The 230,686-nt window shown below is 65.8% G+C and carries 206 protein-coding genes and 2 tRNA genes; 85 read left to right on the forward strand and 123 right to left on the reverse strand.

All coding sequences use genetic code 11. The annotated features are described in order from the left end of the window. Positions 1-248 precede the first annotated feature (248 nt). From J2X98_RS06000 to J2X98_RS06010, 3 genes are read left to right on the forward strand one after another with little or no spacing between them, the layout of a single operon-like run. Positions 249-1,484 carry a type III polyketide synthase gene (locus tag J2X98_RS06000; protein ID WP_307305494.1) on the forward strand — a complete coding sequence of 412 codons (1,236 nt, stop codon included), beginning with the start codon at positions 249-251 and terminating at the stop codon, positions 1,482-1,484. A 16-nt stretch (positions 1,485-1,500) separates the two neighbouring features. After that, entirely contained in the window at positions 1,501-2,196 is a 696-nt protein-coding gene (locus J2X98_RS06005; protein ID WP_307306004.1) for a class I SAM-dependent methyltransferase, read from the forward strand. 1 nt (position 2,197) lies between these two features. Then, complete coding sequence (locus J2X98_RS06010; protein WP_307305497.1) at positions 2,198-3,373, forward strand: FAD-dependent oxidoreductase; 1,176 nt, start codon at positions 2,198-2,200, stop codon at positions 3,371-3,373. A gap of 6 nt (positions 3,374-3,379) precedes the next feature. On the opposite strand, the gene J2X98_RS06015 is transcribed toward J2X98_RS06010, so the two are convergent. Next, positions 3,380-3,793, reverse strand: coding sequence for a nuclear transport factor 2 family protein (locus J2X98_RS06015; RefSeq protein WP_307305499.1), 414 nt, complete (start codon positions 3,791-3,793; stop codon positions 3,380-3,382). 54 nt (positions 3,794-3,847) lie between these two features. Here J2X98_RS06015 and J2X98_RS06020 point away from each other — a divergent pair, with 54 nt between their 5' ends. From J2X98_RS06020 to J2X98_RS06040, 5 genes are all read left to right on the forward strand, one after another. Beyond that, positions 3,848-4,528, forward strand: a complete 681-nt coding sequence (locus J2X98_RS06020; RefSeq protein ID WP_307305502.1) for a peptide deformylase — start codon at positions 3,848-3,850, stop codon at positions 4,526-4,528. A gap of 66 nt (positions 4,529-4,594) precedes the next feature. Beyond that, on the forward strand, positions 4,595-5,476 hold the full coding sequence (locus tag J2X98_RS06025; RefSeq protein ID WP_307305505.1) for a putative RNA methyltransferase: 882 nt from the start codon (positions 4,595-4,597) through the stop codon (positions 5,474-5,476). Positions 5,477-5,605: 129 nt separating this feature from the next. Further along, positions 5,606-6,079 carry an NfeD family protein gene (locus J2X98_RS06030; protein WP_141941407.1) on the forward strand — a complete coding sequence of 158 codons (474 nt, stop codon included), beginning with the start codon at positions 5,606-5,608 and terminating at the stop codon, positions 6,077-6,079. Positions 6,080-6,101: 22 nt separating this feature from the next. Continuing rightward, positions 6,102-7,061, forward strand: a complete 960-nt coding sequence (locus tag J2X98_RS06035; RefSeq protein ID WP_307305510.1) for an SPFH domain-containing protein — start codon at positions 6,102-6,104, stop codon at positions 7,059-7,061. Between the two features lie 237 nt (positions 7,062-7,298). Further along, positions 7,299-7,646, forward strand: coding sequence for an RNA polymerase-binding protein RbpA (locus tag J2X98_RS06040; RefSeq protein WP_026266052.1), 348 nt, complete (start codon positions 7,299-7,301; stop codon positions 7,644-7,646). Positions 7,647-7,750: 104 nt separating this feature from the next. Here the strand turns inward: J2X98_RS06040 and J2X98_RS06045 are convergent, their stop codons facing one another. From J2X98_RS06045 to J2X98_RS06130, 18 genes are all read right to left on the reverse strand, one after another. Beyond that, a complete protein-coding gene (locus tag J2X98_RS06045; protein ID WP_307305513.1) occupies positions 7,751-8,494 on the reverse strand; it encodes a polyprenol monophosphomannose synthase in 744 nt (247 codons plus the stop codon). A 95-nt stretch (positions 8,495-8,589) separates the two neighbouring features. Beyond that, on the reverse strand, positions 8,590-10,239 hold the full coding sequence (locus J2X98_RS06050; RefSeq protein ID WP_307305516.1) for an amidohydrolase: 1,650 nt from the start codon (positions 10,237-10,239) through the stop codon (positions 8,590-8,592). A 61-nt stretch (positions 10,240-10,300) separates the two neighbouring features. Continuing rightward, positions 10,301-13,222, reverse strand: coding sequence for a DEAD/DEAH box helicase (locus J2X98_RS06055; RefSeq protein WP_307305520.1), 2,922 nt, complete (start codon positions 13,220-13,222; stop codon positions 10,301-10,303). Between the two features lie 20 nt (positions 13,223-13,242). After that, positions 13,243-14,037 (reverse strand): twin-arginine translocase subunit TatC, encoded by a 795-nt coding sequence (tatC, locus tag J2X98_RS06060; protein WP_307305523.1) that lies wholly within the window; start codon positions 14,035-14,037, stop codon positions 13,243-13,245. Positions 14,038-14,085: 48 nt separating this feature from the next. Then, positions 14,086-14,358, reverse strand: coding sequence for a Sec-independent protein translocase subunit TatA (gene tatA, locus J2X98_RS06065; RefSeq protein WP_141941393.1), 273 nt, complete (start codon positions 14,356-14,358; stop codon positions 14,086-14,088). 32 nt (positions 14,359-14,390) lie between these two features. Then, positions 14,391-14,738, reverse strand: a complete 348-nt coding sequence (locus J2X98_RS06070) for a hypothetical protein (protein WP_307305529.1) — start codon at positions 14,736-14,738, stop codon at positions 14,391-14,393. Between the two features lie 10 nt (positions 14,739-14,748). Next, entirely contained in the window at positions 14,749-16,734 is a 1,986-nt protein-coding gene (locus tag J2X98_RS06075) for a helix-turn-helix transcriptional regulator (protein ID WP_307305532.1), read from the reverse strand. A gap of 102 nt (positions 16,735-16,836) precedes the next feature. Beyond that, positions 16,837-17,232: an FKBP-type peptidyl-prolyl cis-trans isomerase gene (locus J2X98_RS06080; protein WP_141941388.1), complete on the reverse strand. Its 396-nt coding sequence runs from the start codon at positions 17,230-17,232 to the stop codon at positions 16,837-16,839. 62 nt (positions 17,233-17,294) lie between these two features. After that, on the reverse strand, positions 17,295-18,281 hold the full coding sequence (locus J2X98_RS06085) for an FKBP-type peptidyl-prolyl cis-trans isomerase (RefSeq protein WP_141941386.1): 987 nt from the start codon (positions 18,279-18,281) through the stop codon (positions 17,295-17,297). A gap of 117 nt (positions 18,282-18,398) precedes the next feature. Further along, complete coding sequence (gene pafA, locus J2X98_RS06090; protein ID WP_141941384.1) at positions 18,399-19,763, reverse strand: Pup--protein ligase; 1,365 nt, start codon at positions 19,761-19,763, stop codon at positions 18,399-18,401. 10 nt (positions 19,764-19,773) lie between these two features. Beyond that, the gene (gene prcA, locus J2X98_RS06095; RefSeq protein ID WP_141941382.1) at positions 19,774-20,484 is read right to left on the reverse strand and encodes a proteasome subunit alpha; all 711 of its coding nucleotides are present in this window, start codon (positions 20,482-20,484) and stop codon (positions 19,774-19,776) included. 1 nt (position 20,485) lies between these two features. After that, positions 20,486-21,307 (reverse strand): proteasome subunit beta, encoded by an 822-nt coding sequence (prcB, locus tag J2X98_RS06100; protein WP_141941380.1) that lies wholly within the window; start codon positions 21,305-21,307, stop codon positions 20,486-20,488. A gap of 80 nt (positions 21,308-21,387) precedes the next feature. Then, positions 21,388-21,591, reverse strand: coding sequence for a ubiquitin-like protein Pup (locus J2X98_RS06105; RefSeq protein ID WP_141941378.1), 204 nt, complete (start codon positions 21,589-21,591; stop codon positions 21,388-21,390). 84 nt (positions 21,592-21,675) lie between these two features. Continuing rightward, positions 21,676-23,349 carry a depupylase/deamidase Dop gene (gene dop, locus J2X98_RS06110; protein WP_141941376.1) on the reverse strand — a complete coding sequence of 558 codons (1,674 nt, stop codon included), beginning with the start codon at positions 23,347-23,349 and terminating at the stop codon, positions 21,676-21,678. Then, positions 23,346-25,097 carry a proteasome ATPase gene (gene arc, locus J2X98_RS06115; RefSeq protein ID WP_307305550.1) on the reverse strand — a complete coding sequence of 584 codons (1,752 nt, stop codon included), beginning with the start codon at positions 25,095-25,097 and terminating at the stop codon, positions 23,346-23,348. Before arc ends, dop begins: the two co-directional genes overlap by 4 nt. An 82-nt stretch (positions 25,098-25,179) precedes the next feature. Beyond that, positions 25,180-26,244 carry a tRNA (adenine-N1)-methyltransferase gene (locus J2X98_RS06120; protein WP_141941371.1) on the reverse strand — a complete coding sequence of 355 codons (1,065 nt, stop codon included), beginning with the start codon at positions 26,242-26,244 and terminating at the stop codon, positions 25,180-25,182. A 99-nt stretch (positions 26,245-26,343) separates the two neighbouring features. After that, positions 26,344-27,534, reverse strand: a complete 1,191-nt coding sequence (locus tag J2X98_RS06125) for a site-2 protease family protein (protein ID WP_307305555.1) — start codon at positions 27,532-27,534, stop codon at positions 26,344-26,346. Further along, positions 27,527-28,258 (reverse strand): HAD family hydrolase, encoded by a 732-nt coding sequence (locus J2X98_RS06130; RefSeq protein WP_307305557.1) that lies wholly within the window; start codon positions 28,256-28,258, stop codon positions 27,527-27,529. The genes J2X98_RS06125 and J2X98_RS06130 overlap by 8 nt, the downstream gene beginning before the upstream one ends. A gap of 151 nt (positions 28,259-28,409) precedes the next feature. Between J2X98_RS06130 and J2X98_RS06135 the strand changes: the two genes are divergently transcribed. Further along, entirely contained in the window at positions 28,410-29,315 is a 906-nt protein-coding gene (locus J2X98_RS06135) for a PAC2 family protein (RefSeq protein WP_141941367.1), read from the forward strand. Between the two features lie 89 nt (positions 29,316-29,404). Here the strand turns inward: J2X98_RS06135 and mshC are convergent, their stop codons facing one another. Both mshC and J2X98_RS06145 read right to left on the reverse strand, forming a co-directional pair. Continuing rightward, on the reverse strand, positions 29,405-30,682 hold the full coding sequence (mshC, locus tag J2X98_RS06140; protein ID WP_141941366.1) for a cysteine--1-D-myo-inosityl 2-amino-2-deoxy-alpha-D-glucopyranoside ligase: 1,278 nt from the start codon (positions 30,680-30,682) through the stop codon (positions 29,405-29,407). 15 nt (positions 30,683-30,697) lie between these two features. Further along, positions 30,698-31,531: an undecaprenyl-diphosphate phosphatase gene (locus tag J2X98_RS06145; RefSeq protein WP_141941364.1), complete on the reverse strand. Its 834-nt coding sequence runs from the start codon at positions 31,529-31,531 to the stop codon at positions 30,698-30,700. A gap of 51 nt (positions 31,532-31,582) precedes the next feature. Here J2X98_RS06145 and J2X98_RS06150 point away from each other — a divergent pair, with 51 nt between their 5' ends. Beyond that, on the forward strand, positions 31,583-32,515 hold the full coding sequence (locus J2X98_RS06150) for an aldo/keto reductase (protein ID WP_141941362.1): 933 nt from the start codon (positions 31,583-31,585) through the stop codon (positions 32,513-32,515). Between the two features lie 43 nt (positions 32,516-32,558). Here the strand turns inward: J2X98_RS06150 and J2X98_RS06155 are convergent, their stop codons facing one another. Further along, positions 32,559-32,825 (reverse strand): hypothetical protein, encoded by a 267-nt coding sequence (locus J2X98_RS06155; RefSeq protein WP_141941360.1) that lies wholly within the window; start codon positions 32,823-32,825, stop codon positions 32,559-32,561. Between the two features lie 40 nt (positions 32,826-32,865). Between J2X98_RS06155 and J2X98_RS06160 the strand changes: the two genes are divergently transcribed. After that, positions 32,866-33,099 carry a DUF5703 family protein gene (locus tag J2X98_RS06160; protein ID WP_018771130.1) on the forward strand — a complete coding sequence of 78 codons (234 nt, stop codon included), beginning with the start codon at positions 32,866-32,868 and terminating at the stop codon, positions 33,097-33,099. On the opposite strand, the gene J2X98_RS06165 is transcribed toward J2X98_RS06160, so the two are convergent. Further along, complete coding sequence (locus J2X98_RS06165; protein ID WP_307305569.1) at positions 33,096-34,256, reverse strand: acyl-CoA dehydrogenase family protein; 1,161 nt, start codon at positions 34,254-34,256, stop codon at positions 33,096-33,098. The genes J2X98_RS06160 and J2X98_RS06165 overlap by 4 nt on opposite strands. Positions 34,257-34,268: 12 nt before the next feature. Beyond that, positions 34,269-35,573, reverse strand: a complete 1,305-nt coding sequence (locus J2X98_RS06170) for a M20/M25/M40 family metallo-hydrolase (RefSeq protein WP_307305571.1) — start codon at positions 35,571-35,573, stop codon at positions 34,269-34,271. Between the two features lie 170 nt (positions 35,574-35,743). Between J2X98_RS06170 and J2X98_RS06175 the strand changes: the two genes are divergently transcribed. From J2X98_RS06175 to J2X98_RS22200, 6 genes are all read left to right on the forward strand, one after another. Further along, a tRNA-Leu gene (locus J2X98_RS06175) sits at positions 35,744-35,826 on the forward strand. Between the two features lie 202 nt (positions 35,827-36,028). Beyond that, the gene (locus J2X98_RS06180) at positions 36,029-36,289 is read left to right on the forward strand and encodes a hypothetical protein (protein WP_307305573.1); all 261 of its coding nucleotides are present in this window, start codon (positions 36,029-36,031) and stop codon (positions 36,287-36,289) included. A gap of 450 nt (positions 36,290-36,739) precedes the next feature. Continuing rightward, positions 36,740-36,994, forward strand: coding sequence for a hypothetical protein (locus J2X98_RS06185; RefSeq protein WP_307305574.1), 255 nt, complete (start codon positions 36,740-36,742; stop codon positions 36,992-36,994). A 9-nt stretch (positions 36,995-37,003) separates the two neighbouring features. Then, complete coding sequence (locus J2X98_RS06190) at positions 37,004-37,225, forward strand: hypothetical protein (protein WP_307305577.1); 222 nt, start codon at positions 37,004-37,006, stop codon at positions 37,223-37,225. Positions 37,226-37,336: 111 nt separating this feature from the next. Next, entirely contained in the window at positions 37,337-37,753 is a 417-nt protein-coding gene (locus J2X98_RS06195; RefSeq protein ID WP_307305579.1) for a hypothetical protein, read from the forward strand. A gap of 388 nt (positions 37,754-38,141) precedes the next feature. Then, complete coding sequence (locus tag J2X98_RS22200; protein WP_373460835.1) at positions 38,142-38,399, forward strand: helix-turn-helix domain-containing protein; 258 nt, start codon at positions 38,142-38,144, stop codon at positions 38,397-38,399. A 444-nt stretch (positions 38,400-38,843) separates the two neighbouring features. Here J2X98_RS22200 and J2X98_RS06200 read toward each other — a convergent pair whose 3' ends face one another. Then, positions 38,844-39,005 carry a hypothetical protein gene (locus J2X98_RS06200; RefSeq protein ID WP_307305581.1) on the reverse strand — a complete coding sequence of 54 codons (162 nt, stop codon included), beginning with the start codon at positions 39,003-39,005 and terminating at the stop codon, positions 38,844-38,846. Between the two features lie 132 nt (positions 39,006-39,137). Between J2X98_RS06200 and J2X98_RS06205 the strand changes: the two genes are divergently transcribed. Continuing rightward, positions 39,138-39,425: a hypothetical protein gene (locus tag J2X98_RS06205; protein WP_307305584.1), complete on the forward strand. Its 288-nt coding sequence runs from the start codon at positions 39,138-39,140 to the stop codon at positions 39,423-39,425. After that, complete coding sequence (locus tag J2X98_RS06210) at positions 39,422-39,595, forward strand: hypothetical protein (RefSeq protein ID WP_307305587.1); 174 nt, start codon at positions 39,422-39,424, stop codon at positions 39,593-39,595. Before J2X98_RS06205 ends, J2X98_RS06210 begins: the two co-directional genes overlap by 4 nt. A gap of 39 nt (positions 39,596-39,634) precedes the next feature. Here the strand turns inward: J2X98_RS06210 and J2X98_RS06215 are convergent, their stop codons facing one another. After that, entirely contained in the window at positions 39,635-41,197 is a 1,563-nt protein-coding gene (locus tag J2X98_RS06215; RefSeq protein WP_307305590.1) for a CehA/McbA family metallohydrolase, read from the reverse strand. A 209-nt stretch (positions 41,198-41,406) separates the two neighbouring features. Here J2X98_RS06215 and J2X98_RS06220 point away from each other — a divergent pair, with 209 nt between their 5' ends. Both J2X98_RS06220 and J2X98_RS06225 read left to right on the forward strand, forming a co-directional pair. Then, positions 41,407-41,580, forward strand: a complete 174-nt coding sequence (locus J2X98_RS06220) for a CsbD family protein (protein WP_141941346.1) — start codon at positions 41,407-41,409, stop codon at positions 41,578-41,580. Positions 41,581-41,685: 105 nt separating this feature from the next. After that, positions 41,686-42,408, forward strand: a complete 723-nt coding sequence (locus J2X98_RS06225; RefSeq protein ID WP_307305595.1) for an alpha/beta hydrolase — start codon at positions 41,686-41,688, stop codon at positions 42,406-42,408. A gap of 58 nt (positions 42,409-42,466) precedes the next feature. Here the strand turns inward: J2X98_RS06225 and J2X98_RS06230 are convergent, their stop codons facing one another. Continuing rightward, a complete protein-coding gene (locus J2X98_RS06230; RefSeq protein WP_307306007.1) occupies positions 42,467-42,928 on the reverse strand; it encodes a GatB/YqeY domain-containing protein in 462 nt (153 codons plus the stop codon). Positions 42,929-43,051: 123 nt separating this feature from the next. Here J2X98_RS06230 and J2X98_RS06235 point away from each other — a divergent pair, with 123 nt between their 5' ends. Beyond that, positions 43,052-44,659 (forward strand): phospholipase D family protein, encoded by a 1,608-nt coding sequence (locus J2X98_RS06235; RefSeq protein WP_307305599.1) that lies wholly within the window; start codon positions 43,052-43,054, stop codon positions 44,657-44,659. A gap of 356 nt (positions 44,660-45,015) precedes the next feature. Beyond that, complete coding sequence (locus J2X98_RS06240; protein ID WP_141946329.1) at positions 45,016-46,041, forward strand: NADPH:quinone reductase; 1,026 nt, start codon at positions 45,016-45,018, stop codon at positions 46,039-46,041. Positions 46,042-46,056: 15 nt separating this feature from the next. Here J2X98_RS06240 and J2X98_RS06245 read toward each other — a convergent pair whose 3' ends face one another. The 4 genes from J2X98_RS06245 to J2X98_RS06260 form a co-directional block, all read right to left on the reverse strand. After that, complete coding sequence (locus J2X98_RS06245; protein ID WP_141941340.1) at positions 46,057-46,248, reverse strand: three-helix bundle dimerization domain-containing protein; 192 nt, start codon at positions 46,246-46,248, stop codon at positions 46,057-46,059. Between the two features lie 154 nt (positions 46,249-46,402). Further along, complete coding sequence (locus J2X98_RS06250) at positions 46,403-46,633, reverse strand: hypothetical protein (RefSeq protein WP_141941338.1); 231 nt, start codon at positions 46,631-46,633, stop codon at positions 46,403-46,405. 74 nt (positions 46,634-46,707) lie between these two features. Beyond that, on the reverse strand, positions 46,708-47,679 hold the full coding sequence (locus J2X98_RS06255) for a glycosyltransferase family 9 protein (RefSeq protein WP_307305608.1): 972 nt from the start codon (positions 47,677-47,679) through the stop codon (positions 46,708-46,710). Beyond that, positions 47,676-48,818 (reverse strand): glycosyltransferase family 9 protein, encoded by a 1,143-nt coding sequence (locus J2X98_RS06260; RefSeq protein WP_307305611.1) that lies wholly within the window; start codon positions 48,816-48,818, stop codon positions 47,676-47,678. Before J2X98_RS06260 ends, J2X98_RS06255 begins: the two co-directional genes overlap by 4 nt. Before the next feature lie 206 nt (positions 48,819-49,024). Here J2X98_RS06260 and J2X98_RS06265 point away from each other — a divergent pair, with 206 nt between their 5' ends. From J2X98_RS06265 to J2X98_RS06285, 5 genes are all read left to right on the forward strand, one after another. Further along, on the forward strand, positions 49,025-49,327 hold the full coding sequence (locus J2X98_RS06265) for a DUF4193 domain-containing protein (protein ID WP_018761323.1): 303 nt from the start codon (positions 49,025-49,027) through the stop codon (positions 49,325-49,327). Positions 49,328-49,490: 163 nt separating this feature from the next. Then, on the forward strand, positions 49,491-50,231 hold the full coding sequence (locus tag J2X98_RS06270) for a M50 family metallopeptidase (protein WP_141941332.1): 741 nt from the start codon (positions 49,491-49,493) through the stop codon (positions 50,229-50,231). Positions 50,232-50,260: 29 nt separating this feature from the next. Next, positions 50,261-51,343 (forward strand): glutathione S-transferase family protein, encoded by a 1,083-nt coding sequence (locus J2X98_RS06275; RefSeq protein WP_307305619.1) that lies wholly within the window; start codon positions 50,261-50,263, stop codon positions 51,341-51,343. A 46-nt stretch (positions 51,344-51,389) separates the two neighbouring features. Beyond that, entirely contained in the window at positions 51,390-52,499 is a 1,110-nt protein-coding gene (locus J2X98_RS06280; protein ID WP_307305622.1) for a serine hydrolase domain-containing protein, read from the forward strand. 93 nt (positions 52,500-52,592) lie between these two features. Continuing rightward, positions 52,593-53,645, forward strand: a complete 1,053-nt coding sequence (locus J2X98_RS06285) for an FUSC family protein (RefSeq protein WP_307305625.1) — start codon at positions 52,593-52,595, stop codon at positions 53,643-53,645. Between the two features lie 22 nt (positions 53,646-53,667). Here the strand turns inward: J2X98_RS06285 and J2X98_RS06290 are convergent, their stop codons facing one another. From J2X98_RS06290 to J2X98_RS06300, 3 genes are read right to left on the reverse strand one after another with little or no spacing between them, the layout of a single operon-like run. Next, positions 53,668-54,579 carry a MaoC family dehydratase gene (locus J2X98_RS06290; RefSeq protein WP_307305628.1) on the reverse strand — a complete coding sequence of 304 codons (912 nt, stop codon included), beginning with the start codon at positions 54,577-54,579 and terminating at the stop codon, positions 53,668-53,670. Further along, positions 54,576-55,916, reverse strand: coding sequence for a 3-oxoacyl-ACP reductase (locus J2X98_RS06295; protein WP_307305632.1), 1,341 nt, complete (start codon positions 55,914-55,916; stop codon positions 54,576-54,578). The genes J2X98_RS06290 and J2X98_RS06295 overlap by 4 nt, the downstream gene beginning before the upstream one ends. 8 nt (positions 55,917-55,924) lie before the next feature. Then, positions 55,925-57,280 carry an acetyl-CoA C-acetyltransferase gene (locus tag J2X98_RS06300; RefSeq protein ID WP_307305635.1) on the reverse strand — a complete coding sequence of 452 codons (1,356 nt, stop codon included), beginning with the start codon at positions 57,278-57,280 and terminating at the stop codon, positions 55,925-55,927. A 19-nt stretch (positions 57,281-57,299) separates the two neighbouring features. On the opposite strand from J2X98_RS06300, the gene J2X98_RS06305 reads away from it, so the two are divergent. Together J2X98_RS06305 and J2X98_RS06310 are read left to right on the forward strand one after the other, a co-directional pair. Beyond that, entirely contained in the window at positions 57,300-58,067 is a 768-nt protein-coding gene (locus tag J2X98_RS06305) for a TetR/AcrR family transcriptional regulator (protein WP_373460836.1), read from the forward strand. Between the two features lies 1 nt (position 58,068). Beyond that, positions 58,069-60,183 (forward strand): acyl-CoA dehydrogenase family protein, encoded by a 2,115-nt coding sequence (locus J2X98_RS06310; RefSeq protein WP_307305641.1) that lies wholly within the window; start codon positions 58,069-58,071, stop codon positions 60,181-60,183. A gap of 106 nt (positions 60,184-60,289) precedes the next feature. Here J2X98_RS06310 and glgA read toward each other — a convergent pair whose 3' ends face one another. Continuing rightward, positions 60,290-61,495, reverse strand: coding sequence for a glycogen synthase (gene glgA, locus J2X98_RS06315; protein ID WP_307305644.1), 1,206 nt, complete (start codon positions 61,493-61,495; stop codon positions 60,290-60,292). A gap of 102 nt (positions 61,496-61,597) precedes the next feature. Between glgA and glgC the strand changes: the two genes are divergently transcribed. The 3 genes from glgC to J2X98_RS06330 all read left to right on the forward strand — a co-directional run bounded on the left by glgC (position 61,598) and on the right by J2X98_RS06330 (position 65,035). Continuing rightward, positions 61,598-63,007, forward strand: a complete 1,410-nt coding sequence (glgC, locus tag J2X98_RS06320) for a glucose-1-phosphate adenylyltransferase (RefSeq protein ID WP_307305647.1) — start codon at positions 61,598-61,600, stop codon at positions 63,005-63,007. A gap of 87 nt (positions 63,008-63,094) precedes the next feature. Then, on the forward strand, positions 63,095-64,546 hold the full coding sequence (locus J2X98_RS06325; protein WP_141941310.1) for an SDR family NAD(P)-dependent oxidoreductase: 1,452 nt from the start codon (positions 63,095-63,097) through the stop codon (positions 64,544-64,546). An 18-nt stretch (positions 64,547-64,564) separates the two neighbouring features. Then, positions 64,565-65,035: a pyridoxamine 5'-phosphate oxidase family protein gene (locus J2X98_RS06330; protein WP_174237502.1), complete on the forward strand. Its 471-nt coding sequence runs from the start codon at positions 64,565-64,567 to the stop codon at positions 65,033-65,035. A 65-nt stretch (positions 65,036-65,100) separates the two neighbouring features. Here the strand turns inward: J2X98_RS06330 and J2X98_RS06335 are convergent, their stop codons facing one another. The 3 genes from J2X98_RS06335 to J2X98_RS06345 are packed head-to-tail and all read right to left on the reverse strand — an operon-like array spanning position 65,101 to position 68,492. Further along, positions 65,101-65,952 carry a transglutaminase family protein gene (locus J2X98_RS06335; RefSeq protein WP_141941308.1) on the reverse strand — a complete coding sequence of 284 codons (852 nt, stop codon included), beginning with the start codon at positions 65,950-65,952 and terminating at the stop codon, positions 65,101-65,103. Continuing rightward, a complete protein-coding gene (locus J2X98_RS06340) occupies positions 65,949-66,875 on the reverse strand; it encodes an alpha-E domain-containing protein (RefSeq protein WP_141941306.1) in 927 nt (308 codons plus the stop codon). The genes J2X98_RS06335 and J2X98_RS06340 overlap by 4 nt, the downstream gene beginning before the upstream one ends. A 60-nt stretch (positions 66,876-66,935) precedes the next feature. After that, a complete protein-coding gene (locus J2X98_RS06345; RefSeq protein ID WP_141941304.1) occupies positions 66,936-68,492 on the reverse strand; it encodes a circularly permuted type 2 ATP-grasp protein in 1,557 nt (518 codons plus the stop codon). A gap of 113 nt (positions 68,493-68,605) precedes the next feature. On the opposite strand from J2X98_RS06345, the gene J2X98_RS06350 reads away from it, so the two are divergent. Then, a complete protein-coding gene (locus J2X98_RS06350) occupies positions 68,606-69,664 on the forward strand; it encodes a YeiH family protein (protein ID WP_307305656.1) in 1,059 nt (352 codons plus the stop codon). 33 nt (positions 69,665-69,697) lie between these two features. Next, positions 69,698-72,352, forward strand: a complete 2,655-nt coding sequence (gene pepN / locus J2X98_RS06355) for an aminopeptidase N (RefSeq protein WP_307305659.1) — start codon at positions 69,698-69,700, stop codon at positions 72,350-72,352. Positions 72,353-72,418: 66 nt separating this feature from the next. On the opposite strand, the gene J2X98_RS06360 is transcribed toward pepN, so the two are convergent. The 5 genes from J2X98_RS06360 to J2X98_RS06380 all read right to left on the reverse strand — a co-directional run bounded on the left by J2X98_RS06360 (position 72,419) and on the right by J2X98_RS06380 (position 76,456). After that, positions 72,419-73,516: a lipoate--protein ligase family protein gene (locus J2X98_RS06360; RefSeq protein WP_307305662.1), complete on the reverse strand. Its 1,098-nt coding sequence runs from the start codon at positions 73,514-73,516 to the stop codon at positions 72,419-72,421. A 97-nt stretch (positions 73,517-73,613) separates the two neighbouring features. Further along, a complete protein-coding gene (locus tag J2X98_RS06365; protein WP_018761303.1) occupies positions 73,614-73,871 on the reverse strand; it encodes a type B 50S ribosomal protein L31 in 258 nt (85 codons plus the stop codon). A 176-nt stretch (positions 73,872-74,047) separates the two neighbouring features. Beyond that, positions 74,048-74,857: a TrmH family RNA methyltransferase gene (locus J2X98_RS06370; RefSeq protein WP_307305667.1), complete on the reverse strand. Its 810-nt coding sequence runs from the start codon at positions 74,855-74,857 to the stop codon at positions 74,048-74,050. Between the two features lie 7 nt (positions 74,858-74,864). Then, complete coding sequence (locus tag J2X98_RS06375) at positions 74,865-75,650, reverse strand: sulfite exporter TauE/SafE family protein (protein WP_307305670.1); 786 nt, start codon at positions 75,648-75,650, stop codon at positions 74,865-74,867. A gap of 20 nt (positions 75,651-75,670) precedes the next feature. After that, complete coding sequence (locus J2X98_RS06380) at positions 75,671-76,456, reverse strand: ABC transporter ATP-binding protein (protein ID WP_141941292.1); 786 nt, start codon at positions 76,454-76,456, stop codon at positions 75,671-75,673. Positions 76,457-76,580: 124 nt separating this feature from the next. Here J2X98_RS06380 and serB point away from each other — a divergent pair, with 124 nt between their 5' ends. Beyond that, positions 76,581-77,474 carry a phosphoserine phosphatase SerB gene (gene serB, locus J2X98_RS06385; RefSeq protein ID WP_307305675.1) on the forward strand — a complete coding sequence of 298 codons (894 nt, stop codon included), beginning with the start codon at positions 76,581-76,583 and terminating at the stop codon, positions 77,472-77,474. Positions 77,475-77,550: 76 nt separating this feature from the next. Here the strand turns inward: serB and J2X98_RS06390 are convergent, their stop codons facing one another. Together J2X98_RS06390 and J2X98_RS06395 are read right to left on the reverse strand one after the other, a co-directional pair. After that, positions 77,551-78,315, reverse strand: a complete 765-nt coding sequence (locus J2X98_RS06390; RefSeq protein WP_141941288.1) for an SDR family oxidoreductase — start codon at positions 78,313-78,315, stop codon at positions 77,551-77,553. Positions 78,316-78,455: 140 nt separating this feature from the next. Beyond that, on the reverse strand, positions 78,456-79,181 hold the full coding sequence (locus J2X98_RS06395; protein ID WP_141941285.1) for a beta-ketoacyl-ACP reductase: 726 nt from the start codon (positions 79,179-79,181) through the stop codon (positions 78,456-78,458). Positions 79,182-79,334: 153 nt separating this feature from the next. Between J2X98_RS06395 and J2X98_RS06400 the strand changes: the two genes are divergently transcribed. Genes J2X98_RS06400 through J2X98_RS06415 form a run of 4 tightly spaced genes read left to right on the forward strand, consistent with a single transcriptional unit; the run spans position 79,335 to position 81,382 of the window. Further along, on the forward strand, positions 79,335-79,766 hold the full coding sequence (locus J2X98_RS06400; RefSeq protein WP_141941283.1) for a DUF3099 domain-containing protein: 432 nt from the start codon (positions 79,335-79,337) through the stop codon (positions 79,764-79,766). Beyond that, entirely contained in the window at positions 79,763-80,026 is a 264-nt protein-coding gene (locus J2X98_RS06405) for a hypothetical protein (protein WP_141941281.1), read from the forward strand. The genes J2X98_RS06400 and J2X98_RS06405 overlap by 4 nt, the downstream gene beginning before the upstream one ends. Then, positions 80,027-80,905, forward strand: a complete 879-nt coding sequence (locus J2X98_RS06410) for an SURF1 family cytochrome oxidase biogenesis protein (RefSeq protein WP_141941279.1) — start codon at positions 80,027-80,029, stop codon at positions 80,903-80,905. Positions 80,906-80,908: 3 nt separating this feature from the next. Further along, positions 80,909-81,382 (forward strand): YbaK/EbsC family protein, encoded by a 474-nt coding sequence (locus J2X98_RS06415; RefSeq protein ID WP_307305685.1) that lies wholly within the window; start codon positions 80,909-80,911, stop codon positions 81,380-81,382. Here the strand turns inward: J2X98_RS06415 and abc-f are convergent. Beyond that, positions 81,379-82,977, reverse strand: a complete 1,599-nt coding sequence (gene abc-f, locus J2X98_RS06420) for a ribosomal protection-like ABC-F family protein (protein WP_141941275.1) — start codon at positions 82,975-82,977, stop codon at positions 81,379-81,381. The genes J2X98_RS06415 and abc-f overlap by 4 nt on opposite strands. Positions 82,978-83,184: 207 nt before the next feature. Between abc-f and J2X98_RS06425 the strand changes: the two genes are divergently transcribed. Further along, positions 83,185-84,249 carry a spore photoproduct lyase family protein gene (locus tag J2X98_RS06425; RefSeq protein ID WP_307305693.1) on the forward strand — a complete coding sequence of 355 codons (1,065 nt, stop codon included), beginning with the start codon at positions 83,185-83,187 and terminating at the stop codon, positions 84,247-84,249. A gap of 28 nt (positions 84,250-84,277) precedes the next feature. Here J2X98_RS06425 and J2X98_RS06430 read toward each other — a convergent pair whose 3' ends face one another. The 4 genes from J2X98_RS06430 to J2X98_RS06445 form a co-directional block, all read right to left on the reverse strand. Further along, a complete protein-coding gene (locus J2X98_RS06430) occupies positions 84,278-85,291 on the reverse strand; it encodes a DUF808 domain-containing protein (protein ID WP_307305697.1) in 1,014 nt (337 codons plus the stop codon). A gap of 90 nt (positions 85,292-85,381) precedes the next feature. Next, entirely contained in the window at positions 85,382-85,819 is a 438-nt protein-coding gene (locus tag J2X98_RS06435; RefSeq protein WP_307305700.1) for a VOC family protein, read from the reverse strand. Positions 85,820-86,061: 242 nt separating this feature from the next. Beyond that, on the reverse strand, positions 86,062-86,259 hold the full coding sequence (locus J2X98_RS06440) for a hypothetical protein (protein ID WP_141941267.1): 198 nt from the start codon (positions 86,257-86,259) through the stop codon (positions 86,062-86,064). A 1,728-nt stretch (positions 86,260-87,987) separates the two neighbouring features. Next, the gene (locus J2X98_RS06445) at positions 87,988-89,208 is read right to left on the reverse strand and encodes an AAA family ATPase (protein ID WP_307305705.1); all 1,221 of its coding nucleotides are present in this window, start codon (positions 89,206-89,208) and stop codon (positions 87,988-87,990) included. A 455-nt stretch (positions 89,209-89,663) separates the two neighbouring features. On the opposite strand from J2X98_RS06445, the gene J2X98_RS06450 reads away from it, so the two are divergent. From J2X98_RS06450 to J2X98_RS06460, 3 genes are read left to right on the forward strand one after another with little or no spacing between them, the layout of a single operon-like run. Further along, positions 89,664-90,308 carry a biotin transporter BioY gene (locus J2X98_RS06450; protein WP_307305708.1) on the forward strand — a complete coding sequence of 215 codons (645 nt, stop codon included), beginning with the start codon at positions 89,664-89,666 and terminating at the stop codon, positions 90,306-90,308. Positions 90,309-90,314: 6 nt separating this feature from the next. Then, positions 90,315-91,046: an energy-coupling factor ABC transporter ATP-binding protein gene (locus J2X98_RS06455; RefSeq protein ID WP_307305711.1), complete on the forward strand. Its 732-nt coding sequence runs from the start codon at positions 90,315-90,317 to the stop codon at positions 91,044-91,046. Continuing rightward, positions 91,043-91,666 (forward strand): energy-coupling factor transporter transmembrane component T family protein, encoded by a 624-nt coding sequence (locus J2X98_RS06460; protein ID WP_141941259.1) that lies wholly within the window; start codon positions 91,043-91,045, stop codon positions 91,664-91,666. Before J2X98_RS06455 ends, J2X98_RS06460 begins: the two co-directional genes overlap by 4 nt. Here the strand turns inward: J2X98_RS06460 and J2X98_RS06465 are convergent. After that, positions 91,663-92,847, reverse strand: a complete 1,185-nt coding sequence (locus J2X98_RS06465; protein WP_307305716.1) for a thiolase family protein — start codon at positions 92,845-92,847, stop codon at positions 91,663-91,665. The two genes, J2X98_RS06460 and J2X98_RS06465, sit on opposite strands and share 4 nt — an antisense overlap. Beyond that, positions 92,837-94,243, reverse strand: a complete 1,407-nt coding sequence (locus J2X98_RS06470; RefSeq protein ID WP_307305719.1) for a class I adenylate-forming enzyme family protein — start codon at positions 94,241-94,243, stop codon at positions 92,837-92,839. Before J2X98_RS06470 ends, J2X98_RS06465 begins: the two co-directional genes overlap by 11 nt. Before the next feature lie 58 nt (positions 94,244-94,301). Between J2X98_RS06470 and ypfJ the strand changes: the two genes are divergently transcribed. Further along, a complete protein-coding gene (gene ypfJ / locus J2X98_RS06475; RefSeq protein WP_307305721.1) occupies positions 94,302-95,183 on the forward strand; it encodes a KPN_02809 family neutral zinc metallopeptidase in 882 nt (293 codons plus the stop codon). Positions 95,184-95,247: 64 nt separating this feature from the next. Here the strand turns inward: ypfJ and J2X98_RS06480 are convergent, their stop codons facing one another. The 6 genes from J2X98_RS06480 to J2X98_RS06505 are packed head-to-tail and all read right to left on the reverse strand — an operon-like array spanning position 95,248 to position 100,329. Beyond that, entirely contained in the window at positions 95,248-95,580 is a 333-nt protein-coding gene (locus tag J2X98_RS06480; RefSeq protein ID WP_307305724.1) for a metal-sulfur cluster assembly factor, read from the reverse strand. A gap of 15 nt (positions 95,581-95,595) precedes the next feature. Next, complete coding sequence (gene sufC, locus J2X98_RS06485) at positions 95,596-96,390, reverse strand: Fe-S cluster assembly ATPase SufC (RefSeq protein ID WP_141941251.1); 795 nt, start codon at positions 96,388-96,390, stop codon at positions 95,596-95,598. Positions 96,391-96,432: 42 nt separating this feature from the next. Beyond that, positions 96,433-96,789 (reverse strand): non-heme iron oxygenase ferredoxin subunit, encoded by a 357-nt coding sequence (locus J2X98_RS06490; protein ID WP_141941249.1) that lies wholly within the window; start codon positions 96,787-96,789, stop codon positions 96,433-96,435. Positions 96,790-96,809: 20 nt separating this feature from the next. Beyond that, complete coding sequence (gene sufD, locus J2X98_RS06495; RefSeq protein ID WP_307305729.1) at positions 96,810-98,051, reverse strand: Fe-S cluster assembly protein SufD; 1,242 nt, start codon at positions 98,049-98,051, stop codon at positions 96,810-96,812. Further along, the gene (sufB, locus tag J2X98_RS06500) at positions 98,051-99,514 is read right to left on the reverse strand and encodes a Fe-S cluster assembly protein SufB (RefSeq protein WP_141941245.1); all 1,464 of its coding nucleotides are present in this window, start codon (positions 99,512-99,514) and stop codon (positions 98,051-98,053) included. Before sufB ends, sufD begins: the two co-directional genes overlap by 1 nt. Continuing rightward, the gene (locus J2X98_RS06505; protein WP_373460837.1) at positions 99,514-100,329 is read right to left on the reverse strand and encodes a helix-turn-helix transcriptional regulator; all 816 of its coding nucleotides are present in this window, start codon (positions 100,327-100,329) and stop codon (positions 99,514-99,516) included. The genes sufB and J2X98_RS06505 overlap by 1 nt, the downstream gene beginning before the upstream one ends. Positions 100,330-100,483: 154 nt before the next feature. Between J2X98_RS06505 and J2X98_RS06510 the strand changes: the two genes are divergently transcribed. From J2X98_RS06510 to J2X98_RS06520, 3 genes are read left to right on the forward strand one after another with little or no spacing between them, the layout of a single operon-like run. Then, a complete protein-coding gene (locus J2X98_RS06510; protein WP_307305735.1) occupies positions 100,484-101,452 on the forward strand; it encodes an ABC transporter ATP-binding protein in 969 nt (322 codons plus the stop codon). Further along, the gene (locus tag J2X98_RS06515; protein ID WP_141941239.1) at positions 101,449-102,216 is read left to right on the forward strand and encodes an ABC transporter permease; all 768 of its coding nucleotides are present in this window, start codon (positions 101,449-101,451) and stop codon (positions 102,214-102,216) included. Before J2X98_RS06510 ends, J2X98_RS06515 begins: the two co-directional genes overlap by 4 nt. A gap of 7 nt (positions 102,217-102,223) precedes the next feature. Continuing rightward, positions 102,224-103,186 carry a COX15/CtaA family protein gene (locus J2X98_RS06520; RefSeq protein WP_141941237.1) on the forward strand — a complete coding sequence of 321 codons (963 nt, stop codon included), beginning with the start codon at positions 102,224-102,226 and terminating at the stop codon, positions 103,184-103,186. Positions 103,187-103,275: 89 nt separating this feature from the next. Here the strand turns inward: J2X98_RS06520 and J2X98_RS06525 are convergent, their stop codons facing one another. Beyond that, positions 103,276-105,543, reverse strand: coding sequence for a bifunctional SulP family inorganic anion transporter/carbonic anhydrase (locus tag J2X98_RS06525; RefSeq protein ID WP_307305742.1), 2,268 nt, complete (start codon positions 105,541-105,543; stop codon positions 103,276-103,278). A 220-nt stretch (positions 105,544-105,763) separates the two neighbouring features. Then, the gene (locus J2X98_RS06530; protein WP_307305745.1) at positions 105,764-106,720 is read right to left on the reverse strand and encodes a heme o synthase; all 957 of its coding nucleotides are present in this window, start codon (positions 106,718-106,720) and stop codon (positions 105,764-105,766) included. Between the two features lie 519 nt (positions 106,721-107,239). Between J2X98_RS06530 and tkt the strand changes: the two genes are divergently transcribed. The 6 genes from tkt to pgl are packed head-to-tail and all read left to right on the forward strand — an operon-like array spanning position 107,240 to position 115,456. Then, a complete protein-coding gene (tkt, locus tag J2X98_RS06535; RefSeq protein ID WP_307306008.1) occupies positions 107,240-109,357 on the forward strand; it encodes a transketolase in 2,118 nt (705 codons plus the stop codon). A 26-nt stretch (positions 109,358-109,383) separates the two neighbouring features. Then, on the forward strand, positions 109,384-110,499 hold the full coding sequence (gene tal, locus J2X98_RS06540) for a transaldolase (RefSeq protein WP_307305748.1): 1,116 nt from the start codon (positions 109,384-109,386) through the stop codon (positions 110,497-110,499). 5 nt (positions 110,500-110,504) lie between these two features. Then, positions 110,505-112,136 carry a glucose-6-phosphate isomerase gene (locus J2X98_RS06545; protein ID WP_307305751.1) on the forward strand — a complete coding sequence of 544 codons (1,632 nt, stop codon included), beginning with the start codon at positions 110,505-110,507 and terminating at the stop codon, positions 112,134-112,136. Between the two features lie 14 nt (positions 112,137-112,150). Continuing rightward, positions 112,151-113,710 (forward strand): glucose-6-phosphate dehydrogenase, encoded by a 1,560-nt coding sequence (gene zwf / locus J2X98_RS06550; protein WP_141941227.1) that lies wholly within the window; start codon positions 112,151-112,153, stop codon positions 113,708-113,710. Next, the gene (locus J2X98_RS06555) at positions 113,707-114,648 is read left to right on the forward strand and encodes a glucose-6-phosphate dehydrogenase assembly protein OpcA (RefSeq protein ID WP_141941225.1); all 942 of its coding nucleotides are present in this window, start codon (positions 113,707-113,709) and stop codon (positions 114,646-114,648) included. Before zwf ends, J2X98_RS06555 begins: the two co-directional genes overlap by 4 nt. Further along, positions 114,638-115,456: a 6-phosphogluconolactonase gene (gene pgl, locus J2X98_RS06560; protein WP_307305758.1), complete on the forward strand. Its 819-nt coding sequence runs from the start codon at positions 114,638-114,640 to the stop codon at positions 115,454-115,456. Before J2X98_RS06555 ends, pgl begins: the two co-directional genes overlap by 11 nt. Here the strand turns inward: pgl and J2X98_RS06565 are convergent. The 17 genes from J2X98_RS06565 to J2X98_RS06645 form a co-directional block, all read right to left on the reverse strand. Beyond that, positions 115,409-115,804 (reverse strand): RNA polymerase-binding protein RbpA, encoded by a 396-nt coding sequence (locus J2X98_RS06565; RefSeq protein WP_141941220.1) that lies wholly within the window; start codon positions 115,802-115,804, stop codon positions 115,409-115,411. The two genes, pgl and J2X98_RS06565, sit on opposite strands and share 48 nt — an antisense overlap. A gap of 139 nt (positions 115,805-115,943) precedes the next feature. Then, complete coding sequence (secG, locus tag J2X98_RS06570) at positions 115,944-116,201, reverse strand: preprotein translocase subunit SecG (RefSeq protein ID WP_141941218.1); 258 nt, start codon at positions 116,199-116,201, stop codon at positions 115,944-115,946. Between the two features lie 48 nt (positions 116,202-116,249). Continuing rightward, positions 116,250-117,065 (reverse strand): triose-phosphate isomerase, encoded by an 816-nt coding sequence (tpiA, locus tag J2X98_RS06575; RefSeq protein WP_307305765.1) that lies wholly within the window; start codon positions 117,063-117,065, stop codon positions 116,250-116,252. Between the two features lie 135 nt (positions 117,066-117,200). After that, positions 117,201-118,427, reverse strand: coding sequence for a phosphoglycerate kinase (locus tag J2X98_RS06580; RefSeq protein ID WP_307305768.1), 1,227 nt, complete (start codon positions 118,425-118,427; stop codon positions 117,201-117,203). Between the two features lie 10 nt (positions 118,428-118,437). Beyond that, positions 118,438-119,448 carry a type I glyceraldehyde-3-phosphate dehydrogenase gene (gap, locus tag J2X98_RS06585; RefSeq protein WP_141941212.1) on the reverse strand — a complete coding sequence of 337 codons (1,011 nt, stop codon included), beginning with the start codon at positions 119,446-119,448 and terminating at the stop codon, positions 118,438-118,440. Positions 119,449-119,707: 259 nt separating this feature from the next. Beyond that, a complete protein-coding gene (locus tag J2X98_RS06590) occupies positions 119,708-120,334 on the reverse strand; it encodes a superoxide dismutase (RefSeq protein ID WP_307305772.1) in 627 nt (208 codons plus the stop codon). Between the two features lie 101 nt (positions 120,335-120,435). Then, positions 120,436-121,416: a DNA-binding protein WhiA gene (gene whiA / locus J2X98_RS06595; RefSeq protein WP_043454785.1), complete on the reverse strand. Its 981-nt coding sequence runs from the start codon at positions 121,414-121,416 to the stop codon at positions 120,436-120,438. A gap of 9 nt (positions 121,417-121,425) precedes the next feature. Then, entirely contained in the window at positions 121,426-122,445 is a 1,020-nt protein-coding gene (locus J2X98_RS06600; RefSeq protein WP_141941208.1) for a gluconeogenesis factor YvcK family protein, read from the reverse strand. Next, on the reverse strand, positions 122,445-123,368 hold the full coding sequence (gene rapZ, locus J2X98_RS06605) for an RNase adapter RapZ (RefSeq protein WP_141941206.1): 924 nt from the start codon (positions 123,366-123,368) through the stop codon (positions 122,445-122,447). The genes J2X98_RS06600 and rapZ overlap by 1 nt, the downstream gene beginning before the upstream one ends. A gap of 67 nt (positions 123,369-123,435) precedes the next feature. Next, positions 123,436-125,430 carry an excinuclease ABC subunit UvrC gene (gene uvrC / locus J2X98_RS06610; RefSeq protein ID WP_307305776.1) on the reverse strand — a complete coding sequence of 665 codons (1,995 nt, stop codon included), beginning with the start codon at positions 125,428-125,430 and terminating at the stop codon, positions 123,436-123,438. 68 nt (positions 125,431-125,498) lie between these two features. Continuing rightward, entirely contained in the window at positions 125,499-126,167 is a 669-nt protein-coding gene (locus J2X98_RS06615; RefSeq protein ID WP_307305780.1) for a lysophospholipid acyltransferase family protein, read from the reverse strand. Further along, entirely contained in the window at positions 126,154-126,870 is a 717-nt protein-coding gene (locus J2X98_RS06620) for an HAD hydrolase-like protein (RefSeq protein WP_141941200.1), read from the reverse strand. The genes J2X98_RS06615 and J2X98_RS06620 overlap by 14 nt, the downstream gene beginning before the upstream one ends. An 82-nt stretch (positions 126,871-126,952) precedes the next feature. Then, the gene (gene uvrA / locus J2X98_RS06625; RefSeq protein WP_307305786.1) at positions 126,953-129,877 is read right to left on the reverse strand and encodes an excinuclease ABC subunit UvrA; all 2,925 of its coding nucleotides are present in this window, start codon (positions 129,875-129,877) and stop codon (positions 126,953-126,955) included. A gap of 47 nt (positions 129,878-129,924) precedes the next feature. Then, the gene (locus J2X98_RS06630) at positions 129,925-130,305 is read right to left on the reverse strand and encodes a GntR family transcriptional regulator (RefSeq protein WP_141941197.1); all 381 of its coding nucleotides are present in this window, start codon (positions 130,303-130,305) and stop codon (positions 129,925-129,927) included. After that, positions 130,302-132,113: an ABC transporter ATP-binding protein gene (locus J2X98_RS06635; protein ID WP_307305791.1), complete on the reverse strand. Its 1,812-nt coding sequence runs from the start codon at positions 132,111-132,113 to the stop codon at positions 130,302-130,304. Before J2X98_RS06635 ends, J2X98_RS06630 begins: the two co-directional genes overlap by 4 nt. Continuing rightward, entirely contained in the window at positions 132,110-133,852 is a 1,743-nt protein-coding gene (locus J2X98_RS06640; RefSeq protein ID WP_307305794.1) for an ABC transporter ATP-binding protein, read from the reverse strand. Before J2X98_RS06640 ends, J2X98_RS06635 begins: the two co-directional genes overlap by 4 nt. A gap of 135 nt (positions 133,853-133,987) precedes the next feature. Next, positions 133,988-134,767, reverse strand: a complete 780-nt coding sequence (locus J2X98_RS06645; RefSeq protein WP_307305796.1) for a trans-aconitate 2-methyltransferase — start codon at positions 134,765-134,767, stop codon at positions 133,988-133,990. Between the two features lie 97 nt (positions 134,768-134,864). Here J2X98_RS06645 and J2X98_RS06650 point away from each other — a divergent pair, with 97 nt between their 5' ends. From J2X98_RS06650 to J2X98_RS06660, 3 genes are all read left to right on the forward strand, one after another. After that, positions 134,865-137,408: a DEAD/DEAH box helicase gene (locus J2X98_RS06650; RefSeq protein WP_307305799.1), complete on the forward strand. Its 2,544-nt coding sequence runs from the start codon at positions 134,865-134,867 to the stop codon at positions 137,406-137,408. Positions 137,409-137,467: 59 nt separating this feature from the next. Further along, positions 137,468-137,974: a GNAT family N-acetyltransferase gene (locus tag J2X98_RS06655; RefSeq protein WP_307305802.1), complete on the forward strand. Its 507-nt coding sequence runs from the start codon at positions 137,468-137,470 to the stop codon at positions 137,972-137,974. Positions 137,975-138,038: 64 nt separating this feature from the next. Then, the gene (locus tag J2X98_RS06660; protein WP_307306010.1) at positions 138,039-139,304 is read left to right on the forward strand and encodes an alpha/beta fold hydrolase; all 1,266 of its coding nucleotides are present in this window, start codon (positions 138,039-138,041) and stop codon (positions 139,302-139,304) included. Between the two features lie 142 nt (positions 139,305-139,446). Here J2X98_RS06660 and J2X98_RS06665 read toward each other — a convergent pair whose 3' ends face one another. The 4 genes from J2X98_RS06665 to J2X98_RS06680 form a co-directional block, all read right to left on the reverse strand. Beyond that, a complete protein-coding gene (locus J2X98_RS06665; RefSeq protein ID WP_307305805.1) occupies positions 139,447-140,475 on the reverse strand; it encodes a TerC family protein in 1,029 nt (342 codons plus the stop codon). A 185-nt stretch (positions 140,476-140,660) separates the two neighbouring features. After that, positions 140,661-142,775 (reverse strand): excinuclease ABC subunit UvrB, encoded by a 2,115-nt coding sequence (gene uvrB / locus J2X98_RS06670; protein ID WP_141941184.1) that lies wholly within the window; start codon positions 142,773-142,775, stop codon positions 140,661-140,663. An 80-nt stretch (positions 142,776-142,855) separates the two neighbouring features. Further along, positions 142,856-144,070, reverse strand: a complete 1,215-nt coding sequence (gene coaE, locus J2X98_RS06675; RefSeq protein ID WP_307305811.1) for a dephospho-CoA kinase — start codon at positions 144,068-144,070, stop codon at positions 142,856-142,858. Positions 144,071-144,131: 61 nt separating this feature from the next. Beyond that, positions 144,132-144,767: an SRPBCC family protein gene (locus J2X98_RS06680; protein ID WP_307305813.1), complete on the reverse strand. Its 636-nt coding sequence runs from the start codon at positions 144,765-144,767 to the stop codon at positions 144,132-144,134. A 76-nt stretch (positions 144,768-144,843) separates the two neighbouring features. Here J2X98_RS06680 and J2X98_RS06685 point away from each other — a divergent pair, with 76 nt between their 5' ends. After that, positions 144,844-145,554, forward strand: a complete 711-nt coding sequence (locus tag J2X98_RS06685) for an IMPACT family protein (protein ID WP_307305816.1) — start codon at positions 144,844-144,846, stop codon at positions 145,552-145,554. After that, positions 145,538-146,035 (forward strand): GNAT family N-acetyltransferase, encoded by a 498-nt coding sequence (locus J2X98_RS06690; RefSeq protein ID WP_141941180.1) that lies wholly within the window; start codon positions 145,538-145,540, stop codon positions 146,033-146,035. Before J2X98_RS06685 ends, J2X98_RS06690 begins: the two co-directional genes overlap by 17 nt. Before the next feature lie 159 nt (positions 146,036-146,194). On the opposite strand, the gene rpsA is transcribed toward J2X98_RS06690, so the two are convergent. The 3 genes from rpsA to polA form a co-directional block, all read right to left on the reverse strand. Beyond that, positions 146,195-147,670 carry a 30S ribosomal protein S1 gene (gene rpsA / locus J2X98_RS06695; protein ID WP_141941178.1) on the reverse strand — a complete coding sequence of 492 codons (1,476 nt, stop codon included), beginning with the start codon at positions 147,668-147,670 and terminating at the stop codon, positions 146,195-146,197. Positions 147,671-147,909: 239 nt separating this feature from the next. Beyond that, positions 147,910-149,208: a GNAT family N-acetyltransferase gene (locus J2X98_RS06700; protein ID WP_307305821.1), complete on the reverse strand. Its 1,299-nt coding sequence runs from the start codon at positions 149,206-149,208 to the stop codon at positions 147,910-147,912. Positions 149,209-149,285: 77 nt separating this feature from the next. Next, complete coding sequence (polA, locus tag J2X98_RS06705) at positions 149,286-152,126, reverse strand: DNA polymerase I (RefSeq protein ID WP_307305824.1); 2,841 nt, start codon at positions 152,124-152,126, stop codon at positions 149,286-149,288. A gap of 19 nt (positions 152,127-152,145) precedes the next feature. On the opposite strand from polA, the gene J2X98_RS06710 reads away from it, so the two are divergent. Further along, the gene (locus J2X98_RS06710) at positions 152,146-152,610 is read left to right on the forward strand and encodes a hotdog fold thioesterase (protein ID WP_141941174.1); all 465 of its coding nucleotides are present in this window, start codon (positions 152,146-152,148) and stop codon (positions 152,608-152,610) included. Here J2X98_RS06710 and J2X98_RS06715 read toward each other — a convergent pair. From J2X98_RS06715 to J2X98_RS06740, 6 genes are all read right to left on the reverse strand, one after another. Further along, positions 152,607-153,182, reverse strand: coding sequence for a dihydrofolate reductase family protein (locus tag J2X98_RS06715; protein ID WP_307305828.1), 576 nt, complete (start codon positions 153,180-153,182; stop codon positions 152,607-152,609). The genes J2X98_RS06710 and J2X98_RS06715 overlap by 4 nt on opposite strands. 61 nt (positions 153,183-153,243) lie before the next feature. After that, positions 153,244-153,465: a hypothetical protein gene (locus J2X98_RS06720; RefSeq protein WP_141941171.1), complete on the reverse strand. Its 222-nt coding sequence runs from the start codon at positions 153,463-153,465 to the stop codon at positions 153,244-153,246. Then, on the reverse strand, positions 153,462-154,715 hold the full coding sequence (locus tag J2X98_RS06725; protein ID WP_141941169.1) for an inorganic phosphate transporter: 1,254 nt from the start codon (positions 154,713-154,715) through the stop codon (positions 153,462-153,464). The genes J2X98_RS06720 and J2X98_RS06725 overlap by 4 nt, the downstream gene beginning before the upstream one ends. 152 nt (positions 154,716-154,867) lie before the next feature. Beyond that, complete coding sequence (locus tag J2X98_RS06730) at positions 154,868-155,374, reverse strand: HAD domain-containing protein (RefSeq protein ID WP_307305833.1); 507 nt, start codon at positions 155,372-155,374, stop codon at positions 154,868-154,870. An 18-nt stretch (positions 155,375-155,392) separates the two neighbouring features. Next, on the reverse strand, positions 155,393-156,067 hold the full coding sequence (locus J2X98_RS06735) for a hypothetical protein (protein WP_373460840.1): 675 nt from the start codon (positions 156,065-156,067) through the stop codon (positions 155,393-155,395). A 59-nt stretch (positions 156,068-156,126) separates the two neighbouring features. Next, positions 156,127-156,558 carry a VOC family protein gene (locus J2X98_RS06740; protein WP_307305839.1) on the reverse strand — a complete coding sequence of 144 codons (432 nt, stop codon included), beginning with the start codon at positions 156,556-156,558 and terminating at the stop codon, positions 156,127-156,129. Positions 156,559-156,696: 138 nt separating this feature from the next. Here J2X98_RS06740 and J2X98_RS06745 point away from each other — a divergent pair, with 138 nt between their 5' ends. Beyond that, on the forward strand, positions 156,697-157,317 hold the full coding sequence (locus J2X98_RS06745; protein WP_141941162.1) for an L-threonylcarbamoyladenylate synthase: 621 nt from the start codon (positions 156,697-156,699) through the stop codon (positions 157,315-157,317). Positions 157,318-157,410: 93 nt separating this feature from the next. Here the strand turns inward: J2X98_RS06745 and ligD are convergent, their stop codons facing one another. Further along, positions 157,411-158,433 carry a non-homologous end-joining DNA ligase gene (gene ligD / locus J2X98_RS06750; RefSeq protein ID WP_307305843.1) on the reverse strand — a complete coding sequence of 341 codons (1,023 nt, stop codon included), beginning with the start codon at positions 158,431-158,433 and terminating at the stop codon, positions 157,411-157,413. Positions 158,434-158,501: 68 nt separating this feature from the next. On the opposite strand from ligD, the gene J2X98_RS06755 reads away from it, so the two are divergent. After that, on the forward strand, positions 158,502-159,191 hold the full coding sequence (locus J2X98_RS06755) for an alpha/beta hydrolase family protein (RefSeq protein ID WP_307305846.1): 690 nt from the start codon (positions 158,502-158,504) through the stop codon (positions 159,189-159,191). 127 nt (positions 159,192-159,318) lie between these two features. Beyond that, positions 159,319-161,472 carry an amylo-alpha-1,6-glucosidase gene (locus J2X98_RS06760; protein ID WP_307305849.1) on the forward strand — a complete coding sequence of 718 codons (2,154 nt, stop codon included), beginning with the start codon at positions 159,319-159,321 and terminating at the stop codon, positions 161,470-161,472. An 18-nt stretch (positions 161,473-161,490) separates the two neighbouring features. Here J2X98_RS06760 and J2X98_RS06765 read toward each other — a convergent pair whose 3' ends face one another. The 8 genes from J2X98_RS06765 to J2X98_RS06800 form a co-directional block, all read right to left on the reverse strand. Continuing rightward, complete coding sequence (locus J2X98_RS06765; RefSeq protein WP_174237500.1) at positions 161,491-161,640, reverse strand: hypothetical protein; 150 nt, start codon at positions 161,638-161,640, stop codon at positions 161,491-161,493. A gap of 153 nt (positions 161,641-161,793) precedes the next feature. Then, entirely contained in the window at positions 161,794-164,418 is a 2,625-nt protein-coding gene (gene hrpB / locus J2X98_RS06770; RefSeq protein WP_307305856.1) for an ATP-dependent helicase HrpB, read from the reverse strand. Positions 164,419-164,460: 42 nt separating this feature from the next. After that, the gene (locus tag J2X98_RS06775; RefSeq protein ID WP_307305859.1) at positions 164,461-165,066 is read right to left on the reverse strand and encodes a hypothetical protein; all 606 of its coding nucleotides are present in this window, start codon (positions 165,064-165,066) and stop codon (positions 164,461-164,463) included. 418 nt (positions 165,067-165,484) lie between these two features. Continuing rightward, complete coding sequence (locus J2X98_RS06780; RefSeq protein ID WP_307305861.1) at positions 165,485-166,000, reverse strand: flavin reductase family protein; 516 nt, start codon at positions 165,998-166,000, stop codon at positions 165,485-165,487. Positions 166,001-166,225: 225 nt separating this feature from the next. Then, entirely contained in the window at positions 166,226-167,164 is a 939-nt protein-coding gene (locus tag J2X98_RS06785; RefSeq protein ID WP_307305863.1) for a 5'-3' exonuclease, read from the reverse strand. 49 nt (positions 167,165-167,213) lie between these two features. Further along, positions 167,214-169,070: a GTP cyclohydrolase II RibA gene (ribA, locus tag J2X98_RS06790; protein ID WP_307305866.1), complete on the reverse strand. Its 1,857-nt coding sequence runs from the start codon at positions 169,068-169,070 to the stop codon at positions 167,214-167,216. Between the two features lie 136 nt (positions 169,071-169,206). Further along, complete coding sequence (locus tag J2X98_RS06795; RefSeq protein WP_307305869.1) at positions 169,207-171,207, reverse strand: vWA domain-containing protein; 2,001 nt, start codon at positions 171,205-171,207, stop codon at positions 169,207-169,209. Between the two features lie 14 nt (positions 171,208-171,221). After that, positions 171,222-172,610, reverse strand: a complete 1,389-nt coding sequence (locus tag J2X98_RS06800; protein WP_307305872.1) for a sigma 54-interacting transcriptional regulator — start codon at positions 172,608-172,610, stop codon at positions 171,222-171,224. Positions 172,611-172,764: 154 nt separating this feature from the next. On the opposite strand from J2X98_RS06800, the gene J2X98_RS06805 reads away from it, so the two are divergent. After that, the gene (locus tag J2X98_RS06805) at positions 172,765-173,394 is read left to right on the forward strand and encodes an MSMEG_4193 family putative phosphomutase (RefSeq protein WP_141941143.1); all 630 of its coding nucleotides are present in this window, start codon (positions 172,765-172,767) and stop codon (positions 173,392-173,394) included. A gap of 10 nt (positions 173,395-173,404) precedes the next feature. After that, positions 173,405-174,124, forward strand: coding sequence for an SCO1664 family protein (locus J2X98_RS06810; protein WP_307305877.1), 720 nt, complete (start codon positions 173,405-173,407; stop codon positions 174,122-174,124). A 48-nt stretch (positions 174,125-174,172) separates the two neighbouring features. Here J2X98_RS06810 and J2X98_RS06815 read toward each other — a convergent pair whose 3' ends face one another. After that, positions 174,173-174,901, reverse strand: a complete 729-nt coding sequence (locus J2X98_RS06815; RefSeq protein ID WP_307305880.1) for an SGNH/GDSL hydrolase family protein — start codon at positions 174,899-174,901, stop codon at positions 174,173-174,175. Between the two features lie 220 nt (positions 174,902-175,121). Between J2X98_RS06815 and J2X98_RS06820 the strand changes: the two genes are divergently transcribed. Further along, complete coding sequence (locus tag J2X98_RS06820) at positions 175,122-175,895, forward strand: MBL fold metallo-hydrolase (RefSeq protein WP_307305884.1); 774 nt, start codon at positions 175,122-175,124, stop codon at positions 175,893-175,895. Here J2X98_RS06820 and J2X98_RS06825 read toward each other — a convergent pair. Continuing rightward, entirely contained in the window at positions 175,892-176,716 is an 825-nt protein-coding gene (locus J2X98_RS06825; RefSeq protein WP_307305887.1) for a DUF1206 domain-containing protein, read from the reverse strand. The two genes, J2X98_RS06820 and J2X98_RS06825, sit on opposite strands and share 4 nt — an antisense overlap. A 184-nt stretch (positions 176,717-176,900) precedes the next feature. On the opposite strand from J2X98_RS06825, the gene J2X98_RS06830 reads away from it, so the two are divergent. Next, on the forward strand, positions 176,901-179,459 hold the full coding sequence (locus J2X98_RS06830; protein ID WP_307306013.1) for an excinuclease ABC subunit UvrA: 2,559 nt from the start codon (positions 176,901-176,903) through the stop codon (positions 179,457-179,459). Between the two features lie 47 nt (positions 179,460-179,506). Beyond that, entirely contained in the window at positions 179,507-180,367 is an 861-nt protein-coding gene (locus J2X98_RS06835) for an SDR family NAD(P)-dependent oxidoreductase (protein WP_307305890.1), read from the forward strand. Positions 180,368-180,428: 61 nt separating this feature from the next. Here J2X98_RS06835 and J2X98_RS06840 read toward each other — a convergent pair whose 3' ends face one another. Genes J2X98_RS06840 through J2X98_RS06850 form a run of 3 tightly spaced genes read right to left on the reverse strand, consistent with a single transcriptional unit; the run spans position 180,429 to position 183,156 of the window. After that, entirely contained in the window at positions 180,429-181,184 is a 756-nt protein-coding gene (locus tag J2X98_RS06840) for an enoyl-CoA hydratase/isomerase family protein (RefSeq protein WP_307305893.1), read from the reverse strand. Continuing rightward, entirely contained in the window at positions 181,165-181,827 is a 663-nt protein-coding gene (locus J2X98_RS06845; protein ID WP_141941129.1) for a flavin reductase family protein, read from the reverse strand. The genes J2X98_RS06840 and J2X98_RS06845 overlap by 20 nt, the downstream gene beginning before the upstream one ends. A gap of 6 nt (positions 181,828-181,833) precedes the next feature. Then, the gene (locus tag J2X98_RS06850) at positions 181,834-183,156 is read right to left on the reverse strand and encodes an MFS transporter (protein ID WP_141941127.1); all 1,323 of its coding nucleotides are present in this window, start codon (positions 183,154-183,156) and stop codon (positions 181,834-181,836) included. A gap of 227 nt (positions 183,157-183,383) precedes the next feature. On the opposite strand from J2X98_RS06850, the gene J2X98_RS06855 reads away from it, so the two are divergent. The 3 genes from J2X98_RS06855 (at position 183,384) to J2X98_RS06865 (ending at position 186,137) form a co-directional block, all read left to right on the forward strand. Continuing rightward, the gene (locus tag J2X98_RS06855; RefSeq protein ID WP_307305900.1) at positions 183,384-184,172 is read left to right on the forward strand and encodes an IclR family transcriptional regulator; all 789 of its coding nucleotides are present in this window, start codon (positions 183,384-183,386) and stop codon (positions 184,170-184,172) included. 247 nt (positions 184,173-184,419) lie between these two features. Beyond that, positions 184,420-185,853 (forward strand): flotillin family protein, encoded by a 1,434-nt coding sequence (locus tag J2X98_RS06860; RefSeq protein ID WP_307305903.1) that lies wholly within the window; start codon positions 184,420-184,422, stop codon positions 185,851-185,853. 41 nt (positions 185,854-185,894) lie between these two features. After that, on the forward strand, positions 185,895-186,137 hold the full coding sequence (locus tag J2X98_RS06865) for a hypothetical protein (RefSeq protein ID WP_141941119.1): 243 nt from the start codon (positions 185,895-185,897) through the stop codon (positions 186,135-186,137). A 35-nt stretch (positions 186,138-186,172) separates the two neighbouring features. Here J2X98_RS06865 and J2X98_RS06870 read toward each other — a convergent pair whose 3' ends face one another. The 4 genes from J2X98_RS06870 to J2X98_RS06885 form a co-directional block, all read right to left on the reverse strand. Beyond that, positions 186,173-187,204 (reverse strand): aldo/keto reductase, encoded by a 1,032-nt coding sequence (locus J2X98_RS06870; RefSeq protein WP_307305907.1) that lies wholly within the window; start codon positions 187,202-187,204, stop codon positions 186,173-186,175. 14 nt (positions 187,205-187,218) lie between these two features. Further along, the gene (locus J2X98_RS06875; protein WP_307305908.1) at positions 187,219-188,112 is read right to left on the reverse strand and encodes an SMP-30/gluconolactonase/LRE family protein; all 894 of its coding nucleotides are present in this window, start codon (positions 188,110-188,112) and stop codon (positions 187,219-187,221) included. Positions 188,113-188,211: 99 nt separating this feature from the next. After that, on the reverse strand, positions 188,212-190,389 hold the full coding sequence (locus J2X98_RS06880) for a bifunctional polysaccharide deacetylase/glycosyltransferase family 2 protein (RefSeq protein ID WP_307305910.1): 2,178 nt from the start codon (positions 190,387-190,389) through the stop codon (positions 188,212-188,214). Between the two features lies 1 nt (position 190,390). Continuing rightward, complete coding sequence (locus J2X98_RS06885) at positions 190,391-190,978, reverse strand: hypothetical protein (RefSeq protein WP_307305912.1); 588 nt, start codon at positions 190,976-190,978, stop codon at positions 190,391-190,393. 226 nt (positions 190,979-191,204) lie between these two features. Here J2X98_RS06885 and J2X98_RS06890 point away from each other — a divergent pair, with 226 nt between their 5' ends. After that, positions 191,205-192,374: a cytochrome P450 gene (locus tag J2X98_RS06890; RefSeq protein WP_307305917.1), complete on the forward strand. Its 1,170-nt coding sequence runs from the start codon at positions 191,205-191,207 to the stop codon at positions 192,372-192,374. Positions 192,375-192,426: 52 nt separating this feature from the next. On the opposite strand, the gene J2X98_RS06895 is transcribed toward J2X98_RS06890, so the two are convergent. The 3 genes from J2X98_RS06895 to J2X98_RS06905 are packed head-to-tail and all read right to left on the reverse strand — an operon-like array spanning position 192,427 to position 194,873. Further along, positions 192,427-193,179 carry a lytic transglycosylase domain-containing protein gene (locus J2X98_RS06895; protein ID WP_307305921.1) on the reverse strand — a complete coding sequence of 251 codons (753 nt, stop codon included), beginning with the start codon at positions 193,177-193,179 and terminating at the stop codon, positions 192,427-192,429. A 35-nt stretch (positions 193,180-193,214) separates the two neighbouring features. Beyond that, positions 193,215-194,240: a zinc-binding dehydrogenase gene (locus tag J2X98_RS06900; protein WP_373460841.1), complete on the reverse strand. Its 1,026-nt coding sequence runs from the start codon at positions 194,238-194,240 to the stop codon at positions 193,215-193,217. A gap of 45 nt (positions 194,241-194,285) precedes the next feature. Then, a complete protein-coding gene (locus J2X98_RS06905; protein WP_307305926.1) occupies positions 194,286-194,873 on the reverse strand; it encodes a hypothetical protein in 588 nt (195 codons plus the stop codon). A gap of 117 nt (positions 194,874-194,990) precedes the next feature. Here J2X98_RS06905 and J2X98_RS06910 point away from each other — a divergent pair, with 117 nt between their 5' ends. Further along, positions 194,991-195,506 carry a nucleoside kinase gene (locus J2X98_RS06910; RefSeq protein ID WP_307305929.1) on the forward strand — a complete coding sequence of 172 codons (516 nt, stop codon included), beginning with the start codon at positions 194,991-194,993 and terminating at the stop codon, positions 195,504-195,506. Positions 195,507-195,524: 18 nt separating this feature from the next. Here J2X98_RS06910 and selB read toward each other — a convergent pair whose 3' ends face one another. From selB to J2X98_RS06925, 3 genes are all read right to left on the reverse strand, one after another. Next, positions 195,525-197,321, reverse strand: a complete 1,797-nt coding sequence (selB, locus tag J2X98_RS06915; RefSeq protein WP_307305931.1) for a selenocysteine-specific translation elongation factor — start codon at positions 197,319-197,321, stop codon at positions 195,525-195,527. A gap of 2 nt (positions 197,322-197,323) precedes the next feature. After that, positions 197,324-198,667 (reverse strand): L-seryl-tRNA(Sec) selenium transferase, encoded by a 1,344-nt coding sequence (gene selA / locus J2X98_RS06920; protein ID WP_373460839.1) that lies wholly within the window; start codon positions 198,665-198,667, stop codon positions 197,324-197,326. A 24-nt stretch (positions 198,668-198,691) separates the two neighbouring features. Beyond that, positions 198,692-198,786 (reverse strand) — tRNA-Sec (locus tag J2X98_RS06925). Between the two features lie 65 nt (positions 198,787-198,851). On the opposite strand from J2X98_RS06925, the gene selD reads away from it, so the two are divergent. Continuing rightward, positions 198,852-199,856, forward strand: a complete 1,005-nt coding sequence (gene selD / locus J2X98_RS06930; RefSeq protein ID WP_373460842.1) for a selenide, water dikinase SelD — start codon at positions 198,852-198,854, stop codon at positions 199,854-199,856. A gap of 14 nt (positions 199,857-199,870) precedes the next feature. Here the strand turns inward: selD and nrfD are convergent, their stop codons facing one another. The 3 genes from nrfD to fdh all read right to left on the reverse strand — a co-directional run bounded on the left by nrfD (position 199,871) and on the right by fdh (position 205,406). Beyond that, positions 199,871-200,962 carry an NrfD/PsrC family molybdoenzyme membrane anchor subunit gene (gene nrfD, locus J2X98_RS06935; RefSeq protein ID WP_141941099.1) on the reverse strand — a complete coding sequence of 364 codons (1,092 nt, stop codon included), beginning with the start codon at positions 200,960-200,962 and terminating at the stop codon, positions 199,871-199,873. Then, positions 200,959-201,969, reverse strand: coding sequence for a 4Fe-4S dicluster domain-containing protein (locus J2X98_RS06940; RefSeq protein ID WP_307305937.1), 1,011 nt, complete (start codon positions 201,967-201,969; stop codon positions 200,959-200,961). The genes nrfD and J2X98_RS06940 overlap by 4 nt, the downstream gene beginning before the upstream one ends. 104 nt (positions 201,970-202,073) lie before the next feature. Then, a complete protein-coding gene (gene fdh, locus J2X98_RS06945; protein ID WP_307305938.1) occupies positions 202,074-205,406 on the reverse strand; it encodes a formate dehydrogenase in 3,333 nt (1,110 codons plus the stop codon). 239 nt (positions 205,407-205,645) lie between these two features. Between fdh and J2X98_RS06950 the strand changes: the two genes are divergently transcribed. Both J2X98_RS06950 and J2X98_RS06955 read left to right on the forward strand, forming a co-directional pair. Beyond that, entirely contained in the window at positions 205,646-206,920 is a 1,275-nt protein-coding gene (locus J2X98_RS06950) for an MFS transporter (protein WP_307305940.1), read from the forward strand. Positions 206,921-206,995: 75 nt separating this feature from the next. Then, positions 206,996-207,442, forward strand: a complete 447-nt coding sequence (locus J2X98_RS06955) for a rhodanese-like domain-containing protein (protein ID WP_307305944.1) — start codon at positions 206,996-206,998, stop codon at positions 207,440-207,442. A 115-nt stretch (positions 207,443-207,557) separates the two neighbouring features. Here J2X98_RS06955 and J2X98_RS06960 read toward each other — a convergent pair whose 3' ends face one another. Next, a complete protein-coding gene (locus J2X98_RS06960; RefSeq protein WP_307305947.1) occupies positions 207,558-208,439 on the reverse strand; it encodes an SDR family oxidoreductase in 882 nt (293 codons plus the stop codon). A gap of 156 nt (positions 208,440-208,595) precedes the next feature. Between J2X98_RS06960 and J2X98_RS06965 the strand changes: the two genes are divergently transcribed. Beyond that, positions 208,596-209,213 (forward strand): hypothetical protein, encoded by a 618-nt coding sequence (locus J2X98_RS06965; protein WP_307305950.1) that lies wholly within the window; start codon positions 208,596-208,598, stop codon positions 209,211-209,213. Positions 209,214-209,312: 99 nt separating this feature from the next. On the opposite strand, the gene J2X98_RS06970 is transcribed toward J2X98_RS06965, so the two are convergent. From J2X98_RS06970 to J2X98_RS06980, 3 genes are all read right to left on the reverse strand, one after another. Next, positions 209,313-211,358 (reverse strand): S8 family serine peptidase, encoded by a 2,046-nt coding sequence (locus J2X98_RS06970; RefSeq protein ID WP_307305953.1) that lies wholly within the window; start codon positions 211,356-211,358, stop codon positions 209,313-209,315. A gap of 581 nt (positions 211,359-211,939) precedes the next feature. Continuing rightward, positions 211,940-214,273: a bifunctional lysylphosphatidylglycerol flippase/synthetase MprF gene (locus J2X98_RS06975; RefSeq protein ID WP_307305956.1), complete on the reverse strand. Its 2,334-nt coding sequence runs from the start codon at positions 214,271-214,273 to the stop codon at positions 211,940-211,942. Positions 214,274-214,572: 299 nt separating this feature from the next. After that, entirely contained in the window at positions 214,573-215,943 is a 1,371-nt protein-coding gene (locus J2X98_RS06980) for an alpha/beta hydrolase (RefSeq protein WP_307305959.1), read from the reverse strand. Between the two features lie 955 nt (positions 215,944-216,898). On the opposite strand from J2X98_RS06980, the gene J2X98_RS06985 reads away from it, so the two are divergent. Further along, positions 216,899-219,205, forward strand: a complete 2,307-nt coding sequence (locus J2X98_RS06985; RefSeq protein ID WP_307305962.1) for a PKD domain-containing protein — start codon at positions 216,899-216,901, stop codon at positions 219,203-219,205. A 128-nt stretch (positions 219,206-219,333) separates the two neighbouring features. Here J2X98_RS06985 and J2X98_RS06990 read toward each other — a convergent pair whose 3' ends face one another. After that, positions 219,334-219,828 (reverse strand): hypothetical protein, encoded by a 495-nt coding sequence (locus J2X98_RS06990; RefSeq protein WP_307305965.1) that lies wholly within the window; start codon positions 219,826-219,828, stop codon positions 219,334-219,336. A 170-nt stretch (positions 219,829-219,998) separates the two neighbouring features. Between J2X98_RS06990 and J2X98_RS06995 the strand changes: the two genes are divergently transcribed. Both J2X98_RS06995 and J2X98_RS07000 read left to right on the forward strand, forming a co-directional pair. Continuing rightward, the gene (locus J2X98_RS06995; protein WP_307305969.1) at positions 219,999-220,709 is read left to right on the forward strand and encodes a response regulator; all 711 of its coding nucleotides are present in this window, start codon (positions 219,999-220,001) and stop codon (positions 220,707-220,709) included. A 74-nt stretch (positions 220,710-220,783) separates the two neighbouring features. After that, a complete protein-coding gene (locus J2X98_RS07000) occupies positions 220,784-222,256 on the forward strand; it encodes a sensor histidine kinase (protein ID WP_307305972.1) in 1,473 nt (490 codons plus the stop codon). A gap of 119 nt (positions 222,257-222,375) precedes the next feature. Here the strand turns inward: J2X98_RS07000 and J2X98_RS07005 are convergent, their stop codons facing one another. Further along, positions 222,376-223,050: a DUF1345 domain-containing protein gene (locus J2X98_RS07005; RefSeq protein WP_307305975.1), complete on the reverse strand. Its 675-nt coding sequence runs from the start codon at positions 223,048-223,050 to the stop codon at positions 222,376-222,378. A 280-nt stretch (positions 223,051-223,330) separates the two neighbouring features. Here J2X98_RS07005 and J2X98_RS07010 point away from each other — a divergent pair, with 280 nt between their 5' ends. The 5 genes from J2X98_RS07010 to J2X98_RS07030 all read left to right on the forward strand — a co-directional run bounded on the left by J2X98_RS07010 (position 223,331) and on the right by J2X98_RS07030 (position 230,534). Then, positions 223,331-224,824: a CAP domain-containing protein gene (locus J2X98_RS07010; protein WP_307305977.1), complete on the forward strand. Its 1,494-nt coding sequence runs from the start codon at positions 223,331-223,333 to the stop codon at positions 224,822-224,824. A 279-nt stretch (positions 224,825-225,103) separates the two neighbouring features. Further along, the gene (locus tag J2X98_RS07015) at positions 225,104-227,080 is read left to right on the forward strand and encodes an amino acid transporter (RefSeq protein WP_307305980.1); all 1,977 of its coding nucleotides are present in this window, start codon (positions 225,104-225,106) and stop codon (positions 227,078-227,080) included. Between the two features lie 125 nt (positions 227,081-227,205). After that, entirely contained in the window at positions 227,206-227,943 is a 738-nt protein-coding gene (locus J2X98_RS07020) for a hypothetical protein (RefSeq protein ID WP_307305982.1), read from the forward strand. A gap of 189 nt (positions 227,944-228,132) precedes the next feature. Then, positions 228,133-229,401, forward strand: a complete 1,269-nt coding sequence (locus J2X98_RS07025) for an alkaline phosphatase family protein (protein ID WP_307305985.1) — start codon at positions 228,133-228,135, stop codon at positions 229,399-229,401. A 2-nt stretch (positions 229,402-229,403) separates the two neighbouring features. Further along, complete coding sequence (locus J2X98_RS07030) at positions 229,404-230,534, forward strand: alkaline phosphatase family protein (protein WP_307306018.1); 1,131 nt, start codon at positions 229,404-229,406, stop codon at positions 230,532-230,534. Positions 230,535-230,686 lie beyond the last annotated feature (152 nt).

Genomic DNA, 230,686 nt, shown 5'->3' on the forward strand with positions numbered 1-230,686 from the left:
CCGGAAACCCGCGGAATTCCGGGCAGCCGATCACTTCCTTGAGGCTCCAGTGCATTGGGGCGAAATTGATTCATCTGATGCAATACGCAGAGTACTAGTTGACATAATGTAGATTATCGGCGCTTTAGTGAAGGCCGGAGCAGTGGCGTGGAAAGCCTGCTCCCGGGCCTTGCAGGACGAGCCCAACCGGGCCTGGTCAAACGCCTTCAGCCATTGTCTTTCTTCAGGCGCCCGTCAAGAATGAACCAATGACGGTCTACGTGCGTTCACTCGAAACTGCAGTTCCGACGACAAAGCTGATCCAGTCCGAAGCCCGCGATGTTTTTGCGGCGCAGCCCGGCCTGTCACGCCTGGGCTCACGACTGGTCAGCACCTGCTTTGACAGCGCAGCGATCGAGACCCGGTACACCGCCGTCCAGGAACTGACCAATACGAGCCGCTCTGAGAATCCGCAGTTCTACGACCAGGAATCCGGGCTGCTGCTCAATCCCAGCACGAAGGTCCGCAACGACATCTTTGCGCGCGAAGCCACCAAACTGTTCGTGGAGGCATCCCGCGCTGCGCTGCAGGCCGCGCCCGAATTCGATCTACTTGACATAACTCATCTGGTGACGGTGTCCTGCACTGGTTTCTTCAATCCGGGCCCGGACTACAAAGTGGTTCGCGAACTCGGCCTCAACCCTGCCGTCCAGCGCTACCACCTGGGGTTCATGGGCTGTTACGCGGCCTTTCCCGCACTCCGCGCCGCCAAGCTCTTCTGCGAGGCGGACCCGAACGCCGTCGTCCTGGTCGTCTGTGCGGAACTGTGCTCCCTCCATGTCCGCACCTCCAATGATCCGGACACCATCATGGGGTCCGCCCTGTTCGCCGATGGCGCCGCGGCCGCCGTCGTGACGGCACGGCCGGACGTGGCGGAGACCGCCCTGATGAAGCTGGACCACTTCGAAACAGTCCTCACACCGGTCGGTGAGGACTCCATGGCATGGAACATCGGCGACAACGGCTTTGAAATGGTGCTCGGCAATTACGTGCCCCACATTATCGACGACCACATTGTCGGGGCCCTGCAGCCTCTTCTCGCGAGGGAACCGGAACTGGCGGCGCTCCCCTACGCTGCCATCACCCACTGGGCCATCCACCCCGGCGGCCGCAGCATCCTGGACAAAGTGCAGTCCCGGCTCGACCTGAGCGATATCCAGCTGGTTCCTGCACGGGAGACGCTTCGGAACTACGGCAACATGAGCAGCGCCACCGTGCTGTTCGTCCTCAAGCACATCCTGGAACAACCGATGGAGGACGGGCAGCCGCATGGGGACGGGCGCATCTGTTCCATGGCCTTTGGTCCGGGCCTGACCGTGGAGACGGGCTTGTTCACCAAGCTTCGCCAACCCACCGCCGGCGCCCAAGGCCCAGGCCAGGAGGACACCGCCGAAAACGTGGAACTTCTCCCCGGCCGGGCACCCGCGGAAGCCTCGCTTGCCTGAGCGGGATGCGGCAGCAATGGGCGTCCTGCTCCGCCGACGCGCTGCCGCGGAAACCGAGCAGATGGACCGCCCCGACTGCGACCCCCGGCTTCTGGACAACACCTACCGGCAGTTCATGGTGATCAACCGCGTGCTGTCGGGCTGGCGGCAACTGTATGCCAGGGAGCTGCGGACCATCCAAAAGGCTGACCAAAGCCCGGTGACCGTCCTGGATGTCGGATCCGGGGGCGGTGACCTTCCGGTCATGCTGGCCCGCTGGGCCGCCAGGGACGGCAAACCTCTGCACATCACCGGCATCGACCCCGATCCGCGGGCAGCCGCCTTTGCCAGGCGACGGCCGTCCACCCCGGGTGTCGAATTCCGCCAGGCGCACAGCACCGACCTCGTGCAGGAAGGTGCTACGTTCGACGTCGTGATCTCGAACCACGTGCTGCACCACCTGGCACCGGATGAGCTTCGCCAGCTGTTGGCGGATTCGGAAGTCCTGGCCGTCCGGAAGGCGCTGCACAACGACCTGGTCCGGAGCCCGGCGGCGTTCGCCCTCTTCAGTGTGGCCGCGCTGCCCTTCCGGCGCTCCTTCATCCGCCAGGATGGGCTCACGTCCATCCGCCGGAGCTACCGGCCTGGTGAGCTGGCCGCCGCCGCTCCCCCGGGCTGGTCCGTTGGGAAGTCCGCGGCCTTTCACCAGGTCCTGTCCTTCCGCCGGGACTGACATGGATGCGGATGTCCTGATTGCGGGCGCTGGGCCGGTGGGCCTGTACCTGGCTGCTGCACTCCTCCAGGAAGGCGTGGCGGTGAGGATCTTCGAACAGCGGCAGGCCAGGAACCGGCATACGCGGGCCATCGGCATCCACCCGCCTTCGCTCCACGCGCTGGCCGGGGTGGGAGTGGCAGGCGACATGGTGCGGGAAGGTGTCCGCATCAGGGCCGGGATGGCCGTCAGCGGCGGGAGAACCGTTGGGACCATGGCGTTCGATTCCGTATCACCGGAATATCCGTTCGTGTTGGCACTGCCGCAGTTCCGGACTGAACAACTCCTGGAAGACCGCGTCAACGCCCTGGATCCCCGTGCGATCGTCAGGGGTGCGGACGTCACCAGCGTCAAGGACGACGGCGGCAAGGTCACCCTGGGCGTTGCGGACGGAGCAGGTGACTGGGCTGGAGCCGCGCACGGCAGTGTCACCGCCACCGGTGCGTTGCTCGTCGCTGCCGACGGCGCCCGGTCCCGTCTGCGCGCCGCGCTCGGCGTGCCGGTGGTCCGCCGCATGTATCCGGATCATTACCTCATGGGGGATTTCGACGACGGCACGGACTTCGGGGACAACGCGGTCCTGTTCCTCGAACCTGAGGGAATCGTGGAGTCCTTTCCGTTGCCAGGCGGGGTCCGACGCTGGGTGGTGCGGCTGGGCTGTCCGGCTCCACCGGCGGCCTGTCCCGCCGAACTGGCCCGGTTGGTGCGATGCCGCACCGGATACCTGCCCGACGCGGGCACAAATTCCATGCTGAGCGCCTTCAGCGTCCGCTCCACCCTCGCCAGCCGCACTGTCGCCGGGAGGTGCGTGCTGTTGGGCGATGCCGCCCACGAAATCAGCCCCATCGGTGGCCAGGGCATGAACCTGGGCTGGCTGGACGCCAGGGAACTGGTGCCGTTGATTTGCGCAGCCCTGGCCGGCAAGCCGACTGGACGGCAGCTCAGGGATTACGAAAGGAGCCGGCGTCGGGCCGCCGTCCGTGCGCGCCTGCAGGCGGAGATCAACATGATCCTGGGCAGGCCGCTGCCCCCGGCGCTCCTTCGGGTCCGGACGGATGCCATCGGAGCCGCCGCCGCGATTCCGGCAGTGAACCGGTGGACCGCAAGGCGCTTCACCATGCACCGGGATCATGGCTAAGCGTGGCTACCGGAAATAGCAGTCGTAGCTGTCCTGGGTCGCGATGACGCCGTCGAGGACTTCAAATACGGAGGACGTCCTGGCGCGGATGGTCTCACCCCGGTCCCAGTAGCGCAGGTCCATCAGCACAGTGGCCGACCAGTCAGCCTCGACTACTACCCGGCCCCCTTCACAGGTGGTCCGTTGGATGGTGAACCGCTGGTCCTTCACCACCTCGTGGCTTTGGTCCGCGCCTGCCAGCACCTCCGCCAGACCCCGGACGGAACCCTCCGGTGCCAGCAGGTGCGGGGCCTCCGTCAGGACGAAGGAACTGGAAAGGAACGGCCGGATGTCGTCAGCTCCGCCCCCCGCTTCAAGGACGCGGATGAATTTCAGCACGTGAGCAAGCGGGGCTGCGGGTGGGAGGAGATCGTGGACCATGCAGTAGACCCTAGCCGAAGGCGCCCTAGCGGCATTCGACAGTAGGCTGTCACCATGACCCAGGTTGTTCCCGAAACCACCGCCACTGCCGGCGACATCCGTGCAATGGTGGAGCGGATCCTGTCCGGCGCCGCCCTTCCCCCGATTGTCCAGGCGGGCCACCCGGCGCTGCGCCACCGCGCTGCCAAGTTCGATGGCCAGTTGTCCCCGGACCAGCTGGACCGCCTGATCCAGACCATGCGCGAGGTTATGCATGAGGCGCCGGGGGTGGGCCTTGCCGCCCCGCAGTTGGGCATCCCCCTGCAGCTGGCCGTCCTGGAGGACCAGTTTGATGTTGACCCCGATGCCGCGGCGGTGCGGAGCCGGAACCCGCTGGAGTTCCTGGCCGTCCTCAATCCGAGGTACACGCCGGTGGGAACGGGACTCGCGTCGTTCTACGAGGGGTGCCTGTCGCTAAGCGGGCTCCAGGCCGTGGTTGCCCGCCCGGACGCCGTGCTGTTGGAGTATTCTGCGCCGGACGGCACGCCCGTGCGGCGTGAGTTTTCCGGATGGCAGGCGCGTATCGTGCAGCACGAAACGGACCACCTGAACGGCATCCTGTACATAGACCGCGCCCAGCTGCGGTCGCTGAGCAGCAACGCGGAATACGCGGCACATTGGGCCGAGGCAGGCATCGGCAAGGCCCGGGAAGGCCTTGGTTTCGACGCCGGGCCTGCCGGCATCCCGCTGCCCTGACCCAACGTGCGTCCCGGCACAGTCACAGGCGGGACGGCAGGGACTGGCCGCCCTAAGATGGTTCCCATGCCTTCCCCGGATCTGCTCCTCCTCTGTCCTGTCTGCTCACACCCGCTGAAGCAGCTGGCAGGGGGCGCCGGGCGCCAGTCCCGCCTTACCTGCCCCAACGGCCACGCCTTTGACGCCGCCCGGCAGGGCTACTTCAACCTCCTTGTGGGAAAAGGTTCGCCCTTCGAACCGGACAGCGCCGCGATGGTGGCATCCCGCTTCGACTTCCTGGGGAACGGCTACTACCGCCCGCTGGCTCAGGCCCTGGCTGCCGCCGTCGTTCCTCATCTCCCGGAGGAAGGAGCGGTGGTGCTGGACTCCGGAACGGGGACCGGGCACTATCTGCGGGAGATCCTTGATGCGGCGGCTGGACAGGGGCGGAAGGCTGCCGCGGCAGGCCTGGACATCTCCAAGTTCGCTCTGCGCCGTGCCGCGCGGCTAAACCCGGAGGCGGTGAACCTGGTCTGGGACATCTGGAAGCCGTTTCCGGTGGCCGGCAACTCGGTGGACGCAGTCACAGTTGTCTTTGCTCCCCGCAACCCCGCTGAATTTTCCCGGATCCTGCGTCCCACGGGCCTCCTGGCAGTGGTAACCCCGCGGGGCGGACACCTCGGGGAAATCGCGGCCGTGACCGGAATGCTGGGTATCGAAGAGGGGAAGGACGAGCGCCTCGCTGAACAGATGGCCGGGCACTTCGTGGCAGACAGCAGCCGCGACGTCGACATCGCGCTGGACCTGTCCCGCCACGCCGCCGCGGACCTCGCGTTCATGGGTCCCGCCGGCCACCACGTGGACCGCGACCGCATAGCGGAACGGCTGGAAGACGTTCCGGAGCCAGTGAAGGCAACGGCGAAGTTCAGGCTCTCCGTATTCCGTCCCAGGACCGGAAACCCCCAATAACGACTTGGCTACTATCCCCCGCCGGCTGCGGGGAAGCGGCCCACTCCCCCACCCCCCGGACTAGGATGAAAAGACAGTTACCGGCGGATTCGCGGCTGCGGCTCCCCCGTGACGAAGGGGGAAACAGGGATGTTTGAATGGCTTGGCGAAAACTGGTGGGCGCTCTGGCTCACGGCTTTCCTGGCGTTTGCGGTGGTCGAGATGATCACCCTTGACCTGTTCTTCATCATGCTTGGCGGCGGTTCGCTTGCCGCACTGGTCGCCGACTTCGCCGGCGCGGAGCCCTGGCTCCAGGTGGTCGTCTTCTGCATCGTTTCACTGCTTATGGTTGCCTTCGTCCGGCCTCTGGCGCTCTCCCACCTGAAGAAAGGCCCGTCCGACCAGCGGACCAATGTGGACCGGCTGATCGGTGAGCCGGCGTTGGTGATGGAGGCCGTGACCTCCGACGGCGGCCTTGTGAAAATCGGCGGAGACATCTGGAGTGCCCGCTCCGCAGCGGGAGTGCTTCCCGCTGGCCAGAAAGTGGTCGTTTCAGCCATCGACGGCGCAACAGCAGTAGTTTCGGTACCGCCGACGGCGGCTGCCGGTCCAGATACAGCCTGACAATTGGGGAACAAGGAGTTGTATGGAAAACGCAGGCGGAACCGCATTGGCCATTGTGCTGGTGGTCCTGATCGTCTTTGTCATCATAGTTTTGGTCCGGTCTGTCCGGATCATCCCGCAGGCGCGTGCCGGCGTGGTGGAACGGCTCGGCAAGTACCAGCGGACGCTCAACCCCGGCCTGACCATTCTGATTCCGTTCGTGGACCGGCTCCTGCCGCTCCTGGACCTCCGGGAGCAGGTGGTGTCCTTTCCGCCGCAGCCTGTCATCACGGAGGACAACCTGGTGGTCTCCATCGACACCGTAGTGTACTTCCAGGTTACCGATCCGCGGGCCGCCACCTATGAGATCGCCAACTACATCCAGGCCGTGGAGCAGCTCACTACCACCACGCTGCGCAACGTGGTGGGCGGACTCAACCTGGAAGAAGCCCTCACCTCGCGGGACCAGATCAACGGACAGCTCCGTGGCGTCCTGGACGAGGCCACCGGCCGCTGGGGCATCCGCGTCTCACGGGTGGAACTGAAGGCCATCGATCCGCCGCACTCCATCCAGGATTCGATGGAGAAACAGATGCGCGCCGAGCGCGACCGACGCGCGGCCATCCTCACGGCTGAGGGGACCAAACAATCAGCCATCCTGACTGCGGAAGGCCAGCGGCAGGCCGCCATCCTTAGGGCCGAAGGCGAGGCCAAGGCGGCCATCCTCCGTGCCGACGGCGAATCCCAAGCCATCCAGAAGGTCTTTGACGCCATCCACAAGGGCAATCCGGACCAGAAGCTGCTGGCCTACCAATACCTCCAGACGCTGCCCAAACTGGCAGAGGGGTCGGCCAACAAGCTGTGGATCATTCCAAGTGAAGTCGGGGAAGCCCTGAAGGGAATCGGCAACGCCCTCGGGGGCACCACTGCGGACTCCCCGGAGGCCGGCGGTAAGGAGGGCACGCGGTTCCAGCCGGGACCCGCCGCGCCCAGCCAGCCTTAGCAACTTAGAGAAGGAGAGGGTTCCGCGGCGTCCGCGGAACCCTCCTTTTTTGGTCCAGACGGGATAGCACCCATATAATTGGGTATTTGTCCGGCAGGAGAATACCAGCTGGAACAACCAAGCTTCGCAATGCGTTGAATCCTATGATGCAGCACAGTGCACACAGTAGTCCGGCAGTGCCATGGCGCGCCGGCTGGCGTGGAGATTTCATCCGCGAACCGACCAGAGGGAGAAAAGATGAGCGATCGCAGCCTGCGGGGCATGCGCCTTGGCGCGCAGAGCATGGAGACCGAGTCCGGAGTTGAGCCGGCTCCGCGCCAACGGGTCGAATACCGCTGCGCGGATGGCGAGCAGGTCTTTGTCACGTTCTCCTCCGAGGCGGAAATTCCTCCCGTGTGGGTCTCCAAGACCGGCAAGGAAGCGCTCCTGGTAGATGGCGAAAAGCCGGACACCAGCAATGACAAGGCAGTCCGTACCCACTGGGACATGCTGCTGGAACGCCGCTCCCTGCCCGAACTTGAGCAGATCCTTGAAGACCGCCTGACCATCCTGCGCGAACGCCGCGGAGAGCGCCGCTCGGCATAGGTCCACAGCGTATGAAAAAGGGGGCGCCCCCGCACTTTCGTGCGGGGGCGCCCCCTTCTTCTTTCTCCTGCGGAGGGCCGGACTTACCGGCCCCCCGCGGAGTGTTACGCCTGCTTGTTCTTCAGTTTGCCGGCCAGGGTGTTCCACCGCGCACCCAGGCCCCATTTGGTGACGTTGATCATGGCTTCCACCACGATGTTGCCGCTCATCTTCGACGCTCCCAGTTCACGCTCGACGAAGGTGATGGGACGTTCCTCGATGCGCAGTCCGAGTTTGGCCACGCGCCATGCCAGGTCCACCTGGAAGCCGTAGCCCACCGAGTCCACCTGGTCCAGGTTGAGCTTTTCCAGCGTGGTCCTGCGGAACGCACGGTAACCGCCGGTGACGTCCTTGATGGGCAGGCCCAGCATCAGGCGGGCGTAGGTGCTGCCCACCCGTGAAATTGCCTGCCGGTACAGCGGCCAGTTGACCACGCTGCCGCCGGGAACCCAGCGTGAGCCCATGGCCAGGTCGGCGCCCTGGTCCACCGCTTCGAGCAGCTGGGGAAGCTGCTCGGGCTGGTGTGAGCCGTCCGCGTCCATCTCTACCAGGACGTCGTAGCCGGCGTCCAGGCCCCACTTGAAACCGGCGATGTAGGCGGCGCCCAGCCCTTCCTTGCCCTTGCGGTGCAGGACGTGGACCTGGGAGTCCTCGGCCGCGAAGCCGTCGGCAAGCTGGCCGGTGCTGTCAGGGCTGTTGTCATCGACCACCAGGACGTCCGACGCCGGAACGGCCTTCCGAAGGCGCTGGAGCGTCTTGGGCAGCGACTCCAGTTCGTTGTAGGTGGGAATGATCGTAAGGACGCGCACAAAGGGCCTTTCCTGGTGGAATTGGTCGGTGCACCGCAGGCCGGCCTTGCCGGCCCCGGGCGCAACTCCCCATTATAGGGCGGACGGTTGACCGGTCAGGAACGCAAAGCCGGGCTGGCGAAGAGTTCCGCCCCGGTTTTTACAGTTTGCAGGCATACAGGATCGGAGCCTGTGTCCAGGGCCGGGAGCAAAGGCGTCCTGGCCCGGGGGTCGGTGCTCCACGACTGGACGCGCCCATCAGCCACCTGGACCATCAGTTCCTCCACCTCCCACACGGCAAAGCTTGCCGGGGCGCCTGGCACAAGCTGCCCCGCCATGGGATTCGGGTGCCGGGCCGCCCTCCAACCGGCGCGGGTGTGGCCAAGGAAGGCTGCCCGCGCGGAGATCCGTTCCCCAGGGTTGTGATGTTCCACGCACGCCCGCACGCTGGCCCACGGGCGCAGAGGGGTAACCGGACTGTCGCTGCCAAAGCAGACGGGAACCCCTGCAGAGTAGAAAGCGGCAAACGGATTCATCGAGCCGCCCCGCTCCCCCAGCCTGCGCCCGTACAGACCGCCCGGTCCGCCCCAGGCGGCATCGAAGGCCGGCTGTGCGCTGACGGTCACGGAGTAGTGCGCCAACCTGGCCACAGCGGCGGCGTCCGCCATCTCCACGTGCTCAAACCGGTGGCCTGCAGCGCGCACCCGCTGCTCCCCCACTTCCTTGGCGGCCAGGTCCAGCGCTTCCAGCGCCGCGTCCAGCCCTGCGTCGCCGATCACATGGAAACCACCCTGAATCCCGGCCAGCGAGCAGGCCGCCAGATGGGCCGCCGCCTGCTCGACCCCAAGGTACAGCGAGCCGCGTTCCCCGGCTGCGTCACTGTAGTCGCTGCGAAGTGCGGCAGTGCGGGAACCCAGTGACCCGTCAATGTTCAGGTCGCCGGCCAGCCCACGAAGGCCTGGGGGGAACTGCGCCACCAGCGCGCGGGCCTGTTCCTCGGACGACACCAGGCCACCCCAGTAGGGCATGACTTCCGGGAACTGTGGCCCGCCCCGTTCGTCGAGGTTCCATCCGGCGGCCATCCTGAGGTCATCGGTCCCGCCGATGTGGGGCGCGCCCATTTCCGCTACGGCGACGTACCCGTTGGCGGCAGCTTCGCCAAGGGCACGGGCCTGGTGGCGCTTCAGGGCCTCCTGGGGCATCTGCCGTGTTGCCAGCCGGGCTGCTTCGTGGGCTGCCCGCGTAACCCAGGCGCCGCCGTCGTACCCGTCTTTATTCCGGAGGGCGGCGGACTCCGCCATGGACGTGGAAACCAGTGCGGAATGCACGTCGACGCGCGACAGGTACACCGGCCTGCCCCCGGACGCTCGTTCGAGTTCTTCGGCGCTGGGGAGGGCGGGATCGGCCCAGGCTGACTCGTCCCAGCCGTGGCCGAGGACCGGCCCTTCCCCGGGGGCTCCGGCGACTGCGTCCAGCACCGCCCGGGCAGAGGTGGCTGCCCCAAGCTGCAGCGACTCCAGCGCGATGCCGGTTTCCGTCAGGTGCACGTGAGAGTCAACGAAGCCCGGCGCAACCAGGGCGCCGCGGAGGTCGATGATCTCCATGGAGCTGTCGGCAATGGACGACGCCCCCTGCTCCGAGCCCACCCACGCAACGGTGTCGCCGTCCACCAGCATGGCGGTGGCGAACGGGTCTGCGGCGGTATAGACGGACCCGTTCCGGTACAGCACCGGGGCGGGGCGGGAAGTGGCGTCGGAACGGGGCATGGGGGCGGGACTCCTGGGATGAGTGCAGGCCGGCGTCAACCGGCAAGGGATAGAAGCGGGGTTAGAGAACGGAAGAGTAAGCCACGACGCCGCGGCGGATGAGGTTGATGGCTTCGGCGCACAGCCGCGCCAGGCGCGGTTCCAGGCCCGGGATCTTGGCGAGCTGGTCCAGGAGGTCAACCACCTGCTTGACCCAGCGGACAAAGTCTCCCGCGGCAAGGTCGGTGCCGCTCAGGACATCCTGCAGGTGCCGCCCGCGGGCCCACTTGTACAGTGGCCACACGAGGCCCAGTTCGGGCTCACCGGTCAATGGAAGCTTGTTTTCCTCTTCCACGTCCTCAAGGACTGACCACTCCCTGACCACGATGTCCACCGAGGTCTCCAGGGAGACGCTCGGCATGCGCGGCCGCAGGCCCCGGTCCTCGCGTTTGGCCTGGTAGACCAGCACGCTGGCCAGGGCAGCAACTTCGGCGGCGTCCAGGTCATCGAACGCGCCCAGGCGCAGTGACTGGGAGATCAGCAGGTCCTTCTCGCCGTAGATCCTGCGCAACCGCTGGCCATCCGCGCTGATCTTCAGGGCGCCGTCGCCGGTGTCCTCAAGGTAGCCATAGGCGGAAAGGACGTCACACACCCGGTCGAAGGTTTTGGCGATCGTGTTGGTGCGGCCCTGGATTTGGCGGACCAGGCCGTCCGTTTCACGCCGCAGCTTCCACCAGCGTTCCGACCACCGCGCGTGGTCTTCCCGTTCGCTGCAGCCGTGGCAGGGGTGTGCCTTGAGGGCCCGGCGCAGATCGGCGATGCGCCTCTCCTGGTTGGGAAATGCGGCGCCGCGGCCGAAATCGTGGTTGCGGTTCTGCCCGGGAGCAGGCGGCCGGTTCTCGCGCAGGGCGTTCCGTGCGCTGGAGGCAAGGTCCCGCCGGGACTTGGGCACCTTGGCATTGAAGGATTTGGGAATGCGGATCCGGGTAACCGGCGCGATGGGTCCTTCCAGGTCGTCGGCTCCTATCCGGCGCAGCTGGTTGTCCAGGGTGAGCACGGCAGGCCGCGGCTCGCGGCTGCTGTGGTCAGAGCTGAGGACGACGGCGGGCCCCGGGGCACGCCCGCCGGGAACGTTGACGACGTCCCCGGGCAGGAGGCGCGCGAGGGAGTCGTCACTGAGTGACTTCTGGACCCGCGACTTGGTCCGGGAGGTGGCACTCTCGGCATCGGAGAGTTCCCGGCGCAGCCGGGCATACTCCGTGAAGTCGCCAAGGTGGCAGGTCATGGACTTGGCGTAGCCCGCAAGGGATTCCTCCCGGCTCCGCACCTGCCTGGCCAGCCCAACCACCGACCGGTCGGCCTGGAACTGGGCAAAGGACGATTCCAGGATTTCCCGGGCCCTGGCACGCCCAAACTGCGCCAGGAGGTTGATGCTCATGTTGTAGGTGGGCCGGAAACTGGAGTTCAGCGGATACGTTCGCCGCGACGCCAGGCCTGCCACCGCTGTGGGGTCCGTGCCCGGCTGCCACAGCACCACTGCGTGCCCTTCAACATCGATGCCGCGCCGGCCGGCCCTGCCCGTCAGCTGGGTGTACTCCCCCGCGGTGATGTCGACGTGGGCTTCGCCGTTGAACTTGTCCAGCTTCTCCAGCACCACGGAACGGGCGGGCATGTTCACGCCCAGCGCCAAGGTCTCCGTGGCGAACACCGCCTTGACCAGGCCGTCGGCGAAGAGTTTTTCCACCACTTCCTTGAAGGTGGGCAGCATGCCGGCGTGGTGTGCAGCGAAGCCGCGAAGCAGTCCGTCGCGCCAGGTCCAGAAACCCAGGACGTCGAGGTCGTCTGGTGGAATGTCCTGGCCGGCCTCGTCAACGCGCTGGGCAATGATCCGCTGTTCTTTTTCCGTGGTAAGCCACAAGCCGGATCCCACACATTGCGCGACGGCCGCCTCACACCCTGCGCGCGAGAAGATGAAGGTGATGGCCGGCAGCAGGTCCATCCGGTCCAGGCTTGCGATTACCTGCGGTCGGCTGGCGGGGCGTACCCCCGTTGGTTCGCTCCTGCCCGGGCGGTCGTAACCGCCACGGCCACGCTGGCCGCGGCGGCCAGCGCCCGGCCGGCTGCGGAAACTCTGCTGGCTCTCACTGCGTGCCACCGTCAGCAGGTCCGGGTTGACGTCGAAGCCCCGTCCCTTCGCGGTGTCCCGGGTCTTGGCAGCCGGCACCGGCTGCTGGTCCCCGTCCTCAACCGGCGGGGCGATTTCGTCGAAGGTGGTTTCCCCGGCGAACAGGTCCATGATTTGCCGGCCCACCATGACGTGCTGCCACAGCGGCACCGGACGGTGTTCGGAAACAATGATGTCCGTGTCCCCGCGGACGGTATCGAGCCAAGCGCCGAACTCTTCGGCATTCGAAACGGTTGCGCTGAGCGAAGCGACCTGGACCTCGCTGGGGAGGTGGATGATGACTTCCTCCCAGACTGCACCACGGAACCGGTCGGCAAGGTAATGGACCTCGTCCATGACCACGTAGCCAAGGTCGTCGAGGGTGGCTGAGTCCGCGTACAGCATGTTCCGCAGGACTTCCGTGGTCATGACCACCACCTGGGCGTCCCCGTTGATACTGGTGTCGCCAGTGAGGAGGCCCACGTTGTCCGCACCGTACTTTTCGGTGAGTTCGGTGAACTTCTGGTTGCTGAGGGCCTTGATGGGGGTGGTGTAGAACGCCTTCAGCCCACGCTGAAGGGCCAGGTAGATGGCGAACTCCCCCACGATGGTTTTGCCGGCGCCCGTGGGGGCCGCCACCAGGACCCCCCTGCCCTCCTGCAGGGAACGGCAGGCCTGCCGCTGGAAGTCGTCAAGTTCGAAGGCCAGGGTGCGGGTAAAGGCTCCAAGATACGTGGCGGCCTCGGCCCTGCGTTCCGCGCTGGCGCGGTATCTCTCAGCCGGCGAGAGTTCTTCAGGATCGATGGGCCCGGTGGAGAAGGGTCCGGTGGTGGAGGACATACCCCAAGCCTAGCGGCAGGCTAGAGCTTCTTAAGCTCGCTGCTTGGGGTGGCGATGTCCGCCGTTGCCTCGGTTTCCTCGACCTGCTTGGCCTGGCGGCGATCGCGGCGCCTGTCGTTCAGGATGCAGATGCCAATAGCTGCAAAGAACAGGGCCAGCAGTGGACCGGCCAGCATGAACATCGATATGGCATCCGCGCCGGGGGCGGCCATGGCCGCGAGGACAAACACCAGGAAGACGGTGATGCGCCAGGCCTTGAGGATGGTCCGGCCTGAAATAAGGCCTGCCATGTTGATGCCCACGAGCACCACGGGTACCAGGAACGCCAAGCCGAGCATCAGCACCATGCGGGTCACGAACTCGATGTAGGTCCTGGCATCGATGACGCTGGAAGACCCCTGGGGGGTGAACTGTGTCAGCGCGTGGACAACCTGCGGAACCACCAGCCAGCCCACCCAGATCCCGGCGAGGAACAGCGGGATGGCAGCAGCCATGTAGCCCAGGGTGTAGCGCCGCTCCTTGGATGTCAGGCCCGGCGTGATGAACGCCCAGAGCTGGTAGATCCAGATGGGGCTCGAGATGACGGCACCGATGAGGAGCGACATCTGGAGCTTGAAATCAAAGGGTGAGGCAATGGTCCCGAAGTTGATGGCGGCAAGTCCGCCGGTCTCATTGGAAATACGGTTGACCGGCTCGGCCAGGGCCTTCAGCAGCGGATCGTAAAGTATCCAGCCCCCAATACCGCCAATGACGACGCCGATAGCCGACTTGATCAGCCGGTTTTTCAGCTCCTTGACGTGCTCCCAAAGCGACATCCGCCCCTCAGGATTGGCTTTGCGGGCCCGAGACAGTGCCACGGTAGGTCAGGCGCGGGTTGAAGGCGGAACGTCAGTGCCGTCTGTCGGCTCTCCGGGCTTCGCCTTGGGGTGGTTCACAATGGTTCCTTCCACGGGACCGGAGGGGTCGGTGGAGTCGGCCTTGCCGTCGTTCTTCATTTCCTTGACCTCGGACCTGATGATCCGCATGGACTGTCCCAGGCTGCGGGCCATGGCCGGAAGCTTGGGGGCTGCGAAGAGAAGCAAAGCAACGATGATGATGATTACGATTGGCCAAGGGCCATCAAAGAGTCTTCCCACGGGAAATCCTTTCCTCTAACTACATCCTACTTCTATGTGAAGTCGAGATCTCCGAGCGCCTGCGGCTGGCCCCGGTCCTTTTTGCGCTGCACTCGCCTGCGTCGGCGTTCTTCGCGCCGCGCCAGTTTGGATGCCTCGTAATCATGTCGCATGACGGCGGGCGAGGCAAAAACGGCAGAGCCCGGGCGCGGCCCCTCCGCTTCACCTGGCGCCTCCTGCACCTCGGGTGGGTTCAGGTGCCCCAGCTTTTCGCCCGCGGCGCCGAGATCCTTCATGGTCGCCATGAACTGCCGGAACAGACGGAGGCCCAGAAGGACATAGAACAGCAGGGACAGTGCGACGAGCGCCACCCATATGAGAATCCAGGACCACCAAGGCATGCTGAGAAGTCTATCCGGCGTATCTGTCCAGTGATGCCGCCAGCCACTCCCGGGCAGCCGTGGCCAGGTCGGCGGGCGCCAGGATCCGGGCGGTACCGCCGTGCTGGGCCACGAACATGGGCAGCCACGCCGTGTTGCCGAAGCGGATCTCTGCCACCATCCCGCCGTCGGGAAGCTCTGCCGTGCGTTCGGCGTAGTAGTCGTCCGCAAGCCCCCTCCCCTGGCGGGTGAGCTGGACGGTGACGGTGGTGTCGTCGTCGTTGGGCGTGAAGAGCTTGGCCGGGACGCCTCCCTCGGCTGCTCCTGTCTTGCTGGCATGTGCGCCGTTCGGGTGGATGTCCTGTATCCGGTCCAGACGGAAGTTCCGGAGTCCCTGCACGAGGTGGCACCACGCTTCGAAGTACCAGGTGTTGTCCAGCGAGTACAGGCGCAGCGGGTCGACGTCGCGTTCACTGACCGCGTCCCGCTGGGGTGACAGGTAGGCCAGGTGGAGCTGGGAGCGCGACTCGATGGCCTGCCGGACCGTGGCGTGGATGCCTGCGTCGGCGGGAGCCACCTGGGGGCCGGCAATGGAGGCCGCACGGAGCCCTTCTTCTCCTGCGGCTGCCAGGAGTTTCAAAGTGACCGATTCCAGGGCGCCGCCGCCGGGCAGGTCGGGCAGGCCATTAAGGGTTTCAAGTCCTGTGAGCAGGGCGCATGCTTCCTCGACGGTGAACCGGACAGGCCTCTTGAGGTCGAGGTCCTGGGTGATGAAGACGTGGTCGTCCTCCCATTGGATGTCGAGCAGGTCATCCGGATACCCCTCCGGCAACCCGGAGCAAATGAGGATCCGAAGGTCCGCCTCAAGTTCTCCGCGGGTGACGCCAAAGTGGTTGGCCACGTCCTGGATGTGGAGGCCCTGGTTGTGGACCAGGAATGGGACCAGCTGCAGCATGCGCTTGAGCTGGTCCTCCGAGGTTCCTTTCGGGGCAGGGCGCGGTCTGCGGCCCCCAAAAGTGTAGGCAGGTGGGACCGAGTCGCTGAAGTCAGCAGCGGCCTGAAGGCGGCGCTGGACGGAGCGGGACAGCTCAGCGGGTTCAACTGCCAGGGCCTCCGGCCCGTATGAGGCCAGCTCCTCGGCCAGGACTTCAAGGTCCCGGTACTCGAGGACAAGCCGGTCATATCCGTCTACGGGTGGAGCGGATGTCTGCTGCCGGCTCTCCGCGACCGCACGGCGGCGCAGGGCGAGGAGGTGTCCTTTCCGGACGTCCACTTCGGCTGTGCGCAGCGGCAACTCAGGGAGCCGGTCCAGCTCTGCGCGGATGTTGAAATCAGCCGGCGGTGTGTAGTGCTCCCGGGCGACGGTCGTCACAGCACTGGTGAGGCGGGACAGGCGGAACTGCCGTGCTGCCTTCCGGGCGCGGTCGTACCCCATGAGGTACCACTGGCCGAATCGGCTGCCAAGGCCCCACGGCTCAACAGTCCGCTCTTCCTCTTTGCCCGTGCTGGACGCAAGATACGTGAACGAAACGGGATGCCGGGCGTGCATCGCTGCGACGATGTCATCGAAGGCCTGGCCGGCCGGCTTGATCCGTGGCTGGACACCGGCAGGAAGTTCAACCTTGGCCAGCCGCCCGGACGCCTGCAGCTTGCGCAGTGCGCTTTGGGCTGCGGTCCCCAAGGCAGCCCGCTCCCAAAGCTGGGACGCCAGCAGGAGCACCGTCCATTCTTCGGGTGCGAGCTGGACGTCAGGGAGCCGGTTCGATTCCTTGCCTATCCTGTACCGGGTAGTGGCGGGATCGTCCTCGCTCCACCCAAGGTCAGTCAGGGTCTCGACGTCGAAGCCCATCGCCCGCAGGTCATTCTTGTCCCGTTCGAACATCCGCCCGAAAGCGACGTCGTTGCCGGAGGTGTCGTGGTAGATCTTTTCACGCAACTCGCTGCGGCGGAGCCCGTAGCGGGTGTTGAGCAGAGCAATGAGCAGGTTCAGGAGGCGTTCGGTGCGGGATACGGACACCTTGGTTACGTTACTAAACCCGCCCGCTGAAAGCAGAAAGCGCGGCTGCACGGAGGGCAATCCTCCATGCAGCCGCGCTGTTTGCTGCGTCCCGGGGCCGGATCAGCGGACGGCGACGAGGTCCACGACAAAGATGAGGGCTTCGTTGGGGGCAATCGCTCCTCCGGCACCGCGCGAGCCGTAGGCCAGCTCTGACGGGATCTCCAGGCGGCGGCGGCCCCCGACCTTCATGCCCAGCAGGCCCTGGTCCCAGCCCTGGATAACCTGGCCCACGCCAACGCGGAAGTCCAGCGGAGTGCCGCGGCCCCATGACGCGTCGAACTCTTCCCCGGTGGACCAGGCGACGCCGACGTAATGGGTGGAGACGGTGTCCCCGGCTTTGGCTTCGCGTCCCGTTCCCTCAATGAGGTCGGTGATGACGAGTTCCGTAGGGACGTCGCCTTCGGGGAAATCGATCTCGGGCTTCTGGCGGTCGAATTCCCGCTGTCCAAACGACATGCTTGCTCCTATGCGTGAGAGTGATGGGTGCCGCGAAGGCCGCGGCGTCCCTGTAAGTCTTGCTACTTGACCCCGAGGATGTCCACTACGAAGACAAGGTCGCCCTTTGCCTGGCCCTGGCCGGCGTCGCCGTAGGCAAGGTCTTTGGGTATCACCAGCAGGACGCGGGAACCTACAGTCTTGCCGGTGAGGCCCTGCGTCCAGCCCTTTATGACACCGGAGAGGGGGAAGGTGGCAGGCTGGCCCCGGTCAAAGCTGGAGTCGAACTTGGTGCCGTCGGCCAGGTTGACCCCAACGTAGTTGACCGTCAGGGTGTCGCTTTCCTTGACCGCGGCGCCGGTGCCCTTGATCAGGTCCTGGGAGACCAGCGATGTGGGGGCGGGCGCGCCTGCAACATTGATCTGCGGTACGCCGTCCTTATCCGTCACAGTCGGAAGCCCGGCCGGCGGGGTCACCGTTTCACCCTGGGGCTTGTCGAGGACGGGGGTAGCGTCGGCAGCAGACACTACTTTGATGATCAGCAGCTGGGTGGGCTGGGCCGCGGCACTGGGGCTCGGGCTCGCGCTGTCAGAGGGGCTTGCACCATCGGAGGGGCTGGGGCTCGCGGAGGGAGAGCTCTGCTGTCCGGGGACGGCCAGCGCCAGGCTGGACCCTACCTTGGCACCTACGAACGCGTTGTAGATGACGGCGCTGCTGGTCTTGAGCTGATCGTTCAGCTCCAGGCTTTCCGGCTCATTGGGAAAAGTATCCTCAAGCTGCGAGCCGTCCGTGCCGTTCAGGGCCAGGATCGAAATCTTGGCTACCTGGTTTGCCTTGATGGTGTCACCGCTGCCTTCGGACACCACCTTGATAGTGGGCTGGGTGACGGTCAGCGGCTTGTCGAAGTCCACACCCGGGGCCTTCTTGTCCCCGTTGTCGGTCAGTTTGAGGGAGTCGAACTTTGCAGTCTCCCCGGCGGACTGGCTGCTGGGCTCTGGCTGCGAAGATGTGCCTCCGCAGGCGGTCAGGAGCAGCAGGCCGGGAAGGAGGATTGCTAGTAGTCGGCGCACGTAGGAAAACTTTCGTCGGGGCAGGGTGGATACGACATTCCGCATCGCGGCGGACAATGCCGTTCGAAGGGTCCCGTTAAAAAGGACCTTATCCAGAATAGACCCTGAAGCTGGACGTCAGCCCATAGAGTCCAGAAGAGCCTCCACGCGGTCGTCCACGCTGCGGAAGGGATCCTTGCACAGGATGGTCTGGTGGGCGCGGTCATTCAATTTAAGATGCACCCAGTCCACGGTGTAGTCCCGCCCCAGTTCCTGCGCACGGCGGACAAAGTCACCCCGCAGCTTGGCACGGGTGGTTTGCGGTGGTGCATCCACCGCGCCCTTGATCACCGTATCGTCAACGATCCTGCGGACCGCACCGCGTGATTGCAGCAGGTAGAAGAGCCCGCGGCTGCGGGAAATGTCGTGGTACGTAAGGTCCAACTGGGCGATCCGTGGCGCATCCAGTGCCAGGCCGTGGCGTTCGCGGTAGTTGTCCATCAGCTTCTTCTTGATGGCCCAATCGATCTCAGTGTCAATGCCCCTGGTGTCGCCCGACTCGATGGCGTGGAGTGTGCGTTCCCACAGATCCAGGATCAGCGGAACATGCTGGTTGTGGGCACCGTGTTCGTTGACGAAGGCCGTGACCTTGCCCAGGTACTCCTGCTGAATCTCCAAGGCAGTGAGCTGCCGCCCGTTGGCGAGGCGCACCAGCGCGCGGCCGGTGAGGTCGTGGGAGATTTCCCGGATGCTGCGGATGGGGTTCTCCATCCGCATGTCACGCATGATCACCCCTGCTTCGATCATCCGAAGGACGAGGTCCACGGTGCCGATTTTCATCAGCGCCGTTGCTTCGGACATGTTGGAATCCCCCACGATGACGTGCAGCCGCCGATAGAACTCGGCGTCGGCATGAGGCTCATCCCTGGTATTAATGATGGGCCTGGACCGGGTGGTGGCCGAGGAGACGCCCTCCCAGATGTGGTCGGCGCGCTGGGAGAAGGCGTAGGTGGCACCGTGCGGTGTCTTCAGGATCTTTCCCGCCCCGGCGATGAGCTGGCGGGTAACGAGGAACGGGATCAGGATCTCGGCGAGGCGGGAAAACTCGCCGCGCCGGGGAATGAGGTAATTTTCGTGGCTGCCGTACGAATTGCCCGCCGAGTCGGTGTTGTTCTTGAATAGGTACACGGTGCCGTTGAACCCCTCGGCGGCCAGCCGCGCCTGGGCTTCATCCACCAGGTCGTCGAGGATCAATTCACCGGCGCGGTCGTGGGCGATCAGCTGGGCAAGGTCATCGCATTCCGCCGTGGCATATTCCGGGTGGGACCCTACGTCGAGATAAAGCCGCGAACCGTTGGTAAGGAACACATTGGATGAGCGCCCCCAGCTGACCACCTTGCGGAACAGGTACCGGGCCACCTCCTCCGGAGCAAGAGGCCTGGAGTCGGGACTCGAGTAGGAGATCCCGAATTCGGTTTCAATGCCGAAGATTCTCTTGTCCATTTTGTTCCTCCTAGGCCAGCAGGGCTGTGATGTCCGCGCCGCTCAATCTGCGGAAGGCGCGCCGGGTGCCGCGGGAGCTGTCGGAGAGCCTGTCGAGGACGGCCACTTCAAGAGCGCTTGACGGCAACGGCGTCGATGGCTGGTCCCCCTCCTGGGCGGGCGTCAGTCCCTTCACTGCGAGCCGCACCGCGTCGGCGAAGCCCAGGGACGCCTGCCATCCGGCGTCGATGACCGCGGAAACCTTCTCAGCCTGGCCGCCCATGACGACGAAACTGTGCTCGTCCGCGATCGAGCCATCGAACGTTAACCGGTACAGATGGTCTTCGGCCTGGGTGGGACCTACTTCTGCCACGGCGAGTTCCACTTCAAACGGCTTTTGCTCGGCGGTGAATACGGCGCCCAGGCTTTGCGCGTAAACGCTGGCCAGACCGCGGGCGGTAACGTCCTCGCGGTCATAGGAGTAACCGCGGACGTCGGCATAGCGGACACCGGCCTGGCGGAGGCTTTCGAATTCGTTGTACTTGCCAACGGCGGCGAACGCGATCTTGTCGTAGATTTCGCCGACTTTGTGCAGGGACGGCGAAGGGTTCTCCGCGACAAGCGCAATGCCATCGGCGCAGCTGATGACCACCACCGAGCGGCCGCGGGCGATGCCCTTCCGCGCGAAATCCGCGCGGTCCTTCATCAGCTGCTCGGGCGACACATAGAACTGCTGCGTCATCTCAGGCCTCCCGTCCGGCGATGGTGCGGGCCTCGATCACGCCGCGGGACGCGGCTGCGAGTTCGGCCTCCGGAATACGTCGGGCCCCCGTGCTGTCCACCGTGTAGACCACGGGCCACAACTGCCTTACCGTATCCGGGCCGCCGGTGGCGGAATCGTCGTCGGCGGCGTCGTACAGGGATTCCACGGCAACGGAGAGCGCTTCCGCTGCCGTCAGGTTGGGGCGCCAGAGCTTTTTCAGGGCGCCACGGGCGAAGACAGAACCGGACCCTACCGTGTGGTGCTCGTGTTCCTCGTACCTGCCCCCGGTAACGTCGTAGGAGAACAGTCGGCCGAGACCGGCGGTGGTGTCAAAACCTGCAAACAGAGGGACCACTGCGAGCCCCTGCAAGGCCAGCGGAAGGTTGCCCCTGATCATGGCCCCGAGCCGGTTGGCCTTGCCTTCGAGGCTGAGCTGCGTTCCCTCAATCTTTTCGTAATGTTCAAGTTCGACCTGGAAAAGCCTGGTCAGGTCGATTGCTATGCCGGCTGTTCCGGCGATGCCAAGGACGGAGAAGTGGTCCGCCGGGAAGACCTTTTCGATGTGCCTGCTGGCGATGACGTTTCCCATGGTGGCCCGCCTGTCGCCGGCCATCAGGACACCGCCCCCGTAGCTCATCGCAACGATGGTCGTGGCGTGTGGAACCTGCAAAGGGGCAGCCGCCGTCGCGCCACCCGGCAGGGACCGGTTGAAGGGCAGCAGCTCAGGCCGGTCCCGTAGTAGGTGCTCGGTAAAGGACGAGGTGGCGTTGGCGGCTACCTGGTTGGCGGTTGATTCCTGCACTCATCACTCCTTGAACGTGGTACTTCAACGTCGGTACAGATTCCGGCCGTCCGCGGCTTCCGCCACCTCCCGGGTCCGGGTTACTGGCCGCCCTTTTGGACAAAGGCCCGGACAAACTCCTCGGCGTTGGATTCCAGGACGCCGTCGATTTCGTCGAGCAGGTCATCCACGCCTTCGGTTGATGCCGAGGCCTGCGCTTCGGGCGGAGCCGGGGGTGCCTCGGGGATGTCTTCGTCGACCTGGGTGTCGCGTGATTGCGGCTGCTGTTGCTCCTGGCCTGCCATTGGTTTCCCTCCTTCTGACTTCGGCGGATCAAGCGGATCCGCCGATATGCCCATCCTGCCACGGGATAGGCGTTCCGGCGCGGTTTACGCCGCAGGCGGAGTGCTGTTGTGTCCCAGCAGTTCCCCGAGGAACGGGGCCGCATCCCGGTAGCGCTCAAACAACGCTCCGGTGAGGGCTTTGGTTCCCCTCAGCGGCTCCCGGGTGGGAACCCGCTGAAGCCGTCCGTAACCCGGCACGTCGAAGATAACGGAGTCCCAGCTTGCCCCCACCACGTCCTTGCCGAAGGTGCTGATGCACTTGCCCCGGAAGAAGGCCCGGGTATCGGCCGGAGGCTCGGACACGGCCTTTGCGATGGCGGCATCATCCACCACACGCTGCATCCGGTTCCTGGACAGGAGCCGGTAGTAGAGGCCTTTTTCGGGCCTGATATCGGCCCACTGGAGATCCACCAGGCCCAGCCTGGCATCACTCCACTCAAGTCCGTCGCGCTGGCGGTAGCCCTCCAGCAGGGAAAGCTTGGCCACCCATTCCACAGAGGAGGCAGCAGCAGCGCGGTCATTATCAAGCTGGGTGAGAACCGACGCCCACCGCTCCAGCACCTCGTGGGTGTGCCCGTCACCGTCCACCGAGTCACCCACGCCGGTGTCCTGGGCAAGTTTGGCGGCGGCCTCGTGGTACATCCACTGCAGGTCCAGGGCAGTGACGCGGCGGCCGTCCAGCAGGCGCAGCTTCGCTGTCAGTGTGGTGTCATGGCTTACGGTCTTGAGCGCTGCGACGGGCTCGAAGACCTCGATCCTGGGCGCCAGACCGGCCTCGATGAGGCTGAGGACCAGCGCCGTAGTGCCGAACTTGAGGTAGTTGGACACCTGGCTCAGGTTGGCGTCCCCGATGATGACGTGCAGGCGCCGGTATTTGTCCGCGGTGGCGTGCGGCTCATCCCTGGTGTTGATGATAGGCCTGCGGATAGTGGTTTCCAGGCCCACTTCAGCTTCGAAGAAGTCCGCCCGCTGGCTGATTTGGAAGCCGGGGATGGAGCTGTCCTGGCCGATTCCCACGCGGCCTGCTCCGCACACCACCTGGCGGCTCACAAAAAACGGCGTCAGCCCGCGAACAATGTCCCCGAAAGGCACCGACCTGGGCATGAGGTAGTTCTCGTGGGAACCGTAGGACACGGACTTGTTGTCCGTGTTGTTCTTGTAGAGGTTGACCGGCGGGAGGGCAGGGTCCGCGGCCAGCCGGCGCACGGCGGCAAGTCCAACCAGGTCCCCCGCCGCGTCCCAGGCCACCGCATCCCGCGGGTTGGTGACCTCCGGGCTTGAGTATTCAGGGTGTGCATGGTCCACGTAAAGTCGGGCCCCATTGCCCAGGACCATGTTCATGAGGAGGGTTCCGGACTCATCCTGCCCGTCCAGTTCAAGTTCCTCGCGGCCGTAAGCCAGAGCCACCGCCTCTGCATCAAGGACGGGCGGCTGGTCGGTCAGCTGGCTGGGATGGGCCGCGCCCCTGTCCACCGTCCAGCCGCGGGCGTCATGGAGCGGCTCTTCATCGGTGTAGTCCCAACGGGTTTCAGCTCCACCCGCAGCCCGCTGCCGGGTGACTTGGGCGTACGCCTGCACCACCCGGGCGCTCATCATGGTGGCATTGGCGGAGGGTGCGGAAGGGGCGTGGATGCCGTATTCGGTTTCCGCCCCCATGACCCGCATGGCTCCGCCGGCGGGGAGAGCCTCCCCGCCGGCGGATCCCTGTGCACCCGTCATAGATACTGTCCTGTGGTGGGCATGGTCTCGATGGACTTGCCGGGCTCCTGGCCTGCCTTCCCTTGGACGATGGTGCGGATGTAAGTGATCCGTTCGCCCTTCTTTCCGGAAATCCGGGCCCAGTCATCCGGGTTGGTGGTGTTGGGCATGTCCTCGTGTTCACGAAACTCGTCCACCACCGCCCGCAGCAGGTGCTCGATCCGGAGCCCCTTCTGGTGGGTGGTCAGCAGGTCCTTGATGGCGTACTTCTTGGCCCGGTCCACCACATTCTGCACCACGGCGCCGGAGTTGAAATCCTTGAAGTACAGCATTTCCGTGTCGCCGTTGGCGTACGTGACTTCCAGGAACTCGTTGGACTTGTCCGTGGAGTACATGGCTTCCACCGTGCGCTGGACCATGGCGTCCACGGTGGCCTGGACATCGCCGTTGTGTTCGGCGAGATCCGATTCGTGGAATGGCAGATCGGGCGTGATGTATTTGTTGAAGATGTCGGCGGCAGCCTCCGCATCGGGCCGTTGGATCTTGACCTTCACATCCAAACGGCCGGGCCGGAGGATGGCCGGGTCAATCATGTCCTCGCGGTTGGATGCGCCGATGACGATGACATTGTCCAGGCGCTCCACGCCGTCAATCTCACTGAGGAGCTGGGGCACGATGGTGGTTTCGACGTCGGACGAGATGCCTGTGCCGCGCGTGCGGAACAAGGAGTCCATTTCGTCGAAGAACACCACCACGGGGCTGCCGTCCGAGGCCTTTTCCCGGGCTCGGGAGAAGATCAGGCGGATGTGCCGCTCCGTTTCGCCCACGTACTTGTCAAGGAGTTCGGGTCCCTTGATGTTCAGGAAGTAGCTCTTGAGGTCCACGTTGCCGGACCGCTCGGCGGCGCGCGCAGCCAGGGAATTGGCGACGGCTTTGGCGATCAGGGTTTTGCCGCAGCCTGGAGGACCGTACAGGAGGATTCCCTTGGGCGCTTTCAAACCATGCTCCCGGTAGAGGTCCGGATGCAGGAACGGAAGTTCCACTGCGTCGCGGATCTGCTCGATCTGGGGACCCAGGCCGCCGATGTCCTCGTAGGTAATGTCCGGGACTTCCTCGAGCACAAGGTTCTCCACCTCGGAGCGGGGCACCTTTTCCAGGGCATAACCAGTGCGGGAATCGACCGAGAGGGCATCGCCGACCCTGAGCTTCTCCGCCTGGAGCGCCCCTGAGAGACGCACGACGCGTTCCTCGTCGGCGCGGCCGACCACCAGGGCGCGGTCCCGCCCCAGCATCTCCTTCAGGGTGGCCAGTTCGCCGGCGCGCTCGTAGCCCAGTCCGGCGACAATCAGGAGTGCTTCGTTCAGCAGCACTTCCTGGCCCACGGATAGCTGGTTTATATTCACCAGGGGGCTGACGCCCACGCGCATTTTCCGGCCGGCGTTGAAGATGTCCACCGATTCTTCGGTGGCCGCCTGGCCGCTGTTGCCCGGAGCGGGCTGACGCTTGGGATTGATTTGAAGAATGGTGCCGAAGCTGTAAGGCGGCTGACCCTCCTGGTCCAGGGCATTTTTCAGCCGAAGGATCTCTGCCTTCGCCGTCTCAAGCATGCTGACCAGCTTGGAGTTGTTCTGCGTCGCCGCTGCCAACTGGCGGTCAATATGCCTGAGCTTGTCCCGAAGTATGTTGACCTGGCGGTCAGCAACCGAGAGGTCGTTGGCGGCAGACTGCTCTGCCGGTGTACGTCCGGAGTCCTGGTTTGGTGTCTCCATGATGTATCAGCCCCTTCCTGCGCTTCTCTTAAGACATTAGTCCCAAGAAGGCGGGTAGGGATGGAGACTCTCGAAATCTGGACTAGTTCGTGACCTCGGGGGTATCCACCACGTTCGTCCCGGCAATGGCGTCCCGGGCAGCGCGGCGCAGCTTCTTGTCTGACACGGCCCGCTCCCCCACGGCGCCGGGCGTCCACGCGTTGACGTCTTCTTCGTTGAACTCGGTTTTGGAGGGACGGCGCTTGACGGAGATGCCGGTGACGCCATCTGCGAGCCGCCGGGTAACCAGCAGGAATCCGGTGTGGGCCACCATCCGGTGGTCGGGGCGGACGGCAAGCCCTTCGAGGTGCCAGCCGCGGACCAGCGACTCCCAGGCATCCGGTTCAGTGAAGCGGCCATCGGCCCGGATGGCCTCTGCCGTGCGCGAAAGCTGGGTGACGGTGGCAACGTAGTTGATCCAGACGCCGCCCGGTGCAAGGACGGTGGCGACGGCGTCGAGGCACTCCCACGGCGCCAGCATGTCCAGGACTACGCGGTCCACGGATCCGGGCTCCTCAGCCTTAACTACTTCCTCCTGGAAGTCGCCGAGGGAAATCTGCCAGGCGGGGTGCGGGCCGCCGAAGATGGTCTCGACGTTGCCGCGGGCTATATCCGCGAACTCCTCCCGGCGTTCAAAGGAATGCAGGTAGCCGTTGTCGCCCACGGCGCGGAGCAGGGAAATGGACAGGGCACCCGAGCCGACGCCGGCTTCCACCACGCGTGCGCCGGGGAAAATATCCGCCATGGTGACGATCTGGCCGGCGTCCTTGGGATATACGACGGCGGCGCCGCGCGGCATGGACAGCACAAAGTCGGAGAGCAGGGGCCGAAGCGTCTGGTACTGCTGGCCCACATTGTTGACCACCACGGAGCCGTCCACCTTGCCGATGATTTCGTCGTGGTTCAGGAAGCCGCGGTGCGTATGGAATGCTCCACCACGTTCGAGCGTGATGGTGTTCATACGGCCGCGTTCGTCCGTGAGCTGGACGCGTTCGCCTTCGCGGAAGGGGCCACGTCGACGGGCAGCTCCCACCGGCTGCGAGCCGCCGGCGGCAGCACCGGCCCGGGCTGCTCCCTGGGCGTCATTGACGGCAGTTTCGCTGCTCATGATTTTTCCTCGCTCCTGTGAAACCTGTTACGCCGCGGAGGGAAACGTCCCGGGGACACTGTGGCCCTTTCAGCGGCAATGCACGACCGGCAGGTAACTCTACCGGTTCTGGCCCTGCCGGCGCCTATCGGTGCCTTGGCGCTTTCCTGTCATGGCGGCGAGGACAGCATCCTGGGTCAGCAGCCCGGTGACGCTGCCGTTGTGGTCCACCACCGCGTAATGGCGTCCTTCCAGCTGCGAGAGGAACTGGATCAGTTCCTGTCCCTTGGACCACTCGGGTACATAGGCTCCGGCAGCGAGGGGGAAGGCTACGGCGGTGATGGGGGTCGTATCGGCAGCTGCCGCGGGTACGGCGGCCAATGCCTCCGGATCCACCACCCCCTGGGGCCGGCCGTCTGGTCCGCACACTACTACCGACGGTGTTCCTGCTGCCTGCACCCGGAGGGCGTCGCGGACGGTGCCGGTGGCTGCAACGCCGCCCGCCGGCGTCGACAAAGCGGCGGCGCTGACCAACGGGAGACGTCCGCGGAGCGTTCCCTGCTGGATCGATGCCGAGGCACCCATCCAGAGAAAACCGCCCACCAGGACGGTGATCATGATGAGGCTGAAGTCCGGCCGGTCACCGGCGAGGTAGGGACGCAGGAGGAACCAGTAAGCGATCGCGACAACGATGATGCGGCCGCCCCAGCCGGCAGCCACGGTGCCCTTGGCCTGGCTGCCGGTGGCCTTCCAGACAATCGATTCCACCAGGCGGCCACCGTCCAACGGAAGTCCAGGCAGGACGTTGAAGACACCGATAAGGAAGTTGGCCCACATAAAGATGTTCGTCAGGATCCCGGCGACACTGCCTAGGCTGTCGGTACCGAGCACCAGCCACGCACCGCCGGCAAGGAGGAAGTTCGCTGCGGGTCCGGCAAAGGCGACGAGCACGGACCGTCCCGGGGAGGACGTAAAGCTTTCGAACTGGGTGTGGCCGCCCCACAGGTTGAGGACGATCTTCTGCGTGGGCCAGCCATAGATCTTCGCGGTCAGCGCATGGGCCAGCTCGTGCACGAGAACGGAGATCAGCAGCAGGACGGCGTAGGCAAGGGCGACCAAATAGGCGGCCATTCCGAGCATGGGATTGTTCCTGGCCAGTACCGGCCCATAGACAATCACCGTGAAGGCCGCGATGACAAACCACGAGTAGGCGAGAACTACAGGCACTCCGGCGATGCGTCCCAGCGGGATTCCTTCGCGGCGGCCCGGGCTCTCCTGTTGGGTGCCCGTTCCGGCCCCTGGGTCAGCCACGTGCATCACCCTGGGATGCGCAGGCCGGACCGGAGGGAACCGTGCTGGGCAACAGGGCTTCAAGCTCTGCAATGCCGCGCCCTGCGAGAGTTTCCCAGAGCGCGTAGTCCCCGTTGTCCGGCAGCGGCACGATGTGCGGCACGGCGACGGTGGTGACCCCGGATGCCACTGCCGCAGCGACACCGGGAACGGAGTCCTCGAGGGCGATGCAGTGGTGGATGCCAAGTCCGGGATCGTCTTCCTGCAGCAGTTCGACGGCGGTGAGGTAGGCCTCCGGGTGGGGTTTGCCCTGGCTTACGGTGTCCCCGGTCACCACCACCTCAAAATATGGCCGCGGGAGGCTCGCCACTACTTCGCGCGCCAGGGGACCCTCTGACATGGTGACCAGCGCGCAGCGGATGCCGGACAAGTGCAGTTCCTCAAGCAGCTCACGGGCACCCGGCCGCCACGGCACCCGCTGCCGCACACTGCTGATGACCTGGGCGGTAAGGGTGTCAATGATCTCGCGGATTTCCAGCTCGACACCGGCCTCCTGGAGCAGGCCGGCCGAAAACGTCAGTGACTGGCCCACCAGCTGCATTGCCTGGCGGTGGCTCCACGTTCCGCCATGGGATTCGACCAGCGCGTGCTCGGCGGCGATCCAGTAGGGCTCCGTATCCACGATGGTGCCGTCCATGTCCCAAAGGACGGCTTTGAGCGGTGAACCGGGGGCAGGAGATCGCATGACGCCAGTCTACGGGGGATGGCTGGGCGCAGGCTGTGGGCTACGCCCTTGGCGAATATCGGGCATGGCGGGAGCCCTTGGCTCCGGTTTCCCGCGATTTGCGGCGCTTCATTCCATGCGCAAGCGCGCACCTTGGACGTAGGGTGAAGAAATGAATAGCTTCGAGGGAGACACCGCCGATCAGGGTGCCGGACCCGAGCGGGAACGGTTCCTGCAGCCAGTGGCTGAAGGACAGCGAATAACGGTGATGCTTGCCGCCTTCGAAGGATGGAACGACGCCGGAGAGGCCGCCAGCGATTCGTTGCGTTACCTAAACAAGCTGTGGGGTGGAAAGAAAGTGGCATCAATCGATGCCGACGAATACTACGACTTTCAGTTCACGCGCCCCACAGTCCGCCGGAATGCGGCCGGCGAACGCAAGATCAAGTGGCCTTCCACCCGGATCTACAAGGCCACTGCGCCCAACTCGAACGTGGACGTCATTTTTGTGCAGGGAACGGAGCCCTCCTACAAGTGGCGCGCCTACACCGCCGAACTGCTGGCCCATGCCGAGGCGCTCAACGTCGACTACGTGGTGCTGGTAGGCGCACTGCTGGCAGATGTGCCGCACAGCCGCCCGATCCCCGTGAGCACGTCCTCCGATGACGCCCCGCTGCGCGAGCGCATGAACCTGGAGGCGTCCCAGTACGAAGGCCCCGTTGGGATTGTGGGCGTCCTGTCCGAGGTTGCCCTGTTGGCGGGAATCCCCGCGGTGTCCCTGTGGGCCGCCGTCCCCCATTATGTGGCGCAGGCTCCTTCGCCGAAGGCGCAGCTTGCCCTTCTGCACCGCATTGAGGAACTGCTGCAGGTGCCGTTGGATACCCATGAGCTGGCAGAGGAAGCCGACGCCTGGGAACGCGGCGTGGACGAACTCGCCACCGAGGACCCCGAGATTGCTGCCTACGTGCGGCAGCTGGAGGAAGCCAAGGACACAGCCGACCTTCCAGAGGCCAGCGGCGAGTCCATCGCCCGCGAGTTTGAGCGGTACCTGAAGCGCCGCGGCCAGGACCGGCCCTAGCGCGCCGGTCAGCCCCTTTAAAACCAGAAGAGGCCTGGCCGGGAGAAATCCCGGCCAGGCCTCTTTTTCTTAACGCTGGGAGCCTGCGTCTAAAGCCTGATGCCCAGGAGGGCGTCCACGGCGTCCTTTACCAGGGCGCGGTCAGCATCGTTGGCGGCAGCACCGCCGTCGTTCGCTGACCGTGCCCAGCGTGACACGGCAGCAACGGCTGCCGGCGCGTTCAGGTCTGCTGCCAGTGCTTTGCGTATTTCGGCGAGCAGCGCCTGGCCTGAGCCCTCGGGAGCGTGGTCCAGGGCTTGGCGCCACGCCGCCAGGTCTGCTTTCGCGGCGGTGAAGCCTTCATCAGTCCAGGACCAGTCGGAGCGGTAGTGGTGTGACAGGATGGCCAGCCGGATCGCAGCCGGGTCCTCACCCGCCGCACGGAGCTTGGACACCAGCACCAGGTTGCCCTTCGACTTGCTCATCTTCTCGCCGTCGAGCCCCACCATGCCGGCGTGGGCATAGTGCCGGGCAAGGGGAACCCCGGCGAGCGAATACGCATGGCCGGCGCCCATTTCGTGGTGGGGGAAAATCAAGTCCGATCCCCCACCCTGCACGGTGAAGGGTGAGGGCAGGTACTTCTGTGCGATGACGGTGCATTCGATGTGCCAGCCGGGCCTGCCGGGGCCCAGGCTGCCGCCGGGCCAGCTCGGTTCCCCCGGCCGTTCCACACGCCAGAGAAGGGGGTCGAGCGCCTGCCGCTTCCCGGCCCTGCCGGGATCCCCGCCGCGCTCAGCGAAGAGCTCAAGCATGGCGCTTTCGCTCAAGTGGGAAATGCATCCCAGGACCCAGGCGTCAGGGGCCGCTGAGTGCTTGCCGGCCGCTTCGACGTCGTAATAGACATCGCCGTCGGGCTCGCCGTTGGCACCCGCCACTTGGTACGCCAGCCCCATGCTGACGAGCCGTTCCACCTCGGGCACGATCAGGCCGATGGATTCCACAGCGCCGACGTAGTGGTCCGGCGCAAGAACGTTCAGGGCTTCCATGTCGGTCTGGAAGAGTTCCACCTGCTGTGCGGCGAGGTCGCGCCAATCAACGCCGGTGGCGGTGGCACGTTCAAGCAGGGGATCGTCCACGTCCGTGACGTTCTGCACGTAGGAAACCTCGCTGCCGGAATCACGCCAGGCCCGGTTCAGCAGGTCAAATGCCACGTAGCTGGCCGCATGGCCCATGTGGGTGGCGTCGTAGGGAGTGATCCCGCAGACATACATGGAGGGTCTTGCCTCGTGTTCCAGCGGAAGTTCGCGGCCTGCCGCAGTGTCGAACAGCCGGATGGCGGGCATGTTTCCGGGCAGGGCAGGAACGGGGCGGGAAGTCCAGGATTTCACAAGCCAAGCCTAGTCCTAGGCGCTGATGACGCCGAAACCGAGCAGTAGGTACAGTGCCAGGCCCAGGAAAATGCGGTACCAGACGAAGAGGCGGTAGCTGCGGGTTGAGACGAACTTCAGGAACCAGCCGATGATGACGTAGCCCACGACCAGTGCGATCACGGTGGCAAGGGCTGTCTCCGGAAGGCCGAACGGCCCGGAGATGCCCTCCTTGGTTACCACCTTGTACAACTGGTACAGCCCGCTGCCGAACACCGCGGGGATGGCCAGCAGGAAGGAATACCGGGCCGCAGCTTCACGTGTGTAGCCCATCAGCAGGCCAGCGGTAATGGTTCCACCGGACCGGGAGACCCCGGGAATCAAGGCGAGTGCCTGCGCGAGGCCGTATAGGATGCCGTGCTTGTAGGTCAGGTGGGCAAGGTCCCGTTTCTGGGCGCCGACCGCGTCGGCGACGGCGAGGATGAGGCCGAAGACGATCAGCATGGTGGCGACGATCCACATGCTGCGGAGCACGGACTCGATCTGGTCCTGGAAAAGCAGTCCCAGCACGACAATGGGAACGCTGCCGAGGATGACCAGCCAGCCCATCCTTGCGTCAGGGTCCTGCCGCGGCACCCTGCCGGCAAGGGAGCCCGCCCAGGCCTTGACTATCCGGACAATATCGCGCCAGAAGAAGATCAGCACTGCGGTCTCCGTGCCGAGCTGCGTGATTGCCGTGAAGGCGGCGCCCGGGTCCTCTGCGTTGGGGAGGAATTCCCCCACGATCCGCAGGTGGGCACTTGATGAAATAGGTAGAAATTCGGTCAGTCCCTGCACAAGGCCCAGCAGGGCCGCTTCAAACCAGTTCACGGTAAGACCCTACGGCATGGCGCCCGTGCATCTGCCCGTAAGCTTGCTGCTATGCAGCAGCGTTACGTCGGCAACAGTGGATTGCGAGTATCAGCCCTCTCCCTGGGCACCCGGTCATGGGGCGGGGAAACCGACGAACAGGACGCATCGGAACTGCTGCGCACCTTCCTCGACGCCGGCGGCCGGCACCTGGACACCTCGGCTTCCTACTCGGGCGGCGGTTCGGAGGCCGTCCTGGGCTCGTTGCTTGGCGATGTGGTGTCCCGCACCGAGATTTCCATTTCCACCAAGGCGGGGATGACGACGCCGGACGGGCGCCGTGCGGTGGACACGTCACGCAACGCGATGCTCACAGGACTTGACGCCAGCCTGGCCAGACTGGGCACCGACTATGTCGACCTCTGGTTTGCCGAGGCCTGGGACGGAAACGTTCCCCTCGACGAAACTTTGTCCGCGCTGGAATTCGCTGTCAGGACCGGACGTGCGCGGTACGCCGGTATCTCGAACTTCAAAGGCTGGCAGGCCGCCAAGGCCGCCGCCGTCAACCGCGTCCCCCTGGTTGCCGTCCAGGCCGAATACTCGTTCCTTAACAGGGCGCCGGAGGCGGAACTGATCCCGGCCGTGGAGGACGCCGGGTTGGGGCTCATGGCATGGGCTCCCCTGGGCCGCGGGGTCCTCACCGGCAAGTACCGGGGCAGCATTCCCGCCGGGTCCCGCGGGGCATCGGTTACAGAAGCTGCATATGTCGAGCCCTACCTTGAAGAAAAACCCTCGCGCATTGTGGACGCCGTCTGCATGGCGGCAAACGGGCTGGGCCGCACACCCCACGACGTGGCGCTGTCCTGGTTGCTGTCACAGAACGGCGTTGCCACTGCCATCGTGGGAGCGCGCACGCCTGTACAGCTCAAGGAAATCCTCGACGCCCAGCTCTCTCCCCTGCCTCCACAGATTGCACGGGCTTTGGAGGACGTTTCCGCCATCTGAGGGCCTGCCGGGCGTGATTACAGGGCGTGCTCCTGCGGTGCTGCTATTCCTCGACGATCTCCAAGTCTTCGTCGTCGTCCACGTCTGCTTCCTCGTCCTCTTCGTCCTCGTCATCGAAGACCTGCAAAGGGGTGACTTCGTTGTAAGCCTCGTAGAGCGCGTCCTCGTAAACCTCAAAGGCATCGGCTACGGCGAAAAAAGCTGCCTCGACGGAGGGGTCACCGTCCCCGCGGCGGTTCGATGCTGCTATAAGGTGTTCTTCCAAAGCGGTGGTCAGGGACGAAAGCGCGACACGCGGATCGATGCTCATGACTTCACGTTAGCCGGAAAAGGACGAAAATGGAGAGCAAATGAAGGAACAATTTCTCACCAGCTCGGTCCAGCGGGAACGGGATTATTTGCGGCAGTACGAGTACCTCGTATTGACTGTCAGCCCTGATGACTCCCTGCCGGAGGCGCGGCGCCGGCTGGTGGAACACTCCGAATACGGCAAGTGGGAACTGGAACGCAGCAAGCTCTACGTGGGCGGCGGCAGGCGCTTTTGGCTGCGCCGCCGGGTGATGCAGGTCCAGCGGACCGTCTAGTCTTCCAGCGGCCCCAGCCAGGCGTTGGCCACGGTGTTGTGGGCTGATTCGTCGTCTGACGGGTGGAACATCCCGGCCAGTACGTCCCGGTAAAGGCGCTCCAGTTCCGAGCCCCTAAAGTAGCTTGATCCCCCGCTGACGCGAATGGCCAGGTCCACCACGCGGCGTGCAGTTTCGGTGGCGTTGACTTTGAGGCCCACCAGTTTGGGGAACCATTGGGAGCCGTGGTCTGCCAGAGCGTCGACGTCGGCGGTCACCGCGGCGAGCTGGGGGTACAGGTTGTCCATGGCCATGGCGGCTTCTGCCACTTTCCAGCGAATGTCCGGGTCCTGCGCGTAGCTTCGCCCGCCGTTCTTGAATGACGTGCGCCGTTTTACCGTCTCCACGCCCAGGGCCAGCGCCCGCTCGCCCAGGCCGGTGTAAACAGCAGCGAGGAGGCTTTCGAAGCAGGCGAAGATCGCGAAGATCAGCGGGTCAGCGTTGGGGCCCGCCGGTAGTTTCCGGAAGATCCTGTCCGCTGGAACGGTGACACCGTCGAGGACAGTGGTGGCGGACTGGCTGGCGCGCATGCCCAGGGTGTCCCAGTCGTCCAGGATTCTGTAGCCGGGCGTTTCCCGGGTGATGAATCCGTGGACCAGTTCCCCGGCTCCGTCCCTGGCGTCCGGGTCCTTGCCGAAGATGCCAAGGCGGGTCCACGCCGGCGAGAGGCTGGTGAAGATCTTGGTTCCGGTGAACGAGTAGCCACCATCCCTGTCCGGAGTGGCGGTGGTCCGGGAGTCGAAGAGGACCGAGTCGTTGCCTGCTTCTGAATTGCCGAACGCGAACACCTCGCCCCGGGCGGCTTCCTTGAGGACGAAGTCAAGGGAGCTGTCACCCCGGACAGCGAGGACGTGCGCGACGCCGGTCCACACCAGGTGCATATTGACGGCCAGCGCGGTGGCAGGGGCAGCCGTTGCAAGCCTGCGCTGGCACTGTGCCGCCGCTTCAAGCCCCAGCCCCGCGCCGCCGTCGGACGCTGGAACAAAAAGCTTCAGGTACCCCGCCGCGGCCAACTCCTGCAGGTCCTCGTGGAAGAAGGCGTTGTCCCGGTCATATCCGGCAGCGCGGCCACGGATACGCTCCAGGAGTTCGTCGGGCAGCAGATCCCCAGGAGTCATGGCCCGGTCCTCTTAGTAGTTGGTGAGCAGGGTGTTCAGCACCCGGGCGCCGAACTTGAGGGAGTCTGCAGGGACGCGCTCATCCACCCCGTGGAACATGCCGGTGAAGTCCAGTTCGTCAGGCAGCATGAGGGGTGCGAAGCCGTAACCGGTGATGCCGAGCCTGCTCAGCGACTTGTTGTCCGTACCGCCGGAGAGCGTGTACGGCAGCACCTTGGCCCCCGGGTCCTCCTTGTGGAGGGCATCGATCATCGAGTCGACCAGGTTGCCGGCGAAGGGCACCTCGAGCGAGACGTCGTTGTGGACGTAGCTGACATCCACGCCGCTGCCGGCCAGTTCACGGACCATCTCGAGGACCTGCTGTTCCTGGCCCGGCAGCGTGCGGCAGTCCACCAGGGCTTCAGCGGATTCCGGGATGACGTTGTGCTTGTAGCCGCCCTTGAGAAGCGTCGGGTTGGTGGTGTTCTGCAGGGTGGCGCCCACGAACCTGGCTACGGTGCCAAGCTGGTTGAGCAGGAGGTCCGGGTTGTCGGCGTCGAACTCCACGCCGGTGAGTTCAGTCACGCCGTCAAGGAATTGTCGCGTGGTGGGAGTGAGCTCGATGGGCCACTTGTATTCACCGATGCGCGTGACTGCGGCGGCAAGCCGGGTGACGGCGTTGTCGGTGTTGATCTGGGAGCCGTGGCCGGCCCTTCCGTGCGCCACCAGGCGGAGCCACGAAATGCCCTTTTCCGCCGTTTGCAGCAGGTAGGTCCGCTGGCCGCCGATGGTGGCCGAGAAGCCGCCCACCTCGGAAATGGCCTCCGTGGCCCCCTCGAACAGTTCCGGACGGTTATCCACGGCGTAGCGGGCGCCGTACACGCCGCCGGCTTCCTCATCAGCAAAAAACGCGAAGATGATGTCGCGCTTGGGCTTCCTGCCTTCCCTGGCGAAGCTCCGCAGGACGGAAAGGATCATGGCGTCCATGTCCTTCATATCGACGGCGCCGCGGCCCCAGATAAGGCCGTCCTTCAGTTCTGCACCAAACGGGTCCACCGACCACTGGTCACGCAGCGCGGGAACGACGTCCAGGTGGCCGTGCACCACCAGGGCGCTGGCTGAAGGGTCTTCGCCCGCCATCCTGGTCACCACGTTGGCCCGGCCGGGCGCGGACTCGAAGATCTCCGCCGTCATGCCCACCTCTTCGATCAGGCCCGCGGCGTACTCCGCTGCCGCACGCTCCCCCGGCCCTGAACCGTCACCGTAGTTGGAGGTGTCGATCCGGATGAGTTCCTGGCAGATCCGGACAACTTCATCCTCGGGCAGTACGTCAGGCATTGAAGGCTCCTTGGTAGGGAATGACTGGCTGGCGCGGGCGTAGCCGCTGCCCTCAGCCTACCTACTTGCCCCGATTCGTTGTTCTACGAAAAGTCGTGTTAGAGTTTTTCTCGCTGCTTCGGAGAGGCGCGAAACGCTGAAAGGCGGGACGGCTTTCCGAAATACCACCTGCGCGGGTGGCGGAATGGCAGACGCGCTAGCTTGAGGTGCTAGTCCTCGAAAGGGGGTGGGGGTTCAAGTCCCCCTCCGCGCACAAGAAAAACCCCGGGAAACCGGGGTTTTTTTGTGTCTCCAACCACGCGGGGCCGTTTACCAACCACGCGTACGCGAATGTGTGACACCCACAAGGGGTGCCCCGCATAGCAAATCGCATGGCATGTATCGAAAAACGCAAACGTCAGAACGGCTCCCTGGCGTAGTACGTCAGATGGATCGACCCGGGGTCGACGAGTCGCATGACCCAAAAAATGGAATCCAAAGAGAGTGCGGAGCTGCTCCTCACCGTGCTCAAAGCCCACGGCAGTGACGTCGATGCGGCTCTAAATAGCGTCAAAGACCACTTCAACGGCACCTACACCGTGTCCCGAATAACCGAAGACCACATCAATCTGCTCACGGACGCCAACGGCTACACAGTTCGTAGCTATCGGGGAAATGTCAGGTGCAAGAAGATCATCGAAGAGAATCCACCGCCCTGGGCTGCCTCCCGTGGCTGATACCCGGGAAACGGGCGGCCGCCCGTGGACGCTCGCCGGGGTCCATTCCCCTCGTCCTGCCGGCGTACCCCGGGCAGCGGCTCCAGGCGGCGGTGGAGCTTCTCCTGGCGATCGCGACCGTCTGGATTGCCTTCACCATCCCGACCACTGAAGGGGCCTGGTCCTCGCCCTGGACGTACGCCGGCGGCGCCGCCACCGTGCGACTCATGATCACGTACTGGGCACGCGGACTCCCCAAGCCGTTACGAAGGCCGCAGTTCGGTAACGGGGCGGTTGTCTAGGCCCGGCGGCCTTGCCGCCCCAACTGGATGGGCGGAAACTTGCCCTACCGAGTTATGCAGTCAGCCCAACGGTAGCCACCCAGAGCCGGGGCACCATGTGCAACGCTGACCATAACCCGCCATCCAATCTTCCGCCCGTGCAGCCGGCGCTTCGTCCGACAGTCCCGTCATGAGCACGGCCCAGGCCGTGGCACTGATCTTGGTTGCCGCCTTCGTGTGGGTCGGACTCACCCTGGTTGTTCTCCTGACGCTGCGCCGGCGCAGGAAAGGGTCCTCCGCGGTCGCCACGGCTCCCCCATCCCCTGACCCCACCAGCTCCGGGGCGCACAGGCCGTGGCGGCGGGTCCCGTCCGTGACAGGCCAAAGCCCGGTGCCGCGCCGGCGGTTGAGGCTCCCAAAAGTCCGCCATCCACACCAGCACTAGGGAGCAATCATGGATACCGGGACGATCCTCGGGTACGCTGCCAGCTACATCGCAGCCATGGGAGGCATATTCCTCCTCTACCTGCCGGTCATCGTTTTGCTCGTCGCCCTGCTCATTGCCGGCGGGGTTCTGCAGTTGGTGCTGCTGCCGTTTATCGCCCTGGTCAAGAGGTTCCGGCACCGGCCCGCGCCGGACCTGGACGCCTCCTGGCTCCTTGACGGCAGGAGGTAGCAGACCCCCCTCCCTGAGACTGCGAGCTCGACATGCAGCCCGTGTCCGTCGGTCAGATACCAGAGGGGTGAACTGCTACACACGCGGGGCCCCTTGTGGAATCATGCGGGCATGGGACTTCCAGAGGACCCGGACAGGCCGCCGTTGGAGCATTATGGTGCCCTGGCACACGACCCCGATGAGACGGAACAACAAGAGGCACTCAGGCGACGCCTGGTCGAATTCGTCCAGACCGCCCAGGACCGTGGCATCCATCCCCTGCCACTCGAGACCTACAGCGCCCATCGAAGGTACCGGTCTTCGGTCTTCGGCTGGGTCTTGTTTCCCGGCACAGGCCTGGCTGTCGGTACCGACGCGGAACTGTACCGGCTGCATCTGGAGGGCGGATTGACCCGCAATAAAGCGCCTGTTCGTGAGAACTGGATCCGCAACTCCTACTGGCTCGGCTGGTCCTCCCGATGGGTCACGCTGAACGAGATGCTTGTCGACGCCGTCGCCCGGGGCACAAGCCATCTCCTGCCCTATTAGACGAGTGCGCCTCAGCCTGACTGCGAAAATGGTGGCGGTTCCGCTAGGAATACGCAACCATCTTGACTGTCTTAATATCAGTAGGCTTAGGATGTTGTCGGTCGGATGGGGATCCGGTTGCGAGGGGAATGAAAAGGGTGCGCTCAGCGAATGAACTGCTCCCCGGAAGTTGGACTGAGAAATTCAGTTCCGACCCCCGGGGAGCAGTTTTATGCGTTGATCCAGTTCATTGTCCGAGGACCAGCGCGAGGCCGCTGTAGCGTGTTTTGAGAAGGGCATCGCAGACAATGCGACCGCCAGCTTGCTGGGCGTGGCCCGCTCGCCGGTCATCTTTATCGGCGATGTAGGATCTATGGCCGGGGAGCGCTGATGACTAAGCCGACAAAGCGTGCGTTACTCGTTTGAATCCAAGTTCGCGTTGGTTGAGCGCTTAGCCGCGGGTGAGACTGCGCAGGATCTCGCCTCAGAAGCCGGTTTATCGTCGCCCAAACTTCTCGAAACGTGGGCTCCCGCATACCGCCGGGAAGGGCCGGATGCTCTACGTCCCGAGGCCAAAGGAAGACCCGGGAAGCCCGATGCCTTGCCCCCCAGTGGAGCCACCCGAACTGGAACGACTTCGCCGGGAGAACGAACACCTGCTGGCTGAAGTGGCTTACTTGGGAAAATTGCGGGCCTTGAGGGCGCAAGAACGACGGTCGAAGGAGGTGCGTCCGTTGCCGGAGTTCCGGATGTAGATGTTCATCCGCTCTCCCGTGCCCGTCGACATCGGCCCGCTGATGCAGAAGTAGTCCCGGTTCCCGGACGGGGGCACGATCTGATCGACAGTGCCCGTGTAATCCCAGGTCTGATGACGCCCGTCGGCTGGCCGGGGCTGGCGTCCGCTGCCTGCGGGGCGAAGACGGTCACCGCTGCCAGGGCTGCGGCCGCTGCCGACGCTCTCCGGACTCTGTTGACGGTGTTCCTCCTGCTGGCTGATCGCTTCCGTTCCGGCCGTGACCGGAACACGTGCCCCAACTGTCCCAACACACCGAAACCGCGGCTAGGGACGAAAGTCACCGGTGCCCCTCGCGATGATGCATCACGCCGATGTCTACGCATGCTCGGAGCTGTTCGCTTCCCCGCGTCCGCCCTTTTGCAGTGCCAGTCGTAACCTCGAGGAGTTCATGGTGTCCGCCAGAAGCTTGGTGAAGATACGCTCCGTGGCTTTCTCGATGGCGGTCTGGAAGTGTTCGGCGAGGCCTCTGAGCGCCATCAGCGGGTTCTCACCTCTCTCCCCCGCGACTTAGAGACCTGCCAGGCGATGGCGTCAGAGGCCCGATCGGCCGCCTCGTCTAATCGCTTCCCCGTCACCCTGGCCAGCGGCCCGAAGTCCAGGTCCTCGCTCATGTCCAGAGGTGACATCAGGAGTTCCGGGTCGACCAGGAGGCTCCAGCCCACAGGCCGCGCCGGAGTCGATCCGTGGCTGGCAACCATCAGCACCCCGACCGTCGACCGGCACGTGGCCACCGTTCCGTACGTCGGACAGGCTATCCCGGTCCTCCGCCAACCCATTGTCCTGAATGTGCTTATGTACGGGGCGCCGGCGGTGCTGGTGGTCACCATGCTGGCGGGGATTTGGCGGAAGAGCCCCGTGGACCCCGAAGCCGGGGAAAGCCGAACTCCGCGCGCATGATCAACGGTCTTTACCTTCAGAAGATCCATGACCTGGGACGGGACCTGAACAGCCCCCACATCGCCGTCCGGTTCCTCTCCAACTTTCTGGGAATGCTCCCCCATCGGCTGGTGCGCATCCAGTCGGCGGTCGCCGCATGGAAGGCGCCAATGACGCAGTCTGGCAGGTAGGCCTGGACCCACCTGCCAACCTGGACTGAGCGGGTCGGCCTACTTGGTTCCGAGGAAGATTGGGTTGGTGAGTGCGGCCATGGGGCCGAGCAGCAGCGTCGTGCCCATGTTGGTGCCGTTGCTGGCCGTGCCGTCGGTCATGGGGTGGCGCACCTCAGCCCGGACGTAGGCGGAGAGCTGGGCGGTGGTGATCCATGTGTGGGTGCCCTGGCCGGACGCCGGGAGCGTGGCTTGCTGGGTTTGCCCTTCGTCGGTGATGATCCGGATGACACCGTTGGGCACGCCGCTGACGTTGATGCTGACGGTCACCGGGGTGTCGGCTTTGACGTCGAGCCGCTCCCCGACTCCTGCTTTCCGGCCGCCTGCGGCGACGGTGAAGTCCAGGGAGATGTTGGCGGACTCGGCGATCCAGGTGCGGCCGTTGCGGATGCCGTCCAGGACTGCGTCGTGGGAGAGTGCCGCGGCGTTGACGACGTTGTGCGGCAGGCCGACGACCTGGGGCTCGCTGTGGGCGTCACTGTTGCCCATGGCAGGGACCCAGCGGCCGCCGGTGCGCACCGAATTGGCGAGCATGGAGTCCCAGGTGTTGATGGCATACTCGTCGTCAGCCGTCCATGGTCCGGTCCAGACTTCGACGGCGTCAGCATCGTCGTAGCCGAACTTCCAGCGGCACGCGACGTACGGGCAGTAGGGGTGGGCGGGGACGACGAGGCCGCCGGAGGCGTGGATGTGCTGGGCCTCCTGCTCGAAGCCCTTGTCACGGGCACGGTAGCGCCAGTCGATCCAGTCGCCAGGTTCTATGCCCAGTGCGAGGTAGTGGCCGTTGCGGGTGGTGACCTCCTCGCCCGTGAGGATGAGGAGGTCCTCGCCGGCCAGCGGCCCCCACACGCCATGCGAGGCGGGAGTGTTGTGGTCGGTGCTGATCATGAAGTCGAGTTTCGCTGCCCTAGCGCCGGCAGCCACCTCGGCAGGGGTGCGCTTGCCGTCCGAGTAGATGGTGTGCAGGTGTGCGTCGCCGCGGTACCAGCCGGCGCTCTTGCCGGTGACCTGCTTGGGCGGGTACTGGGGGCGGAACGGGGTGCCGTCGGGTCCGTACTCGAGGGTGACATTGACGGTGTAGTCCATGCCCTGCTCAGACACTTGGTAGGGGCCCAGGGCGATGTTCCAGGTGCCTTTCCCGACCGGACCGGGCAGGTAGCCGGGGGTGGCTTCGGCGGCACTGATAAAGAACTCGGTGCGGAAACCGCCGGACCAGCCGCGGAAACCCTTCCCGGCAAGCTCGGTGCCCTTCTCGTCGAAGACGCCGATGTCGCAGGCGTTGGACAGCAGCCCCGGAGTGACAGTCGGCTTGCTGTAGCTGTAGGATACGCTGATCTTGTTGACGCCGGCAGGAATCTCAACCGGCAGGTATACAAAGTCGGCTGCTCCCGGATCCAGATGGCCGGTGATTGTCCGGGTCCTGCTGGCGCCGGTATCGGCAGCGGCAAAAGACACGGGGGCAAGGGTCACGGCAGCGCCGGCCAGCGCGGCGGCGAGGAATCCGCGGCGGGAAGGGGACAGGAAGACACTTTCAGCCTCGTGGGCTTTACATGGTGAAGTCACCGCCCGAGTCTCACGATGCGGACTGAACGGCAGGTGGCCTGGTGGCTAACAGGGACTGAACCGCGGTGATTAATTGATAGCCGCATGGCAGTTGCGGAGTTGCGGGCAACGCTGCGAAGTCGCCGGACTACTTGCTATCCGGAACCTAAGCATGCTTACTATAGATAAAGCCGACAACGAACGGCTGCCGAACCAGAGGAGGAAGCACCATGGGACTGGGCGACAAGATTGACAATGCTGCCGAGAAGGCGGGCGGCAAGGCCAAGGAAGCTGCCGGCGCAGCCAGCGGCGATGAGAACCTGCGGGCCGAGGGTCAGGCGGACCAGGCCAAGGGTGACCTGAAGCAGGCCGGCGAAAAGGTCAAGGACGCCTTCAAGCACTGACGGGTATTTGCGGGAAGGGCGCGCTCAGCGAACGGGGCGCGCTCTTCCCATGCATTCCCGCCTGGACCACTTGACCGCTCCCCTTGGCGGACCTACAGTCCCTTCATGGCTGGCAGGCAGGGGTTATTGCCGCAGGGCGTTGTCTTGGTACATGGCATGTGGGGTGTGCCGGAAGACTGGACATGGGTCCGGCGTGAACTTGAAGAGCACCAGCCCAACCTGCAGGTGCTTGCACCGGACCTTCCCTCGCACCGCTCGCCCGAAGCCGGTCTGCTTGAGGACGCTGACGAGGTCCGGAGGGCCATCGAGGCAAGCCCGGCGCCCACCGTCGTCGTCGGCTGGTCCTATGGCTGTGATGTTGTCGGAATTGGCGCCCACGGCATGCCGAACGTGAGCCACCTCGTATATGTTTCCTCGCCTCCCTTGAAGGGGCAACCCGAAGTCCGTGATGCGCGCTGGGTGGATGCGATGGACCATATGCTCCGGGACGAGTACGGCCGGTTCGCTTTGGACGGCGACTGGTGGCTCAGCCAGGATGAAGCCGGATCACGGCTCCCGGACGAGGTGCGTGCCTTCCTGAGAGGTCACCCACGCAGATTTGTCACCAAAAAGACCCGCAGCGATCCTGTCCCCGCTCAGGCATGGGCGGAAATTCCCACGACCGTCCTCCTCGGTCTCCGGGACAACCTGACGGGGCAGGAGCAGAGGGCATGGGCACGCGAGGCTGTCGCGGACGTCCGGGACATCGACACCGACCACTTCATGCTGTTCAACCGCCCCGATGTTGTTGCGGAAGTGATCCTCGAAGAAGCTCTTCCGTTCCAATAACACCAAGCAGATCCGCCATATGTCCGCAGCAGCCCGGAACCAGGTCGGGCCACCCGGTTCACGCGAGACGCGACTTCACGATCTCGCTGACGGCCTTGCCGTCGAAGCGGCCGCCAATCCTCGGTGTCACCAATTTCATGACTGCACCCATGGAGCGCATCGTCAGCGCGGCGCCGTCCGTTCCCAATTCCGCAATGACCCCATCGACGATTTCCTCGGCTTCCGGGCGGGTCAAGGCCCTGGGCAGGTACGCCTCAATGACCTCAGCTTCCGCAATTTCGGCCTGCGCCCGGTCCTGGTGGCCTGCGGCCGAGTAGGTGGCTGCGGTGTCGCGCCGCTTGGCGGCCTCCTTCTGCAGCAATGCCGTGACCTGGAGATCATCAAGGTCCACCGGAGTCCTGCCGGACTTCTCGCGCGTTTCGATTTCACCCAGAACGTTGCGCACCGTGGTCAGGGCGACCTTATTGCCGGCTTTCATGTGCACGACGACGTCGCCCTTCAACTTTTCCTTCAATGACATGCTTTCGCTCCGTTCTTCCCAGTAACCGGTGGTGTTGCGCACCCGGGGCGGCCGGACCGCCATCTTCATAGGCTAGTTTGGAAATCCAGCGGCCCGGACTTCCGGGCCCGAAAGGAGCACCGGGTGGACAGCACGGCAGGCAAATGGTTCCTCAACCACGCTGAGCGGGGAAATCCTGCGTCCGCCATCCAGTCTCGGGATGCAGGGACAGCGTCCTGGTCAGAGGGAAACCTGGTGCGTCCCCTGGTTCATGGTGCAACGTACTTCTCCCGGTTGCATGCGGAGCTCCGGGACCTGAAGGCAGGAGACCGGGTCTGGTTCACGGACTGGCGGGGCGACGCCGACGAGAAGCTCGAGGATGGGGGCCCCACCATCGGCGGTTTGCTTGCCGGCCTGGCCAGGTCCGGGGTGGAAGTGCGTGGCCTTGTCTGGAGATCCCATGGCGAACGCGTCTCGGCCCCGATCAGCGGGCGCTCCAACGAACTCCTCAGCCGCAAGATCAACGATGCCGGCGGTGAGGCATTGCTGGATCAGCGCGTGCGTCTCTTCGGCTCCCATCACCAAAAACTGGTGGTGATCCGCCGCCGCGACGATCCCTCCCGCGACGTCGCCTTCGTGGGGGGAATCGACCTGTCACACAGCCGCAGGGACGATTCCCGGCATTCGGGTGACCCCCAGGCGGTGACGATGGATCCGCACTACGGGCAGACACCACCGTGGCATGATGCGGCCCTTGAACTCCGTGGTCCCGTAGTGGCTGACGTGCTGGCCGTGTTCGCGGAACGGTGGAACGACCCCCACCCGCTGGACCGGCACACGCCTTACCGGATGCTGTTGCAGCGGCTGGCCCGGATGCCACGGCACCCCAATCCTCTCCCGGAGGCCGCTCCCCCACCGCCGCCGGCCGGCCCGCACGCCGTGCAACTGCTGCGCACTTACGGAATGAAGCATCCGCCCTTCCCGTTCGCACCGCAGGGCGAGCGGAGCATCGCCCGTGCATATGCCAAGGCTTTCGCCCAGGCCCGGTCGCTCATCTACATCGAGGACCAATATCTGTGGTCCATGGAGGTGGCAAGCGGAATTGCAGCCGCGCTCGAGAACAACCCTGCCCTGCACGTGATCATTGTGGTGCCCAGGTACCCGGACTCCGACGGGCCCGTGGGCGGGCCTCCCCGCCGGCTGGGGCAATTGCGCGCTCTCAGCCTGCTTCGACGGGCAGCGCCGGACAGGGTGGGTGTGTTCAACCTTGAAAACAGTGAGGGAACGCCCATCTATGTCCACGCCAAAATCTGCATCATCGACGACACCTGGTTCACCTGCGGATCAGACAACTTCAACCGCCGGTCCTGGACCACTGACAGCGAGCTCACATGCGCTGTGATGGACACCGCGGCCTCCGGGCTGACGGGTGATGGCAACGGTGCCCAGCCCTCCCAACCTCTCGCCAGGGAGTTGCGGCTCCAGCTCTGGGCCGAACATCTCGGCCTGGATTACGACGATCCCAGGCTCCAGTCGGGCCAGGGCCAACTCGAGCTCTGGCACAGCACCGCGGAAGCCCTGGACCAGTGGCACCGCACCGGTCGCCGGTCAACCCGCCCAGCCGGACAAGTCCGGCACCACACCCCAAGTCCGGTAGGGCACTTCCAGCGCCTTTGGGCCGATCCAATCTACCGGTTCATTGTCGATCCGGATGGCCGGCCCCGGAAGCTGCGTGGCACCTCCCGGTTCTAGTCAACGCGCGAACGGTTCAGGCTTGAACTGGATCCCTCGCAGGCGTATTTCTCCTCTATCTCCCCGTCATCGCACTGTTCGTTGCCCTCCTGGTGGCAGTCGGCGTCGTCCAATTGCTGTTGCTGCCTTTCATCATTCTGTTCCGCCGGTTGCGGCGACCCAGGAATGAACCGGATGCCGATGGTTCCTGGATCCTGGGCCACTAAGACCAGCACCGCCAGGGGGCAGCCCCGCTAAGCTGCCGGGCCGCTGCCAGTACGGCATCCAGCGTAAAACCGGCACCGTCCGCCGGGACTGGTGCTGCTTCCGATAGGTTGGAGTCGACAGGCAATCTCTATCCGGCCATGGGAGCAGACGTGAAGGCAATCGTGTATGAAGCAACAGGTCCCTCATCGGTGCTGAAGCTCCAGGACAAACCACTGACTGCGCCGGGCCCCGGGGAAGTGCGGGTGCGCCTGGTGGTGTCGGGAGTGAACCCGACCGACTGGAAATCGCGGTCCGGAAGCGGAAGCCACACGCTGGACGCTCCGAAGGTCCCAAACCAGGACGGAGCCGGCGTCGTCGACCAGTTGGGGCCCGGCGTGGAAGGGTTTGCCGTGGGCGACCGTGTGTGGCTGTGGGATGTGGCCTGGGGCGGCAACGAAGGCACAGCCCAGGAGTACGTGGTGCTGCCGGCGCACAAGGTCGTGGCACTTCCTGACACCGAATCCTTCGACACCGGCGCCTCCCTGGGAATTCCCGCACTGACGGCCCACCGCGCCCTGACGTCCAGCGAGGACGGACCGGCCAGGCTCGCACCTGGAGCCCTCGCAGGCAAAACCGTGCTGGTGACCGGAGGCGCAGGGGCTGTGGGGCATGCGGCCATCCAACTCGCCCGGTGGGCCGGAGCGACTGTTATCACAACCGTCAGCGGCGACCGGAAGGCCGAACTTGCCAGCCGCGCAGGTGCGGAAACCGTCATCAACTACCGGCAGGACGACGTCGTCCGCGCCGTCAAGGAAGCAGCCGCAGATGGTGTGGACGTGATCGTGGATGTCAATGCGCCTGCGAACATCGAGGCGGACCTGCAGGTGCTTAAAACCGGCGGGACCATCTCGATTTATGCGGCCAACCCCGGCGAATCCCTCAACATTCCCATCCGCGAAAGCATGACCAGGAACGTCCGCTACCAGTTCATCCTGACCTACACGGTCACGGACGGGCAGAAACAGCAAGCGGTCACGGCAGTTGGCCAGGCCCTTGCCGCCGGAGCGCTCAGGGTTGGTGAAGAACATGGCCTGCCACTGGCGCGGTTCCCACTCGAGGAAACTGCCGCCGCCCATGACGCAGTGGAACAGGGAACGATTGGAAAGGTAGTCATAGACGTCGCACCGGCACCCTGACCTGCGCGCCCTGGCCTAGCGTGAAAGGCGGTCTCTCGCGGCGTGTTCAACCAGGACGGGTATGAATGCACGGACCCTGCCGGCGTCCAGCAGGCTGTGCTCCTGCTGGACCACGTCTTCGATGTGTTCCCGCGGCATTCCAGGAAACTTCGCGGCGAGCCTGTCCACCACGTCAGCCAGCGCGCGCAACTCTTCGCTTACTCCCATCGGGAAAGTGTCAGCGCTCCAGGCAACGCCCGTCAAGGCTTGACAGTTTGCCTTTCGTGCCGCCCGCGATGGTCAGCAGAACGACGGCGGACGCCTGGCTGCGCACGTCCGTCCATCGCAGGTGCTAACCGGCGAGGGGCACGTTCCAAGGTGGTCAGTGCAGGTGCAGCCTTCTGGCCCGGGGATGCCGGTTCCGTCCCTGGGGACGGGAACCGGCAGCAACCGGGCGGTACTCGATCCGCCCCGTCCCCGTCCTGAGTTCCCGCCGTTCCTGCCGCCGGGCCTTCCTCTCGGGGCGGTCGATGGCGGACAAAATGGTGAGCGTCACGGTAATCCACAGGAACGCCGTCCCCAACACAAAAGCAATTTCCAGCTCAGTGCTCATACCACAATGTTAGGCCCGGGCCCGTATTCTCCACCCCCTGGGGATCCACATCATTGGCCGCAAATCCACAGTGCCTAGAGAAGCCCCAGCTCCCTGACGGCCGCCATCACGTCGGACACCTGGACTGCGAGCAGGGCGGGATCAGGTTGGGCGGCGAATGTGTCTCCGCGCCGCAGTTCGGCGCGGGTGAGGACCACATGGGGGCCCGGCGGCGGACCCCAGATTTCGGGTGGGGCGGGACCGAAAAGAACCACGGACGGAGTCCCGTACGCCGACGCCAAGTGTGCAGCGCCCGTATCGGCAGAGACCACCAGCCGTGCGGCAGCGATCGTGGCGGCAAACTCACCCAGGCCCAGAACGCCGGCCAGCATGGAGGTGTCCGGAAGACCCGAAAGACGGCACACTTCCTGGGCACGTTCCCTTTCCGACGTGCCACCGGTGAAGACCACCTGGTGCCCGGCTTCTGCGAGCGCCGATGCCACTGCCGCGAACCGGCCGGCCGGCCACAGCCGGCTTCCGTAGGCTGCCCCCACGTGCAGCACGGTCGCGCCGGGCACCGGGCTGGGCATGTGCGGTGTGTTCAGCTGCACGTCCAGGGGATCGGCCTCTATGCCATGCCATTCGAGCAGCCGGACCCAGCGTTCGCGCTCGTGCAATTCGGGCCGCCACGGGGGGCCGTCCCGGTGCGGACTTTGGTGCCCCACGGTCCGCCGGGCTTTCAGGGCCTCAATCCGTCCCTGGCTTTCCGGGCCGCTGCCGTGGAGGTTGATGGCCACGTCCACTGCACCCGGTTCCATTGCCAGCGGTTCGTCCAGGCCGTGCGTCGGCAGAAGTTCATAGCCGCCCACCAGGCCCAGGGCTTCGGACAGCCAGCCCTGGGCCGCGTAGCGAAGGCGGTGATCCGGAAAGGCGCGCCGGATGCCCTTCAGCGCAGGCACGGCCACCAGCAGGTCCCCAAGCTTGAGGGCGCGCAGGACCAGGAGTTCCGGTTTGCCGTCGGCACGGATCAGGTCGGCGGACTCCCCGGCCGCCTGGACGGCGCTCATGCGTCCTGCTTTGCGAACGTCGCAGCCGAAAGGCTGCGGACGTCCTCGTAGACTTCGGACACCCCGATGCCTGCCACTACAGAGTCATCATGGACGCAGCGCGGTGCTGTCCAGCCGACCTGGGTGACATCGATGCCGCACGTGGGGCAGGCCGTCACCCATGACGTGTGGATCCGGTGAAGGCTCCGGCCCAGTGCGCCGGCGTTGATCACATTGCCGGCCCAGAAGATACCGACCGTGGGGACGCCAAGCGCTTGCGCAAGGTGCCGGGGGCCGCTGTCGTTTGCTACCACCACATCGGCTTTTGCCAGCAGCGACACCAGTCCCGCCATATCCAGTGCGCCCGCCGCCGAACGGACAGCGGCGGACCCGGCCCGCGCGGCGATGTCCTCCGCTAGGTCCTGCTCGCTGCTGTCCCCAATGATCACCACGCGGGAGCCGTCAGATGCGCAGGCGCCGGCAAGTTCGGCGAACTTTTCGGCGGGCCAACGACGACGGGGGTCGGTGGCGCCGGGATGGATCACCACGAGCGGCTGGCCGGCACTGCCATCGGCCGCTTCGGACGCGGCCCCACCCTGGGCGGGCGCCAGCCGGGCTTCAAGATCTACGGGAAAGGCCCCGGCGAACCCTGCGACTTCCAGCGCCCTTAAAGGTTCATGCTGGTAGTAGATATAGGGGATGGTCCGTTCAAGGCTGGCTGCATCAGCCGTCCTGGTGCCCACCGTGTGACGCGCGCCCAGCCGCAACAGGAAGGGATTGGAATACCGTCCCCCTCCATGAAGCTGGACCGCCAGATCAAAGTGCCGGCTGCGCATGTCCGCAAAGAAAAGGTCCAGCTCACCGGCATCCTCTTCCCCTGGCCGGACACCCTCTGCGAACGGCAGCACAACAACCTCATCCACCGGGCTCGTCAACGCCCCCAGCAGCGCCTGGTGCACAGGGGTCCCCAGCAAGGTCACCGTTGCAGAGGGGTAGGCTGCCTTCAGCGCAGCCATCGCCGGGATGGCGAAGATCAGGTCGCCCAGGCCGCCCCCGCGCAGGACAACGATGCTGGACACGCCGTCGAACCTCTCCAGTACCGGTCCGACGCCCACGCCAACCTGTCCCGCACCGCCGAACTCTGCGGTGAGTTGCTCCACGATCTGCCCCTTCCGTCACGCAGAGGAAACAGCAACGGCCATCCCTCCACAGCCAACGCAGCCGCAACGCAGTTGGAAAACCAGCGGCTGCTCCCCTGAACCTTTACCCAGCCGGCCGGAGATCTACGCTCCTTATTGGGGAATACCGGCCTTATGCTGTACGTTTCATACCCGACAGCCAATCAAAGAAAAGAGAAGCACCCAAAGTGGCAACCGATTACGATGAACTGCGTTCCGACGTCAAGGAATCGCAGGACAACTCACTCGAGCAGCTCCAGTCAGCAAATGCTCCCGACGCCCGCAGTGTTGTGCAGGAGTTGGACGAGGCTGACGGGCTGGACGGCGCCGGCGTCCCTGGCGGCGAATTCGTCGCTGAGGAGCTCGTAGTCCAGGTCATCCCGCAGGCTGAGGATGAGTTCACCTGCTACTCCTGTTTCCTGGTCCGGCACCGGTCCCAGATCGCCCGGCAAAAAGACGGCCACAGCTACTGCACCGAGTGCGAAGGCTAGTCAGCAAGCTTTCCTTAGGGTCGGCACTACGATCCCTGTCGAGAGGCACGCCGCGGGCGTGCCTCTCGGTCTTTAAGCATCCCTCCAGCCTGCGTCCGTAGCGTTGGGCACAATACGTTCGACGCCGGCACCCCGCCGGGAGGCCGGCAGCCAGGAGGCATCAGTGGACATCCCCGCCAACTTTTGGAGCGCGTTCAGCGCAGCCTTCACCCAAACAAACGTTCCCACCGTCACGTGGGGCGAGATGCTCCTTTCCCTGGCGGCCGCCGTCGCCCTTTCCATCCCGCGCGGCAGCTGGCGCTACTTCGGCCTCCTCGCCACCGCCACACACGAACTGGGCCACGCGTTTGCAGCCGTGACTTCCGGACAGCGGCTGTCCGGAATCCGGCTTCGGCTGGACCACTCCGGGACCACCACCACGTACAGCCGGAGCAGGCTGGCGGCCGCATGGTCGTGCTTTTGGGGCTACCCCGTACCCGCAATGGTCGGGGCGGCTTTCGTGTGGTGCGGACTCGGTGGCTGGGGTCCTGCTGCCATGGCAGGCAGTTCCCTGGTTCTGGCTGCGTCCCTTGTCTTCCTCCGCAACTTTGCCGGATTGGCCGTCACCATCGCGGCCATAGCGGGCGCAGCCGCACTGGCATTCCTTGCATCCGGTTCCATGGCGGGGCACGTAACAGTCGTTCTCGGCCTGGCCCTTCTGGTGGCCGCCGTGCGTGACCTGCTCAAACTCACCAACGTCCACCTCCGCCGGCGCGACCGCCTGAACACCTCCGATGCCTACCTCCTCTACCGTGCCACCGCTGTACCATCCGGCATCTGGATTGCCTTGTTCACGCTGGTGGTGGCCGGTGCATGGCTGGTGGCCTGGCAGCCAGTCTCGGCAATTCTGCTGGAACGCCGGTAGACGACGGTGGCGGCGCATAGGCTTGGGGCATGAGCCAGGAAACCGAAAGTGCCACCGCAGCGACGGGCGGCACCAGCGAACACAGCACCCGCGGTGCGTATGTAACGGGCGGGGCCGAGTTCACCCGCGATACCAACTACATCGAGGACCGCATCACCAGGAGCGCCTCCCCCGGCAGCAACGGCGAGCCGGGTTGGCCAGTGGAGGCCGGGCGCTACCGTCTCATTGCGGCCAGGGCCTGCCCCTGGGCGAACCGCACTGTGATTGTCCGCAGGCTGCTCGGGCTGGAAGAAGCCATCTCCCTGGGCCAGCCCGGACCCACCCATGATGCACGCTCCTGGACATTCGACCTCGACCCGCACGGCGTGGATCCGGTCCTGGGCATTGAACGCCTCCAGGAAGCCTACTTCAAGCGTTTCCCGGGCTACCCCCGCGGCATCACCGTGCCTGCAATCGTCGACGTGCGCAGCGGCGAGGTAGTCACCAACAACTTCCCGCAGATCACCCTGGACTTCTCCACGGAGTGGACGGATTTCCACCGGCCCGGTGCACCGCAGCTCTACCCGGAGCACCTCCGGGAGGAAATCGACCTAGTCAACAGGCGCGTTTTCACCGAGGTCAACAACGGCGTCTACCGATGTGGATTCGCAGGTTCGCAGCAAGCCTATGAGTCAGCGTACGCACGCTTGTGGACCGCCATGGACTGGCTTGAGGACCGCTTGTCCCGGCAGCGCTACCTGATGGGCGACACGATCACTGAGGCAGACGTCCGGCTGTTCACCACACTGGCCCGGTTCGATCCCGTGTACCACGGCCACTTCAAGTGCAACCGGCAGAAGCTGAGTGAAATGCCCAACCTATGGGGCTACGCCAGGGACCTTTTCCAGACACCCGGATTCGGCGACACCATCGACTTCGTGCAGATCAAGCAGCACTACTACATCGTGCATGAGGACATCAATCCCACCGGGATCGTTCCAGCCGGCCCCGACCTCAGCGGATGGTTGGAGGACCACGGCCGGGAATCGCTGGGCGGCCGCCCCTTTGGCGATGGAACACCGCCGGGGCCGGTCCGGCCAGGCGAGGAAGTGGCCGCGGGACACGGAGCATAGACTCCCCGACCGGACAGGAAATCGTTTTCCGCCTACACTGGGCGGCATGCTTACTTCCCTGGGTTTCGTGGCTCCCGGTTACGAGGACGTCCTGGCCCTCTTCGAATCCTTCCTCGCCGAAGATCCCCACTACAGCGCGCAGGTGGCCGCCTATCGTGACGGTGTTCCGGTGCTCAGCCTGAGCGGCGGGCCTGGCATGGATCCGGATACCCTGACGGGTGCCTATTCCTGCTCCAAGGGAGTGGCCGCAATGGTCATCGCGCTCCTTGTGCAGGACGGTGTCCTGGACCTCGACAAAGCGGTGGTGGATTACTGGCCGGAATTCGGCGTCCATGGAAAGGACCGGCTGCTGGTCAGGGAGGCGCTGTCTCACCAGGCGGGGCTCCTGGGTGTCGAGGGCGGATTCGGCTTGGAGGAGTTCACCACGGCGGGAGCCGCATTGCGGCTCGCCGCGGCTGCACCTGCCTGGCAACCGGGCAGGCAGTTCGGCTACCACGCGCTCACCATTGGCATCCTGATGGAGGAGCTGTGCCGCCGGACCACGGGCGAGGCGTTGCAGGACATTTACAACCGAAGAATCCGTGAGCCGCAGGACGTCGACTTCTTCCTGGGGCTGCCGGCAGACCAGGAGCCGCGGTACCGGGATGTCCTGTACGAGGCAGATGCGGCGCAGCCGTGGGTCGACCCGCTCAGCCTCGAGGGCATGAACAGCAACGCCCCGGTCAGCAGCATCATGGAACTGCCCAACATCCGGTCCGTCAGGGCCGCCGGGATGTCAGCCGCCGGCGGTGTGGGGTCTGCCGACGGCTTGGCCCGGTTGTATGCCGCAGCCACCACTGGCGTTGGAACCGACAGTCCCTTCCTCACTGAGGAAACCATCACTGCAATGACGCGGGAGCAGGTGTGGGGCCTGGACCGGTCTTCCGGCCTGGACAACGCGTTCGCGGTGGTCTTCATGAAACCCCATCCCTCGCGGAACTTCGGCAGCCACCGGGCCTTCGGGCACGAAGGGGCAAACGCTGCCCTCGGTTTTGCCGACCCGTCCTACCGTTTGGCTTTCGGCTACATTCCCCGGCGCGCGGAAGAAGGGCGCACTCAGGGCCGCGCCCACCGCCTGGCTGCTGCGGTACGCCGCTCAACAGCAGGTTTGTCCTGACGCACCGCCGGCCCTACTGTTGTCCGGATGGGCAATACTCAGGCACGGCCGGACGCACGGTGGGCTCGGGGGACCCAACTTCTCAAACAATCGGTGGCTGGACTTTCCGCTGCCTTCGCGGAGCAGCGGCTGCAACTTGCGGCTAAAGCCGCACTGGCAGCCGGGCTGGCTTTTGCCATCGCGCCGCACATGCCCGGCGCGGCATCGCACTACGCATACTACGCGCCGCTGGGCGCGCTGGTGGCGATGTACCACAACGTGGCCGGCTCGGTCCGGCAGGGGCTCCAGGCGCTCGCCGGGCTGGCTGTTGGCATCGGACTTGCCTTCATCCTTGTCAGCATCGCCGAGCCCTCGCCGCTGACCGTGGCGTTGTTCATGGGAATAGGCGTGCTGCTGGGCGGCCTGCCGGGCATTGGCTCAGGCAGCGACTGGATTCCGACGGCAGCCCTCCTGGTTCTGCTGGTGGGCGGCAGAAACGCCGAGGATTTCTCCTACGGCTACCTGGTGCAGATGGCGGCGGGCGTGGTGGTCGGCATCGCTGTGAACTTCCTGATCTTTCCGCCACTGCACCTCAGTGCCGCCGCCTCCAGCCTCGTGGACCTGCGGCAGGCCCTCGGGCGCCAACTGACGGACATGGCCGCGGCGCTGAAGGAAAAGTGGCCGCCTGAGCACGAGGACTGGTCCCGCCGGTCAGACGAACTGTCCGAGGCGGCAAGTTCCGTGCGGCACCTGGTCAAGGAAGCCGACGCCAGCCGCCGGGCCAACCCGCGCAGAAAACTCCACCCGCGCGACGTGGACCAGGACTACCGCGACCTGCAGAACCTGGAGCGCGTGACCTTCCACATCCAGGACATGACCGATGTCCTTTCAGACGTGATCTGGGAGGATGACGTGCCGTACGCGATCCCCCTGCAGGACAACGAGCCGCTGGCGGATGCCATCAACGCAACGGGAGAACTCCTCTCGATCCACAGCGACAGCGACGAGCGCACATACAACGACTCCTATGAAGCCGCCAGGACGGCGGTGGAGGCTTGTATGGCCTCCACCGCCGGCAGGCAGGCCGCACAGGGAACCGTGCCTGCGTCCGAGTCGGTCCTTCTGAGCCTCCACCGGATCCTGCGGGTCATCCGCCCCAGGGGGTAGGCACGGCGGGCCGTTGCCTTTCCTAAACGGCGGTGACGGTCCCGCTGAAGTGGCGCCGTCCGGAGCGCGGGCTCCAGGCGACATAGTCGGACCGCTTCCACGCCCCTGCCCCGCTTTCTTCTGAAGTGATCTCCAATGCAACCCGGGAGGGAAGGAAGACCGGGGCCTCAAAATCAACGTCCCAGGTGAATGAATCTCCGCGGGCCGGCCCCACATCTGCGAGCGCACGTGATGCCAGGTACATGCCGTGAGCTATGGAACGCCGCATGCCCAGGGCCTTGGCCGAGAGCACGCTTAGGTGGATGGGATTGAAATCCCCCGACACTGCTGCGTAGGCCCGGCCCGTATCCACTCCAAGGTGCCACAGCGCCGTAGGGTCCGGCGCTGTGAAGTCGGGCCTGGGCGGAACGGCCGTGGGTTTGTCTATGCCCGGCAGGAACACACCCTTGGCCAGGTATGTGGAAACTCCGCGCCAGTGGACATCCGGTGAGTCCGCGCGTCGCACTTCCGCCACAACGTCCACCTGCGTACCCGCACGGTGGCCACGGAGATTCTCCACCCTCGCCGTCATGTCCAGAGTGTCGGTGAATACCAGGGGCGCCCTTTGCTCCACCCTGTTGCGAAGGTGGATCATCCCCAGCAGGGGAAGCGGAAAGTCGTCGCGGTTCAGTACGCTCATGGCCAGGGGAAAGGCGATTGCGTGGATGAAGCCTGCCGGCAGAACGTCGCTCGCCGTCTCGCCTATCAGGTGCTGGTAGGCCGTAAGGTTCTCCACGTTCACCCTAACGCCCCTGACTTCGTGGCTTTCAGCCGGAAGCACGGCGGAGTCGTGGGTTCCCAGCAGCCTGCGGCGGGCCGCCTGCGCGGCAGCGTTGACGTAGAGCTTGGACAGGGAGGGCATTTCTGCCAGGACCAACGGCTGCTGGAGCGTCATGCCCCCACCAAATTCTGCCCGCATACACGCAGCACCTGCCCGTTGATTCCACCGGCCGCGTCACTGGCGAGGAACGCTATGGTCTCTGCTACGTCAGATGGCATTCCGCCCTGCTGCAGCGAATTCAGTCGCCGCGCCACTTCACGGACGGCAAAGGGGATGCGCGCGGTCATGTCTGTTTCGATGAATCCCGGAGCGACGGCATTGATCGTGCCGCCGGCAGTGGCGAGCAGCGGAGCGGTGGCACGCACCATTCCCATCACTCCCCCCTTGGACGCTGCGTAGTTGGTCTGCCCCCGGTTCCCGGCGATGCCGCTGGTAGAGGCAACTGAAACAATACGCGGAGTTGACCGGAAGTATTCGGAGGCCAGCAGGGCCTCGTTGATGCGGAGCTGGGCAGCAATGTTGATGTTGATGACCAGGTTCCACCGCGCCTGGTCCATGTTGGCCATGAGCTTGTCCCGTGTGACGCCGGCGTTGTGAACGACGATATCCAGCCGCCCGTGCCGCTGCACGGCATGGTCGATGATCCGCTGCCCCGCGTCAGCGCCGGTGATGTCCAGCTGCAGGGCGGTGCCCCGCACCTCATTGGCAACGGATGCCAACTGGTCACCTGCAGCCGGAATGTCCACGAGGACCAGGGTGGCGCCGTCCCTGTGCAGGGTGCGCGCAATTTCAGCCCCAATACCCCGGGCTGCGCCGGTGACTACGGCCACCTTCCCTGCCAAAGGACGGTCGGGATCTGGGGGAAGCGCCCCGTCCTCCGTGGAGACCGACAGGAACTGGCCATCCACGAACGCCGAGCGGGCCGAGAGGAAGAACCTGACGGCACCCAGGACGCTGGGGCTCGTGGTCGCCGTTCCGTTGCCGAGAAGCACGCCGTTTCCCGTTGCGCCCGCCCGCAGTTCTTTGGCAAGCGACCTCAGGAAGCCATCCACTCCCTGCCGTGCAGCCGCAGCATGGGGCGAAGACGCCTCTGCCGCCGGCCGCGACAGCGTGATGAGCCGCCCGCAGGGTTGCAGGTCGCGGAGTGACCCGGCCGCTGCCAGCACGGGCCTTTCAAGCTCCGCCGGGTGCTCCAGCTCGTCGAGGACCAGGATGATGGCCGCCAGCTTTTCCGCCGGAACGGCGTGCCGCCTGACGTCAAGGTCCCAGGACAGCAGTTCGGCGGCGAGTTTGTCTGCGCCCGGCGTGTCCCCTACGACGACGACGGGTCCGGTCACCAGTGGTTGGCCGGACTTGTAGCGGCGGAGTACGGCGGGCTGCGGAAGGCCCAGCTTCCTGGCAACACTGCGGCCCAGGTTGCTGTTGACCATCTGGGTGTATGTATCTGCCACGCCGCCCCCTACAGAGATTCCAGGATTGCGACGACGCCCTGGCCGCCTGCTGCGCAAACGGACACCAGGCCCCTGGCGGGACGCCCCGCGGAAGCTGCCTTGGCGTGGAGCATCTTTGCAAGCGTGCCCACGATCCTGCCACCGGTGGCCGCGAAAGGGTGGCCCGCTGCCAGCGAAGACCCATTGACGTTGAGCCGGGTCCGGTCGATGCTGCCAAACGCGCCCTCCAGGCCGAGCCTGGTTCGCCCGAAGTCCTCGTCTTCCCATGCGGCCAGGGTGCTTAGGACCGTGGCCGCAAAGGCCTCGTGGATTTCGAAGTAGTCAAAGTCGGCCAGCGTCAGGCCCTGGCGGCCCAGGAGCCGCGGCACAGCGAATACGGGGGCCATCAGCAGACCGTCCTTGCCGTGGACAAAATCCACGGCCGCGGCCTCGGCGTCCACGACGGCTGCCAGTTTAGGGAGGTCGCGGGCATCTGCCCACTCGTCGGAGGCAAGCAGCACGGTTGACGCACCGTCGGTGAGCGGAGTGGAGTTTCCGGCGGTCATCGTGGCATCGGCCCCGAGATTGCGGCCGAAGACGGGCTTCAGGGAGGCCAGCTTCTCCATGGAGGTGTCCGCACGAAGGTTCGCGTCTCGCGTCAGTCCGCGGTAGGGGGTCATGAGGTCATCAAAGAACCCTGACTCGTAGGCTGCGGCGAGATTGTGGTGGCTGTTCAACGCCAGTTCGTCCTGCGCTTCGCGGGAGATCTTCCACTGCGCAGTGGTCAGGGCCTGATGCTCACCCATGGTCAGGCCGGTCCGGGGCTCTGCCGTGCCGGGGGCCAGTGGTGCCAGGTCCTTGGGGCGCAGGCGACTCAGGATCTGGAGCCGCTGGGGAAGTGTCCTGGCGCGGTGCAGGTCCAGGATGACCTCGCGAAGCCCTTCGCTGACCACCACCGGCGCATCGGAAGCGGAGTCCACGCCGCCCGCAATGCCGGATTCAATCTGCCCCAGCTTGATCTTGTTTGCCAGGCCCACCACGGTTTCGAGGCCCGTGGCACAGGCCTGCTGGAGGTCGTACACGGGGGTCTCGGCGGAGAGCGCCGACCCCAGGACGGCTTCCCGGGTGAGGTTGAAGTCCCGCGAGTGCTTCAGTACCGCACCCGCGGCGACTTGGCCGATCCGCTCATCCTGAAGCCCGAACCGGGCAATCAGGCCATCGAGCGCGGCGGTGAGCATGTCCTGGTTTGAGGACTTTGCATAGGCGCCGCCCGCACGGGCGAACGGAATCCTGTTGCCGCCGACGATCACTGCCCTGCGGGTTGCCGGGACGGCGGCCGCGGCCGGTTCCTCAGGGGCGGGGGTGGTCTGTCCGTCTATGGACATGGATGGCTCCTCTGGTCACATGTGGTTACCGATACCCAGCGTACCTGATACGCTGGGTATCGTGAACTTTCAGGACACGAACATTCCCTTGGCCGTCGACCTGGCTTCTCCCGCCAGCCCTGACGGCCGTTCCTCGCGCTGGCAGAGCCACAGGGAGGAACGCCGCAGGGACCTCATCAAGCAGGCCAGGCGTGCCGTGCATGCGCTGGGCAGCGATGCGTCCATGGAGGACATCGCCACAGCCGCGGGCACCTCGAAATCCGTCTTCTACCGTTACTTCGGGGACAAGGCCGGACTTCAGCAGGCAGTGGGTGAAGTGGTCCTCAACCAGATGCAGCACCGCATCCAAGAAGCAGCACAAAGCGCGCTCACGCCGCGGGAGGGCCTGCTGGCGATGGTCTCGGCCTACCTTCAGATGGCCGACACCAGCCCCAACGTCTACGCGTTCGTCACCAGCTATGCCCCAAGCGAACCCGTAAACCCGCCGCATAACGCCGCGGGGGGCCCGCTGGGCCACTTCTTCGAAGCCATCGCGGACATGATTGCCACGCCCATGCGCTCGCATCTGCGCGATGTTGACCAGACCGTCATCGGCTACTGGCCCAAGGCGGCCATCGGCCTGGTGCGCAATGCCGGCGAACAGTGGCTCAGCACGCCGGACTCCCCGGCCAAGCCGAGCCAGGAGAGCATGGCCCGCCAAATCACCGCCTGGCTGTGCGTGGGAATTGCCCCGGAAGTTTCCCTGGCTTCACCGACCACCAAGTTATCCGCCAAAGAAGGACTATGACATGACTGACGTAGTGGACCGCCCCGCCGGCAAGGGCCCCCGCCCCGCGGCAACCTTTGCAGCCACCATCCCGGCCGAAAACCCTGAACCCGCCATCGACGTCGAGGCACTGGGCCGGCAGCTCCTGGGCAAGTGGGCTGACGTTCGGCTCCAGGCAAGGGAGCTGGCCGCCAGGCCGGAACTGCACAAGGTCGAGGGCCTGACGCACACGGACCACCGTGCACGCGTCTTCGGGCAGCTCAAGTACCTCGTGGACAATGAAGCCGTACACCGGGCTTTCCCCACCGAACTGGGCGGCTCCGACGACCACGGCGGAAACATTGCGGGGTTCGAGGAGCTCGTGGTGGCTGATCCGTCGCTGCAGATCAAAGCGGGCGTCCAGTGGGGACTCTTCGGCTCGGCAGTGATGCATCTGGGCACCGCGGAGCACCACGCCAAGTGGCTGCCCGGCATCATGAACCTGGAAATCCCCGGCTGCTTTGCCATGACCGAAACCGGCCATGGCTCAGATGTGGCCAGCATCGCCACCACGGCAACGTATGACCCCGCCACCGAAGAATTCGTGGTCAACACCCCCTTCCGCGCCGCCTGGAAGGACTACATCGGGAACGCCGCAATTGACGGACTCGGCGCCGTCGTTTTCGCGCAGCTGGTTACCCACGGCGTCAACCACGGAGTGCATGCCTTCTACGTGGATCTTCGGGACCCGGACACCAAGGAATTCCTGCCAGGGATCGGCGGGGAGGACGACGGCATCAAGGGCGGCCTGAACGGCATCGACAACGGCCGGCTGCACTTCACCAATGTCCGCGTTCCCCGGACCAACCTCCTGAACCGCTACGGCAACGTCGACGCTGACGGAACCTACACCTCACCCATCGCCAGCCCGGGGCGGCGCTTCTTCACCATGCTCGGAACCCTGGTCCAGGGCCGCGTCTCCCTGGACGGAGCCGCCGTCGCTGCCTCCAAGGTGGCGCTGAAGGCAGCCATCCAGTACGCCACCGAACGCCGGCAGTTCAACGCCTCCTCCCATACCGAAGAAGAGGTCCTGCTGGACTACCAGCGGCACCAGCGCAGGCTGTTCACCCGCCTGGCAGCCACCTACGCGGCAAGTTTCGCCCACGAGCAGCTCCTGCAGAAATTCGACGACGTCTTCTCCGGCGCCCATGACACCGACGCGGACCGGCAGGACCTGGAGACCCTGGCGGCGGCACTGAAGCCCCTGAGCACCTGGCACGCACTGGACACGCTGCAGGAATGCCGGGAAGCATGCGGGGGCGCCGGCTTCCTGATTGAGAACCGGTTCGCCTCACTGCGGGCAGACCTGGACGTCTACGCCACCTTCGAAGGCGACAACACCGTATTGCTTCAACTGGTGGCCAAGCGACTGCTTGCCGACTACGCCAAGGAGTTCCGCAACGTGGACTTCGGCGTCCTGGCCCGTTACGTGGTGACCCAGGCGGCAGGCGCCGCGGTCCACCGCACCGGCCTGCGGCAGGTGGCGCAGTTCATGGCGGATACCGGCTCAGTCCAGAAGGCCGCCATCGCCCTCCGGGATGAGGACAGCCAGCGCGCGCTCCTGACGGACAGGGTCCAGACCATGGTGGCAGAGGCGGGAGCCGCCCTCAAGGGCAGCAAGCGACTGCCGCAGGACAAGGGCGCGGCCTTGTTCAACCGGCACCAGAACGAACTCATCGACGCTGCGCAGGCCCATGCCGAACTGCTGCAGTGGGAGGCGTTCACGGACGCACTCCAGACAGTGGAGGACCCGGGGACCCGGAAGGTGCTGACGTGGCTGCGCGACCTGTTCGGCCTGTCGCTGATCGAGAAGAACCTGTCCTGGTACCTTATGAACGGCCGCCTCTCCATGCAGCGCGCACGTACCGTAGGCGGCTACATTAACCGGCTGCTGGAAAAGATCCGCCCGCATGCCCTGGATCTGGTGGACGCCTTCGGGTACGGCGATGACCACGTTCGCGCAGCCATCGCCACCGGTGCGGAGAAGGCGCGCCAGGATGAAGCCCGCGAGTATTTCCGCACCGCACGGGCGAGCGGGCAGTCGCCGGTGGACGAGAAGGTCCTGATCGCCCGGACCGCGGCGGACCGGAAGGGCTGAGTCGCCGGCCGGGCTTAAACAGTGTGCCCCGAAGCACGGAAACAACGACGGCGCCGCTCCCCTGCCAAGGGAAGCGGCGCCGTCGTGCGTTGCACCGCCGGGACGCTCAGGCTCCGGCCGGGAGCACCGAGCGGTAGACCTCAAGGGTGGTCTCGGTGATGGACTCCCAGGAGAAGTGCTTCTCAGCCCGTTCCCGGCCTGCCTGCCCCATGGCATGGGCGCGTTCGGGATCGGACACCACCTCAATGAGGGCGTCAGCGAACTCGCGGACGAACTTCTCGGGGTCCAAGGGCGTCCCCGTGCCGTCGGTCACCTGTTCCAGGTCAACCAGAAGGCCGGTGCGGCCATGGTCGACAACCTCGGGGATGCCGCCGGTTGCGCTGGCCACCACTGCCGCGCCACAGGCCATGGCTTCGAGGTTGACGATACCCAGCGGTTCGTAGATGGACGGGCAGGCGAAGGCGGTGGCGTGGCTTAGGACCTGGATCAGCTCGTGGCGCGGCAACATGCGTTCGATGAGCACTACGCCGGTGCGCTGCTTCTGCAGGTCCTCGATCAAAGCGGCGGTTTCCGCTGCCAGTTCCGGGGTGTCCGCAGCACCGAGGCACAGCACCAACTGGACGTCCGCCGGAAGTTGCGCGGCCGCCCGAAGGAGGTACGGGACGCCCTTCTGGCGTGTGTTTCTTCCCACAAAGACGACGCTCGGTTTGGCGGGATCGATGCCCAGGGCGCGGACGGCGTCGTCGTTTTCGTCACGCTGCCACAGCTCCACGTCGATGCCGTTGTGGACCACCCGGACCTTTTCCGGGTCCACGTTGGGGTAGCTGCGCAGGATGTCCTGGCGCATGCCCTCGGACACGGCGATGATGGCCGCTGCCGCTTCGTAGGCCGTCTTCTCCACCCAGGAGGACAGGGCATAGCCGCCGCCCAGCTGCTCGGCCTTCCAGGGCCGCAGCGGCTCGAGGCTGTGGGCGCTGAGAACGTGCGGAATTCCGTGCAGCAAGGAGGCCAGATGCCCGGCCATGTTGGCGTACCAGGTGTGCGAATGGACCAGGTCCGCGCCCTGCACGTCCGGCACAATGCGCAGGTCCACACCCAAGGTCTGAACCGCCGCATTGGCCCCGCCCAGGTCCTCGGGAACCTGATACGACGTCACGGTTGCTCCGTGGTAGTCGGCATCGCGGGGAGCTCCGAAAGCACGAACCTGCAGGTCAACATGCTTACTAAGCACCCTGCTCAATTCGGCTACATGCACCCCGGCGCCACCGTAGATCTCCGGCGGGAACTCTTTAGTCACAATGTCTATTCGCACAAGACCCAAGGTAGTCGTTCACGGATAACTGTTCTAGTGTGAAGGAGTCCGGGCCTACCGGACTGTCTTGGGGAGTTACGAAGGCGTACAGGAGCGACCATTATGCCGTTGACCAAAAAAGTCCTGGCCATTGTCCTCGCAGGTGGCGAGGGAAACCGACTTATGCCGCTGACGGCAGACCGGGCCAAGCCTGCTGTGCCCTTTGCCGGCAGTTACCGCCTGATTGACTTCGCGCTGTCCAACCTGGTGAATTCCCGCTACCTGCAGATCGTCGTGTTGACGCAGTACAAGTCGCACAGCCTTGACCGCCACATCTCCGAAACCTGGCGCATGTCTACCCAGCTGGGCAACTACATCGCGTCGGTGCCGGCACAGCAGCGCGTGGGCAAGAGTTGGTTCCTGGGCAGCGCAAACGCCATTTACCAGTCCTTGAACCTCATCCACGACGCCAACCCGGACATCGTGGTGGTGGTCGGCGCCGACCACGTCTACCGCATGGACTTCGCCCAGATGGTGGCCCAGCACGTGAACAGCGGGGCCAAAGCCACCGTGGCGGCGGTACGGCAGCCGCTGCATATGGCGGACCAGTTCGGCGTCATCGAGGTGGACCAGAACGACCCCCAGAAAATTGCCGCCTTTGTTGAGAAGCCCGCCAGCACTCCCGGGCTTGCCGCAGACCCCTCCCAGTTCCTCGCCTCCATGGGCAACTACGTGTTCGACGCCGACGCCCTGGTGGCCGCGCTGCATGTGGACGCCGAACGCCTGGACACCAAGCACGACATGGGCGGTGACATCATTCCCTACTTCGTGAACCGCGGCGAGGCAGGTGTCTACGACTTCACGCTGAACGACATCCCCGGCTCCACCGAGCGCGACCGCACCTACTGGCGCGACGTCGGCACCATCGACTCGTTCTACGATGCCCATATGGACCTCATCTCGCCGCTGCCGGTGTTCAACCTGTACAACTCCGAGTGGCCCATCTACACACGCCAGAGCATCTCCCCGCCGGCCAAGTTCGTCCGCGGCGAGAACAACACCATTGGCACCGCCCTGGATTCCATCGTGGCCAACGGCGTGGTGATCTCCGGCGGCGTGGTGGAAGGCTCCGTCCTCTCCAACGACGTCTATGTCGCAACCAGCGGCAGGGTCATCGATTCGGTCCTGATGGACAAGGTGCAGATCGGTGAAGGTGCTGTGGTCAACCGGGCCATCCTGGACAAGAACGTCAAAGTTCCCGCCGGTGCCGCCATCGGCCTGGACCCGGACCTTGACCGGGCACGCGGCTTCAAGGTCACAGAATCCGGCATCACCGTCCTCGCCAAAGGCCAGGAAGTGCCGGAGCCCGGTGACGAGGAACGCCAGCTCGCTGCCCGGCACCTGAGTCTTATCCCGAACGCTGTGAAGGCTGCCGCCGAACAGTACCCGGACGTGCGTGACACGGTGGACAAGGTGGCCGGCGCCCATGCCGCCGCAGCGGCGGAAGCGACACCCGGGGCCCGGATCTCCTGACCCTGACCAACGACCTCTACGGCATCCGCAGGCCGGGGCACCTCTCGTGGTGTCCCGGCCTGCGGCGTTCACGGTAAAATTTTCCCAATGAGCTCCCCCGATCTGACCCCTGAGGACATCCAGGCCTGCCTCAAGGTCCTGAACACCATCCACGCGTACGACGAGGAGCACCCGGACTACATCTCGGTGCGCCGCGCCACCGGAAAGATGTTTAAGGCCGTCAAGCGCCACCGGAGGGTCACCAAGCGCGATACCATCGCCGAGGCCGACCGCGCCGTCATCGCCCAGACTGCCACAGCCGCGCCGGACCGGATCGACGACGAGACCCGCGGCAACAAGCTGGCTCCGTCTGCCACCGGCAAGATCGCGGGGCACCTCATCCGGTCCCGCCCCTGCTACATCTGCAAGCAGCACTACACCCAGGTGGACGCGTTCTACCATCAGCTGTGCCCGGAATGCGCGGCGTTCAGCCACAGCAAGCGGGACGCCCGGACCGACCTCACCGGACGCCGGGCTCTTCTCACCGGCGGCCGCGCCAAGATCGGGATGTATATCGCCCTTCGGCTGCTCCGGGACGGCGCCCACACCACCATCACCACCCGCTTCCCCAAGGACGCCGCACGCCGGTTCGCGGCCATGGAGGACAGCGGCGAGTGGCTCCACCGGCTCCGGATCGTAGGCATCGACCTGCGTGACCCCGCCCAGGTGATGGCCCTGACCGACTCACTTAATGAGGCCGGACCCCTGGACATCATCATCAACAACGCCGCGCAGACCGTGCGCCGTTCGGGCAACGCCTACAAGCCACTGGTGGACGCTGAGGACGAACCCCTCCCCGCCGCGCTGGAACAGGCCAACGGCGGCCCCGAACTCCTGACCTTCGGCCACGCGCACGACAAGCACCCGCTGGCCCTTGCCGGCAGTGTCACCGAGCACCCCGTGCTGGCCGGGGACGCCATCACCTCCCTGGCGCTGTCCACCGGGTCCGCCTCCCTGGAACGCATCGCCACGGGCACCGCAATCGACGCCGGCGGCCTGGTGCCGGACCTGGCCACCATCAACAGCTGGACCCAGGTGGTGGACGAGGTGGATCCGCTCGAAATGCTCGAGGTGCAGCTCTGCAATGTCACCGCGCCGTTCCTGCTGGTCAGCCGGCTTCGTGGCGCCATGCGGCGCTCCACTGCCCGCCGGAAGTACATCGTGAACGTCTCCGCCATGGAGGGCCAGTTTTCCCGGGCCTACAAGGGGCCGGGGCACCCGCACACCAACATGGCGAAAGCGGCGCTGAACATGATGACCCGCACCAGTGCCCAGGAGATGCTGGACGCGGACGGCATCCTGATGACGGCCGTGGACACGGGCTGGATCACGGATGAACGCCCGCACTTCACCAAGGTCCGGCTCATGGAGGAAGGCTTCCACGCGCCCCTTGACCTGGTGGACGGCGCAGCCCGGGTCTACGATCCCATCGTCATGGGTGAACAGGGTGAGGACCAGTACGGTGTCTTCCTGAAGGATTACAAGCCCAGCCCCTGGTGATGGGCGTATGCTCACGGCATGAGCAACGAGTCATCAAGCCAGGTGCAGAACCTCGAACACCACGAATGCTGGGCCCTGCTGCGGACGGTGTCCGTGGGAAGACTGGCGGTGCTGGCTGACGGCCGTCCGGATATCTTCCCGGTCAACTACACAGTTGACGGCGGCACGCTGGTCTTCCGGACCGCCCAGGGAACCAAACTGTCCGCAGCAACCGGCGGCGATGCGGCTGTCGCCGTCGAAGCGGACGGCGTGGACCCCGACACTGGCCTGGCGTGGAGCGTGGTGGTCAAGGGCACTGCCGCCCTGGTCAAGAGCACTGAGGAGGTACTGGAAACCTCCCGCCTGTACCTCTTCCCCTGGCAGTCCGGACGGAAAGACGCATTTGTGCGCGTCACCCCGGATTCGGTGACGGGGCGCCGCTTCAAAGTCACCGATCCGATGACCTGGTGGACCCAGATCAACGGCTCAGCCAGGACAGCCCCCGAGTAAGCACGTGGGACCAAAGCCGCCCGGCTGGCGATCCCCCGGCCAGGTCGGCCGGGGAAGCCACCGTGTCAGGCCAGCTGGGTGATCTCCACGCTGACTTTCAGCGCGGACCCGCCGCCGCCGGACAGAATGCCTTTCAGCGGGGACACATCCCGGTAGTCCCGGCCCCTGGCCACCGTGACGTGGAAGTCGCCGGCGGGCTTGTGGTTGGTGGGGTCCCAGCTGCGCCAGTCCCCGTCCCACCACTCAAGCCACGCGTGCGACTGCCCGGCCACGGTCTCGCCGATTCCGGCGCTTGACCGCGGGTGCAGGTAGCCGGAGACGTAGCGCGCCGGGATACCGCAGCTCCGCAGGGCACCGATGGCCAGGTGCGCCAGGTCCTGGCAAACCCCCTGGCGCTGGCCCCAGGCCTCCTCGGCGTTGGTGGTCACGGCCGTTGAGCCGGACATGTAGGTCATTTCACCGCGCATCCAGGCAAAGATGGCCATGGCTGCCTCGTGCGGGTTCTTTCCCGCCACGACGTCCGGGATGATGCCCAGCACTTCGTCGCCCGGGCCGCTGAGCCGGGACTGCGGCAGCCAGTCGCTGAAGGCGTCAAGCGTCTCCGGGGACTTCAGGTCGTCCCAGCCCACGATGTCAGCTTCGGCCGGGATCTTTTCCGCCCGGTGCACCTCCACGGTGATGTTGGAGACCACCTCAAGGTTCTCGTGCGGCATCTGCATGTCAAAGGCGGTGACCCTGGTTCCCCAGTAATCCCGGTAGGTGCTCACAGCCGCCTGCGACGGGGACACCTTGACCACAGACTCCAACACCACCTGCTGCGAGTCGGTCAGCGGGGTCATCCGGGCCTCGTTGTAGGACAGGGTCACCCGCTTGTTGTACTTGTAGGCCGTCCTGTGGACGATGCTCAACCGGGTCATGACAGTTCTCCCACCCAGGCAAGCTCGTCCGCCTGATTGAAGTACTTACGGGAAATGGCGTCCGAAGCCTGGGACACTGCCTTCTGGACCCGTTCCATGTGCTCGGGAAGTTCGGACATGAGGTCGTCTGTCCGGTGGAACTCCAGGAAGGTCCGGGCCTGTCCCACGATGCGGCGGGCGTCGTTGATGAACCCCACCCGCTGCGCGGACGGGTCCAGCTTGGCCAGGCACTCGTCGGCATCCCGCAGGGCGTAGACGATGGACCGCGGAAACAGCCGGTCCAGGAGCAGGAATTCGGCGGCGTGCTGGTCGCCGAAGGCCGCCCGGCGGGTGCGGAGGAACGATTCGTAGGCGCCCGCGCAGCGCAGCATGTTGACCCAGGACATGCCGGCGGAGAGCACATCGCGCGTGGAGAGCATCCGGGCTGTCATGTCCGCGCGTTCCAGGGAACGCCCCAGGACCAGGAACAGCCAGCTTTCGTCATGGCTCACCGTGGTATCGGCGAGGCCGCTGACCATCGCCGTGCGCTCCAGCGTCCAGTTGCAGAAACGGTAGGTGCCCACCACGTCCTTGCGGTGCTGGCTGAGGCCGTAGTAGGTGGTGTTCAGGCTCTCCCAGAGAGCCGATGACACCGTCTCACGCGCACGCCGTGCATTCTCCCGGGCCGCACCCAGGGAGCCTGCGATGGACGTGGCGCTGGTTTTGTCGTACGCCAGGGCGTGGAGCAGTTCGGGGAGTCCAAAGTCCTCGCTCTGCGGGCGGGCGCCCATGACCGCCAGGAGTTCCTGGGCCACGCTTTTGCGCTCCTCCATGGGGAGGTGGTTCAGGCGCTCCAGGTGCACGTCGAGGATTCGGGCGGTACCGTCCGCCCGCTCCACGTAGCGGCCGATCCAAAACAGGGACTCGGCAATACGGCTAAGCATTCGCGGCTACCTCCTGCGCGCCCGGAACGTTGTAAAAGACATGCACGACGGCGAAGCGGCTCACTGCTGCTGCTCCGACTGGCGGTCGCGCCAATTGCTTTCCACGGGCCACACGGAGACGCGCTCGCGGACGGTGACGGACTGACGGGGCACGGTTTCCACCGGCATCTGCGGCGAGTCGGCCAGGACCCAGGTGTCCTTTGAGCCGCCGCCCTGGCTGGAATTGACGATCAGGGAGCCTTCCTTGAGCGCTACGCGGGTGAGGCCGCCGGGGAGCACCCAGACGTTGTCGCCGTCGTTGACGGCGAAGGGGCGCAGGTCCACGTGCCTGGGGCCGAACTTGTCACCTGCCAGGGTGGGGACGGTGGACAGTTGCAGGACGGGCTGGGCGATCCAGCCGCGGGGGTCGGCGATGATCCGCTGGCGGAGGGCGTCCAGTTCGTCCGGTGAGGCATCGGGGCCGATGACCAGCCCCTTGCCGCCGGAACCGTCCACGGGTTTGACCACCAGTTCGGCGAGGTTGTCCAGGGTGTACTCCCGGGCTTCCTTCTCCTCGAGCCGGTAGGTGTCCACGTTGGCGATGATGGGCTCCTCGCTGAGGTAGTAGCGGATCAGGTCAGGGACGTAACTGTAAACCAGTTTGTCGTCGGCAACGCCATTGCCCACCGCGTTGGCAATGGTGACTCCACCGGCGCGGGCGGCGTTGACCAGTCCTGGGCAGCCCAGCATGGAGTCGGACCGGAACTGCAGCGGGTCCAGGAAGTCGTCGTCGATCCGCTTGTAGATCACGTCCACACGCTGCTCGCCGGCGGTGGTGCGCATGTAGACGCGGTTGCCACGGCAAATGAGGTCACGACCTTCCACCAGTTCCACGCCCATGAGGCCGGCCAGGAGGGTGTGCTCGAAGTAGGCGCTGTTGAAGACGCCCGGGGTGAGGACGACGACAGTGGGATCGTCAACGCCCGCCGGTGCCGTTTTGCGCAGGGCCGAGAGCAGGCGGCGGGGGTACTCCTCAACGGGGCGGATGAGCTGCTGGCCGAAGGCTTCAGGAAGGCCCTTGGCCATGGCGCGCCGGTTCTCCAGGACATAGCTGACTCCTGAGGGGACCCGGACGTTGTCCTCCAGGACGCGGAAGGTACCTGCTGCGTCGCGGACCACGTCGATACCCGAAATGTGGACGCGGACGCCGCCGGCAGGCTCGAACCCATGGACCTGCCGGTGGAAGTGCGCACTGGTGGTGACGAGCTGGCGGGGTATCACGCCGTCGGACACCACGGTCATCTTGTCGTAGACGTCGTTCAGGAAGGCTTCGAGGGCGCGGACGCGCTGGGCCACTCCCCGTTCCAGGACATCCCATTCAGCTGCGGGGATGACCCGGGGCACGATGTCGAGCGGAAAGGGCCGCTCCTCGCCCGCGTAGTCGAACGTGACGCCGCGGTCCAGGAAGGTCCGTGCCATGGAGTCGGCGCGCGCGCTCACGTCCGCCAGGGAGAGCTTCCGGAGTGCCTCCGCCACCTGCCCGTACGAGTCCCTCGCCTGTTGCCCCGGGGCGAACATCTCGTCGTAGGCTCCGGTGCGGCCGGCGGCCTCGGAGTAATCCTGGAATAGGTCTGACATGTCCAATAGCCAACCATCTTTTTGTTTCGAGTTCATTACTGCCATCCATTCTGGCGTGTTGGCGCCGATGGCCCGGTTCGTACTTTACTGGGCCTTTCAGGCACAGTAGGTGAGTGCCCGTCAGCAGAAGCCTCCCAGAACCCGCTCCCGGCAGTTCCGGGACCCGGTTGGGACGCTTGCTGCCCGGCCTGGTGACAGCAGCAGCTGCCGTCGCGGCGGCCTTCGTGCTGCACGGGCTTGTCCCGGCGCTGCCCGCGATGACCCTCGCCGTTGTGCTCGGCGTCCTCGCGGCCAACCTCCCCGGCGCCAGTACCTGGACCGGTGGCCGGGCCCGGCCTGGACTGGATTTCGCGGGGAAACATTTGATGCGTGCCGGGATCGTGGTTCTGGGCCTGAAGGTCAGCATCATGGATGTCCTGCACCTGGGGTGGCTGGCGCTGGTCCTGATTGTGGCCGTCGTGGCGGCCAGTTTCGGTGGGACCTACGCGATTTCGCGCCTCTTCCGCCTGCCGCCGGTGACCTCGCTCCTGGTGGCCACCGGGTTCTCCATCTGCGGGGCTTCCGCGATCGGCGCCGTGGCCGCCGTCCGGCGCATCCGGCATGCGGATACGGTCCTGCCCGTGGCCCTGGTGACCCTCTGCGGGACCCTGGCCATCGGGGTCCTTCCCCTGCTGGCCCACCCGTTGGGTCTTTCGGCCGCTGTGTTCGGCGCCTGGACCGGGGCGTCCGTGCACGACGTGGGCCAGGTGGTGGCCACGGCGCAAACCGCCGGAACCGCCGCCCTGGCGATCGCCGTCGTCGTCAAGCTCACCCGGGTGCTCCTGCTGGCACCCGTGGCCGCGATGGCGGGCGCGCACCACAGGGTCCGCGTGCGTGACCTGGGTGCCGCGGATGGAACCAAATCGAAAATGCCGCCCGTAGTGCCGCTTTTTGTTGTGGGCTTCATGGCCATGGTGGCGCTCCGGTCCACGGGCTGGCTGCCGTCGCCTTGGCTCGAGGCCGGGGCAACGCTGCAGGACATCCTGCTGGGTGCCGCGCTGTTCGGGTTGGGCTCGGCGGTCCGGATCCGGACCCTGCTGCACACCGGCGGACAGGCCCTCCTGGCAGCCCTGGCTTCCTGGCTCCTGATTGCCATACTGGGGCTGGGCGCAGCGTTCCTCATCGCCGGCTGAGCCGATGAAACGGCACCGTGATTAGATAGCCGGGTGTCACATGAGAATCTGCAGCGCCGCGAAGCCGCTGAACGTTCAGCCCTGGTCAGCACCACCAGCTACGACGTGTCCCTGGACGTGCGGCAGGCTGCGGATCCGGCAGTCCCGGGCTACACGAGCCGCAGCGTCATCACCTTCACCGCAGAACCGGGCGCAAGCACCTTCCTGGACTTCATCGGCAGCGACGTGCACAGCGTGTTCCTCAACGGCAAGGGCCTGCCCGTGGAGGACGTGGTGGAGGGCCCGCGGATCAGGCTGGACAACCTGCGGGCAGAGAACCAGGTCACCGTCACCGGAACAGCCCTGTACAGCCGGTCCGGCGAGGGCATGCACCGGTTCGTGGATCCCGCCGACGGCCAATGCTACCTCTACACCCAATACGAGCCTGCTGACGCCCGCCGGGTCTTCGCCAACTTCGAACAGCCGGACCTCAAGGCCACCTTCACCTTCCACGTCATGGCTCCCGCCGACTGGCAGGTGGCCTCAAACGGTACCGAAGTGCAGCGCACCCTGCTCACCAGCGACCCCGCCACGGCCTGCTGGGACTTCGCCACAACGATGCCCATGTCCACCTACATCACCACGGTGCTGGCCGGCCCCTACTTCAAGGCAGAGGACCGCTGGCAGGCAACGCTCGACGACGGCACGCACCTTGATGTGCCGCTGGCCCTCTACTGCCGGGCGTCGATGGCGGCGTCCTTCGACACGGAAGAGCTGTTCGGCCTGACCAAGAAGGGCCTGGACTTCTTCAACCGCCTCTTCGATCTCCCCTACCCGTGGGGCAAGTACGACCAGGCCTTCGTGCCCGAATACAACCTCGGCGCCATGGAGAACCCCGGCCTGGTCACTTTCACCGAAAGCTACGTCTTCACGTCCCGGGCCACCGACGCCCAGTACCAGGGCCGGGCCAACACCCTGCTCCACGAGATGGCCCACATGTGGTTCGGGGACCTGGTGACCATGAAGTGGTGGGACGACCTGTGGCTCAAGGAATCGTTCGCCGACTACATGGGAACCCTCGGCGTGGACCGGGCCACGGACTGGGACACCGCGTGGGTGAACTTCGCCAACAAGCGCAAGGCATGGGCCTACGTCCAGGACCAGCTGCCCACCACCCATCCCATCGTGGCCGACATCCCCGACCTGGAGGCGGCGAAGCAGAACTTCGACGGCATCACCTACGCCAAGGGCGCCTCGGTGCTCAAGCAACTGGTGGCGTATGTGGGCTTTGACGCCTTCATCGCGGGGTCGCGGGAGTACTTCCGGAAGCACGCCTACGGAAACACCTCGCTGGCAGACCTCCTGGCCGCCTTGGACGCCGCCTCCGGGCGTGAGCTGTCCGCCTGGGCCCGGCAGTGGCTTCAGACCTCGGGAATTTCCACACTGTCCCTGGACATCGGTGCCGGCAACACGGAAGCGGACGACGACGGCGTGCCGGGCAGGGTGGCAATCGTCCAGGAGGCAACGGACCCGGTCACGGGACGGGAGGAGCTTCGGCCGCACCGCCTCCGCGTGGGTTCCTACGACTTCAACGCCGACAGCGCCCTGGTGCGGACCGGGACCATCGAAACCGACGTGGCCGGCAAACGCACGGAGCTGCCCCAGCTTGCCGGACAGCCGCGGCCTGCGCTCCTGCTGGTCAACGACGACGACCTCACCTACGCCAAGGTCCGGCTGGACCCGGTCTCCGAAGCTACCGTCCGTTCGTCGCTGGACAGGATCACCGATCCCATGGCACGCGCCCTCTGCTGGACGTCGCTCTGGAACTCGGCCCGGGACGGCGAAAGCCCCGCATGCTTGTACGTTGACGCAGTGACCGCCTTCGCCCCGGCTGAGACGGGGATCGGCGTACTCCTGAACGTCCTCGACAACGCTGCGACCGCCGTCGAACGCTACACGCCGGCCGGCACCCGCGGCAGCGTCCGTGCATCCTTCCTGGCGGCAGCCGCTGCCCAGCTGGATGAGGCCGTGCCTGGCTCGGACCAGCAGCTTGCCTGGGCCCGCACCGTGGCCGCCCTGAGCCGGCATGACGATGCCCTGCTCCCCCGGCTGCGCGGGCTTTTGGACGGAACGTCCGCGGTCGAGGGGCTGGCGGTGGACGCCGAACTTCGATGGCACCTCTGGCACGCCTTGGCCGCCAATGGCCAGGCCACCGCCGGTGAGCTGGATGCAGAACTGGCCCGCGACACCACCGCCTCCGGCCGGGCCGGGCACGCAACTGCCATGGCGTCCAGGCCGGAATCCAAGGTCAAGGCCGCGGCCTGGGACGCAGCCGTCCACGGGAACGAACTGTCCAACCAGCTCCTCACTGCCACCATCAGCGGCTTCACCACAGCCTCTCCGGCGCTCCTGGAGCCATACGTGGAGCCCTACTTCGACTGCCTGCGGACTGTTTGGGACACGCGCAGCATCGAAATCGCCAGCCGGATCGTCCGGGGCCTCTACCCGGCCGCCCAGGACCTGGTGCCCGGTGTCCGCCCCGATGACCACCCGGTCGTCCGGCGGACGGATGACTGGCTGGCCGCCAACCCGGACGCCCCGCATGCCCTGCGCCGGATCATTATTGAGCAGCGCAGCCACCTGCTGCGGGCACTCACGGCGCAGGCCGCCGTCGTCAATTCAGCGCCCCAAGCCGGGCCGGCGCATTGACGGCGGGCCTCCATGCGCAGGGACAGTTCCTGCGCGGCGAGCAGGGGCCTCACTGCGCTGCCGGGGTCAGGGGACGCGGTGGAGCCACTCCCGGGTGCCGAACTTGGCCGCCACCCGCTCCTCGGCCGCGGCCAGCTCGTGTCCGGCAAGCTGTGACGGCGTTGCCCCGTAGCGCTCGCTGAACACCTCGATCATCGCTTCGATGATGGCCGTGCGGGCCAGGCCGGTCTGCCGGCGGAGCGGGTCCACGCGCTTCTTGGCGATGCGGGTGCCTTTGTCGGAGAGCTTTTCCTTGCCGATCCGCAGGACCTCCACCATTTTGTCCGCGTCGATGTCGTAGCTCATGGTGACGTGGTGCAGCATGCCGCCGTTGGCCAGGCGCTTCTGGGCGGCGCCGCCAATCTTCCCCTGGTCCGTGGCAATGTCATTGAGCGGGATGTAAAAGGCGTTGATGCCGAGTTTTTCCAGCGCGGCCATGACCCAGGCGTCAAGGAAGGGGTAGGAGTCGGCGAAGCTGAGCCCGTCCACCAGGGTCTGGGGCAGGTAGAGCGAGTAGGTGATGCAGTTGCCGGCCTCCATGAACATCGCTCCCCCGCCGCTGATGCGCCGGACCACGTTGATGCCGTGCTTGGCCACGCCCTCGGGATCCACCTCGTTCTGCACGGACTGGAAGCTTCCGATCACCACCGAGGGTTCCTGCCAGTCCCAGAACCTCAGGGTGGGGGTGCGTTCACCGGCGCCGACGGCCTCGGTGAGCACCTCGTCCAAAGCCACGTTGATTTCCGTGGGCAGCACGGTGGGCGCGATGATGTTCCACTCGTGGTCTCCCCAGGAGGAGGCCTTGGCCAATGCGCGGCGGACTGTGACGGCCACTGCGTCTGCCGAGAAGCCGAAGAGCACGGCTCCGGCCGGCAGGGCGGCGGTAACGGCGGCCGCGAGGTCCTTGGCCGGCGTGCCTTCGGGAAGCCCGGTCAGCGCGCCGTTGATGTCCTCCAGCGCCTCGTCCGGTTCCAGGAAGAAATCGCCGCTGACGGAGACGTTGGCAAGGGCGCCGTCCACGACGTCGAGGTCCACCACCACGAGTTTGCCGCCGGGAACCTTGTACTCGCCGTGAAGGCGCTGGTTGGGGGCGGCATTGGTGGCAGGAGAGGCTGACTCGGTCATGCTTCCCATCCTGCCGCAGAAAGCGGGTGCACGGCTAACACAGAAGGCCCGCACCGGAAACGGTGCGGGCCTTCTGCAACAAGCTTGGGCGAACGAATTACTTCTTGCCGCCGAAGCCCTTGAAGCGAGCGTTGAAGCGCTCGACGCGGCCTGCAGAGTCCATGATGCGCTGCTTGCCCGTGTAGAACGGGTGGGACTCGGAAGAGATTTCGACGTCGATGACCGGGTAGGTGTTCCCGTCTTCCCACTCGATGGTCTTGGAGGAAGACACGGTGGAGCGGGTCAGGAACTTGGTGCCGGAGGCCAGGTCGTTGAAGACAACAGCTTCGTACTTAGGGTGGGTATCAGACTTCATAATGGGACCTTTGTTCGCGCAGCTGGATTTTGCCAGCTGCCAGGTATGAATGGGATGGCTGGACGCTGTTGCATCAGCCGAAGCTGAAAAAGCAGGACAACCAGCTATCCATCATAGCCGATGCGGGGTGCCCTGACGAACCGGACCCGGGGCGCCTCCCGCCCCCCCTGCCCAGGTCAGTCCCGGGCCCGCAGCTCCCAGAAGGCCACGGCTGAGGCGGCGGCCACGTTCAGTGAATCGACGCCATTGCGCATGGGGATTTTGACGGCGAGGTCGACGGCGGCGAGAGTCCCGGGGCTCATGCCGGCACCTTCGGTGCCTAGCACCAGGGCGAGCTTGGACAGATTGCGGGATGCGACGGCGTCGACATCCTCTGCATCGGGGGTCAGTTCCAGTGCCGCGACGGTGAAGCCGTGGTCCTTGAGGACCTCGAGGTCCCCGGGCCAGTCCTGCAGGCGCGCCCAGGGAACCTGGAAGACCGTGCCCATGCTGACCCTGACGCTCCTGCGGTAGAGCGGATCGCCACAGCGCGGGGAAACCAGGACGGCGTCGATGTCCAGGGCGGCGGCGGACCGGAAGATGGCGCCCACGTTGGTGTGGTCCACGATGTCCTCCAGCACCGCCACGCGGCGGGCCCCGGACAGGAGCTCCGGAAGCGGCACCGGCGCGGGGCGTTGCATGGCCGCCATGGCGCCCCGGTGCAGGTGGAATCCGGTGATTTCCTCCAACAGGGCAGCCGAGCCGATGAAGGCCGGAACGTCGGGGTACGCCCGGAAGACGTCGTCGAGGTCTGCCATCCACTTTTCGGCGAGGAAGAACGACCGCGGCTGGTGCCCGGCGGCGAGCGCCCGGCGCAGCACCCGCGACGATTCGGCAATGTACATGCCCTCCGCCGGTTCGCGGAGTTTGCGCAGGTGCACGTCGGTCAGGGTGGTGTAGTCGCTGACCCGGGGGTCGTCGGCGGATTCGAGGTAGTGGAAAGTCACCGGGTGATTATTGCAGCAGGTTGGCGATCATGACGCCGAGGGCCACGATGCCCAGGCTGAAGATCACCGCACGCAGGACGCGGGGCGACAACTTGCGGCCCACCTTGGCGCCCATCAGGCCGCCGATGGTGGAACTCACGGCGATCAGCAGCACCACCAGCCAGTTGACACGGTCGAAGGCGAACAGCAGGTAGGAGATGGCGGCCACCAAATTCACGCCGAGGACCAGGAAGTTCTTCATGGCGTTGGCGTTCTGGATGGTGCCGGTGAGGAATACCCCCAGGATGCCCACCAGCAGGATCCCCTGCGCAGCGACGAAGTAGCCGCCGTATACCCCGGCCAGGTACACCAGGACCACCAGGAGGACGCCGTGGCGTTTGTCCCGGACGGCGTGTTCGGGGTTGGCCTCGCGGTTGCGGACCCAGTCCTGCAGCCGCGGCTGGAACACGACCATCAACATGGCCAGGACCAGCAGGACGGGGGCCACATAGTGGAAGACCTTTTCGGGCAGGTGCAGCAGCAGCCACGCGCCGGTGATGCCGCCCAGGACGGATGCCGGCAGCAGGCGCATGACCTGCCGCCCGCGGCCGGCCAGCTCGCGGCGGTACCCGAAGGCTCCGGCGCCGGTGCCGAAGACCAGGCCCATGGCGTTGCTCATGGAGGCTGTTACGGGGGCGACGCCCAGGGCGATGAGGACCGGGAAGGTGACCAGGGTGCCTGAACCCACTACCGCGTTGATGGTGCCGGCCCACAGGCCGGCGATGAACACAATGATGCTGCTGAAGAATTCCACGACGCTGGTGCGGGTGCGGTCTAGCGGCGTGCTGTTGCGGTGTAGCGTCCCGCGTTCTCGGTCACCGCGAGCGGCAGTCCGAACGTGGTGCTCAGGTGTTCTTCGGTGAGTACTTCCGTGATGGGGCCGGCTGCCACTACGCCGCCGTCGCGCAGCAGCATGGCGTGCGTGAAGCCCGGCGGGACCTCCTCGAGGTGGTGCGTGACCAGGACCATGGCCGGGGCCGCCTCGTCGCGGGCCAGTTCGCCCAGCTTGTGGACCAGTTCTTCACGGCCGCCCAGGTCCAGTCCGGCACCGGGCTCGTCCAGCAGCAGCAGTTCCGGGTCCGTCATGAGCGCACGGGCGATCTGGACGCGCTTGCGTTCGCCTTCGGACAAGGTGGCGAAGGTCCTGTTCAGCAGCGGTCCCATGCCCCAGTCGTTCAGGAGCCGGAAGGCGCGCCGTTCGTCGTCGCGCTCGTACCCCTCCCGCCAGCGGCCGGTGACACCGTAGGCCGCCGTGACCACAACATTGAGGACGTTCTCGTGCTCGGGGATCTGGGTGGCAAGGGCTGCAGAGGAAAGGCCGATCCGCGGCCGGAGCTCGAAGACGTCAACACGCCCAAGAATCTCGTCGAGGATGCCTGCGGTGCCGCTGCTCGGGTGGAGCCGGGCCGCCGCGATCTGGAGGAGGGTGGTCTTGCCTGCGCCGTTGGGGCCAAGGATGACCCACCGTTCACCTTCATTGACCTGCCAGTCAACCTTGTCCAGCAGGGTCTTTTTGCCTCGGACAACGCTGACGGAGTCCAGTTCCAGAACATCACTCATAGGAGTAGACACTAGGACAAAACAGAAGATGACTGATAACCGGTGTGAAGGCACCCTAATGGCATTGCGACCGTACCCGCAATCGATTAAGGCCGCCCCTCCGCTGCTGACTAAGATTGCAGGCATGACTTCGAACGTGACTGCGGTCAGCTATGGCCTGAATGTAACCCCCGCCGGCCTGGAGCAGCTGCGTTCCGTCCTCGCGTCGCACGGCGCCGAGGTGCTCTCCGAATCGGAGGCGGGTGACGACCGGTACCAGGTCCGCGTCCTTGAGCTGGACCTCCCGGATGCAACCGCTGCCGGGCTTGCAGCCCTCCGCCGGTCCGTGGCTGACGCGGCAGTCAGCGGTTTTGATATCGCACTGGTGCCTGCAGGCCTTCGCTCCGCCGCGCGGAAGCTGCTGATCATGGACGTGGACTCCACCCTGATCCAGCAGGAGGTCATCGAACTCCTGGCCGCATACGCCGGAAAGCGGGAGGAAGTGGCCGCCGTGACGGAAGCGGCCATGCGCGGTGAACTGGACTTCGCCCAGTCCCTCCACGCCCGGGTGGCGGTGCTCGCGGGGCTGCCTTCCGACGTCGTCCATTCCGTCCGCAAGGAAGTGAAGCTCAGCGAAGGCGCCGGACAGCTGGTGGCCGCCTTCAAGGCCGCCGGCCACACCGTGGCCGTCGTGTCAGGCGGCTTCAACCAGATCCTCGAACCGATCGCCGCGGAGCTGGGCCTGGATTACTGGCAGGCCAATGAACTCGAAATCGTGGACGGCGCGCTGACCGGCAAGGTCTTGGGCGCCGTCGTGGACAGGGCCGCCAAGGAAAAGTACCTGCGCGAGTGGGCAGCCGCCGAGGGAATCGCCCTCGAACACACCGTGGCTGTAGGCGACGGCGCCAACGACCTGGACATGCTGGGCGCTGCCGGCATCGGGGTTGCCTTCAACGCCAAGCCGGCCGTCCGTGCCGTGGCCGACGCCGCGCTGAACATGCCGTACCTGGACGCCGTCCGCCACGTCGCCGGCGTCTGACCCCCGCTACGCCTGAAGACAAACTGGCCCCCTCCGCTGGATTACCCGGCGGAGGAGGCCAGCTGCCCGCTGCTGCTTAGTTGGAGGCTTCCTGGGCGCCCTTGCCGAAGTAGTCGGCACCGCCGGCGTACTCGGTGTGGCCGGATTCGACGTCGGCCGTGGCCATGCCCGCCACAACCTGGGCGAACTCTTCCACGGAGTAAAGCTTTCCTGCCTCGGCGCGGCGCGCCTCGATGGCGCCCGGGGTGGAGCGGTCCAGCAGGGTGGCGGTGACCGTGCCCTCGATCATGTCGCCGGAGACGACCACCAGGGAGATGCCCTTGTCGGCAAGATGGGGGATGAGTTCACGCAGGGCGTCCTCGCCGGCGCGCTTGCTGCGGGCCACCGGCTCGTATGCCGGCATGGTGGGGACGCTGTTGATGAAGTGGGCCTGGTGGCTGGTCACGAAAACCACGCGCGAGCCTTCCTTCATCAGGGGCACGGCAGCGTTCAGCATGTTCACCTGGGCGTCGCGGTTGAGCTTGAGGGCGTAGTCCTCCCCCATCCCGGTCTCCATGCCGCCGGAGGCGTTGAGGACCAGCAGGTCCAGGGACCCAAAGTTCTCCATGGCGGCGCTGGCGAGGGCCTGGACGCCTTCCTGCGTGGTCAGGTCTGCGCCGACAGCAACGGCACGGCCGCCGGCAGCTTCGATGCCCTGCACCACCTTGTTGGCGCGGGGCGCCTTCTGGCGGTAGTTGACCACGACGGCGGCACCCTCCGAGGCCAGGATCCTGGCTACGTCAGCACCAATGCCCCGCGATGATCCGGTGACGATCGCCGTCTTGTTATCCAGCAGTCCCATGCAAGCTTCCTTTGTTCGAAACATCTAAAACGTTGTGGTCTGCAGTCCATCATGCCAGCGGCCGGTTCCGGTATCCTTTGTCCGACTTCGACAAATAAGCACCGCCAAGCTAGTTCCCTGCAGGGGCGGACCCTGGTGGGTCAGTGGCCCATGCCCAGGCCGCCGTCCACCGGGATCACGGCACCGGAGATGTAGGCGGCTTCGTCGCTGGCGATCCAGCGGACAACATTGGCCACCTCGGCGGCCTCGGCAAAACGGCCGGCGGGGATGCTGGCCAGGTAGTCCTTCTGGGTGGCTTCGGGGAGTTCGGCGGTCATGTCCGTGTTGATGAAGCCGGGAGCCACCACGTTCGCCGTGATCCCGCGGGAACCAAGTTCGCGGGTGAGGGACCGGGCGATGCCGACGAGGCCGGCCTTGGAGGCGGAGTAGTTGATCTGCCCGGGTGCGCCGTACAGGCCCGAAACCGAGGAGATCAGCACCACGCGGCCCTTGCGGAGACGGATCATGCCCTTGGAGGCCCGCTTGATGACGCGGAAGGCGCCGGTGAGGTTGGTGTCGATGACAGAGGTAAAATCGTCCTCGCTCATGCGCAGTAGCAGGGTGTCCTTGGTGATTCCGGCGTTCGCCACCAGCACTTCCACGGGGCCGTGGGCTGCTTCGACTTCCTTGAAGGCTGCGTCCACCGACGCTTCGTCAGTGACGTCAGCCTTGACGCCGAGGATGCCTTCCGGCAGCTGGCTCTCGCTGCGGTAGGTCACGGCCACTTTGTCACCGTTGGCCAGGAACGCCTTGGCAATGGCCAGGCCGATGCCGCGGTTGCCGCCGGTCACCAGGACGCTGCGGGGTGCGGAAGCTGTTTCAGTCATGGAGGGGCTCCGGAATTCTGCGGCGGGCTGCGCCGCGATAGCGGGGTGTGGTTTGGGCTGCCTCCGATCTTAGCGGCAGCCCCCCGGCGCGTTTGGGCAGCACTGCCGATGGTGCGAGAATTAAGGGAAGCCTTTGGAGCGTGATCATTCACCGTGACCCTTGAAAACCATGCGGGACGTTCCGTGCCCGGAGAACCGGGCCGGTTCTCCGGCGACACCGAAGTCCACAGCATCACGGACGCCGCGGGCGCGCATTCGGAGGATATGCGGCAGCGGATGATCAAGTATGCCCTGGCCATGGGTATCCGCATGGTGTGCCTGATCCTGATTTTCGTGGTGGATGGGTGGTTCAAGATCATTCCGGTGGTGGGCGCTGTCTTCCTGCCGTGGTTCGCCGTGGTGATTGCCAACGGCAGCGACAAGGCGGAGACGCCCAGTGACCTGCTGCTGGATTCGGCACCGCTGGCCGAGATTGAAAGCCCACCTGCCCCGGCGGCGGATGAAGAGGCAGGAAGCGCAGTGCTCCAAGGTGAACTGGTGAATGAGGACGAGGCGAAGCCTGGAGAGGAGCGGCCGGCATCATGAGTATTTTCGACTTCGCGGCAGGAACAGATACCGCATCTGAAGCCGGGGCCGTCTGCTCACGGAAGGCGTGCAGGGCAGCAGCTTCCTGGCAGCTGCTCTGGAACAACCCGAAAATCCACACGCCCGAGCGGCGCAAGACCTGGCTGGCCTGCGCCGACCACCGGGAGTGGCTGGAGGACTACCTGCAGACCCGGGGGCTTTGGAAGGAAACGCGGCCCTTGGCCGCCGGGGACGGCGAACGCCTGGAGCAGGACATCTGAATGTACCGTTTCCTCTTTTCCAGCAAGTGGCTGGGCTACCTCCTGCTGGCCGCCATTTTCGCCACGGCCTGCGTCTTCCTTGGCAGGTGGCAGATGGACCGGCGCGCCGAGACCCTCGCCGAGATCAACCGGGTGGTCACCAATTACTCGGCGACGCCCATCCCTTTCGCGCAGGCACGGGACCAGTTCAACCAGATGGACCCGGCCAGGGAGTGGACCCAGGTTGAGCTGAAGGGAACCTACGATCCTGCCGGCAGCCGGATCGTGCGCAACCGGCCGCTGAACGGACAACCCGGGTATGAGGTGGTGGTCCCCTTCCGCCTGGACACGGGGGAAACGGTGGTCATTGACCGCGGCTGGCTGCCCATCGGCAACAAGAACCCCGGCAGCCCCGACTCCGTGCCCGCGCCCCCGTCCGGTGAGGTCACCGCCGTCGTGCGTCTTAAGCCTGGTGAGCCGCAGCTCCAGCGCGGAGCCCCTGAAGGCCAGCTTGCGTCCATTGACCTCCCTGCCTACGCTGCGCAGCTGGGCCATCCGCTGCTCACGGGCGCCTACGGCCAGCTCGCCTCCGAAACGCCTCCCGCCGCCGACATGCCCGTCGCCTTCCCCAAGCCGTCCACGGACGAGGGGACGCACCTGTCCTACTCACTCCAGTGGTTCGCCTTCGGCGTGCTGATGTTTGTTGGTTTCGGCTACGCTGCCCGGCAGCAGGCACGCAATGCCGCCATCGACGCCGAGGACCAGGAAGAGGAGTTGCAGGACGGCGCCATCCACTCAGCAGTCCCGGCCGCCCGGCGTCGGCCGCCTGCCCCGCGCAAGCGCAAGAAGGCGACTGCCGAGGAAGAGGAAGATGCCCTCCTGGACGCGCAGGGGTACTGAGGGATGGAGTACGACGCCGGCCCGGTCGCCCGGGTGCGTTCTGCCCTCGTGGCGGCAGGCATCGGCGACACCGTGAAGACTTTTCCGGCCGGCGTCCCCACAGCGGCGGCAGCTGCGCAGGCGCTGGAATGCGATCTCGCGGCCATCACCAACAGCCTCATCTTCGACCTTAGCGGCGAGCCCCTGCTGATTCTCGCCAGCGGCGCCGCCCGGGTGGACACCGCACTCGTGGCGGCACGGCTCGGCACCGGCAGGATCCGCCGTGCCAGCCCCGCCTTCGTTTTGGAACACACGGGCCAGGAGGTAGGCGGCGTCGCACCCGTAGGGCATCCCAGGAGAATCAGGACGCTGCTGGACGAGTCCCTGCAAGCCCACGGGATCCTGTGGGCCGGAGCAGGAGACCACAACTCGATGTTCAGCATCACCTACCGGGACCTGCACAGGATCACCGGTGCGCTGGAACTGCCGGTGCGCTAAGCCAGCGTGATCAGGTCCAGGTAGTCCTCGTTCCAGAGGTCTTCCACGCCGTCGGGAAGCATGACCACGCGTTCCGGATTCAGGGCTTCAACCGCGCCTTCGTCGTGGCTGACCAGGACCACGGCACCCGTGTAGTTGCGCAGGGCGCCGAGGATTTCGGCGCGGCTGGCGGGGTCCAGGTTGTTGGTGGGCTCGTCGAGAAGCAGGACGTTGGCGCTGGAGGCTACGATGGTGGCCAGGGCCAGGCGCGTCTTCTCGCCGCCGGAGAGCACGCCGGCAGGCTTGTCCACGTCATCACCGGAGAACAGGAATGAGCCCAGAATTCCGCGGACTTCCGCGTCTTTCATGTCGGGCGCTGCGGAGCGCATGTTCTCCAGCACGGTGCGGTTGTGGTCCAGGGTTTCGTGTTCCTGGGCGTAGTAGCCAACCTTGAGCCCGTGGCCGGGGATGACTTCGCCGGTATCGGGGGCGTCCACCCCCGCCAGCATGCGCAGCAGCGTGGTCTTGCCGGCACCGTTGAGTCCCAGGATGACCACCTTGGAGCCGCGGTCGATGGCCAGGTCCACGTCCGTGAAGATCTCCAGGGAGCCGTAGGACTTGCTGAGGCCATCCGCGGTGAGCGGTGTTTTGCCGCAGGGCGCAGGGTCCGGGAACCGCAGCGCTGCCACCCGGTCCTGCTCGCGGACTGCTTCCAGGCCGCTGAGCAGGCGCTCGGCACGCTTGGCCATGTTCTGCGCCGCCACGGCCTTGGTGGCCTTCGCCCGCATCTTGTTGGCCTGGTCCATGAGGACCTGGGCCTTCTTTTCTGCGTTGGCGCGTTCCCGCTTGCGGGCGCGCTCGTCGGTTTCCCGCTGCTGGAGGTAGCGCTTCCAGTCCATGTTGTAGAAGTCGATCTGGGCGCGGTTGGCGTCCAGCAGGAACACCTTGTTGACGGTGGCTTCCAGCAGGTCGGTGTCGTGGCTGATGACGATCAGCCCGCCCTGGTGGTTCTTCAGGAAGTCACGCAGCCAGGCGATGGAATCGGCGTCGAGGTGGTTGGTGGGCTCGTCGAGGAGCATCGTTTCGGCATCGGAATACAGGATGCGTGCCAGTTCCACACGCCGGCGCTGGCCACCTGACAGCGTTTTGAGCGGCTGGTTCAGCAGGCGGTCCGGGAGGGCGAGGTTGGAGCAGATGGAGGCAGCTTCGGCCTCGGCCGCGTACCCGCCGGCTGCGAGGAATTCGGATTCGAGCCTGTCGTACCGGCCCATGGCCTTGCGCTGGACATCCGCGTCCTCGCTGGCCATTTCATCGTGCGCCTTGCGGAGTTTGCCGACGACGACGTCCAGTCCACGGGCGGAGAGGATGCGGTCCCGCGCGAGCTGCTCCATGTCCGGAGTGCGCGGGTCCTGGGGCAGGTAGCCGATCTCCCCGCTGCGGGTCACCTTGCCGGCAGCGGGAAGGCCTTCGCCTGCCAGGACGCGGGTCAGGGTGGTTTTTCCTGCTCCGTTCCGGCCCACCAGGCCGATCTTGTCCCCTTTGTCGATGCGGAAGCTCACCTGGTCCATCAGGAGCCGGGCACCGGCGCGCAGTTCAAGATCCTGGACAGTAATCACAGCAGGTAAGGCCTTTCACAACAGGGAACGCCACAGTCCGCGCACGGTGTGCGAAGGGACGCTGGGCAGAGCGGCCGTGAGAACGGCACAGTCCAGTCTACCGTCCGGCAGGGTGCCCATCTTTCAGCGGCGCCCCTGGATGATTTCGACGGAGGCCGTGGGCTTAACTGGGCGCGGCGGCGCCATAGGTTCACGGACAATGAGGGCATGGAATTCGATCGGCTGCTCCAGATCCGGCGCATTTATGCCCAGCCTGCCGCACTGGAGCTGCCCCGCGGCCGGGAGATCGTGGCCCGCTGGCCGGACGCCGACGTCGTGCCGGTGGAAAACCATTGGAACATCCCGGACGTGCACGGCGACGAAACCAACGTGCCGCGCTGGTCACGCATCAAGACGGAGGCCCTGGTCCTCGGGGTCAAGAAGTCGCTGACCGTCAAGCCAAACGGCAGGTCCGCGGATTTCATTGCGCCGTCCACCGCCAACGGATGCGCCATGGCCTGCGCCTACTGCTACGTTCCCCGGCACAAGGGCTACAGCAACCCGGTCACGGTGTTCGCCAACATCGACCAGATCGCCAGGGCGGTGGAGCGGCACGCCAACCGGCAGGGGATCAAGCTCGAGCCCAACCAGTGCGACCCCGAACTCTGGGTCTATGACATTGGCGAGAACAGCGACTGCTCGGTGGACGCCCTGATAAGCGACAACGTGGAGGAACTTGTCACGTTGTTCCGGGAACTGCCCAACGCGAAGCTGTCCTTCGCCACCAAGTTCATCAATCCAGCGATGCTGGAGTGGAACCACGGTGGCCACACCCGGATCCGCTTCTCGCTCATGCCCGCGGACCTGGCGAAGACAGTCGACGCGCGGACCTCGCCCATGGCGGTGCGGATGGCCGCGATCAATGACTTCGTGGAGGCCGGTTACGAGGTCCATGTGAACTTCTCCCCCGTCATCATCACCGACACCTGGCTCACGGACTGGGAGGAACTTCTGCGCCAGCTCGACGCAGCCCTGACACCTGCCGCCAAGGAACAGCTTGCGGCCGAGGTGATCTTCCTTACCCACAATGAGCAGCTTCACGAAGTCAACCTGGGATGGCACCCCCAGGCCGAGAACGTCCTGTGGCGCCCCGACCTTCAGGAGTCGAAGACCTCGTCGAACGGCTTCAACAATGTCCGCTACCGGTCACGGGCCAAGGCCGCCTATGTACGGCAGCTGACCGCCCTGATCCAGGACGTCGCACCATACTGCCGCATCCGCTACGCCTTCTGAGAGGCGCAACGGATGCGGCCGGTTGCTGTCAGCTGTCGTTCTCTGCGGGCCGGTGCGCGCCGTTCCCTGCCGCAGTGGCTGCCTCCTTGGGGCCGCCTTTCGACTTTCCGAAGGGCAGCACCTTCAGCAGCGGACCCACGATGGCCAGGACGACGAGTCCCCAGGCGAGCCCGATAACTGCCGAGCACAGAGTGTCGACCAGCCAGGCCAGGAAGCCGCCCACCACCGCAATGCCAGCCACCGGGTGCTCAAGGGCATGGATCAGGTCATAGGGTGCGTGCCAGCCAAGGTCGTGAACCCCCTGCACCATGATGTGGCCGCCGACCCACAGCATGGCGATGGTCCCCACGAACGTAATCGCAGCGAGCACGGCCGGCATTCCCCTGACCAGCAGATGCCCGAAGCGCTTGGCGCGGGGAGAGTCCTTGGCGGCCAGGTGGACGCCGATGTCATCCATCTTGACGATGAGTGCGACGGCGCCGTACACGAGCACAGTGATGGCGAAGGCCACCAGGACCAGGATCAAGGCGCGGACCCAGATGGACTCTGTTGCCACCTCGTTCATCGAGATGACCATGATCTCGCAGGACAGGATGAAGTCCGTGGTGATGGCGCCCTTGACTACCTTGGCTTCCGCGTCGTGCCCGCGTTCCACGGCCGGCGCTTCCTCAGGCTCATGGTGGCCGCCGCGGAGTTTGTGCCAGACCTTCTCTGCGCCCTCGTAGCAGAGGTACGTGCCGCCGAGCATGAGGATGAACGGGATGATCCAGGGGACGAAGCCGCTGATGAGCAGCAGGGCCGGAAGGATGATGAGGAGCTTGTTCCGGATGGAGCCCCAGAAGATCTTCTTGATCATCGGCAGTTCGCGGGACGGGTCCGAGCCGGATACGTACTGCGGGGTGACGGCGGCGTCGTCGATCACGACGCCTGCGGCCTTGGCCCCTGCCTTGGCGGCTCCGGCCGCGACGTCGTCCACCGAGGCGGCGGCGATGCGGGCGAGGGCCGCTACGTCATCCAGAAGGGCGACGAGCCCGCCGCTCATTTTTGGCCTCCGCGCTGGGTGGGAGCGGGGCGCTGGGTATGGCTGGGTGGGTGCGAGAGTGGCATCTTCGGAGTATATGGCAGGACGGTATCAGCCTCTGGTCAGCTCCTGGGCGAGCATCACGATGATGCCGCTCGGGCCCCGCAGGTAAGTGAGTTTATAGACGTCCCCATACGTTGCCACGCCCCGAAGCGGATGGCAGCCGTGCCGTGCCGCGATCTCCAGTGCCTGGTCGATGTCGTCCACCGAGAAGGCTACGCGGTGCATGCCGATCTCATTGGGGCGGGTGGGCTCTGTCTGGATTGCCTCAGGATGGATGTATTCGAAGAGTTCGAGGCGGCCGTTGCCGTCCGGGGTCTGGAGCAAGGCAATTTTGGCATGGTTTCCGTCGAGGCCGACGGCGGTGTCCGCCCAGTCTCCGCTGACGGTCTCCCTGCCCAGGACGGTAAGCCCTAGGTCGGTGAAGAAGGCGATCGTCGCTTCCAGGTCGCTGACGGCGATGCCTACGTTTTCTAGTTTGATCGGCATGTGCCACACGTTATCAAGTGCGGGGCCTGGCCACTTGGGATCTGGAGGAGTAAAGGGTATGCGGCCATGCCATTCCACGATCCTGAAGTGTCCCGAATCGACCGTTGCGCTTGCCGGGTGCAAATTCGAGCCGTCCTCTTCGACCTGGACAACACCCTGTTCGATCATCAGGCCTCCGCCCGCGCCTGAGTGGACGCTTTCCTTGGGTACTTGGGGCGGAGCGTTCAGATCAGCTGACACGGTCATGGTTTGAGATCGAGGAATTCAACTCTGGCCGTTTCCTTGCCAAGGAACTCTCCTTCGGGGAACAGCGCCGTGAGCCGCGCCGCCAATTCCTCCCTGTAGCTGGTGTTTCCGTCCCACCGAAACTCAGGCTGGACGAACTGTTCGCGGCGTACCTTGTGGGGTATCAAGAAGCCTGGATGGTAGCCCAGAATCATCCATATGTTTTCACCTCCCCGGCACCTGTACTGGCTTGAACCTCACCGGGCCACCGCATTCGGGACCGTCAGGGTGCTCCCCGGTTGGCTCCGTTTCTACCGGCCGCACGCGAACCACATGGACACCTGAAGAGTCCGCCGCGTCCACGAGTACAGAGGTGACACTGGCGGGCGGTATCAGGTACGGAGCAGACTGCGGCACAGGCCACATGCCCTCCGGGTTCCTGGATACCGGGACCGGAGTGCAGCCCTCCCCGAAGCATGCCGCAACCGACGTTGGCTCGTGTGCAAACACCAACTCCACGTCTCCTGTGTAGGTGTAACCGGTGGCGGGGCAGACGGTGCCGGCACCCCCACGAACAAACACCACCAGGGCCAGGACAACGGCCAGCACCCCAAGCACGATCAAAAGTGGCCCCGGGAGCTTCATTCCGCGAGCCTAACCCGGAAAGCCCGGATTCCGAACAGCAACCCCCAAAGTCTCCGGCGTACGCGGCCGCAGTCTGCGTGTTGTGAACACCTCGAATACCTGTTCCCTGCGGAAGTGCCATGGCCCCAAAATGAGTCCCGTCCGAACCGAAACCGGAAATGGAGAACCTTTGAGGTCGCGCTGAGTTCTACGAGCGGTATTGTGGCCCGGATTGTCCGATACTCGATGCCGACATGCCTTCGATAGGGCTCCATCGGCCCTCGTGTCCCCGGTCGGCTGAGCATATTCGCCGAAAGTGCTGCCTCGTGCTCCTGCACGCCACTTCCTGCGTCGTGTCGGAACCTTTTGCCGAGAGCCACCAGCATCATCCACAGAGCCAAGCCGGCAGCTCCAAGGAGTGCCAGGGAGGCGCTCAACTCGCCGATGCCGGACGCGGCCTCATGGCGTCTCCACACGAACAAAAGGACGCCGCCGAAGCCAAGCCAATAGGCCGGGAACGAACAACTCAACAGCGGCAGGGCAGGTGCGGCTTCGTTGAAGCCGCTTGTGTCGTTGCGCCTGAAGAGATTCAGAACCTCCCTGTAATCGGGGTCGGGACGGGTCAGGGAGTTCCCTGCGAAGATGAGCCCGAGGATGACGGAAAAGTGAAGTCCGGTAGCCAGTAGTTCGAAGGGCCCTGAATGGGCTGTACCTGACAAGACCGCGGCGGAGCTGGTGGATAGGGCGTCTGCGATGAACATACCCCCCCGATGATCAGGGCGGCCGCTGCACTCGTGCCGACCGCGACCTGCCCCATCACCGGAGTAGTCCCGGTGCCTGACGCTGATTCCCCCATGCCTGAGAGTGCAGGCCTCTGCACTGGTATTGGTTCGGTTATGCCAGTTGAGGTACGGATTGCTCCGGTGACGCTGACGGGACAACGTCCCGTTAGCTGATCCTCCACCGAACACCTCCGGGGGACTCCGGGTGGCCGCGGTGTTCGAGGATGGCAACATCCATCTCCAGTCGGGAGGAGAAGATGGATAGATCGGGGCCGAGCTTAGCGGATTAGTTACTGGAGGATGCCGACCGTGGGATCGGTTCCTGTACGAACTCGCCACCGCGCACTATCCTCTCGTTCGGCCTCGGTACGGCGGGTTCGCTGCCCAGGAGTGTGCGTGTGAGCGTTTCGGATTCGGCCATGAGCTGGGCTGCAGCGTCGTCGAGATGGCGGTCCCCCAGCTCTGCTTCCTCCTTAGCGGCGCTAAGCACAGCTCGTCGGACGAGCTCCTTGGCGAGCGATGCCGTCGTCCCTTCGATCAACGCGGCCGCGCGGGCAAGGGCGGCGTCCGAGAAGCCCAAGCCGCGCCCATACAGAGCGAGCAGCGCGCGGCGCTCTGCGAGTCCCGGCAGCGGGAGTTCAACGGCGAGGTCCACGCGACCCGGCCGCTGGGCGAGTGCTCGCTCGAGCATTTCGACCCGGTTTGTCGTGAGGACGAACGCGATGTCCGCGTCTCCGTCAAGCCCGTCGAGGCGTCGAGAATTTCGAAGAGGAGGGGCTGTAGGCTGGGCCCGAAGCTGCGGTCCTCGGCTACGAGGTCAACGTCCTCGAGCACGACGATCGACGGCGTGAGCGCCCGCGCCATCTGCGCGGCCTCGCTCACACGGGACAGCGAACGCCCGGCCATCATGAGCACGGTTGTCCCCTCGGAAGTCCCGATGAGGTGCCGCACGGTGTGCGTCTTGCCAGTACCCGGCGGCCCGTAGAGCAGGAGCCCGCGCTTGAGGTGCTGGCCAAGGGCCGTGAGCGCAGCAGCGTGTCGGCCCACGGCTAGCGTGTGGTCCCGGATGCGCGAAAGGACCCCCGGCGCGAGGATGACGTCTGTGGCGCGGACCCGCGGACGCTCGACGAACGTGATCCCACCGGTGGCGGGTGCACGGCCGGGACCGAACCCGGTCGCAGAGAGCAGAACCACCTGGCCCTTGAAGATGCTCTCCCGCTCAAGGCGCTCTCGAAGTTCGAAAAAGAGGCGGGATACGGCGTCCCCATTGGTGGCGATGACCTCGAGCGACGGGACGAACCGCTGATCGTTGGGGGATGCCCCGCGCTGCAGGATCGCCACCGGGGCTTCGTCGTACCGGAACAGGCGGAGCCCGAACTGCAGCGTGCGGCGCTGCTCGCTCGGCCCTACCGACGCATTCGAATAGTCCGGCTGCGAGACAGATGGGAAGGAGCGGCCGAGGGGACCGGGATCCAGCATGCCTCTTAGATCCGTGTGCATGCGCAACTGGCCACCGCCGACGCCGATTACCCGCGCGGACGGATCGCGACTGGCAATCTCGTCGAGAACCGCGTCCGTGTCGACGAGGCGAAGCATCTGAATAGGCTCGGCGACCACGGCGACCTCGCCGGGATCCGTCCCAAGATGCGCGCGCACCACGTCGCGGATACTGCTTCCCGATCCGCCTCCAGCGCTCACGGCGGACAGACGCACGAGCTCGCCGAAATCGTTGAGGAACTTCCCCAAAGCCTCATCCATGACCCCGAGCCTAGCAATCAACCGGTACCCGGAATGCGTTGCCGGATCCCCGCCATGAGTTGCTGTGCGATTTCCGGGGGGAGGCTGAGTGGACAATCACCGCCCGTAAGCCGGTCTCCGTTAACGGAGCAATCGGAAGGCTCCCTCTTGGAATGCACACATACCCCGACACGCTGATTCCCGTATGACCCGCCCGCAAAACTGCCCGGTGAAGGTCCCCTAAACGCTACACAGGAAATTGGCTCAAGCCGTCAGATGGAGCTGGGTTCCGGCTGATCCGCCCACGTCCCACCTTCGTCCGGCATGCAGGATGACGCCGGTCAGCGGCGCCGTTGTGCCCAGCCGGAAACACCCAGGGCCGGCCTTAGTGGGACTCCTACAAAATGGACCCCGTTCCACCCCGGTAGCGTCGGCTGTACATTAGATTCCGCTTGTACAACCCCGACAGGACCGCCATGAGCAACACCGAAACCACCCCCAAGACGAGCAAACGGACAGAGCGCCGCCGCTGGAACGGCACGGACCTGGGGCTGATCGCCGTTTTTGCCGCCCTCGTCGCCGCTGCAGCCCTGGTGCCGGGACTCGCCCTCAACGGCTTCGGCGTCCCCATCACCTTTCAGACCCTGGCCGTGATGCTCACCGGGCTGGTGCTGGGCCCCGCCCGCGGACTCGCCGCCGTCGGGCTCTACACGCTCCTGGGCCTCGCGGGCCTGCCCATCTTCAGCCAGGGCCGCAGCGGCCTGGGCATCCTCGCCGGTCCCTCCGCCGGCTACATCATTGCCTTCCCCATTGCCGCGGGCGTGGTGGGGTGGCTGGCCACCCTGGTAATCCGGCGCACCACTAAGGCACGTGCCCTGTGGTTCTTCCTGTCCGCGACTGCCACCAGCGTCGTCATCGTGCACACGCTGGGCATCCTCGGCATCGCCATGAACTCCAAGGCCACCCTGGAGCAGGCCTTCGTCAGCGACCTGGTCTTCTACCCCGGGGACATCATCAAGAACGTCCTCGCCGTCGCCATCGCCGTAGCCCTCCACCGGGCTTTCCCCGACGTCCTGGTCCGCCGCGTACGGCGCCGCGGGCTGCCGGCCGAAAGCGCGTAGGCCGCCATGCCTGCCGTGGCCTTTGACCAGGTGCGCGTCGCCGTCGAGACGGAAGACTCCCCCCAGCCCAAGGTCCTCCTTGACGCCGTCAGCCTGAGGCTGGACGAAGCACGGGTGGGCGTCATCGGCGCGAACGGATCCGGCAAATCCACGCTGCTGCGCCTGGTCAACGGGCTCATCCAGCCCACCAGCGGCACGGTGACGGTCGACGGCGACGATACAGTCCGCGCCGTCCGCAAAGTCCGGCGGAACGTAGGGTTCGTGTTCACCGATCCGCTGTCCCAGCTGGTGATGCCCACCGGGCGGGAAGACGTGGAGCTGTCGCTGCGCCGCTCCGTCCGCAACGGCACCGAACGACGCAGCAAAGCCGAATCTGCCCTCGCACGCCTTGGCCTGCTGCACCTGGCGGACCAAAGCATCTACGAACTCTCGGGCGGCGAACGCCAGTTGATGGCGCTCGCCGCCGTCCTCGCCGTCGAACCCAAGGTGCTCGTACTGGACGAGCCCTCCACCCTCCTGGACCTGCGCAACCGCGAACTGCTTCGCCGGACCCTGGCAGACCTGGACCAGCAAATCATCATGTCCACCCATGACCTTGACCTGGCCCTGGACATGGACCGGGTCCTGGTGGTCCAGGAGGGCCAGGTTGCGTTCGACGGCGCGCCCACCGAAGCGGTGGCAGCGTACCGCCATTGGTGCATGCAGGCCCTGGATCCGGCAGGACGGGACGCGCCGTGAGGGGCCACGGGTTCCTCCTTGCCAACTACGTGCCGGGCAACTCGCTCCTGCACCGTGCGCCGCTTGCGCTGAAGTTCCTCGTGGTCCTTGCCTGCGGACTGCTGTCCTTCATCGTTGTGGACTGGCGCATCTCCGCAGCGGTACTCGCGGCCCTGGGCGGGCTGTTCCTGGGCAGCGGTGCAGGACTCAAACGGTTGTGGGGCGCCGTCCGGCCGCTGGCCCCCGTGCTGCTGGTCATCGGACTGTTTCAATGGTGGCAGCTGGGCGGCCCCACGGCAGCGCGGATCGTTCTGAACATCCTGGTCTGCGTCGTGGCCGCGTCCCTGCTCACCGCAACCACCCCCATCCAGCAACTCCTCGACGGCGTAGTCCAGCTGGCGCGTCCCTTCCAGCGGTTTGGCGCCGATCCAGAGCGCTTCGCCCTCACGATCGGCATCATGCTCCGCAGCATTCCCTTCATCGCGGGCACCTTCGCCGACGTCCGCGATTCCGCGAAGGCCAGGGGCCTGGAGCGCAATCCACGGGCGCTGGTCCTGCCGGTGTTCATCACCTCGGTGGCCTATGCCCGCCAAACAGGTGAGGCGCTCGCCGCGCGGGGTCTGGGCGAGGCGGAAGACTAGGGCCGGAGGCGCCCGTACTGCAGTAACGCGGCCGTCCCCATTCCACCGGCCATGCTGATCATGGCCAGCCCCAGGGCGCCCGGCGTCCCCATCCTCCGTGCCTGGGCCAGCAGCCGTGTCACGAGGACGGCGCCCGACGCACCGTACGCGTGCCCCAAAGCCAGCGCGCCTCCGTCGAGGTTCGCCCGCTCCGGGTCAATCTCCAGCTGGTCCAGGCACGCCAATGTCTGGGACGCGAAGGCCTCGTTGAATTCCACCAGGTCCAGCTCGTCCGCTGCCACGCCTGCCGTTGCCAGCACCTCAGCGGCAGCCGGGACGGCGCCGATTCCCAGCAGCTGGGGAGCCACGCCGGAGGTGGCAGTACCGAGCACCAGCATCGCGTCGGGCACCCCCAGTTCCCGCGCACGCGCCAGCGAGGTGATGACGACGGCGGACGCGGCATCCGCGTCAAAGCAGGAGTTTCCGGCGGTGACAGTTCCCCCTGGAACGAAGGCGGCAGGGAACCGCGCCATGACGGCAGCCGTGAGCCCCCGACGCGGGCCACCATCGGACGTTACAGTCCCCGCAGGTGTCTCCAGCGGCACGAGTTCACCGGCAAAATAGCCCTCCCGGGTGGCCGCAAGGGCCTTCCGGTGGCTGGCCAGCGCGAAGTCATCCTGCCGCTCCCTGCCCACGCCGTATTCCGCTGCGACCGTTTCCGCCGCCACACCCATGTCCGGGTCGCCAAAGCTGTGCGGCACAAACTGGGCGCGGCGGTAGAACTCGGGGCCGCCGTCGTCCTTCCTGTGCGCTCTCAGGGGCGCGGTGCTGGTGCTCTCCACTCCCCCAGCCAGGTACAACGGGCTGCCCCCGGCCGCCACCAGCCGGGATGCAAGGACGATCGCGTCCAGGCCCGAACCGCACTGGCGGTCGACCGTGATCCCGGGGACGCTGACCGGGAGTCCGGCTTCCAGCAGGGCCAGCCTGGCAACGTTTCCGCCGCCGCCAACGGCATTGCCGATCACCACGTCGGCAACAGAGTCCGGGTCCAGGGCAAGGTCGGCAACGAGCGCGGCCAGGACCGGGGCCAGGAGCTCGTGGGCGCGCAGGGACCGCAGTGCACCGTTGACCGGGCACACAGGGGTGCGGCGGGCGGCGATGATGACCGGCTGGCGGTCGGGCGTAAGGAAGTCAGCCGGCAAGGCAACGCACCCTCGGGTCCCGGGCGCTGATCCACTCGAGGAGTAGGTTGCGGCTGACCTTTCCGCGGTCGGTGACGGGAAGCTCGGCCAGCAGGTAATACTGAAGCGGGCGTTTATGCCGGGACAGGATGTCCTCCAGCCCGGCCCGCAGCTGAGTCGCGGTAAGGCCGCCATGGGACGGAAGAACCCCGGCCACCACGCGCTGCCCGCGTAAATCGTCGGGCATACCGGCGGCGACGGCGGCAGCAACTCCGGGGACTGCCGCCACGGCGAGTTCCACCTCGTGCGGGTAGACGTTCCGGCCGGCGGTGAGGATCATGTCGGCACGCCGTCCGAGGATGTGCAGTTCGCCGTCCGCCAGATAGCCCTGGTCCCCCACCGTGTACCAGTCGCCGAAGGACCGCAGTGCTTCGCCGTCGTCGCCCCACAGATACCCGTTGCTCACCATGCCGCTGCGGACGCAGATGTTCCCGTACCCGCCATCGGGGACCGGGGCGCCGTCGTCCTCCAGGATCCGGACTTCGACGCCGGGGAAGGGCCGTCCGATTCCGCTGCCGCCGGCGGTGGCCGGCTGCCCGGGAGCCAGTCCCAGGCCGGATACGAAGCTCAGTTCGGATGCGCCGTAGTATTCGTAGATGGTGGCGTTGGGCGCCCAGCGCCGGGCTGCTTCCAGAGTGCGGGCATCAAGTTTGGACCCCGCACAGATGATGGTGCGGATGTTCGAGGCATCGACGCATCCTGTCATCCCGCGTTCGCTGAGCATCCGCAGCATGGTGGGTACCAGGACCAGCCGGGTCACACGGTCGTGGGTGATCGCGGCGTGGACATCCCCGACGTCGAAGGTCTCCAGCGTCTGGAATTCGGACCCGGCGTAGAGGCACTCGGCCAGCGCATAAAGGTTGAGGCTGGCCGCGAGCGGACCCGGAGCCAGGGTGACGTCGTCCTTGCGAAGGCCGAAGAATTCGATCGAGGCGTCAAAGGACTCCTGCCAGGACCGGCGGGAGCGGGTGAAGGCCTTCGGCACGGACGTGGTTCCCGAGGTGAGACCGATCAGGAACCCTGCGTCCAGCGGACCATCGGCCAGTTCGTCATCCGGGGACACCGGGGACGGAACGGCGCAGGCCTCCACCCGCCGGGCAATGTCCTCCTGAAGGGAAGCCGGCCACTCAGGATCCAGGACCGCGCACTGGCGGCTGCCGGCAACGGCGGCGGCGAACTTCACGGCGAAGTCCACGGAGTTGGCTTCGCAGAGGGTGGTCACCGATTTGCTCTCGGCGACCAGTCCGGCTGCGGCGTCGCGCAGCCCGACCCAGTCCAGGCGCCTCCCGGCGATCAGCACCGCAGTGTCGTGCGGGCGTTGGCCGGCCCACCGCTGGATCTTGTCGAGGAAAGGCACGCACCAACTTTACCGGCCGGCCCGGATTGAGCCTGCGGCCCGCGGGTAATGTGACGTTATGAGTTTCAACGACAATGTGCAGCTTGATCCCTCCCAGGTCCAGGACCGCCGGGGCATGGGTACGGGGGTAAAAGTCGGCGGCGGAATCGGCGGCGGCCTGGTGCTGCTCATTGCGCTCCTCCTCGGCATCAACCCCAACATGCTCGGCGGCCTCACCGACGGCGGCACGGCGGGCCAGTCCCAGGGCACGGCTCCGGCCTGCAGCACCGGCGCGGACGCCGACGCCCGGCTCGACTGCCGGATAACCGGCACCGTGAACAGCCTCAATGCGTTCTGGCCTGGCTACCTCAAGAAGTACAACGTGCAGTACCCGCAGCCGAAGGCAGTCATCTTCAGCGGCGGCACCAACACGGCGTGCGGAGCCGCCACCTCCGAGGTAGGACCCTTCTACTGCCCTACCGACACCACCGCGTACTTTGATCCCGGGTTCTTCCAGGAGCTGGTGGACCGGTTTGGCTCGTCAGGCGGCCCGCTGGCCCAGGAATACGTGGTGGCACACGAGTTCGGCCACCACGTCCAGAACCTGCTGGGCGACCTGGAACGTGCGCAGCAGGATCCGAAGGGGCCCGAATCCGGTTCCGTCCGCACTGAGCTCCAGGCCGACTGCTACGCCGGCCTTTGGGCCAAGTACGCCTCCACCACCCCCGATCCCAAGACCGGGCAGCCCTACCTGCAACCCCTCACCCCGCAGGACGTCAACGACGCACTGTCCGCCGCTGCCTCCGTGGGTGATGACCGGATCCAGAAAGCCGCCACAGGACGGGTCTCCCCCGAAGGCTGGACCCACGGCTCAAGCGAGGAGCGCCAGCGCTGGTTCTCCCGCGGCTACCAGTCCGGCGACATCAACCAGTGCGACACGTTCTCAGCAGCCACGCTTTAGCAGCAACAACGACGACGGCGGGCCACCTTTCCTGCGAAAGGTGGCCCGCCGTCGTCGTACTTTTTTAGATGTTGAACCCGAGGGCCCGCATCTGGTCCTTGCCGTCGTCGGTGATCCGTTCCGGACCCCATGGCGGCATCCATACCCAGTTGAGGCGCCAGTCGTCAACGACGCCGTCCAGGGCCTGGCCTACCTGCTCCTCCAGCACATCGGTGAGCGGGCACGCGGCGGTGGTGAGCGTCATGTCGATCAGGAGCGCGCCGTCGTCGTCGGAGTACTTCAGGCCGTACAGGAGGCCCAGGTCCACAACGTTGACGCCAAGCTCAGGGTCGATGACGTCCTTGAGCGCCTCTTCGACGTCATCCAGGGCCGTGCGGCCCGGCTTGATTTCGGTCATGACAGATCGTCCTTACTAGGCCTGGGCCGCGGCAGAGGCCGCGATGGTGGCTGCGCCGGCGCCCTTGGCGTAACGGTCGTAGCCTTCTTCCTCGAGGCGGTCGGCCAGCTCCGGGCCGCCTTCCTCCACAACCTGGCCGTCCACGAAGACGTGCACGAAGTCGGGCTTGATGTAGCGCAGGATGCGGGTGTAGTGGGTGATGAGCAGCGTGCCCATGTTGCCCTCCGCGTGTGCGCGGTTGACGCCCTCGGAGACGATCTTCAGTGCGTCAACGTCCAGGCCGGAGTCGGTCTCGTCCAGGACGGCGAACTTGGGCTTGAAGAGCTCCAGCTGGAGGATCTCCACGCGCTTTTTCTCACCGCCGGAGAAGCCTTCGTTGACGTTGCGCTGGGCGAAGTCGGCGTCGATGCGCAGCTTCTCCATGGCATCCTTGACGTCCTTGGTCCAGGTACGCAGCTTGGGTGCTTCGCCGTCGATTGCGGTCTTGGCGGTGCGCAGGAAGTTGGTCATGGTGACGCCCGGAACCTCCACGGGGTACTGCATGGCCAGGAAGACGCCGGCGCGTGCGCGCTCGTCAACGCTCATGGCCAGCACGTCTTCGCCGTCCAGCGTGATGGTGCCGCTGGTGACGGTGTAGCGCGGGTGGCCGGCGATGGTGGAGGCGAGGGTGGACTTGCCGGAGCCGTTGGGGCCCATGATGGCGTGCGTCTCGCCGGTCCTGATGATCAGGCTGACGCCCTTCAGGATCTCCTTGGTGCCCTGTTCCGTCTCAATGCTGACGTGCAGGTCCTTGATCTCGAGAGTTGACATGCTCTTCTTTCTTTTCGCTCGTAAGTCTGGTGCTGCGGGCGCTCAGTAGTTGTTTACTGCTGCGCCGTTCAAAACGTTGGTGACGTCCACATAGACGTCGTCTCCGTCGAGTTCGACGGCGAACACTGGTACAGGATCGTAGGCGGGGAGCTGGAGCGGCTGGCCGCTGCGCAGGTCGAACTGGGAGCCGTGGCCCCAGCACTCGATGGCGCAGCCCTCCACGTCGCCCTCGGACAGCGAAATGTCCGCATGCGAGCAGGTGTCACCGATGGCGTGGATGTCCCCCATGGAATCCCGCACCACGGCCACGGGATAGCCGTCGATCAGGATCCGCAGCGCCTGCTTGACCTGGATGTCGTTGGCGCTGCAAACCAGCTCGCCCTTGGGTGTGCCGCTCATACGTTCCTGCCTGCCTGTCCCTAGTAGTCGATTGCCGCGAGTTCGCGTTCCACAGCCTCGGTCAGGCGCTCTTCGAGGGCCGGAACCTTGATCTGCTGGATGATCTCGTTGAGGAAGCCACGGACCACCAGGCGGCGGGCAACATCCTCGGGGATGCCGCGTGCCATCAGGTAGAACAGGTGCTCGTCGTCGAACCGGCCGGTGGCGCTGGCGTGGCCGGCACCTTCGATCAGGCCGGTTTCGATCTCGAGGTTGGGCACGGAGTCCGCGCGGCAGCCGTCGGTGAGCACCAGGTTCTGGTTCTTCTCGTAGGAGTCGGTGCCTTCGGCCTGCTTCTGGATCAGGACGTCGCCAACCCACACCGTGTGCGCGCCCTTGCCCTGCAGGGCGCCCTTGTACAGGACGTTGGACTTGCAGTTGGGCATGTTGTGGTCAACGAACGAGCGGTGCTCAAGATGCTGTCCGGCATCGGCGAAGTACAGGCCCAGGAGCTCGGCCTCTGCCCCTTCGCCGGAGAACCGGACGTTGGAGTTCAAGCGGACGATCTTCCCGCCGAGGGTCACGGCAATGTGCTTGTACACGGCGTCCTTGGCAACCTCGGCGTCGTGCTGCGCCAGGTGCTTGGCGTCGTCACCCCACAATTGCAGCGACACGACGGTGAGGTGGGCACCTTCGCGGACCAGGATTTCCACGTTGCCGTCGTGGTCGGCAGAGCCGTCGTGTTCGATGATCACGACGCCGCGGCTGTTGGCTCCGGCCTCGATGACCACGTGGGAGTTGCTGCGGAGGCCCGCGCCGTTGCCGGTCAGGACAACGCGCACGGGAGCATCCAGCTCGGCGTTCGCCGGGATGGAGATCAGCTGGGCGTCACCGGCATTGGCGGAGGCGACCACAGCGGCGCGGTCGGCGGGGACCAGCGTGGCACCACGGGGGGCTTCGCCTGCGCGGAGGGTCCGCTGCGCCACGGCCGCGGGGGCTTCGACGGAAACGGCCAGGGCACCGGCCGCGGACGGAGCGTCGGACAGCAGGTTGGCAAGTTCGCGCACCGGGGTGAAGCGCCATTCCTCTTCCCGGCCGTTGGGCAGGGCGAAGTCGGCCACGTCATGGCTGGTGAGGCGCTCAGCGCGCGAGGCCATCACCTGCGTGCCGTGGCTGTGGTGGCGGTCAACCTTGGAGGCGACCAGGTGTTCGCCTTCCTCGGTGAAGCCGGCGATCGACGGTGCGCCGATGCGCGCCTTTTCGGTAGTTGCTTCGGCAGTCATTAACCGACGGATCCTTCCATCTGGAGTTCGATGAGGCGGTTCAGCTCAAGGGCGTATTCCATGGGCAGCTCGCGGGCGATCGGCTCAATGAAGCCGCGCACGATCATGGCCATGGCCTCGTCCTCGGGCATGCCGCGGGACATGAGGTAGAAGAGCTGCTCCTCGCTGACGCGGGAAACGGTGGCCTCGTGTCCCAGCTGCACATCGTCCTCGCGGATGTCGATGTACGGGTAGGTGTCCGAGCGGGAAATAGTGTCCACCAGGAGCGCGTCGCAACGCACGGTGTTGGCGGAGTGCTTGGCGCCTTCGCGGACCTGGACCAGGCCGCGGTAGGCAGCACGGCCGCCGCCGCGGGCCACCGACTTGGAGATGATGGAGCTCTTGGTGTTGGGCGCGATGTGGACCATCTTGGAGCCCGTGTCCTGGTGCTGGCCTTCGCCGGCGAACGCGATGGACAGGGTCTCACCCTTGGCGTGCTCGCCCACCAGGTAGACGGCCGGGTACTTCATGGTGACCTTGGAGCCGATGTTGCCGTCAACCCATTCCATGGTGGCGCCGGCTTCGCAGATTGCGCGCTTGGTCACCAGGTTGTACACGTTGTTGGACCAGTTCTGGATGGTGGTGTAGCGGACGCGGGCGCCCTTCTTCACGATGATTTCCACCACGGCGGAGTGCAGCGAGTCCGAGGTGTAGATCGGCGCGGTGCAGCCTTCGATGTAGTGGACGTAGGAGTCCTCGTCGGCGATGATCAGGGTGCGCTCGAACTGGCCCATGTTTTCCGTGTTGATGCGGAAGTAGGCCTGCAGCGGGATGTCCACGTGGACGCCCTTGGGCACGTACACGAAGGAGCCGCCGGACCAGACGGCGGTGTTCAGCGAAGCGAACTTGTTGTCGCCCACAGGGATCACGGTGCCGAAGTACTCCTGGAAGATCTCCGGGTGTTCCTTCAGCGCGGTGTCAGTGTCCAGGAAGATGACGCCCTGGGCTTCGAGGTCCTCGCGGATCTGGTGGTAGACCACCTCGGATTCGTACTGTGCGGCGACGCCCGAGACCAGGCGGCTCCGCTCGGCTTCCGGGATGCCCAGCTTCTCGTACGTGTTGCGGATGTCCTCCGGGAGGTCTTCCCAGCTGGCAGCCTGCTTCTCCGTGGACCGGACGAAGTACTTGATGTTGTCAAAGTCGATGCCGGAGAGGTCTGCACCCCAGGTGGGCATCGGCTTGCGGTCGAAGTACTTCAGGCCCTTGAGGCGGAGGTCGAGCATCCATTCCGGCTCGCTCTTCTTGGCCGAAATGTCCCGGACTACCTCTTCATCGAGACCACGCCGTGCATTGGCGCCGACGTCGTTCTTGTCGGCCCAGCCGTACTCATAGTTGCCGATGCCGTGGAGCTCGGGATTCTTTTCCAGAATCTCCGAGATCACAGTGTTTTCGGCTACTGCTTTCTCTGATAGTTGGTCCGTCATCACGGCCTTTCTTGCTGATGGTTGATTACTTCGTCCAGGCCTGCGGGGGCTGCGGCCGGCACGGTGGCCGGTTTGGCAGACAGCCTGCCTGTAGGAATGTGGGTGGTGCAGACGTGCCCGCCGCGTGCCAGGGTGGAGAGCCGGCGTACGTCCACGCCTACCAGTCTTGAGAAGACTTCGGTTTCAACGTCGCAGAACACCGGGAACCGGGCCGCGAGCTGCTGGATGGGGCAGTGGCCCTGGCAGAGCTGCACGCTGGACAGCGCGGCAGGCAGGGGGGCCTTGGCCTCGATGGAGGCGGCGGACGCCACGAAGTTGTCGCGGCTCAAAGCCGCAGACAGTGCCGTGGCGCGGTCCCGGATGTCCGGGCCGGCCTTTTCGATTTCGGGAGCGTAGCGCCGCTCCATGTCTGCGAACCGCTCCTCGGCGAAGGCGCGCACAGCGTCCGGGCCGGCAACTTTCTGCAGCTGCTGGAGCGCCAGGGCTGCAATATCGAGGTAGTCGTTGCCCAGGCTTGTCTGGCCCTGGGAGCTGAGGACGTAGCGGCGGGCGGGACGGCCTGCGCCTGCTCCCGGTTTCGCCACGCGCTTGACCTCGATGACGCCGGCGCGCGAAAGCTGGTCCAGGTGCCGGCGGACAGCCGCCGGGGTGAAGCCCAGCATGTCCCCCAGTTCAGCGGCACTGACGGGTCCATGCTCCAAAACGGCGGCGAGGACCCGGTCCCGGGTGCGCTCGTCGGCCTCAGCCACAGGGCTGGAGGCGACAGGACCCGGCCCTGCCACAGGCACAGCACTGGTATCGGTCATGGAATACACAACACAATCATGTCGTAATTTAGTCCCGCACTCCAGTAAGGGCAGGCTGACCTTGGCCCCGCCGCCGCGCAAACTCCAGGGATTGCAAAATTCCCAAGGATAGGGCACCTTCCTGAAGGGCGGCTCCATATACTACATCCCGTAGAATACTGTGGTGCGATCCCCCCAGTCCCCCGTCTTGTCCATCCATGGGCTCATCAAGGACGTTGGCCCCCTGTCCAGCCTGGACGGCAAGATGCTCAGGGTTGTCAGCGGTGTTTCCCTCGTTGCGGAGCGGGGACAGGTTACCGCCCTGCTCGGCGCGAACGGCGCCGGCAAGACAACAACCCTCGAATGCGCGCAGGGCCTGCAGAAGCGCACCGGCGGCAGCATCTCGCTGCTGGGCCAGGATCCTGACACGGGGGGTGCCTCCCTGAGGTCTCGGGTGGGCGTGATGCTGCAGGACGGCGGCCTCCCGCCGTCGGCCAGGCCCCTGCCTTTGCTGCGGCACATCGCCGGCCTGTATGCCAATCCCTGGCCGCTGGATGACCTGGTGGGCCGGCTCGGCATCGACACCTTCAGCCGGACGGGTGTCCGCAGGCTCTCCGGCGGACAGAAGCAGCGCCTGGCACTGGCCGCAGCCCTGATCGGCAGGCCCGAAGTACTGTTCCTTGACGAGCCCAGCGCTGGCCTGGACCCGCAATCGCGGCAGCTGGTGTTCGACCTCATCGCCGAGCTGCGTGACAACGGGATGGGGATCATCCTGACCACGCACCTGATGGATGATGCGCAGCGGCTGGCGGACTACGTGTACATCATCGACGGCGGCCGAAACGTTGCGGAGGGCACGGTCCAGGAGCTGCTGCAACGCAGCCCTGTCACGGACCATGGCACCGACCACGTGCGGACCCTGGTGTTTGAAGCCCCGTCGGGCCTGGACCTGGCGGCGGTGCTGCCGGACGACGTCGATGTTTCCGAGGCCCGCTCCGGCAGCTACACGGTGACCGGAGCACTAACGCCGCGCCACCTCTCCGCCCTTGCCCAGTGGTGGGAAGCGAAAGGCATCATGCCTGCCTCGATGAGCCTTGAGGCGCGTAGCCTTGAAGACGTCTTTTTGGACATTTCAGGAAAGGACATCCGATGAGCACCGCAGCGCTCCAGGACCAGCAGCAGCCCGCGTCCCTGCTGCGCCGCGTCCTGCTGCAGGGCCGGTATGAGGCACTGGCCATGCTGCGGAACGGCGAACAGCTGATCCTCGCAGTGGTTCTTCCGCTGCTGGCCCTGGTGGGGCTGACGGTGACCCCGATCCTGGACGGCATGGGCTCCAGCCGCATCAACGTGGCCGTCCCAGGGATCCTTGCACTGTGCGCGATGTCCACCGCCTTCACCGGCCAGGGCATCGCCACCGGATTCGACCGCCGCTACGGGGTGCTCCGGTTCCTGTCCACCACGCCACTGGGGCGTGGCGGACTGATTGCCGGCAAGATCCTTGCGGTCCTGGCCGTCCTGTGCATCCAGGTTGTGGTAGTGGGCCTTGTCGCCCTCGCCCTGGGCTGGCAGCCGGCCGCGGCGGGCTGGCTTCCGGGACTGGGGCTCCTCGCGCTGGGCGCGGCGGCTTTCACCGCGCTCGGGCTGCTGGTGGCCGGAACCGTGCGTCCCGAAGCCACGCTGGCCATCACCAACCTGTTGTGGATCCTCCTTGGAGCCATGGGCGGCATCGTGCTCCCGGCCGAAAGGCTGCCCGCCGCCGCTCAGGCTGTCGTGCACTTCCTGCCTTCCGGCGCATTGGGCGAGTCGATGCGCGCCGCCTTCCTGGGCGGGGCCGTAAACGGCGGCGCCGCCCTCATCCTGCTGCTCTGGACGGTCATCGCCGGGGCAGCTGCCATCCGTTGGTTCAAGTGGAATTGAGAAAATCGTGACCACGGCTTCACGCCTCCCCCAGATTGCCGGCCGCCTGGCGTCGCGGCTCCCCCGCACCGTGGACGTCCGGATCCGCCGGCTCGCCGTCGCATCCCTGATCGGCCAGACGCTCCTGGTGGTCACCGGCGGCGCGGTCCGGCTCACGGCGTCCGGCCTCGGCTGCCCCACCTGGCCCCGCTGCACCTCGGACTCGCTGGTCAACACCCCGGCGATGGGCATCCACGGCTTCATCGAGTTCGGAAACCGGCTCCTGACGTTTGCCCTGGCCGCGGTGGCCGTCCTGATGCTGGTGTTCCTGTGGAACCTGCGCAAGGAACGCAAGGACCTCTTCCTGTTGGCGATCGGCCTCCTTGCCAGCATCCCGGCGCAGGCCGTCATCGGCGGAATCACCGTCCTCACCAACCTCAACCCCTGGGTTGTGGGCCTGCACTTCCTCGTGTCGATGGCCCTTGTGGTGTTCTCCACCCTCCTGGTCAACCGGGCCTATGGCCGCACGGGCCGTTTCCTGGCTGCCCCGCATGCCGCGCTGCCTGCTGTCCTGCGCCCGGTGACGTCCGCCGTCGCCCTTTTTTCCGCCGCCGCCGTGATTCTCGGCGTGGTGGTTACCGGCGCCGGCCCGCATGCCGGTGACGCCGACGCCCCCCGCAACAACCTTGACTGGGACCTGTTCTCGCACATCCACGCTGTACCCGCCTACCTGGTCACGGCCGGAACCGTAGTGGCACTGGTGCTGGTCTTCAGACGCCGCATCACGGGCCCGTTCCGGACCGCGGCCCTGATGCTGCTGGGCGTTACCGTGATCCAGGCCATCATTGGTTTCACCCAGTACTACAACGGCATTCCGGCCCTGCTGGTGGCGGCCCACATGCTCGGCGCGGCGCTGCTGATGGCCGCCTCGACGAACGCCTGGGACGTTGCCCATTCCAGCCCGGCGGAACGGGCCGGCGCTACGAAGTAAGCGCCCCGTCCGTCTGGAACGCCGGGAGGCGCCCCGCCCCTTCCGGGGACGGGGCGCCTCTCTTCGGTTAAGGCCCTGGCGGTGTGGAGTTACCGGCCAGCCAGGACGCTTTCCTGGGCTCCGGCGTCGAACGCCGGATCCAGGTTCTCAATCCCGTCCGCCGTGATCCTGAGGACGCGCGCCGTGGCGATGTCGTAGAAGAGGCCGGTGGCCTGTACCCCGCCCCCGGCGATCGCTGGCCCCGCGACAGGATGGCTCTGCAGCTTTGCCAACTGCAACGCCACATTGACCATGGCCAGCTGGTCAACCACGCTGTAGCCGGCCGCCGCGGCCTGCATCCCGACGGGATGGCCCTCCTGCAGTTCCGCATAACTCGGCCGGGCATGGTCCAGCCACTGCCCAAACGCCGGGCCCAGCGAACTGTTGCTGCCGCCGTCGGCTTCCTCAAGCAGCGCCTTCATGGCGCCGCAGTTGGAGTGACCGCAAATGACCAGCGACTGCACCCCCAGGCCGTTCACGGCAAAAGACAGGGCTGAATCAACCGACGCTTCCTCGCCATGGCCGCACACTGCGTTGCCAATGTTCCGCAGGGTCAGCAGGTCCCCCGGACCACTGCTGGTGATGAGATTCGGATTGACCCGGGAGTCGACGCAGGCCACGAACAGGCTGTCCGGATTTTGCGCTTCCGCCAAGTCATGTACCAGCGGACGGACCTGGTGGGCGAACCGGCGGTGGTATTTGTTGATGCCGAGAAGCAGCGGCTCCTTCCTTGGGGGAAGTGGCAGTTCCGTTGCGTCTTCTCGGCGGGGTGCACGCTGCGCGGCGTCCCTGAACACGGTGTTCCCGTGCTCCTCGATGTTGACGCTGCCGCCCGTGGCCCGGTGCTGCAGCTGCCAGGCGATGAGGGCTTCACGGAAGGAATGGTCCACGTAGTCGGCGTTCAGCTCCACTACAACGTCCGCCCCGCCGGGGACAGCCTGGAGGACGCCGCTGAGCTTGGGCAGCGCGAAGAAGCTGCATGAGCCGGCAATGGTCACCCGCCACGGCGACGACGGCGCGGCGGGCCGGTGGGCCTGGATGGGGGCCCGCAGGACGCGCCACAGCACGCTGGCCGCGGCAAGTGCCAGGCCCATCATGACGCCTTCAAGCAGGTTCAGGAACACTACGCAGAGCAGGGTCACCACGTAGATGGCGAAGTCCCCGGTCCGCAGGCTGGTCCTGATTTCTGCCAGCTTGATGAGCCGCGCACCGATCACCACCAGCAGGCCGGCCAGGACAGCAAGCGGGATCAGCTGGATCAGGCCGGCAAAAAGGGCCGAGAATGCAAGGACCCAGACGCCATGCAGCACGGCGGACGCCCGGCTGGCGGCGCCAGCCTCCACGTTGGTGGCGCTGCGGACGATTACGCCGGTTACAGGCAGGCCGCCCAGTGACCCGGAAACGATGTTTGCGGCTCCCTGGCCGATGAGCTCCCTGTTGAGGTTGGTCCGTGGACCGGTCTGCATTTTGTCCACGGCAACGGCGGACAGGAGGGACTCGATGCTCGCGATCAAAGCCATGGTCAGGATGGCAAAGGCGAAGGCCCGCCAGTTTCCGTCGGGGAGCTGGGGCGGGGCGATGGCATCCAGGATCGAGCCGTCCAGCGGGATGCGTTCGACCCCCGGCGCAAAGGCGACAGCAAGTGAGGTGCCTGCCGCGACGGCGGCAAGGGGGCCGGGGACACGCCTGGCAGCTGCCGGCAGGAACTTCCAGCCGAGGAGGATGGCCACGACGGCAAGTCCCAGGAGGGCGGCGTGCAGGTCCAGGTCGGTGATGGCAGCGGGAAGGGCGGCAAGGTTTTCAAAGGCTGAGCCGGCGGGCTTCGAGCCCAGAAGAACGTGGAGCTGCTGCAGGATGATGGTGACGCCGATGCCGGCCAGCATGGCCTTGACCACCACCGGTGACACGGCCAGGGCAGCCCTGCCCACGCGGCTGATGCCCAGCAGGAGTTGCACGACGCCCGCCGCGGCGGTGACGGCGCAGGTCACCTGCCACCCGAATTCCTGGACCAGGCCGGCGACGACGACGGTCAGCCCGGCCGCCGGTCCGCTCACCTGGAGCGGCGAGCCGCCAAGGCTGCCTGCCACGACGCCGCCCACGGCCGCGGCGATGAGGCCGGCCATGACGGGCGCTCCGGAGGCTGCGGCGATGCCCAGCGAAAGCGGAAGGGCCACCAGGAACACCACCAGGGAGGCCGGCACGTCCGCACCCAGATGCCGGGGCAGGCGCGGCCGCCGCAATGTGAAGCGGCCGGACTTTTCCTTGGATCCTGGCGGGCTGTGGCTGGGAGCGGGGAATGCGGCGGGACGGGCTTCCATTGTATTTTCCTTTTCAACAGGGGGAAGGGTCCGCTCCACCGTAAGCAGTTCATAACTGTAAATGACAGAAAAGGTGACAGATATGACAAAGATGTCATATCGTTCGTTGGGGCAACGAATTGGGCAGGGCAGCTGGACGTCAGCCGTGGCCTCGTTTTGCGCTTAAGACAACGCGGCGGCCCCCACAGAATATGGGAGCCGCCGGGTGCGTTTCGGTTCTCTAGCGGATAATGGCGTGCCCAATGAACGGGTCCACAGCAAGTGCGATGAAGAGCAGCGTCAGGTAGCTGATGGAGCCGTGGAATACCTTCATGGCGCGCTTGTCCGGAATGTCCTCACGCTGGGCGCGGGCGTAGAGGGCGTGGGATTCGTACAGGAACCAGGCGCCGGCAAGGACGGCGGTAACGGTGTAGACCCACCCGGCACCGCCGGCCGGAACCATCAGCAGGGAGCAGGCCACCATGGCCCATGCGTAGAGAACCACCTGGACGGACACGACTTTGGCGCCAGCAATCGCTCCCAGCATGGGGACGTTGGCGTTCCGGTAATCCTCGCCGTAGCGCATGGAGAGCGGCCAGTAGTGCGGCGGAGTCCACAGGAAGATCACCATGAACAGGATGACGGCGGGCCACTCCACAGAGTTGGTCACCGCGGCCCAGGCAATCAGCACAGGGAAGCAGCCCGCGGCACCTCCCCACACGATGTTCTGCGCGGTGCGGCGCTTGAGGATCATGGTGTAGATGACCACGTAGAAGAAGATGGCGCCGAGCCCCAGCCAGGCGGAGAGCGGGTTCGCTCCGAACCACAGGATTACGATGGCGGCTGCGCCGAGCAGCCAGGAAAAGACCAGGGCCTCGCGGGGGGTGACTTCACCGGTAACCAGCGGCCTGTTCTCGGTCCGATGCATCAGCTTGTCGATGTCGCGGTCAATGTAGCAGTTGAAGGCACCCGCGCTGCCGGCGGCAAAGGCCCCGCCCACCAGCGTGGCAAGGATCAGCCCGATGGAGGGGAAACCCCGCTGGGCGTAGATCATGGTGGGAAGCGTGCTCACCAGGAGCAGTTCGATCACGCGAGGCTTGGTGAGGGCGAGATACGCCTTGGCCTTACGGGCAAACCCGGCACCGGAGGCCCGGGATGCGTTCAGCGGCGTATCTGTAGTGCTCACGGTGGCAGTCACCCGTTCTGTATGGCGGTTGAGGCTGGCAATGCAGCTCCGGTCGTGCGGCCCGGACCCGGGCACGGCACGAAGGAAAGAATTATGTGTGGTGCGTGCAACAGCCGGGGAACCCCGGGCGGCGAAAGTGATGCGCACCCGGCGTTGGCCTCCGAATATCATACCGCGCCGCGGGCCCCGCCCCTGCCCCGCCATATGCGCACATGATTGCTCGCGGGCCCATTCGAGCAGATTAACTCAACCCTCCGTGACGCTGATTCATAAAAGGGGAAATTGCGTCCACAACGTGAGATTTGGGCCGCCCGGAGTATGGATAAGAGCTAAGCTGTCACCAGATCAGCACGCAGCAAGAAAGCGGTGGAAAACGCATTCCCGCTGCTGTCCGTGGCTGATGGCAAGGATCAACGTTTCGATGGTGAACGGCTGGTACACACACCGCAGCGGCCGCCCACAGCGCGCTCTGATGGATCCGGTGTACCGGCCGCCGCCAGCACAGAGAGGGGCCCGGTTTTCGTGCCACATTTGGAAGAGCAAGAACTGTCATGGACCAGCTTGGACCAGAAGGCCGTGGACACCATCCGCGTCCTGGCTGCGGATGCCGTGGAGAAGGTGGGCAACGGCCACCCAGGAACGGCCATGAGCCTGGCCCCGGCCGCGTACCTTCTCTTCCAGAAGCTGATGCGCCACGACCCACGTGATCCCCAGTGGCTGGGCCGCGACCGGTTCATCCTGTCCCCCGGCCACACCTCCCTGACCCTTTACATCCAGCTGTTCCTTTCCGGCTACGGGCTGGAACTGAAGGACCTGGAAGCGCTCCGCACCTGGGGTTCGCTGACCCCGGGCCACCCGGAGTACAAGCACACCGCCGGTGTGGAGATCACCACTGGACCGCTGGGCCAGGGCCTTGCGTCCTCCGTGGGCTTCGCCTACTCACAGCGCCGCCAGCGCGGCCTGTTCGACGCCGACGCTCCCGCAGGCGAGTCACCGTTCGACCACACCATCTGGGTCATCGCCTCCGACGGCGACCTCCAGGAAGGCGTGACCTCCGAGGCATCCTCGCTGGCCGGCCACCAGGAACTCGGCAACCTCGTGGTCATCTATGACGAGAACCACATCTCCATCGAAGATGACACCGACATCGCCTTCACCGAGGATGTCCTGAAGCGCTACGAAGCCTACGGCTGGCACACCCAGCGCGTGGACTGGACCCGCACGGGCGAATACAAGGAAGACGTCCAGGAGCTCTACTCGGCCCTGCTCGCGGCCAAGGCAGAAACCTCCAGGCCGTCCATCATCTCGCTCCGGACCATCATCGGTTACCCGGCACCGAAGAAGCAGAACACCGGCAAGATCCACGGTTCCGCCCTTGGCGCCGAGGAAGTTGCCGCACTCAAGGAAGTACTTGGCTTCGACCCCGCCAAGTCCTTCGAGGTGGACCAGGAAGTCCTGGACCACGCCCGCCAGGCAGTGGAACGCGGCGCCGCCGAACACAAGCAATGGGAAGAAACCTTCAACGCCTGGAAGGAAGCCAACCCCCAGGGTGCGGCGCTCCTGCAGCGCCTCGAGGCGCAGGAACTTCCCGAAGGCGTCGATGCAGCGCTTCCGGTCTTCCCTGCCGGCAAGGACGTTTCCACCCGTGCGGCATCCGGCAAGGTCCTCAACGCCCTGGCCCCGGTCCTGCCCGAACTCTGGGGCGGCTCCGCCGACCTCGCCGAGTCCAACAACACCACCATTGAGGGTTCCCCCTCGTTCGTGCCTGCCTCCAAGCAGACCGACGCGTGGTCAGGCAACCCGTACGGCCGCGTGCTGCACTTCGGCATCCGCGAACACGCAGCCGCGTCGATCGTGAACGGCATTACGCTGGCGGGCAACACCCGTGCATTCTCCGGCACCTTCCTGATCTTCAGCGACTACCAGCGCCCCGCGATCCGCCTCGGCGCCCTGATGGGTGTCCCGTCCCTGTACGTCTGGACGCATGACTCCATCGGCCTGGGTGAGGACGGCCCCACCCACCAGCCCGTGGAACAGCTCGCTGCCCTGCGCGCCATCGTTGGCCTGGACGTGGTCCGCCCCGGCGACGCCAATGAAGTGGCCGCCGCATGGAAGACCATGCTGGAAAACCACTCCAACCCGGCAGGCATCGTCCTGACCCGCCAGAACATCCCCACCTGGGAACGCGGCGAGGGCGACGCCGACGGCGACACCTTCGCGTCGACCGCAGGCGTCGCGAAGGGCGGCTACGTCCTGGCCGAGGCTTCGAAGGACGGCGCCACGGTTCCGGCCGACGTGATCCTGATTGCCACCGGTTCCGAGGTCCAGCTGGCCGTCCAGGCCCGCGAATCCCTCCAGTCCGAGGGCATCGCGGCGCGCGTTGTGTCCATGCCGTGCGTCGAGTGGTTCAAGAAGCAGGACGCCGCCTACCGGGAATCCGTCCTGCCTGCCGCCGTCAAGGCACGCGTGTCGGTGGAAGCAGGACTGGCGCTGGGCTGGCGCGAATTCGTCGGCGACGCCGGCCGTTCGGTCAGCCTCGAACACTACGGCGCTTCCGCCGACTACAAGCGCCTCTTCCAGGAGTTTGGCATCACGGCTGAAGCAGTGGCAGCCGCCGCCAAGGACTCCCTCTCCGCCCTCCAGGCCTAAAACCTAAACTTTCAGGAGATACAACAATGACTACTCCCACCCAGCAGCTCTCCGACGCCCGCGTTTCCATCTGGCTCGACGACCTTTCCCGCGGACGCCTGGAAACGGGCACCCTCCGCAAGCTCATCGAGGAGAAGAACGTGGTTGGCGTAACCACCAACCCGTCCATCTTCCACGCCGCCATTACGTCCGGCACGGACTATGACCACATCATCGCCGGCAAGGCCGCAGAAGGCGCCAGCGTGGAGGACACGATCTTCGAGATCACCACCACTGACGTGGCCGACGCCTGCGACCTCTTCGCACCCGTGGCCGCCGCCACCAGGGGCGTGGACGGCCGTGTTTCCATTGAGGTCGATCCCCGCCTGGCCTGGGACACCGCAGGCACCATCGCCGAGGCCAAGCACCTCTACCAGCGCGTGAACAAGGACAACGTCCTCATCAAGATCCCGGCCACCATCGAAGGCCTCGAGGCCATCACCGCAACCCTGGCCCAGGGCATCAGCGTCAACGTGACACTGATCTTCTCCCTCGAGCGCTACCGCGCGGTCATTAACGCCTTCCAGTCCGGACTGGAGCAGGCCAAGGAAAACGGCCACGACCTCTCGAAGATCCACTCCGTCGCATCCTTCTTCGTCTCCCGCGTGGACACCGAAATCGACAAGCGGCTGGACAAGATCGGCACGGACGAAGCAAAGGCCCTCAAGGGCAAGGCCGGCCTGGCAAACGCGCGCCTGGCTTACCAGGTGTACGAAGAGCTCTTCTCCACCGAGCGCTGGGCCCTGCTGGCCGACGCCGGGGCACTCCCCCAGCGCCCCCTCTGGGCCTCCACCGGCGTGAAGGATCCGTCCTACCCGGACACCCTCTACGTCACCGAACTGGTGGCACCCGGTGTAGTGAACACCATGCCGGAGAAAACCCTGGACGCCACCTTCGACCACGGCGTGGTCACCGGCGACACTGTCACGGGCACCTATGATGAGGCGAACGCAACCCTCGACGCCCTGGAAAAGCTTGGCGTTTCCTACAACGACGTCGTCGCGCTCCTTGAAACCGAAGGCCTGGACAAATTCGTGGCCAGCTGGAAGGAACTCCTGGCCGACGTCGAAGGCGCCCTCGCCTCTGCACGGAAGGCTTCCTAACACCCATGAGCACTCTCAGCTACGACGCCACAGGCGCTGCCCGGCAGGCACTTGAGCAGCACCTTCCCGCCCTCATCGAGGACAGGATCGCAACCCGGATCTTCGCCAAGGACCACACCCTGTGGGGCCCGGACGCCGAGTCCGAGTCGGCAATCCGCCTCGGCTGGGTAGAGGCCGCCACCGTTTCACAGCCCCTGGTCAAGGACATCCTGGAACTCCGGGATGCCCTGCGCGCCGAAGGCGTCAGCAGGATCGTCCTTTGCGGCATGGGCGGCTCCTCGCTGGCCCCCGAGGTCATTGCGGGCACCGCCGGCGTCGAGCTGACAGTGCTGGACAGCACGGACCCGGACCAGGTCCGTGCTGCCCTCGCCGACCGCTTGGCCGCGACCGCCATCGTGGTCTCGTCCAAGTCCGGTTCCACCCTGGAGACCGACTCCCAGCGGCGCATCTTCGAGCAGGCCTTCACGGAGGCCGGTGTGGATGCCAAGAGCCGTATCATCATCGTGACGGATCCGGGCTCGCCGCTGGACAAAGCCTCCAGGGAGGCTGGTTACCGCGCAGTCTTCAACGCCGACCCCAACGTGGGCGGCCGCTACTCCGCCCTGACCGCGTTCGGGCTGGTCCCGTCCGGCCTGGCCGGCGTGGACATCCAGGCTTTCCTCGACGAAGCCGAGGAAGCCGCGGAGATCCTCAACGATGACGCACCCGAAAACATCGGACTGGCCCTGGGCGCGGCCCTGGGTGGAACCAGCCCGTTGCGGAATAAAATCGTCATCGCAGAAGACGGTTCAGGCATCGTTGGGTTCGCGGACTGGGCCGAACAGCTCATTGCCGAATCCACCGGCAAGCTGGGCACCGGTATCCTTCCGGTCGTGGCAGGTCCGCACGCACCTGAGGTGACTTCGGGTGCGCCCGACGTCCTGGTGGTGCGCCTGGTTGCCGCGGATGCCGACGTCGAACTCGGTGAAAACCAGGTGGCGATCGCCGGGGGCCTCGCCACCCAGATGATGGTGTGGGAGTTTGCCACGGCTGTGGCCGGGCGCCTGCTGGGCATCAACCCCTTCGACCAGCCTGACGTCGAGGCCGCCAAGGTGGCTGCCCGTGGCCTGCTGGATGCCCAGCCGGAACCCACGCCCGCTGCTTTCGTGGACGGTGCCATCGAGGTCCGGGGCGGCGACTGGCTCGGCGACGCTGCTACGGCAGAGGGCGCAGTCAAGGCGCTGCTCGGCACCCTCGCCGCGGACAGCTACCTCAGCGTCCAGGCCTACTTCGACAGGCTGGCCTTCGCCGGGCTGGAGGGAATCCGTGACGAACTTGCCGCCGCCACCGGCCGTCCTGTCACTTTCGGCTGGGGACCGCGCTTCCTGCACTCAACGGGGCAGTTCCACAAGGGTGGCCCTGCCATCGGCGTGTTCCTCCAGGTGACGGCCGCAGCAGCCGAGGACCTGGCGATCCCGGACCGGCCCTTCACCTTCGGCGAGCTAATCGCCGCGCAGGCCGCCGGCGACGCCCAGGTCCTGGGTGAACACGGACGTCCCGTGCTGCGCCTCCACCTCACAGACCGAGCCGCGGGCGTGGCCCAGTTGCAGGACATTGTCGCTGCCCTGTCCACCCGTGCATCCGCAACCGAAAGCTAAGGCACAGAAGCACCATGCCAGAAACTGAATACGGCCGGAAGAGCGCGGGCCGCGGGCGTAATCCGCTGCGTGATCCTCGTGACCGCCGTTTGAACCGGATCGCCGGTCCATCATCGCTTGTGTTGTTTGGCGTAACGGGTGACCTCGCCCGGAAGAAGCTCATGCCTGCGGTGTATGACCTGGCCAACCGCGGGCTGTTGCCACCGAGTTTCGCGTTGGTGGGGTTCGCCCGCCGCGAGTGGGACAAGGAGGACTTTGCTGCCGAGGTGAAGGCGTCGGTCCAGGCCCACGCCCGGACACCGTTTGATGAGGCGGTGTGGAACCAGCTGTCCGAGGGCATCCGGTTTGTCCAGGGCGAGTTCGACGACGACGCCGCATTCGAGCGCCTCGGTGAGACCATCAAGGAACTCGACGACGTCCGCGGCACCCGCGGAAACCACGCGTTCTACCTGTCGATCCCGCCCAAGGCCTTTGAGCAGGTCTGCCGGCAGCTGTCCAAGCACGGCCTGGCACAGGCCGACGGGGACAAATGGCGCCGCGTGGTGATCGAGAAGCCGTTCGGTCACGACCTCGACTCGGCCCGTCAGCTGAACGACATTGTCGAGTCGGTGTTCCCGCCGGATGCTGTGTTCCGGATCGACCATTACTTGGGCAAGGAGACGGTCCAGAACATCCTGGCGCTGCGGTTCGCGAACCAGTTGTTCGAGCCGCTGTGGAATGCCAACTACGTGGACCATGTCCAGATCACCATGGCCGAGGATATCGGCACCGGCGGACGGGCCGGGTATTACGACGGCGTCGGCGCGGCCCGCGACGTCATCCAGAACCACCTCCTGCAGCTGCTGGCGCTGACGGCGATGGAAGAACCCATCTCCTTCAACGCCGATGACCTGCGCGCCGAAAAGGAAAAGGTGCTGGCTGCGGTCAAGCTCCCGGAGGATCTGTCCACGCACTCGGCGCGCGGCCAGTTCACCGGCGGCTGGCAGGGCGGGGAGCAAGTCCAGGGCTACCTGGAGGAAGAAGGCATCCCGGCCGATTCGACCACGGAAACCTACGCGGCGATCCGGGTGGACATCCATACCCGCCGCTGGTCCGGGGTGCCGTTCTACCTGCGGGCCGGCAAGCGCCTGGGCCGCCGCGTCACCGAGATCGCCGTGGTGTTCAAGCGCGCCCCAAACCTGCTCTTCACCGATCATGGCGAGGATGACTTCGGGCAGAACGCCGTGGTGATCCGCGTCCAGCCGGACGAAGGCGTGACCATCCGGTTCGGGTCCAAGGTTCCCGGCACCCAAATGGAAGTCCGCGACGTGACCATGGACTTCGGCTACGGGCACTCCTTCACCGAATCGAGCCCGGAAGCATATGAGCGGCTGATCCTGGATGTCCTGCTGGGTGAGCCGCCGCTGTTCCCGCGGCATGAGGAAGTGGAGCTGTCCTGGAAGATCCTTGACCCGTTCGAGGAATACTGGGCCTCCCTGAACGAACAGCCCGAACCCTACGCCCCCGGTTCCTGGGGCCCGGCCAGCGCTGATGAACTGCTGGCCCGCGACGGACGAACCTGGAGAAGGCCATGATCGTAAACCTGCCGGACACCACCACCTCCAAGGTGTCCAAGAAGCTCATGTCCCTGCGCGAGCAGGGCGGTGTGATCGCCCTGGGCCGCGTCCTCACGCTCGTGGTGGTTACCAAGTCCGGGCTCGAAGAGGAAGCTATCGAGGCCGCGAACGACGCCAGCCGGGAACACCCCTGCCGCATCATCGTGCTCGCGGACGCCGGGAAGGACGCCGAAGACCGGTTGGACGCCCAGATCCGTGTGGGAGGGGACGCAGGTGCCTCGGAGGTGATCGTGCTGCGCGGCTACGGCCAACTCGCGCACGAATCCGAGTCCCTGGTCGCCGCACTGCTGCTCCCGGACGCCCCGATCGTGGCCTGGTGGCCGCACGGTGCTCCCGAGAACGCCTGCGAAACCTCCATCGGCGCGATTGCGCACCGCCGGATCACGGACTCCGCCAACGAACCCGACCCCCAGGCCGCGCTCGAACGCATCCACCGCACCTACAAAGCAGGCGACACCGACCTCGCCTGGACCCGCCTGACCAACTGGCGCATCCAGCTCGCGGCAGCACTGGACGAAGTGGATTCGTCGCCCGTGACGGCTGTCGCCGTCGAAGGTGCCTCGGATTCACCCTCCACCATCCTGCTCGCGGCTTGGCTCACCCTGACCCTGGATGCGCCCGTCACCATCGTGGCGGACCCTGCCGGAACCGGCATCCGCCGGGTTCGGCTGACCCGCCCGGGCGGCGACGTCCAGCTGTTCCGGCCGGGTCTCTCCGTGGCCGAACTTACCCAGCCCGGCCAGCCGGCCCAGCGGATCTCCCTCCCGCGCCGCAGCCTCCGGGACTGCCTCGCCGAAGAGCTTCGCCGGCTGGACCCGGACGAAGTGTTCGGTGAAGTGATTACTATTGGACTGCCACGTACCAATCTAAGGAGCGTCCGACCCAGTGAGCGTTGACCCACGTGTAAGCATCCATCCTGATTCGTCCGTCCTCATGGCCGCCATCGCGGCACGCCTGATCACCAAGCTCGTTGATGTCCAGGACAAGTACGGCGAAGCGACCGTGGTGCTCACCGGGGGAACCGTGGGAATAGGCACGCTGAAGGCTGTTGCCGATTCTCCGGCGTCACCTGCCGTCGACTGGTCCAAGGTCAACTTCTGGTGGGGTGACGAGCGTTTTGTTGCCTCTGCCGACCCTGAACGGAACACCAAGCAGGCGTTCGACGCTTTGCTGTCCCACATTCCCGTGGACCCAGACCGGGTACACTCACCCGGTTCTTCGGATGCTTTCGGGAGCCCTGAAGAAGCAGCGGACGACTACGCACGCAGGCTGCGTGACGCAGCGGCAGCGGAACACGCAGCCGACATGTCCGACGACCGGCCTGAGGGGCCCGCCGCACTTCCCCGGCTGGATGTGGTGCTGCTGGGCGTGGGTCCCGACGCACACATAGCGTCCCTGTTCCCGGAGCAGGCTGGGATCCGCGAAAAGGAGCGTACGGTGGTGGGTGTCCGGAATTCCCCCAAGCCGCCGCCGCTGCGGATATCCCTGACGCTGCCCGCCATCAACACGGCAGCTGAAGTGTGGATGGTGGTAGCCGGCGAGGACAAAGCGGGAGCGGTGGGACTGGCGCTTGCCGGGGCAAACCCAGTGCAGGTGCCTGCCTCGGGACCCCGGGGAACGTCACGGACCCTGTGGCTGATCGACGAGAACGCGGCCTCACGTGTCCCGCAGCAGCTGGTCCGGAAGGACGCCGCGGGCGCGTAGTTTTTCCAGCGCTCCGGCCAGGACGGCTTCGGCGTCCTGGCCGGAGCGCCGTTCTTTAACGTATTCCAGATGGCTCTTGGAGCCGTCGTCGAACAAGTCCTCGGGCGCAGCTGCCTGGCCGTCCCGGGTAGCAGGTCCGCCGCACCGCCGGCAGTCCCACGTTCGGGGAATCTGGTCCTCGGGCATCTTCAGGAACACGGGTTGGGTTTCATGCCCCTTCGAGCACCAGTAGGACACCCGGATGCGCGGCAGGGGCCGGGACGGGGAATCATTACCCTGCAGGGTTGATCCAGAGCCTGCGATTACGCCCGCGCGGGTACCCCGAAAACCAGATGCTGGGTGGACCATGGGAAACTCCTGCCTCGCCTGCCTGGACCGTTAAACAAAATAAGACTGTGGCTGCCGGTGAATCGACAGCCACAGTCTAGTTTTCAGGCCTGGGGGCCGGGAGGGCCGAAAGGTCCTTGTGTCCCGCAGTTAGAGACGGTCAGGAGTCCCCCACACCGCTGAAGCGCATGATCAGGCCGAGCGCGATGATCACGACACCCCAGGTGACCCCAAGAATGATGGTGAAGCGGTTGAGGTTGCGTTCTGCCACACCGGAAGAGCTGAGACCTGAGCTCATTCCGCCGCCGAACATATCCGACAAGCCGCCGCCGCGTCCCTTGTGCAGGAGGATGAGCAGCGTCAGCAGGAGGCTGGTGATGCCCAGGAGGATCTGCAGAATGACATGAAGAACGTCCACGACGGCCTTTCAGAAGTTGGGATTGCGGGAGTGTGCGCTGGCTCCGGACTAGTCCGCGACCAGGTGGCTCTCGAACCTGACAATATTAGCAAACTCAGCCGGGTCAAGGCTGGCGCCGCCCACCAGGACGCCGTCCACGTCACGTTCCCGCAGGATGGCACCAGCGTTGTTGCCCTTGACCGAGCCGCCATACAGCAACCGGGTCTTGGCTGCCACGTCGGCACCGAACAGGGTTTCCAGCTCTGAGCGGATGGCGGCGCACATTTCCTGTGCGTCCTCCGGGCCTGCCACCTCGCCCGTGCCGATGGCCCAGACGGGTTCGTACGCCACTACCAGTTCCGCAGCCTGCTCATTGGTGAGCCCGGCCACCCCTGCCCGGAGCTGCTGGAGCGTGTGGTCAACGTGGGTGCCCGCCTGACGGATTTCCAGGCCCTCCCCTACGCAGAGGACGGGTACCACGCCGTGCCTGAACGCTGCCTTGACCTTGGCGTTAAGGACCTCGTCGGATTCGTTGTGGATGGTACGGCGTTCGCTGTGGCCCACCAGGACGTACTTGCATCCGAGCTTGTTCAGGAACTGGCCTGAGATGTCACCGGTGTACGCGCCGGAATCGAACTGGGACAGGTCCTGGCCACCATACGCGATGTGAAGGTCGTCGCCCTGGACCAGGGTCTGGACCCCCCGGAGGTCGGTGAACGGCGGGAAGGCGGCAACCTCAACGCGGCTGTAGTCGTGCTTCGCGTCGGAAAGGGTCCAGGCCAGCTTCTGCAGGAGCGTAATGCCCTGCACATGGTCCATGTTCATTTTCCAGTTGCCCGCGATGAAGGGCGTGCGGTCGAAAGCGCCGTTCGTTGAGGTAGTCACGTAATCTCCAAGAGTTCTTGATATGTGTTCGGCCGGCAGGCTGCCGCGGGCAACCTGCCGGCCGGAGGACTGCATGCTCCGCTGACTGCGGGACAGCAGCTGTGTTTAGCCGGTGTGCTGTACACCGGCGTGCTTCTAACGGTCCAGGACGCTCAGGCCGGGGAGTTCCTTGCCTTCGAGGTATTCCAGGCTGGCGCCGCCACCTGTGGAAATGTGGCCGAACTGGTCGTCGGCGAACCCCAGGGTGCGTACAGCGGCAGCCGAATCGCCGCCGCCCACCACGGTGAAGCCTTCCGTCCCGGTCAGGGCCTCGGCAATGGCACGGGTACCTGCCGAGAAAGCCTCGAATTCGAAGACACCCATGGGGCCGTTCCAGAAGACGGTACGTGCGCCCTTGATGCGTTCAGCGAAGGCGGCGGCGGTTTCCGGTCCAATATCCAGGCCGATGCCCTGGGCACCAAAGCTGCTGCCTTCAATGGCGTCCGCGGCGACGGTCTCGTGGGCGGCGTCGGCGGCGAACTTCTCCGCCACCACTACGTCTGTGGGAACCACGAATTCCGTGCCGGCGTCCGCGGCCCGCTTCAGGTATTCCTGGACGACCGGGATCTGGTCCTCTTCAAGGAGGCTGGAGGCGACCTTGTGTCCCTGGGCTGCCAGGAAGGTGAAGAGCATGCCGCCGCCCACCAGGATGGTGTCCGCTTTGCCGATCAGGTTGTTGATGACGGCAAGCTTGTCCGAGACCTTGGAGCCGCCGAGCACCACCACGTAAGGGCGCTGGGTGTCGGTGGTGAGCTTCCGAAGGACCTCAACCTCGGTGTGCACCAGGTCGCCCTGGTACGACGGCAGCCGGGTAGCGACGTCATAGACGCTGGCATGCTTGCGGTGGACGGCGCCGAAGGCGTCATCCACGTAAGCGCCGTTGCTGCCGGTGAGTGCCACCAGCTCGTCCGCGAAGGCGCCGCGTTCGGCGTCGTCCTTGCTGGTCTCCCGGGCGTCGAAGCGGACGTTCTCCAGAACGAGTGCTTCACCGTCCTGCAGGGATGCAGCGGCAGCCTTGGCGGCGTCGCCGACGGTATCGGCGGCCAGGGTGACCTTGAAGCCCGCCAGCTCGGCGAGGCGGTCCACTGCGGGCCGCAATGAGTACTTCTCCTCCGGGGCGCCCTTGGGGCGTCCGAGGTGGGCTGTTACCAGCACGCGGGCACCGGCGTCCTTGAGCTTTGCCAGCACTGGGAGCGAGGCCTTAATGCGGCCGTCGTCAGTGACTGTAGAGCCGTCGAGCGGCACATTCAGGTCACTTCGAACCAGAATGTACCGCCCGCGGACACCTTCAGCGATCAGTTCGTTGAGGGTGTGAAATGTCATGTCTCTAACCCTAGCCCAGCTTGGATGCCACAAGCTCCGTAAGGTCAACGAGGCGGTTGGAGTAGCCCCATTCGTTGTCATACCAGGAAACAACCTTGACCTGGTTGCCGATGACCTTGGTCAGGCCGGCGTCAAAGATCGAGGAAGCGGGGTCGCCGACGATGTCCGAGGACACGATGGGCTCTTCGGTGTAGGTCAGGAAGCCCTGCAGTTCGTCAGACTCCGAGGCACGCTTGAGCGCTGCGTTGACTTCCTCCACCGTGGTCTCCCGGGAAACCGTGACGGTGAGGTCGGTGGCGGAGCCGGTGGGCACGGGGACGCGGATGGCGTAGCCATCCAGCTTGCCCTTGAGCTCCGGCAGGACCAGGCCGATTGCCTTGGCGGCGCCGGTGGAGGTGGGAACCATGTTGATGGCTGCAGCGCGGGCACGGCGCAGGTCCTTGTGCGGGCCGTCCTGGAGGTTCTGGTCGGCGGTGTAGGCGTGCACGGTGGTCATGAGACCACGCTCAATGCCGAATTCGTCGTTGACCACCTTGGCCAGCGGGCCGAGGCAGTTGGTGGTGCAGGAGGCGTTGGAAATGATGTTGTGCTTCGCGTTGTCGTAGAGGTTGTGGTTGACACCCATCACGATGGTGATGTCTTCGTCGGAAGCCGGAGCGGAGATCAGGACCTTCTTGGCGCCGGCTGCAATGTGCTTCTGCGCATCGGCTGCCTTGGTGAAGAAACCGGTGGATTCAATGACGATGTCCACGCCCAGTTCGCCCCAGGGGAGGTTGGCGGGGTCGCGTTCGGCCAGGACCTTGACCACGTTGCCGTTGACGACGATGTTGCCGTCCTTGACCTCGATGGTTTCCTTCAGGCGCCCGCCGACGGAGTCGTACTTGAACAGGTGTGCCAGGGCTTCGGGGCTGGTGAGGTCGTTGACTGCAACGATCTCAAGGTCCGCGCCTTGGGCAAGCGCTGCGCGGAAGTAGTTGCGGCCAATGCGGCCGAAGCCGTTGATACCAATACGGGTCGTCACTTTTACAGTCTCCTTGGTGCTTAGAGAAGCACTACTAGTTGAGCGGGCGTTCAAGCCAACTAACAGATCCCGCACGCCATTGGGCAGAGATGATTAACACGGAGGGCGACCAGCCTCATTGCTGAAGGCTAACCGCCTTCCGTGACTTATCTTACGTTTAAGTGGGTCCGCCCCCGCAAGTGCGGGGGCGGACCGTCCACATCCCGGCTGGTTTAAGTCGGAATGTGAAGTTTGTTACAGCGGGGTATAACGCTCGTCACTACGGGAGGGTGATGAGGCCCGTGGCGTTGGTGCGGGCTGCCTCGAAGCGCTGGGCGACGTCTGCCCAGTTGACGATGTTCCAGAAAGCCTTGACGTAGTCGGCCTTCACGTTGACGTAGTCCAGGTAGAAGGCGTGCTCCCACATGTCCAGCATCAGCAGCGGGATGGTGCCCAGGGCGGTGTTGCCCTGCTGATCGTAGAGCTGCTCGATGACCAGGTTTCCGCCGATGGGCTCGTAGGCCAGGAAACCCCAGCCGGAGCCCTGCAGGCCAAGGGCTGCAGCGGAGAACTGGGCACGGAAGGCATCGAAGGAGCCGAAGGCGTCGTCGATCGCGGCAGCCAGCTCACCTTCGGGCTTGTCGCCGCCGTCCGGGGAGAGGTTCTTCCAGAACACGGAGTGGTTCACGTGGCCGCCGGTGTGGAACGCGAGGTCCTTCGAGAGCCGGTTGATGTTGGCGAAGTCGCCCTTTTCACGTGCCTCGGCCAGCTGGGCCAGGGCGTTGTTTGCGCCTGCAACGTAGGCTGCGTGGTGCTTGCTGTGGTGCAGTTCCATGATCCGCGCGGAGATGTGCGGTTCGAGGGCGGCGTAGTCGTAGCTGAGTTCCGGCAAAACGTACTCGGTCACAAAATCCTCCAATATCGTGGACCCGAAGGTCCGGTTGGTAACTCTCGGATTGTGCATCCGGGCAGCTGGTGCCCGGAATTCTTTCTGATTCTATGGGGCGCTTACTCGTCCAGCATTTCAGGCGTCACATTGGCGTCCGTTCCGGGAATGCCCAGGTCAAGCGCGCGCTTGTCCGCCATGGCCAGCAAGCGGCGGATCCTGCCCGCGATCGCATCCTTGGTCATCACCGGATCAGCCAGGCGGCCCAGCTCGTCAAGGCTTGCCTGCTTGTGCGCCACCCGCAGTTCACCGGCGTACTTCAGGTGGTCGGGCACGTCGTCGCCCAGGATCTCCAGGGCCCGTTCCACACGCGCGCCGGCGGCCACCGCTGCCTGCGCGGAGCGGCGCAGGTTGGCATCATCGAAGTTGGCCAGACGGTTGGCGGTCGCCCTGACCTCCTTGCGCATCCGGCGTTCCTCCCACACCATCAGCGCATCATGCGCCCCCATGCGGGTCAGGAGCGCGGCGATGGTGTCCCCGTCGCGGATGACCACCCGGTCCACTCCCCTGACTTCACGGGCCTTGGCCTGGATGTCCAGCCGGCGGGCGGCACCCACCAGGGCCAGGGCGGATTCGGGGCCGGGGCACGTGACTTCGAGCGACGACGACCGGCCGGGTTCGGTGAGCGAGCCGTGGGCCAGGAATGCGCCGCGCCATACGGCTTCGGCGTCCGCGGCTGATCCATTCACGACGGCAGACGGCAGGCCACGCACGGGGCGCCCGCGTCCGTCCAGGAGGCCGGTCTGCCGGGCCAGCGCCTCGCCGTCGCGGACCACGCGGACCACGTAGCGGCTGGCGCGCCGGAGTCCGCCGGCAGACACCACGATGATCTCGCTTTGGTGTCCGTACACCTCGGCGATGGCTGCGCGGAGCCTGCGGGCAGTGGACGCCAGGTCCACTTCCGCCTCGATGACGATCCGGCCGGAGATGATGTGCAGTCCCCCGGCGAACCGGAGCATTGCGGAGACCTCAGCCTTGCGCACTGATGACTTCTTAATGTCCAGACGGGACAGTTCTTCCTTGACCGATGCTGTCAGTGCCATGGCACCTTCCTAACTGTTCCCAAAAATGTCCTGGTACGCCGTGGCCAGCCGGAGCGGCTCATGGACGGGGCGGCGTCCCGACGCCCCTACTTTACCCAAGACCACCTCCGCGCCGATCATGCCGGCGGCCTTCTCGAACTCCTGCCGGTCCGGCACTGAGGCGGGATCTGCCAGGACCACGTCGACGCTGAACTCCGGTGCGTAGCGTCGAAGCACATGCAGGTGGTCCGCCGCCGTCATGCCGGTTGTTTCCTTGGTATCCATGGCCAGATTCATGGTGAGGCAGCGTTTGGCGGGGGTGGCGCAGAGGGCCTGCCGCATCTCGGGCAGCAGCAGGTGCGGCAGGACCGACGTGTACCAGGATCCCGGGCCAAGGACCACCCAGTCGGCCAGCTCAATGGCGGTCAAGGCCTCTGTGCAGGCGGGTGCGGATTTGGGCAGGAGCCGGACTTCCTCCAGCGAACCCGCCACCGCGCAGCGGGCCTGGCCGTGGATGGTCTGCAGGGCAGTCCCGCCGTCCGGGGCGGTCACCCGGATGTCGCCTTCGATGGTGAGCGGGACCGTGGACATGGGCAGCACCTGCCCGCGGGCGCCGAGGAGGGCCCCGGCCCATTTGAGCCCCGCCACCGCGTCGCCGAGCAGCTCCCACAATGTGACGATCAAAAGATTGCCCATGGCGTGTTCGTCCAACGAGCCGCCGGAACCCTTACCACGACGGAAGCGGTGCTGCATGACATCGCGCCAGGTACGTCCCCAGTCGGTGTCGTCACAAAGCGCTGACAGGGCCATGCGGAGGTCTCCCGGCGGGAGGACACCGTACTCTTCGCGCAGACGCCCGGAAGATCCGCCGTCGTCCGCCACGGTGACAACTGCAGTCAGCTCGGAGGTGAGCAGCCGCAGTGCCGACAAAGAAGCGGCCAGTCCGTGGCCGCCGCCCAACGCCACAACGTTGGGGCCCTTGTCCTGCTGGCCCGAGCCCTTACCGGCGGGGGGCGGCACCAGGGGCAGGGCTCCGGTGAACAGGGCCATTATTCGCGGCCCAGATCCCGGTGCGCGGTGGTCACCGTGACCCGCGGATACTGCGCGAGCTTCTTGGAGAGTTCCACTGCCACGGCCACGGAGCGGTGCTTGCCCCCGGTGCAGCCCACCGCAATGGTGGCGTAGTGCTTGTTCTCCCGGCGGTAGCCCTCCAGCACGGGCTCCAGGGCCAGGACGTAGCGGTCCACGAAGTTCTTGACGCCTTCGGCTTCGAGGACGTAGTCGCTAACGTCCTTGTCCAGTCCGGTCTGCGGGCGCAGCTGGGGAACCCAGTGCGGATTGGGGATGAAGCGGGCGTCGGCCACGAAGTTGGCGTCCACCGGCAGGCCATACTTGAAGCCGAAGCTCATGACATTGAGCCGAAGGGCCACGGGGCCGGTTTCGCTGAAGAGTTCCGTAATGGCAGTGGCCAGGCCGTGGACGTTGTAGTTGGTGGTGTCCAGGACGACGTCGGAGCTGTCGCGCAGTTCCTGCAACAGCTCGCGTTCGGCCGCGATACCGTCGAGTATCCGTCCGCCGCCCTGAAGCGGGTGTGGACGGCGCCCCTGTTCGAACCGCCGCACCAGGACGTTGTCGCTGGCGTCCAGGAAGAGGACCCGGAAGGTCACTCCGCTGGCGGCGAGTGCGCCAAGCGCAGAGCGGATGTCGGCAAAGAGGCCTTTGCTGCGGACGTCAATCACCACGGCCAGCCTGGGGATGGACTGTGGGGCGTGGGAGACGAGCTCGGCGAGCGTGCCCAGCATCTGCGGCGGAAGATTCTCCACCACGTACCAGCCATGGTCCTCCAGGGCGTCTGCCGCGGTGCTCCGTCCGGCGCCGGACATTCCGGTGACTACCAGCAGCTCCGCTTCGAGCGGCTTAACGGGCTCCAGCCCGTCGTGCCCCGCTCCGGATTCCGCCGTCGTGTCTGCCATGAAGCCTGCCCCGTTTCCTTGTTGTTCCCCGGGCGGCCGCTGTGGCGGCGCCCGTCTTTTACCCTAGCTAAGATTCGATGATTTCGCCGGTGGTCATGTTGATCGCCGGCGCGGCCACAGCCTCGGGCCCATCAGCCGCAAAATGGCTCACGATGGCGCCGGCGAGTGCGGGGCCAATACCTTTCGCCTGGGCCAACTCTTCCACGGAGGCCGCCTTGACGCCCTTGACGGAGCCAAAGTGTGCCAGCAGGGCCTTCCGCTTGGAAGCACCCAGGCCGGGAACGGCGTCCAGCGCCGAAACCGTCATGGCCTTACCCCGCTTTTGCCGGTGGAAGGTGATGGCGAAGCGGTGGGCCTCGTCACGGATGCGCTGTAGCAAATACAACCCCTGCGAAGTGCGGGGCAGGACAACCGGGAAGTCGCTGTCCGGAAGCCACACCTCCTCCAGCCGCTTGGCGAGCCCCACCACGTACACGTCGTCGATTCCCAGGTCTGCGAGGGCGCGCGCCGCGGCGTTCACCTGGGGCTGGCCGCCGTCAACAACCACCAGGTTGGGCGGGTAGGCGAACCTTGCCTTCGGCGCGGGCGTGGTGGTGTCCAGCGCCGCTTCCGCCGCCTCTTGGTCGGTGGCTTCCAGGACGGCCTCGTCCACCTGCGCCGATTTGTCGTCGAGGTAGTGGCGGAACCGGCGGGTCAGGACGTCGTGCATGGCGGCGGTATCATCGGCTGCTGCGGGACCGGTGATGGAGAACTTGCGGTAGTCGGACTTCTTCGGCAGCCCGTCCTCCACCACCACCATGGACGCCACCACGTTGGTGCCCTGCACATGGGACACGTCAAAGCATTCGATCCTCAACAGGGGGACGGGCAGGTCCAAGGCTTCCTGCAGTTCCTGGAGGGCCTGGGACCTGACGGTGATGTCCCCGGCGCGCCGTGTTTTATGGAGCTTCAGCGCATGCTCGGCATTTTCGCGGACCGTGGACATCAGCGCTGCCTTGTCCCCGCGCTGGGGTACGCGGATGTCCACTTTTGCGCCCCGAATCCCGCCCAGCCACTTGGCAAGGTCCTCGGCGTTGCTGGGTGTCACGGGCACCAGCACTTCGCGCGGCAGCCTGCCGTGGGTGTCGCCGTCCTCGCCGTAGACCTGCTGCAGCAGATGCTCCACCAGGTCCGGCGTGGTGAAGTCCTCCACCTTTTCCACCACCCAGCCGCGCTGGCCGCGGATCCTGCCGCCGCGGACGTGGAACACCTGGACGGCAGCTTCCAGTTCATCCTCATGGAGGGCGAAGACGTCCGCATCCGTATCCTCGGACAGCACCACGGCGTTCCGCTCGAAGACCTTGCGCAGCGCCGTGATGTCGTCACGGAGCCGGGCCGCGTGCTCGTAGTCGAGCTTCGCCACGGCGTCAGCCATCTGCTTTTCCAGCTTGTTGATGAACCTCTTGGCCTCACCGCCCATGAAGGCGCAGAAATCCTCTGCCAGTGCGCGGTGATCCTCTGGCGAAATCCGGCCCACGCACGGCGCGGAGCACTTGTCGATGTAGCCCAGGAGGCAGGGCCGGCCGCTGGCCTCAGCCCGCTTGAAGACGCCGGGGCTGCAGCTCCGGACGGGGAAAACGCGCAGCAGCGTGTCCATGGTTTCCCGGATGGCGCCGGCCGTGTAGGGGCCGAAGTAGCGTGTTCCCTTGCGTTTGTCCCCCCGCATCACCTGCACCCGCGGGAACTTATCGCTCATGGTCACCGCAAGGTAGGGATAGGTCTTGTCATCCCGGAACACCACGTTGAAGCGGGGCTTGAATTCCTTGATCCAGGTGTACTCCAGCTGGAGCGACTCCAGTTCGCTGCCCACCACGGTCCATTCCACACTGCTGGCCGCGTGGACCATGGCGTAGGTTTTGGGCAGCAGCCCGGCAGGGTTGGCGAAATAGGAGTTCAGCCGGGAGCGGAGGCTTTTCGCTTTGCCAACGTAGATGACCCGGCCATGCGGGTCGCGGAACCGGTAGACGCCCGGGTTGGTGGGGATTTCACCGGTTTTTGGCCGGTAACTTGCTGGATTTGCCACCTATCAAGTCTACTGAGTTCCGCCGGTCTTCCCTGCAGCGCCGGACCCGGCATGACTGCCGGCCCGGGCTACCCCGCGGACTTGCTCTGGTTGTAGCTGGCGGACCGCTCCTGGCCGCTGAGTTCGGCGATAGCGTTCATGATCCGGTCCGTTACTTCGCGGCGGGCAGGCAGCGAGTGGTCCGGCCCTGTCTTGTCGAAGTAGAGCGGCTCGCCCACTTTCATGGTGAAATGCTGCGGCCTGACCCCTTTTTCACCTGCGCGCTGGAGCTTCTCGGTCCCGATCAGGCCCACGGGAATCACGGGCGCACCGGTGGTGAGGGCCAGCCAGCCGACGCCGGTGCGTCCCCGGTAGAGGATGCCGTCACGGGAGCGGGTGCCTTCGGGGTAGATGCCAATGCCGCGGCCAGCTTCCAGGATGTCCAGCAGGGTCTTGAGCGCCTGGACACTGGCAGCCTGTTCCCCGCGCTCTACCGGAATGGAACCCACTGACTCGAAGAAGGCCTTCATGACCTTGCCCTTGACGCCGCCGGTGGTGAAATACTCAGCCTTGGCAAAGAAGGCGACCGGCCGGGGCATCAAGGCCTGGACGATCACGCTGTCGAAGAAGGACAGATGGTTGGGCGCCACAATGAACGGGCCGTCGGAGGGCACGTTTTCAAGTCCGACGACGGTGGGCCGGCAGGTGCCGGCAATCAGGTTCCGGGTGGTCCAGCGGACGGCATCAAACATTTCCATCGTTGCTCACCCCGCTCATTGCCGCGGTGTGGATTGCCTGCAACCGCTCGATGACTGCCACCAGTTCCCCGCCGTCCCTGACCACAGCCACAGACCCTGCGTCCTCCAGTTCACCGTCGGGAGCGAAGCCCCACATAACGCCGATGCAGTCCAGGCCGTTGGCAATGGCTCCGGAGACGTCCTGCGCACGGTCTCCCACCATGATGGCGTGTTGGGTGTCCAGGTCCCGCAGGGCGGCGGCGATGATCTCCGTCTTGCCCAGCGGGACCCCGTCCACCGCCGCCTCGTCGTCGGCGGAGCCATGGATGCCGTGGAAGAAACCGTCGATGCCATGGTGGGCCAGTACTTTATGCGCCAGCCTCTGCGGCTTTTGGGTAGCCACGGCCACGGGGCGTCCGCCCTCCGCAAAGGACTCAAGGATGTCGCGGATGCCGGGGTACAGTCGGCTCTGGGCGATACCCGTGGCGACGTAGTGCTCCCGGTACCGGTGGACTACTTCTTCGAGGCGGTCTGCCGGCACTTTTGCGATGTTAAGGAGGGAGTCGCTCAACTTGGGGCCGATCATCGCATCGAGCAGGTCCTGGCCTGGAACCGGGAGCCCCAGCCCGCGAAGGGCCGAGGCAATCCCCTCAGTTATTCCACCGGCCGGGTCGACAAGAGTGCCGTCCAGGTCAAAGATCACGGGCACTGTTGTTGAAGTCACCGGGTTAGTTTCTCACGACAGCAGCAGTGCCCGAAACTCGCATTCCTCCTGGGGAATATTTCCGGCGGGATTCCGTTGCAGGTCAGCCCAGGATTTCGGCGAGGAACTTCCCGGTGTGGCTCGTGGCCGACTTGGCCACCTGTTCCGGCGTTCCTGCGGCGACGACCTGGCCGCCGCCCGAACCACCGTCGGGTCCAAGGTCCACCAGCCAGTCCGCACTCTTGATGACATCGAGGTTGTGCTCGATGGTGATTACGGTGTTGCCCTTGTCCACCAGCCCCTGCAGGACCATGAGGAGCTTCCGGATGTCTTCGAAGTGCAGACCCGTGGTGGGCTCGTCCAGGACGTAGATGCTGCGGCCGTTTGACCGCTTCTGCAGCTCTGCCGCCAGCTTGACCCGCTGCGCCTCACCGCCGGACAGGGTGGTGGCGGGCTGCCCCAGCCGGACGTAGCCCAGGCCCACGTCCACCAGGGTGTTCAGGTGGCGTGCGATGGGCGAGAACGCAGCGAAGAATTCGGCACCCTCTTCGATGGGCATGTTGAGGACATCGGCGATGGTCTTGCCCTTGTAATGCACCTCCAGGGTTTCCCGGTTGTAGCGGGCCCCGTGGCACACCTCGCAGGGGACATACACGTCCGGCAGGAAGTTCATTTCGATCTTCAGGGTGCCGTCGCCGGAACATGCCTCGCAGCGGCCGCCCTTGACGTTGAAGGAGAACCGGCCGGGAAGGTAGCCACGTACCTTCGCCTCGGTGGTCTCTGCGAAGAGCTTGCGGATGTTGTCGAAGACACCGGTGTAGGTTGCCGGGTTGGAGCGCGGGGTGCGGCCGATGGGGCTCTGGTCAACGTGGACAACCTTGTCCAGGTGCTCCAGGCCCTGGACTGTCTTGTGCCTTCCGGCCACCTGCTTGGCCCCGTTGAGCTTGTTCGCGAGCACCTTGTAGAGGATCTCGTTGACCAGTGTTGACTTGCCGGAGCCGCTGACGCCGGTCACCGCGGTGAAGAGCCCCAGCGGGAAGGCCGCATCCACGTTCAGGAGGTTGTTCTCCCGGGCGCCCACCACTTTGATCTCGCGCTTTTTGTCGTACTTGCGGCGTTTCTTGGGGACCTCGATGACCTTGCGGCCCGAAAGGTAGTCGCCCGTCAGCGACGCGGTGTTTTCCAGCAGCTCCTTGTACGTGCCCGAATGCACCACCTGGCCGCCGTGCTCGCCGGCTCCCGGCCCGATATCAACAATCCAGTCGGCCACGTGGATGGTGTCCTCGTCGTGTTCCACCACGATGAGCGTGTTCCCCATGTCCCGCAGCCGGGTCAGCGTTTCGATCAGCCGGCGGTTGTCGCGCTGGTGCAGCCCGATGGACGGCTCATCAAGGACGTAGAGTACGCCCACCAGGCCGGATCCGATCTGGGTGGCAAGCCGGATGCGCTGGGCTTCGCCACCGGAAAGGGTGGCGGAGGGCCGCTCGAGGTTGAGGTATTCCAGGCCCACGTCCAGGAGGAAGGTCAGGCGTGCCTGGATCTCCTTGAGGACCTGGTGCGCGATCTGTGCTTCACGCCCGGTCAAGACCAGGTTGTTGAGGAAATCGGCGCATTCCCGCATGGGCAGGGCTGCAACCTCCGCGATGGACTTTCCGTTGATCAGGACGGACAGGGACGCCGGATTGAGGCGGGCACCGTTGCAGGCGGGGCAGGGAACCTGCCGCATATATTCCTCGTAGCGGTCGCGTGCCCAGTCGGAATCGGTCTCGCCGTGTTTGCGGTGGACATGCTGGATGGCGCCTTCAAATCCGGTGCTGTATTTGCGTTCGCGGCCGAAGCGGTTGCGGTACTGCACCACCACCTTGTGGTCCTTGCCGTGCAGGATGGTCTGGCGGACGTCCTTGCCCAGCTTCTCCCACGGCGTGGTCATGGAGAAGCCCACTTCCTTGGCCAGGCCCTCCAGGAGCCGGTTCCAGTATTCCGTGGTGGCGGTGCCGAGTGACCAGGGGGCGATGGCGCCCTCTGACAGGGAGAGTTCGGGGTTGGGAACGATGAGTTCCTCATCCACTTCGAGCCGGGTACCGATCCCGCTGCAGGCGGCACAGGCGCCGAAGGGGTTGTTGAACGAGAAGGAGCGGGGCTCGATCTCATCAATGGCCAGGGGGTGTTCGTTGGGACATGCGAGGTTTTCCGAGAACGCACGGATCCGTTCCGGGGCGTCTGCGTCAACGTCCACGAATTCCGCCAGCACCCGGCCCTCCGCCAGTCCCAGCGCGGTCTCGATGGAGTCGGTGAGCCGCTGGCTGATGCCTTCCTTGACCACCAGGCGGTCCACCACAACTTCAATGGTGTGCTTGAACTGCTTGCCCAGCTTTGGCGGATCGCTCAACTGGACCAGGTTGCCGTCCACACGCGCCCGCGAGTAGCCCTTGGCACTGAGTTCCTTGAAGAGGTCCACGAACTCGCCCTTGCGTCCGCGCACCACCGGCGCCAGGACCTGGAACCGGGTGCCTTCGTCGAGTTCCAGGAGCTGGTCCACGATCTGCTGAGGCGTCTGCTTGGAGACCGGCTCGCCACAGACAGGGCAGTGCGGCCTGCCCACGCGCGCCCACAGGAGGCGCATGTAGTCGTAGATCTCGGTGATGGTGCCCACCGTGGACCGCGGGTTCTTGCTGGTGGATTTCTGGTCGATGGAGACCGCCGGGGACAGTCCCTCGATGAAGTCCACATCCGGCTTGTCCACCTGGCCCAGGAACTGGCGTGCGTAGGCGGACAGCGATTCAACATAGCGCCGCTGCCCTTCGGCGAAGATGGTGTCGAATGCCAGTGAAGACTTCCCGGACCCGGAGAGGCCGGTGAAGACGATCATGGCATCGCGCGGCAAGTCAAGGTCCACATTGCGCAGGTTGTGCTCACGCGCGCCCTTCACCACAAGGCGGGAGAGGTCCGGACGCTCGACGGCGGCAGAGGAGGGGACCATCAGGGAAGCGGAGGGGGCAGAGGTTTCTTCAGCTAAGGCTTTAGGCACCCCATAATGCTAATCGAAAACTTTTTCGAACATGGACGGTTCCGCCCTCAGGGAACATCGTAGGCGGCAGCCAGCAGCTTGACCGCTTCGGCGAAGCTTGCTCCCTGGGATTTGGCCGCGACGGCATACGCGGCAGCTGCAGCGGCAAGGCCTCCCAGCCTGTCGTCGAGCGCGCAGACAACGGTACCGTTCCGCCCGTGCGTGGCAACGACACCGGCGGCCTCCAGCTCCTTGTACGCCCTCGCCACGGTATGCGGAGCGACGTCAAGGGTTTCGGCCAGGGCCCGCACCGCAGGCAGACGGGTACCCGGGGCCAGTTCGCCGCTGTCCACGAGGTGGATGACCTGGAGCCTCAGCTGCTCGAAAAGGGCCACGCTGCTGGCCTGGTTGGGCCGCCACTGTCCGGGGAACTCCCGGACAGTCCTCACAGCCCACCCTCCAGGACGCCCGCTTTCCCATCGCGTTCGGCGAACTGCGCGTTGTAGAGCCTGGCGTAGTAGCTGTTGGCGGCGAGAAGGTTTCCGTGGGTACCTTGCTCGACGATGCGTCCGTGGTCCATGACGAGAATTAGATCAGCGTTGCGGACGGTGGACAAACGGTGGGCGATCATGAAACTGGTCCTGCCGTCCCGGAGCCGCTGCATGGCCTTTCGGATAAGCAGCTCCGTCCTGGAATCCACGGAGCTTGTTGCTTCGTCCAGGACCAGAACGGAACGGCCGGCCAGTTGCGCCCTCGCGATGGTGATGAGTTGCCTCTGCCCTTGGCTGAGTGGCTCCCCGCCGTTATCCAGCTCCGTGCCGTAGCCGTGCGGAAGGGACCTGATGAAGCGGTCCGCGTGGGTGGCTTCTGCGGCGGCCACGATGGCAGCATCGCCAGCGTCCGGCCGCCCATACGCGATGTTTTCCCGGATGGTCCCGGCAAAGAGCCAGGAATCCTGCAGGACCACGCCAAAGTGGGCGCGCAACAGGTCGCGGGGGATTCCGGCGATATCCACTCCCCCCATGGTGATCCGGCCGGAGGAGGGCTCCAGGAATCGCATCAGCAGGTTCACCACGGTGCTCTTGCCTGCTCCAGTGTGCCCCACGATGGCTACCGACTGGCCGGGCTCCACGGCAAAGGTGAGGTTGCGCACCGCCGGGACGGACCCAGGGTACCCGAAGGTGACGTCGTGGAAAGCGATGCGTCCGCCGGCCGGAACGCCGCCAGCCTTACCGCCGGGATCCTGGGGGTCCTCGGCGGCGTCCAGGAGCACGAAGACCCTGGCCGCGGACGCTGCACATGACTGCATGACATTGAGCAGCCCTCCGATTTGCCCCACGGGCTGGGTGAACAGCCGGCTGAACTGGATGAAGGCCTGAACGCCGCCAATGGTCATTGCTCCCGCGATTACCTGCAGGGCGCCCACCACTGCAACCGCGATGTAGTTCAGGTTGGATATGAGCACCATCAGCGGCTGGACCACACCGGCGGAGTACTGGGCCTTGGCGGCTGCGCGCGCCAGCCGGCCGTTGCTGCGGCTGAACACCGCGGTTGCCTGCCCCTGGTGGCCGAATGCCTTGATGACTTCATGGCCGCTGATGAACTCCTCAACGTGTCCGTTGAGCTCTCCGGTTTCCTTCCATTGCCTGGCGAAGTGTTCCTGGGACCGACGGGCCACCAGGACGGTGATCCAAGTGGAAACCGGCACGGTGGCAATGGCGATCGCCGCGAGCAGCGGTGAAATAAACAGCATCATGGCCAGGGAACCGCACAGCATCAACGCGGACACAATCAGCTGGGTCAGGACCTGGTTCAGGGCCTGGGCAATGTTGTCAATGTCGTTGGTGGCCCGGCTCAGGACGTCCCCGCGGGAACGTTCCCGGAAGTAGGTGGAAGGGAGTCGGTGCAGCTTATCCTCGACCGAGGCGCGGAGGCCGTGCATGAGTCCCTGCACTGCGCGTGCCGTCAGCGCCCCCTGTAGCCAGTTAAACAGTGAGGCGAAGAGGTACATCGTGGCCACAGCTGCCAGCAGGATTCCCAGACGCTGGTCCAGGCTGCCCTGGAAGATGCCCTCCACCACCACGTCGGTGGCGTCTCCAAGGTATTTCGGCGCGGCCACGTTTAGTCCCGCGAACGCGCAGGTGGCCGCAACGGCGCCCAGCATCTGCAGCCGGAAGGGGCGCAGGAGGCCGAGGAGCCTGCCGGCAGTTGCCCAGAAGCGGTGGGCCGTTTCCCCGGCTTCCTCCTGGCCCGTCACTGCGCGCCGTCCAGCGCCAGCTGTGATTCGGCGATTTCCCGATAGGTTTCTGAGGTTTCGAGGAGCTCCTGGTGTGTCCCCTGCGCAACGAGGCGGCCGTCGTCGAGCACCAGGATGAGGTCCGCGTCCTCCACGGCTGAGATCCGTTCCGCCACCATGATCACCGTTGCGTCCCCGAGCTGCGGGTCCAGGGCATGCCGCAGCCGGGTCTCCGTTTCGTAGTCAAGGGCTGAGAAACTGTCGTCAAAAACGTAGAGTGCTGCTTTGCGCAGCAGCGCCCTGGCAATGCACAGCCGCTGCCGCTGCCCGCCGGACAGGCTCGCACCTCCCTGGCCCACGGGGGTGGCGAGCCCCAGCGGGAGGTCACCCATGAACCGCATGGTCTGCGCCGTCCTGAGGACGGCCCAGAGTTCCTCGTCAGCAGCTTCCGGGGCGGCTATACGCAGGTTGTCCGCTATGGTGCCGGTGAACAGGTGTGAGTGCTGCGGCACAATCGCCATGGCGGCGCGGAGCTGATCCAGCGGCAGATTCCGGGTGTCCTGGCCGCCCAGGGTGATGCAGCCTTCCGTGGGATCAAGCAGGCGGGGTATCAGGTTCAGGAGGGTGGTCTTGCCGCTGCCCGTGGATCCGACGATTGCGGTGGTGGTGCCGGGAGCCGCGGTAAAGCTGATGCCCGCAAGCACTGGGGCTTCCGCTCCGGGATAGGAAAAGCCAACGTCCTGGAACGTCACTTGTGCCGGCTGCGTTGCGTCCAGCCGGGACTCCGCCGGCTCGGCTGCGGCCTGGACTGACGGCTCGGTATCCAGTACGGCCTGGATGCGTTCGGCGCATACCGCAGCACGTGGCGCAGTCATGAGGACGTACATGGACATCATGATTGCCAGCAGGATCTGCATGATGTAGGCGATGAAAGCGGTGAGGGCACCGATGTTCATCAGGCCTGCCTGGATGCGGTGGCCACCGAACCACACGACGGCAACCGAACTGATGTTGACCACCAGCATGATCATCGGCAGCATCCCCGCCACCAGCAGCGCGGATTGCAGGTTGTTGGCCGTCAGGCCGGCGTTCGTCTCCGCAAACCGGCGCACTTCGTGCCGCTGGCGGACGAAGGCACGAATGACGTCCACGCCGATGATCTGTTCACGAAGGATGCCACCGGACCGGTCCAGCAGGTCCTGGCCTTCACGGTAAAGCGGTATCAGCCGGCGGACGATCAGGTACATGATCAACAGGAGGATGGGCACGATGGCGATCACCACTACGGACAGCGCCGGGTCCTGGTGAACGGCGAGCACGACGCCGCCGATGCCCATGGCAGGGCCGGCAAAAAGCATGGTGAAGACGAGCACCGCAAACGCCTGGATCTGCTGGACGTCGTTGGTGGCGCGCGTGGTCAGGCTTTGGGTTCCGAACATGGCCACGTCCTGCGACGAGAGGGACTGGATCCTGGTGAAGACTTCAGCCCGCAGGCGGTGCCCGGTCCTCATGGCCACAACTGCGCCGAGGTAGCCCGCCGCGATGGCCGCGGCGGCCTGCACCGCTGCGATGACTGCCATGAGCACGCCGAGCCTCGAGATCACACCGGGTTCCCCCGCAACGATTCCGTCATCAATGATGGCCGCGTTGACGGTGGGCAGCAGCAGGTTTGCCGCCGCCTGGACCAACTGCAGGAAGACGATCGCCCACACTCGCGGGTATTGGCCCGCGAGCTGCCGCTTTATGAGTCCGACCAGCAAAATACCCCCCTGTACGTGCCTTCGGCCGAAGAGGGGGCCAGCGGCTTGACCCCTACACCAGAGGACATTGTAAGCCAGATCACTTTTCTTTGCTGTCACATCGTGTGACTGGCTGGAAAAGCATCGGGGAGGGCGTCAGTCCGCTTTGCGGCCCACGGCAAAGATGCGGCGGAAAGGAAATACGGTGCCGTGCACTCCCTGGGGATAGGCTTCCCGCAAAGCGGCTGCATACTCGGTTTCGAAGCGCTTGGCGTCAGCCTCCCCAAGGGCGGCCAGGACCGGGCGGAGTCCAGTGCCCCGGACCCATTCCAATACCGCGTCCGTCCCCGTCAGGACCTGCTGGTAGCTGGTCTCCCACGCATCCGCGGCGCAGCCGGCATCCAGCAGGATGCGCAAATAGTCCGCAGGATCCCCCACGGACTCGCCGCCCCGCAGCACGCCGGCCAGCTTCGAAGCCCAGCGGTCCGACGCCGCCAGTTCGCGCATAAGGGCGTGCGAGGGGGCGTTGAAATTCCCGGGCACCTGCACGGCGAACCATGCCCCCGGCCGGAGGGCTGCGACCCACCTCCGCATCATGTCCTGGTGGCCCGGGACCCACTGGAGGGCCGCGTTGCTCACCACGACATCCGTCTTTGGGGAGGGCATCCAGTCGGCGATGTCCGCCTGTTCAAAGCTCAGGCCGGGAACTTCCGCCGCCAGCGGGGCGGCCTTTGCCAGCATCTCAGCGGAGGAATCCACACCAACCACCCGGGCACCTGGCCAGCGTTCCGCCAGGGTTGCCGTGAGGTTTCCTGGGCCACAGCCAAGATCCACCACCTGCACGGGATCCTCCGCATGGATCCGGGCCGTGAGATCGAAGAACGGCCTGTTCCGGTAGTCCCCAAACTGGACGTATTTTTCGGGGTCCCATTTCATGAATCTCTCCAGGTTCTGACGCACACACGGGCAAGCCGTAGCCTAACCCGGCAGCACCGCCCTGCCGGTATGCCACGTGGCACTAAGGTTGAAGTCAATGAAACTCGTTGACCAGCTGAGCGATCTGTCCGTCCCCAACCGTCCCGACGCCGTCGACCCCGACGCCCTTTACACGCGGTTTGTGGAATGGACGGAAAGCCGGGGGCTGTCGCTGTACCCGGCCCAGGACGAAGCCATCATGGAACTGGCAACGGGGGCCAATGTCATCCTGGCCACACCCACAGGCTCCGGTAAGTCGCTGGTGGCGATCGCCGCGCACTTCCAGGCCATGGCACAAGGCCGCCGCAGCTATTACACGGCGCCCATCAAAGCCCTGGTGTCCGAGAAATTCTTTGCACTCTGCGACATCTTCGGGGCCGGGAACGTGGGCATGATCACCGGGGACTCGGGGGTAAACCAGGACGCGCCGATCATCTGCTGCACGGCGGAAATCCTGGCCAACATTGCCCTGCGGGAAGGCGCTGCCGCGGAGCTGGGTGCTGTGATCATGGACGAGTTCCACTTCTATTCAGACCCGCAGCGCGGCTGGGCCTGGCAGGTGCCCCTCCTGGAACTCCCGCAGGCGCAGATCCTGCTCATGTCCGCCACGCTGGGGGACGTTACCCGCTTCGAAGAGGGGCTGACCGCCCTAACGGGCCGTGCCACCACCACGGTCAGCTCGGCGGAGCGGCCCATTCCCCTGCATTACTACTACCACCAGACCCCCGTGCACGAGACGCTGGAGGAGTTGCTGTCCACCCGGCAGGTGCCGGTCTACGTGGTGCATTTCAGCCAGCTCGAAGCGATCGACCGCGCGCAGAACCTGATGAGCATCAACGTATGCACCAGGGAGGAAAAGGACAAAATCGCGGAGCTCATTGCCAACTTCCGGTTCGCGGCCGGGTTCGGCAAGACGCTGAACAGGCTGGTGCGCCACGGAATCGGCGTGCACCACGCCGGAATGCTCCCCAAATACCGCAGGCTTGTGGAGCAATTGGCCCAGGCAGGGCTGCTGAAGGTCATCTGCGGGACGGACACACTGGGCGTGGGCATCAACGTGCCCATCCGGACGGTGCTGCTCACCGCCTTGAGCAAGTACGACGGCGTCCGCACCCGGCTGCTCAACTCACGTGAGTTCCACCAGATTGCGGGCCGGGCCGGCCGGGCAGGCTACGACACCGCCGGGACGGTGGTGGTACAGGCTCCCGAGCACGTGATCGAGAACGTCAAGGCGATGGCCAAGGCCACCGCAAAGTTCGGGGACGACCAGAAAAAGCTGCGCCAGGTGGTGAAGAAGAAACCGCCCGAGGGGTTCGTGTCCTGGGGCGAACCCACATTCAAGCGGCTGGTGGAATCCGTTCCGGACCCGTTGACATCCAGCTTCACCGTGACCCACGCGATGCTGATGAACCTGATGGAACGGCCCGGCGACCCCTTCGCTGCCGCCCGCCGCCTGCTCACCGAAAACCACGAGCCACGGTCCTCCCAGCTGCGCCTGATGAAGAAGGCACTGGGCATCTACCGGGAACTGCTGGCCGCCGAGGTCATCGAGCGGATTCCCCCGGAGGAGCAGGGTCCCGACGGGCGCACCGTCAGGCTGACCGTCCACCTTCAGCCGAACTTTGCCCTGAACCAGCCGCTCTCCCCCTTCGCACTTGCCGCACTGGACCTCCTTGACCCGGAGTCGCCGTCGTACGCCCTGGACGTGGTCTCCGTCATCGAGGCCACCCTGGAGAAACCGCGGCAGATCCTGTCGGCGCAGCAGAAGAAGGCCCGCGGTGAAGCGGTGGCGGCCATGAAGGCTGACGGCATCGACTACGACCAGCGGATGGCCATGCTGGACGAGGTGACCTACCCGCAGCCGCTCGCGGAAATCCTGGGTGAGGCGTTCGAGGTTTACCGGAAGGCCGCGCCGTGGGTGGGCGACTTCGAGCTCGCGCCGAAGTCGGTGGTCCGCGACATGTACGAACGGGCCATGAACTTTGGCGAATTCGTCCAGTTCTACGGGCTGGCGAGGTCGGAAGGGATCGTGCTCCGGTACCTCGCCGACGCCTTCAAGGCACTGCGCCAGACCGTCCCGCAGGACATGCTCCGGGAGGACCTGGCCGATCTGACCGCGTGGCTGGGTGAGCTGGTGCGGCAGGTCGACTCAAGCCTCCTGGACGAGTGGGAGGAACTGGCCTCCGGTGCGGCGCCGACGCCGCACGACGCGCCGCCGCCTCCGCCGCCGTCGCTCACGTCCAACATCCGTGCCTTCCGCGTGATGGTGCGCAATGAGATGTTCCGCCGCGTTGAATTGTTCGCCGACGAGGACGCCACCGCGCTGGGAGAGCTCGACGGCGGCTCCGGTTGGGGTGCCGACCGCTGGGAAGATGCGCTGGACGACTACTTCGACGAGCACGACGATATTGGGACAGGGCCTGATGCCCGGGGACCAGGGTTGCTCATCATCACCGAGGAACCCGGAAGTTGGAAGGTGCGGCAGATTTTCGACGACCCCGCCGGCAACCACGACTGGGGCATCTCGGCGGACGTGGACCTGGCGGAGTCGGATGCGAGCGGCACTGCGGTGGTGCGGGTGACGGACGTGAACCGGCTCTGACGCGGCAGCCGGCGTGGACCCTGAGGGAGGCCATCCGGCGCCGGCGGTAAGCTCGGAGAATGAGTGTAATCCGGCCCGCAACACGGCACGACGTCCCCGCCATCCTCCGCATGATCCACGAACTGGCCCGGTACGAGAAGGAACCGGACGCCGTCCGCAACACGCCGGAAATGCTGGAGCAGGTGCTGTTCGCGGAAAACCCGCGCGTCTTCGCCGCCATGGCGGAAGACGAGGAGGGCGAGGTGCAGGGCTTCGCCCTGTGGTTCCTGAACTACTCCACCTGGGAGGGCGTGCACGGGATCTACCTGGAGGACCTTTACGTCAGCCCGGAGGCGCGGGGCGAAGGACACGGCAAGGCACTCCTGCAGCACCTTGCCGCGATCGCCGTCGTTAACGGCTACGCGCGCGTGGAATGGAGCGTTCTTGACTGGAACGAACCGTCCATCAACTTCTACCGCCGCCTGGGTGCCCGCCCTATGGACGGCTGGTCCACCTTCCGTCTTACGGGTGAAGCGCTGGACCGTTTTAGCCAGGCGACCTCCCTTCCTGCTCCTGCCCGTGGCTGACGTGGAGCAGAGCCCGGCTGCCGCCGTCGGGCACGAAATCAGGGCCAGGCATGAATTCCGCGGCATGCGGTCGGTGGAGCACTACTTCACGGTACCCCTGGACCACGACGAACCAACCGGCGGGGCCATCACCGTTTTTGCCCGGGAGTACGTCTCCGCGGCGCACAGCGAGGAGGCCGCCGCCCGGCTGCCCTGGCTCCTCTTCCTGCAGGGTGGTCCGGGCGGGCGCGGCAACAGGTGGGGTTCCCTGGGCGGCTGGGGCAAGGCCGCAGCACAGGATTTCCGCATCCTGATGCTCGACCAGCGCGGCACCGGCCTCTCCACCCCCCTCGACCGCGTCACGCTGGCAGACCGGGGGTCTGCAGCTGCGCAGGCCGCCTACTTGGAGCACTTCCGCGCTGATTCGATCGTGGCGGACGCCGAGCTGATCCGCAAAGCCCTGGGGTCCGACCCTTGGACCATCTACGGCCAAAGCTACGGCGGTTTCTGTGCCCTGACGTATCTGTCCTTCGCACCGGAAGGACTACGTGAAGCGCTCATCACCGGCGGCCTGGCACCGCTCACCGGCAGCGCGGACGACGTGTACCGGGCCACGTACCAGCGGGTAGCAGCGCGGAACGAGGAATACTTTGGCTGGTATCCGGAGGACCGGAAGACGGTGGAGCGGATTGCCCGCCACCTGCGGGCCGCCACCGAGTTGCTGCCCGATGGCGTTCCCCTGACCGTTGAGCGGTTCCAGATGGCAGGGGCATTCCTCGGCGGCAACACCCGCGTGGACAGCCTTCACTACCTGCTGGAGGACGCCTTCGTGGAGACTGCCGGCGGACCGAGGCTTTCGGACACGTTCCTGGAGCAGCTCCAGGGCGTGGTCTCCCGCCGTTCCAACCCCCTCTATGCCCTGATGCATGAATCCATCTACGGCCAGGGGCAGGCCACGAATTGGTCAGCCTGGCGGATGCTTGCCGAAAACCCCTGGTTCAGGCCGGACGCCGAGCCCCTGCTGCTGACGGGCGAAATGGTGTACCCGTGGTACTTCGAGCAGGACCCTGCCCTCCAGCCGCTGCAGGAAGTAGCCCAGTTGCTGGCGGCAAAGCAGGACTGGAAGCCGCTCTACGATCCCCAGGTGCTGGCCGGCAACGCCGTTCCGGTGGCAGCAGCGGTCTACACGGACGATATCTACGTGGACCGCGAGCTCTCCCTCCGAACCGCCGCGGCCGTGCGCGGACTGCAGGTCTGGGAGACAGCTGACTTCCACCACGACGGAATAGCCGACGACGGTGAGCGGATTTTTGCCCGCCTGCTGGGGATGGTCCGCTCAGCCACCCGCTGACCCACGGTGCGCTGCGCGGGTGACGAAGGCTTGGTGTTTGGATCCCCAGTTCCGCAGCGGGAATGGAGCCGGTGGCTCAAAAAAGCAGACCCCGGCCGCTCATGCGGCCGGGTTCTGCTGCGCGGTAAACCCCTGGTGGCGCCTACTCGGCGTCGCTGTGGCTCTTCCGGGCGTCCTCCTCAAGCCGCGGATCAATCGCGGCCGCCTGGGCCTTGGAGCTGAGGAGGCTCGCGACAACGGCGACGATGATGGTGCCCACGATGACTGCGAGTGACACGAAGGTGGGAATCTCAGGCGCCCATTCGATGTGTTGTCCGCCGTTGATGAAGGGCAGTTCATTGACATGCATGGCGTGCAGGACAAGCTTGATCCCGATGAAAGCGAGGATAAAGGACAGGGCGTGCTTCAGGTATATGAGTCGGTTCATCAGGCCGCCCAGCAGGAAGTACAGCTGCCGCAGGCCCATCAGGGCGAACAGGTTGGCGGTGAAGACGATGAACGGGCTCTGGGTCAGGCCGAAGATGGCGGGGATGGAGTCCACGGCAAACAGCAGGTCCGTGAGGCCAACGGTGATGAAGACGATCACCATGGGGGTGAACACCTTCTTGCCGTTCACTGTGGTCCGCAGCTTGCCGCCGTCGAACTTCTCGGACATGGGAATGACCTTGCGGATCCTGGCGATCAGCGGGTTCTCCCGGTCTTCTTCCTCTTCGCCCTCGTCCTGGGCCTGCTTCCAGGCCGTCCACAGCAGGAACGCTCCGAAGATGTAGAAGACCCAGCTGAACTGCTCGATGACGATGGCGCCGAGCATGATGAAGATGCCGCGCAGGATCAGGGCGATGATAATGCCCACCATCAGCACTTCCTGCTGGTACTTCCTCGGCACGGAGAACCTGGCCATGATGATGATGAACACGAACAGGTTGTCGATGCTGAGGCTGTACTCGGTGACCCAGCCGGCCACGAACTGGCTGCCGAATTCGGCACCGGTGAAGGCGAACATGGCGCCGGCGAAGACGAGGGCCAGGGTGACGTAGAAGGCCACCCAGAGACCGGCTTCCTTCATGGACGGTTCGTGCGGGCGCCGGACCACCAGGAGGAGATCGGTCAGGAGAATCAGGCCGAGGACGACAAAGGAGCCAACCTCAAACCAAACAGGCAAATCGGGCACGGCGAAACCTTTCGCAGGGTACACAAAATGGTGTAAGTCTCTCCGGCCTGCCAGTGCACTTGGTGCTGATGCGGCGGCCCGCTACGCCCGGCCGGGCAACCATGCCCTGCGTGTTGACGATCGTAGCGCTTGGGATACTCCCCTACGTGCCTTTAACTGTACCCCAGCCGAATAGCCGGCAGAGGTCAGGCGTGGCCGGCCGCCTGCATCTGGCGCAGTTCCTTCTTGAGTTCGCTGACTTCGTCACGGATCCGCGCCGCCACCTCGAACTGAAGTTCGGCCGCGGCGCCATGCATTTGTTCCGTCAGCTGCTCGATCAGGCCCACCAGGTCCTCGGCCGGCGCGGCCGCCAGGCCATCGGAACGGACCTGCGCCGCGCCCTTCTTGGCCCCGGCTTTGTTGGCCCCCGTGATGCCACGCTTGCCCTTGCCGTAGTCGAAGCTGCCCAGCAGCGCATCCGTATCGGCGTCTTCCTTGGCCAACTGGTCCGTGATGTCGGCGATCTTCTTCCGCAGTGGCTGGGGATCGACACCATGTTCGGTGTTGTAGGCCACCTGGATGGCGCGGCGCCGGTTGGTTTCGTCAATGGCGTTGGCCATGGAGTCGGTGATCCGGTCCGCATACATGTGTACCTGTCCGGAGACGTTGCGGGCGGCCCGTCCGATGGTCTGGATCAGGGAGGTGGAGGAGCGCAGGAAGCCTTCCTTGTCCGCATCCAGGATGCTGACCAGGGACACCTCGGGAAGGTCGAGCCCCTCACGGAGGAGGTTGATGCCCACCAGGACGTCGAAGGATCCCAGCCGCAGTTCACGCAGGAGCTCCACGCGCCGCAGGGTGTCGACATCGGAGTGCAGGTATTCGACTTTCACGCCGTGGCCCAGCAGGTAGTCGGTGAGGTCCTCCGCCATGCGTTTGGTCAGGGTGGTGACCAGGACGCGCTCATCCTTCTCTACCCGGGTCTTGATTTCGCCCAGGAGGTCATCGATTTGCCCCTTGGTGGGCTTGACCACCACCTCGGGATCCACCAGGCCCGTGGGCCGGATGATCTGCTGGACGAAGCCGTCCGCTTTGCCCAGTTCATACTTGCCGGGGGTGGCGGAGAGGTAGACGGTCTGGCCCACGCGTTCCAGGAACTCGTCCCACTTGAGCGGCCGGTTGTCCATCGCGGACGGCAACCGGAAGCCGAAGTCCACCAGGTTCCGTTTGCGGGACATGTCTCCTTCGTACATGGCCCCGATCTGGGGAATGGTCACGTGGGACTCATCCACCACCAGCAGGAAGTCGTCCGGGAAGTAGTCGAGCAGGCAGTGCGGCGCGGTGCCCGGCCCACGGCCGTCAATGTGCGCTGAGTAGTTCTCGATGCCGTTGCAGAAACCCATCTGCTGCATCATTTCGAGGTCGTACGTGGTGCGCATCCGCAGCCGCTGGGCTTCGACGAGCTTGTTCTGGCTTTCCAGCACCTTGAGCCGGTCCGCCAGTTCATCCTCAATCCGCTTGATGGCCCGCGCCATCCTTTCCGGGCCGGCCACATAGTGGGAAGCCGGGAAGACGTACATCTCTTCCTCATCGCGGATGACCTCGCCGGTGAGCGGGTGGAGCGTGTGGATGCTCTCGATCTCGTCGCCGAAGAACTCAATCCGAATGGCCAGTTCCTCGTACATGGGAATAATTTCCACGGTGTCGCCGCGGACCCGGAAGGTTCCACGGTGAAAGTCCATGTCGTTGCGGGAGTACTGCATGGAGACGAACTTGCGGAGGAGGTCGTCCCGGTTCATCTCGGCGCCACGGCGGAGGGTAACCATGCCGGAAATGTATTCCTCAGGGGTTCCCAGGCCGTAGATGCAGGACACGGTGGCCACCACGATCACATCGCGGCGGGTCAGCAGCGCGTTCGTGGCGGAGTGGCGGAGCCGTTCCACTTCCTCGTTGATGGAGGAATCCTTCTCGATGAAGGTATCCGTCTGCGCCACGTATGCTTCGGGCTGGTAGTAGTCGTAGTAGGAAACGAAGTACTCCACCGCGTTGTTGGGCAGCAGTTCGCGAAACTCGTTGGCGAGCTGGGCCGCAAGGGTCTTGTTCTGCACCATTACCAGGGTGGGGCGCTGCACCTGTTCAATAAGCCAGGCAGTGGTGGCACTTTTACCGGTACCGGTGGCGCCAAGCAGCACCACGTCCTTCTCACCGTTGTTGATGCGCTGCGTCAGTTCCGCGATGGCGGCTGGCTGGTCTCCGGCAGGTTTGAACTCGCTGATGACTTCGAAGGGCGCTACAACACGGTTGATCTCCTGCGCAAGGCTCATGAATCTAATTTACAGCGGGGCACTGACACTGGACTGCCGCTTCCGTTACAGGCGAACACCGCCGAACGCAGGCTCCGGTGTCAGGACGGGTACGACGGCGGCACCCACCCGGTTGCCTCAGCCCAGGCCGACATCCGGGGCCACGCAGTGTCCGTGAACCACGGCTCCTTTGCTTCCGCGTAAGCCCTGGTAGTGGCCGAATCCGCGAAGCGTCCCGCCAGGTCCGCCTTGTGCGCTTGGTAATCCCGAAGCGCGGAGGGATCGTTCCGCAGCCAGTCCCGGAACATCAGCGCGTAGCGCCATCCCGCGGAACCCGCTGCACGGACGTGCACGTTGACGGCCCGGCACGGATCGGCATTGGCGTGGAACCGCTTCTGCCATGCGGACGGGTCAGGATCGCCGGGCTTCGGCGTGTCCGACTCCGCTCCCCGTACCGCCGGGAAGCCGGCGGCCGCCAGGAACGGGGCCAGCTTTTCGGCGGCCTCGAGATCCTGCACCGACACCTGCAGGTCGATGACGTCCTTGGCGGCCAGGCCGGGAACGGCGGTGGAACCAACGTGGTCCACCGCCAGGATGAGCTCCGGGGCCGCCGCCACCAGCCGCGCCGCGATCCGGGCTGCCTGGACGGCCCACTCGTCACGGTGCGGTTCCAGCACCGGTCCCCCGCGGCGTGGTGCACGTGTCCCCGCAGCCAGGTTGTGGGCGAACGGCACCAGCCGAACGTCCCACAGCCGGTCCACCTGGTCCAGAAGGTGCTGCAGGGTGCTGGAGTTGTCGAGGACGACGTCGGCAGCGGCCAGCCGGTCACTTCGAGAGGCCTGCGAGGCCATCCGGGAACGGGCAGCCTCCACCGTCATCCCCCGGATGTCCAGCATGCGCTGCACCCGCACATCGTCAGGTGCGTCCACCACAACCACCAAGTGGAAGGCCGCGCCCTGGCCGGTCTCAACCAGGAGGGGAATGTCCTGGACCACCACGGAGTTCCGGCCGGCCCCAGCCGTGATGGCCGCGGCCCGGGCGCGCACCAAGGGGTGGACGATCGCATTCAACGCGGAAAGGCGGTCCGGATTGCCGAACACCGCTTCGCCCAGCCGCGGCCGGTTGAGCCGCCCGTCGTCGTCGAGCATCCCGGGACCGAACTCCGAGATGATCCGTTCCAGCCCTTCAGTACCGGGCTCAACCACCTCACGGGCCAGCGCATCCGCGTCCACCAACACTGCGCCGCGTTCCTTCAGGCGGGCGGCCACCACTGATTTCCCTGAGGCGATTCCGCCCGTCAACCCAATCTTCAGCACCCTCCCACACTAGGGCACGCCTCCTGGACCGCCGAGTGGTCCCTGTGCGCCGGTCATGCGGTTACGCGTTACTCTCCGCTCGGATTCTGATTCCCTGAAGCATCCGCCGGGACATGATGAAGCTCGCCACCTCCACTGCTTCGACCATCCAGGCTACCCACCATTGGCGGTAGGCGTACCGCTCCCGGACCAGCAGCCGGGTGCTGCCGTCGGGCTGCGGCCGCAGGACGAACGCCCAGGTGAAGTCGAACGGCCCGGGAGGTGAACCGGGTGGAACCCGCAGGACCAGGGCGCTTCCCTCGTCAACGAGGGCCACTTCAAGGTCCGAGGACGCAGCCGGTGCCAGGTGGACATGGTCCCCGGCCTGGATGTCCTGCCACTCCGGGTGGATCCGGTCTGCGCTGTGAATGTCGAGGCCCAGGAAGTTTTCCAGGAAGTCGTAGCTGTAGAAACCGCCGCGTCCCTGGCCCATCTGCGCCAGCCAGGGCCATACAGCCCCAGCGGGGGCCTTGATGGTAACCGCACGCGTTGCCAGCAGGTCGGGGGTGGGCAGGAAGTCATCGCCGGGGAGCGCGTCGGCCGTCTCTGCATCAGTTGCACCCCAGCGCAGGTAATGCCTTCGGAACCAGGCAGCCGATGCTGCCGCTGCTGCCAGCAGCACTACCGGCCTGGCCGGCCACCTGAATATGCGTGACATGGGTCAAGTTTCCAGGCTGCAGCTTGCCCTGTCATGGGCCGATAGGCCTGATGCGCTTCTCCACTAGACTGAAGCGGTGTTGAACCCGGCGGACCCACCACAGGACACGGACAGCCGGGCCACCGCCTACACCACCCTGAAAGCAGGGCAGGACTTCCGGCACGAACTTGAGATCAAGCGCTCCCGGTTCATCACGGTCCTCCGGCGGGCCGGCACCGAGGACCAGGCCCGGGACCTCGTGGCAGGCCTCCGTCGCGAGTTCCATGACGCCCGGCACCACTGCTCCGCGTTCGTCATCGGGCCCGACCGGACTGTCCAACGCTCCAGCGACGACGGCGAACCCGCGGGGACTGCAGGCATTCCCATGCTCGAAGCCCTGCTGAAGAGGGAAACCGCTCCCGGGGTAACGGACCTCAGCGACGTCAGCGCCGTCGTCGTGCGTTATTTCGGCGGTGTCCTGCTCGGCGCCGGCGGCCTGGTGCGGGCGTACTCGGAATCGATCTCGGCATCCCTGGATGTGGCGCCCTTGGTCCACCGCAGCCGGTTGCGCATTTGCTCCGCCCCTGTCCCCCACGCGGCAGCGGGCCGCCTGGAGAACGACCTGCGGGCGGCAGGCATGGTCATGGCCGACACCACGTACCAGGACCGGCATACGGTGCTGCGGATTGCCGTCCCGGATGATGCCGGCGCCATCGCCGCGGCAACTGAACGGATCCTGCAGCTCACGGCGGGCGCCACAACCCTTTCCCCCGACGGAACGGAGTGGGTTGATGAAGCCCTCGGCTGACATTGCCTTGGTGGACGTCGATGACGCCGTGGCTGACCAACTGCTGGAGCTGGCCAAGAGGGATGCTTCCCCGGATGAGGTGGCTCCCCCGCTGGGCGGCCCTGGCTGGAACCTGGAGCGCACGGCCTGGTTTTACGGCTACCACCATGCTGCCGCCGCGGGACTGGACGGACCCGCCGCAGAAAAATCCTGGGCAGTCTTCTGTGGCGGCGACATTGCCGGCTCAGTGCGGCTTAGACGGAATGACAAAGACGTGCAGTCGGCGGAAACCGGTATCTGGCTTGGCCGCAGCTTCCGTTCCCGGGGAATCGGCGCCGCGGCCCTGCACCTCGTCCTCGGCGAAGCCCGCCGGGCAGGGCTCCAGCGGGTCACCGCCCGGACCCTGGCCGGCAACCGCAGCGCCCTGCGGCTGCTCACGAAAGCCGGGGCGGCGCTGACGGACGACGGCGAAGGGACAGTCCTCGGCGTCGTCGACCTTTAAACCCGCGCAACCCCTGTCGCCGTCAGCTGGGGAGCACACCCCACTGGGGAACGGGCCCCCTTCCGGTGCGCCCGCCGCGTCTGCCGGGTTAAAACAGAACGGGCCCCCGCTTTCGCGGGGGCCCGTCATGTCAGCCCGGATGTACCGGGCCGGTGGCAATTAGTTGCCGGTCAGCTTCTCGCGCAGGGCAGCAAGTGCCTCGTCCGAAGCCAGGGTGCCGGCACCGGTGTCGGTGGCAGCAGGCTCGGAGGAGTAGCTGGTGGCGCCGGAGTCGCTGTCACCGGACGTCGCTGCAGCGGCGTCGTCGGCAGCGTGCTGGGCAACCTGCTTCTTGTGGGCTTCCCAACGTGCCTGGGCGTCAGCGTACTGCTGCTCCCATGCGGCGCGCTGTGCTTCGTAGCCCTCGAGCCATTCGTTGGACTCGGGGTCGAAGCCCTCGGGGTACTTGTAGTTGCCCTCTTCGTCGTACTCTGCGGCCATGCCGTACAGAGCGGGATCGAATTCGGTGCTGTCGGCGTCGACGCCCTCGTTGGCCTGCTTGAGGGACAGCGAGATGCGGCGGCGTTCCAGGTCGATGTCGATGACCTTGACGAACAGTTCGTCGCCAACGGAGACAACCTGCTCGGCCAGCTCCACGTGGCGGACAGCCAGCTCGGAGATGTGGACCAGGCCTTCGATGCCGTCTTCGACGCGGACGAACGCACCGAAGGGAACCAGCTTGGTGACCTTACCCGGAACAACCTGGCCCAGGGCGTGGGTGCGGGCGAAGGTCTGCCACGGGTCTTCCTGCGTAGCCTTGAGGGACAGGGAGACACGCTCACGGTCCAGGTCCACTTCGAGGACCTCGACGGTGACTTCCTGGCCAACCTCGACAACCTCGGACGGGTGGTCGATGTGCTTCCAGGACAGCTCGGAAACGTGAACCAGGCCGTCTACGCCGCCCAGGTCCACGAATGCACCGAAGTTGACGATGGACGAAACAACGCCGGGACGGACCTGGCCCTTTTCCAGCTTGTTGAGGAAGGTGGAGCGGACCTCGGACTGGGTCTGCTCGAGCCATGCACGGCGGGACAGGACCACGTTGTTGCGGTTCTTGTCCAGTTCGATGATCTTGGCTTCGATCTGCTGGCCGATGTACGGAGCCAGGTCGCGCACACGGCGCATCTCGACGAGGGATGCGGGCAGGAAGCCGCGCAGGCCGATGTCGAGGATAAGACCACCCTTGACAACCTCGATGACGGTACCGGTGACGACGCCGTCTTCTTCCTTGACCTTCTCGATGTCGCCCCAGGCACGCTCGTACTGAGCGCGCTTCTTGGACAGGATCAGACGGCCTTCTTTGTCTTCCTTGGTGAGCACCAGGGCTTCGACCTGATCGCCGACGGAGACGACGTCCCCGGGGTCAACGTCGTGCTTGATGGACAGCTCACGGGAGGGGATGACACCTTCGGTCTTGTAACCGATGTCGAGCAGGACTTCATCGCGGTCGACCTTGACGACGGTACCTTCGACGAGGTCTCCGTCGTTGAAGTACTTGATGGTGGCGTCGACAGCTGCGAGGAAGTCCTCAGCGGTACCGATGTCGTTAATGGCGACGACGGGGGTACCGGGCTTCTCGGTGGAGGTGATGGTCATGTAGTAGGGGCTCCGTTGTGGATAGTTAGTCGGTCAGGCAAACCGGCGCGCCCGCGTCATGGAACGCAGGCGCGATTCGCGGTGAATCCGACGGATCCTCCGGGTCATCCTGATTTTGTGGATTACTTTCTTGATGCAGCCCCAGGGGGCCGCAAGTGCGCGCACGTGGTACACGCCCGTTTATTCTAGTCGCTGCCGGCAATGAGGGTCAAAGCGGCGTGTGCCAGGTGGGCCCGGACCTAGAAATGGGTCAGGCAGTGGGTGGCTCGTTCAACCGCAAACATCTGCTGGGCCTTGAAGGCGGCTCCGGGGGTAACCTCGCTGATAGCGCCGGCGGCTTTGAGCGTTACGGGGCTCACTCCGCCGAGGTAGATGGAGGACAGGGCTGAGACGTCCAGCGCGAGGTCCGCGGGCGCACCCCCGGGCAGGAGTTCGACGGCGGCCCCGCCGCCCTTGACGTCCAGGGCGAATGTGCCTGCAGTGAGGCCCAGCGGGTCCGCCACAGTGAGGACCAGCCGGCCATCCGCCGGGTAATGGCGGGCTGCCAGCGCCTGCGGGACGTCGAGGATCCTGAGCCACAGCATGTCCCGGCTGTCCGAGGCATCAATGCAGCGCGCATCAGTCAACGCCCAGGCGAGGGGGTCGTCCACCGGCGCTTCATTCCAGGTGACGCGCTCCACGAGGTCAATGGCGCCAAGATACTGCCAGAGCTCCAGGTAGGCCTGATCGGTGGCCGCCACGAGATCCACCACCTCCATGGTGGCCGGCGTGGTATCCCAGCCGGCGAACTTGTAGGAGACGTAACCGTCCACGCTGCCATCCGGCCCATAGTGCAGCGCCGCCTTGATGGCCGGATCTTCCTTGCCCTCCCGGCTCAGCGACCCGGAGGCCAGCAGCCAGTACCATTCCTGGCGTCCGAGGGACCCTGGCGTGTGGCGATGCACCCGCCCAAACACTTTGGGGGCGACCTCGAGCAGGACTTTGGGGTCTGCGACCTCCACGGTGCCCGTGGCCTGGGGGCGCACCCTGAACCGCGCCGTGGTGTCCACTTTCACCGAGCGTTCCAGGCTGGCCACACCGTATCCGAAGCGTCCGTAAATGCTGCCCTCTGAAGCGGTGAGTGCTGCAACGGCGATGCCGTCGTCCTTGGCGGCCTGCAGGTCTTCGGTCATCATGCGGCGCAGCAGGCCACGCCGCCGGTGCGGGGTCCGGACGGTCACGGCGGTGACCATCTGGGTCTCAAGCATTCGTCCGAAGCCGATGTTGAGTGTTTTCCGGAACGTGCCGAAGGTGGCTACGGGCACCTCGGCGGGAAGGGACGACTGCGCCACCGGGCCCGTCTGGTAGGCGCCCGTGAAGATCCTGCCGTCAGCCTCGTAGGTGGCCATGGAACATGCCACATGGGCGGCGGACCGGGTGGCATCGTGGAACCCGAAGGCGACCGCCCGGGCCCATGCTTCGGCTTCTTCGTAGCCGTCCCTTCCCTCCGAGACAGCAGGAAAGCGCCGGATCTCATAGTTACCGCTCAGATTCTCCATTTACCCGAGCCTAGTAACGAATCCGGCGCCGGGCCAGCAACAACGTTGCCCTGCCGGACGCAGCCGGCCCGCAACGCCTAGTGGCCGGCGTCGTACCAGCTGGGTCCGACGCCGATCTGCACTTCCAGCGGCACGCTGAGGTCGGCCGCGGCTGCCATCTGCTCAGTCACCAGCTTTTCCGCTGCTGCCCGCTCCCCCGTTGCCACTTCAAGAACCAGTTCGTCGTGGACCTGGAGCAGCAGCCGCGACTTCAGGCCCTGCGCCTGCAGCTCCGCGTGCACGCCCAGCATGGCGCGTTTGATGATGTCCGCTGCCGAGCCCTGGATGGGGCTGTTGAGCGCGATGCGTTCGGCATTCTCCCGCAGCTGCCGGTCCGTGCTGGTGAGGTCCGGCAGGTAGCGCCGCCTCCCTTCGATGGTGGCCGTGTACCCGTCCACGCGGGCCTGGTCCACAACGCCCCGGAGGTAATCGCGGACGGCACCGAAGCGGTCGAAGTAGTCCTTCATCAGGGTGCGGGCCTCGTCAACGGAGATCTCCAGCTGCTTGGACAGGCCAAAGGAGGTCAGTCCGTAGGCCAGGCCGTAGGACATGGCCTTGACCTTGGAGCGCATGGCGCTGGTGACCTGGTCCGTGGGGACGTGGAAGATGTTGGAGCCGACGAAGCGGTGCAGGTCCTCGCCGTCCCTGTAGGCCTGGATCAGCCCCTGGTCCCCGGAGAGGTGCGCCATGATGCGCATCTCGATCTGGGAGTAGTCGGCGGACAGGAGGCACTCGTAGCCGTCGCTGACCACGAAGATCCCGCGGACGCGGCGGCCTTCCTCGCTGCGGATGGGGATGTTCTGCAGGTTGGGATTGTTGGACGAGATGCGGCCGGTGGCTGCAACGTTCTGGGCGTAGGTGGTGTGGATGCGGCCGTCCTCCGCCACAGACTTCTTCAGCGACTCGATCATCTGGCGCAGCTTGGCGGCCTCGCGGTGCGCCATGAGCTGCACCAGGAACTCGTGCCCGGTTCTTTCCAGAAGGTTCTTCAGGGAGGCTGCATCCGTGGTGTAGCCGGACTTGATCTTCTTGGTCTTGGGAAGCTGGAGTTCGTCGAACAGGACGGTCTGCAGCTGCTTGGGCGAACCAAGGTTGACCTCGTGGCCGATGGCGGCGAAGGCCTGTTCCTGTGCCTGGTCAATGACGCGGGCGAGGTCGGCCAGCTGCTCGTCCATCTTGTCCATGTCGATCGCGATGCCTGCGAGTTCCATGTCGGCCAGGACCCGGCTGACCGGCAGCTCGAGGGTAGAGAGAAGTTCCTCTGCCTTGCGTTCCTTGAGTTCGTCCTCGAAGTAGCGGCTCAACGCCAGCACAACCGCGCCCGCCTGGACCAGGGCGTCCGCGGCGGCGGTGTCGTCGCCGTCGAACGACAGTTCCAGCTGCCCGGCCTTGGCCGTGGCGGCGGGAAGCCCGACGTTGAGGTGGTGCTGGGCAAGCTCGGCGAGCTCGTAGGTGCGGCGGTCCGGCTGGATGAGGTAGCCGGAGATGGAGGTGTCGTCCACGACGCCTTCAAGCTCCAGCCCGCGGGCGCTCAGGGCCTTCAGCGCAGCCTTGAACCCGTGCATCACCTTGGGCGCCTCCGGGTCGCGCAGCCAGGCGGCCAGGACGTTCTCAGTCTCCGCGTCCTGGTCTGCGAGGTCCACGTACACGGCGGCGCCAGAACGGACTATGGCCACCGCAGCGGCGTCCTCGCCAATCCGGCCCGGAACGAGGTCGACGGCGAGGGCGGACCGTTGTCCGGAGCCCCCGGCCAGGAAAGCGGCCAGATCCGCGGCATTGACTGGGGTGGTGTACTCCGGGGTGTCGATGCTTTCGCGCTCGGCTGCAGGGGTGCCGGCGTCCCCGTACAGGGCGAACAACCGGCCGCGGATGGCTTTGAATTCGAGTTGGTCGAAGAGGTCTTCGATGGCGGCCTGGTCAGGGCGCGGCTGGTAGAGGTCTTCCAGGGTGACGGGAAGTGCCAGGTCCGTGTGCAGTTGGTTCAGCCGCCGGTTGCGCTTAACGTTCTCGATGTTCTCGCGGAGCGCGTCACCCACCTTTCCGCCAATGGAATCAAGGTGCTCCAGGACGCCTTCCAGGCCGCCGTACTGGTTAATCCACTTTGCCGCCGTCTTGGGCCCCACGCCGGGCACGCCGGGCAGGTTGTCCGCCGTCTCCCCCACCAGCGCGGCGAGGTCCGAATAGCGGGACGGGGGAACGAAGTACTTCGCTTCGATGGCGGCGGCATCCATTCTGGGAATATCGCTGACGCCCTTCTTGGGGTAGAGCACGAAAACGTTGTCCGTGACGAGCTGGAAGGCGTCCCTGTCACCGGAAACCAGCAGCACCTCGAATCCGGCCTTCTCTCCCATGGCGGCGAGCGTGGCCAGGATGTCGTCAGCCTCGTAGCCGGGCATCTTGATGGTTTTGATGCCCCAGGCCTCCATGACCTGTCCGATGAGGTCGATCTGGCCGCTCATCTCGCGGGGGGTCTCGTTCCGGCCGCCTTTGTATTCGCTGTACTCGGTCTTCCGGTGCGTGGATTCGTCAGAGACGTCGAACGCAACCGCGATGTGCGTGGGCTGCTGTTCCTTGATCAGGTTGATCAGCATGGAGGTGAAGCCGTGGATGGCATTGGTGTGCTGGCCGTTGGAGGTGGAGAACTTGTCGGCCGGCAGGGCGAAGAATGCGCGGAAGGCCATGGAGTGACCGTCAAGGACCAGGAGCCGTGGCTGGTCGGTGATGGGAATGACGGGGGCTTCGGTAGCTGAAACAGATCCTCCGGCCGCGGGGGTAGCGGGCTTCACAGCAGGCCTGGAAGCGGACGACGGGCGCTGCACGGCAGCCCCCTCATCGATGGCCTGGGACGGGAAAGGGGCCGGTTTGGTTGTTTCACTCACAGGTGCCAGCCTAGTTGCCATGACAGACAATTTCACGCCGGGCGCTTTCGCCGAAGAGCTCACAGCCGCCGGTATTCCCGACCACATGCACGGCTGGCTGGGCAGGTTTGGCGTCGGGGCCCTGGTGGTGAAGATGGGGATCCGTTTCCTGGAGATGAGCCCTGAACACACCGTTGCCACCATGCCGGTGGAAGGAAACACGCAGGTGGCAGGCATCCTTCATGGCGGAGCGCACGTGGTGCTGGCGGAAACACTGGGTTCCTTCGCCGCAGGAATGCATGCCGGCCCGGGGCGCCATGCCGTGGGCATTGAGGTCAACGCCACGCACCACCGGTCGATCGCCGAAGGCGTGGTCACTGGCACCTGCACGGCAGTCCACCTGGGACGCACGCTGACCACGCACGAGATCGTCATGACTGATGCCCAGGGAAGACGCCTTTCGACCGCGCGGATCACCAACATGCTCCGCGACAACGCCGGCTAGGGGAAACCCGGGTCAGGACTGCCGGCCCGGGGCCCGGGCAACAGGTAGCGCAACTCAACGATGCCCCTGCCCAGGGTGCGGGAGGCCGCCAGCTCAAGTGGCGGCGTCGGGCCGTTCATGGGCAGCAGCCGCTTCCCCGCGCCCAGCACCACCGGGATGACGGAGAGGATGATCTCGTCGAGCAGTCCGGCGTCGGCGAACTGGGCTGCCAGGTTGCCGCCACCGACGACCCAGATGTTCCCGTCCCCCGCCGCACGCCGGAAGTCGGCAATGAATTCCTCGACGTTCCCGCGCACGAACGTGACGTCCGCGCGCTCAGGGGTGCGGTACACGTGGTGGGTGAAGACGAAGCTGGGCGTGCCGGCGTACGGCCACCTGCCCGGCTCATGCTCCATCAGCCAGGCGTACGTCTCCCCGCCCATGACGATGCAGCCAACACCTGCCATGAAGCCGTTGTAGCTGTCCGCTCCACCTTCGAAGCCGTCGAACTGCAGCAGCCAGTCCAGGTTGTCGGTGGTCGTGGCGATGAAGCCGTCCAGGGAGGCGGCCACAAAGTACTGGATACGCGGCATGGCCCCAGCCTAACCAGGAGCAATGGGCTGGCCAACAGCCGGGCGGCGCCGGCCGGGTGCCCTACTTGGAGAAGTAGGGGATGATCAGGTAGAGCCCGGCCAGGACCGCCAGGCCGCAGAGGCCGAAGCAGAGGTAGGCGAAGGAACGCTTGACGCCGGGCGAGGTCTGCTGCGCGTCCGCGGCGATGGCGGTCAGCCGGACGCCGAGCGAGTAAAGGGTCACCACTGTTGCGGCGGCCACCAGCGTTGCAACCGCAACGTTCAGCAGTTCCAACCACTTCATCGCCGATTCTCCTTGGTGTTGTTGGCCCTGGCGTCAGCCCTGGCTTGCGCTTCTGCCTTGGCTTTGGCTTTTGCTTCGGCCCGGGCCTTCTTCTTTGCGAACCGGACAGCCTGGCCGGCTTCCTCGACCTCCACGGCGTTCTGGTGGCTCACGGACGACTTGCGTGAGTAGAAGAACATAAAGAGCACCGCGGCGCTTCCGGCGACGGCGGCGATGAGCACGCCCACGGCACCGGTCTTAACCAACAGGGCGGTGAGGGCTCCGACGACGCCTGCCGCCGGGAGGGTGAAGAGCCAGCCCAGCGCGATCTTGCCCACCAGGTTCCAACGGACGGTGGTGCCGCGGCGGCCCATTCCGGAGCCGATGACGGAGCCGGAGGCAACCTGGGTGGTGGAGAGGGCAAAGCCCAAATGTGAGGACGCAAGGATGGCGGATGCCGTGCTGGTCTCGGCCGCGAAGCCCTGGGCGGGCTTCACCTCGGTCAGGCCCGATCCCATGGTGCGGATGATGCGCCACCCGCCCGCGTAGGTTCCGACGGCAATGGCCAGTGCGCAGGCGGTGATCACCCAGAGCTGGGGACCGGAGCCCGGTGCCTGGCTTCCGGCGGCGATCAGGACCAGCGTGATGATGCCCATGGTTTTCTGGGCGTCGTTGGTTCCGTGGGCCAGGGCAACCAGGCTGGAGGTGAAGACCTGGCCGGTGCGGAAGCCCCCGCGCTTCTGGGTGAGCTTGGTGCCCGTTTCCGGATCGTGGCGTGCCGTGAGGGCATAGGCCAGACGGGTGCAGACATAGGCGGCAAGGCCGGCAATCACGGGGGCGAAGACGGCTGGAAGGATGACCTTCTGGACCAGGCTCTCGAAATTGACGGAGCTGAATCCTGCCCCGACCACTGCCGCGCCGATGAGGCCGCCGAAGAGGGCGTGGGAGGAGCTGGAAGGCAGGCCCTTCAACCACGTGATCATGTTCCACAGAACGGCGCCCATCAGCCCGGCGAAGATGATTTCGGGGGTGATCTGGACGCCGCCGGAGCCCTCGCGGATGATGCCGCCGGATACTGTCTTGGCCACCTCGGTGGAAAGGAAGGCGCCCACCAGGTTGAGGACGGCAGCCAGGGCCACCGCTGTCTTGGGCTTGATGGCACCCGTCGCGATGGGCGTTGCCATGGCGTTCGCGGTGTCGTGGAAGCCGTTCGTGAAGTCGAAAAATAGTGCCAGTGCGATCACCAGCGCCACCATGAAGGTGATATCCACCTGTTGCCCAATCTGCAGAGTCGACGGTCAGCAGTTTCTCTTACCAGGCTGCCTTGCACAGCATAGTTCACCGGCTGTTTACGTGGAATGACTTGCGGCGAGGGCACAACCGGCGGGAAACCTTATCGATCGTACGCGTACCCTGCATGAGGTCAAAACACGGATTGGGCAAGGAAAGACCGGAGGATGCCGAGTTCGGCGGGCGTGATTCCGTGCCGCGGGTGCGGCGAGACGGTGAGGATGCGCCGGCCCAGGATGCGCGCCCACCGTTGCGCTTCGGCTTCGAAAGCCAGTTGGTCGTCCACCCAGGCCACGGCATCGGGGCCGGTTTTTTCGACATCTTCCTGTATGGCCCGGAGCTTCCACCAGCCTGTCCCGCCGGCAGCCCCGTCCGCAGCCAGGTACGGCCACGAGGTACCGGCCAGACCGAGGGCGGGACACAAGTACCGGGGTGCCAGCTCCTCCCAACTGGTCAGCCAGACGCAGCGCAGCCCTGGCGTCACGGCCAAGGCATTGAGTTCGGCCACAAGTTCCGCCGCGTAGGCGACAGGCAACAGGCCGGCGTCGGCATGCTGCCAGGCCGACCCCCACCCTGTGACTCCTTGCGGGCCGAACGGGCAGACCACCCCGTCAACGTCCAGGTAAAGCGTCCGCTCCACGCTGCCGCCTGCGGGAACTCAGCCCTGGTGGAACTGCGGCGGCCGCGGTCCCGGGTCCAGCTGGGGCGCGATCTTCTCCTCGATGGCCGCCACGGTGGCGTCCGGCAGGACGATGAGGCCGTCCAGCTCACGCCGCGCCCGTTTGTACGCAGCCTGTCGTTCAGCCGGGGTGGCCGCGTGGTTTTCCGCGATCATCAGCAGTTTCCGGGCCGTGGCCAGCCGTGCACGCTCCGGACCGGTGAACCTGCTGTCCCTGATGCGCCGGGCTTCCCGCTCGGCCACATCAAGGGCCACGGCGAAGTTGTTGACCGCCTGCCGGTAGGCGGCAAGGCCGGACTCGGACCTAAGCTCTTCGGCGGAGGCCGGGCGCTGGCCGTCGGCTTGGCGCTTGGCGCGAAGGAAGGCAACGGTGAGCGGCTCCCGGACGTCTGTCATGAGGGGAAAGTCGATAAGCTTGCCCACATCGAGCTCGTATTCAAGCCACCGCCGGTTGGTGGCTTGATGGGTGTCCATCAGTGCCTGCACCTCGGCGACGGAGGCCCGTTCAGCCTCCAGCGCGTGGTTCCTGAGTGTGCCAGGGCCCACCCTTCGCCGGTACCCGCCCTCGCCGGCCTGCCGCCAGCCCCGTGCCCAGCGTCCGGCGAACGCCATCAGCGGAAACACCATCCACCATTTGTCGGACAGGAACTCCATGAGGGACCTCACGCATTAATCGTCGCAGTCCGGAGGTCCGGCCTCAAGGGAGCCTTGTGTCAGGAGGTGGGGGTGGCCTGCTGTGTGTTCACGTTGACCAGCCAGGAAACGCCAAACCGGTCCGTGCACATGCCGAAAACGTCACCCCACGGCGCCTTTTCCATCGGAACAGTCACTGCTCCCCCGTCGCCGCTCAGCTTCTGGTAGTACCCGCGAAGCTCCACTTCGTCGTCGCCGCTGAGGGAGATGGAGATGGCCGAACCCGGCTGGTACTCCATGATGTTCGGTGTGTCGGCTCCCATGAGCACCATGCCCTGCGTGGTGGTCAGCATGCCGTGCATGATCTTCTCCGCTTCGGCAGGGTCCTCGCTGGCCTGGAAGTCGGCAAAAGTGCTGAGCGTCAGTTGACCGCCGAAGACGGACTGGTAAAAGTTCAGTGCCTCGCGGGCATTGTCGCGGAAGCTGAGGTAAGGATTGAGGATCATTGGCATGGAAGGATCTCCTCTGACAGAAGCGGAACCGGGCAGACAACATCCTGCCGCATCGCACTGCGGCCCGGTAGGTCACGCTTCCCGTGTTGGCCCCGTTCCGTGGGTGCGGTACGGACCGCTGGAACGTAGGCTCGGGTCATGGCCCGATTCTTTGACGTTCATCCCCACGACCCGCAGCCCCGCGCCATCGCGCAGGCAGTAAAAATCATCCGCGACGGCGGCCTGATCGCCTACCCCACGGACTCCTGCTACGCCCTGGGAGCGCAGATGGGCAACCGGGAGGCCCTGGACCGCATCAGGAGCATCCGGCACCTGGACGATAAGCACCACTTCACCCTGGTCTGCCGTGACTTCGCGCAGCTGGGACAGTTCGTGAACATCGGCAATGACGTCTTCCGCAGCATTAAAGCCGTCACGCCCGGAAGCTACACCTTCATCCTCCCTGCCACGAAGGAAGTGCCCAAGCGCCTGCTGCATCCCAAGAAGAAGACCGTGGGGGTACGCATCCCGGACAACCGCGTGGTCCAGGCGCTGCTGGCCGAACTGGGAGAGCCGCTGCTGTCCAGCACGCTGCTGCTGCCGGACGAAGAGGAACCACTGACCGTGGGCTGGGAAATCAAGGAGCGGCTGGACCACCAGGTGGACGCCGTGATCGATGCCGGTGACTGCGGCGCCGAGCCCACCACTGTGGTCGATTTTTCCAGCGGGGTTGCCGAGATCGTCCGGCGGGGCATGGGCGACCCGTCCCGCTTCGAGTAGCCGTCGCGGGGCACTTTGGCGGGTGCCGCCGTCGTAATGTCCGACGGCGGGCGGCGGCTCCCTGCCCAAGGTGCCCCAGGACGGGGGGCGGGTTCAGTCCTGCTTCTTCGCCCGGCTCGGCTGGACCCTCGGCGGTTCGCCAGGCATCTTTGGATAGTCCGGTGGGAAGGGCATCTCCACCAGCCCGTCCTTGCAGTCGCGGTCCCACCATTCGAGCAGGACGTCGATGGTTCCGGGGGTGGCGCCGAAGTCAGCCCAGGGGTCGCCTACGGTCTTCAAGCGGTCGGGCACCGTGACGATGGTGAAGTTCTTCGGATCCGCCTGCTCCAGCTCGTCCCACGTAAGGGGGCATGACACCGGGGCGTACGGAAGGGCACGCGGGCTGTAGGCACCGGCGATGGTGCGGTCGCGGTTGGCCTGGTTGAAGTCCAGGAACACACGCCGGCCGCGTTCTTCCTTCCACCACGCCGTGGTCACCTGGTCTGGAATCCGGCGCTCCACCTCCCTTGCCGCCGCGATCACCGCGTGCCGGACGTCCAGGAACTCGCGGGTGGCTTCGATGGGGGCGTAGACATGCAGTCCCCGGTTCCCGGACGTCTTGATGAACGCCTCCAGTCCCGCCTCGGCCAGGACGTCCTTGAGCACCAGGGCCGCGGGGACGGCGTCGTCGAAGTCCGTGCCGGGTTGCGGGTCCAGGTCGATCCGCAGCTGGTCGGGGTTGTCCGTGTTTTCGGCCCGGGAGGGCCAGGGGTGGAAGACGACGGTGTTCATTTGTACTGCCCAGACGGCGGCAGCAGGTTCGTCGAGCACCAGCTGGGGATGGGACCGTGCACTGGGGTACACCACCTTGACGGACCTGACGAAGTCCGGCGTGCCTTTCGGCGGGTTCTTGGAGAAGAACATCCCGCCTTCGATGTTGTCCGGGTACCGCTGCAGTGAGACGGGCCGGTCGCCGTTGGCGGCGATGAAGGCCTCCCCCACGTCGCAGATGTACTGTGCGAGGTCGAGCTTGGTCAGCCCCAGGTCAGGCCACAGGACGCGGCTGGGACTGGAAATGCGCATCTCACGCCCGCCGTTGGGACCCGGGACGGTAATGGTGGTCTGTTCACTCGCCATGGGGACAACGTACACCCCGTCACCGGCGCGGACCGGCACATCCGGCTGCCCTCCGGCATGATGGAGCCATGCCCGCATCCGATCAGCAGCTCACCCTCGCCGCCGGTGACGCCACCTTTTCCGCCGTCTATGCGCGCCCCGGGGCCCCCACCGCCACCGTGGTGCTGGCGCACGGCGCCGGCGCCGGCATGGAGCATCCCTTCCTCCGCGGGTTTTGTGATGCCCTGAATGGCCTGGGCCTGGCCACGCTGCGCTTCAATTTCCCGTACATGGAGGCAGGGCGCAAGTTACCCGACCGTCCCCCGGCTGCCATCGCCGTGTGGCGCGCAGCGATGGGCGCCGCCCAAGCACAGGCCGACGCCAACGGCGACCGCGGGCCGGTCTGGGCTGCAGGCAAGTCGTTCGGCGGACGGATGGCCTCCATGGCCGTCGCCGACGGCATGGCCGCTGCGGGCCTGGTGTACCTCGGCTACCCGTTGCATGCTCCCGGCAAGCCCGAAAAGCTCCGCGACGAACACCTCTACGGACTGACCACGCCCATGCTGTTCCTGCAGGGCACCCGCGACCCCTTTGCCACGCCCCGCATCCTGGCTGACGTTGTATCCCGCATAGGCCCCAACGCCGTACTGCAGGGGGTGGAGGGCGGCGACCATTCCTTCGCGGTGGCGGGAAAGAAACGGGCGCCCGACGAGGTGGGCGCGTCGCTCGCCGCCCCCGTGGCCGGCTTCATCGCGGCCCGCGAAGGACAGGCGGCCTGACGGTTGAAGGGCAGCCCCTTACACGATGGGGGCCATAGGCGTAGCGTCTGATGTGTGGGGTTGCGGCGGCGCCTCCCTCTGTCCTGACCCGTCGGCCCCGGCAACATCTATCGATGGAGGACCGGCGATGGCTGGTTGGAATGCTGACACTGCTGCCGGACCGGTCGGAGCCGGAAACATCACCCTCGTGGAAGGGTCCTGTTTCTGCATCTCGCTCCCCAACGGGGACATTCACCCCGAGCATCCGCACGGCGTCTTCCATGAAGATACGCGCATCCTTTCCCGCTGGGACCTGAAGGTGAACGGCAAGCCGCTGGAGCCGCTGGCGGCCGACGTGAAGGAGCCCTACCGCGCCTTGTTCATCGGCCGGGTACCCCGCTCGGACGGATATGCGGACAGTCCACTGGTTGTGGAACGCCTGCGCGAGGTCGCGGCCGGGGTCTCGGAACGGATCACCATCCGGAATTATTCGTCCGAGCCCGCCGAATGCACCGTCTCGGTCAGGGCCGAATCCGACTTCGCCGACCTGTTCGAAGTGAAAGATGCGCGCAAACAAAGGACGTGGGAGGAATCCCGCAGCCATGAGGGTGACTCCCTGACCATCAGCGCGGTATGGCACGACGTCCTCAAACGGGTCTTCGTGCACGGAGAGGGCGCCGTCTCCACCCCCGACGTCCTGACCTACGAGGCAGTGGTGCCGCCGCACGGGCACTGGAGCAGGCAGCTCAGCGTGGTCCCGGTCAGCGGCGGTGAACCGGTCCCGGCGTCGTCGCACCGGCATCCCACGGCACCTGACATGTCCCCCAGCGACCGCCGGCGGAGGGAATGGGTGGACAAGATCCCCAAGCTCCACATGGGTAACCGGTCCATCGAAAGGACGCTGCGGCGAAGTTACGACGATCTCGGCGCACTCCGGATCCAGGACCCCGCCCATCCTGAGCGGATCGTGGTGGCGGCAGGCGCGCCCTGGTTCATGACGCTGTTCGGCCGTGACTCGCTCTGGGCGTCCGAAATGGCGCTGCCCGTGGACCCTTCCCTGGCGTTGGGCACACTGCAGACTTTGGCCGACCGGCAAGGCAAAGTAGTGGATCCCATGAGCGAGGAAGAACCGGGTAAGATCCTGCACGAAGTGCGGCTGGGGGTCTCCAGCGGCCTCGCCCTGGGCGGAAAGTCGGTCTATTACGGAAGCGTCGATGCCACTCCGCAATTCGTCATGGCCCTTGGCTCGGTAAGCCGCTGGGGTTTCGCCAGGGACACCATTGCCGCCCTTCTCCCCCATGCAGACCGGGCCCTCGACTGGGTCCGGGAGTTCGGGGACAAGGACAGCGACGGGTTTGTCGAATATTCCCGCCTTAACGACCAAGGCCTGATCAACCAGGGCTGGAAGGACTCCTGGGACGGCATCAACTTCGCCGACGGCAGGGTGGCCAACCCTCCCATCGCGCTCTGTGAGGTCCAGGCCTTGGTCTACAGCGCGCTGCTGTCCCGGGCATGGATGGCTTATGACGCTGGAGACGCGCCGCTGGCGGCGAAGCTCACCAGCGAGGCCGCGCGGTTGAAGAAGAAGTTCAATGAGGAATTTTGGCTGCCAGAGCGCGGCTACTTCGCTGTTGCCCTGGACCGCGACAAAAGACAGGTGGATGCCTGCGCTTCCAATATGGGTCAATGCCTGTGGCACGGCATCGTTGATGACGACAAGGTGCCCGCAGTGGTGGAGCGGCTGATGTCGCCCGAAATGTTCAGCGGCTGGGGTGTCCGGACCCTGGGTACCGACATGGGTGCCTACAACCCGGCGAGCTACCATAATGGTTCCGTGTGGCCCCACGATAACGCCATCATCGCGGCAGGGTTGCTCCGCTACGGATTCGTGGAAGAGGCACAACGAATTTCCACCGCCCTGCTGGAGGCTGCCGATTTTTCCAACGGCCGGCTACCTGAGCTTTTTTGCGGCTTCAGCCGGGAACAGGTCAGTGAGCCCGTGCCCTATCCCACGGCCTGTTCTCCGCAGGCCTGGGCGGCGGCCACACCTATCATGCTGATCACCAGCCTGATGCGTTACGACGCGCACGTGTCCCGCGGCGGTTTTTGGATGGACCCCGTACTGCCCGAGTCTTATGGGGACCTGCACCTGACCAACGCACCGATTGCCGGAAGCCGGATGAGGATCGATGTTGTTGGCTCGGAGGCCTCTGTGCAGGGGCTTCCCGAGGGCATCACATTCCATCGCGAACATCGGCCATGGCTGACCGAGCTCATGGCGGAAACGGGACTGCTGGGGTAACACCAGGACTACCGGCCGCTACGCTGCCTCTTCGTGCCACCAACCTTCCCAGGCGGCCGAGGTGAGGCGGCCGGCCGGGAAAGCCTCCGGGGAATCGTCTTCCCGGGCGCGCCTGTCCTCGTCACGGCGGCCGTCCAGCAGCAGGTTCAGGGTATTTACGAGAAACATGTTCAGTCCTTCCTGAGGTGCGGGGTGGACAACACCGTCCACGTGGGAAGGAGCCTATCCAGCACATGTTTCATCAGGGGCACGTGAGGTTTCGGCCGTGTATCGGTTTACTCACGTGCCGGCCCAACACCTGACAGGACCGCCGGAATACGGCTATTTGCGTTGCTTGGTGCGTGCTGTTGCCGGAGCCGACCAGGGGTCCTCCGGCCAGGGGTGCCTGGGGTACCGGCCCCGCATTTCCGCCCGTACCTGGCCGTACGGGCCGGACCAGAACGAGGTCAGGTCATCCGTCACGGCGAGTGGAAGCCGGGCCGGGGAAAGCAGGTGGAACAGGACCGGGACCCGGCCATCCACCAGCCTCGGGGACTCGGCCAGCCCGAAGCACTCCTGCAGTTTCACCGCCGCCACGGGCGCGGCACCGTCGTCATCCAGGTCCGGGTAGTCGATCCGGACGCTTGAACCGCTGGGCACCTTAAGCATTTCAGGGACGAGCTCGTCCAGCCGGGCCGCTTCGGGCCAGGGCAGCAGCCGGCGCATGGGCCGCGCCAGGTCAATCGAGCTGACCGGTTTGCCGCCGGCGAGCTCTTCCAGCTCAGGTTCCAGCCACTCTTCCAGCCGGGACAGCAGCGCGCTGTCAGAAACCTCGGGCCAGGGCGCACCCAGCTCGCGGTGGAGGAAGGCAAGGCGGCGCCGGAAGGAGGCCGCCGCCGTCGACCATGACAGTATGGACAGCCCTTCGGACCGCAGCGCGTGCGCCACCGCTTTCCTTCCTTGTTCGGCAGTGGGACGGACGGGCGTCGTGGACAGCACTATGGCACCCAGCCGCCTGGTCCGCCGGGCGCTTACCCGGCCCCCGCTGAAGCCTGCCTCCACGGTGTCGGAGAGCAGATGCGAGGCCGCCCTTTCGGCGGTCGCTGCCGACAGCGGCGCGGCGACGCGGATCACCGCCCCAGTGCCTGCCGCGTCCCGGCCTTCCGTGCGGGACACTTCGGCAACGGCCAGCCATTCATGGCCCGTCAGCGTGCTGCCCGCCGGGAGGCCTGCCCTGGTGCCGGATGTCAGCAGGTATTGTCCGGCTTCCCCGCTGCCGGGCACGAGGCGGGCCACGCGGTCGGGAAAGGCGAGGGCGACGACGGCCCCGACAGCTTCGTCATTATTCGCGGCACTGGAGGCCGGATCCGGGTCGCCGGCCTTTTGCCGCCGCGCCAGGGAGGCCAGCCGCTTTGACTCCTCCGCCCAGCGCCTTCCCGCCGGGCCAGCGTCCGCCCTGAGCTGTGACAGCAGGCGGGGCAGGTCTGCTCCCGGCGCGCGGTGGTCGCCGGAAAGGGCAGCCACCACACCGGCGGCCAGTTGATCACCCGTGGCGGCGGCACCGCCGCCGAGTAATGCCCGGGCCAGGCGCAGGTCAGCGGGTATTCCGGCAAGGACCCTTCCCTCCGCCGTCACCTGGCCGCCGTCGGACACGGCACCCAGTTCCCGCAGCACCTCCATTGCGTCATCCATGGCAGGCGGCGGAGGAGCGTCCGGCAGGGCAAGGCCGTTGCCGCGCGGTGCGCCCCAGCAGGCGAGAATGAGGGCGGCGCCGGTCAGGTCCGCCACGTTGATCTCGGGCGTCACATGGGCCGGGGCCGCGCCGTAAGCCTGCTGTGAATAGCAGCGCACCACCTTACCCGGGCCCTGGCGGGCGGCGCGGCCGGCTCTTTGGCCGGCGGAGGCCCGGGAGCAGGAGACGGTGACCAGCCCGCCCATCCCCCGGCCTGAGTCCCGCCGCGGCTCCCGCGACAGGCCCGAATCGATGACCAGCCGGACCCCGGGCACGGTCAGGGAGGATTCGGCAAGATCCGTGGAGACGATGATCCGCGGCCGGTCCCCGGGCCGGCGGCCAGACACGGCCCTGTCCTGCTCCGCTGCGCCCACCTGGCCGTGGAGCTCCAGCACGTCAACCTGTCTGCCCACCCGGCCCCGCAGCGCTGCGGCGACGTGGGAGACTTCCCGGGCACCCGGCAGGAAGACAAGCGCGTCCACGGGGCTGCCTGTATCCGCGGCAAGGGCGTAGGCGTTGGCAGCCGCGGCGGCGACATGGTCCAGGAACGAACGGCTCACTCCCCTGATATCCAGGCGGGCTGCGGGAGCCGGGAGCCATTCCACCTCCAGCGGGTGGTTCGCAGAGGGACAGTCGACGACGGGGGCCGGCGCGCCGCCGTCGGGATCGCCCAGCAAGGCGGCGAACCTGGGGGCGTCCAGGGTTGCGGACATGGCGACGACGGCCAGGTCACCGCGCAGCGCGCGGACCTCCGCCAGCATGCCGACCAGGAGGTCCGTTTCCAGCCCGCGTTCGTGCACCTCATCGAGGACGACGGCGGCGGTCCCGTCGAGCCCCGGGTCGGCCAGCAGGCGGCGCAACAGGATGCCCGGGGTGACGAACTCGACGAGGGTTTCCGGGCCTGCGCGGCGCTCCCCGCGAACGGTGTAGCCCACACGGCCGTCCCCAGGGCCGGCGTCGAGGGCTGAAAGACGGCGGGCGGCCGCCCGTGCGGCAACGCGCCGGGGTTGGGTGACGACGACGCGGCCGTAGGCGCCATACATGTTTGCCAGCAGCGGCGGGACGAGGGTGGTCTTGCCTGTTCCCGGCGGTGCCTGCACAACGGCGGCTCCCGGGGACGCTCCATTACCAAGCGCCTCCTGCAGGGCGGGAAGGGAACCTTCGAAGGCAAGCCCCGCACCGATGGCCACGAGGTCGAAGGCAGCGAAGGCGGGCTCGCCGCCAGGAGGGATCATCAGTCCATTCTGCCCTGACGGGGAGGCTGCCCTCCGATCCCATCAGGGCTTGCCTGGGCCCTTGCCCTTGCCCTTGGCTTCCTTGGCCGTGTCCTGGCCCTGCGGACCCGGTGCCTGCACATCGAGAGCAGGTGGCGGAACGGCGCCTGGAACCACGGGTTCCACAGGCGCGGGAGCAGGGTTATTTTGGGTGGCGGTGTCGGCCAGTGCCGTGGGCGGAGTGCCGGCCTGGACTTCCGCGGCCGGAGGCGCCGCCGGAGCCGCGGCAGCAACCTGCCTGGTGAGGTCTGCCCTGACGGCGGAGAGCGCAGTCTCGATGCCGCGGTAACGCGCGGCGGAGAGCCGGCCGGCGGCTGCAGCGTCGCCCAGGTCTTTTTCGAGTGCCTGCAGGGCTGCCAGCGCCCCGTCCATCCTGTTCTCCGCCGCTGCCTGGCTGATACTCAGCACGCGGATCTGGAAACCCCGGAGGACGTTGCCGTCGGTGTCCGTGGACCGGATACCGGACGCACCGGCCACCGCCCCGGCGGCAACAAGGACGCAGAACAGCAGCATCAGGGCGCGGGTACCGCGGCGCCGGGATACGGGAACTCTTCCGGCTGCGGGGGCCGTCACCACAGCCCTCTGCGCCGGTTCCGCCTCAAGCAGCATGCCTGCCCCGCAATGCGACGGCCTGCGCGGATCGAACGGGCAGCACAGTTACGGCTGCAGATTCACCCGCAACGGGCTGCGCGGGGAGGCACCGTACCCGGGAAGCCGGCCTAGCCAGAACCAACCGGAGGGCGACGCGCAGAGCGGTGGCGATCAATAAGCCGATGCCAACCCCAAGAAGTACATGCCCCGCCAAGTAGTGCCGCGCGGCTCCGGGGCCACCCTCTGCGGCCACTGCCGCGCCACCAACCGTCAGCATCAGTGACAGGGCCGTACCGAAAATTGCGCTCATGGCTCCTGCTCCCATCCCATTTAATCAGTAAGCTTACTACCAATGCTCAGTAAGCTTACTACCGGATGGGCCGGAAGCAAGGGCCAGTGCGTCCGGGAGCCGGGCGCCGCGCTCCCGGCGTGGACCTCAGCCGGCGGCTTCAAGCAGGAGTACCGCCGGGGTCAGCGCGGCATAGCGGCCCCTGAAGAACAAAAGGGGTTGGCCGTCGTGCCGAGCGTCGAGATGCCGCACTGCGGCCACGACGATAGTGTGGTCGCCCCCGTCGTACTCGGCATGCAGTTCGCAGTCGAGCCAGGCGAGCGCGTCGTCCAGCACGGGGTTTCCCAGCGGCGACGACGTGTGGCTGACGCCGGCGAATTTGTCTGACCCGGACCGGGCGAACTGCCCCGCAAGGTGCCGGTGTTCGGACGGAAGAATGTTGACGGTGAACGAGCCGGCTTTGCGCAGCGCCGGCCAGGTGGTGGAGCTGCGTGCCGGGCTGAAAGTCACCAGCGCCGGGTCCAGGGACAGGGATGCGAAGGACTGGCACGTAAAACCGGCCGGCCCGTCCGGCGTGGAGCTGGTGATCACGGTCAGGCCGCTGGCGAAGGTTCCGAAAATATCCCGGAGCCGACGGTGTGCAAGATCTGATGTGACTGTCATGGAATGGCCTCTCGTGTGGATCGTCACCCCACCAAACCATCAGGAAAAAGGCCGGTTCAAGCCTGCCGAAACCCGCGGACGCGCACCGCAACGAACCGTCACGGCCGTACATCCGGCGTCATCGGCTCCGGTCACCGGCGCGCTGCGCGTGACGTTGCGTGACGCAGCACCGTGGCTTGTCGGCCCCTCCCGGCCCCCCTTGCCCCCCGCTGCGGCGGCGTGCCTCTACCCCTTGTGGTCCAGGGCAGCAAGCAGCCGGCGCACCGATCCGCCCAGGTTCCAGTCGTTGGCCAGCGTTTCCAGCTCCGCGCGCCGGCCACCGGTGACGGGCTGCAGCAGGGCGCCTGCCTCGTCAAGGGTAGGCAGCTCCAGGGTGCGCACAAGGCGGACGACGGCGGGGGCTGCTGCCAGGTACCCGGCAGCGGCTGACAGTTTGGCCCGGACGGGTGCCGAGACACCGGGGCCGGACTGGTCCGCGGCGGCCAGCAGGTTTTCAAGGGTCCCGAACTTCAGCAGCAGGGACGCCGCCGTCTTCTCGCCGATCCCGGCCACGCCGGGCAGTCCGTCGGAGGCGTCCCCCCGCAGGGTGGCGTAGTCGGCGTATTGCTGCGGAAGGACCTTGTACTTGGCCACCACCGTCTCTTCCGTCATGACCTCCAGGTTCTTCATGCCCCGGGCCGTGTAGATCACCCGGACGGCGCGTTCGTCATCACACACCTGGAAGAGGTCGCGGTCGCCTGTGACGACATCCACGGGGAACCGGGCCTGGCTCGCATAGGTGCCCACGACGTCGTCGGCCTCGTGTTCGGCTGCGCCCACTATGGCGATGCCGGCCAGGTCGAGCACCCGGCGGATCATGGGCAGCTGCGCTTCGAGGCCTTCGGGCACCATTTCGACGTCGGTTCCGCCCGCAACCGCCTCGGCCACCCTATGGGCTTTGTACGTGGGGACGAGGTCCACCCGCCATTGCGGCCGCCAGTCATCGTCCCAGCAAGCCACGAGGTGCGTGGGGTTGTAATCCAGGCTCAGCCGGGCGATCATGTCCAGCAGCCCGCGGACGGCGTTGACCGGCGTTCCGTCGGGGCGCCGGATGGTGTCCGGGAGTCCGTAGAAGGCGCGGAAGTACAGGGACGCGGTGTCGAGCAGCATCAGGCGCTGGGGCATACCTTGATCCTGACACGGATCCGGCCGTCGCGGCACAAGCCGGTTCGTCCTAGAAGGACCGGACCGTGAAGCCGAGGTCCAGCAGGCCCCGGCCGGCCTGTTCCAGGATAGGGTCGATGCCCAGGGTGGGGTGGCTCAGAAGGACGCTGACGTCCCGCTGGATGCGTTGCAGCGGATTGGCCAGCCGGTGGACGCTGCCGCCGGAGCCGGCAACCGCCAGGCGGACCGCTTCCTGCGCCGACTCCGCGCTGAGAGCGAGCGAGAGGCGAAGCGAGGCGCGCTGCCGGTCAGGCAGTCCGGCCACCGGGTCTTCGTCCGGGGACACGATGGCCAGCGCGGCCTGCCAGTGCAGCTGGGCGGTGGTCACCGCGCCTGACGCCCGCGCGTAGCGGGCCTGGGCCAGGGCCGACTCGCCTTGCCGGGTCTGCACGCCGTTCCTGTCCCTCGGCGCCAGCAACTGGGTGCGGAACAATTCAAGTGCGTATTCTGCCGAACCCAGCGCGACGGCCGGGGCAACGAGGTTCAGCAGGGTGGCCATGGGCGAGTGGATCAGCGGGTCGTTGTGGAACAGGCTTCCGGGGTTGCCGGGCCCACTGAGCTCGGCCCAGTCAAGGACGCGGTACCCGGGCACGAAGAGTCCGTCCGCCCGGAGGTCGTTGCTGCCCGTCCCCCTCAAGCCATCGGTATGCCAGGCATCCAGGAGTTCCAGGTCCGCGACGGGAACGAGCGCCTGCAACCGGACCCCTCGATGCTGCACGGCCAGCAGCGCCCAGCGGGAATGCATGACACCCGACGCGAAACTCCAGTGGCCGGAAATGGAGTAGCCGCCGTCAACCTTTGTCGCCGAGCCCACCGGCGCACTTGTGGCGGCCGCCAGCGGCATGCCTCCCGCGCCAAACACCTCGTCCTGGACGTCGCGGGGCCAGCGCGCCAGCATCCAGGCGTGTTCGGCCAGATGGCCGGCGGTCCAGGCGGTGGATGCGCACCCCCTGGCAAGGGCCCTGACGGCTTCGCCGTACGTCCGGGCACCCAGCGCATATCCGCCCACGGCCGCTGGCGGCAGGATCCGGAACACTCCTGCATCCTGCAGTTCCTGCACTGTCAGTTCCGGCAGGCGGCGCAGCCGCTCGGTTTCCTCGGCCCTGGCCCGCAAGCCAGGGATCATGGCTTCCACGCGGGCAAGCAGGCCATGGTGGCCCGGATTGCTTCCGGCAGCGGACTGCACAGGGTGCCCGACGGCGGCCTGGCCGAGGTCCAGCGTATGTCCGGTACGGTCCCGCTTGGCGGCGAGGTACCGGGCGTTGGCGGCTGAAAGGTGGACGCCGGTGGGGATCTGTTGTTCGATGCCGATTCCCAGCGCCGCCAACTGTCCGGCCTTGTCGGGATTGTTGGTCAGCAACCGGATGCTGCCCGCACCGAGGGCGTGGAGCATCTGCGCTGCCGCCGTGTAGTCGCGGTCATCGTCCCGGTGTCCCAGCGCCACGTTTGCGTCGTACGTGTCCAGGCCCTGGTCCTGCAGCGCGTAGGCATCCAGCTTTGGATAGAGACCGATTCCCCGGCCTTCCTGGCGGAGGTAAAGAAGGAAGCCTCCGGCTGACGCGATCCGTTCCACGGCTTCCCGCAACTGTGGGCCGCAGTCGCAGCGTCCGCTGCCGAAGACATCGCCTGTCATGCACTCACTGTGCAGCCGGACAAGCGGCGCCGTGGTTCCTTCCAGCAGCGCCTGTTCCCACCCGCCCAGGGCCAGCAGCAGGTGTTCCCGCCCATCGGACAGTCCATGGAAGGTCATCACATCAGCGGAAGTGGCATACCCGTCCGGGAAGAGCAGGGGGATATTCACCCGGGTGCGGATTGTTGCCGCGGGCAAACCGGCCGGAAGCGGCACTGAATGGATAACGGCGGTCACGGGTCCTCGCTTGCAGAGTTACTTGAAGATTAAAGTAATCCTAGCCCTTATTAGTTAAAGCTTCAAGTATTACCCGGACGCTGGACCCTTGCTGCAATCACGTGCGGGATGTACTCCGGCAGTTGGGGGCCGCGGGTCAGAGCCAGTCGCCGTCGGCGTAGGCGCTGCGAACGTGGGCACGGAGGTACTCCCCCACCACGGCGGCGCCCAGGTCGCCTGCCTCGGGTGCCACCACCCGGCCGTCCACGCGATGCGCCATCCGCTGGATGAAGCGCTCCAGGCCGGGGTCATTGCCAAGCCGGAAGAAGGTGGTCTGCGCCCCCATGCGGCCAAGGCGGTCTAATTCGCCGACGGTGGCGCGTATGGTTTCCGCATCCGGCGGCCAGTTGAACCAGGAGTCCCCGTCCGGGAGCAGATGCGCTGTGGGTTCGCCATCAGTGACAACCAGCAGGACCGGCTGCATTGACGGGTGGCGGCGGAAGAAGCGGCCGGCCAGCAGCAGACCGTGGTGCAGGTTTGTCCCCTGTTCGCGCAACGCAGGCAGCGAAGTAAGTTCGCCGATGTCCATGGACTGTGCATAACGGCCAAAAGTGATGAGTTCCAGGCGGTCGCCGCGGAAACGGGTGGACACCAGGTGGTGCAGCGCGAGGGCGGTGCGCTTCATGGGCACCCAGCGCCCCTCCGCAGCCATGGAGAAGGACACATCCACCAGCAGCGCCACCGCGGCCTGCGTCCGGGCCTCCGTTTCGGCGACTTCGATGTCCTCCACGGCGAGGCGCAGTCCTCGGGCCGGGTCGCCGCCGTCGGCCATCGTGCGCTGGATGGCGTTGGTCATGGTGCGGGTGACATCCCAGGGCTCCGCGTCCCCGAACTCCCACTGGCGGCTGGAGCCCGTCAGTTCACCGGCAGCGCCTGCCATCCTGGTGTCCCTGCTGCCCTGCCGCCCGGACAATTGCCGGGCGGCGTCACGGAGCAGCGACTTCCCCAGCCGCCGCATGGCCTGCGGGGAAAGCCTGAGATCGCCGTCGGCGCCGCGCCGCAGGTAGCCGCCGTCCTGCATGGCCCGCTCGATCTCAGCCAGGGTGCGCGCGCTCACGGCGGCCTTCTCGCCGAGCTGGCGGGCCAGCGCATCCAGGTCCAGGTCGTCGAGCCGGGAGCCGTTGTAGTTCTGCGAGAGCTGGTCGGACAGTTCGTCGAGTTCGGCAATGTCCTGGAGCACGCCGGTCCCGTCGCCGAGTCCCAGGCCTTCCTGCCCTTCGAAGCGTTCCGAACCCGTCCAGTCCTCTCCCGGCCGCAGGGCCTGGAGGGCCGCATCAAGTTCGCTGAGCTGGGCCATCAGTTCGGGTGAGCCGAATGCCTGGGCGGACAGCTGCATCAGCTCATTGCGCTGTTCGGGGGACATGGACTGCAGGAGCCGCTGGGCTGCGGCGGCGCGCTGGGCCAGGGCGTCCACCAGTTCCTCCACGGACTGCGGGTTCTCGGGGAAGAACTGGCCGTGTTTGGCCATGAAATCCTGGAAGTCGGCATCGCTGTCCTCGCCGCGCCGGTGCTTGCCCAGCAGTTCATTGAGGTCCCGGAGCATGGCGCTGACGGCTTCCCGGTCCTCGTCGGTGGCGCTTTCCAGCGCCTGCTTCATGCCGGCGAACCGCTGTTCGAGGACCTCCCGCCCCAGCAGGTCCTTGATCCTGTCGTACGCTTCACGGGCGGTGCTTGACTGCCAGTCGTAGGAGGCCAGTTCGTTAACAGCCGCTGCCGTGGAGGGCGGCAGGTTCTGCAGCTGCATCTCCCGGAAGGCCCGGTCGGTATTGTCCATCATGGCGTCGCGGGCCAGCTGCTTCCGCTCCTCCAGCACGGCCGTGTCCAGGAGTTTCTTCACCTCATCCAGGGTGCCGTCCAGCCGGTGGCGGCTGAGCAGGTCGCGCCGACGCTGCTGCACGCGCCGGGCAAGGTCATCCAGCCCGTCACGGTTTCGGCCGCCGCGCCGCAGGAATTCCTGGAGGGCGTGCCGCGGCGGGTAGCCTGCCATCACATCTTCCGCGACGGCGTCCAGGGCCTCCCCGAGGTCTACCGGCGGGGCCAGTGGGTCCGGACCGCCGGTGTAACGGCCGTATCTGGCGGACCGTTTGTGGATGGCCATGCTGCGTCCTGTCCCTAGCCGTAGATGGTTTCCTCGTCGTCTGATTCCTTGGAGATCCTTCGGCCGAGGTACAGGCCTTCCAGTGCGAGTTCGACGGCGGCGGCCCGCTGTCCGTCGTTTTCCGCACCCAGGCGCCGCCCGATTTCGTCGTAGAGGCCAGAGCCGTTCAGCGACGGAAGGTTGCCGAGGAACTCCTTTGCGGTGACCTGCTCGCCGGTGGTGACGGTGCGGTGCCCGTCAAGTGCTGCCACCAGCGGACCCATATCCAGGCCCTGGAAGTGGGCTCTTACAGACTCGGCGGTGGCAGTTCTGAGGAGGTGGTCCAGGATGCCCTGTTCACGCCCTTCCTCGCCGGATTCGAACTCGATCTTGCCTGTCAGTACTTCCACGGCAGGTTCCAGGTCGATGATCCGGGCCACTGCGTGGTCCTCGCCCCTGAGGCTTGCCCGCCGCAATGCAGCCGCAGCCACCGTTTCCGCGCCCGCAATGGCGAAGCGGGCGGAAACGCCGGACGTCTGGTTGATGGCCGGGGACTGCCGCAGGGCCCGGGTATAGCGGGCCAGGATCTCCAGGATGAAGGGTGGGACGTCCGCCACCAGTTGGCCCTCCTGACGGATCACCGAGACCTCGTCCTCGAGTTCGATCGGGTAGTGCGTCCGGATCTCCGCCCCGAACCGGTCCTTCAGCGGCGTGATGATCCGCCCCCTGTTGGTGTAGTCCTCCGGGTTGGCGGAGGCAACCACCAGCACGTCCAGCGGCAGCCGCAGCACGTAGCCGCGGATCTGGATATCGCGCTCCTCCATGACGTTGAGCATGGCCACCTGGATCCGTTCGGCCAGGTCCGGGAGTTCGTTGATGGCGATGATGCCGCGGTTGGAACGTGGAATGAGGCCGTAGTGGATGGTTTCAGGATCGCCGAGCCGGCGTCCCTCGGCCACGCGCATCGGGTCAACGTCGCCAACAAGGTCGGCTACCGACGTGTCCGGCGTGGCCAGCTTCTCTACGTAGCGTTCGGACCGGTGCCGCCACGCGACCCGCAGCCGGTCGCCCTCGGTCAGGGCGCGGGCCCGGGACTGCTCGGTGATGGGATCGAATGGGTGCTCATTCAGTTCCGAATCCTCGATCACCGGAGACCACTCATCCAGCAGTCCGGCCAGGGTACGGAGCAGCCGGGTCTTGCCCTGGCCCCGCTCCCCCAGCAGGACAATGTCATGGCCGGCAATCAGGGCCCGTTCGAGCTGGGGTATGACGGTCCTGCTGAACCCGAACAGGCCGGGCCAGGGGTCCCGCCCGGAAGCCAGGGCGGCGAGGAGATTGTCGCGGATCTCATGGCGAAGGTCCTTCTGGACATAGCCTGCCGCACGCAGTTCACCAACGGTGTAGATATCGGGGCGATCAGTCACTCCTCTACGGTAGCCCCCGGCCTGCGGCTAATCGAGAGATTCCTCCAGATTCCTGCGCGGCTACCGCTTGCCGCTCCCCGCGCGGCTACCGCTTGCCGCTCCCCGCGCCTCGCAAGCTCGGCACGGGGTCCCCTCGCGGCTACGCTTAGACCTGATGACACAGAGCACATTGATCCTCCTGGTGCGCCATGGCGAAACGCCCACCACCGGTACAGTCCTGCCCGGCCGCGCCCCGGGCCTGCATCTCTCCGAACGTGGACGCGCCCAGGCGGAGGCGGTTGCGGACCGGCTGTCCGGGCTGCCGGTGGAGGCGATCTATTCATCGCCCCTGGAACGGGCGCGGGAAACAGCCGAACCAACGGCAGCCCGCACCGGCACAGCGGTGGCCGAAGAAGCCGGCCTCCTGGAATGCGACTTCGGCGACTGGACCGGGGCCGCGCTCGCCGGCCTCACAGGCCTGCCGGAATGGCAGACCGTCCAGCACAACCCGTCAGTCTTCCGGTTCCCCAACGGCGAGGGCTTCTCCGGCATGCAGGCACGGATCGTCGGCACCCTGGAGACCCTCCGGGCCGCCCACCCGGGCGGGGTAGTGGTCTGCTTCTCCCACGCCGACCCTATCAAGGCGGCCGTGGCCCACGCGCTGGGCACCCACCTGGACCTATTCCAGCGGATCATGATCAGTCCGGCGTCGGTCTCCGCCATCTCCTACGCAGACGGGAAGGCGCCTGCCGTGCTCACGGTGAATTCGACGTCGGAACCGCTGAGCGGGCTGAGGCCCGCGTGAAGCGGGACAGATGGCTTCGGAGCGCACGGTGCCGGCTCGGGAGCTGACGCTCCTTAACGAGGGCCGCGTGGAGTTGCTGGGCCGGATCATGAGCGGCAGCAACGCCACGTTCCTGGTGGAGCTTTCCTGTGCCGACGACTCCGCCTGGGCGGTGTACAAGCCTGAGGCCGGGGAGCGGCCCCTGGCGGATTTCGACGCCGGCCTGTACCGCCGGGAGCGCGCGGCCTACCTCCTCAGCGAGGCACTGGGATGGGGTCTGGTACCGGCCACGGTGGTGCGCACGGATGCGCCCCTTGGGGTGGGATCGCTGCAGTGGTTCATCGAGGGCGAGCACGAGGAGCATTACTTCACCCTCTACGCCGACGCGCCCGAAACACACGCGGAGCTGGCGCGGATTGCCCTGTTCGACTACGTGGCGAACAATACGGACAGGAAAAGCGGGCACGTGCTGCGCGGTGCCGACGGCCGCATCTGGGGCATCGACCACGGCCTCTGTTTCTCCGCGGCGTTCAAACTGCGCACGGTAATCTGGGACTTCGCCGGCGAACCCATACCGGAGGCCCTGCTTGAAGACATCGCGCCCCTCGCCGCGGACATTCCCGCCGGGCTGGCGGAGTTGCTGGACCACGCCGAGGCCGTTGCCCTGCAGCGCCGGGTCCAACGCCTGCTGCAGGAACGAGTGCTTCCCGTCGACAGGACCGGCATGCGCTACCCATGGCCACTGGTCTAGGAAGCTGATCCTGGGCCCATGCCGGGTGGACCCTGTGGTGGACTGCCGCTACTGGGCCTCCGGGTGTCCCAGCGCAACGGCCGCGGCGGGGGCCGTTTGCTCAAGGTGCGCACCGATGTGCTCCAGGAGGTAATGCTGACCGGCAACAGTTGGATGGTCACCGTCCGGGCCGATGAGGTCCTCGAAATCGCCGCTGATCCAACCCTCCGCTATGGGGTCCACAAACTCGGCTCCGGCCTGCCGGGCAGCAGCTTTGAGCTCGTCGCTGATGTCAACCAGCCCCGGGTCCGGAGTTGCGGTGTAGGACGGCGGCCCCACCACAATGAGTTTCGCCTCCGGGGCCAGGGCTTCGGCGCGGTCCATGGCTGCCAGGGCCGCGTCGCCCAAGTCGGACGGCGCATAGCCCAGGTCGTTTTCGGAACCGAAGAACACCACGATGCCCGTGTCTGCGGTGACGTAGTCGTCAACCTGGGTGCCGAAGGTCCCGTTGTAGTCACCCACGCTGAGGTAGCCGCTTCCGTCCTCGGCTGCGTTGATGATTTCCAGTCCCGCCACGTCCGGGTCCGTACGCATCAGTGCGGGCCACGCCTGCTGGGGCGACGTGCCGTGTCCGGTGCTCAGCGAGTCCCCCACCACCACAACGCGGACCGGCGGCGCGGCCGTGGCCGGAGGCTCCGTCCGGGCTGCGCTTCCGGACGTGACCACCAGGAGGAGACCGGCCGCGGCCGCCGCTATGGCCCGGCCGGGGTGGCCCTGCAGCAAGCTGCTGTCGTGCATTGGTGCCGCCCTCCTGCCTGGAATCGTCGGGAGCCGCCGGGGCTGTCCGCCGTCGATCTGTCCTGTCTCCGTGTCCCATCGTAGGCAATGGTGGGAATACTGTAGGGCGAACGTGACCAGAATCAATAGGATGCACAGCAACTGCACAGCAACATTAGGGGGTTAGGTACCCCTCTGGACACGGTCCGGGGTAGGGACCGCTCCGGGCTAGGCTTGACCCGTGCAGCAGCAACCCACTCAATGGAACCCGGCAACCGGCCTCTCCGAGCAGGCGTCAGGCATCTACTTCGCTGAAGGGCCGGCGTCGAACTGGCTGGTGGTCCGCGACTCAACAGGATTCATCCTGGTGGACAGCGGATATCCCCAGGACCGCTGCCATGTGCTTGCGTCGCTGCGTTTCCTTGGCCTGGACCCGGCGGACGCCCGAGCCATGCTGGTCACGCACGGCCACGTGGACCATACCGGCTCCGCTGCCTTCTTCTCCGAGTCTTTTGGAACCCCGGTCCTGTGCTCGCCCACGGAACTGGCCCACGTGCAGGGCAAGGAGAAACACCAGGTCACGCTGGGACAGGTCCTCAGGCGGGCATGGCGGCCCCGCGTCTTCCGCTGGATGGTGCACGCCATCAGGGCGGGCGCGCTGGCGGCGAGGCCTGCTTCAGGGGCAATCGCCTGGGACAAGGACATGCTCCAGGCGCTGCCCGGCAGTCCTGTTGCCATTCCCCTTCCGGGCCATACACCGGGCAATGCCGCCATCCTCTTCCCGGACGCAGGGGCCATCGCCGTGGGCGATGCTTTCGTCAGCGGCCACCCCATCAGCCGGGCTTGCGGGCCGCAGATGCTTCACGCGATGTACCACACGGATGCAGCAGAGGCTCTTGCCAGCCTGCGGGAGCTGGCCGGCGTGGACGCCGCGGTTGTCCTTCCCGGCCACGGCCCTGCGCTGCACGTCCCCCTGGCAGAGGCCCTCGCCGCGGTGGGTACCCGCGAAGGCTAGAACTTTCCGTACCGCGCCCGGGCCATGGAGTAGACGCCGAAACAAATGAGGCCGGCGGCAATGGCGGCCAGGAGGAACACGCCATAGGGCTGGGATCCCAGGGTCTTCAGGCCGCCGTCCAGGCCCGAGGACTTGGACGGGTCGGCAGTTGCGGCCGCCACGATGATCAGGATGCCGACGACGGCGAGCACCACGCCCTTGGCCGCGTAGCCGACGGTTCCGATCCACTCAACCGTTGTCCGGGCATTCCCTGGATCCTGCAAATCCTCCATGAACTTCCGGGAGACGCCGCGGTAGGCGTAGAAGACGCCGGCCGCGACGATTGCCAGTCCCACAACGACCAAAAGCACCACCCCGGCGGGGGAACCCATCAACTTTGCCGTGAAATCGCTGGCCGACTGGCTGGAGTTCTTGCTGCCGCCGGCGGCAAAAACGGCGAACGTGAAGGCCAGGAACCCAAAGACCACGGCCTTCCCGACCGCCGTGGCGGCCTCCTTCAGTTTCTTCTTGGAATCGCTCTCCGTGCGGGCACCGAAGAAGGCCTCACTGAGCATCCACAACGCCAGCGCAGTGCACGCCACGGCTCCAACCCACAGCAGGATCCCGCCGCCCGGTTTGGACGCCAGGCTGCCGATCGCCCCGGACTGGTCGGCTTCACCGCCCTGTCCCCGGTCCAACTGCAGGGCAATGGCGCCGATCAGGATGTGGACCAGGCCGATGAAGACGAATCCGGCCCGCGCCAGCATGCGGACCGCCGGGCTGCGGCTGGCCGACGCGGCCTCGGATACTGCCCTGTTAGCTCCCTGTGACGCGTTGCCCATGGCCGGCCCTTCCGAATATGTAGTTGATCCTCTGTACCCCGGTCAGCTTCCCCTGCCTGCCAGCGTCGCGGAATGCTTCAGTGTAGATCCGTCCGCGCCGTCCGGACAGTTTCCGCCAAGTTCCTGCATGGCACGGATGGCCAGTACAGTCGAAGCGGTGCATGCCAAACAAAACGCCGACCCTCTGACCGCGCTGATTTTGCCCGTCCCGGACGGCGGCCATGCCGAAGACGGCTTCGTCCGGGTACGCGGAGCCCGCGAAAACAACCTGCGGAACGTGGATGTGGACGTGCCCCGTGATGCGATCGTGGCGTTCACCGGGGTCTCCGGCTCAGGCAAGTCCTCCCTGGCATTCGGCACCATCTACGCCGAGGCGCAGCGTCGGTTCTTCGAATCTGTGGCGCCCTACGCGCGCCGGCTCATCCAACAGGGCCACAATCCCAAGGTAGAGCAGATCACCGGGCTGCCACCCGCCGTCGCACTTCAACAGCGCAGGGGTACCGCAACCTCCCGGTCCACCGTTGGGACCCTCACCACCCTGTCCAACTCGCTGCGCATGCTCTTCTCCCGCGCCGGCAGCTACCCTGCCGGCGCCGCACCGCTGGACTCCGACGCTTTCTCCCCCAACACCGCGGCCGGCGCCTGCCCGGAATGCCACGGACTGGGGACTGCGCACACGGTCAGTGAAGCATCGCTGGTTCCGGACGCTTCCCTCACCATCCGTGAAGGCGCCATTGCCGCATGGCCCGGTGCCTGGCAGGGCAAGAACCTGCGCGACATCCTGGCACACCTGGGCTACGACGTAGACCTCCCCTGGCAGGAGTTGCCGCGCGACCAGCGGGACTGGATCCTGTTCACCGAGGAACAGCCGGTGGTGGAAGTGACGCCCCAGCGCGACCGCGTGGCCAAACCCTACAAGGGCCGGTTCTGGAGCGCCCGGAGCTACGTCATGCACACGCTGCTGGACTCCAAGAGCCCCGCAATGCGGGAGAAAGTGCTTCGCTTCATGGAGACCGGCCCGTGCCCCCGTTGCGGGGGAACAGGCCTGCGGCCCGAAGCCCTTGCGGTGACGTTCGCCGGGCACACTATTTCGGGGCTCAACGCAGTGCCGATGGTCGAACTGGCGGAGATCATCCGTCCCACCGCCGTCCTGGCCAGTGCGGCAACGGCATCGCGGAAGCAGGCCTCCGAGGCCAATGAAGTGGCTGTGGCCATCACCCGGGACCTGCTGCAGCGCATCAACGTGCTGCTGGAACTCGGCCTGGGCTACCTGGCGCTGGGACGGGCCACGCCTTCGCTTTCGCCGGGCGAAATGCAGCGGCTCCGGATCGCCACCCAACTCCGGTCAGGCCTGTTTGGCGTCGTCTACGTGCTGGACGAACCGTCAGCCGGGCTGCACCCGGCCGACGCCGAACCCCTCCTCACCGTGCTGGACCAGCTCAAATCGTCGGGGAACTCGGTATTCGTGGTGGAACACAACATGGACGTGGTGCGGCGCGCGGACTGGCTGGTGGATGTGGGTCCCCGGGCCGGAGAAGACGGCGGAGAGGTGCTTTACAGCGGCCCCGTGCCGGGCCTGGCGTCAGTGGCTGGCTCCATGACGCGGCCGTTCCTGTTCCCGAAGCCGGAAGAAGCAGGCACAGCCGACGACGCCGGCGGCGCCCGGCGCGAAGCCAGCGGGTGGCTGGAACTGCGCGGCATCAGCCGCCACAACCTGCGGAACCTGGACGCGGCCTTTCCGCTCGGCGTCCTGACAGCGGTCACGGGTGTCTCCGGCTCTGGGAAGTCAACCCTGGTCAGCCAGGTGCTGGCCGACGTGGCCGGAGCCGCAGTGCGCAGCGGTCCGGAAACCCTTCCGGGCCCCGAAGAACCCGACCCCGACCCCGCGGAAGACAGCGGGCCGGTGACCGTAGAGCACGTGTCCGGGCTGGCACGGATCGACCGCGTGGTGAAGGTCGACCAGAAACCAATCGGCCGCACCCCGCGCTCCAACCTGGCCACCTATACGGGGCTGTTCGACGCCGTCCGCAAGGAATTCGCTGCCACCCAAGAGGCCAAACGCCGCGGGTTCGGACCAGGACGCTTCTCCTTCAACGTCGCCGGGGGACGGTGCGAAACCTGCCAGGGCGAGGGCTTCGTGGCGGTGGAACTGCTCTTCCTCCCCGGCAGCTACGGGCCGTGCCCCGAATGCCAGGGCTCACGCTACAACCCCGAGACCCTGGAAGTCACCTACCTGGGCAGGAACATCGCGGAGGTCCTCGGCATGACGGTCAATGCGGCCGCCGGGTTCCTGGCCGGCGTGCCCGCAGCGGCACGCTCCCTGCAGACCCTGCAGGACGTGGGCCTGGGCTACCTCCGCCTGGGGCAGCCCGCCACCGAACTCTCCGGCGGCGAGGCACAGCGGATCAAGCTGGCCACCGAACTTCAACGGGCCCGGCGCGGACACACGCTGTACCTGCTGGATGAACCCACCACGGGGCTGCACCCGGCGGACGTCCTGCTCCTGATGGCGCAGCTGACCCGCCTGGTTGACGCCGGCAACACGGTGGTCGTCGTGGAACACGCCATGGACGTGGTGGCCGCCGCCGACTGGGTCATGGACCTTGGACCCGCCGGTGGCGACGCGGGCGGCCGGATCGTTGCCGCCGGTACCCCTGCCGCCGTCGCGCGTTCCGGCGACAGCCGCACCGCACCCTACCTGGCGGCCGCGCTCCAGGAGCGCCGGGTAGGAACGGAGCGGTAAAAGTCACAGCCCTTGCCCTTCTCCATGCCGGCGGGTATCACTGAGGAATGCGTTCACGGCGGCCCGTGGTCCCTTCCGAAGTGCTTAGCGGCCGCGTGGCCGTGGTGACAGGTTCCAGCCGCGGGCTCGGCTTCGCCATGGCCCGCGAGCTGGGCCTGCACGGCGCGGCGGTTGTGCTGGCGTCCCGGTCGGACGACGCCGTTGCTGCCGCCGTCGAACGCCTGCGGGCGGAAGGAATCACGGCGTCGGGCCGCCGCTGCGACACCGCAGCGCTCAGCGACGTGGAGGCGCTCCGCGACGAAGCCCTCAGCCAGGGAACATTGGACATCTGGATCAACAACGCCGGAGTGTCAGGTGTGTACGGGCCCACCGCGTCCACGCCCGTGGCTGACTTCGAGCACGTGGTGCACACCAACATCCTGGGGACCTTCCACGGGGCGCGGGTAGCTTTGCCGGTATTCCTCAGCCAAGGCCACGGCGACCTGGTCAACCTGTACGGCCAGGGCGACACCGGGCCCGTGGCGCAGCAGAACGCCTATGCATCGAGTAAGCGCTGGGTCCGCCAGTTCACCGAGACGCTGCGGCTGGAAACGAAGGGCACCGGGGTCAGGGTGCACGGCATGAATCCAGGGCTGGTGGAGACGGGCCTCCTGCGGCAGGTGGCCTGCCAGCCGGGCTACCAGCAGCGCCTCGGCGCCCTCCCGGTGGTGGTCGGCCTGTGGGGGCAGTCCGCCCACGATGCTGCCCGGCCGGTCCTGGATGTGGTGACCTCGGATACCCCGGAGTTCAGGTTCCTGACAAAGCGGAGGCTGGTGACCCGCGGGCTGCGCAGCTTGCTGGCCGGGCGCCTGCGCAGGGCCAACCGGATGGGGTCGGAGATCACCGTGGTGGAGCCCGGGCAGGCATAGGCCGGCCGGCAGGCGGACATCGACGGGCCAAGCGGTCTGGTGCGCCCTCTAGGAACGACGCCTAGGGCCTGCTGCGGTGACGGGCCAGGAAACGCTCCACCCGGCCCCGGAACTCTATCGGATCTGTTGCCGGACCCGCGGGGGCCAGGCGGCCGGCTTCCGTGAGCGGACGCAAACCCTGGTTCACGGCTGCCTTGGACGCCCGGAGGGAGGCCGCCGAGCCCTCTCCCCAGGCGGCCAGGATCGCGGCGAGCGCCGCGTCCGCGTGATCATCAGGGGCCACGGTAGTGACCAACCCGATTTCGAGGGCCTGGTGGGCTGTCAGCATGCGGCCGCCAAAGAGGAGATCCTTGCTGCGGGAGGGGCCTATCCGAAGGGCCAGGCGGTTGGCGAAGGAGGCCGGCACCAGCAGTCCCAGGCGTCCGACGGGCATGCCGATGCGTGCTGAAGGAGTAAGCAACTGCAGGTCGCCGGCGAGGGCAAGCTGGCAGCCGCCGCCCGCGGCCACCCCCTCAACCACGGCAACGGTGGGGACGGACAGGTCCTCGAGTGCCTGCAGCGCTTCTTCGATCACCCCAAATGTGCGGCTGATGTCCGCATCCGGGGACGTCTCCCATTCCCGGACGTCGGAGCCGGAGCAGAAGACGCCTCCCCTGCCGCGGACAACCACCGCACGGAGGGACGGTGCAGCCGCCAGCCGTTGGACCGCCTGCCCCAGCTCCATCCAGTCGTTCCGTCCAAGGGCGTTCAGCCGTTCGCCGCTGCCAAAAGAGAGGGTCGCGACCGGTCCCGCTTCTTCAACGCTTACGGTAGTCATCCGAATCCAGCGTCCCTTCCTGCCCTCCCTGCGGCCTGAAGGAGCCGGGCCATTGGGACGCCCGGATCCGGGGCAGGTCCTGGATGGGCCCGAGGGTGGCCCATTCATCCCCGCCAAGCCGTGAGAGCGGGTCGAGCAGGGCCGCATCCGGGTGGCTGCCCTTGAGCACGCGCGAAGACACGGAACCATGCACCACCAGGCCCAGCACCAGGACGCAGTCGCCTACCCGGATGGTCTGGTGCAGGGTGCATTCAAGGACCGCAGGTGATTCCTTGACCCGTGGCGGCCTGACCACGGTACTGGGCTCACGGCTGAGGCCGGCGGCATCGAACTCATCCACGTCCGCACTGAAGTTGGTACCGGTGGCATTGACCTCCTGGATCAGGGATGCAGGGGCGAGGTTGACCACGAACTCTCCGGTGGCCTCAATGTTCCGCAGCGAATCCTTCTCGCCGACGGACGTGAATTGGACCACCGGCGGATCCACGGAGGCGACGGTGAAGAACGAGTGCGGCGCAAGGTTGTCCACCCCGGCGGCGGACGTGCTCGACACCCAGGCGATGGGCCGCGGGACCACCACAGAGGTCAGGAATTTGTAGAAGTCCCGCGGGCCCAGCCGCCCCGGATCGAAGTCCGTCCGCATCCGGTCCTACATGCTCCGCGGCGCAGCGGTGGCCGCCTTGTCCTGGGCCATCGCACCCTTGCCCCTTGGCAGGAAGATCAGGGCAAGCATTGCGATGATGCAGCACAGGATGATGTAGAGCGAGATGGACGTCGAGTTTCCGTAGCTGGCCAGCAACGCCGCTGCGATGAGGGGTGCCGGACCGCCGGCGATCACGCTGGCCAACTGGTAGCCCAGTCCTGCGCCGGTGTACCGGATGTCGGTGTCGAAGCTCTCGGCAATCAGGGCCGCCTGGGGGCCGTACTGGATGTCGTGGAGGATCAGGCTGACCACTACTGCCACGCCCACCCAGAGGGCGTCCCGGGTATTCAGCAGACCGAAGTAGGGGAACGCGAACAGCGCGGTCAGCACGATGCCGGTTCCGTATACGCGCCGCCGGCCAAATCGGTCGGACAGGCGCCCGAACAGGGGTACCGTGACCAGCCCGATGGCCGCTGCGATCAGCGTGTCGTCAAGGATGGAATTGCTGTCCAGCTTCAGCTGCTTGGTGGCGTAGGTGATGACGAATGTGATGAACAGGTAGAACGGTGCCTGCTCGGACGTGCGGACCAGGGCGGACAGGAGGATCTCCTTGGGCTGGCGCCGGATCACTTCCATGATGGGGGTTTTGACCACCCTGTTGGACTTGCGGACTGCGTCGAACTCGGGGCTTTCGATGACCCGCAGCCGAACGAACAGGCCAACGCCGATCAGGATGATGCTGAGGATGAAGGGGATCCGCCAGCCGTAGGCAACAAAGCCGTCAGCACCGGTTGCGGCCGTGGTGATGCGCACCACGCCGGTGGACAGGACCAGGCCCAGCGGCACCCCGATCTGCGGCCAGGAAGCGGACAGGCCCCGACGGTTCTGGTCACCCCACTCCATGCTCAGGAGGACAGATCCGCCCCACTCGCCGCCGACGCCGATGCCCTGGATGATGCGCAGCAGCACCAGCAGGACGGGCGCGGCAACGCCAATGCTCTGGTACGTGGGGAGGCAGCCGATCAGCACGGTTCCGAACGCCATGAGGAAGAGCGTGGCCATCAGTGTTGTCTTTCGGCCGATCCGGTCGCCGAAGTGGCCGAAGATGGCCGCACCGATAGGCCGGGCGACGAAGCCAACGAACTGCGTTCCGAAGGCTGCCAGCACGCCCGCGAAGGCCACCTGCCCGGGGAAGAACAACTGGGGGAAAACCAGGGCTGCGGCAGTTCCGTAAAGGAAGAAGTCATACCACTCGATGGTTGTCCCGACCACACTCGCGACGGTGGCGCGCCTTACGGCCTGCTCCCGGGTCACTCCTTGAAGACTCATCATCACTCCATTGGTCTGATGTAGCAGAACGCCCGGCTCCGCTTTGAAACGGATAGGAAAAGCGCTGTCAAGCCGGGCATTGGACCCGCATTGCGGTTCTCCAACCCATCGTGCGGGTCCTGGTTGCCCGTGTCAACGGTTACTCCAGCGCGGCGCGACCCTTGATGTGCCGGATATGATTACCACTCGCACCCACCAATATTCACTGGAGACTAGGGACAAGGGCGTTGGCGGCAGAGAGAACCAGCGGATCCGCACCACCCCTCTTGGTGCTGCGCAAGGTCACGGAAATACTGAACTGCTTTTCCGTGGAATCGCCTGAGCCCACGCTCCAGCAAATCGCCAGGCAGACGGGGCTGCCGCAGAGTACCTGCCAGCGGCTGGTCCAGAACATGGTCCGGGAAGGTTTCCTCGACCGGGACGGTGACCGCTATCGCATCGGACTGCGGCTGGTCCAATGGGCCGCCCCGGGCACTTTCGGCCTGGACGTGGTCCGCCTGGTCCATCCGATCCTGCAGGAACTGCGCGACCGGACGGGAGAGACCGCATGCCTCTACATGCGGGACGGGGCCTTCCGCACGGTCGTCGCCGTGGCGGAAACGCGCCACGTGGTGATGCGCCCGTTCCTCGTGGGACAGGTCATGCCCATCCATGCCGGCGCACCGGGGAAGATTTTCCTTGCCTTCGATCCGGAAGCCCGTCAGGCGATCAGGGATACGGAACTGACGCGCTACACGCCCACCACACCCGATACGTGGGACAAGCTGGATGCCCAGGTCAGCAGTGCCCGGGCGGACGGCTATTTCGCGGCCTTCGGTGAGCGGAACTCGGATGTGGGCTCCATCAGCGCGCCGGTCTTCAATCATTTGGGGCGCCTGGCGGCTGTCCTGGGCGTGGGTTTCCCCACCCAGCGGGTGGGCCCGGACGACGTCGGGCGGCTGGGCCCGGAGGTAGCGGACGCGGCGAAGGCGGCCAGCGCGGCGCTTGGGTACATGGAGAAGATCTTCCCTTCGTGACGGTGGCGCACGGCGCCGGAGCCGCGCGGGGTCGTGGAGCCCGGGTGCCGCCGTCGTACTCCTTCTCCTGTGCCGGTGCCCGAATCCGCGCCTGCTCTGGACTCTTGGGCTGCGCGGAACCAGACTGTCTACAACAGCCTGCCCGGCGCGTCGGAATTGAATGAACTTTATTGGCCGGTGTAGGGATGGCTGCTTTTATTGGGGCTTTACCGTGATGCCGCTTTCACGGCATTGAAAGGACCTGGTCATGCCGGACTTTGCACCATTTTTCCCGCTTATAGCCATTATCGTGGGCGTGCTCGTTGCCGTCGGATTTATCTGGGTGGCAACAAAGCTGATGTGGAAGGTAGCTGAACCCAATGAGGCCCTGATTATCTCGGGCCTGACCCGTGGAACCCTTGAAACCCGGGAAGGGATGGATTTCAAGATCGTCACCGGGAAAGGCGCCCTGGTCCTTCCCGGACTCCAGACGGTACGGCCCCTGTCACTGACCCTGAATGAAACCGAACTTAAAGTTTCCTGCGTTACATCGCAGGGCATCCAGGTAATTGTGGAGGGCGTCGTCATTTACAAGATCGGTGATGCTCCGCCTTTTATTGCCAATGCAGCGCGCCGTTTCCTGGGACAGCAGCCAAAAATGGAGAGCCAGGTCTATAACGTTTTCGAAGGCCACCTGCGGTCCATTATCGGCAGTATGACGATGGAGGAGATCATCCGCGAGCGGGACAAGCTGGCGTCCCAGGTCCGGAGTGCGAGCGGGGTGGAAATGGAGAAGCTGGGCCTGGTGGTTGACTCGCTGCAGATCAAGGACCTGCAGGACCCCACGGACTACATCCAGAACATCGCCAAGCCCCACATCGCCCAGGTGAAAATGGAAGCCCGTATCGCCGAGGCCACCCGCAACCGGGAAGCGGCGGAAAAGGAAGCGGAAGCCGCGGCCCTGATCGCGGACGCACAGAGCGTGTCGGCGATCAGGCAGTCCGTGGCGCAGGCCAACGCCGAACGCGCCAGGGCCAACGCAGCCCAGGCCGGACCGTTGGCCGAGGCCACCGCAAGGCAGCAGGTGGTGGTGCAGGAAACAGAGGTTGCCAAACTGGAAGCGGACCGCGAAGAGCAGAAGCTGCAGACCAGTATCCGGAAGCCTGCGGACGCCAAGGCCTACGCCAGGCGAACGGAAGCGGAAGGCCAGAAGGCAGCGGACATCAGCGCCGCGGAGGCGCTGGCTCGCCGCACGGAGCTTGAGGCACAGGCCAACGCGCGGCGCACTGAACTGCAGGCGCAGGCAAATGCCACAGCCGCGGCAGCCACTGCTGGAGCAACCAAGGTCACCGGTGAGGCCGAGGCCGCCGCCACGCGGGCCAAGGGCGAGGCAGGGGCGTCCGCCATCAAGGCCAAGGCCCTGGCGGAGGCTGAGGGCATCAAGGCCCGGGCGGAGGCGCTGGCCACCAACCAGGACGCCGTCATTTCCCAGCAACTCGCCGAGAACATGCCGGCCATCATCGCGGCGGCCGCGGAGCCGTTCGCCCACGTGGGCAACATGACCGTCCTGAACGGCGGCGAGGGCGTCAACAGGATGCTGGGTGGAATCCTTGCCCAGGCGGGTGACTACCTGCCGGCCCTCCGGTCAGCGCTGCGGAAGGGCGACGACGGGAAACGTCCCGCCAAGGCCCCGGACGCCTAAGAACCGGACGCCTACGAACTGCCGACACGCAGGAGCATTGGATGCGCAGGAACGTTGACCGGAGCCTGACCGGAAAGATCGGCCGGGTGACCGGGCTTGTTGGCCCGGGCACCATCGGCGAGGTCATGCTTCCCTACCTTGGGGGCATCATGGCCTTCCATGCACATCCGTACGACAAGACCAGCGTGTTCCCGGTGGGTGCCGAGGTGCTGGTCATCTACTTCGACCCGCCGCAGACGGTGTTCGTGGATGAACTGCCGGACGTCCTGAAGCACGGCGGGTAGGGCGCCCGGCTCCCCGGCCACCATGAGGGCGGAGCCTACCGCCCGCCCTCCATTTTGCGGCTGCGCTGTTCCCGGGCCATCGGCCCATAGGGATAGACCCCGGTCTCCGGCTCGCTGGCACTGGTGAGCCGGCTGATGTCGTCCGCGCTCAGGGCGAGTTCGGCGGCCGCGAGGTTGTCGGCCAATTGCTCGGTGGTCCGGGCGCCGAGGATCACGGAAGTTACCGCGGGCCGGTCCGCGAGCCAGGCCAGGGCGACCTGTGACTGGCTGACACCGTGGGACGACGCGATGTCCTCAACGGCATCGATCACGGCCCACGTGCGCGGGTTGTCGTTGCGGGCCTGCCACGCCTCCATGCCGCGCTTGGGGTTCTCCCCCAGCCGCGTGGCGCCGGAAGGGTGTTGGTCCCGCTTGTACTTGCCGGACAGCCAGCCGCCGCCAAGGGGGGACCACGGAAGCAGTCCTATTCCGGCATCAAGGGCCGCCGGGACAATCTCGAATTCGATGTCCCGAACCAGCAGGCTGTACTGCGGCTGCAGGCTGACAGGCGGGTTCCAGCCCTGGCTGCGGGCCACCTGGACGGCTTTGGTGAGCTGCCAGCCCAGAAAGTTGGAGAAGCCGTAGTAGGCGATTTTGCCGCTTCGTACCGCGTCCTCCAGGAAGCGGAGGGTCTCCTCCAAAGGGGTGATCGGATCCCACGCGTGCATCTGGTACAGATCGATCTGTTCCACGCCAAGGCGGCGGAGGGAATCATCCAAGGCGCGGCCCAGGTGCCGGCGGGACGTTCCGACGTCGTTCGGTGCCGTACCCATGGGAAAGCGCCCCTTGGTGGCGATGACGGCTTTGTCCTTGTGCTCCGGGCGCTGGGCCAGCCACCGGCCAATGATCTCTTCGGAAACCCCGGCGCTGTAGACGTCGGCCGTGTCTATGAAGTTGCCACCCGCTTCGAAGTAGCCGTCCAGGATGGCGTGGGACGTTTCCTCGGTGGCCTCTGCACCAAAGGTCATCGTCCCCAGGGCGAAGCTGGTGACGATGGTGCCGCTGTGGCCAAGGGTTCGGTACTGCATGGTTGTCCTCGCGATCAGTTGTGGTTGGGCGGAAAGTTGCGGCCGGCTGCGTCCGTGGTGGTGGTGCGGATCCGGTACAGGCTGGTGGTTGCCGTGATGTAGAGGTCCCGTCCGTCGGGGCCGCCGAAGCACAGGTTGGCCACCGTTTCCGGCACTTCCATGGTGTGCAGGAGTTCAAAGGACGGCGAATAGATTCGGACCGACGGGCCGGCGGAGGTCCAGATCCTGCCGTCAACGTCCACCCTCAGACCGTCCGCCGGACGGTCGTCCTCCAGTTCGAGGGTGCCGGTACGTGGGCCGCAGCGGCCGTCGGACACCGTGTAGGCTGCGATCCGCAGCGGCACCCCGTAACGGGGGCCGGCGGTGTCAGCAACGTAAAGGACGGACTCATCGGGTGAGAAGGCCAGCCCGTTGGGGTGCACCAAATCGGTGACCACCGCCGTGAGGGTTCCTGACGCCGGCTCGAAGCGGAAAACATAGGAGCCCCCGTATTCCTGCTCCCCCTCATGGCCTTCCTTTGTCCCGGGAAGAATGCCGTAGGGCGGGTCCGTGAACCAGACACCGGAGTCTCGGGCAACCACCACATCGTTGGGTGAGTTCAGCTGCCGGCCGTTGAAGGAGTCAACCAGGCTGGTGATGGATCCCCCGCTGTCGCGTTCCACCCGCCGCCGGCCATGGCTGCACTGCACCACGCTGCCATCGGCGTCCAATGTGCGGCCGTTCGTGTATTCGACACCGGCGGCATATTCGCGGGTCCTCCCGGACACCGGGTCGAACTCAAGGATGCGGTCGTTCGGGATGTCACTCCACCGCAGGGTTTGCGATGACGGCACCCACACAGGCCCCTCGGCCCATACCGAGCCGGTGAAAAGGCACTCCAGCGCGCCAATGGTAAGTTCGACAGCCAATGGAGCTCCTTTGCAGTCAGGTGCCTGCCGCCACGGTGAAGCAGCGAGGTTGCGGCAGCCCTATCAGGGAGCCACGAATCCTATAGGAACGAACTTACCTTAGCCCTGGCCCTGGGTCTGCGGGACGCGCAGGCTGCCGTACCTTTCCATCCGGTGCCAGCGAAGGTGCACTCCAGCCACCGCGGTGACGACCGCTTGGATAACCACCAGGTACATGAGCTGCCGGTAGACGAACTGCTGCAGGGGAAGTGTCCAGAGCGGTCCGAGCCGTTCCTTGTCGAGCCGGAAGGCATAAGCGGCCATGAGCAACTGAACCGCCAGGAACAGCAGCCACAACGCGCCGATCCGCAGCGGGTCGAGGAAGATCAGGCCGTACAGGGCAAAGACGTCGACGATGGGCGCGAACAGGGGAAGCAGCACCTGCAGGACGAGAAGGTAACCGAGCCCGCGGCGGCCCAGCTTGCCCGCCGCCCCGCCCTGCACAACGGCACCCCGGTGCTTCCACATTGCCTGCAAAGTGCCGTAGCACCACCGGTACCGCTGGCGCCACAGTGCGCCCAGGGTGGCGGGTGCCTCCGTCCAGGCCCTGGCGTCCTCCTGGTACACGACGCGCCAGCCGTCCCGGCACAGTGCCATGGTCAGGTCGGTGTCCTCGGCGAGCGTGTCATCGCTGACGCCCCCGACGTTGCGGAGGGCGTGGAGCCGGAAGGCACCGATTGCCCCGGGGACGGTGGGCATGCATTCGGCAACGTCGAACAGCCTGCGGTCCAGGTTGAAGCCCACCACGTACTCGATGTGCTGCCAGGCGCCCAGGATGCCTCCGCGGTTGGCCACCTTGGTGTTGCCGGAAATGGCCCCAACGCGGGGATCCGCGAATGGCTGGAGCAGGGCACGGACCGTATCGGGTTCGAAGACGGTGTCGCCGTCCACCATGACCACGAGGTCGTGGCTGGCCGCCTGGATCCCGGCGTTCAGGGCCGACGGTTTGCCGCCATTCTCCTTGCGGATAACGGTCACGCCGGGCAGGCCGAGGGCCTCTACGATGTCGGCTGTGCCGTCCGTTGAGCCGTCATCCACCACGATGATTTCCACTGGATGGGTGGAGGCAAGGATGGACCGGACCGCGGCCTCAATGCCGGCGGACTCGTTATAGGCGGGGACAATCACGGTCGCCGGTTCGGTGACCGCCGGTTCCACCATCACGTCGACCCGGCGCCGGCCACGCCCTGGGCCGGGAAGGCGGCGGGCGGCACGGCTGTGGCGCGCTGCGAAGAACATCACCAGGACGGCACGCAGGAATGTCACGATACCGGCGGCAACGAGCCCCAGGGAAATGGCCCAGACCACGAAGTCGCTGAGGCGGATCCCCCATACCAGCGCAGAGCCGCGCAACTGTTCAATCGCTGAGGCCGGGCGCATGCTGGCCACGCCCACGGCGTCCCCGACTGTTGTCACCCGGTACCCTTGTTCGGCGAAACGCGACAGGGCGGAGTCGAGCGCGGCGACGGTCTGCTCCCTGTCGCCGCCGCCGTCGTGCATGAGGACCACCTGGCCCTGCGGCCCCGGCGGAGTCAGGTTGGCTTCGATGGCTTTCGTTCCCGGGGTTTGCCAGTCCTCGCTGTCCAGGCTGCTCAGCACGGTGAGGTAGCCCTCGTCCGCCAGTCCGTGCATGGCGGACCACATACCGTTCGCAATGGCCCCGTTGCCCGCGGTGTAGGGCGGTCGCAGCAGGGAAGCCGCCTGGCCCGTCACCCCGACGATGGCATCCTGTCCGCCTTGCACTTCCAGTTCGCGGCGCCAATCGGGTGCTGTGCCAAGGTCGGTGTGAGTCAACGTGTGGACGCCCAGTTCGTGGCCTTCCGCCACGATGCGGCGCACGAGATCCGGGTTGTCCACCGCCGCGGAACCCACGACGAAGAAGGTGGCATGAACGTGGTGCTCCCGAAGTACGTCCAGGATGCGGGGCGTCCATACCGGGTCCGGACCGTCGTCGAACGTCAGGGCGATGGTCCGGTCCGGCGGACTGACGGTGGTCACAGCGCCGCCACGCGAGTCCACCACGGGACCGCCGTGCGAGAGCGTTGTGGGGACGGCGCCGGCGGCCGTGTCAGCAGGCAGGGAATCTCCGGGTACTCCGCCGAGGTGGTGGATGTATCCCTGCACGGCCAGGGCAAGACCCAAGGCCATCAGGGTGGCGAGAAGGACAAACCAATGCGCCCTGACATTGGCGGGAACGTTGCTTTTGGCGGGTCGGGAACCCTTATTCCGGCCGGTCATATTAGGGGTGTGCAGGAGAGGTAGGCCGTGTGGTCTGGCCCGGGGCTGAACCGCTCGCACCGGGGGCGGTGGCGCTGGTGCCCGGGGCTGTTCCGCTGGAGCCGGGGGCAGTTGCACTGGAGCCGGCGCCGGTTCCGAACGGTGCAGCGGGGGCGGGCGCCGCGGTCGGAGCCGGGGCCGGAGCAGCGGCAGGGGCCGCCGGAACGGCGGGTGCAGCGGGTACGACGGCGGTACCGGCCACCGGAGGTAGGGCAGTAACAGCGGAGACGGGCTCGGGGACGGCCGCCGGGGACTGCTCAACAATTGGAACGGCGGGCCCGGTCAAGCCGGCCCGTGGATCCATGGACGGGGGGCTTGATGGCGTTTCGCGGGGCCCGGCGGCGGCGGGCAGGGGAAGGAATGGTGCCGAGGCTCCGGAACCGCCGATGAATGCGGCCAGTACGAGGATGACATATGCCGCCACCAACCCGACGACCCCCAGGCCGATCATCTTGACCCGCCGGAGCCGCCGGCCTGACGCGTCGACAAACACGGGTCCACGGGGAGAGATGGCGGGCGACTGATCGGATGTCTCTTCAGGGGCTTTCATCGAGCATCAACCTTAGAGGACCCGAAATGGCTAGCACAAAACTTCGCGGGTTCTCCCGCCCGCGCCGGCCCACCGGAAGCGCACCCAACAGAGGTATGGATTTGGGGCGGCGGAACTAATGACCCCGGAGCAGGCATTGGCTAGGATCGAGGTTCTACGGTCAGTCAGTCAAGGGCTTGGCGCCTTTTGTGCCCGCAGTGGGCGCCAGGTGTGCAGAGAGGCCACCATGGATGTCACCCAGTCCGCCCAGTACCCGCTCAACCCCTTTCCGCACTATGAACAGATGCGGGCGGCGGCCCCGGTCTTCCAGGATGACCAATCCGGTAGCTGGCACGTGTTCCGCTATGACGATGTCCAGCGGGTGTTGTCCGAGCACGCAACCTTTTCGTCGCGCATGGGCGGCGAAAACCCCTCCGGTACCGGGCAATTGTTCGCGGCGAGCCTGATCACCACCGATCCGCCAAGGCACCGGCAGTTGCGTTCGCTGGTTACGCAGGCTTTCACCCCCAAGTCCGTTGACGCGCTGGCACCGCGCATCGCCGCGCTCACCGGTGAACTCCTGGATGCGATGACCACGGGCGGCGGCAGCGCAGACCTGATCCGGGAGTTGGCCTACCCGTTGCCTGTCATTGTCATCTCGGAGCTGATGGGCATCCCCGCCGAGGACCGGGAGCGGTTCAAGCACTGGTCAGCTGTGGTGGTCAGCCAGACCCGGACGGCTCCGGCAAGCGAAAGACAGGACTCCACCACCTCGGAAATGGTGGAATACTTTCTGGCCCTGATCGACCAGCGCAGGAGCCGGCCCGGCAACGACCTGATCAGCAGCCTGCTGGCCGCGGAGATCGAAGGCCACAAACTGACTGTGCCCGAACTGCTCGGCTTCTGCAGCCTGTTGCTGGTGGCCGGCAACGAGACCACCACCAACCTGATCGGCAACGCCGTCCTGTGCCTGGCGGAGTCGCCCGGCACCCACGCGCGGCTCCTTGACGAGCCCGCCTTACTTCCCCAGACCCTGGAAGAAGTGCTTCGCTTCCGGTCACCGGTCCAGTCCATGTACCGAGTGGCGGCGGCAGAGACCGTTCTCGGCGGCCAGAGAATCCCCTCGGGCGCGCCCATTGTGGCCTGGATCGGGTCAGCCAACCGCGATGAGCAGCAATTCGAGCGCGCGGCAGAATTCGACGTCGACCGCAACCCGAACCGGCACCTTGCATTCGGCCACGGAATCCACTTCTGCCTGGGCGCGCCACTGGCACGGCTTGAGGCCAGGATTGCCCTGGAGTCCCTACTGACCCGCTTTCCCGGGCTTTCGGTGACCCCGGACGCCCAGCTGGAAAGGATGGAAAGCAGCATTGTCTACGGGCTGAAGTCACTGCCCGTCAACTGGCTGCCGGAGTGACGCACGCGGAGCGAGTACTGCCTAACCAAGCCGTCCCCACCGGACCGTGGACCTAGCGGGCTGTCCCCGCCTTTGCGGCGTAGGTGGTCGCTTGGGCACGCACCTGGCGGATATACGCGTCGGACTGGTTATAGGAGTAGACGGCGTCAGTCCACCCTTGTGCTGTGGTGAGGTCGCGGCCGTGGCCGCAGAGGTAGTCCGCCGCACTGAGCGCGGCATCGTCGATGTTGAAGGGGTCCGCTATTCCGTCGCCGTTTCCGTCCCTTCCCGCAAGCCGCCACGTGGAGGGAATGAACTGCATTGGTCCCACCGCGTGGTCCCAGCGCGGGTCACCGTCGAGTGCGCCGCCGTCGGTATCCGGAATGGCCGCAAAACCTGCGCCGTTGAGGCTGGGACCCACGATCGAACCGCTGGCCTGCCCCGCGGGACTCAGGGTGCCACCGCCATGGCTTCCGTGGCCCGATTCAACGAAGCCCACGGCGGCCACCGTGTTCCAGCCGATTCCGCAGCCGGGATTGGAAATATTCGCCGTGGCTGCCGCAGCCACGTAAGCCTGCAGCGCACGGAGAGGGATGTCCGTCTGCGCCGCAGCATCGGCAAGCCACTGCGCATCCGGGCTGGACGTCACATTCACGGCGGTGGTGATGCCGGGCGCCCCCGCAGCGAGCTTGACCGCTGCCCGCGGCGGCGCGGCCATGACCGGGCTGGCTTCGGCCCCGGGCTGCCGCACAAGCCAGAACGAGAAAGCCGCACTGACGCAGGCCACGAAGAGGCTGAAGGCCACAAAGCGTTTTACACGGAGCACCGACTAATCAAACCACCCAGTCCGGACCGACTGCGTCACCGTGTGGGATCGATCATCGTCATGCCTGCCACATTGGCCGTATCGAAACGGGCCAGCATCCCCGCGGCCTCATCCAGCCCGATCACCCGCTCGATGAGCTTTTGTGGTTCAAGCGCCCCGGATTCGATCAGGGCAAGCATTCCGGGGTAGTCTGCCGCAGCCATGCCGTGGCTTCCGAGGACCGCGAGTTCCCAGGCGATGACGCGGGCCATCGGAACCCGGGGGTGGCCGTCAACGGGCGGGAGGAGTCCGATCTGGACGTGCCTGCCGTGGCGGCGAAGACTGAGGAGTGCGTCCGCGCACGTCTGCTCGCTGCCGACGCCGTCAATGGAGACATGGCTTCCGCCCGTGATGGCGTGCACGCGTGCCGGGACGTCTGACCCGTCCGCGGCCAGGACATGGTCGGCGCCCAGCGACGCCGCCACCTCGAGGGCGGCCGGGTTCCGGTCTACCGCCACGACGTTCCCGCCGAGCGCCTTTGCGATCATGACGGCGCTGAGGCCAACACCGCCGGCTCCCACAATGGTGACCCACTCACCGCTGGCCAGCCCGGCGCGGCCGGTGAGCGCACGGTACGCCGTGGCAAAACGGCACCCCAGGCTTGCCGCCGCCTCGAAGCTGACGCCGTCAGGGATGGCCACCAGGTTCGTATCCGCCGCGTGGACCACTACCTGCTCCGCAAAGGAGCCCCAGTGGGTGAATCCCGGCTGCTGCTGGTCCGGGCAAACCTGGGCGGCGCCCGCACGGCACCACCCGCAGGCTCCGCACCCTTCGACAAAGGGCGCCGTCACCCTGTCGCCAACCGCCCACTTGGTCACGCCCGAACCGACGGCGGCAACGACGCCCGCGAACTCGTGGCCCGGAACATGCGGCAGCACGATGTCGTCGTGGCCTGCCCAGGCATGCCAGTCACTGCGGCACAGGCCGGTAGCTGCAACAGTGATGGCTGCGCCGCCGGCAGGGAGCTCCGGAGCGGCGACCTCCTGAACGGACAGTGGGCCGGCTATCCGGTCCATGATCATCGCGCGCACAACGTCCTCCCGTACCGCTTTCTTTCCATGCCAACTCTAGAGAACGTTGATGGCAATGACGATGCCGATGATGATGGCCGCTGCGAGCCCCAGAATCATGTAAAGACCGGCCTTCATTGGGCTCGTCTGGACGGGCGCGCCCGTTCCCGGAAGGATCGCCTGCCAGGCCTTGATGATTTCGAGCCCCTCGTAGTACGAGAACATCATCAAAGCACTCCCGGCGACGCCTGCCGCCCCACCCAATCCCCCCGCAGGGCTCATGGCCGCACCCGCCGAGGCGGCACGGTTGAGGGCTGTGCGGTCCTTGTAGTCGTCGGAGGCCGCCTTCATCTCCGCCTTCTGCTCCGGCGACGGGCCCGGCGACATGGAGGCCCCAACGCCCAGCAGGTCATACTTGCGGCCCTGGACTGTGACCACCATCGTTCCCATGCTGGTGAACCGGAATGACGCCTGCTGCACAGGCAAAGAGAGCACGCTCACTCCGGCAGCATCCACCATGCGGAACGTCCCGGAGGAATCCATACTGACTATCACGGGCACCGTCCTGGCTCCGTTGATCATGCTTTTGCGCCAGTACAGCAGGGACTTCATGGGGGTGGCAGGATCGGGTACTGGAATCGTCATGCCCACAGCTTAGGAGGAAATCCAGGCAGCTGGACGTAACGGACATGGGGAGTTCTCCCCGCCTGTCCGGTTTCCGGCACCCCTGGGGCTGTGCCTCCCCCGTGGCTATCATCAGGCATGGGCAGAAGGAACTACCTCATTGAGGGCGGCTCAGGCACCGGTAAGACCTCAGTCTGCTACGAATTGCGGCGGCGCGGCTATCACGCCATCAACGGCGACCGCGAACTCGCCTACCAGGGTGACCCGCTGACGGGTGAACCAGTATCAGATGTCACCGGCGTGTGTGCGCACCATCATCACCTGTGGCGGGTGAACGACGTCAGGGCGCTGGCAGCAGACCGGCAGGAGGCAGTGACGTTCTTCTGCGGAGGGTCGAGGAACCTCGCCGCGTTCATTGACCTGTTCGATGGCGTCTTCGTCCTCGAAGTGGACCAGGAGACCCTGGGGCGCCGCCTTAACGCGCGTCCGCAGGACGAATGGGGCGGGCGTGAGGCCGAACGGAAGCTGATTGAACACCTGCATGAAACGCGGGAGGAGATCCCGGCAGGTGGCATCGCCGTCGACGCCACCGCACCGCTCCCCCAGGTGGTCGACGATATCCTGCGCCGGGTCCAGCAGGCAGACCCGGAGTGACAGCCCCTGGCCGTACTGTCAGCGCACCACTTTACGGTGGCCGGCGTCCAACCGCTGCGTCCACCCCCGCGAATCGAGGTGCTCCAGCAGGGGAACCGCGGTCCGGCGCGTTGTGTCCAATGCCTGGCGTGCCTGGCTGGTGGTGAAGGGTTGTTCCAGGCCGGCGAGGGTGCGCATCGCAAGGGCCGGAGCCGTGGGCAGCAGCACCACGCCGTCACGCAGCCGCAGCAGGCGGCCCGTGCGTTCGGCGGCAGCGAGCTCCCGGATGCCTAAGCCCAGCCGGGCCAGTTCCTCGGATTCCGGCGCCTGAAACGCATGGGCGGTGAGCCGGCGCTCCAGCTCCGTGATCGCCGCCTCGATGGGGCCAAGGTTGCCCTCGCTGCCCGGCAGCCTGATGTGGCCCGCCGACTGTTCCAGGGCGGCCCCGCGGATGACGTGCGCAAGCAGCCTCTCATCGGGCAGTCGAAGAAGGTCGCGCGCTGCGCCCATGGAAAGGCCTGGGGCCAAGGGGTCGCGCTCCTGCAGAGCCTGGACGGCGTTGCGGAGCTGGTGCTGCCAGGCCTCAAGGACCGGAGCGTGCACCCACCAGTCATCGATGACCTTGACGCCCGGGTGCGTCCCGGCGTCGTTGCCCGACAGCAGCCCGAGCCGGCGCAGATGTTCCACCTGCACGGCCTTGCGGGCTGCCACCTCCCCCAGCACGTCTCCGGCTGGGTCCATGCCCGCCAGCCGCTGGGCCCAGTGGGCGCCGTCACCGCGCCGCCGCAATTCCGGCGGATCGGCGTCGAGGATGCGTGCTCCGCCCAGCACCGAGCGGCTGCCGGGGTCCCGGAGTACCAGCCGGTCTCCCAGGACGAGAGGCAGGTGCCGGTCGAGGACGAGCCGGGCGTGGTCGGCGCCGAACGGACGCAGCCGGGCCGGCACTGATGCGGTGCCAACATGGACCATGAGCTGCTCCGGCACATCCGTATAGGCCACGCCGGTGGTCCGTTGGATGCCCACGACGCCGGTGGCTGGCCACGCGTCGGGGGTGAGAAGCGCGTCCCCGCGGCGAACGTCCGCAGCCGAAAGGTCCCGCAGGTTCAGGGCAACACGGCTGACCGGCGCCACGGAAGGGTACGCGGTGTCGCGGCTTTGCAGGCCGCGGACGACGACGGACCTGGTTCCAAAGTGCCCCAGCAGGCTCAGCCGGTCGCCTTGGGCGATCGTTCCCGCTGCCAGCGTTCCGGTCACCACAGTGCCGGAACCTGTGATTGTGAACGAGCGGTCCACCCACAACCGGACCCGCCCTTCGGTGGTGGGATGGGGCACGTTGGCCAGGACGCCGTCGAGCGCTGAACGAAGGTCAGGCAGGCCGGTGCCGTCGATGGCGGATACGGCAACGGAGGGCGCATCCCGCAGGCCAGTTCCTGCCAGCTCAACGCGGGTCCGTGCCAGTACCTCTGCCACGCGCTGGCTGGACGCCCGGTCGGCCCGGCTGAGGACCACTACGCCGTGTTCGATGCCAAGAGCCGCCACGGCGTCCCGGTGGTCGCTCGACTGGGCCTGCCAGCCTTCGTCGGCTGCTACGACGAAACAGACCACGGGCGCGGGCCCGAGTCCGGCCAGCATGTTGCCCAGGAACCGTTCGTGGCCGGGGACGTCAACGAACGCCACATCCTGTCCGGACGGCAGCGTTGTCCAGGCGTATCCCAGGTCGATGGTCAGCCCGCGGCGCCGTTCTTCTTCCCAACGATCCGGCTCCATGCCGGTGAGGGCACGGACAAGGGTGCTCTTGCCGGAGTCCACATGCCCGGCGGTGGCAACGACGTGCACGCTCAGCCCACCCTGCCTGCGTTCGCGACGTCGAGGGTTGCCAGCGCGTGCCGTACCGCCTCGAGGACCCGGTCATCATCCGCGGCGGGAACGCAGCGCAGATCGATCAGGCAGGAGCCGTCGTGGACACGCGGCAGCACGGCGGGATCGCCGGTACGCAGGAGCCGGGCCAGCCGTTCGGGGAGCCGGAGCGCCCAACCGGGCAGCGGAAAACCGGGGGCTCCCCCGCCGCCTACCCTGCCGTCATGCGGCACCACCGGTACTCCCAGTTCACGGGCCAGCCGCTCGGTGCGGCGCCGCAATTGCCCGGCGTCGGCGTGCAGCGCCTGCATGACGGGCGGCGTACCGCCCGCGACGGTCGCCTCAAGGGCTGCGAGGGCGAGTTTGTCGGCCCGCACGGCCCGGGCGAGCGGGTGTCGGGCCAGCCGGGTGATGACTTCCTTGCGGCCCAGCAGCAGGCCTGCCTGGGGTCCGCCCAGCAGTTTGTCGCCGCTGGCGATGACGACGTCGGCCCCGGCAGCCAGGGCGGAGGAAACATCGGGTTCATCAGGGAGGTGCGGGTCGGGTGCCAGCAGCCCGCTGCCAAGGTCGGCCACAAGGGATACCCCGTTTGCCTGTGCCAGCGGGCCAAGGTCGTGCAGCGGAACAGCGGACGTGAAACCGTCAACCCGGAAGTTGCTCGGATGGACCTTGAGGACGCAGCCTGTGTCGGGGCCGAGGGCTCCGACGTAGTCGTGCAGGTGGGTGCGGTTGGTGGTGCCCACTTCCCGAAGCCTTGCCCCGGTCGATTCCATCAGGTCGGTGAGCCTGAAGCCGGCACCGATTTCGACGAGTTCGCCCCTGCTCACCACCACCTCCCGGCCGGCGGCCAGGGCTGTGGTGGCCAGCACCAGCGCAGCTGCACCGTTGTTGACCACCAGCGCGTCCTCGGCGGCGGGACAGGCGGCGAGCAGCGCCGCGCGGGCCCCTGCGCCCCGGCGGGAGCGGCTTCCGTCAGCCAGGTCGAGCTCCACGTCAACGTAGCCGCTGGCTGCGATAACAGCTTCGACCGCAGCCGCCGAAAGGGGTGCCCGCCCCAGGTTGGTGTGGACGATGACGCCGGTTGCGTTCAGCACCGGACGCAGGGTGGTTGCCGTGCGGCGGGCGATGGCGGCCAGCAGGACCGGCTCAACCTGGTCCGGAGGGAGGTCGCCGCGCCGGGCCTGCTCCTGGATGTCCCGGACGAGTTCGCGGATCACGCGCTCGTTCAGCCGGGTACGGGCCTCGCGGACGGCAGGCAGTGCCAGCAGGTCGTTGGTGCGGGGAATCAGGCGCCGGGGATCGACGTGGTCCACAGCCCTCCTCATATCGCGGCATCCATAGCCGAAAGTTGGCGGTGGCGGACGGGAATCGAACCCGCCAGGCCGAGATGCTCAGCCTCACCGGTTTTGAAGACCGGGGGGCCCACCAGGACCCGGACGCCACCGCGCCTCAATATAGCAGGGTTGGCTTGAGGGGTACGCTAGGCGGGTGAATGAGGCACAGACGTCCATCCAGCAACTCGAAGAGGCCGCCGTCGGCACGCTCCGGCTCACAGGCTACGCACATGGCGGGGGTTGTGCCTGCAAAATTCCGCCCGGAGAGCTGGAAGACGCGGTCCGCGGGCTGATCGGCCAGCCCGGTGCGGAGGTGTTGGTTGGCCTGGACAGCGGCGACGATGCCGCGGCCGTCCTGGTGCGCGATGACCTTGCGGTCTTGACCACTGCCGATTTCTTCACCCCTGTTGTCGACGACGCCTTTGACTGGGGCCGGATCGCTGCCGCCAATGCGCTCTCGGACATTTACGCCATGGGCGGCAGGCCGGTGACGGCCATCAACCTGGTCGGCTGGCCCCGTGATGTCCTGCCGATGGAACTGATGACGGAGGTCCTCCGGGGCGGCCTGAGTGTGGCGTCGGAGGCCGGTTGCCCCGTTCTTGGCGGCCATTCCATCGACGATCCCGAGCCAAAGTACGGCATGGCCGTCACCGGCGTGGCCCATCCCGACCGGCTGCTGCGCAATGACGCGGCCCAGCCCGGGTTGCCCATCACGCTCACCAAGCCGATCGGCGTCGGGCTTCTCAACAACCGGCACAAGACGTCCGGTGAGGTCTTCGCCGAGGCGATAGAGACGATGGCGGCCCTCAACCGGGACGCCTCTGAGGCGGCGGTGGCCGCCGGCGTCCGTGCCGCGACGGACGTCACCGGCTTCGGCCTGCTGGGCCACCTCTACAAGATGGTCCGGGCCTCGGAAGTGGGCGCAGTGATAGACCTGAAGGCCGTACCGGTCATTGACGGAGCCCGCGAGGCGCTGCGCGACGGCTTTGTCTCCGGCGGGACCCGACGCAATCTCGACTGGGTGCGTCCGCACCTGGAGGCGGCGCCGGGCATCACCGGGGACGACCTGCTGCTGCTGGCCGATGCCCAGACTTCCGGCGGCCTGCTGGTGGTCGGCGAGCTGCCCGGGCACCCCGTCATCGGTCACACCACTGCCGGGCGGGGCATTCAGATCCGCTGAAACCCGGCGGTTGCTCAGCTGCCGGTGGTGATTGCGTCGCCGGTAACACCTGCCGCGCGGCGGGCGGCGAGGCGGTTTTTCTGCGGCTCGATCGTGTACCGCGGGTCCTTGGCAGAAGCCAGTCCTGCTTCGAACACGCCGAACCGGGTCAGTGCCGACGCAGTCAGCAAAGCCAGGCCTGAAGCAGCAGCTGCGACGCGGTTGCGGCCGCCCAGCAAGGTTCCCAGGCCGCCGGCAAGTGCCAGCCGCTCGCTCCACTTCAGCATGGCGCCTGCCTTGCCCTGGTGCAGGGGCTCGGCTGCGACTGGGTCCATCCGGCGCTCCATCACCTTCATGGCGACCACGTCGCCTATGACGCCGAGTACGGCGAGTTTCTGGGCGGGTCCAGTCTCGCGCACCGGTGTGGTGACCATGGCGAGTCCTGCCGAAGCGAGGCACGCGGAACTCACGAAGACAAAGGGCAGTTCCTCGTGGGCGGCGTTCCATGTGGGTGTGGCGGTGTCGCCGAGCAGTACCGCCGTGTAAGCCGCCAGCGGGCCCGCGAACACGGCAGCTTCGACGCCCGCGGGACCTTCGACAGCCTGCAGCACCTTGCGCAAGGGCCCCAGCGGCAGCCGGTTTCCGCTCAACCGGTCAATTTCCGCCACTGCCGAGACGCCCGCCCCAGCACTGAATGCGCTGAGGATCCAGGAGCCCACACTCATCGGGGAGGTCACTTTGAAGGTCCGCAGCATATGCAGGAAACGCTCCGGCCTGCCCAGGTCCTTTACCAGGGCAACGGCCCCGGCACTTACTGCCGCCAAGGCGCCCAGCCGGGCATTCCGGCGGAGTACCGGCCGGCCGGTCAGCTGCCCGCCGAGGCCCAACAGCGCCGAACCGGCCGCCACGCCGCCCAGGAACAGGTAAATGGCAACGTCATCGCCCCACGGTGCCGGCTTGACCACGGGACGGCCGTAATACGAGGTGAACTCCGGCTCCGGAACCATGGGCATTTCACGCGAACCATCGCCGTTGTCACGGCGGCGGCGCATCCCGGGTTTGCCGCCCTGCCGGCGGCGCCTGGCAGGCTCGGCCGGCCGGAAGTTGTCGAACTCGGAAAGGGTCACGCCCGTCCTCCCAGGAAAACCAGTGCTGCGGCCGCAGCCATGCCCGCTACTGCCATGCCTGCCCGCTTGTACATTTGCGGCAGGTCGGCAGTTGGGACACGTGGGTCCGGCGGAAGCCCGTACACCTCGGGCTCATCCAGCAGCAGGAAGACCGATCCGGTGCCGCCGACCCCGTCGTGCTCGTTCGCCCCGTAAAGCCTCGCCTCTGTCATGCCCTGCGCGTGCAGCGTGGCCACCCGTTCCCGGGCCGTGTCCACCATGTCGTCGTGGTCGCCAAATTTGATGGACGTCGTCGGGCATGCCTTGGCGCAGGCGGGCGTCTCGTCGGCCACCAGCCGGTCGTAGCAGAGGGTGCACTTCTGGGCGATGCCCTCGTTGGGAACGGAGGGGTGCTTGGCGTGCTGTTCCTCCCTGCTGGTGGCCACCTTGACGGTGCCGTTGCTTCGGCGCTCGATGACGCCGAAGGGGCATCCGGCGACGCAGGTTCCGCAGCCGTTGCAGACATCGTCCTGGACCACGACAGTGCCGAACTCGGTGCGGAAGAGCGCCCCGGTCGGGCAAACGTCAAGGCACCCGGCGTGGGTGCAGTGCTTGCAGACGTCCGAGGACATCAGCCACCGGAAGTCCGCCGTGTCCGGGGGCGTCGTATCCGCCCCTGCCAGGTCTGTCGCAGCGGACCCTGCCGGGGCGGGAGGGCCAATGCGGGGCATGCCCAGGCTGACCAGGGCCCGCCCGGACTCGCGTGCCTCGGCAATTCGTTCCTGGCCCTGCTCAATGAACGCCACATGCCGCCAGGTACTGGCGCCCAGTGATCCCGTGTTGTCGTAGGAAGAACCGAGCAGTTCGAGGTTTCCGTCCTGCGGGTTGTGGTTCCATTCCTTGCAGGCAACCTCGCAGGCCTTGCAGCCTATGCAGATAGACGTGTCAGTAAAGAACCCCTTGCGCGGATGATTGTGCTCCCAGTGGGCATCTGCGGTGGGGTCGGTCGGTCCGGACAGCTGGCCCATCTAGTTCTCCAACGTCTGGTCGGCGCCCGGCATGCTGCCCGTGGGCAGCGGCAATCCGGGCGGGGCGGTCTGTGCTTCAGGTGAGGCTGTGGCGGTGACGGTCATCAGCGCGGACCACCGTCCGCCCGGCCATCCCGGCCCAGGGAGGGTTTGATGCCTTCCGCCGCCGGATCAGTGACCGCTTGGTTACCGGTCTCTGTGGTGACTCCTGCCCGGACCTGGTACTCACTGACCAGGTCGAGAAGTTCCCGCCCGCGCGGCCTGCGGCCCGGCCGAATGTCACACGAGGCCACTTTGGACTCCTGGATCTGGACGTTGGGGTCCAGCGTCACACCCAGCAAATCGTTGGCCGCGTCGCCGCTGACCACGGCATTGCTGCCGACGCCCCAGTGGTAGGGCAGCCCGATCTGGTGCACGGTGTGCCCACCAACAGCCAGGGGCCGCATCCGGTCAGTGACCAGCACCTTCGCTTCGATGGCGGACCGGGCCGAGATGATCGTTGCCCACCCATAGGGCTCCAATCCCCGCTCAGCAGCCAGTTCCGGCGAGACCTCGCAGAACATCTCCGGTTGCAGCTCCGAAAGGTAGGGCAGCCAACGGCTCATCCCCCCTGCGGTGTGGTGCTCCGTGAGCCGATACGTGGTGAAGACGTACGGGTAGACGTCGACGCCATTGGTGCCGGCGCTTGGCGCACTGAGGTTATCCGACCGCGGGAACATCAGGCGTGCCGGGCTCTGCTGCTGCGGATACAGCGCGTTCGCCACGGGTGATTCCTGGGCCTCGTAATGGGTGGGAAGGGGCCCATCCACGAGGCCCTTAGGCGCAAACAACCAGCCCTTGCCGTCGGCCTGCATGATGAACGGATCATCCCCGCTGAGCGCGGCGGGGCCACCCACCGAGGGATCGGGTTTGCTGCCGGGGGCGAGAGTCGGCGGGAAGTCAGGGACGTCGTCGCCGACCCACTTACCCTGCTCCTCGTCCCACCAGATGTATTTCTTACGTTCGCTCCACGGCTTGCCGGCCGGGTCAGCGGACGCGCGGTTGTACAGGATCCGTCGGTTGGCCGGCCACGCCCAGCCCCACTCGGTCGCCGCGGGGCCCTGCTCCTGGCCCGGCTTCCGGTCGGCGGCGTGGTTGATCCCCTCGGCGTAGACACCGGTGTAGATCCAGCAACCCGCCGTCGTGGAACCGTCGGCACGGAGTTCGGTATAGGCGGAAAGGGGCTTGCCGGCATCCGGGCCGGTCAAGTGACGGCCGTTGATCTCGGCAAGAACCGCCTCCGGGTCCGGATCGCCGTGCTCGTCCGTGGGGTAGTCCCACGTCAGGTCCAACAGCGGCCGGTCCCGTTCGTCGTCCGAGCCTGCCAACTTCTCCTGAATCCGCTTACCCAGTTCGTAGAAGAACTGCAGTTCGCTCTGGCACTCCCCGGGCGGGGCCACCGCCTGGTGGCGCCACTGCAGCAGCCGCTGGGTCTGGGTAAAGGACCCGGCCTTCTCCACGTGGGTTGCCGCCGGCAGGAAAAAGACTTCGGTCTCGATATCCTCGGTGCGGAGCTCGCCGGATTCAATCTCCGGGCCGTCCTTCCACCAGGTTGCCGACTCGATCATGTTCAGGTCGCGGACCACCAGCCACTTCAGGTGGGACATGCCGAGGCGCTGCATCCGACCATGGGCCGAGCCCACCGCCGGGTTTTGGCCGAGCAGGAAGTAGCCTTCCACCTCGTCCCGCAGCATGCTCATTACGGTTTCGTAGGTCCCGTGCGCACCGGTCAGCCGGGGCAGGTAGTCGTACGCCCAGTCGTTGTCCGCGGTCGCCGCGTCACCCCACCATGCCTTGAGGAGGCTGATGGTGTACGCGTCGGCGTTGGCCCAGAACCCCTTTTGGTTCTTCGAGGCGTTCGCCGCCAGGTACTCCTCCAGAGTGTCGTGGCGGCCGGCGCTTGGCATGGGCAGGTACCCGGGCAGCAGGTTGAACAGCGTCGGAATGTCGGTGGAGCCCTGGATGCTGGCATGGCCGCGCAGGGCCATGATCCCGCCGCCGGGGCGACCCACGTTCCCCAGCAGTAGCTGGAGGATGGCCGCGGCCCGGATGAACTGAGCCCCGAGGGAGTGCTGGGTCCATCCCACTGCGTAGGCGAAGCAGGTGGTCCGGTCGCGGCCGGAGTTCTCCGTAATGGCCTTCGCCAAGTAGGCAAAGTCCGCTTCGCTGATGCCGCACATGTCGCGCACCATCTCCGGGGTGTAGCGGGCGTAGTGCCGCTTCACGATCTGGAAGACGGTCCGGGGGTTCTGGAGTGAGTCGTCCCGCAGCACCTCGGCGTGTTCGAGGGGCGGGCCGCCGCTGCCGAAGGCGTCGCCGGCGGCCCGAGCCCCGGCGTCGGCGCCGTGTTCCGGGCCGGCCGGTTCGCCAATGGCGCCGTCCTCGGCTTCGTCATAGGCCCAGGACGAGTTGTCGTAGGCACCCTTTTCCGGGTCGAACCCGGAGAACAGCCCGCCAAGGTCCTCGGCGTCGCGGTAGTCCTCGTGGACCAGCGTGGCAGCGTTGGTGTACGCGGTGACGTACTCCTTGAACCACAGGTCATTCGTGAGGACATAGTTGATGAGCGCGCCAAGGAGCACCACATCAGAGCCTGCACGGATGGGAATGTGCGTATCCGAGACGGCTGAGGTCCGCGTGAACCGTGGGTCCACGTGGATGACCTTCGCTCCGCGGGCTTTAGCCTCCGCCACCCACTGGTATCCCACGGGATGGCACTCGGCCATGTTTGACCCCTGGATGACGATGCAGTCGGCGTTGGCCATGTCCTGCAGTGATTGCGTTGCACCACCGCGTCCAAACGAGGCTCCCAAACTGGGAACCGTGGCGGAGTGTCATATGCGCGCCTGGTTCTCGGTCTGCACCGCCCCTGCGGCTGTGAAGAGCTTCTTGATCAGGTAGTTTTCTTCATTGTCCAGGGTGGCGCCACCAAGCGACGCGATGCCCATGGTGCGGCGAAGAAGCCGGCCCTGGTCGTCTTCCTGCTGCCAGGTCCTGCGGCGCGATTCGATGAACCGGTCCGCCACCATCTCGACGGCGGTGGCCAGATCCAGGTGTTCCCACTCCTTGGAGCGCGGCGCACGGTAAAGCACTTTGGTCTGCCGGCCGGGTGAATTGACCAGCTGTTCGCTGGCAGAGCCCTTGGGGCACAGCCGGCCGCGCGAAATGGGTGAGTCCGGATCGCCCTCGATCTGGACCACTTTTTCGTCCTTGACGTAGACACGCTGCCCGCAACCGACTGCGCAGTACGGACACACGCTCTGGACGACGCGGTCAGCAGTAGCTGTGCGCGGGACGATGGCCTTGGTCTTGGCCGAGGTGACTGCGGGCCCACGGCCCAGCAGATCCCCCGTACTCAGCTGACGGACGACCGGCCATTGAAGAAAACTTCGCGGTGCCATTTCTGGAGCATATCCCGAAGCTTGCCCAAAGCAACAGGTCAACCCTGGGCGTGTCCTTCCCTTCCCAGGTACGACACTGGACCGGCGAGTACCAGGCCAGCCAACCGTGCACGTGGGTGCCGCAGCAGCCATGGCACCCCTCGCGGTCACACAGCCCGGGATGTATGTGCTGGCGCCGTCTTGGGAGGGAGGTCGTTGGCCTCTGGCGGCAATGACTGCAGAATGCGAGAGTTGGAGGCGTGTCCGATGACGTCTCCGGTTCCCCGCCCGCGGAGGAAGCTATCGGCAGCCGACGCAGGGTCAGCGACATGTTCCGTGCCCTCCACGAGCGGAACTTCGCGTTGTTCTGGACTGGCCAACTCGTGTCCGGAACCGGGACATGGATGCAGACAGTCGCGATGGCTTGGCTGGTGCTGACGATCAGCAAGTCAGCCGCGGTTCTGGGATTGGTTACAATGCTTCAGTTCCTGCCGATGTTGCTGTTTGTGCTTCCGGCGGGGGTGGTGGCAGACCGGATATCGAAGTGGAAGATCCTCCTGGCTGCCCAGTCGTTGGCGGCGCTGCAGGCCATTGTGCTCGGTTCCCTGCTCCTGGAAGGAACACCCGAGATCTGGCAATTGGCCGTTCTTGCTGCCGCGCTGGGGCTTTCCAATGCATTCAATAATCCGGCCCAGCAGGCGTTCATTGCCGAAATGGTAGGTGGATCCCTGACGGCAGATGCAGTGGCCGTGAACAGTGTCCAGTTCAACGCAACACGGATGATCGGTTCCGGATTGGGTGGAGTGGCCGTCGCCCAACTGCCGGCTTACGCGGTTTTCTTCATCAATGGCGCAAGCTTCGGGGCATCCCTGCTGGCCCTTGTCCTCATGCGCCGGTCGGATCTGCGCAAGGTCCACGGGGAGAACGCCAAGGGTCTGGGGGCATTGCGGGAGGGCTTGGGGTTCGCTTTCCGGACGCCGCCAGTGTTCTTCATCCTCGGAAGCGTGGCCATCGTTGGGACTCTGGGTTTCAACTGGCCCGTGGCTGGACCGTTGATCGCAGACCGGCTGCTTGGCATCGGTCCTGATGGATTTGGGGCCCTCATGTCGGCCCTGGGTGTTGGGTCATTGGCTGCCGGGTTAGGTCTGGTTGTTTTTGGCGGTGGGACGGAACACAGGATCATCGCTTCAGGGGCGTTGCTGGCGGTCTTCCTTACCGGGCTGGGAATTTCGCCGTCCTATCCACTGAGTCTTGCGCTGATGTTCCTCGCCGGACTGAGCGGCACAACATTTACCACCACAGTCAACGCGCGCCTGCAGAGCCTGGTGCCGGACCGGCTCCGCGGACGCATCATGAGTCTTTTCGTCCTTCTGCTGATCGGCAGCACCCCAGTGGGTGCCTCGCTTCTTGGTCTGGGCGCCGAAACGCTGGGCGCCACTGCCACGCTTGTCCTGTTCGGAGTTAGTTCCGGACTCGGGCTTGGCGTTATGGTGTTGGTCCACCGACTGCGCACGGTGGGCAGGGACGAACGGTGAGCAGGTGCAGGTCCTTCCTCATCGCACGCTTCACGCCGATACGGCTAACTAGTCAACAGCAAAGCGAGGCGAAGGTTGCAGCAGGATCACAGCTTTGACGACGGCGGCGCGGTGAACCAACACGCCGCAGATCCGGGCGATTCGCCCAGGGCCCCGACGATCGACGACCTGCTGTTTGAGAGCCGGTTGGGACTTGAGCGTGTTCACCCCTCGGACCTTGGCGCGGAGATGGCAGCCGGCGCCGTTGTCGTCGACACGCGCCCCGTCGAACAGCGCGACCGCGACGGTGACCTCCCGGGAGCCGTGGTCATTGACCGCAACGTTCTCGAATGGCGGCTCGATCCGGCCAGTGCGCACCGGCTTCCGATGGCTGACGACTACGCCCGGCGGATCGTGGTGGTGTGCAATGAGGGCTACAGCTCCAGCCTTGCTGCCCACACCCTCCAAAGGCTGGGCCTTACCCGCGCGACCGACCTCATCGGCGGCTTCCAAGCCTGGGCGGCGCTGCGGGGCCGCTCCTAGGATTCCCTCTCCGCAGACCTACCGCCAGGAGCCCCCTGGGCACGGCTGCGTGGGTGCCAACGCCATGAAGTTGCCCGTACCCGTGCCGCCTCATTGAGCGCGGGCACCGTGTTCCTCAGAGGCCGGTTGCAGGCAGCCCAACCCATCCTGCTGTCATGGACGTGACCTGGCCGCCGTCGAGGTCGTTGAGCTTTGTGGCGACAAAGTCGCGGGCCCATTTGGATGTTTGGATCCGGAAGGCTGGGGACGTTGCCTGCAAGGTCTCCAGCACGACGTTGGCGACGTCCTCCGGCGCCTGTGCGTTGGCACTGGCAAACTGACGTCGTGTGCGCTCAAGGTAGGCCTTCAGGGCTGATTCGTAGGGGCCTGCAGCGGCGAGCATGCGCCCAGTATCCATCCGGGCATTGGCAACGAAGTCACTGGAGACCGCGCCGGGTTCGATGATGTAGACACCAACTCGGGCGCTCTTTGCTACCGGCTGGAGGCTTTCCAGGAAGCCCTCCACTGCAAACTTGGCAGCGCAATAGGCCTCGTTGAACGGCTGCCCAACAACTCCCCCCACCGAACTGATTGTGACAACCCGGCCGCCACTCTCCCTGAGCAGTGGCATAAACGCCCGTGTCGTGGCGACGACCCCGAAGTAGTTAACTTCCATCGCGTCACGGAAGTCCTTCATCTCCAGGCCCTCAAGGGATCCGACCGTTGCACTGCCGGCGTTGTTGATCAGCGCATCCAGCCTGCCGTAGGCGCTGCGGCAGTAATCGGATTCCCGCTCAATGGTGGCCGCATCAGTGACGTCCAACAGGCGAATGTCCAACTCCACTCCAGCGTCCGCCGCCTCCGCGCGAAGCGCGCCAACCCCTTCCGGTGCACGCATCGTTGCTATGGTCCGCCAACCCGACCTTGCAGCGGCGAATGCTGTGGCCCGGCCGATCCCGCTCGAAGTTCCGGTGATCAGGACAGTGCGCTCATTTTGGGGCTTGGATTGAACAACCACGGCTTTAGTCCTCGTTCCGAGTTCGTCGAGGGCCGTCGAGGCATCGGCAACCCATTCCTTCGATGATTCCCCGCTTGCCAGTGCCAGACAAGGACAAAGTGTTGATGAAGGGGCCGGTAAAGTGAAGCTGGAACCCCTACGAAGGAGCCATGAACCTTGAATATCAAGACCGCCGTGCCGATTGCTCTCACGGGGTTGACCCTCTGCCTGGCCGCCTGCTCCGCGGAGGCTCCGAAGGAGAGTTCCAGCACAGGCTCATCTACCCCGGTACAACAGAGCCCCGCTGCCACCTCGGGGTGGGCCTTTATGCCGGCCAACGGGGCAGCCGGCATCAAAGCCGCGGGGCTTGACGTCCTTTCTGCAGAAGGCAGCGCGGAGCACATCCACGCCCACCTGGATGTGATCTCCGATGGTCACGCAATACCCGTGCCCGCCGACATCGGCTTCAGCTTCGGTTCCAACGGACAGCCCAACGGGATCTCCGCATTGCACACCCACGACCCCTCCGGGATTATCCACATCGAAGCACCTACCGCTGGTGTTACCTACACTCTCGGTCAGGTTCTTACCGAGTGGGGTGTCCTGGACGGGAAAGACAGCACCCCGGGAAGCGCCCACTCCAGCACCGGCGATTGGCAGGTCTACGTCAACGGGACCCAGCAGCCGGGTGACCCTAAAGACACGCCGCTTCGATCCCACGACGAAATCCTGCTGGTCCACGGACCCGCGCCTGCAACAATTCCCAGTTCCTACAGCTTCCCCAGCGGCTACTGACCCGCGGCCCCATAGTTCCCCGGGACCGTACAACCCCACCCACAGCGGGTGGAAGGCCCTTTAGCCCGAACCGCCGGGAGTTCACTGTTGCGGGTCACATCAGGAGATGTAGGCGCCGTTGGGACCAACGTGGATCACGCCACCCTGGTAGTTTTGGGCGACGCTTCCATCATTTCCGGTGGGGTACTCATCACTTGTTGGGTAGCCGAGCCGGCCCGATTCAAATCCTGTCGAGGCCCAGATGGATCGGATTGCCCCGACAGAGAGGTGCGCTCCGGTGGCGGGCGACCAGATGATGGCCCCACCCTGATAGTTCTGGTAGACGCCGCCGTCACGCAGTCCGCCTACTTCGTCAGTAGTCGGGTATCCCAGGCGTCCGCCCTCGAATCCTGTTGCCGCCCACTCCCCCCGGATCGCCCCTGTAGAGACGTGCGCTCCCGTGGCGGGCGACCAGATGATGGCCCCACCCTGATAGTTCTGGTAGACGCCGCCGTCACGCAGTCCGCCTACTTCGTCAGTAGTCGGGTATCCCAAGGCGCCGCCTTCAAAACCTGTTGCCGCCCAGAGGTCCCGGATGGCGCCGGCTGAGACGTGCGCTCCCGATGCGGGCGAGTAAAGGATGCATCCGTGTTCGAAGCACTGGTACGCCCCGTTGTCCTTGAGTCCGTTGACCTCTCCCGTCGTAGCTGCTCCAAGGGCTCCGTTCAGCGACGCTGCCTTGGCTGCTATCGGGGACAGGGGGGCCGCGGGTGCGGGGGGATAGACGACGGCGGCCGAGGCATCGACGAGGCCGGCACCGCAGCCGCCTGAACAGGTTCCGGGAAGGGGGCGGGCGGTTTCTTCAAGCTTCGTCTTGATCTGGGCCGGTGTCAGGGTGGGATCGGCGGCCTTCATGAGCGCACCAACCGACGCTGCCATCGGCGTCGCCATCGACGTACCCATCATGTAGCCGTACGTCTCTGCCCCTGGAGTCGTTGTCCCGGCGTTGAGCGTGGAGAGGATGCCTGCCCCCGTGTCGCCTCCGGGAGCCATGATGTCAACTGCAGGACCGAAATTTGAGTATGAGGCCCTGGAACCTGACTGGTTGGTGGCGCCGACGGTGATGACGTTGTTGCAGTTCGCCGGCGTGCTGTTCGATGCGAGCTGGTTCTCGTTGCCGGCAGCCACAAAAACGGCCGAACCACGGCTCACGGCACCGTCGATGGCCGCCTGTAAAGTAGCGCTGCAGGCTGCCGTCCCGCCAAGGCTCAGGTTGATAGTTTGTGCCGGGTTGCCATTGGCGGGCACGCCCGTCACGGCCCCACCGGACGCCCAGGTGATGGCATCAGAAATATCCGAGAGATAGCCGCCGCAGTCACCCAGTGCGCGGACGGGTTCGATTTTCACCCCGGGAGCCGCGCCACTGACACCTTCTCCGTTATTGGCAACGGCGGCGATGATTCCGGCTACATGCGTTCCGTGCCAGGAAGAATTGGAGGTTGAGGCGGAGCCGCAGGCACCCGAAATCCGGTAATCTCCCGGGTCGGATGCGTCTGGGTCCCTGCCGTCGCCGTCACCTGAAGTCGCTGGGTCGGCAATCATGTCGTACCCGGCAATGACGTTGGCATTGAGGTCGCTGTGGGCGGTAATACCGGTGTCGATCACGGCCACCACCTGGCCTGCTCCCGTGGTCCTGTCCCACACAGCCGGGACCCGGATTCCGACGTTGGGATCGGACAAAGCCCACTGCCTGGAGTAGTAGGTGTCATTGGGAGTGGACGTCGGCTGCATGAGAATGTCGGGCTCGACGGATGAGACGTTGTCGTCCGCAGCGATGTTTTGCAGCAAACTCTTGGACTCCTCGGCATTGAGCCTGTGGGTGGCTTTGACCACCTTGGCGCCGCCGGCCGCTGTCTTTACCTCCTTGACATCAATGGAGGTAGCGCGGCCAGCCTTCGAATAGGTCTTGCCCCGCTCTGCAGCGCTGCTGGCCGCGGAAGGCTTGAACTTCACGATGAACTGGTCAGTGGCCTGCGCCGGAGCCGATGACTTTTGCACAGCTGAAGAACCGGACGGAGCAGGGGGCTTGTCCCCTGCGTTGGCCGCCGGCATGGCAGAACCAAGAAGTACTCCTGCCAGGAGGAAACCCGCGGCTCCCCTGTTCATGCACGCTTCAAATGTGAAAATTCCCTTGAGCACATCCGCTCCTCACTGCTTCCCGACGCCCCAGCCAGCCTTTAGAGCTTGGGCTGGGATTGATGATGATGTCTCCTGCAAAAGTCCGGATGAAGCGCAGGCGCTTACCGACAGGCCGTCGGTCCTGGGACGACCATGGCAGCGCAGGCGGTCAGGACGGCTATGGGCATGGCATCCTTCTCACGGTTGGCGGCGGGACATCCCCGGCAGGCCCTCGCCGCGCGAACACACCGGGTGGCCGCTAGTGCAAAGGATCAACGGAACGACTTTAACAGCCGCAAAAAGCCTTCAAGCCGGATCACGGATAACCCTGCGTAAAGACTCAGGAAACTTGGCAAAACTGCGACCAATGCTGGGCATGTATCGCGGAACCGGAAACCCGACGCGCCCGTCACGTAAGCTGCGTGTGGCGATGAGCAGACCCAACGGCAAGCAGGTCCGGCAGTTCCCTTTCTGAGGCGAAAGATTGACCCCTGCGGGGGCAACGGCGAAGGGGCCGAGTTCTCCGGGCGAGACGGCAGCCCTTTGGTGCGCCTACCCCTGAATGCCGGTTAGTCGGAAGAGCGATTCGTCCCTGGGATGCGTGGGAGCAGGAGTTGTCCGGCCAGGCCCAACCGCCGGAATCCCGATATCTCGCCGAGGTAGGCTGTCGCGATTGCATTGGCGATGCTGGGAAGTGCGGCGGCGTCGTTGTAGACCAAATACAGCGGTTCGTAGTGTGGAGCAAATTTACTTTTGAAGGCGAGCAAAGAGCGGAATCCGTAGACGGGTTCCAGTCGGCTTCCTAACCAGTCCAGGACACGTGCCAGGGCCGTCGTGTGGGGGCCGTCGTGGCTGTTCTGCAGGGAACCTGCGAGGGGCGCGCCGGACAGGCTGATGTAGCTGTAGCCCTCGTCCCGGAGCGTCAGGGCGGCCGTGGCGATGAGCAGTTCCATACTGTTTGGAAATCCGTTCGGGCGTCGGCGCATGAGGTCAAGTGTCCAACCGATGATCCTGCCGTCACTGTATGACGGGAGCCAGGAGGTGACGCCTTGCAGCGTCCCGTCCACGTCCCGTGCCACCAGGCATCGGACCTCGGGATCCCGGAGTTCACTGATGCCGCCCAGGGTGAATCCCAGTTCGGGGAGTTTCTTGTCGGCCACCCATTCCTTGGATATGTCGTCGATCTGCTGCCGGATCCCCGAAGGCGCTTCAGCGTAGTTGACCCATTCGGTATGGATTCCTTCTTTCCGGGCCCGGTTGATGCTGGTACGGATGTGCTGGAATTGTCGTCCGGTGAAGCTGAGCGCGGCCAGTGGGAGGATTGTCTGGAGAGCGACTTCAACTGCCCCCCAGCCTTTTGCTGCCGCTTCATCGCAGAATGCCTGGTCGGCGGAGTAGAAACAGGGCGTCCAGCCGTTCTCGTCGCAGAAGCGGGAAAACCCTTCCATGCACGTCCGGTAGTCGGCCACCGAGCCCACCGGTGATCCCAGCGCCAGTGCAACTCCGGCGTTGACCCTGTAGGCGACGTATCCATTCCCTTCGGGCGTGAACCAGTAGCGGTTGCCGGGCCAGGTGGTCATCCATGAGAGGGGGTTCCCGGTCCCGGAGCGAAGTATGGTCCGCACTTTCGAAGGGTCGGGGGTGTGCGCACCCGGCGCCGTCTGCAGGAAGGACTGGAGCACCAGGGCGCCGGTCAGTGCCCAAAAGACAATCCCGGTGCCTTCATAAAGCACGACGGCGGCGGTGCTTTGGGGGAAGAACGCAGGAGGGACGTCCAAGGTATAACCAAGCGGCAGGAAACGATCAGGCACGTCCGCCAGGAATTGATAGGGGGATGGAACTGGAGCGAAGCCGGGCGACAAAGCCATTCCGGCCCCAACGTAGACCACCGCGAGCCCTGCCCCGAGCATGAGAACCATGCGGCTAACCCTGGCGTATGTGCCGAACGGGGCCCGGCCAGGGAAGAGATTGCGGAATCCGAGGACGAGCAGGAACATCACAACCGGCAGCATCAGGGTGACCACAAGGCCGAACTTATTGTGTATGTGGCTCAGGCTCTGGAAGTCCATGTTGTCGTTCTGCGCACTCCCCAGGGCCTGCGGCCAGATCACTCCGGCTGCATGCACGGCAGCCAGAACCGCCGTGCATCCGAGAACGACCAGGGCGGAACCCCACGCAAAGCGGCGTCCACGCCGGAGTCCTTCGGCGGTGAGCAGCAGCAGAAAGCAAGGAAGAATGGCCATGAATATACCGCCCGCACCGGCCCGCAGCTGAAGGAGCAGCATCTGGCACTCGACGGACCGTGGGCCCGAGGCACATGCATTTTTGAGGGCCTGGGGATCTACCGGCTGAATGTCCGTGAACAGAAGACGGAGTACCGCGAGTGGGCCGGGAGCATGCCGCGACAGCCCCGCAATTACCGGTCCAATTGCGAAGGCAGCAACCCCTAAGGCGACCAAAACCCGTACTTCGCGACGGGAAATTTGGGGCCACGCCAACGCGGGGCGCCGGCCAAAAAAGAATGGACCCAGGAACATTCCGGCGGCGGCGGCGAACATCCTCACCAGGTCGGCATAGGATCCCTCATAGAGCACCAAAAGCAAGAGCAATGTGGACAAGGCCATGCGCAGGCGGCGCCGCCACAGTACCGGCATAGTCGTGGACGCAGCCATTGCTGCCCCGCAGAGGGCCGCTGTGGGACCGAGGTAGGGGTCCGACATCAGGACAAACGACCAGGAGCCCATCGTGGAGTGGATCGCCCAGGCCAATCCCGCTGCCCCGATGATGCCCATGGTCTGACTGGCAGCAAGCGCGCCGGCAAAGCGGGCAGATCCCAACCGCCGCTCCAAAGGAAGCCCCGCCAGCAGTACCGTAACTGTCGCCGCGACGTAGTAGAGGGGCATGGGTAGCCAGAAGGCTGAGGTCGCCAGGGACCAGGGCCGAACGAAAAGTGAAGACGGGGCTGCTGCTACCGCCCAAGGGGCGGCCCGGAAAGGAACTCCAAGGACGTGCAGGATGCGCGTCACACCTGTAACAGCCCAGAGCAGTACCAAGTAAACGAGCGTGACAGGTGCTGCCCGGAGCTTGCGGAACAACTGTTTGGCGGTGACGAAGAGCTGGCCCCGGCGGGCCCCGAGGCCGAAATGACCGGGCAACGCACGAAACCCCGTTCGGTCCGGGCCGCTGGACTTGCCCGGGCTGCTCATCGCGCGGTGAGGCCGAAGCGTTGGAACAGCAGTGGAAGCCCTGCCTTCAGCCCGTAATCGACGGCATCTCCACGATGGCCAACGGATTCCCCTATGAACCTGTAGGTGGTCATGCCGGCCGCTTTGGCATCCGCTGCTGCTGCTGTTACCTGCGGCGAATAAGTGCTGTCCGCCGAGCCACTGGTGAAGATGGCTTCGAGGTCAGTGTAGCTGTGGGATTTCAGGATGGTGGCCGGTTCTTCGGCAACGAAGCTGGCCTCGTTGCCGCGAAAGATGGTCTTGACGGTATCCTGGACGCTGCCGCTGACCGGTTCCAGCTCACCGGAAATGTCGAGGAGTGAGCCGAAAAGCTCTGGTCTCTTAGCGGCGAAGGACAAGGCGCACTCGCCGCCATTTGAGTAGCCTGCTACTGCCCAGCTGTCCCGGCCACTTGCCACATTCAGATTTGCGCGGATGAAATTGACGACGTCGGTGGTGACGTATGAGTAAACGTTGCCGCTGGGAGAATCGACGCAGACAGGGTTTTGGTAGGGACTGCCCAACTGGTCCACAGTGAGCAGGAGGGGGGCGAGACCATGGTTCTTGGCGGCCATGGCATTCAAACGGGCGACAGCATACTGGTTCTGGTCGGGCCCCCCAGGCTGGCCCATCATCATGACGATGATAGGCAACGGCGGGGGGTTGGCGACCAATGCTGCCGGAGGAAGATAGAGGTAGGCATGGCGCGCCTGGAACCCGGAGACTGTGGCAGGGATGGCGACCGGGCCTGTCCGCCCGGTGGCCGGCATCCCGGCTGGTGGCTTCCAGGTCTGCCATAACGGCGCCGCGGCCGCCTCTGCAGGGGCTGAATTGTGCTTGGGGAGCGCCAGAAAGCGGCCTGTGTTCACCCCGAGGAGGGAACCGAGGGTGGGGTTGAGCCTGTAGTCGGCGTTCACTCCCAGGATAGCCGTGGCAAGAAAGACCACAATGGAAAGGACGGCCAGGATCTTCCGCCACCAGCGTGAGCGCCACAAATTTACCAAGGCCAACGCGACGGCGGTAAAGGCCAGAATGACCCATGTCCGAGTGTCGCCGTCCAACGGAAGGCCAAACACGTTCAGCCAGCCCTCGCAGATAACCAGGGCAAGTATCCCCGCGCCTGCGCCGGCCACCAGTGCAATCAGGGTGGTAAGGAGCCAGGTACGACGTGAGGGTTGCTTGCCGCGCCGAATCGGGCCCGGAGTGGTGGCGCCCGTGCGTCCGCTCCGGACCGCTTGGGGCAAGAGCACCGGGCGCAGCACCAAGTAAAGAATGGCCAGGATACTGGCGGCGTCGAAGGCGTACCGCAATGGCTGCTGCAGAATGTTCAGGTTGAGTAGATTGTCCATATCACTCTCTGCCCCGGCCCAGACCGTTCAGTGGAATATTGTTCCGGGATGGCGCGGGATAGTACCTGCCGGGCCGCACCGGCCGCCGGGCACAGGTCGGCCGTGTGACGGGTTTGAAGCCGACAGCGGGCAAGCTTCTCACCTTTCCACCGACCTCCAAGCCTCTCCTGACTTATGCCGTTTCCTTTGCCGTCTCGCCCCCACCAGCTCGTTCGCGAGCCACCCGGGCTCTTGCAACGAGGTTACGGTCGCGCTCGAGGGTAGGGCACCAGTAGGGAGTACTCGGATTTAACCGCTGGATCCTGTTGTCCTTAGGTAAGTACAGGGATCCAGACTGGTAATTCTGTATAGGGATAGGTATTCCATCCATCCCAATACCGTTTGCCGATTAGCTGGGAAGAGGCGAAATCCATGGCCGACGCATGGCCAGTGCCCGGGCATAACCGGCGAGGCGACGGACGGCGCAAAGGGTAGCCCGGGAAATTGAACGACGGCGGAAGCCGAAGCTCTTCTTGCCTCCGATTGAAGCTCAAGGTTTGCAAAGGAAGCCGTGAATGTGCTTGTGCTGGTTTGGCGGTGGGGTCTACTGTCTGGGGCTACTTGATTTCGCTGTTTCCTGGCGGCGGATGAAAGCTCAAATTGGAAGTCCAGAACGAGCAGCCAGATGCCGGCGTCTAGGAGCCCTCCCGTGAAGATCGAGCGTTCTCTGACATCGTTGGCCTCTGCAGTGCTTGCGGCTCTCATAGTGGCAGCGGGCCCGGTGGGTTCCCCCCCGGCATCAGCTGATCCTGTCTACGGCACCCAGAGCTTCTCATACTCCGGGGTCGCAAATCCGCCCACATCGGATAAGCCCCAGAGCAAGTTGTGGTGGAATGACGGATTTTGGTGGGCGGATATGTGGACCACCGGAAGTGGCTGGCACATCTACCGCCTGGACAGGGCTACGCATAGCTGGGTGGATACAGGACTATTGAATGATGCGCGCGGCAGCACCTTGGCCGACACCCTTTGGGATGGGGCGCATCTCTACATCGCGTCGCACGTTGTTGGTGTTTCGACCAATGCCAACCCGGTACCCTCCGTGGCAGGCCAGCCCGCTTACCTCTACCGGTACAGCTACTCCGGGGGTAATTACACCATGGACGCCGGCTTTCCCATGGTTGTCACGAACAACAGCAGCGAGTCGATGACCATTGACGAGGACAGCACGGGCGCCATCTGGGCAACGTGGACGCAGGTGGCGGGCGACAGCACCAGCGGATTCACCAACACGGTCTACGTCAACAACTCGGCACCCGGGGGCACCGGCTGGGGCACCCCTTATGTTATTCCGGTTTCAAACCCGAACCCTTCTCCTGATGACATTTCCGCTGTGGTTTCCTACGGCAAGAACAAGATCGGGGTGATGTGGAGCGACCAACTTACCGGCACTGTCTGGTGGGCTACGCGGAGAGACGGGACCTCGCCCACCGCGTCCTCATCGTGGGCTCTGCAGCCCGCCATCAGGGGCAATGGACAGGCCGATGACCACCTTAACATCAAATCTCTCCAGTCTGATCCCAGCGGACGGGTCTTCGCCGCCGTGAAGACCAGCCTCAACGACATATCCTCGGATCCGACACTGCCCCAGCTTCTACTGCTCGTCTTCAAGCCGGGTACCGGTTCCTTCACGCAATCGACCATCTCCACTACGGGTGACTGCGTCACCCGGCCCCAGATCGTGCTGGACACCCAAAACAACCTTGTCCACGCTTTCCAGACCGCCCCACCGACCTCCGTGAGCGGCTGCACGTACTCCGGGGTTGCCGGCAGCATCTACGAGAAGACTGCCTCCATGGACAGCCCAACCTTCGGGGCCGGCCGTGGAAACCCTGTGATGCAGGCAGCGTCCTCCTCGAACATCAATGACGTCACCACCAGCAAACAGGGCGTCAATGCCACCACTGGCATCGTCATGTTGGCAAGCGACGACATCGCCAAGAGCTACTGGTTCTCGGATGAGCCCCTTACGCCAGCCACTCCCACCCCGGTAGCTTCGTTTACTGCCACCCCAAGCTCCGGGACAGTACCACTGTCTGTCGCATTCCAGGACACCTCTACGGGCACACCGACCTCATGGTCCTGGGACTTTGGCGACGGTACGGCGACCTCCACGCTACAAAACCCCACTCACACGTATTCCGCTGCCGGAACCTACACTGCCACCTTGACGGCCACATACGGGACAGGTTCAGGGACAGGTACAACTCAATCCGCCACCGCCACCATCACAGTCCTGACACTGGCTCAGGCGATGGATGCCAAGGCCGCCCAATGGAATCTTGGGACGGCCACCGGCGACGTAACGGGAATCCGGGACGGTGGCTACTACCGCAACTACCAGTCAGGTGCCGTAATCTCGACGCCCACGCAGAGCCTGTTCGTCTCCCATGGCCCCATCCGCAGCGAATGGGCCGCGCTCAACTTCGAAAACGGCCTGATGGGATACCCGACTACGGACGAGGTCGGTGGCCTGGTGAACGGCGGCGTAAAACAAAACTACGAAGGCGGGGCGATCATCTGGACCACGGCCACCGGCCCTCACGAGTCCTTCGGCCCCATCCGTTCGGAGTGGCAGGCCCTGGGCTTTGAGGGCGGCGTCCTGGGCTACCCCACCACCGAAGTAGTAACCGGCCTGATCAACGGGGGCTCCTACCAGAACTACCAAGGCGGGGCGGTCGTGTCCGCCCCGGCCTCCGGCACATATGAGTCAATCGGCCCCATCCGTTCGGAGTGGCAGGCCCTGGGTTTCGAGGGCGGCGTCCTGGGCTACCCCACCACCGAAGTAGTCACCGGCCTAATCAACGGGGGCTCCTACCAGAACTACCAAGGCGGGGCGGTCGTGTCCGCCCCGACCTCCGGCACACATGAGTCGATCGGCCCCATCCGTTCGGAATGGGCGGCCACGGGCTTTGAGGCCGGCGTCCTGGGCTACCCCACCACCGAAGTAGTCACCGGCCTAATCAACGGGGGCTCCTACCAGAACTACCAAGGCGGGGCCGTTATATCGTCACCTACGGCGGGCACTCACGAATCATATGGAGCCATCCGCACGGCCTGGATGTCGACAGGTTTTGAACGGGGGGCCCTTGGCTACCCGACCAGCGAGATCTACTCGGTGCCTAATGGAACAGCGCAGGACTTCCAGGGCGGCCGCATAAGCGACATCCTTGGAACTGCGACCATCGAGTATTCGACGGGATCAGGCACCCCACCAGCCTGATGAGTCAGGCCAGGCCCATTTGTCTCGCGTGGGCCATGAAACGGCGGCCACGCGGGTGGGCACCGTTCCTGGCCCTGCCTGCCGCCGCGGATAACAAAATGGCTCCGGGGCGGCAGGCTTGGGGGTTGCTAGGGCTTGGCAGGTGCCTGCGCTGACTTGGCTTGAATGGTTTTTGCTTCTTTTTGTATCTGGCTTCCGTAGCCGCCGTTCAGCGCGGTTTCCTTGATTTTGGTTGCATCGCTGTCGCGCTCTGAGGCTGGTGCTGCTTCGAGGGTCTTTAGGTCCGTTTGCAGGTTTCCGGGCAGCTTGTTGAAGGCGGCAGTGTGGTGGATCAGGACGTAGGCGACCTCGTGGGCTTTGTCCCCGAACCCGGCCGCGGACCGGATGTCGACCCTCAACTCGGTGCGGAGGATCTGGGCAAACGGGTGCTTAGCGTGCGGTGTCCCCTTTCCGGTTTGCACCGGGGCGGACGGGCTGGGGGAAGGGGCCGGGTTCTGGCTGTCCGCTGTGGCTGCTGTTGCCCCTAAGACGGTTGCCCCGATGAGGACAGCCCCTGCGGCCACGCCTGCACGGACGCCCCGGAGACGACCGGACCGGTTGCCGGGTATGTGCGGATTGTTCATTTCTTCTCCTCATTGGTCCTGGGCACGGGACGGGTCACGTCCCGGTCTGCACTTGTTTACGCTTCTACTGTGGCGGCCCGATGTCCGGCACGTGTTCGGTGAATGTAAGCGGAAGGTAAAGTATGCCCCGCATGCCTCCTGGCCAGGCCGTCGGAGCGTTCAATGGAGATATGGAAGAATCAACAGCCGACGGCGCCCTGCCGTCCCGCGGGCTGGTGCTGATCGTCGAAGACGAGCGTGCGATCGCTGACGTGCAGCGCCTCTATCTGAGCCGGGCGGGTTTCGGTGTCCACGTCGAGACGACCGGCGAAGGTGGCCTGGACCGGATCCGGGGCCTTCAGCCCGTCGCGGTTGTGCTCGACGTCGGGCTGCCCGGCATCGACGGGATCGAGGTCTGTCGGCAGATGCGCGCCCGGGACGACTGGACACCGATCATCTTCGTCACGGCCCGGGACGAAGAGGTGGATATGCTCCTGGGGCTTGAGCTCGGCGCCGACGACTACATGACCAAGCCGTTTTCACCGCGCGAACTGGTCACCCGGCTCAAGACGGTCCTTCGCCGCAGCGGTGGGGTTCCGCATACCAGGGTCCTGCGCGTCGGGTCCGTGGCCCTGGACCAGGACAGGCGCAGGGTCAGCGTGGACGGGACCGCCGTGGAGCTGACCGCCAGGGAATTTGACGTGCTCGCCTATCTGATGGCCACTCCTGGGCGGGTTTTCAGCCGTGAGCAGCTCCTCTCGGCCGTCTGGGGGCAGGCCGGCTATACGGCCGGGCGCACCGTCGACGTGCATATCGCCCAGCTGCGCTCCAAACTCGGCGATGGCAACCCCATCCGCACCCTGCGCGGCGTCGGATACTCTGCCGCCGGGGATCGACTGTGAACGGCCGAAATCAGGGAAAAAGCAGACCCGGGACCCGCCAACGGCCCGCCCGCGCGAACGCAGCCCGGGCATGGTTGCGCTCACTGGCCGGTCGCATCACTCTCGTCACCGCCGCCGTCGCCATACTGGCGGTACTCGTCACCGGAAGCACCGCGTTTCCACTGATCCGGTCCGCCGCCGCCGAGCAAGCCAGACAGCAGCTCGCCCGGCAAGCTGACGCTTTTGCCGCAGCCCCGGCCGCCTCGCAGGCGCTGGACCTCCGTGAACGCCACCTCCTTGGACCTGATACCTACGACATATCCACCATCACCCCTGCCGGCGCCTTGAGCGGGCCAGCGGCACAGATTCTGACTCCAGGCGAAGCCCAACAAGTGCTCTCCGGGCAAAAGATTTCCCTGACCCTTACCCGAGGCGGCTTTCAGTTCCTGGTGGAGGGGCGCCCCCTGAACAAGGGCGGCGGAATCGTACTGACCCGCTCATTGGACGAGGTGAACGCCGCCTCAGCCCAGCTCCTCCAACGAACGGTCCTTGCCTTGGCGGCTGGCCTGTTGATCGCTGTTCTGGCTGGCACGCTGCTCGCGCGCCGGCTCTCCGGTCCGCTCGTCACGACAGCGGCCGCAGCGCGGCGGATGGCTGCCGGAGAACGGACGGTGCATCTTGAACCTGCGGGAGTTTCCGAGGTTCGCGCCGTAGGAGACGCTATCAATACCTTGGAGAATGCGCTGCTGGCCAGTGAAAGCCGGCAACGTGAGTTCCTTTTGTCCATCTCCCACGAGATCCGCACACCACTGACCGCGATGCGCGGTTACGCCGAGGCGCTCGAAGACGGACTGATCCCGCCTGAGGACACCGCCGGGGTGGGGCAGACCCTGTCCGCCGAGACAGACCGGCTGGACGGTTTCGTGCGGGATCTACTCGCCCTGGCCCGCTTGGAAGCGGACGATTTCGCACTTGACCTCCGGCCTGTCGACGTCGTCACACTCCTGGAACAGGTCCAACGGGCATGGCAGGCCGCAGCCACGCAGGCAAGCGTGGAACTCACGCTTCAAGTGCCGCACCAGGAAGCCGGGGAACCCCTGCTTGTCACCACGGATCCACAAAGGCTGCGCCAAATCATCGACGGACTCATAGGGAACGCACTGCGCATCACCCCGCCCGGACAGCCACTCGTCATCCGCGCAGGACTGGAGAGTACGCCGCCAGATCCAACCACGCCCGGGGACCGGCTAGGGGGCACCTGCGGCGTCGTCGCGATCCAGGTACGGGACAGCGGCCCCGGCCTCACCCCGGAGGACGCCGCCGTGGCCTTCAACCGCGGCGCCCTGGCACGCCGCTACACCGGCCAGCGCCCCACCGGGAGCGGACTCGGCTTGTCCATCGCAGCACGACTCGCGCAGCGGATGAATCTCAACCTCACGGTGGAACCACCCGACCCCACCGAAGACGGCGCCTGCTTCTGCATTCGACTCCCCCGCACCCCGGCTCCGCCCTCGCGGCGCCCGGCACCCGACAAAGGCCCATCGATCATCCCTGGCTCCGTTCCCTGAAACTAAACGGGATTGTTCGGACGTGCTCCCCCGTCCCACTACGACAGGTACGGGCCCGTCCACGGCCAACGTCGCCTGCATTGCCGCCCCGAACGCGGCAGCTGGGGGCGACTGCTCCGCTAGTGGATGAGTCCGGCCACAAGGTTGATGGTTGTGGCAAGGACGATGGTGCCCAGGAGGTAGGACAGCAGCGCCTGCCGCAGGACAGTCCCCCGGATCGCATCGGTTTTCAGATCGGTATCTGAGACCTGGAAGGTCATGCCGACAGTGAAGGCCAGGTAGGCAAAGTCCATGTAGCGCGGCTGCTTGTCCTCGTTGAAATCCACGCCGGCTTTGTCCCGGTAATAGATGGAGGCGTAGCGGAGAGTAAAGAGCGTGTGGACAAGGAACCAGGAAAGCGCGACGCTGCCCAGGGCCATGGCGATGACGGCTGCTTTCGTTCCTCCCTGGGCATCGGATGCGTCCATCAGGATCAGCGCCACTCCGGCAAAGCTGGCAATAGTTGCGCTGAGGACCAGCACGTCGGCGGGGCCCTTGCCCGGGTCTTCGCGTCGGGCGTGTGCAGCGGTGGCCTCTGCCTGCAACCGTCCGATGACGGACCACACCCAAATGAGGTAGGTCAGGGACGCGGCGGCCCAACCCATCGCCGGAGCATATGCCCAGGACTTCAGCGCCCTTACCACCAGTGCCACACCCAGGCCCACCACCAGCATCACGATGACCCGCAACCGGGAGTGGTGGGCCAAGGTGTTGAAGCGGGATGACTGTCCGCGGCCAATGTCAGTTGTGCTCATGAATCGATCATTACACTCCACCCTGGGAGTTCCGGCTTACCTCGCTGGCCAATACAGGAAATGGCAGACCTGGCCGACGTCGCCGCCGAAGCGGGTCGACTTGCTTCGCTAAGGCGGCCGGTTGGCCCTTTGGGAGCGGTTTCCGCAGGATTTGCGAAGACTTCTCCCGGCATCACCCCAACTCTTCCATTTTGCCGCGGGCGCCCGGGCAGACTTGACCTGTCTCCCGGCGCTCCGCCCAGCACTCCCCTGAAGGCTCATGAAACCACGTCCTCTACGCATGTCCGCAGCAGGTTTTGGCCTGCTCCTTGCCCTGACCGGAACCCTCACCAGCGCCGCCGTTTCCAATGCGGCACCGTCACCAGCTACGGCGCCAGGCGCCGTCCCGGCCACTTCCTACTCTGACTCCTTCACCAAGCAGACCTTTGACCTGATCAACACCGAGCGCGTCAAGGCTGGTGTCCGGCCGTTCGTCTGGAACCAGAAGATCGCCGACGTCTCCCAGGACTGGGCCAACCAGCTGGGGGTCGCCACGATGGACCCGAATTGGAGCTTTGCCAACATCCACCGCCCTGATGCGGGCGGGAACGAAATTCCGGCCGGCGCAACCTGGTACCGGGAGAACGTTGGCTTCAACTTCAGCCCGGCTCAGCTGGTGGACTGGTGGATGAACTCCCCGGGACACAAGGCAGCGATGCTGGATCCGCGCGGCACCGACGCAGGTTTGGGCTACGTCGTCCCCTCGACCGGACCATACGCCGGCTGGCACTTGATGGTGTCCAACATGGCGGCTTACTCCACGACCCAGGCCCCCTCCGCACCTGCCCCTGCTACCCAGACGCCGCTGGCTCAGAAGGCCGCGGCCATCAACGGCGCCCTCGGCCTGCCGGTGTCCCCTGAGGTCTATGGCCTCAAGGACGGCGGGTCGTACCGCAACTATCAGTACGGCGCCCTGATCTACTCCCCGGCTACCGGTGCCCGTATCTCCAGGGGCGCAATCCGGACCCTGTGGGCCGGCTACGGTTTCGAGAACGGCATCCTGGGCTACCCGACCACGGACGAGGTCGCCGGGATCAAGGACGGCGGTGTCTTCCAGAACTACCAGGGCGGAGCGGTCCTGTGGTCTCCGGCCACCGGCGCCCACATCTCGACGGGGCCGATCCGCGACGCCTGGCGCGCGACCGGGTATGAGTCCGGATTCCTCGGCTACCCGGTCTCGGAGATCTACAACATCGAAGGCGGCACCGCCCAGACCTACCAGAATGGCGTCATCACCCACAGCGCCGCCGGGACCCAGGTTGTCTCCGGCGTGATGTTCACCAAGTACCTGCAGAACAGTGGTTACCTCGGGGCGGCCACCAGCGCCATCACCCCGATCCGGGATGGCGGCTCCTACCAGAACTTCCAACGCGGCGCACTGCTGTACTCACCGGCTACCGGAACGCAGGTCTCCGTGGGAGGCATCCGCAGCATCTGGCAGTCCACCGGGTTCGAAAACGGTGTCCTCGGCTACCCGTCCTCCGGGGAGATCCCCGCCAACGGCGGTGTCTACCAGACCTACCAGGGCGGTTTCATCACCTGGCTGCCGGACTCCGGCGGCCACTACGTCTTCGGCGGTATCGGCAGTCTGTACCGCAGCGCCGGCGGTCCCGCTGGAGCGCTCGGTTTCCCGACGAGCGGCGAGTATTCGACCGGTCCCGGAGGCAACGTGGCCCAGAACTACCAGCACGGCGTAATCCATTGGGGACCTGCCGGCACCGGCATCACCTACTGACGGGCCCAGTCCCGGCCTCACCACGGCACCCCTTTCTGCCCTGCAGGGAGGGTGCTGCCATGTCCGGGAACCGGGGCGGACTGGTCACGCACGCATAGGCAAACATCAGCGTTCGACGAATCCTGTAGGACCGCTTTCCGGGTCCAAATCGGCGCCGACCTGCTTGCCGGGCTCCGATGCTGGGTAAGACCAGCACAGGCCCGGCACTCCCGGACCGGACTTGCCCGGTTCCACAGACCCCGCCCCGGGTCTGTGGCTCCACCCCAACAGGAAGACCCGATGAACACCCCTGCTGACCACACCATCCCGGCGCATGTTGACCTCAAACAGGAGCCAGGCCCGGACCGGAACCCCCTGGTCCGCTGGCTGCTCGCCAACCAGGTGGCCCCTGCCGGCCCGGAGGCGGAGGAGGACCACAAGCCCAACGCCTGGTGGAAGGTCATGTGCCTCACCGGCGTCGACTACTTCTCCACGCTCTCCTACCTGCCCGGCATAGCGGCCCTGGCCGCCGGCGCGCTGTCACCGCTGGCCACGTTGCTTATCGTTGCCCTGACGCTGCTGGGCATGCTGCCCATGTACCGCAGGGTCGCCAAGGAAAGCCCGCACGGCCAGGGGTCGGTGGCCATGCTGGAAAAGCTTCTGCCGTTCTGGCGCGGGAAGTTCTTCGTCCTGCTGCTCCTCGGGTTCGTGGCGACCTCCTGGATCATCACGATCACCCTCTCAGGAGCCGATGCGACAGTGCACCTGCTGGAGAATCCGCTGATTCCCGAAGCACTCAAAGGCTGGGCCGTGATTATCACGGTCGTCCTGCTGCTGATCCTGGGCGGGGTGTTCCTGCTCGGCTTCAATGAGGCTGTGGGGGTCGCCATCCCGCTGGTGGCCGTCTACCTCCTGCTCAACGCCGCCGTCGTGGTCGCCGGTTTCGTTCACCTGGCCGCGGACCCTTCCCTGGTGAGCGGCTGGGCGGACCGGCTGCTCTCGAGCGGCGGCGGCCCGATCGGGCTGGTCAGCCCGGCCATCCTCGCCTTCCCCCTGCTCGTCCTGGGTCTGTCAGGGTTCGAAACCGGGGTGTCCATGATGCCGCTGATCAAAGCAACCGGATCTACGCCCGATGAAGTCATGGCATCCCGGGTCAGGAACACCCGCAAGCTGCTCACCGCGGCCGCGCTGATTATGAGCGTCTACCTCATGTCGACCAGCTTCCTGACCACCGTCATGATTCCTGCCAAGGAATTCCAGGACGGCGGGCAAGCCAACGGGCGGGCCCTCGCGTTCCTCGCCCACGAACTTTTCGGCGCCGGATTTGGCACCGTCTATGACATCTCCAGCGCGCTGATCCTCTGGTTCGCCGGGGCCTCGGCGATGGCCGGGCTGATCAACATCGTGCCCCGCTACCTGCCCGCCTACGGGATGGCCCCGGAATGGGGCCGTGCCGTTCGTCCGGTGGTGCTTGTCTACACGGTGCTGAGCATCGGTATCACGGTTGCCTTCAACGCGGACGTGAACGCCCAGGCCGGGGCGTATGCCACCGGGATCCTGGCCATGATGGTTTCCGGCGCGGTCGCCGTGACTGTTTCTGCCATCCGGCGACGCAGTCGGGCAGGGGCCGTGGGCTTCAGCGTCCTGACGCTGATCCTGCTCTACGCCCTGGGCGCCAACGTCATCGAAAAACCTGACGGCATCCTCATCTCCGCGTTCTTCATCGGTGGCATTATCGCCGTCTCCCTGGTGTCCAGGGTTACCCGGACCACGGAACTGCGGGTCGACGCCATCGAATTCGATGCCGCCGCCCGCCAGTTCATCACCGACTCCATTGCCTTTGACGGTCAACTTCACATCATCGCCAACAAGCGGCAGCACGGTGACAAGGCGGAATATGCCGAGAAGGAATTTGAACAGCGGGGACTGAACCCGGTGCCGGGCCCGGCGGACGTCGTCTTCCTTGAAGTCGAGATCTCTGACCCCTCAGACTTCAGCCATACGCTCCGCGTCGATGGCATCGAGGTCGAGGGTTACCGGGTCCTCCGGGTGAAATCGCCCGCAGTGCCGAACGCCATCGCCGCGGTCCTGCTGGCCCTGCGGGACTCGACCGGGGTCAAGCCCCAGTGCTACTTCGAATGGTCCGAGGGCAGCCCGGTCAACCATCTGATGCGTTATCTGTTCCTTGGCCAGGGCGACACGCCTCCGCTGGTGCGGGAAATCCTTCGGGAGACGGAACCGGATACGGCGGCCCGGCCGGGCATTCACGTGGGCTGACCGGCGCGGCGCACCGAGGCGCTGGCTGCTTGCAGGGTAGAACAGGGAAGGGGACGCTGCGGTGCCCCTTCTTCCCTGTTGGCTGCCCGGGCATGTTCTCCTGACCCGCCGTACACAAGTGAGTCATGACGTTCTCCCGCTCCCGCCTGGCCCTTCTCGCCGCTTTGCTCATCGTTGGCCTGGTGATCCTCGGCTTCCTCTACGCCAACACCCAGAAGCACCAGTCACCGGCACCGGGGACCAACGCCTCCCCGACCTCGCAGGGTGATGACGAGGACAGCACAGACGGCCAGGACACCGCCGCCGGGACCGCCCCGACAGTCGCTGCCATCCCCGCAGGTCCGCTGCCCGGCGCCGCCCCGGCGGTGAAGACCGTCCACTCCCCCGGCACTGTCGCCGTCGACCTGAACCTGACCGCAGGACAGTGCAAGGCACGCACCATCGACGCCGCCGCAGGGCTGTACCTGCCGGACCCGGCCTGCACTCCCGGCGCCGTGGACCCGGCCGTCACCCAGGACAATCTGGGCTCCACCATCTGCAAGCCCGGCTACACGATGACGGTCCGGGCCCCCGCTTCGGACACCGACAAGGCCAAAGCCCTGAGCCTGGCCCAGTACGGCCAGACCCGCGCATCCACCACCGAGTACGACCACCTGATCTCGCTCCAACTGGGCGGCACCAACGCTGTCTCCAACCTCTGGCCTGAACCCAACCGCGCCGGAGCAAACGGCACCACCAACCCCAAAGACGCCATCGAGACCCGCCTGAACAAGGCCGTCTGCGCCCACAAGGTCACCCTTGCCGCCGCCCAGAAGGCCATCGCCACCAACTGGGTCACCGCAGAGAAGGACCTGGGAATGTAGTTCGGGCGTTAGCGGAAACGTCCAGTGAACTCTCCGTGAACAGCCCCCATTTTCAGCCACGACCGTAACGAGGCTGTGATCTACTGGTGAGCGCAAAATCTTACCGACCAGTAACTTCAGGTCCGGCGACCGGCCCAGGGTGGGGGGCGTGCCCGCGTTGCCGTCCTCCTCACCTGCAAGGAACCAGACGTGAACCTCTCCAGACGCCGCTTCCTCGGGGCCGCGGGAACCGCTGCCGCCACCACCCTGGCCGCCGGCAGCGCCTTCCAGCCGGCCGCCGCCGCGCCGACCGCGCTTCCGGCGCCCGGTGACTCGGGCATCGAGCACATCATCGTGGTGATGATGGAAAACCGCTCCTTCGACCACTTCCTCGGCTGGATGCCCGGTGCCGACGGCATGCAGTCCGGCCTCAGCTACACGGACCGCTACGGCATCCCGCACTCCACCTACCATTTGACTGACTTCCAGGGCTGCGGTCATCCGGACCCGGACCACTCCTACGAAGGCGGCCGGATCCAATACAACGGCGGCAAGAACGACGGCTGGCTGCGGGCGGGCGAGAACGACGAGTTCGCCGTGGGCTACTACAACGAACCGGATCTTGACTTCTGGCGGCAGGCCGGGCCCGACTGGACCATCTGCGACCGCTACTTCGCCGCGACCATGGCCGAAACCTACCCCAACCGTTTCTACCAGCACGCCGCCGCCACCGACCGGATCCACAACTCCACCGCCACCTCCACCCTCCGCACCATCTGGGACCAGCTGGCCGCCGCAGGTGTTTCCGGCAAGTACTATTACGGCGACATCCCGTTCACCGCCCTCTGGGGAGCCAAGTACCAGGGCATTTCCCGCCCTTACGCGGAGTTCCTCACGGACTGCTCCGCCGGGGCCCTGCCGGCAGTTTCCTTTGTTGACCCGCGCTTCACCGACGAGGGCTCCGGGACTTCAGGCGATGACCACCCGCACGCGGATATCCGCTCCGGCGAGACGTTCCTCGCCGAGGTCTACAACGCGGTCACGTCCGGCCCGGGCTGGGCCAACACCATGCTGGTGGTCAATTACGATGAGTGGGGCGGCTTCTACGACCACGTGCCTCCGGCGACGGCCCCGGACACCAGCCCCGAAACAGCACTGCGGGGCTTCCGGGTCCCGTCCCTGGTGGTCTCGCCCAGGGCACGGCGCCGGTACGTCGCCCACGACGTCTACGACCACACCTCTGTTTTGAAGGCCATCGAGTGGCGGTGGAACCTGCCGCCCCTCACGCCCCGCGACCAGGCCGCCCGCAACATCGCCGAGGTCCTGGACTTCGGCGCCCCCGCCAACCTGGCAGCCCCCTCATACCTGGTCCCGCCGTTCGTTGCCGGCCCTGCCTGCACCCCCGTGGGCCCCCCGCCCGCAGAGGAATGGTCCGGATTGAAAGACAAAGCACTCGCCGACGGATGGAAGCTCCCGTGACAATGAAACTCCGCGCCGCCGCTGCGGCCACCGCCGTGTTCGCCGCAGCCCTCATTGGCGGAGCAGCGACGCCGTCCCAGCCGGCCGCCGCTGCCCCGGCTCCCGCCACCGCGCCGGCCGCCCAGAGCTACCTGCCCGGAGCCAACCACGTCTTCGTCATCAACCTCGAAAACAAGGGATACGACGAAACCTGGGGCCCGGCGTCGGCCGCTCCCTACCTCTCCCAGACCCTGCGCAGCCAAGGCGTCCTGCTCAACCAGTACTACGGCACAGCGCACAACTCCCAGCCCAACTACGTGGCGCAGATCTCCGGCCAGGGACCCAACCCCCAAATGCAGGCCGACTGCCAGACCTACACCCCGTTCGTGGGCGCCGGCACCGCAAGCCCCGGACAGGCAGTGGGTGACGGCTGCGTGTTCCCGGCCAGCGTGCCCACGGTGGCCGGGCAGCTGAAGGATGCCGGCAAAACGTGGAAGGGGTACATGGAGGACCTGGGCACCCCCTGCCGGCACCCGGCACTGGGCGCCGTCGATGACACCCAGAAAGCAAGGGTAGGTGACCAGTACGCTGCCCGGCATAACCCCTTCGTCTACTTCGCCGGGATCACCGGATCCCCGGACTGTGCCACGAACGACGTCGACCTCTCCGCCTTAACAACGGACCTCGCCTCCGCTGCCACCACACCCAACCTGTCGATGATCACCCCGAACCTCTGCCACGACGGACACGACTCACCCTGCGTGGACGGGCAGCCCGGCGGCCTGGCGAGCGCCGACGCATGGCTCAAGCAATGGGTCCCCGCAATCACCAACTCCCCCGCCTTCAAACAGGACGGCGTCCTGGTGATCACCTTCGACGAATCCGACGGCCCCCAGTCCGACGCCAGCGCCTGCTGCGGCGAAGGCCCCGGCCCCAACGCCGCGCTGCCCGGCATCACGGGCATGGGCGGCGGCCGCGTCGGCGCACTTGTCCTCTCCCCCTTCACCAAGGGAGGCACCTGGTCCACCACGCCCTACAACCACTACAGCCTCCTTGCCAGCATTGAGGACACGTTCGGCCTGCCGTACCTGGGTTACGCCGGAACGCCCGGGCTCAACAGGTTCGGACTGGACGTATACAACGCCGGCGTTTGACCGGTCTGACGAGAGGCACGCCACAGGGAGCTGACCCAGGAGTCCGAGCTGCGGCCGGAACGGGGAACGCGTGGACGCGGGCAGTGCTGATCGCCATTGTTGCCTACCGGTGTTGATTCGGGGCGTCGCGGGGTAGGTCTCCTTTACAAAGT

This window comes from Pseudarthrobacter enclensis (genome assembly GCF_030811655.1).
Classification (GTDB): domain Bacteria; phylum Actinomycetota; class Actinomycetes; order Actinomycetales; family Micrococcaceae; genus Arthrobacter; species Arthrobacter enclensis_A.

Bases quoted from the DNA above. Each gene is read 5' to 3' on its own strand.
- J2X98_RS06000 (WP_307305494.1), top strand. From the start codon at position 249: ATGACGGTCTACGTGCGTTCACTCGAAACTGCAGTTCCGACGACAAAG.
- J2X98_RS06005 (WP_307306004.1), top strand. From the start codon at position 1,501: ATGGGCGTCCTGCTCCGCCGACGCGCTGCCGCGGAAACCGAGCAGATG.
- J2X98_RS06010 (WP_307305497.1), top strand. From the start codon at position 2,198: ATGGATGCGGATGTCCTGATTGCGGGCGCTGGGCCGGTGGGCCTGTAC.
- J2X98_RS06015 (WP_307305499.1), bottom strand. From the start codon at position 3,793: ATGGTCCACGATCTCCTCCCACCCGCAGCCCCGCTTGCTCACGTGCTG.
- J2X98_RS06020 (WP_307305502.1), top strand. From the start codon at position 3,848: ATGACCCAGGTTGTTCCCGAAACCACCGCCACTGCCGGCGACATCCGT.
- J2X98_RS06025 (WP_307305505.1), top strand. From the start codon at position 4,595: ATGCCTTCCCCGGATCTGCTCCTCCTCTGTCCTGTCTGCTCACACCCG.
- J2X98_RS06030 (WP_141941407.1), top strand. From the start codon at position 5,606: ATGTTTGAATGGCTTGGCGAAAACTGGTGGGCGCTCTGGCTCACGGCT.
- J2X98_RS06035 (WP_307305510.1), top strand. From the start codon at position 6,102: ATGGAAAACGCAGGCGGAACCGCATTGGCCATTGTGCTGGTGGTCCTG.
- J2X98_RS06040 (WP_026266052.1), top strand. From the start codon at position 7,299: ATGAGCGATCGCAGCCTGCGGGGCATGCGCCTTGGCGCGCAGAGCATG.
- J2X98_RS06050 (WP_307305516.1), bottom strand. From the start codon at position 10,239: ATGCCCCGTTCCGACGCCACTTCCCGCCCCGCCCCGGTGCTGTACCGG.
- J2X98_RS06055 (WP_307305520.1), bottom strand. From the start codon at position 13,222: ATGTCCTCCACCACCGGACCCTTCTCCACCGGGCCCATCGATCCTGAA.
- tatC (WP_307305523.1), bottom strand. From the start codon at position 14,037: ATGTCGCTTTGGGAGCACGTCAAGGAGCTGAAAAACCGGCTGATCAAG.
- J2X98_RS06070 (WP_307305529.1), bottom strand. From the start codon at position 14,738: ATGCCTTGGTGGTCCTGGATTCTCATATGGGTGGCGCTCGTCGCACTG.
- J2X98_RS06080 (WP_141941388.1), bottom strand. From the start codon at position 17,232: ATGTCGTTTGGACAGCGGGAATTCGACCGCCAGAAGCCCGAGATCGAT.
- pafA (WP_141941384.1), bottom strand. From the start codon at position 19,763: ATGGACAAGAGAATCTTCGGCATTGAAACCGAATTCGGGATCTCCTAC.
- prcA (WP_141941382.1), bottom strand. From the start codon at position 20,484: ATGACGCAGCAGTTCTATGTGTCGCCCGAGCAGCTGATGAAGGACCGC.
- J2X98_RS06105 (WP_141941378.1), bottom strand. From the start codon at position 21,591: ATGGCAGGCCAGGAGCAACAGCAGCCGCAATCACGCGACACCCAGGTC.
- dop (WP_141941376.1), bottom strand. From the start codon at position 23,349: ATGACGGGTGCACAGGGATCCGCCGGCGGGGAGGCTCTCCCCGCCGGC.
- arc (WP_307305550.1), bottom strand. From the start codon at position 25,097: ATGGAGACACCAAACCAGGACTCCGGACGTACACCGGCAGAGCAGTCT.
- J2X98_RS06120 (WP_141941371.1), bottom strand. From the start codon at position 26,244: ATGAGCAGCGAAACTGCCGTCAATGACGCCCAGGGAGCAGCCCGGGCC.
- J2X98_RS06130 (WP_307305557.1), bottom strand. From the start codon at position 28,258: ATGCGATCTCCTGCCCCCGGTTCACCGCTCAAAGCCGTCCTTTGGGAC.
- J2X98_RS06135 (WP_141941367.1), top strand. From the start codon at position 28,410: ATGAATAGCTTCGAGGGAGACACCGCCGATCAGGGTGCCGGACCCGAG.
- J2X98_RS06150 (WP_141941362.1), top strand. From the start codon at position 31,583: ATGCAGCAGCGTTACGTCGGCAACAGTGGATTGCGAGTATCAGCCCTC.
- J2X98_RS06155 (WP_141941360.1), bottom strand. From the start codon at position 32,825: ATGAGCATCGATCCGCGTGTCGCGCTTTCGTCCCTGACCACCGCTTTG.
- J2X98_RS06160 (WP_018771130.1), top strand. From the start codon at position 32,866: ATGAAGGAACAATTTCTCACCAGCTCGGTCCAGCGGGAACGGGATTAT.
- J2X98_RS06165 (WP_307305569.1), bottom strand. From the start codon at position 34,256: ATGACTCCTGGGGATCTGCTGCCCGACGAACTCCTGGAGCGTATCCGT.
- J2X98_RS06170 (WP_307305571.1), bottom strand. From the start codon at position 35,573: ATGCCTGACGTACTGCCCGAGGATGAAGTTGTCCGGATCTGCCAGGAA.
- J2X98_RS06180 (WP_307305573.1), top strand. From the start codon at position 36,029: ATGACCCAAAAAATGGAATCCAAAGAGAGTGCGGAGCTGCTCCTCACC.
- J2X98_RS06185 (WP_307305574.1), top strand. From the start codon at position 36,740: ATGAGCACGGCCCAGGCCGTGGCACTGATCTTGGTTGCCGCCTTCGTG.
- J2X98_RS06190 (WP_307305577.1), top strand. From the start codon at position 37,004: ATGGATACCGGGACGATCCTCGGGTACGCTGCCAGCTACATCGCAGCC.
- J2X98_RS06195 (WP_307305579.1), top strand. From the start codon at position 37,337: ATGGGACTTCCAGAGGACCCGGACAGGCCGCCGTTGGAGCATTATGGT.
- J2X98_RS06200 (WP_307305581.1), bottom strand. From the start codon at position 39,005: ATGGCGCTCAGAGGCCTCGCCGAACACTTCCAGACCGCCATCGAGAAA.
- J2X98_RS06205 (WP_307305584.1), top strand. From the start codon at position 39,138: ATGTCCAGAGGTGACATCAGGAGTTCCGGGTCGACCAGGAGGCTCCAG.
- J2X98_RS06210 (WP_307305587.1), top strand. From the start codon at position 39,422: ATGATCAACGGTCTTTACCTTCAGAAGATCCATGACCTGGGACGGGAC.
- J2X98_RS06220 (WP_141941346.1), top strand. From the start codon at position 41,407: ATGGGACTGGGCGACAAGATTGACAATGCTGCCGAGAAGGCGGGCGGC.
- J2X98_RS06225 (WP_307305595.1), top strand. From the start codon at position 41,686: ATGGCTGGCAGGCAGGGGTTATTGCCGCAGGGCGTTGTCTTGGTACAT.
- J2X98_RS06230 (WP_307306007.1), bottom strand. From the start codon at position 42,928: ATGTCATTGAAGGAAAAGTTGAAGGGCGACGTCGTCGTGCACATGAAA.
- J2X98_RS06245 (WP_141941340.1), bottom strand. From the start codon at position 46,248: ATGGGAGTAAGCGAAGAGTTGCGCGCGCTGGCTGACGTGGTGGACAGG.
- J2X98_RS06250 (WP_141941338.1), bottom strand. From the start codon at position 46,633: ATGAGCACTGAGCTGGAAATTGCTTTTGTGTTGGGGACGGCGTTCCTG.
- J2X98_RS06255 (WP_307305608.1), bottom strand. From the start codon at position 47,679: ATGAGCGCCGTCCAGGCGGCCGGGGAGTCCGCCGACCTGATCCGTGCC.
- J2X98_RS06275 (WP_307305619.1), top strand. From the start codon at position 50,261: ATGAGCCAGGAAACCGAAAGTGCCACCGCAGCGACGGGCGGCACCAGC.
- J2X98_RS06280 (WP_307305622.1), top strand. From the start codon at position 51,390: ATGCTTACTTCCCTGGGTTTCGTGGCTCCCGGTTACGAGGACGTCCTG.
- J2X98_RS06290 (WP_307305628.1), bottom strand. From the start codon at position 54,579: ATGACGCTCCAGCAGCCGTTGGTCCTGGCAGAAATGCCCTCCCTGTCC.
- J2X98_RS06300 (WP_307305635.1), bottom strand. From the start codon at position 57,280: ATGTCCATAGACGGACAGACCACCCCCGCCCCTGAGGAACCGGCCGCG.
- J2X98_RS06305 (WP_373460836.1), top strand. From the start codon at position 57,300: ATGTGGTTACCGATACCCAGCGTACCTGATACGCTGGGTATCGTGAAC.
- J2X98_RS06310 (WP_307305641.1), top strand. From the start codon at position 58,069: ATGACTGACGTAGTGGACCGCCCCGCCGGCAAGGGCCCCCGCCCCGCG.
- glgC (WP_307305647.1), top strand. From the start codon at position 61,598: ATGCCGTTGACCAAAAAAGTCCTGGCCATTGTCCTCGCAGGTGGCGAG.
- J2X98_RS06325 (WP_141941310.1), top strand. From the start codon at position 63,095: ATGAGCTCCCCCGATCTGACCCCTGAGGACATCCAGGCCTGCCTCAAG.
- J2X98_RS06330 (WP_174237502.1), top strand. From the start codon at position 64,565: ATGAGCAACGAGTCATCAAGCCAGGTGCAGAACCTCGAACACCACGAA.
- J2X98_RS06335 (WP_141941308.1), bottom strand. From the start codon at position 65,952: ATGACCCGGTTGAGCATCGTCCACAGGACGGCCTACAAGTACAACAAG.
- J2X98_RS06340 (WP_141941306.1), bottom strand. From the start codon at position 66,875: ATGCTTAGCCGTATTGCCGAGTCCCTGTTTTGGATCGGCCGCTACGTG.
- J2X98_RS06345 (WP_141941304.1), bottom strand. From the start codon at position 68,492: ATGTCAGACCTATTCCAGGATTACTCCGAGGCCGCCGGCCGCACCGGA.
- J2X98_RS06360 (WP_307305662.1), bottom strand. From the start codon at position 73,516: ATGACCGAGTCAGCCTCTCCTGCCACCAATGCCGCCCCCAACCAGCGC.
- J2X98_RS06365 (WP_018761303.1), bottom strand. From the start codon at position 73,871: ATGAAGTCTGATACCCACCCTAAGTACGAAGCTGTTGTCTTCAACGAC.
- J2X98_RS06380 (WP_141941292.1), bottom strand. From the start codon at position 76,456: ATGAGTGATGTTCTGGAACTGGACTCCGTCAGCGTTGTCCGAGGCAAA.
- serB (WP_307305675.1), top strand. From the start codon at position 76,581: ATGACTTCGAACGTGACTGCGGTCAGCTATGGCCTGAATGTAACCCCC.
- J2X98_RS06390 (WP_141941288.1), bottom strand. From the start codon at position 78,315: ATGGGACTGCTGGATAACAAGACGGCGATCGTCACCGGATCATCGCGG.
- J2X98_RS06395 (WP_141941285.1), bottom strand. From the start codon at position 79,181: ATGACTGAAACAGCTTCCGCACCCCGCAGCGTCCTGGTGACCGGCGGC.
- J2X98_RS06405 (WP_141941281.1), top strand. From the start codon at position 79,763: ATGAGTATTTTCGACTTCGCGGCAGGAACAGATACCGCATCTGAAGCC.
- J2X98_RS06410 (WP_141941279.1), top strand. From the start codon at position 80,027: ATGTACCGTTTCCTCTTTTCCAGCAAGTGGCTGGGCTACCTCCTGCTG.
- J2X98_RS06415 (WP_307305685.1), top strand. From the start codon at position 80,909: ATGGAGTACGACGCCGGCCCGGTCGCCCGGGTGCGTTCTGCCCTCGTG.
- J2X98_RS06425 (WP_307305693.1), top strand. From the start codon at position 83,185: ATGGAATTCGATCGGCTGCTCCAGATCCGGCGCATTTATGCCCAGCCT.
- J2X98_RS06430 (WP_307305697.1), bottom strand. From the start codon at position 85,291: ATGAGCGGCGGGCTCGTCGCCCTTCTGGATGACGTAGCGGCCCTCGCC.
- J2X98_RS06435 (WP_307305700.1), bottom strand. From the start codon at position 85,819: ATGCCGATCAAACTAGAAAACGTAGGCATCGCCGTCAGCGACCTGGAA.
- J2X98_RS06440 (WP_141941267.1), bottom strand. From the start codon at position 86,259: ATGATTCTGGGCTACCATCCAGGCTTCTTGATACCCCACAAGGTACGC.
- J2X98_RS06445 (WP_307305705.1), bottom strand. From the start codon at position 89,208: ATGGATGAGGCTTTGGGGAAGTTCCTCAACGATTTCGGCGAGCTCGTG.
- J2X98_RS06450 (WP_307305708.1), top strand. From the start codon at position 89,664: ATGAGCAACACCGAAACCACCCCCAAGACGAGCAAACGGACAGAGCGC.
- J2X98_RS06455 (WP_307305711.1), top strand. From the start codon at position 90,315: ATGCCTGCCGTGGCCTTTGACCAGGTGCGCGTCGCCGTCGAGACGGAA.
- ypfJ (WP_307305721.1), top strand. From the start codon at position 94,302: ATGAGTTTCAACGACAATGTGCAGCTTGATCCCTCCCAGGTCCAGGAC.
- J2X98_RS06480 (WP_307305724.1), bottom strand. From the start codon at position 95,580: ATGACCGAAATCAAGCCGGGCCGCACGGCCCTGGATGACGTCGAAGAG.
- sufC (WP_141941251.1), bottom strand. From the start codon at position 96,390: ATGTCAACTCTCGAGATCAAGGACCTGCACGTCAGCATTGAGACGGAA.
- J2X98_RS06490 (WP_141941249.1), bottom strand. From the start codon at position 96,789: ATGAGCGGCACACCCAAGGGCGAGCTGGTTTGCAGCGCCAACGACATC.
- sufD (WP_307305729.1), bottom strand. From the start codon at position 98,051: ATGACTGCCGAAGCAACTACCGAAAAGGCGCGCATCGGCGCACCGTCG.
- sufB (WP_141941245.1), bottom strand. From the start codon at position 99,514: ATGACGGACCAACTATCAGAGAAAGCAGTAGCCGAAAACACTGTGATC.
- J2X98_RS06515 (WP_141941239.1), top strand. From the start codon at position 101,449: ATGAGCACCGCAGCGCTCCAGGACCAGCAGCAGCCCGCGTCCCTGCTG.
- J2X98_RS06525 (WP_307305742.1), bottom strand. From the start codon at position 105,543: ATGGAAGCCCGTCCCGCCGCATTCCCCGCTCCCAGCCACAGCCCGCCA.
- tal (WP_307305748.1), top strand. From the start codon at position 109,384: ATGACTACTCCCACCCAGCAGCTCTCCGACGCCCGCGTTTCCATCTGG.
- J2X98_RS06545 (WP_307305751.1), top strand. From the start codon at position 110,505: ATGAGCACTCTCAGCTACGACGCCACAGGCGCTGCCCGGCAGGCACTT.
- zwf (WP_141941227.1), top strand. From the start codon at position 112,151: ATGCCAGAAACTGAATACGGCCGGAAGAGCGCGGGCCGCGGGCGTAAT.
- J2X98_RS06555 (WP_141941225.1), top strand. From the start codon at position 113,707: ATGATCGTAAACCTGCCGGACACCACCACCTCCAAGGTGTCCAAGAAG.
- J2X98_RS06565 (WP_141941220.1), bottom strand. From the start codon at position 115,804: ATGGTCCACCCAGCATCTGGTTTTCGGGGTACCCGCGCGGGCGTAATC.
- J2X98_RS06580 (WP_307305768.1), bottom strand. From the start codon at position 118,427: ATGACATTTCACACCCTCAACGAACTGATCGCTGAAGGTGTCCGCGGG.
- whiA (WP_043454785.1), bottom strand. From the start codon at position 121,416: ATGGCACTGACAGCATCGGTCAAGGAAGAACTGTCCCGTCTGGACATT.
- J2X98_RS06600 (WP_141941208.1), bottom strand. From the start codon at position 122,445: ATGGCCCTGTTCACCGGAGCCCTGCCCCTGGTGCCGCCCCCCGCCGGT.
- rapZ (WP_141941206.1), bottom strand. From the start codon at position 123,368: ATGGCAGACACGACGGCGGAATCCGGAGCGGGGCACGACGGGCTGGAG.
- J2X98_RS06615 (WP_307305780.1), bottom strand. From the start codon at position 126,167: ATGGAAATGTTTGATGCCGTCCGCTGGACCACCCGGAACCTGATTGCC.
- J2X98_RS06645 (WP_307305796.1), bottom strand. From the start codon at position 134,767: ATGAAATGGGACCCCGAAAAATACGTCCAGTTTGGGGACTACCGGAAC.
- J2X98_RS06650 (WP_307305799.1), top strand. From the start codon at position 134,865: ATGAAACTCGTTGACCAGCTGAGCGATCTGTCCGTCCCCAACCGTCCC.
- J2X98_RS06655 (WP_307305802.1), top strand. From the start codon at position 137,468: ATGAGTGTAATCCGGCCCGCAACACGGCACGACGTCCCCGCCATCCTC.
- J2X98_RS06660 (WP_307306010.1), top strand. From the start codon at position 138,039: ATGCGGTCGGTGGAGCACTACTTCACGGTACCCCTGGACCACGACGAA.
- uvrB (WP_141941184.1), bottom strand. From the start codon at position 142,775: ATGAGCCTTGCGCAGGAGATCAACCGTGTTGTAGCGCCCTTCGAAGTC.
- J2X98_RS06680 (WP_307305813.1), bottom strand. From the start codon at position 144,767: ATGTCACGCATATTCAGGTGGCCGGCCAGGCCGGTAGTGCTGCTGGCA.
- J2X98_RS06690 (WP_141941180.1), top strand. From the start codon at position 145,538: ATGAAGCCCTCGGCTGACATTGCCTTGGTGGACGTCGATGACGCCGTG.
- rpsA (WP_141941178.1), bottom strand. From the start codon at position 147,670: ATGACCATCACCTCCACCGAGAAGCCCGGTACCCCCGTCGTCGCCATT.
- J2X98_RS06700 (WP_307305821.1), bottom strand. From the start codon at position 149,208: ATGGAGAATCTGAGCGGTAACTATGAGATCCGGCGCTTTCCTGCTGTC.
- J2X98_RS06710 (WP_141941174.1), top strand. From the start codon at position 152,146: ATGACAGACAATTTCACGCCGGGCGCTTTCGCCGAAGAGCTCACAGCC.
- J2X98_RS06715 (WP_307305828.1), bottom strand. From the start codon at position 153,182: ATGCCGCGTATCCAGTACTTTGTGGCCGCCTCCCTGGACGGCTTCATC.
- J2X98_RS06720 (WP_141941171.1), bottom strand. From the start codon at position 153,465: ATGAAGTGGTTGGAACTGCTGAACGTTGCGGTTGCAACGCTGGTGGCC.
- J2X98_RS06735 (WP_373460840.1), bottom strand. From the start codon at position 156,067: ATGGAGTTCCTGTCCGACAAATGGTGGATGGTGTTTCCGCTGATGGCG.
- J2X98_RS06740 (WP_307305839.1), bottom strand. From the start codon at position 156,558: ATGCCAATGATCCTCAATCCTTACCTCAGCTTCCGCGACAATGCCCGC.
- J2X98_RS06745 (WP_141941162.1), top strand. From the start codon at position 156,697: ATGGCCCGATTCTTTGACGTTCATCCCCACGACCCGCAGCCCCGCGCC.
- ligD (WP_307305843.1), bottom strand. From the start codon at position 158,433: ATGGCGAGTGAACAGACCACCATTACCGTCCCGGGTCCCAACGGCGGG.
- J2X98_RS06755 (WP_307305846.1), top strand. From the start codon at position 158,502: ATGCCCGCATCCGATCAGCAGCTCACCCTCGCCGCCGGTGACGCCACC.
- J2X98_RS06760 (WP_307305849.1), top strand. From the start codon at position 159,319: ATGGCTGGTTGGAATGCTGACACTGCTGCCGGACCGGTCGGAGCCGGA.
- J2X98_RS06765 (WP_174237500.1), bottom strand. From the start codon at position 161,640: ATGTTTCTCGTAAATACCCTGAACCTGCTGCTGGACGGCCGCCGTGAC.
- hrpB (WP_307305856.1), bottom strand. From the start codon at position 164,418: ATGATCCCTCCTGGCGGCGAGCCCGCCTTCGCTGCCTTCGACCTCGTG.
- J2X98_RS06775 (WP_307305859.1), bottom strand. From the start codon at position 165,066: ATGCTGCTTGAGGCGGAACCGGCGCAGAGGGCTGTGGTGACGGCCCCC.
- J2X98_RS06780 (WP_307305861.1), bottom strand. From the start codon at position 166,000: ATGACAGTCACATCAGATCTTGCACACCGTCGGCTCCGGGATATTTTC.
- J2X98_RS06785 (WP_307305863.1), bottom strand. From the start codon at position 167,164: ATGCCCCAGCGCCTGATGCTGCTCGACACCGCGTCCCTGTACTTCCGC.
- J2X98_RS06795 (WP_307305869.1), bottom strand. From the start codon at position 171,207: ATGGCCATCCACAAACGGTCCGCCAGATACGGCCGTTACACCGGCGGT.
- J2X98_RS06805 (WP_141941143.1), top strand. From the start codon at position 172,765: ATGACACAGAGCACATTGATCCTCCTGGTGCGCCATGGCGAAACGCCC.
- J2X98_RS06810 (WP_307305877.1), top strand. From the start codon at position 173,405: ATGGCTTCGGAGCGCACGGTGCCGGCTCGGGAGCTGACGCTCCTTAAC.
- J2X98_RS06815 (WP_307305880.1), bottom strand. From the start codon at position 174,901: ATGCACGACAGCAGCTTGCTGCAGGGCCACCCCGGCCGGGCCATAGCG.
- J2X98_RS06825 (WP_307305887.1), bottom strand. From the start codon at position 176,716: ATGGGCAACGCGTCACAGGGAGCTAACAGGGCAGTATCCGAGGCCGCG.
- J2X98_RS06835 (WP_307305890.1), top strand. From the start codon at position 179,507: ATGCGTTCACGGCGGCCCGTGGTCCCTTCCGAAGTGCTTAGCGGCCGC.
- J2X98_RS06840 (WP_307305893.1), bottom strand. From the start codon at position 181,184: ATGACTACCGTAAGCGTTGAAGAAGCGGGACCGGTCGCGACCCTCTCT.
- J2X98_RS06845 (WP_141941129.1), bottom strand. From the start codon at position 181,827: ATGCGGACGGACTTCGATCCGGGGCGGCTGGGCCCGCGGGACTTCTAC.
- J2X98_RS06850 (WP_141941127.1), bottom strand. From the start codon at position 183,156: ATGAGTCTTCAAGGAGTGACCCGGGAGCAGGCCGTAAGGCGCGCCACC.
- J2X98_RS06860 (WP_307305903.1), top strand. From the start codon at position 184,420: ATGCCGGACTTTGCACCATTTTTCCCGCTTATAGCCATTATCGTGGGC.
- J2X98_RS06865 (WP_141941119.1), top strand. From the start codon at position 185,895: ATGCGCAGGAACGTTGACCGGAGCCTGACCGGAAAGATCGGCCGGGTG.
- J2X98_RS06870 (WP_307305907.1), bottom strand. From the start codon at position 187,204: ATGCAGTACCGAACCCTTGGCCACAGCGGCACCATCGTCACCAGCTTC.
- J2X98_RS06880 (WP_307305910.1), bottom strand. From the start codon at position 190,389: ATGACCGGCCGGAATAAGGGTTCCCGACCCGCCAAAAGCAACGTTCCC.
- J2X98_RS06885 (WP_307305912.1), bottom strand. From the start codon at position 190,978: ATGAAAGCCCCTGAAGAGACATCCGATCAGTCGCCCGCCATCTCTCCC.
- J2X98_RS06890 (WP_307305917.1), top strand. From the start codon at position 191,205: ATGGATGTCACCCAGTCCGCCCAGTACCCGCTCAACCCCTTTCCGCAC.
- J2X98_RS06900 (WP_373460841.1), bottom strand. From the start codon at position 194,240: ATGATCATGGACCGGATAGCCGGCCCACTGTCCGTTCAGGAGGTCGCC.
- J2X98_RS06905 (WP_307305926.1), bottom strand. From the start codon at position 194,873: ATGACGATTCCAGTACCCGATCCTGCCACCCCCATGAAGTCCCTGCTG.
- J2X98_RS06910 (WP_307305929.1), top strand. From the start codon at position 194,991: ATGGGCAGAAGGAACTACCTCATTGAGGGCGGCTCAGGCACCGGTAAG.
- selA (WP_373460839.1), bottom strand. From the start codon at position 198,667: ATGAGGAGGGCTGTGGACCACGTCGATCCCCGGCGCCTGATTCCCCGC.
- J2X98_RS06940 (WP_307305937.1), bottom strand. From the start codon at position 201,969: ATGGGCCAGCTGTCCGGACCGACCGACCCCACCGCAGATGCCCACTGG.
- J2X98_RS06970 (WP_307305953.1), bottom strand. From the start codon at position 211,358: ATGAACAGGGGAGCCGCGGGTTTCCTCCTGGCAGGAGTACTTCTTGGT.
- J2X98_RS06975 (WP_307305956.1), bottom strand. From the start codon at position 214,273: ATGCCCCTCTACTACGTCGCGGCGACAGTTACGGTACTGCTGGCGGGG.
- J2X98_RS06980 (WP_307305959.1), bottom strand. From the start codon at position 215,943: ATGGACAATCTACTCAACCTGAACATTCTGCAGCAGCCATTGCGGTAC.
- J2X98_RS06990 (WP_307305965.1), bottom strand. From the start codon at position 219,828: ATGAACAATCCGCACATACCCGGCAACCGGTCCGGTCGTCTCCGGGGC.
- J2X98_RS06995 (WP_307305969.1), top strand. From the start codon at position 219,999: ATGGAAGAATCAACAGCCGACGGCGCCCTGCCGTCCCGCGGGCTGGTG.
- J2X98_RS07005 (WP_307305975.1), bottom strand. From the start codon at position 223,050: ATGAGCACAACTGACATTGGCCGCGGACAGTCATCCCGCTTCAACACC.
- J2X98_RS07010 (WP_307305977.1), top strand. From the start codon at position 223,331: ATGTCCGCAGCAGGTTTTGGCCTGCTCCTTGCCCTGACCGGAACCCTC.
- J2X98_RS07015 (WP_307305980.1), top strand. From the start codon at position 225,104: ATGAACACCCCTGCTGACCACACCATCCCGGCGCATGTTGACCTCAAA.
- J2X98_RS07020 (WP_307305982.1), top strand. From the start codon at position 227,206: ATGACGTTCTCCCGCTCCCGCCTGGCCCTTCTCGCCGCTTTGCTCATC.
- J2X98_RS07030 (WP_307306018.1), top strand. From the start codon at position 229,404: ATGAAACTCCGCGCCGCCGCTGCGGCCACCGCCGTGTTCGCCGCAGCC.